Annotated in this window: 145 protein-coding genes, 1 pseudogene and 1 riboswitch; of the genes and pseudogenes, 66 read left to right on the top strand and 80 right to left on the bottom strand. The window is 61.0% G+C overall.

From position 1 onward, the window contains the following. Positions 1-308: 308 nt before the first annotated feature. From HU765_RS07315 to HU765_RS07355, 9 genes are all read right to left on the bottom strand, one after another. Complete coding sequence (locus HU765_RS07315; RefSeq protein ID WP_186549367.1) at positions 309-1,019, bottom strand: ABC-type transport auxiliary lipoprotein family protein; 711 nt, start codon at positions 1,017-1,019, stop codon at positions 309-311. A gap of 185 nt (positions 1,020-1,204) precedes the next feature. Then, positions 1,205-3,469 (bottom strand): DNA topoisomerase IV subunit A, encoded by a 2,265-nt coding sequence (parC, locus tag HU765_RS07320; protein WP_186619558.1) that lies wholly within the window; start codon positions 3,467-3,469, stop codon positions 1,205-1,207. Between the two features lie 7 nt (positions 3,470-3,476). Beyond that, positions 3,477-4,001 carry a TIGR02281 family clan AA aspartic protease gene (locus tag HU765_RS07325; protein WP_186619559.1) on the bottom strand — a complete coding sequence of 175 codons (525 nt, stop codon included), beginning with the start codon at positions 3,999-4,001 and terminating at the stop codon, positions 3,477-3,479. After that, entirely contained in the window at positions 3,998-4,987 is a 990-nt protein-coding gene (locus HU765_RS07330; RefSeq protein ID WP_186619560.1) for an esterase-like activity of phytase family protein, read from the bottom strand. The genes HU765_RS07325 and HU765_RS07330 overlap by 4 nt, the downstream gene beginning before the upstream one ends. Continuing rightward, positions 4,987-6,894, bottom strand: a complete 1,908-nt coding sequence (gene parE, locus HU765_RS07335) for a DNA topoisomerase IV subunit B (RefSeq protein ID WP_186619561.1) — start codon at positions 6,892-6,894, stop codon at positions 4,987-4,989. Before parE ends, HU765_RS07330 begins: the two co-directional genes overlap by 1 nt. 41 nt (positions 6,895-6,935) lie before the next feature. Continuing rightward, positions 6,936-7,544 (bottom strand): YqiA/YcfP family alpha/beta fold hydrolase, encoded by a 609-nt coding sequence (locus tag HU765_RS07340; protein WP_186619562.1) that lies wholly within the window; start codon positions 7,542-7,544, stop codon positions 6,936-6,938. A gap of 158 nt (positions 7,545-7,702) precedes the next feature. Then, the gene (gene cpdA, locus HU765_RS07345; RefSeq protein ID WP_186619662.1) at positions 7,703-8,518 is read right to left on the bottom strand and encodes a 3',5'-cyclic-AMP phosphodiesterase; all 816 of its coding nucleotides are present in this window, start codon (positions 8,516-8,518) and stop codon (positions 7,703-7,705) included. Between the two features lie 99 nt (positions 8,519-8,617). After that, complete coding sequence (locus HU765_RS07350) at positions 8,618-9,070, bottom strand: DUF1249 domain-containing protein (RefSeq protein WP_186619563.1); 453 nt, start codon at positions 9,068-9,070, stop codon at positions 8,618-8,620. Then, positions 9,061-9,678, bottom strand: a complete 618-nt coding sequence (locus HU765_RS07355; protein WP_071174399.1) for an NUDIX domain-containing protein — start codon at positions 9,676-9,678, stop codon at positions 9,061-9,063. Before HU765_RS07355 ends, HU765_RS07350 begins: the two co-directional genes overlap by 10 nt. A 227-nt stretch (positions 9,679-9,905) precedes the next feature. On the opposite strand from HU765_RS07355, the gene HU765_RS07360 reads away from it, so the two are divergent. Next, on the top strand, positions 9,906-10,652 hold the full coding sequence (locus HU765_RS07360; protein ID WP_186549385.1) for an RsiV family protein: 747 nt from the start codon (positions 9,906-9,908) through the stop codon (positions 10,650-10,652). Here HU765_RS07360 and cytX read toward each other — a convergent pair. Next, positions 10,621-11,913, bottom strand: a complete 1,293-nt coding sequence (gene cytX / locus HU765_RS07365; RefSeq protein ID WP_186619564.1) for a putative hydroxymethylpyrimidine transporter CytX — start codon at positions 11,911-11,913, stop codon at positions 10,621-10,623. The two genes, HU765_RS07360 and cytX, sit on opposite strands and share 32 nt — an antisense overlap. A 261-nt stretch (positions 11,914-12,174) precedes the next feature. Then, on the bottom strand, positions 12,175-14,064 hold the full coding sequence (gene thiC, locus HU765_RS07370) for a phosphomethylpyrimidine synthase ThiC (RefSeq protein ID WP_186619565.1): 1,890 nt from the start codon (positions 14,062-14,064) through the stop codon (positions 12,175-12,177). 145 nt (positions 14,065-14,209) lie between these two features. After that, a riboswitch (TPP riboswitch) is annotated at positions 14,210-14,315 on the bottom strand. A 206-nt stretch (positions 14,316-14,521) separates the two neighbouring features. On the opposite strand from thiC, the gene HU765_RS07375 reads away from it, so the two are divergent. Then, positions 14,522-15,955, top strand: a complete 1,434-nt coding sequence (locus HU765_RS07375; protein WP_186619566.1) for a TolC family outer membrane protein — start codon at positions 14,522-14,524, stop codon at positions 15,953-15,955. Positions 15,956-16,123: 168 nt separating this feature from the next. On the opposite strand, the gene waaA is transcribed toward HU765_RS07375, so the two are convergent. Both waaA and HU765_RS07385 read right to left on the bottom strand, forming a co-directional pair. After that, on the bottom strand, positions 16,124-17,398 hold the full coding sequence (gene waaA / locus HU765_RS07380) for a lipid IV(A) 3-deoxy-D-manno-octulosonic acid transferase (protein WP_186619567.1): 1,275 nt from the start codon (positions 17,396-17,398) through the stop codon (positions 16,124-16,126). 11 nt (positions 17,399-17,409) lie between these two features. Further along, on the bottom strand, positions 17,410-18,306 hold the full coding sequence (locus tag HU765_RS07385; RefSeq protein ID WP_186619568.1) for a LysR family transcriptional regulator: 897 nt from the start codon (positions 18,304-18,306) through the stop codon (positions 17,410-17,412). Positions 18,307-18,414: 108 nt separating this feature from the next. Between HU765_RS07385 and HU765_RS07390 the strand changes: the two genes are divergently transcribed. The 4 genes from HU765_RS07390 (at position 18,415) to HU765_RS07405 (ending at position 21,927) form a co-directional block, all read left to right on the top strand. Next, on the top strand, positions 18,415-18,747 hold the full coding sequence (locus HU765_RS07390) for a multidrug efflux SMR transporter (protein WP_016771980.1): 333 nt from the start codon (positions 18,415-18,417) through the stop codon (positions 18,745-18,747). Between the two features lie 198 nt (positions 18,748-18,945). Further along, the gene (locus HU765_RS07395; protein WP_186619569.1) at positions 18,946-20,121 is read left to right on the top strand and encodes an FAD-dependent oxidoreductase; all 1,176 of its coding nucleotides are present in this window, start codon (positions 18,946-18,948) and stop codon (positions 20,119-20,121) included. Further along, a complete protein-coding gene (locus HU765_RS07400) occupies positions 20,118-20,930 on the top strand; it encodes an aldo/keto reductase (RefSeq protein WP_186619570.1) in 813 nt (270 codons plus the stop codon). Before HU765_RS07395 ends, HU765_RS07400 begins: the two co-directional genes overlap by 4 nt. Positions 20,931-20,961: 31 nt before the next feature. Continuing rightward, on the top strand, positions 20,962-21,927 hold the full coding sequence (locus HU765_RS07405) for a metal ABC transporter ATPase (RefSeq protein WP_186619571.1): 966 nt from the start codon (positions 20,962-20,964) through the stop codon (positions 21,925-21,927). 4 nt (positions 21,928-21,931) lie between these two features. On the opposite strand, the gene HU765_RS07410 is transcribed toward HU765_RS07405, so the two are convergent. From HU765_RS07410 to msbA, 7 genes are all read right to left on the bottom strand, one after another. Further along, complete coding sequence (locus tag HU765_RS07410; protein WP_186619572.1) at positions 21,932-22,732, bottom strand: hypothetical protein; 801 nt, start codon at positions 22,730-22,732, stop codon at positions 21,932-21,934. A gap of 55 nt (positions 22,733-22,787) precedes the next feature. Next, positions 22,788-23,474, bottom strand: a complete 687-nt coding sequence (locus HU765_RS07415; protein WP_186619573.1) for a hypothetical protein — start codon at positions 23,472-23,474, stop codon at positions 22,788-22,790. After that, entirely contained in the window at positions 23,475-24,449 is a 975-nt protein-coding gene (locus HU765_RS07420) for a glycosyltransferase (RefSeq protein ID WP_186619574.1), read from the bottom strand. Between the two features lie 129 nt (positions 24,450-24,578). Continuing rightward, a complete protein-coding gene (gene hldE / locus HU765_RS07425) occupies positions 24,579-26,000 on the bottom strand; it encodes a bifunctional D-glycero-beta-D-manno-heptose-7-phosphate kinase/D-glycero-beta-D-manno-heptose 1-phosphate adenylyltransferase HldE (RefSeq protein ID WP_186619575.1) in 1,422 nt (473 codons plus the stop codon). A 64-nt stretch (positions 26,001-26,064) separates the two neighbouring features. Then, positions 26,065-27,465, bottom strand: coding sequence for a PIG-L family deacetylase (locus tag HU765_RS07430; protein ID WP_186619576.1), 1,401 nt, complete (start codon positions 27,463-27,465; stop codon positions 26,065-26,067). A gap of 4 nt (positions 27,466-27,469) precedes the next feature. Continuing rightward, positions 27,470-28,366 carry a GNAT family N-acetyltransferase gene (locus tag HU765_RS07435; protein WP_186619577.1) on the bottom strand — a complete coding sequence of 299 codons (897 nt, stop codon included), beginning with the start codon at positions 28,364-28,366 and terminating at the stop codon, positions 27,470-27,472. Next, complete coding sequence (gene msbA, locus HU765_RS07440) at positions 28,360-30,180, bottom strand: lipid A export permease/ATP-binding protein MsbA (protein WP_186619578.1); 1,821 nt, start codon at positions 30,178-30,180, stop codon at positions 28,360-28,362. The genes HU765_RS07435 and msbA overlap by 7 nt, the downstream gene beginning before the upstream one ends. Before the next feature lie 124 nt (positions 30,181-30,304). On the opposite strand from msbA, the gene HU765_RS07445 reads away from it, so the two are divergent. Then, positions 30,305-30,958, top strand: coding sequence for a lipopolysaccharide kinase InaA family protein (locus tag HU765_RS07445; RefSeq protein WP_186619579.1), 654 nt, complete (start codon positions 30,305-30,307; stop codon positions 30,956-30,958). A gap of 3 nt (positions 30,959-30,961) precedes the next feature. On the opposite strand, the gene HU765_RS07450 is transcribed toward HU765_RS07445, so the two are convergent. From HU765_RS07450 to glnE, 12 genes are all read right to left on the bottom strand, one after another. Then, positions 30,962-32,422 carry a hypothetical protein gene (locus HU765_RS07450; protein WP_186619580.1) on the bottom strand — a complete coding sequence of 487 codons (1,461 nt, stop codon included), beginning with the start codon at positions 32,420-32,422 and terminating at the stop codon, positions 30,962-30,964. A gap of 52 nt (positions 32,423-32,474) precedes the next feature. Beyond that, positions 32,475-33,383 carry a glycosyltransferase family A protein gene (locus HU765_RS07455; protein ID WP_186549422.1) on the bottom strand — a complete coding sequence of 303 codons (909 nt, stop codon included), beginning with the start codon at positions 33,381-33,383 and terminating at the stop codon, positions 32,475-32,477. Then, positions 33,376-35,130, bottom strand: a complete 1,755-nt coding sequence (locus HU765_RS07460) for a carbamoyltransferase (RefSeq protein WP_186549424.1) — start codon at positions 35,128-35,130, stop codon at positions 33,376-33,378. Before HU765_RS07460 ends, HU765_RS07455 begins: the two co-directional genes overlap by 8 nt. Positions 35,131-35,302: 172 nt before the next feature. Next, positions 35,303-35,605, bottom strand: coding sequence for a YceK/YidQ family lipoprotein (locus HU765_RS07465; RefSeq protein ID WP_238344661.1), 303 nt, complete (start codon positions 35,603-35,605; stop codon positions 35,303-35,305). Between the two features lie 233 nt (positions 35,606-35,838). Beyond that, a complete protein-coding gene (locus tag HU765_RS07470; protein WP_186619582.1) occupies positions 35,839-37,290 on the bottom strand; it encodes a lipopolysaccharide kinase InaA family protein in 1,452 nt (483 codons plus the stop codon). Next, positions 37,290-38,042, bottom strand: coding sequence for a lipopolysaccharide kinase InaA family protein (locus HU765_RS07475; protein ID WP_186619583.1), 753 nt, complete (start codon positions 38,040-38,042; stop codon positions 37,290-37,292). Before HU765_RS07475 ends, HU765_RS07470 begins: the two co-directional genes overlap by 1 nt. Further along, positions 38,039-38,773: a lipopolysaccharide kinase InaA family protein gene (locus HU765_RS07480; RefSeq protein ID WP_186619584.1), complete on the bottom strand. Its 735-nt coding sequence runs from the start codon at positions 38,771-38,773 to the stop codon at positions 38,039-38,041. Before HU765_RS07480 ends, HU765_RS07475 begins: the two co-directional genes overlap by 4 nt. Continuing rightward, on the bottom strand, positions 38,773-39,579 hold the full coding sequence (gene rfaP, locus HU765_RS07485) for a lipopolysaccharide core heptose(I) kinase RfaP (RefSeq protein ID WP_186619585.1): 807 nt from the start codon (positions 39,577-39,579) through the stop codon (positions 38,773-38,775). The genes HU765_RS07480 and rfaP overlap by 1 nt, the downstream gene beginning before the upstream one ends. Then, complete coding sequence (locus HU765_RS07490) at positions 39,579-40,700, bottom strand: glycosyltransferase family 4 protein (RefSeq protein ID WP_186619586.1); 1,122 nt, start codon at positions 40,698-40,700, stop codon at positions 39,579-39,581. The genes rfaP and HU765_RS07490 overlap by 1 nt, the downstream gene beginning before the upstream one ends. Beyond that, positions 40,700-41,761 (bottom strand): lipopolysaccharide heptosyltransferase I, encoded by a 1,062-nt coding sequence (gene waaC, locus HU765_RS07495; protein ID WP_186549434.1) that lies wholly within the window; start codon positions 41,759-41,761, stop codon positions 40,700-40,702. Before waaC ends, HU765_RS07490 begins: the two co-directional genes overlap by 1 nt. Position 41,762: 1 nt before the next feature. Further along, complete coding sequence (waaF, locus tag HU765_RS07500) at positions 41,763-42,797, bottom strand: lipopolysaccharide heptosyltransferase II (RefSeq protein ID WP_186619587.1); 1,035 nt, start codon at positions 42,795-42,797, stop codon at positions 41,763-41,765. Positions 42,798-43,527: 730 nt separating this feature from the next. Further along, positions 43,528-46,467 carry a bifunctional [glutamate--ammonia ligase]-adenylyl-L-tyrosine phosphorylase/[glutamate--ammonia-ligase] adenylyltransferase gene (gene glnE / locus HU765_RS07505; RefSeq protein ID WP_186619588.1) on the bottom strand — a complete coding sequence of 980 codons (2,940 nt, stop codon included), beginning with the start codon at positions 46,465-46,467 and terminating at the stop codon, positions 43,528-43,530. 384 nt (positions 46,468-46,851) lie between these two features. On the opposite strand from glnE, the gene aceE reads away from it, so the two are divergent. The 5 genes from aceE (at position 46,852) to msrA (ending at position 56,904) form a co-directional block, all read left to right on the top strand. Continuing rightward, positions 46,852-49,497 carry a pyruvate dehydrogenase (acetyl-transferring), homodimeric type gene (gene aceE / locus HU765_RS07510; RefSeq protein WP_186549437.1) on the top strand — a complete coding sequence of 882 codons (2,646 nt, stop codon included), beginning with the start codon at positions 46,852-46,854 and terminating at the stop codon, positions 49,495-49,497. 11 nt (positions 49,498-49,508) lie between these two features. Next, complete coding sequence (gene aceF / locus HU765_RS07515) at positions 49,509-51,458, top strand: dihydrolipoyllysine-residue acetyltransferase (protein WP_186619589.1); 1,950 nt, start codon at positions 49,509-49,511, stop codon at positions 51,456-51,458. A gap of 275 nt (positions 51,459-51,733) precedes the next feature. Beyond that, on the top strand, positions 51,734-53,131 hold the full coding sequence (locus HU765_RS07520) for an alkaline phosphatase D family protein (protein ID WP_186619590.1): 1,398 nt from the start codon (positions 51,734-51,736) through the stop codon (positions 53,129-53,131). Between the two features lie 254 nt (positions 53,132-53,385). Continuing rightward, positions 53,386-56,082 (top strand): GGDEF and EAL domain-containing protein, encoded by a 2,697-nt coding sequence (locus HU765_RS07525; RefSeq protein WP_186549440.1) that lies wholly within the window; start codon positions 53,386-53,388, stop codon positions 56,080-56,082. A 156-nt stretch (positions 56,083-56,238) separates the two neighbouring features. Beyond that, positions 56,239-56,904 (top strand): peptide-methionine (S)-S-oxide reductase MsrA, encoded by a 666-nt coding sequence (msrA, locus tag HU765_RS07530; RefSeq protein ID WP_186619591.1) that lies wholly within the window; start codon positions 56,239-56,241, stop codon positions 56,902-56,904. 108 nt (positions 56,905-57,012) lie between these two features. Here the strand turns inward: msrA and rlmJ are convergent, their stop codons facing one another. Next, the gene (gene rlmJ, locus HU765_RS07535; protein ID WP_166218667.1) at positions 57,013-57,852 is read right to left on the bottom strand and encodes a 23S rRNA (adenine(2030)-N(6))-methyltransferase RlmJ; all 840 of its coding nucleotides are present in this window, start codon (positions 57,850-57,852) and stop codon (positions 57,013-57,015) included. Positions 57,853-58,131: 279 nt separating this feature from the next. Between rlmJ and HU765_RS07540 the strand changes: the two genes are divergently transcribed. Then, complete coding sequence (locus HU765_RS07540) at positions 58,132-58,593, top strand: T6SS effector amidase Tae4 family protein (RefSeq protein ID WP_186619663.1); 462 nt, start codon at positions 58,132-58,134, stop codon at positions 58,591-58,593. Beyond that, entirely contained in the window at positions 58,590-59,006 is a 417-nt protein-coding gene (locus HU765_RS07545; RefSeq protein WP_186619592.1) for a hypothetical protein, read from the top strand. The genes HU765_RS07540 and HU765_RS07545 overlap by 4 nt, the downstream gene beginning before the upstream one ends. 83 nt (positions 59,007-59,089) lie before the next feature. Here HU765_RS07545 and HU765_RS07550 read toward each other — a convergent pair whose 3' ends face one another. The 4 genes from HU765_RS07550 to putP form a co-directional block, all read right to left on the bottom strand. Further along, a complete protein-coding gene (locus HU765_RS07550; protein WP_186619593.1) occupies positions 59,090-59,317 on the bottom strand; it encodes a short-chain dehydrogenase in 228 nt (75 codons plus the stop codon). Between the two features lie 66 nt (positions 59,318-59,383). Beyond that, positions 59,384-60,097 (bottom strand): DUF4123 domain-containing protein, encoded by a 714-nt coding sequence (locus HU765_RS07555; protein ID WP_186619594.1) that lies wholly within the window; start codon positions 60,095-60,097, stop codon positions 59,384-59,386. Beyond that, positions 60,087-62,102 carry a type VI secretion system tip protein TssI/VgrG gene (tssI, locus tag HU765_RS07560; RefSeq protein WP_186619595.1) on the bottom strand — a complete coding sequence of 672 codons (2,016 nt, stop codon included), beginning with the start codon at positions 62,100-62,102 and terminating at the stop codon, positions 60,087-60,089. Before tssI ends, HU765_RS07555 begins: the two co-directional genes overlap by 11 nt. A gap of 351 nt (positions 62,103-62,453) precedes the next feature. Continuing rightward, a complete protein-coding gene (gene putP, locus HU765_RS07565; RefSeq protein WP_186619596.1) occupies positions 62,454-63,938 on the bottom strand; it encodes a sodium/proline symporter PutP in 1,485 nt (494 codons plus the stop codon). Between the two features lie 459 nt (positions 63,939-64,397). On the opposite strand from putP, the gene putA reads away from it, so the two are divergent. Together putA and HU765_RS07575 are read left to right on the top strand one after the other, a co-directional pair. Next, positions 64,398-68,351, top strand: coding sequence for a trifunctional transcriptional regulator/proline dehydrogenase/L-glutamate gamma-semialdehyde dehydrogenase (gene putA / locus HU765_RS07570; RefSeq protein WP_186619597.1), 3,954 nt, complete (start codon positions 64,398-64,400; stop codon positions 68,349-68,351). A 260-nt stretch (positions 68,352-68,611) separates the two neighbouring features. Beyond that, positions 68,612-70,414 carry an acyl-CoA dehydrogenase gene (locus HU765_RS07575; protein ID WP_186619598.1) on the top strand — a complete coding sequence of 601 codons (1,803 nt, stop codon included), beginning with the start codon at positions 68,612-68,614 and terminating at the stop codon, positions 70,412-70,414. A 185-nt stretch (positions 70,415-70,599) separates the two neighbouring features. Here HU765_RS07575 and HU765_RS07580 read toward each other — a convergent pair whose 3' ends face one another. Then, a complete protein-coding gene (locus tag HU765_RS07580; RefSeq protein WP_186619599.1) occupies positions 70,600-70,902 on the bottom strand; it encodes a cell division protein ZapA in 303 nt (100 codons plus the stop codon). Next, entirely contained in the window at positions 70,899-71,129 is a 231-nt protein-coding gene (locus HU765_RS07585) for a hypothetical protein (RefSeq protein ID WP_007909525.1), read from the bottom strand. The genes HU765_RS07580 and HU765_RS07585 overlap by 4 nt, the downstream gene beginning before the upstream one ends. A gap of 276 nt (positions 71,130-71,405) precedes the next feature. Between HU765_RS07585 and HU765_RS07590 the strand changes: the two genes are divergently transcribed. The 4 genes from HU765_RS07590 (at position 71,406) to HU765_RS07605 (ending at position 79,975) form a co-directional block, all read left to right on the top strand. Then, on the top strand, positions 71,406-73,031 hold the full coding sequence (locus HU765_RS07590) for a methyl-accepting chemotaxis protein (RefSeq protein ID WP_186619600.1): 1,626 nt from the start codon (positions 71,406-71,408) through the stop codon (positions 73,029-73,031). Between the two features lie 301 nt (positions 73,032-73,332). Then, a complete protein-coding gene (locus HU765_RS07595; RefSeq protein WP_186549451.1) occupies positions 73,333-75,075 on the top strand; it encodes a potassium/proton antiporter in 1,743 nt (580 codons plus the stop codon). Positions 75,076-75,109: 34 nt separating this feature from the next. Then, positions 75,110-78,463 carry a mechanosensitive channel MscK gene (gene mscK / locus HU765_RS07600; protein WP_186619601.1) on the top strand — a complete coding sequence of 1,118 codons (3,354 nt, stop codon included), beginning with the start codon at positions 75,110-75,112 and terminating at the stop codon, positions 78,461-78,463. Positions 78,464-78,511: 48 nt separating this feature from the next. Further along, entirely contained in the window at positions 78,512-79,975 is a 1,464-nt protein-coding gene (locus tag HU765_RS07605; protein ID WP_186619602.1) for a protein adenylyltransferase SelO, read from the top strand. A gap of 6 nt (positions 79,976-79,981) precedes the next feature. Here HU765_RS07605 and HU765_RS07610 read toward each other — a convergent pair whose 3' ends face one another. Both HU765_RS07610 and HU765_RS07615 read right to left on the bottom strand, forming a co-directional pair. After that, entirely contained in the window at positions 79,982-80,383 is a 402-nt protein-coding gene (locus tag HU765_RS07610; RefSeq protein ID WP_186619603.1) for a transcriptional regulator, read from the bottom strand. Continuing rightward, positions 80,380-80,677 (bottom strand): annotated as a pseudogene (locus HU765_RS07615) (type II toxin-antitoxin system HigB family toxin). The gene HU765_RS07610 and the pseudogene HU765_RS07615 overlap by 4 nt, the downstream one beginning before the upstream one ends. Positions 80,678-80,870: 193 nt before the next feature. Here HU765_RS07615 and trxC point away from each other — a divergent pair. Beyond that, complete coding sequence (gene trxC, locus HU765_RS07620; RefSeq protein ID WP_186619604.1) at positions 80,871-81,305, top strand: thioredoxin TrxC; 435 nt, start codon at positions 80,871-80,873, stop codon at positions 81,303-81,305. 129 nt (positions 81,306-81,434) lie between these two features. Here trxC and HU765_RS07625 read toward each other — a convergent pair whose 3' ends face one another. Beyond that, on the bottom strand, positions 81,435-82,205 hold the full coding sequence (locus HU765_RS07625; RefSeq protein ID WP_186619605.1) for a ParA family protein: 771 nt from the start codon (positions 82,203-82,205) through the stop codon (positions 81,435-81,437). Positions 82,206-82,561: 356 nt separating this feature from the next. Between HU765_RS07625 and HU765_RS07630 the strand changes: the two genes are divergently transcribed. The 21 genes from HU765_RS07630 to HU765_RS07730 all read left to right on the top strand — a co-directional run bounded on the left by HU765_RS07630 (position 82,562) and on the right by HU765_RS07730 (position 101,612). Next, positions 82,562-83,287 (top strand): beta-ketoacyl synthase chain length factor, encoded by a 726-nt coding sequence (locus HU765_RS07630; protein ID WP_186549463.1) that lies wholly within the window; start codon positions 82,562-82,564, stop codon positions 83,285-83,287. Next, entirely contained in the window at positions 83,263-84,075 is an 813-nt protein-coding gene (locus tag HU765_RS07635) for a lysophospholipid acyltransferase family protein (RefSeq protein ID WP_186619606.1), read from the top strand. The genes HU765_RS07630 and HU765_RS07635 overlap by 25 nt, the downstream gene beginning before the upstream one ends. Further along, on the top strand, positions 84,053-84,328 hold the full coding sequence (locus HU765_RS07640; protein ID WP_186619607.1) for a phosphopantetheine-binding protein: 276 nt from the start codon (positions 84,053-84,055) through the stop codon (positions 84,326-84,328). The genes HU765_RS07635 and HU765_RS07640 overlap by 23 nt, the downstream gene beginning before the upstream one ends. Positions 84,329-84,337: 9 nt before the next feature. Continuing rightward, complete coding sequence (locus tag HU765_RS07645) at positions 84,338-84,592, top strand: acyl carrier protein (RefSeq protein ID WP_186549470.1); 255 nt, start codon at positions 84,338-84,340, stop codon at positions 84,590-84,592. Next, entirely contained in the window at positions 84,589-85,134 is a 546-nt protein-coding gene (locus HU765_RS07650) for a hypothetical protein (protein ID WP_186619608.1), read from the top strand. Before HU765_RS07645 ends, HU765_RS07650 begins: the two co-directional genes overlap by 4 nt. Continuing rightward, on the top strand, positions 85,131-86,810 hold the full coding sequence (locus HU765_RS07655) for an acyl-CoA synthetase family protein (protein WP_186619609.1): 1,680 nt from the start codon (positions 85,131-85,133) through the stop codon (positions 86,808-86,810). Before HU765_RS07650 ends, HU765_RS07655 begins: the two co-directional genes overlap by 4 nt. 128 nt (positions 86,811-86,938) lie before the next feature. Continuing rightward, positions 86,939-87,673 (top strand): glycosyltransferase family 2 protein, encoded by a 735-nt coding sequence (locus tag HU765_RS07660; RefSeq protein ID WP_186619610.1) that lies wholly within the window; start codon positions 86,939-86,941, stop codon positions 87,671-87,673. Further along, positions 87,670-88,617, top strand: coding sequence for a glycosyl transferase (locus HU765_RS07665; RefSeq protein WP_186549478.1), 948 nt, complete (start codon positions 87,670-87,672; stop codon positions 88,615-88,617). Before HU765_RS07660 ends, HU765_RS07665 begins: the two co-directional genes overlap by 4 nt. Further along, positions 88,598-90,142 carry an aromatic amino acid ammonia-lyase gene (locus HU765_RS07670; protein WP_186619611.1) on the top strand — a complete coding sequence of 515 codons (1,545 nt, stop codon included), beginning with the start codon at positions 88,598-88,600 and terminating at the stop codon, positions 90,140-90,142. The genes HU765_RS07665 and HU765_RS07670 overlap by 20 nt, the downstream gene beginning before the upstream one ends. Beyond that, positions 90,135-90,560: an acyl-CoA thioesterase gene (locus HU765_RS07675; RefSeq protein ID WP_186619612.1), complete on the top strand. Its 426-nt coding sequence runs from the start codon at positions 90,135-90,137 to the stop codon at positions 90,558-90,560. Before HU765_RS07670 ends, HU765_RS07675 begins: the two co-directional genes overlap by 8 nt. Beyond that, the gene (locus tag HU765_RS07680) at positions 90,557-91,159 is read left to right on the top strand and encodes an outer membrane lipoprotein carrier protein LolA (RefSeq protein WP_186619613.1); all 603 of its coding nucleotides are present in this window, start codon (positions 90,557-90,559) and stop codon (positions 91,157-91,159) included. The genes HU765_RS07675 and HU765_RS07680 overlap by 4 nt, the downstream gene beginning before the upstream one ends. Continuing rightward, the gene (locus tag HU765_RS07685; protein ID WP_186619614.1) at positions 91,143-93,473 is read left to right on the top strand and encodes an MMPL family transporter; all 2,331 of its coding nucleotides are present in this window, start codon (positions 91,143-91,145) and stop codon (positions 93,471-93,473) included. Before HU765_RS07680 ends, HU765_RS07685 begins: the two co-directional genes overlap by 17 nt. Beyond that, positions 93,470-94,633 (top strand): sodium:proton antiporter, encoded by a 1,164-nt coding sequence (locus tag HU765_RS07690; RefSeq protein ID WP_186619615.1) that lies wholly within the window; start codon positions 93,470-93,472, stop codon positions 94,631-94,633. The genes HU765_RS07685 and HU765_RS07690 overlap by 4 nt, the downstream gene beginning before the upstream one ends. Further along, a complete protein-coding gene (locus HU765_RS07695; protein WP_186619616.1) occupies positions 94,620-95,867 on the top strand; it encodes a tryptophan 7-halogenase in 1,248 nt (415 codons plus the stop codon). Before HU765_RS07690 ends, HU765_RS07695 begins: the two co-directional genes overlap by 14 nt. Next, positions 95,864-96,589: a class I SAM-dependent methyltransferase gene (locus tag HU765_RS07700; protein ID WP_186619617.1), complete on the top strand. Its 726-nt coding sequence runs from the start codon at positions 95,864-95,866 to the stop codon at positions 96,587-96,589. Before HU765_RS07695 ends, HU765_RS07700 begins: the two co-directional genes overlap by 4 nt. 110 nt (positions 96,590-96,699) lie before the next feature. After that, entirely contained in the window at positions 96,700-97,182 is a 483-nt protein-coding gene (locus tag HU765_RS07705) for a hypothetical protein (RefSeq protein WP_186619618.1), read from the top strand. Beyond that, complete coding sequence (locus tag HU765_RS07710) at positions 97,179-98,375, top strand: beta-ketoacyl-[acyl-carrier-protein] synthase family protein (protein WP_186619619.1); 1,197 nt, start codon at positions 97,179-97,181, stop codon at positions 98,373-98,375. Before HU765_RS07705 ends, HU765_RS07710 begins: the two co-directional genes overlap by 4 nt. Further along, a complete protein-coding gene (locus tag HU765_RS07715; protein ID WP_186619620.1) occupies positions 98,372-98,836 on the top strand; it encodes a hotdog family protein in 465 nt (154 codons plus the stop codon). Before HU765_RS07710 ends, HU765_RS07715 begins: the two co-directional genes overlap by 4 nt. Further along, positions 98,829-99,557, top strand: coding sequence for a 3-oxoacyl-ACP reductase FabG (gene fabG / locus HU765_RS07720; RefSeq protein ID WP_186619621.1), 729 nt, complete (start codon positions 98,829-98,831; stop codon positions 99,555-99,557). Before HU765_RS07715 ends, fabG begins: the two co-directional genes overlap by 8 nt. After that, positions 99,557-100,783: a beta-ketoacyl-ACP synthase gene (locus HU765_RS07725; RefSeq protein WP_186619622.1), complete on the top strand. Its 1,227-nt coding sequence runs from the start codon at positions 99,557-99,559 to the stop codon at positions 100,781-100,783. Before fabG ends, HU765_RS07725 begins: the two co-directional genes overlap by 1 nt. A 25-nt stretch (positions 100,784-100,808) precedes the next feature. After that, complete coding sequence (locus HU765_RS07730; RefSeq protein ID WP_186549499.1) at positions 100,809-101,612, top strand: hypothetical protein; 804 nt, start codon at positions 100,809-100,811, stop codon at positions 101,610-101,612. 213 nt (positions 101,613-101,825) lie between these two features. On the opposite strand, the gene HU765_RS07735 is transcribed toward HU765_RS07730, so the two are convergent. After that, positions 101,826-102,209, bottom strand: a complete 384-nt coding sequence (locus HU765_RS07735; protein WP_186549507.1) for a type II toxin-antitoxin system PemK/MazF family toxin — start codon at positions 102,207-102,209, stop codon at positions 101,826-101,828. Between the two features lie 186 nt (positions 102,210-102,395). On the opposite strand from HU765_RS07735, the gene HU765_RS07740 reads away from it, so the two are divergent. Continuing rightward, entirely contained in the window at positions 102,396-102,833 is a 438-nt protein-coding gene (locus HU765_RS07740) for an excinuclease (RefSeq protein ID WP_186619623.1), read from the top strand. A gap of 143 nt (positions 102,834-102,976) precedes the next feature. On the opposite strand, the gene HU765_RS07745 is transcribed toward HU765_RS07740, so the two are convergent. Continuing rightward, positions 102,977-103,879, bottom strand: coding sequence for a LysR family transcriptional regulator (locus tag HU765_RS07745; RefSeq protein WP_186619624.1), 903 nt, complete (start codon positions 103,877-103,879; stop codon positions 102,977-102,979). Between the two features lie 118 nt (positions 103,880-103,997). On the opposite strand from HU765_RS07745, the gene HU765_RS07750 reads away from it, so the two are divergent. Next, on the top strand, positions 103,998-105,269 hold the full coding sequence (locus tag HU765_RS07750) for an MFS transporter (RefSeq protein WP_186619625.1): 1,272 nt from the start codon (positions 103,998-104,000) through the stop codon (positions 105,267-105,269). 176 nt (positions 105,270-105,445) lie between these two features. On the opposite strand, the gene hemE is transcribed toward HU765_RS07750, so the two are convergent. The 11 genes from hemE to HU765_RS07805 form a co-directional block, all read right to left on the bottom strand. Then, positions 105,446-106,513 (bottom strand): uroporphyrinogen decarboxylase, encoded by a 1,068-nt coding sequence (gene hemE, locus HU765_RS07755; protein ID WP_186619626.1) that lies wholly within the window; start codon positions 106,511-106,513, stop codon positions 105,446-105,448. A 242-nt stretch (positions 106,514-106,755) separates the two neighbouring features. Then, positions 106,756-108,174 (bottom strand): FAD-dependent oxidoreductase, encoded by a 1,419-nt coding sequence (locus HU765_RS07760; protein ID WP_007909438.1) that lies wholly within the window; start codon positions 108,172-108,174, stop codon positions 106,756-106,758. A 33-nt stretch (positions 108,175-108,207) separates the two neighbouring features. Then, a complete protein-coding gene (gltB, locus tag HU765_RS07765) occupies positions 108,208-112,653 on the bottom strand; it encodes a glutamate synthase large subunit (RefSeq protein WP_186619627.1) in 4,446 nt (1,481 codons plus the stop codon). Positions 112,654-113,004: 351 nt separating this feature from the next. Continuing rightward, a complete protein-coding gene (locus HU765_RS07770) occupies positions 113,005-114,609 on the bottom strand; it encodes an AAA family ATPase (protein ID WP_186619628.1) in 1,605 nt (534 codons plus the stop codon). Positions 114,610-114,619: 10 nt separating this feature from the next. After that, a complete protein-coding gene (gene aroB / locus HU765_RS07775; protein ID WP_186619629.1) occupies positions 114,620-115,720 on the bottom strand; it encodes a 3-dehydroquinate synthase in 1,101 nt (366 codons plus the stop codon). Between the two features lie 152 nt (positions 115,721-115,872). Next, positions 115,873-116,391, bottom strand: coding sequence for a shikimate kinase AroK (gene aroK / locus HU765_RS07780; RefSeq protein ID WP_045122260.1), 519 nt, complete (start codon positions 116,389-116,391; stop codon positions 115,873-115,875). Between the two features lie 4 nt (positions 116,392-116,395). Next, the gene (gene pilQ, locus HU765_RS07785) at positions 116,396-118,474 is read right to left on the bottom strand and encodes a type IV pilus secretin PilQ (protein WP_186619630.1); all 2,079 of its coding nucleotides are present in this window, start codon (positions 118,472-118,474) and stop codon (positions 116,396-116,398) included. 13 nt (positions 118,475-118,487) lie between these two features. Next, positions 118,488-119,015, bottom strand: coding sequence for a pilus assembly protein PilP (locus HU765_RS07790; protein WP_186619631.1), 528 nt, complete (start codon positions 119,013-119,015; stop codon positions 118,488-118,490). Beyond that, positions 119,012-119,635, bottom strand: a complete 624-nt coding sequence (gene pilO / locus HU765_RS07795; RefSeq protein ID WP_186549539.1) for a type 4a pilus biogenesis protein PilO — start codon at positions 119,633-119,635, stop codon at positions 119,012-119,014. The genes HU765_RS07790 and pilO overlap by 4 nt, the downstream gene beginning before the upstream one ends. Further along, entirely contained in the window at positions 119,632-120,198 is a 567-nt protein-coding gene (locus tag HU765_RS07800) for a PilN domain-containing protein (protein WP_186619632.1), read from the bottom strand. The genes pilO and HU765_RS07800 overlap by 4 nt, the downstream gene beginning before the upstream one ends. Continuing rightward, on the bottom strand, positions 120,198-121,262 hold the full coding sequence (locus HU765_RS07805; RefSeq protein WP_186549543.1) for a pilus assembly protein PilM: 1,065 nt from the start codon (positions 121,260-121,262) through the stop codon (positions 120,198-120,200). The genes HU765_RS07800 and HU765_RS07805 overlap by 1 nt, the downstream gene beginning before the upstream one ends. Positions 121,263-121,478: 216 nt before the next feature. Between HU765_RS07805 and HU765_RS07810 the strand changes: the two genes are divergently transcribed. Continuing rightward, entirely contained in the window at positions 121,479-123,926 is a 2,448-nt protein-coding gene (locus tag HU765_RS07810) for a penicillin-binding protein 1A (RefSeq protein WP_186619633.1), read from the top strand. A 239-nt stretch (positions 123,927-124,165) separates the two neighbouring features. Here HU765_RS07810 and HU765_RS07815 read toward each other — a convergent pair whose 3' ends face one another. The 3 genes from HU765_RS07815 to rpmE form a co-directional block, all read right to left on the bottom strand. Beyond that, positions 124,166-125,434 (bottom strand): malic enzyme-like NAD(P)-binding protein, encoded by a 1,269-nt coding sequence (locus HU765_RS07815; RefSeq protein ID WP_186619634.1) that lies wholly within the window; start codon positions 125,432-125,434, stop codon positions 124,166-124,168. Positions 125,435-125,618: 184 nt separating this feature from the next. Continuing rightward, positions 125,619-126,401 carry a thermonuclease family protein gene (locus HU765_RS07820; protein WP_186619664.1) on the bottom strand — a complete coding sequence of 261 codons (783 nt, stop codon included), beginning with the start codon at positions 126,399-126,401 and terminating at the stop codon, positions 125,619-125,621. A gap of 41 nt (positions 126,402-126,442) precedes the next feature. Continuing rightward, positions 126,443-126,664 (bottom strand): 50S ribosomal protein L31, encoded by a 222-nt coding sequence (gene rpmE / locus HU765_RS07825; RefSeq protein WP_186619635.1) that lies wholly within the window; start codon positions 126,662-126,664, stop codon positions 126,443-126,445. Positions 126,665-126,952: 288 nt separating this feature from the next. On the opposite strand from rpmE, the gene HU765_RS07830 reads away from it, so the two are divergent. Then, positions 126,953-129,172: a primosomal protein N' gene (locus HU765_RS07830; protein ID WP_186619636.1), complete on the top strand. Its 2,220-nt coding sequence runs from the start codon at positions 126,953-126,955 to the stop codon at positions 129,170-129,172. Between the two features lie 150 nt (positions 129,173-129,322). Here HU765_RS07830 and HU765_RS27000 read toward each other — a convergent pair whose 3' ends face one another. After that, positions 129,323-129,445 (bottom strand): hypothetical protein, encoded by a 123-nt coding sequence (locus tag HU765_RS27000; RefSeq protein ID WP_264082125.1) that lies wholly within the window; start codon positions 129,443-129,445, stop codon positions 129,323-129,325. Between HU765_RS27000 and argS the strand changes: the two genes are divergently transcribed. The 9 genes from argS to HU765_RS07875 all read left to right on the top strand — a co-directional run bounded on the left by argS (position 129,444) and on the right by HU765_RS07875 (position 140,122). Continuing rightward, positions 129,444-131,180: an arginine--tRNA ligase gene (argS, locus tag HU765_RS07835; RefSeq protein ID WP_186619637.1), complete on the top strand. Its 1,737-nt coding sequence runs from the start codon at positions 129,444-129,446 to the stop codon at positions 131,178-131,180. The two genes, HU765_RS27000 and argS, sit on opposite strands and share 2 nt — an antisense overlap. 1 nt (position 131,181) lies before the next feature. Further along, a complete protein-coding gene (locus tag HU765_RS07840) occupies positions 131,182-131,892 on the top strand; it encodes an SPOR domain-containing protein (protein ID WP_186619638.1) in 711 nt (236 codons plus the stop codon). Positions 131,893-132,196: 304 nt separating this feature from the next. Beyond that, positions 132,197-132,727 carry an ATP-dependent protease subunit HslV gene (gene hslV, locus HU765_RS07845; RefSeq protein WP_003186641.1) on the top strand — a complete coding sequence of 177 codons (531 nt, stop codon included), beginning with the start codon at positions 132,197-132,199 and terminating at the stop codon, positions 132,725-132,727. Positions 132,728-132,782: 55 nt separating this feature from the next. Next, positions 132,783-134,120, top strand: a complete 1,338-nt coding sequence (gene hslU / locus HU765_RS07850; RefSeq protein WP_186552141.1) for an ATP-dependent protease ATPase subunit HslU — start codon at positions 132,783-132,785, stop codon at positions 134,118-134,120. Positions 134,121-134,263: 143 nt separating this feature from the next. Beyond that, entirely contained in the window at positions 134,264-134,635 is a 372-nt protein-coding gene (locus HU765_RS07855) for a DUF971 domain-containing protein (RefSeq protein WP_041477560.1), read from the top strand. Between the two features lie 256 nt (positions 134,636-134,891). Beyond that, complete coding sequence (phaC, locus tag HU765_RS07860; protein ID WP_186619639.1) at positions 134,892-136,571, top strand: class II poly(R)-hydroxyalkanoic acid synthase; 1,680 nt, start codon at positions 134,892-134,894, stop codon at positions 136,569-136,571. A 223-nt stretch (positions 136,572-136,794) separates the two neighbouring features. Beyond that, positions 136,795-137,649 carry a poly(3-hydroxyalkanoate) depolymerase gene (phaZ, locus tag HU765_RS07865; RefSeq protein ID WP_186552143.1) on the top strand — a complete coding sequence of 285 codons (855 nt, stop codon included), beginning with the start codon at positions 136,795-136,797 and terminating at the stop codon, positions 137,647-137,649. Between the two features lie 139 nt (positions 137,650-137,788). Further along, positions 137,789-139,471: a class II poly(R)-hydroxyalkanoic acid synthase gene (gene phaC / locus HU765_RS07870; protein WP_186619640.1), complete on the top strand. Its 1,683-nt coding sequence runs from the start codon at positions 137,789-137,791 to the stop codon at positions 139,469-139,471. A gap of 30 nt (positions 139,472-139,501) precedes the next feature. Further along, complete coding sequence (locus HU765_RS07875) at positions 139,502-140,122, top strand: TetR/AcrR family transcriptional regulator (protein ID WP_186552145.1); 621 nt, start codon at positions 139,502-139,504, stop codon at positions 140,120-140,122. Positions 140,123-140,317: 195 nt separating this feature from the next. Here HU765_RS07875 and HU765_RS07880 read toward each other — a convergent pair whose 3' ends face one another. The 3 genes from HU765_RS07880 to HU765_RS07890 all read right to left on the bottom strand — a co-directional run bounded on the left by HU765_RS07880 (position 140,318) and on the right by HU765_RS07890 (position 142,152). Continuing rightward, on the bottom strand, positions 140,318-141,223 hold the full coding sequence (locus HU765_RS07880) for a phasin family protein (protein WP_186619641.1): 906 nt from the start codon (positions 141,221-141,223) through the stop codon (positions 140,318-140,320). A gap of 10 nt (positions 141,224-141,233) precedes the next feature. After that, the gene (locus tag HU765_RS07885; protein WP_186552147.1) at positions 141,234-141,656 is read right to left on the bottom strand and encodes a phasin family protein; all 423 of its coding nucleotides are present in this window, start codon (positions 141,654-141,656) and stop codon (positions 141,234-141,236) included. Positions 141,657-141,876: 220 nt separating this feature from the next. Then, positions 141,877-142,152: a polyhydroxyalkanoic acid system family protein gene (locus tag HU765_RS07890; RefSeq protein ID WP_186552148.1), complete on the bottom strand. Its 276-nt coding sequence runs from the start codon at positions 142,150-142,152 to the stop codon at positions 141,877-141,879. 154 nt (positions 142,153-142,306) lie between these two features. Between HU765_RS07890 and ubiE the strand changes: the two genes are divergently transcribed. The 10 genes from ubiE to HU765_RS07940 all read left to right on the top strand — a co-directional run bounded on the left by ubiE (position 142,307) and on the right by HU765_RS07940 (position 150,533). Beyond that, the gene (gene ubiE, locus HU765_RS07895; protein ID WP_186531921.1) at positions 142,307-143,077 is read left to right on the top strand and encodes a bifunctional demethylmenaquinone methyltransferase/2-methoxy-6-polyprenyl-1,4-benzoquinol methylase UbiE; all 771 of its coding nucleotides are present in this window, start codon (positions 142,307-142,309) and stop codon (positions 143,075-143,077) included. After that, positions 143,077-143,700 carry an SCP2 domain-containing protein gene (locus tag HU765_RS07900; RefSeq protein WP_186552149.1) on the top strand — a complete coding sequence of 208 codons (624 nt, stop codon included), beginning with the start codon at positions 143,077-143,079 and terminating at the stop codon, positions 143,698-143,700. Before ubiE ends, HU765_RS07900 begins: the two co-directional genes overlap by 1 nt. Beyond that, positions 143,697-145,301 carry a ubiquinone biosynthesis regulatory protein kinase UbiB gene (gene ubiB / locus HU765_RS07905; protein WP_186619642.1) on the top strand — a complete coding sequence of 535 codons (1,605 nt, stop codon included), beginning with the start codon at positions 143,697-143,699 and terminating at the stop codon, positions 145,299-145,301. The genes HU765_RS07900 and ubiB overlap by 4 nt, the downstream gene beginning before the upstream one ends. A gap of 120 nt (positions 145,302-145,421) precedes the next feature. Beyond that, the gene (hisI, locus tag HU765_RS07910; RefSeq protein ID WP_007909357.1) at positions 145,422-145,823 is read left to right on the top strand and encodes a phosphoribosyl-AMP cyclohydrolase; all 402 of its coding nucleotides are present in this window, start codon (positions 145,422-145,424) and stop codon (positions 145,821-145,823) included. Further along, positions 145,816-146,148, top strand: a complete 333-nt coding sequence (locus HU765_RS07915) for a phosphoribosyl-ATP diphosphatase (protein WP_007909355.1) — start codon at positions 145,816-145,818, stop codon at positions 146,146-146,148. Before hisI ends, HU765_RS07915 begins: the two co-directional genes overlap by 8 nt. A gap of 25 nt (positions 146,149-146,173) precedes the next feature. Beyond that, a complete protein-coding gene (locus HU765_RS07920; RefSeq protein WP_186619643.1) occupies positions 146,174-146,455 on the top strand; it encodes a twin-arginine translocase TatA/TatE family subunit in 282 nt (93 codons plus the stop codon). A 10-nt stretch (positions 146,456-146,465) separates the two neighbouring features. Beyond that, positions 146,466-146,906, top strand: a complete 441-nt coding sequence (gene tatB, locus HU765_RS07925; RefSeq protein WP_186619644.1) for a Sec-independent protein translocase protein TatB — start codon at positions 146,466-146,468, stop codon at positions 146,904-146,906. Beyond that, positions 146,903-147,694, top strand: a complete 792-nt coding sequence (tatC, locus tag HU765_RS07930; protein WP_186552153.1) for a twin-arginine translocase subunit TatC — start codon at positions 146,903-146,905, stop codon at positions 147,692-147,694. The genes tatB and tatC overlap by 4 nt, the downstream gene beginning before the upstream one ends. Then, positions 147,691-148,398, top strand: a complete 708-nt coding sequence (locus tag HU765_RS07935; RefSeq protein WP_186619645.1) for a 16S rRNA (uracil(1498)-N(3))-methyltransferase — start codon at positions 147,691-147,693, stop codon at positions 148,396-148,398. The genes tatC and HU765_RS07935 overlap by 4 nt, the downstream gene beginning before the upstream one ends. 218 nt (positions 148,399-148,616) lie before the next feature. Further along, positions 148,617-150,533: a methyl-accepting chemotaxis protein gene (locus HU765_RS07940; RefSeq protein ID WP_186619646.1), complete on the top strand. Its 1,917-nt coding sequence runs from the start codon at positions 148,617-148,619 to the stop codon at positions 150,531-150,533. Positions 150,534-150,641: 108 nt separating this feature from the next. Here HU765_RS07940 and HU765_RS07945 read toward each other — a convergent pair whose 3' ends face one another. The 18 genes from HU765_RS07945 to hutC form a co-directional block, all read right to left on the bottom strand. Beyond that, on the bottom strand, positions 150,642-151,376 hold the full coding sequence (locus tag HU765_RS07945; protein ID WP_186619647.1) for an ATP-binding cassette domain-containing protein: 735 nt from the start codon (positions 151,374-151,376) through the stop codon (positions 150,642-150,644). Next, positions 151,369-152,328: an amino acid ABC transporter permease gene (locus HU765_RS07950; RefSeq protein ID WP_186619648.1), complete on the bottom strand. Its 960-nt coding sequence runs from the start codon at positions 152,326-152,328 to the stop codon at positions 151,369-151,371. The genes HU765_RS07945 and HU765_RS07950 overlap by 8 nt, the downstream gene beginning before the upstream one ends. A gap of 129 nt (positions 152,329-152,457) precedes the next feature. Further along, entirely contained in the window at positions 152,458-153,255 is a 798-nt protein-coding gene (locus HU765_RS07955; RefSeq protein WP_186619649.1) for a transporter substrate-binding domain-containing protein, read from the bottom strand. Positions 153,256-153,449: 194 nt separating this feature from the next. Next, positions 153,450-156,020 (bottom strand): glucans biosynthesis glucosyltransferase MdoH, encoded by a 2,571-nt coding sequence (mdoH, locus tag HU765_RS07960; RefSeq protein WP_186552161.1) that lies wholly within the window; start codon positions 156,018-156,020, stop codon positions 153,450-153,452. Beyond that, entirely contained in the window at positions 156,013-157,797 is a 1,785-nt protein-coding gene (locus HU765_RS07965; protein WP_186619650.1) for a glucan biosynthesis protein G, read from the bottom strand. Before HU765_RS07965 ends, mdoH begins: the two co-directional genes overlap by 8 nt. A gap of 349 nt (positions 157,798-158,146) precedes the next feature. Then, complete coding sequence (gene dtd, locus HU765_RS07970) at positions 158,147-158,584, bottom strand: D-aminoacyl-tRNA deacylase (RefSeq protein WP_186619651.1); 438 nt, start codon at positions 158,582-158,584, stop codon at positions 158,147-158,149. After that, complete coding sequence (gene pip / locus HU765_RS07975; RefSeq protein WP_073471584.1) at positions 158,581-159,552, bottom strand: prolyl aminopeptidase; 972 nt, start codon at positions 159,550-159,552, stop codon at positions 158,581-158,583. Before pip ends, dtd begins: the two co-directional genes overlap by 4 nt. Positions 159,553-159,795: 243 nt before the next feature. Then, entirely contained in the window at positions 159,796-160,599 is an 804-nt protein-coding gene (hutG, locus tag HU765_RS07980) for an N-formylglutamate deformylase (protein ID WP_186619652.1), read from the bottom strand. 10 nt (positions 160,600-160,609) lie between these two features. Next, positions 160,610-161,815: an imidazolonepropionase gene (gene hutI, locus HU765_RS07985; RefSeq protein WP_186619653.1), complete on the bottom strand. Its 1,206-nt coding sequence runs from the start codon at positions 161,813-161,815 to the stop codon at positions 160,610-160,612. A gap of 18 nt (positions 161,816-161,833) precedes the next feature. Next, a complete protein-coding gene (gene hutH, locus HU765_RS07990; RefSeq protein ID WP_186619654.1) occupies positions 161,834-163,381 on the bottom strand; it encodes a histidine ammonia-lyase in 1,548 nt (515 codons plus the stop codon). Positions 163,382-163,510: 129 nt separating this feature from the next. After that, positions 163,511-165,034: a histidine ammonia-lyase gene (gene hutH / locus HU765_RS07995; protein WP_186619655.1), complete on the bottom strand. Its 1,524-nt coding sequence runs from the start codon at positions 165,032-165,034 to the stop codon at positions 163,511-163,513. Positions 165,035-165,218: 184 nt separating this feature from the next. Further along, complete coding sequence (locus tag HU765_RS08000; RefSeq protein WP_186619656.1) at positions 165,219-166,049, bottom strand: glycine betaine/L-proline ABC transporter ATP-binding protein; 831 nt, start codon at positions 166,047-166,049, stop codon at positions 165,219-165,221. Continuing rightward, complete coding sequence (locus tag HU765_RS08005; protein ID WP_186552111.1) at positions 166,046-166,897, bottom strand: proline/glycine betaine ABC transporter permease; 852 nt, start codon at positions 166,895-166,897, stop codon at positions 166,046-166,048. Before HU765_RS08005 ends, HU765_RS08000 begins: the two co-directional genes overlap by 4 nt. A 70-nt stretch (positions 166,898-166,967) precedes the next feature. After that, positions 166,968-167,936 carry an ABC transporter substrate-binding protein gene (locus HU765_RS08010; protein ID WP_186619657.1) on the bottom strand — a complete coding sequence of 323 codons (969 nt, stop codon included), beginning with the start codon at positions 167,934-167,936 and terminating at the stop codon, positions 166,968-166,970. A 69-nt stretch (positions 167,937-168,005) separates the two neighbouring features. Continuing rightward, complete coding sequence (locus tag HU765_RS08015) at positions 168,006-169,478, bottom strand: cytosine permease (protein ID WP_186619658.1); 1,473 nt, start codon at positions 169,476-169,478, stop codon at positions 168,006-168,008. A gap of 163 nt (positions 169,479-169,641) precedes the next feature. Further along, positions 169,642-171,333, bottom strand: coding sequence for a urocanate hydratase (hutU, locus tag HU765_RS08020; protein ID WP_186619659.1), 1,692 nt, complete (start codon positions 171,331-171,333; stop codon positions 169,642-169,644). A gap of 474 nt (positions 171,334-171,807) precedes the next feature. Further along, positions 171,808-172,380, bottom strand: coding sequence for a HutD family protein (locus HU765_RS08025; RefSeq protein ID WP_186619660.1), 573 nt, complete (start codon positions 172,378-172,380; stop codon positions 171,808-171,810). Further along, positions 172,377-173,087 carry a histidine utilization repressor gene (gene hutC, locus HU765_RS08030; protein WP_163013658.1) on the bottom strand — a complete coding sequence of 237 codons (711 nt, stop codon included), beginning with the start codon at positions 173,085-173,087 and terminating at the stop codon, positions 172,377-172,379. The genes HU765_RS08025 and hutC overlap by 4 nt, the downstream gene beginning before the upstream one ends. A 146-nt stretch (positions 173,088-173,233) precedes the next feature. Between hutC and HU765_RS08035 the strand changes: the two genes are divergently transcribed. Continuing rightward, positions 173,234-174,598: a formimidoylglutamate deiminase gene (locus HU765_RS08035; protein WP_186619661.1), complete on the top strand. Its 1,365-nt coding sequence runs from the start codon at positions 173,234-173,236 to the stop codon at positions 174,596-174,598. Positions 174,599-174,687 lie beyond the last annotated feature (89 nt).

Genomic DNA, 174,687 nt, shown 5'->3' on the forward strand with positions numbered 1-174,687 from the left:
CGCGAGCAGGCTCACTCCTACAGGGTTTTGTGTTCACTCAGATATCTGCGGCCCAGCGCAAATCCACTGTGGGAGCGAGCCTGCTCGCGAAAGGGCCGGCACATCCAGCATCAGTGTCGCCTGACACTCCGTCTTCGCGAGCAGGCTCACTCCCACAGGGTTTTGCATTCACTCAGATATCTGCGGCACAGGGCAGATCCACTGTGTGGAGCTTGCTCGCGAAGGGGCCGGCGTTGACTACAAAGATCTACAGCCCCAGACACAACAAAGCCCGCACAAGGCGGGCTCTGTTCTGACGCGTTCCGGCCTCAGAAGCGAAACACTTCCATATCGGTACGAATCGGCGAAGCCATCGGAATCTTTGGCTGCTTCTCGGCGTCGGTCGCCGGCGCTGCGGGTTTCGGTGGCGCTTTGCGCGGTGCCTCGGCCACGGGTGGCTGGTTGGCCAATGGCTTGAGCGCTACCGACAGTTGCTCGGCCAGCCGCTGCAGCAAAATCCCTTGGGCCTGCACCTGCGAAGCGGTGCTGCCGGCGTGCAGCTCCTGCAAATGAATGATGCGGTTATCACGCACCTGACCACGGCGGTCGATCAGACGCCACTGCGCATCGAGAATCGCCGGTTGTTTCTGCCCGGAATCCAGACGCGTGATGGTCAGCAACACTTGCACATCCGGGGTGAAACCAGTCGTGGCAGGTGCCAGCACCACACGCTGGCTATCCAGATGACCGGCGACCTGCCGCATCAGCAATTGATCGATATCCGACGAAAGGCTGCCCGCCCAGCGACCGTCGGTCGCCGCTTGCAGGCTGCCGTCCGGTTGGCGTTGCAGCAGCGTCTCGCGTTGCAGGTAATCGGCAACGACTACCGGCCCCAGCAAAACCGCCATGCCCGCGCTTTGCGCAGGCTGAACCGGACTTCCGCTGTCCAGCTGATACAGCGACACCGGCTGGTGAACGCTGCAACCCGCCAGGCCCAGAACGCCGGCGAGCAACAAAATAAGGGGGCGTAGAGCAGTCATCATCCCGTCCAGGTGGCCGCCACAAGGCTGACCACAGTGAAAATACTCAATAAATATGAAGAACGCTCGGCCACGCCGGCGCTTGAAAGGCCATATCATCCGTGAATATGCGTTCCGACTCCAGCGCCAAAGCGTCGATCTACGCGTTAAATCGTAGATCGACGCCTCTGGAAGGGCGTTCTCGCCTAATTGAGGTTTTCGACGAGCAGCGCATCCACCCGCTGGAAGCCCCTCGGCAGCTTGTTGCCACGTCGCCCACGCTCACCTTTGTAGTGTTCGAGGTCGTCGGCCTTCAGCGACAGGGTCCGTTTGCCAGCCTGCAACACCAGGGTGGCGCCTTCCGGCAGGACTGCGATGTCCGTGACATATTCTTCGCGGCTGGCCACGCGCTCACCGGAAATACCGATGATCTTGTTGCCTTTGCCTTTACCTAATTGTGGCAGATCGCTGATTTTGAAGATCAGCAGGCGACCTTCGGTCGTGACCGAGGCCAGCCAGTTGTGTTCGCGGTCGGCGACCGGGCGCGGCGCGATGACCTTGGCGTTGTTCGGCAAGCTCAACAGGGCCTTGCCGGCCTTGTTCTTGGCTTGCAGGTCTTCACCTTTGACCACGAAGCCGTAACCGGCATCGGAAGCGATTACGTACAGCGAATCATCTTCCGGCATCAGCACGCATTCGAAGCTCGCGCCCGGTGGCGGCGTCAGACGACCGGTCAACGGTTCGCCCTGGCCACGGGCCGACGGCAACGTGTGCGCGGCGACCGAATAACTGCGACCGGTGGAGTCGATGAATACGGCAAACTGGTTGGAGCGCCCCGCTGCCGAGGTCTTGAAGCCGTCGCCCGCCTTGTAGGAGAGGCCGGTGGCGTCGATGTCATGGCCCTTGGCCGAACGTACCCAGCCTTTTTCCGACAGCACGACGGTAACTTTCTCGTTCGGCAGCAGATCGTGTTCGGTCAATGCCTTGGCTTCGGCGCGCTCGACGATTGGCGAACGGCGGTCGTCGCCATAGGTTTCGGCGTCTTTGAGCAGTTCGGTGCGCACCAGCTTCTTCAGCTTGGACTCGCTGCCCAGCAGGGCTTGCAGCTTGGCTTGTTCCTTGAGCAGTTCGTCCTGCTCGTCGCGCAGCTTCATCTCTTCCAGTCGCGCCAACTGGCGCAGACGGGTATCGAGGATGTAGTCGGCCTGAATCTCGCTCAGGGCGAAACGCTCGATCAACTTGGCTTTCGGGTGTTCCTCGGTACGGATGATGTGAATCACTTCATCCAGATTGAGGTAGGCGATCAGCAAACCGTCCAACAGGTGCAGGCGGCGCTCGACCTTGTCGAGGCGAAATTGCAGGCGGCGCCGCACGGTCAGCACGCGGAATTCCAGCCATTCGACCAGCAGCGCGCGCAGGTTTTTCAGCTGCGGCTTGCCGTCCAGACCGATGATATTGATGTTGACCCGGTAGGTCGACTCCAGCTCGGTACAGGCAAACAGATGCTGCATCAGCGCTTCGTGGTCGACGCGGCTGTTGACCGGGATGATCACGATGCGGCACGGGTTTTCGTGGTCGGATTCGTCGCGCAGGTCGGCGATCTGCGGCGCCTTCGACGGTTTGGCCTGCATCAGCGCGGCAATCTGCTCCAGCACCTTGGCCCCGGAGACCTGATGCGGCAGCGCGGTGACGATGATGTCGCCGTCCTCGACGTGGTACACGGCGCGCATGCGCACCGAGCCCTTGCCGGTTTCGTACATTTTCAGCAGGTCGGCGCGCGGCGTGATGATTTCCGCTTCGGTCGGATAATCCGGGCCTTGAATATGCTCGCAGAGCTGCTCGACCGTGGCTTTCGGCTCATCGAGCAGACGCACGCAGGCAGTGGCGACTTCACGCAGGTTGTGCGGCGGCACGTCGGTGGCCATGCCCACGGCGATGCCGGTGGTGCCGTTGAGCAGAATGTTCGGCAAACGCGCCGGTAACACCAACGGCTCCTGCAGGGTGCCGTCGAAGTTCGGGCCCCAGTCAGCCGTGCCCTGACCGAGTTCGCTGAGCAACACTTCGGAATAACGCGACAGCCGCGCTTCGGTGTAACGCATGGCGGCGAAGGACTTCGGATCGTCCGGCGCCCCCCAGTTGCCCTGGCCATCGACCAGCGTGTAGCGATAGCTGAACGGCTGCGCCATCAGCACCATCGCCTCGTAGCACGCCGAGTCGCCGTGGGGGTGGAACTTGCCGAGCACGTCGCCGACGGTACGCGCCGATTTCTTGTGTTTGGAATCGGCATCCAGCCCCAACTCGCTCATGGCGTAGACGATACGCCGCTGTACCGGTTTCAGGCCGTCGCCAATATGTGGCAGCGCGCGGTCCATGATCACGTACATGGAGTAGTTGAGGTAGGCACTTTCGGTGAAGTCAGCCAGCGAGCGGCGTTCTACGCCGTCCAGGCTGAGATCAAGGGGATTGCTCATGCAGGCCTCATCGGTTCGTTGTCTGGCGCAGCAGCATGGTGCCACCGCGCTGAGTAAATTCAAGTCTGTTCAGGGCGCTCATGCCGAGCAGCACCTGATCGCCCTGCAGCCCCGGCGCCACCAGTGCGCGCACATCCCGCAGCACAATGTCGCCCAGTTGCAGGCGGGCAATTTTCGTTCGGTAGCCCTGGCTCAGGCCGTTGGCCGTACTCAGGGTCACACCGAAACCTTCTTCAAGCTTCAAACGTTTGGCCAGGTCTGCCGGGATCGACACATCGGTGGCGCCGGTGTCGAGCATGAACTCCACCGGCTCGCCGTTGATCTGGCCGCTGGCGACAAAATGCCCTTGGGCATTGCTTGCCAGTTTCACCTCGATAAAACCTTCGCCCTGCTCCGACGTGACCACGATATTCGGATTCTGCTGACGCTGCTCCCACTGACCGAAAAACCGGGTCGCCAGAAACAACGCCGCGCACCAGGCCAGGATCATCAGCACCCGACCGGCGCGCTTGCCCGGCGGCTGCTGGCTCATGGCTTGACGCTCCAGCCACCGTCCGGCGCGGCAAAGCGCCAGACCACCGGGCGTACCTCACCGTCGGCACGCGGCCCGAAATTATTGTCGACGCCAATCCATGCCCCTTCGGCATCAATGACCAGCGCTTCTTCCAGCCCGTAGTTCTGCGCGTAACGGCGGTTGGCCTGTAACAGTTCGGCGGCATACGACCAGCATTGCTCGACCTTGGCTGTCTGTGCATCGCGTCGACAAATCTGAAAAGCGTTGCGTTCAAGGGTAAACAATTTGCCGTTAAACAACGAAATATCAGAAAAGTCCCGGTTGACCGCTCTGGCCTTGGGGAACTGCGGCGGCTGCTTCTCCTTGCCGCCCTCACTGAGCAGCACACAGCGACCGTCGCAATCCCACACCGTCTGCTGACGCTTGATCAGCAGCAATCCACGGTTTTGCCGTTCGGCAGCCAGCCACATCTGATCGCCCGCCGGGTTCACCGCCAAGCCCTCGAAGATCGCATTGAAGTGCAGAAGCATGCCGCTCGCCCGCGCCTCGCGAACCAGCATCGGTGAAATCTTCAGCCAGTTTGCCGGGCCGCTGACCGGCACCTGCAACACCGCCGCATGGGCTTCACTGACGATGTAGCGATTGCCCGCGCTGTCGCAGCTGATGCCTTCGAAATCCAGATCGCCACCGCGAACGAACGACGCCGCCCACGTGCGCGAATTCAAGCCCCAGGGCAAACCGCTGTCCGGCACTGGCGGCGCGTCGATGCGCACCGTTTCGGCCTGCCAGACCTGATCGCGGGTATCGAGCCGGTAGATCTGCTCGTCATCGCGATCGGAGACTGTCCACAATTCGTTGCCGCACAGCGCCAGGCCCGACAGGTTGCCGCCGCGCATGCCGTCGACCGGGTGCCCGGAGAGCAAGCGCAACTCCTGCAGCGGTTCGGCCGACACGCTCATCGCACTCAGCAGCAACGCAGCCACCAAGGCCCAGCCAAATTGCATCAGGCCAGCACCTCGGCGAGGTTACCTTTGGATTCGAGCCAGGATTTGCGGTCGCCGGCGCGTTTCTTCGCCAGCAGCATGTCCATCATTTCCGAGGTTTCGGCAAAGTCTTCGCCCAGGGTCAACTGCACCAGACGCCGAGTGTTCGGGTCCATGGTGGTTTCGCGCAACTGCGGCGGGTTCATTTCACCCAGACCTTTAAATCGGGTGACCTGCGGCTTGCCGCGTTTCTTTTCGGCCACCAGACGGTCAAGAATGCCGTCACGCTCGGCTTCGTCGAGGGCGTAATAGATTTCTTTGCCCAGGTCGATGCGGTACAGCGGCGGCATCGCCACGTAAACGTGACCGGCATCCACCAGCGGGCGGAAGTGCTGGACGAACAAGGCGCAAAGCAGCGTGGCGATGTGCAGACCGTCGGAGTCGGCGTCGGCGAGAATGCAGATCTTGCCGTAGCGCAGTTGGCTCATGTCCGCAGCACCCGGATCGACGCCGATGGCCACGGCGATGTTGTGCACTTCCTGGCTGGCGAGCACTTCGCTGCCGTCGACTTCCCACGTATTGAGGATCTTGCCGCGCAACGGCAGGATCGCCTGGAATTCCTTGTCCCGCGCTTGCTTGGCCGAACCACCGGCGGAGTCACCTTCGACCAGGAACAGCTCGGAACGCATCGGGTCCTGCCCGGCGCAGTCCGCCAGTTTGCCGGGCAGTGCCGGGCCCTGGGTGACGCGTTTGCGCTCGACTTTCTTGCTCGCCTTGAGGCGCCGGCCAGCGTTGTTGATCGCCAGTTCGGCCAGGGCCAGGCCGGTTTCCGGGTTGGCGTTGAGCCACAGGCTGAACGCATCCTTGACCACACCGGAGACGAACGCCGCCGCTTCACGGGATGACAGGCGCTCTTTGGTCTGCCCGGAGAATTGCGGTTCCTGCATTTTCATCGACAGGACGAAAGCGATGCGCTCCCAGACGTCTTCCGGCGCCAGCTTCACCCCGCGCGGCAGCAGGCTGCGGAATTCGCAGAATTCGCGCATGGCATCAAGCAGGCCCTGACGCAAACCGTTGACGTGGGTACCGCCCTGCGCCGTCGGGATCAGGTTGACGTAGCTTTCCTGCACCGCGTCGCCGCCTTCCGGCAACCACAGCAGCGCCCAGTCGACCGCTTCTTTATTACCGGCAAAGGCGCCGCAGAACGGCTCGTCCGGCAGGCGCTCGAATTCACTGACCGCATCGACCAGATACGAACGCAGGCCGTCTTCGTAGTGCCACTCGACCTTCTCGCCGGTGCCTTTGTCTTCAAAGCTGACCAGCAGCCCCGGGCACAACACAGCTTTGGCCTTGAGCACGTGCTTGAGGCGGCTGATGGAGAATTTCGGTGAATCGAAGTATTTAGGGTCCGGCGCAAAGTACACGCTGGTACCGGTGTTGCGCTTGCCGACGCTGCCGACGATTTCCAGCTCCGAGGCCTTGAAGCCGTCATTGAAGGTCATCTGGTATTCGTTGCCGTCGCGCTTCACCCGCACCCGGACTTCCGTCGACAGGGCGTTGACCACGGAAATACCCACCCCGTGCAGACCGCCGGAGAACTGGTAGTTCTTGTTGGAAAACTTGCCGCCCGCGTGCAGCTTGGTCAGGATCAGCTCGACGCCGGACACGCCCTCTTCCGGGTGAATGTCGACTGGCATGCCACGGCCGTCGTCGCTGACTTCCAGCGAGTGGTCGGCGTGCAGGATGACCTGCACCGATTTCGCGTGACCGGCCAGGGCTTCGTCGACACTGTTGTCGATGACTTCCTGGGCGAGGTGGTTCGGCCGACTGGTGTCGGTGTACATGCCGGGGCGTTTGCGCACCGGGTCGAGGCCCGAGAGGACTTCGATGGCGTCGGCGTTATAAGAACTAGCGCTGGGAGTGGCCATAAGGTCTCGTCGTCAGTCATTCATGAAAGAGGGGCAAGACTTCACAGCGTGGTGAAATCGATTGCCTGATACATATCGGCAGCCATGCCGGCAAAACTCAGCAACGCCGGCAATTGCCCGGCAAAGCCCTGGAAACTGTGGTCGCCGCCCGCCTGGATACGCAGGGCACAGGCGCGGTAATACTGTTGGGCGAGGCGATAATCCAGCGTTTCATCGCCGGTTTGCAACCAGACCTGATAACGCCGTGGATCCTGCGGTGCCGGCACTTCCAGTTCGGCCAGGGCCGTGACGTGGTCGTGGGTCAATTCCCAGGTTTCATCGGTGTAGAGGTTTTTCTGCGTGCCCAGATAACCATCGAACATCCGGTGCGGGCTGACCGCCGGGTTGACCAGCAGCGCTTTCAGGCCATGGCGCTCGGCCAGGTGAGTCGCATAGTAGCCGCCGAGTGAGCTTCCCACCAGCAGCGGACTGCCCAGCTCGGCAATCGCTTGCTCCAGCTGAGCGATGGCTTCGCGCGGATGATGATGCAGGGCCGGCACCCGCAGTTGCTCGCTCAAGCCCAGCCGCTCCATCACCGCGACCAGCTGACAGGCCTTCTTCGAGGCCGGCGCACTGTTGAAACCGTGGATATAGAGGATCGAACCGGACATTTGAGCTCCCTGGCTGTCGGCGAAAGATAGCGGAGTTTACAGGGAGTCAGCGAATTCGGGGGTGTTTGTGCGGACGCCATCGCGAGCAGGCTCACTCCTACAGTTGATCGCATTCCCCTGTAGGAGTGAGCCTGCTCGCGATGGCCGCGACGCGGTCTTCAATAACCGTTGGAGCCGTAGTCGACGGTGAACTCGAATCCGGTAACGCGCTCGACCCCGGTTTCCAGCCGTCCATCCGGCAAAAGCCGCAACCAGCGATACCCCGGCGCCTGCTCGCCGACCTTGAAGTCCACACTCCCCGGCTCGAACTGAATGCAGGTCGAAGGCGAAGCCATCAACCTCACGCCGTTGCGCTCGCGATCAATCTCCTGATGCACATGCCCCCACAGCACCGCGCGAACCTGTGGAAAGCGATCCAGTACTTCAAAGAAGGCTTCAGGATTGCGCAGACCAATCGGCTCCATCCATGCGCAACCGATCGACACCGGATGATGGTGGAAGCACACCAGATGATGACGCTCCGTTGCTTCGCTCAATGAGCGGGCCAGCAATTGCAGTTGGTCGTCCTGCAAATACCCCGGAACCGAGCCCGGCACGGCCGAATCCAGCAACGTCACACGCCAGTTGCCAATATCGACAACCGGCTCCAGCAACGCGCTCTGCACCGCCGCCTCGGCCATAACCATCGGCTCGTCGTGATTGCCCGGAATCCAGCGCGCCGGGGCCTCGATCTGCGCGCTTATCTGGCGGAAGGCCTGGTACGACGCAAGCGTACCGTCCTGGGAAATGTCGCCGGTGGCCAGCACCAGATCAATCTGTGGCTGTTGCGACAACACCAGATCGATGACCTTTTGCAGGCTCTCGCGCGTTTTCAGGCCCAGCAGTTTGCCGTCCGCTTCAGCGAACAGGTGGCTGTCGGACAACTGCACCAGCAGCGCCGGGTCGGCGGTGGTCAACGTGGACACGCTCGGCAAGGCGTTCTCCCAAGGCAAAAGCACGGAATCGATCAAGTGCGGCAATTATGCTGGGCGATGACTCAAAGGGGAAAGCATCGAACCGGACGCAGTTCACAACTAGCGAACGACTTCGTACTCGTGCCCCAATGCCAGGCAATGACTCAGCCACTCCCCCAGGAACAGATTGAGCTGAGCTTTTTCATCCGGCTGGTGCATGGCCGCGTTCGGGTAAGGATAGATGCCGCGAAAGCGTCGTGCATGTTCGGCGCTGACCACTTCGGCCATGCGCGCGTCGTGATAGACCTGCACTTCCAGCTGCGGCACCGGCAACCACGGCAGGCTGTGTTCCTGACGCACCTGCAAGGTCGTGGTGTACGGGCAGGTTTGCAGCACTTCGAGGGCCAGCACGCCGAGCATTTGCTCACCCTGAGTCACGGCGATGCGCCGGGCCTCGGGGTCGTTGCGCATGTCCGGCAGCAGTCGCATCAGGCGCGCGTAGTTGGCCTCGCAGGCGGCTTGCAGCCCCACAAGGTCAACCCGATAACGATCGCGCAGCCTGTTTACGACCATAGCCCCCTCACTTCGGCGCGGTTCAGCGCCAGCCACTGCAAGGCGATGATGCTCGCCGCGTTGGCAATGCGTCCGTCGCGGACCGCCTGCAAGGCATCTTCAAATGCCCAGACCGTTACGCGAATGTCCTCTGCCTCTTCTTCCAGCCCGTGCAAACCGCCGACGCCGTCGGTGCTGCAACGCCCCAGATACAAATGCACAAACTCATTGCTGCCACCGGGCGACGGGAAGTATTTGGTCATCGGCCACAACGCTTTGATGTCCAGCCCAGCTTCCTCCTGCGCCTCGCGGTGAGCAACTTCTTCCGGTTGTTCATCCTTATCGATCAGACCAGCAACCAGTTCGACCAGCCACGGGTTGTCGGCCTTGCCCATGGCGCCGACGCGAAACTGCTCGATCAGCACCACTTGGTCGCGCTGCGGATCGTAAGGCAGCACGCACACGGCATCGTGACGCACGAATATTTCACGGTTGATCTCGCGGCTCATGCCACCGGCGAACAACTCATGGCGCAGGTGCACACGGTCGAGCTTGTAAAAGCCCTCGTAGCATTTTTCGCGCCGCACGATATCGACGGCGGTCGGAATGGCGTTGGCAAAATCGGTCATAAGCATCCTCTTTACTGCACATCCATTACGAGGTTGCTGGGTGCGACCGGCAACCTCGACTTCGCGCCATCCTAACGCGCCCGCACCGTTTGATGCAGCCCCTTTACCGTCAGCGGGATGGACGGTGACGGCGAAACCCACTCTAATTAGCTTAGTGGCGAACTGACTGCTTCGTTGAGAGTCGAAGCGGTAACTTTTTGCCTTCCCCTGCTTTCGAAAGGACGCCCATGTCGCTTTTCAAAATTGCCTCCGTGGCTGCCATCGCCCTGACTCTGGGCGCCTGTGCCAGTCTGTTCCAGCCCAACTACCGTACGCCGCTGGAAACCACCCGCGACGCTTCGGAACAGCTCAAGCCCGGCTGCTCCAATGCAGATTGCCCGTTGGTGAACATCGATACCCTGCGCTTCCCGGACGAACCGGCACTGGACGGCATCATCGAAAAACGTCTGCTGCAAATGACCCGCACCGAGAAGAACGCCCCGGTGGCACCCACCCTGGCCGCCTACCGCGAGCAGTTTCTGGCCAGCGCCGGCCCACGCTACAGCAGCTACCTGCAAGCCAAAGTACGCGAGCAGCATGACGGACTGGTGATCATCGAGTTGTCGAGCTACCTCGATACCGGCGGCGCCCATGGCACACCGGGCCGCGGCTTCATCAACTATTCGCGCCAGCAGCACAAGGTGCTGAACCTGTCGGACATGTTGCTGCCGGGTCAGGAAGAAGCGTTCTGGAAAGCCGCGCAGGTGGCGCACAACAGCTGGCTGATCAGCACCAAGCTCGATCAGGAAGCGGAGTTCGTGGCGAACTGGCCCTTTGTGAAAACCGCGAACGTGGCGCTGACCTACGGCGGCGTGATCCTCAAGTACGACGTGACCACCATTGCGCCTTACGCGCTGGGCCACGTCGAATTGAAGATTCCTTATCCGCGCCTGAACGGCATTCTCAAGCCTGAGCTGTTTCCCGGCCGTAACTGAAGGCTCGGCCCAGCACTAGCTGCAACAGCCCTGCCAGCACCAGCGCCGGCAGGGTTGCACCCACATCTGGGTACAGATTCGCCAGCAAGTGGTAAGTGCTTACGCCACCGAGCCACGCCAACAACGCCGGCCAGCGCAATGCGGCTGACGCCACCTGAGCACTGCGCTTGCGCAGGATAAAGTGATCGACCAGCACCACGCCGAACAGCGGTGCAAACACCGAGCCGATCAGCAGCAGGAAGTTCTGGTACTGCGCCAACGGCGCCAGCAGTGCGATCAGCGTGCAGATCATGCCGATGGCCAAGGCCAGGTGCTCGACTTTCAGGCGCAAGAGCATCCCGCTCGACACCGCCGCCGAGTGAATATCGGCGAAAGCGTTTTCCGACTCGTCGAGCAGAATCAGCAACAACGGAATCCCCAGACCGGCGCCAGCCAACGCCAGCAACAGCGCATTGACTTCACCGCTCGGCGCGAACGCCAGGGTGTAGGCAACGCCAAGGCTCATCAGCCAGAAGTTACCGATGAAGAAGCCGACCGCCGTGCCACCAAACACGTTTCGCGCGCGCTTGCCGAAGCGCGAATAGTCGGCGATCAGCGGCAGCCACGACAGCGGCATGGCGATGGCGATGTCGAAACCGACGGCGAACGGCATCGAACCGTCACCGGCGCGCGCCCACAGTGCAGCGAGGTCGGCTTTGGCGAACAGGTTCCAGGTCAGCCACAGACACGCGGCCAGCAGCAGCCAGATGCCCCATTTGCGCAAAATCTGCCGCACGAAAGTCAGCGGGCCGCTCACCGCCAGCAAGGTTGCCAGCGCACCGAAGAACAGCGTCCACAGGATCGGGTTCGCCCACAGCGAACCTTCGCTGAACGCACGAGTGCCGAGCAGGCTGGCCGCGTCACGCATGACGATGATTTCGAACGAACCCCAACCGATCAATTGCAGCAAGTTAAGCAGCGCCGGCAGGCTCGCGCCGTGGCGGCCAAGGCTGAGTTTCAGCGCGGCCATCGACGACAGGCCGGTATCGCTGCCGATCACGCCGACAGCGGCGAGCAGCAACACGCCAACCAGCGTGCCGAGGAAAATCGCCAGCAGCGAACCGGACAGGCCCAGACCGGGCGCAAGCAGGGCGCCGGTCTGCAACACCATCAGACCGATGCCGAGGGAGAACCACAGGGAAAACAGATCGCGACCGCCAAATACGCGTTTGTCGGCGGATACGGCGAGGTCGGGAGAATAAGTGTCGGGTTGATTGCTCAAGGGTGGTATCTCAGAGGAATATTTTTGTCATTGGGATCTCTGGTGTCTGTTCTGACGCCTTCGCGAGCAAGCCCGCTCCCACATTGGGCCTCCTGTGAACACACATTTTCTGCGGGCAACTGGATTCAAATGTGGGAGCGGGCTTGCTCGCGAAGAGGCCAGTCCAGGCACCATCGAAACAGCTGCAAGCCGCAAGCGATACACAGACCGGCTCTCCTCTTGCAGCTTGTAGCTTGTAGCTTGTAGCTTGTAGCTTGCCGCTTACACTTTCTTATAAAGCTGACTACCTTCCTGCTTGAACCGCTCGGCCTGTTCCGCCAGGCCTTTGGCGACATCCACGTCGACCGCGTCAATCCGCTGGTTGGCCGCGTATTCACGGACTTCCTGGGTGATTTTCATCGAGCAGAACTTCGGCCCGCACATCGAACAGAAATGCGCGACTTTCGCCGAATCCTTTGGCAGGGTTTCGTCGTGGTACGAGCGGGCGGTGTCCGGATCGAGACCGAGGTTGAACTGGTCTTCCCAACGGAATTCGAAGCGTGCCTTGCTCAAGGCGTTGTCGCGGATCTGTGCGCCCGGATGTCCCTTGGCCAAGTCCGCCGCATGCGCTGCGATCTTGTAAGTGATGATCCCGGTCTTCACGTCATCCTTGTTCGGCAGGCCCAAGTGCTCCTTCGGCGTCACGTAGCAGAGCATCGCGCAACCGAACCAGCCGATCATCGCCGCACCGATGCCGGAGGTGATGTGGTCGTAACCCGGCGCGATGTCGGTGGTCAGCGGGCCGAGGGTGTAGAACGGCGCCTCGTCGCAGCACTCCAGCTGCTTGTCCATGTTCTCCTTGATCAACTGCATCGGCACATGGCCGGGGCCTTCGATCATGCATTGGACGTCATGCTTCCAGGCGATTTTGGTCAGTTCGCCAAGGGTCTCCAGCTCGCCGAATTGCGCTTCGTCGTTGGCGTCGGCAATCGAGCCCGGACGCAGCCCGTCGCCCAGCGAGAAGCTGACGTCGTAGGCCTTCATGATTTCGCAGATTTCGTCGAAGTGGGTGTAGAGGAAGTTCTCTTTGTGGTGCGCCAGGCACCACTTGGCCATGATCGAGCCGCCACGGGAAACGATGCCGGTCACGCGCTTAGCGGTCAGCGGCACATAGCGCAGCAGCACACCGGCGTGGATGGTGAAGTAGTCGACGCCCTGCTCGGCCTGCTCGATCAGCGTGTCGCGAAACAGCTCCCAGGTCAGGTCTTCGGCCACGCCGTTGACCTTTTCCAGGGCCTGATAGATCGGCACAGTACCGATCGGCACCGGCGAGTTGCGGATGATCCACTCGCGGGTTTCGTGAATGTGCTTGCCGGTGGACAAGTCCATCACCGTGTCCGACCCCCAGCGAATGCCCCAGGTCAGTTTCGCCACTTCTTCTTCGATGGACGAACCCAGCGCGCTGTTGCCGATGTTGCCGTTGATCTTCACCAGGAAGTTACGGCCAATGATCATCGGTTCCAGTTCGACGTGGTTGATGTTGGCAGGAATGATCGCGCGACCGCGGGCGATTTCTTCGCGGACGAACTCAGGGGTGATTTCTTTCGGGATGCTCGCGCCGAAGCTGTGGCCGGCGTGCTGCTGCTTCAACAGGCCGGCTGCGCGGGCCTCTTGCAACTTCATGTTCTCGCGGATGGCGACGTATTCCATCTCGGCGGTAATGATGCCTTTGCGCGCGTAGTGCATCTGGCTGACGTTGGCCCCTGCCTTGGCCCGGCGCGGATTGTTGACGTGGGCGAAACGCAGTTTGGTCAGCTCGGCATCGGCCAGACGCTGCTGGCCGAAGTTGGAGCTCAGACCGGGCAGACGCTCGGTGTCGCCACGGTCGTCGATCCACGCCGAGCGCACATCGCCCAGGCCTTTGCGCACATCGATCACCACGTTCGGATCGGTGTACGGGCCAGACGTGTCGTAGACAGTGACCGGCGCGTTGATTTCGCCGCCAAAGTCGGTCGGGGTTACATCCAGGCTGATTTCGCGCATCGGCACGCGGATGTCCGGGCGCGAGCCCTGAACGTAGACTTTTTGCGAACGGGTGAACGGCTTGACCGATTGCTCGTCGACCTTGGCCGAGTCACTGAGGTTGATCGCGTTTTTTTCTTTTGTCGTCATCACGGGCTCTCCAGACAGCATCCAGCAGTGGATTGTCGGAGCAGAACCTGAAAGGCACGGACGCACCAGGGCTGGTGCTGTGCATTCGTCATGAGCGTTCGATTGTCGAACAATATCCCGGACGAAGCACAAGAGGACTCGCCGGGTGACGAGAAATCTTGTTCCCTACGCAGGCGCTAACCTGATCAGGTTCAACGGGATCCGAAATTATTCGATCTCAGCCTCATAGCAAGGCACCCCGACAAGAACCCGGCCAGTCTAGACACAACCGACCCGGAACGCCAACACCGCAGCGAACGCCATGATGAATGGCGTAAATACAGGGCTTGCCCGATTGTTGCCGGCCTAATGCACAACTACACTCGCTTTGCCCTGCCCGCGCCTTGACGCTGCACGGGCCGCGCCTTACCTTTGGCGCCCGGATTACTTCCATAATATTAATGCTAGGGATCGCCTCATGCTGCGCAAACTCTCACTGGCTATCGCCGTGTCTTGTGCGTCCAACGCAATGGCCTGGGCAGCGGAAGCGCCCCTGTCGACCAAAACCGATCTGGTCAGCGTCTATCAGGAAGCGGTCGACAACAACGCCGACCTGGCAGCCGCCCGCGCCCAGTACGGCGCGCAGAAAGAAGTCGTACCCCAGGCCCGCGCCGGTTTGCTGCCCAACCTCTCTGGCGGCGCCGAAGTCGCCGACGTGCGCACCTCGATCGATCAGCCGTCGGCCATCGCCAACCGCAGCGCGCATTCTTATCAAGCGACGCTGGCGCAGCCATTGTTCCGCGCCGATCGCTGGTTCCAGTATCAGGCCGCCAAGGACGTCAACGAGCAGGCTGCGCTGCAACTCTCGGCGACCGAACAGAACCTGATCCTGCAGACCGCTGAAAGCTATTTCAACGTGCTGCGCAGCCAGGACAACCTGGCCTCGACCAAGGCCGAAGAAGCCGCGTTCAAGCGCCAGCTCGACCAGTCCAACGAGCGCTTCGATGTCGGCCTCTCGGACAAGACCGACGTGCTGCAATCGCAAGCCAGTTACGACACCGCACGAGCCAACCGCATCGTCGCGCAGCGTCAGGTCGACGACGCCTTCGAAGCGTTGATCACCCTGACCAACCGTCAGTACAACTCGATTCAGGGCATCGTGCACACCCTGCCGATCCTGCCGCCGGCCCCCAACGATGCGAAATCCTGGGTCGACACGGCGGCGCGGCAGAACCTTAATCTGTTGGCCAGCAACTATGCGGTCAGCTCCGCCGAGCAAACCCTCAAGCAGCGCAAGGCCGGCCATTTGCCGACCCTCGACGCGGTGGCCAAATACGAGAAAGGCGATAACGACGCCCTCGGTTTCGCCAACCCGAACTCCTTCGGCGCGCCCTACGGCGGCAACGTCGAACAGAGCACCCTGGGCCTGCAACTGAGCATCCCGATCTACAGTGGCGGCTTGACCAGTTCGCAAGTGCGTCAGTCTTATGCGCAACTCGATCAGAGCGAGCAGCAGCGTGAAGCCCTGCGGCGCCAAGTGGTGGAAAACACCCGTAACCTGCACCGTGCGGTGAACACTGACGTCGAGCAGGTGCAGGCGCGCCGCCAGTCGATCATTTCCAACCAGAGCGCGGTGGAAGCCACGGAAATCGGTTACCAGGTGGGGACGCGCAATATCGTGGATGTGCTCGATGCGCAGCGCCAGCTGTACACCTCGGTGCGCAACTACAACAACACCCGTTACGACTACATTCTCGACAACCTGCGTTTGAAGCAAGCGGCGGGGACGTTGAACCCCGGCGACTTGCAGGACCTGACCCGCTACCTGAAGGCCGACTACAACCCGGACAAGGACTTCCTGCCGCCGGACCTGGCGTCAGCAGCCGAGGCGCAGCTAAAGGCCCGGCCATAAAAGTCTGGAATGAATCCCCTGTGGCGAGGGGACTTATCCCCGTCCGGCTGCGCAGCAGTCGCAATAGCGGTGGACACGGTTTTTCTGAATCACCGCGTTGAATGGTTTTAGGGCTGCTTCGCAACCCAGCGGGGATAAATCCCCTCGCCACAGTAATATTCCAAGCGACTATTGAATCAGCCGACCCAAACCATCCAGTAGGCGCTGCAACGCGCCCTGATTGCGGCGCATCACCGCCAGCCCGGCCTCGGCCATGCGTTGCGCATCGCGCGGCAATTCGAACAAGCGCTGCACTTCAACCGCCAGCCCTTCGGCATCATCAACTTCAACCAGCGCCCCGCCGTCTCGCAACTGCGCAGCGATGTCGAGGAAGTTGAACAGGTGCGGGCCGCTGAGCACCGGTTTCGCCAGTGCAGCGGGTTCGAGCAGGTTGTGCCCGCCATTGGGCACCAGGCTGCCGCCGACAAAGGCGCTGTCCGCCAGCGCATACAAAAACAACAGTTCGCCCATGGTGTCGCCAAGCAGGACCGAAGTCTGCGCATCGACATTGACACCCGTCGAGCGCCGCACCGTGGCAAAGCCTTCGCGCTGGCAGACGTCGAACACCGAATCGAACCGCTCCGGATGGCGCGGCACCAATATCAGCAACGCGTCCGGATGGTTGGTCAGCAAGCGACGATGGGCGTCGAGCACCACTTCGTCTTCACCCTCGTGGGTGCTGGCGGCGATCCACACTGGACGTTCCTGTGCCTGCCATTGGCTACGCAATTGCGCAGCGCTTTGGAGCAGTTGCGGATCGATGGTCAGGTCGAATTTGATCGAGCCGGTCACTTCAACCGTCTCGGGGCGCGCGCCGAGGTCACGAAAACGCTGCGCCTCGGCTTCGGTCTGCACCGCCAGAAAGCTCATCTCGCCGAGCATCGGCGCGGTCAGCTTGTTGAATCGGCCGTACCCTCGGGCCGACCGTTCGGACAACCGACCGTTGGCCAGTGCCACGGGAATCCCGCGCTTGGCACACTGATGAATATGGTTAGGCCACAGCTCGGTCTCCATGATCACCGCCAGCGTTGGCTTGACCCGATCAAGAAAACGCGCCGCCGCGCAAGGCAAGTCATACGGCAGATAGCAGTGCTGAATGCGCGGCTCGTTGGCGAACAGTGCCTGAATCCGCTCCGAACCGGTCGGTGTCATGCAGGTCACCGTGATCGGCAGTTGTGGATAACGTTGCAGCAAGCCACGGATCATTGGCGCTGCGGCGATGCTTTCGCCGACCGACACGGCGTGCACCCAGATGCCGCCAGGTTGCAGCGGCGGCATGCCGTAGGTGAAACGTTCGCCAATCCGTTTGGCATAGGCCGGCGCCTTGCGCGCGCGCAGCCACAGCCGAATCGCCACCAATGGCAGCCCCAGGTAAAACAGCGCGGTGTAGAGAGTTCTATTCATGGCGGCGGAGTTTATCGACTTTTATCGCCGATCGCCCGCAAGTGCACGGCGAAACGTTCAGCCAGCCAGCGCGCGGCCGGACCGAGCGGCTCATCGCGGCGCCAGACCAGTTCCACCACCAGCGCCGGCGGAGTCCACTCGCTGTCCAGTTCGACCATCAAGCCGTGATACGCCGAGTACTGCACCACATGACGCGGCAGCCACGCCCAGCCAAGGTCACGCACCAGCCATTCAGCCATGACGTAGAAGCTGTCGGCGCGCCACACTTGCGGGCTGGCCGGTTCGTTACCGGGATAGAGACTGGTCTGCGTCGACATCAATAGTTGCCGGTGTTGCGCCAGTTGTTGGCAAGTCACGTAAGCCTGCTTCGCCAGCGGATGATTGACGCCGCAGACCGTGACCATCTCGACGCTGCCCAGCACGCGCCGCTCGAGGGCTTCGGGGATTTCGTCGTGATAGAACAACAGGCCCAGATCGGCGCGACGCTCGACCAGTTTGCGGGCGACTTCGCCTTGTGCGGCGCTGGTCAGTTGCACTTCCAGGCTGGGAAACTGCTCGGCCAGCGCGGCGAAACTTTCCACCAGCGCCTGATACGGCATCGCCTCGTCCTGGGCGACACGCAATTGCGCTTCCTGGCCGCGCAACATGGCCATGGCGCGGCCATTGAGACGTTCGCATTGGCGCAGCACTTCCCGTGCCTCTTCCAGCAATGCCTCGCCCGCCTCGGTGAGACTCGGCTGACGTCCGCTGCTGCGTTCGAACAGGCTCACGCCCAGGTCCGCTTCGAGCATCGCAACAGCGCTGCTGATCGCCGACTGCGCCTTGCGCTGCCGACGCGCCACGGCCGAGAACGAACGCTGTTCGGCGACCTCTACAAAAACACGCAACTGCTCGAGATTCCACTGCATGCGCTTTCACAACCCATCTTCTGAACAGATAGGTAATGACTTTACCCCATCTGTCGAATGCCTAAAATGGCGCCTCAGCAAGCAACGATTTATTCGAGGAATGAAACCATGAACGCCTATGTCTATCTGGCCATTGCCATCTGCGCCGAAGTGATAGCCACCGTTTCGATGAAAGCGGTCAAAGGCTTCAGTACACCACTGCCGCTGATTCTGGTCATCGTCGGCTACGGCATCGCCTTCTGGATGCTGACGCTGGTGGTGCGCACCGTGCCGGTGGGGGTCGCCTACGCCGTGTGGGCGGGGATGGGCATCGTCATGGTCAGCGTCGCGGCGCTGTTTATTTACGGGCAAAAGCTCGACGTGCCGGCGATGCTGGGGATGGCGTTGATCGTGCTGGGCGTGGTGGTTATTCAGCTGTTTTCGAAAACTGCCGGTCATTAAAAAAGCAACGCGGTCCCCTGTAGGAGTGAGCCTGCTCGCGATAGCGATCTGTCATTCAACATCTATGTCGTCGGCTACACCGCTATCGCGAGCAGGCTCACTCCTACAGGTTTGTATTCCACGCGTTGATCATCGACAAATCCCGCGCTTTCCCGAGTCTGTATACTGCGCCCTCGTCTTGAACACTGAGGTCGCTGCATGCCATCCGTTATTTCCACCGACGTTCTGATTGTCGGCGCTGGTGTCGCCGGCCTCTGGCTGAACGCGCGCCTGCGCCGCCAAGGGTTTTCGACCGTGCTGGTGGAGAGCGCCAGCCTCGGCGGCGGGCAGAGTCTCAAGTCCCAGGGCATCATCCACGGCGGCGCCAAGTACGCGCTGCACGGTGCGCTGACCGGCGCCTCGGAAGCCATCGCCGACATGCCGCGACGCTGGCGCGAAGCGCTGGCCGGGAATGGCGAGCTGGACCTGTCCGGTGTGCGCCTGCTGTCTGAAGCGCATTACCTGTGGTCGCCAGGCACTTTGGCCGGCAACCTCACCAGTTTCTTTGCCAGCAAGGCCGTGCGCGGCCGGGTTGATCAAGTCAAGGGCGACGAGTTGCCGCTGGCCCTGCAAGACAAGCGCTTCAAGGGCAAGGTCTACCGACTCGCCGAACTGGTGGTGGATGTGCCAAGTCTGATCCAGCGCCTTGCCGAGCTGGCCGGTGACGGTCTGCTTGCCGGTCAGCTTATCGAGCCGCTGCTGGAAGCAGGTGTGCTGGTCGGCCTGAAAGTCGATGGCCGCGCGATCCGCGCACAACGCATCGTCCTCAGCGCGGGTGCCGGCACCGCCGAACTGCTCGAAGCCCTCGGCCTGAGCCGTCCGGCCATGCAACGCCGGCCGCTGCACATGATCCTCGCCAAGGGTCCCGGCCTGAAACCGCTGTACGCCCACTGTCTGGGCGGCGGCACCAAACCGCGCATCACCGTGACCACGCACCCGGCGGCTGACGGCCAGTGGGTCTGGTACATGGGCGGCGACATTGCCGAAAGCGAAGGGGTGGCCCGCGAGCCGGCCGAACAGATTGCCACCGCGCAAAAAGAAATCGCCCAATTGCTGCCGTGGATCGACCTGAGCACCACACAGTGGGCGACCTTGCGAGTCGACCGCGCCGAGCCGCTACAAACCGGGCTGACGCGCCCGGACAATGCGTTCCTGGCCGAAGAAGGTCGCCTGCTCGTCGGCTGGCCGACCAAACTGGCACTCGCGCCGGACTTCGCTGATCGGGTCATCGCCTCCCTGCAACGCGACGGTATCCAGCCACAAGCGGCAGAACCTTTACCAGCCCTGCCCAAACCACCGCTGGGTGTCCCGGCCTGGGAGCAACTGTTGCCATGACCATCGCCACCCTGCATGACCTGCATCGCCCGCTGGGCAGTACCGGCCTGATGGTTTCGCCGCTGGGCCTGGGCACCGTCAAGCTCGGCCGCGACCAAGGCGTGAAATACCCCAACGGCTTCCAGATTCCCGACGACGACGCCGCGCGAATGCTGCTCAAGCAAGCGCGGGAGTTGGGCATCAACCTGATCGACACGGCCCCGGCCTATGGCCGCAGCGAAGAACGCCTCGGCCCGCTGCTGCGCGGCCAGCGTCAGGATTGGGTGATCGTCAGCAAAGTCGGCGAAGAATTTGCCGACGGCCTGTCGCGCCACGACTTCAGCGCCGCGCACACGCGAATGTCGGTCGAGCGCAGCCTGCAACGTCTGGAAACGGATTTTATCGATCTGGTGCTGGTGCACTCCGATGGCAACGACCTGGCGATTCTCGAATACGAAGAGGTTTACGCCACACTCGCGGCGCTCAAGGCCGAAGGCAAGATCGGTGGTTTCGGCTTTTCCGGGAAAACCGTTGAAGGCGGGCTGAAAGCCTTGGAGCAAGGCGACTGCGCCATGGTCACCTACAATCTGAACGAACAAAACGAGAGCGCAGTCATTGACTATGCTGCTGCCCACGGCAAAGCCATTCTGGTAAAAAAGGCCCTGGCCAGCGGTCATGTTTGTCTGAGTCCGGGTGTTGACCCGGTGCGCGCCAGCTTCGAGTTGCTCTTTACCCGGCCCGGCGTCGCCAGTGCTATCGTCGGCACGATAAATCCGCTGCACCTCGCCCATAACGTAGCGACCGTTGCTCAGGTCCTGCGTGGTCACTGACGCCGCCCCGCGGCCTTAAGCAGGAGCCGATATGCCGCGTACGCTCATCAGAAAGAACCCGAGCAACTTCAAGACGCTGCCGCTGTTCGTCGAAGCCACGCCTGAAGGCCTGAGCTATCAGAGCGTGGGCATGCCGCTGAACTTCGCCCAGACCTTGCAGAGGCGCAAACCGGTGAGCGTGGCGGACAGCGAGCGCTTTTCCCTGGAGCTGGCCAACCTCGGTGTTTCCGTGCGGCTGACCCTGCATTGGCAGAACCGCGATTATTGGGTGCTGGTGCGCCAGCGCCGCCAGGACCGCGGCGATGTCGTGCTGAAGCTGATTTCCGGTTACGTGCCGGCCCATGAGTTGAACATTCCGCTGCACACGGCGATTCAGGAAATTGCCGAAGAGTGTTTGCTGGAAACTCCGGAAGGCTGGCTCGGCGGGCGCTTCAACGATACCTGGCTGCCGGCGCCGTACGCCGCCGCGCTGCATTACCGTGAGGCGCTGCCGTTTCGCCTGACGCCGCTGTCCGGCTCGGCGCGTCCGGTACGCTGCGCCAATCTGCAATTGCTGGAGCGGCCCCGGGCATACGTGCACTTGCCGACCGCTTCACTGCAATTGATCTATGACTTGCGCCTGGAAATCCCCAAGGAAGCCAAATCTTTGAGCCTGTTTCATGTCGATGAACGACTGGAGGGCGATCAACTGGTGGCCAGGCTCGATCGAAAGCGTCCCGACCTGTACCTGATGCCCCTCGAAGACGGCAAGCCACTGGCCGAGCTTTACACCCTCAAGCGTGACAAGCTGGTGCCGGCCAGCACCCGCGGGCTGCACCTGGCGGAAAGTTTCGCCAGCCAGCAAGGCTGGGTCGTACAGGAAGAGCGCATCCGCTGGAAGGACTGGCTGGTGCAGCAGGGATTGCAACCGGCGCAGGCGCCACGCTCGGGCCTCAAGCAGTTGAGCATCAAGGCCCTGCGTCTGGTCGGCCTGGGCAAGAAGCGCGCGAGCAAATAGCCGATCAGCGTCGGCGATCGATCCAGGTGCGCAACGTCGCGAAGAAGTGAAAGTAGCGGTTTTCGCGTTTGCCCATGCCGCGCTTGGGCGAAAACGACTCATCGGCGTATGCACCGTTGATGCGCACCCGCGACGCCTGGGTCGGCAACGTGCAGACCTTGGCACCCGCCTGGAGCAGCGCGTACTTGAGCAACCGCTCGGAGTGCAGTTTTCTGCCCGTCGCCTGGCAAAAGTCGAAGATCCGCTCGATCCGCTTGCCATACGCCACGTAAGTATCGCGCCCGCACACGGCGAAGCGGTCGTTGAGGCCGCCCCACCATTGCCAGTCCGGCACATAGACGTTGTGCCGGCGGGTCTCGGGGTGGCTGAACACGTAGCCGGGCAGTGCGCTGTGGAAGAAGTTGTCCGGTCGCACAAACACAACGAAATCCGGCTCGAAAGGCTCCATCAACGTGGTCACGGTATGCAGCGAGTTGAGCTGATAGATCAGGTTGCGCAACGACGCATAGTCATCTGCCCAAGTATCGCCCTGCGCCTTGACCCGCTCGAAATCCCAGCGTTCCAGCACACCGTCGGTCGAGGTCAGCGAGCCAGTCATCGATTCGAATGGCTGGTAGTTATCCGCCTTAAGCTCGCCCTTCTCGCCGGAGCGGGTATTGTGCACTTCATCGATTTGATACAGATGGTAAAAGCACTTCACCTCGCTGCCCACCGGCAACTGCGCCAGCACGTTCTGCTCGATAGAAGGGAAACAGATCGACGAATTTCTCGGAATCCCGAAAAAAGCCACGGCGATTTTCAACACGCAACGACACCTTTTGAAAGTGGTCCGGAGCCGCCGGCAATACCGGCCGCCCGGCTCATTGTCCGCGGAACAGTTTTTGCCACCAGCGCCGGGGCTGTAGCGGCACGACGATGACGTCGGATTTCTGCAACCAGTCCCGCTCGTAATCCCAGGCATGACCGCCCCATAACTTTCCCGCCTCGTTGGAGAAACCCAGGGTCATGAGTTGATAGGTATAACCGAGGTGACCACGCAACCAGTCAAACAGCACCAGGGTGTTGAACCCGGTAGAGGGGCCGACGTAGCGTTTGCCGCCCGGCCGGTCGACCGGGTAATTCCACAACGGTGGCAACGGGATGCGATCCCAGTACATCGCCACGCGCGGCAACGGACACATCGGCGCGGCGCAGCCCACCAGCATGGTGAAACAACGCTCGCCCGAACGCTCGAACAATCGCTGCACATCGGCCCCGCAGGGCAAACCGAAAAAGTAGGCGTCCGGCGCGTTGTAGCCGTGCACAAAGACGTTAACGCTTTGCGCGTTGAGCAGCGGCGCCTTGATGCAGGTATTGAAGCTGACGACGACGTCGTCCGCGCCGATGTTCAGCGCCTGAAAATCGGCTGCCGTGATCGCCGGGTTGTTGGCAATCAACACCACGCGCGCCGCACGCTGCAAACACTCGCGCAAGGCCTCGGGCAAGGCCTGCAAAACCGATTGGTCGCCGCCGGGCAGCGCATCCAGCGCCATGTGCTGATCGCTCATTCAGGCCGGCACCTTCATGCCGTAACGCAGCTTCACCCAAAACCGGGTGAACGCCGAAGGCGGCTGCCATGGGCGCATCTCGCGCTGGATGGCTTCGGCGAGTGCCTGGCCGACCCGGGAAAACGAGTAGCGGCTTTCGGCAAACATCTGACCGTTGCGGGCGATGCCCTGGGCCAGCTCCGGATTGTCCTGCAGCAGCTTGATCTTCGCCACCGCCTCGTCTTCGCTGCGATAGAACACGGTGTTGTGCATGTCTTCGAAGCCGAGCAGGCGGTCTTCTTCACCCTGACTCCAGGCCAGCAATACACAGCCGCACGCCATGGCTTCGAAGTTCTTGATCATGAACTCGTTCATACCAATATCGGCGCTGACAAAAATCTTGATGCGATTGAGCGTTTCCAGATATTCCGCCCCCGATTGGGTGCGGGTCACCAGCATGCCCGTGCGCTTGGCCAGCGATTCGAGCATCGCCTTGCGCTCGGCGTATTCGGTGCTTTTCAGGCTGCCGAGAAAACCGATGGGAATGTCGCGCTCGACGCCGGTGTTATGCAGCATCTGTTCGTCGTAGCCCTTGGAGACGAACACTGTGTCGATGCCTTCCGCGAACATTTTGCGCGCGACCACGGCACCCGATACCAGCGCCCGGCAACTCGGCAGGCGGCGGTAAAGGCGCGAATAAACGCCACGGTATTTACTGGCGGGCATGTAGTTCTGATAGGCGTCGTGTTCAAGAAACACCAGCCCAGGGATGCATTGGAGTACCCGCAATTGCGGAGCCAGACGCTTGACCCGCGAGAAAATCACCACACGGTCGAAGGTCTGATAATCAACCGAGGCCAGAAACGGCCCCAGGTTCATCTGCTGCTGCTTGCTCAACCGATAGATGAAACACTCATCACAGTTCTGCTGCACGATATCGTAGAGCCGGTCGAGAATGACCCGCTGCTCGTCCATCACCAGGAGCATGACCTTCATAAACTGATTGACCACATAAGATTGGCAGGCAAGCGCAGCGGATTCAAACCTGCCACATCAACGCAAACGGCGCGATCCCCAAGGCAAAATCCGTTTGCACACAGTTCACTACGGTAAGAATTCATCTGATCAGCGACTGCGGATTTTTTCGACAATCGCGGTCGTCGAGCTGTTTTCCACCAGACCCAACACTTTTACGGTGCCGCCATAAGCAGTAACGATGTCAGCGCCGACCACTTGGTCGATGCCGTAATCGCCGCCCTTGACCAGCACGTCCGGCTTGACTTCGCGCAGCAGGTTTTCCGGCGTGCCTTCAGGGAAGCTGATCACCCAATCCACGGCTCCCAGCCCGGCAAGAACGGCCATGCGCCGATCGACGCTGTTGATCGGACGACCAGGGCCTTTGAGGCGGCTGACCGAAGCATCATCATTGACCGCCACGATCAGACGATCGCCCTGGGCCCGGGCCTGCTCCAGATAGGTCACATGGCCGGCGTGCAGGATGTCGAAACAGCCGTTGGTAAAGACGATCCTTTCGTTATGCGCCCGGGCATCGGCCACGGCCAACAGCAGTTGTTCCAGGCCGAGGACACCGCGCTCGGAGCCTTCTTCACGCTGAATGGCGCGGCGCAGTTCCGGGGCACTGATGGCCGCGGTACCGAGTTTGCCGACAACGATGCCGGCAGCCAGATTGGCCAGCGCCACCGCGTGCGGCAGTTCTTCCCCGGCGGCAATCGCGGCGGCCAGCGTCGAAATCACGGTATCGCCGGCGCCGGTCACGTCAAACACTTCACGGGCTCGGGCCGGCAAGTGCAGCGCCGGCTGGTCCGGACGCAGCAGGGTCATGCCGTGTTCGCCACGGGTGACCAGCAGCGCGCCGAGGTCAAGATCGTGCATCAGCGTCGCGCCCTTGCTGACCAGCTCGTGCTCGTCGGCACAACCGCCGACGATGGCTTCGAATTCGCTGAGGTTCGGGGTGATCAGGCTGGCGCCACGGTAGATCGAAAAATCCTTGCCCTTCGGATCGGCCAGCACCGGGATGTTTTTCGCCCGGGCCGCCTGAATCAGCGCCTGATGGTTTTTCAAGGCACCCTTGCCGTAGTCGGAAAGCACCAGCACCTTGATGCCTTCGAGCAAATCATCGACCTGCGAGCCGAGGGCCAGCGCGTCGGTGGCGAACGGTTCCTCGAAGTCGATACGCAGCAGTTGCTGGTGCCGGCTCATGACCCGCAGCTTGACGATGGTTGGCTGGTGCGCAATGCGCTGGAACAAGGCGCGTACGCCCGCGCCCTTGAGGCTGTTGCTCAGGCTGTCGGCGGCTTCGTCATCACCGGTCACCCCGACCAGCGAGGCCGGCGCACCCAGCGCGGCAATGTTCAAGGCAACGTTCGCGGCACCGCCCGGACGGTCTTCGATTTGCTCGACTTTAACCACCGGCACCGGTGCCTCAGGGGAAATCCGTGAGGTTCCGCCATGCCAGTAACGGTCGAGCATGACATCGCCGACTACCAAGACAGGGGCTTGATCGAAACGCGGCATGGACAACTTCATGGAGCAACCCACATACAAAATGAACAGGGGCGCGATATTAACACAGGGTAAAGCGCCGTCCGCTTCAATCTGAAAGGTCGCGCACCCAGAACAGCTCATGACGCCGCACGGCCTTGCGGAAAAACTCGTTACTGCCGGTGACAGGCCAGCGCCGCCCTGCAAGCACCTGCTGGATCAAGCGGCGCAGCTGTCGCTTGAAACCCTCCGCGCCCTGCAAGTCATGCTCCATGGCCAGCGCCATGGCCTTGTCCAGTTGCACATCCGGCGACAGCACCGGACTCCACAAACGATCGGCCGGCAACGGCTCGATCGCCGGCGGCAACGCAATACCACTGCCGGCCGGGCCCATGGGCCAGCGGTCGTTGTCATGCAGATGATTGGCGTACATAAGCAGGGTCGCCGGTTTCCAGGAACTGGCGGCGATGGCTTCCAGCACGGCGCGGGTGGAGGCCACGTGATCGCTGTGCGGGTCAAGCTCGGGATGAGGCGTGACAACCACTTCGGGGCGAAAGTGCTCCAGCAGTGCCTGGAGATCGGCCACCAGGTGGGTCCAGGTCGGCGCACCGTCAACATCGCCCGGCAGGCGCAGCGGGTTGTGCCGCCGGACACTGCGCACATCATTCTCGCCAGACTCACGCGAGCCGAATGCTGTATCGGGCGCTTCGGCCATGGCCGGCAATTGCAGACAGTAGTACCCCAACTGCACGCACCGAGCGGCGGGCACCCCGCCCCATAGAGGAATGGTCAAACTGTCCCAACTGCGCAGCCTGCCCTTCAACCGTGCCGCCTGAGCCTTGTCCAGACCCAGATGCTGAAAGTGGTCGGCTTCTATCTCGCCCTGAGTCAGGGTGACGATGCTCGCTTCTTCACTGCGACTATAAAGGCCGAACGCGGCCAGCTCCGCGTCGTCGGCATGGGGCGCAATGACCATGACCCGTTGTCGGGCATAGTCAGGATTAGCCATCACCCACAACGTGCCCGCCGCACCGAGTGTGCAGTGGCGGCCACGCAAGGCCAGGGCGTTCTGTGCCAGCGCCGCGGCCTGCCCCGACAGATTGACAAAGCGACGCCCCCTGACCCCACGCTCGAAGTCCTGGCGATCATCGCCCGCCTCGACGTATGGGTCCCGCCAACGGCCCAGCCAACTGGCTTTGACTTCGAGCTCCAGCAGCAGTGTTTCGCCCTCAGCCAGCGGCTCGCTCAGGCGCACGACGCCAGCGTCGAAGCTCACAGCCTGACGCGCGGTACCGACGGGAAAGTGGTAGTGATAGTCGTCAGTCGCCCGATAGAACAGGTGATCGGCAAACCACGCCTCATGAGCCACCCACGCGAGCACCAGCAGCACCGGCACCAGCCACCAGCCCAGCCAGAACCCGGCCGCCAGCAGCGCGATCAGGAACGCGACGAGGAACAATCGCTTGCTGCGTCGATGCGCCTTGAGCAGCTGTTGTTTGCGAGCAGTCATGGCTTCAGACCTTGTAGACGGGCACCGTGTGGCACCAGCGATCCTTGTATTCACGGTCGGCACGACCGAACGAATAGCGCAGTGTTTTGCCCAGCGCCTGCGCATCCGCCCAGGCCTGCTGGGTGTTGACGAAACTCAGCACGCTGCCCGGGCTGAACTCGCGGCTTTGCGGGTCGACGCCACCATTGACGTATTCGAGCGAAACCCATTCCGGCGCTTCGACCCGGTAAAGAATCTGGATCGCGACAGGCGCCGAATCCAGCATGACCACCGAACCGGTCATGAACTCGCGCAGCAGGGTGAACACCTCGACCAGCCCGGCCTTGCCGGGCACTTCGAAGCCCCAGCGGCGCTGGAACAGATCGCCGTAAGCGGCGGCCTGCTCTTGCGGCGTGAAATCAGACATTGGCACCAGCGCGCCGCCCGCCTCTTCCAGCAGGCGCTGTTCGCGACGCTGGTTGTAGCGAAACTTCTTTGAATAATCCTCAGGCAACCGCGCCAGCGCCAGGCCTTCGGGTTGACTGCGCAGGGTGCTGATCCGCTCGGCATTGAGTTGCGACACGTAGGCCATGCGCTGACGCACCGGGACCACAACGTCCGGGGCGATCGGCAGAATCAGCTCGGCATTGCCCATGTCGAGCAGCCCGCGCTTGCCCTCGCGCTTGAGCACCTCTTTGGACAAGGCCGCGTGCCTGCCCCAGCAGGCAACGGCGGCGACCACTTCCCCGTCGACGATCCAGCCCAGATAGTGCAGCTTGATGCCGACAAACGTCGACAACCGCTCAACGACGTCGGGGTGCGTCGCAACACTGCCGCCAAAGCGCTGCCAGGCCTGCGCATAGGCCGCCTGGTCGATCTCGCTCCAGCCGCGTTCACGCCAGACGCGAAACGCCGTCAGCATAGGTCGGTCGCATGGGTCGGTTGCGGCTCATCACCTTCTTCGAACTCTTTGGCGTGCAAGCGCGAGTAGTAACCGTTGAGTTCCAGCAGTTGAGCATGGCTACCACGCTCGACGATCCGACCCTCGTCCATGACCAGGATCAGATCCGCCTTCTCGATAGTGCTCAAGCGGTGAGCGATCACCAGTGTGGTGCGGTTCTGCACCACGTGATCGAGCGCCGCCTGGATATGCCGTTCGGATTCGGTATCGAGGGCCGATGTGGCCTCGTCGAGAATCAGCAGCGGCGCATCCTTGAGCAATGCCCGGGCGATGGCTATACGCTGACGCTGACCGCCGGACAACAGCACGCCGTTTTCGCCGACCAGGGTTTCATAGCCTTGCGGCATCTTGATGATGAACTCATCGGCATAGGCCTCGGTGGCCGCGCGCTTGACCTCATCGAACGGCGCACCCGCCAGATCGCCGTAGGCAATGTTATTGGTGACCGTATCGTTGAACAGGGTGACCTGCTGGGTGACGAGCGCGATCTGCCGACGCAGGCTGCGCATGGTCAAGTCCTGCACCTGCACGTCATCAAGCAGAATCTGCCCCTGTTCGTGCTGATAGAAGCGCGGAATCAGCCCCGCCAGGGTGGACTTGCCACTGCCGGAGCGCCCCACCAGCGCAACCATCTGCCCCGGCTCGACAACGAAACTGATGTCGTCGAGAACTTTCTTCTCGCTGTTGGGATAGCTGAAGCTGAGGTTGCGCACTTCCAGGCGCCCTTGCAGACGGTCACGCTCGACCGTCCCGCGGTCGATTTCCGCCGGCTCGTCAAGTTGCTCGAAAATGCTTTCGGCACCGGCCACGCCTTTCTGGATCGTCGAGCTGACTTCGGAGAGCTGGCGAATCGGCTTGGGCAGCAGACCCGCCATGGTGATGTAGGCCACGAGGTCGCCGGGCGAGGCATCGCCGCGCAGGTACAGGACCAGAAACATCACCACCGCCATCGCGCTGTACGTCACCAGTTGCAGCATCGGCGTGTAGACCGCGCCGGTCTTGGTCATGGTCAGTTGCTTGTCGGTGTTGCTCTGGCTGGCGTCACGGAAGCGCACCTTTTCATAGGTTTCGCCGCCGAAACTGCGCACGACACGGTAACCATGAATCGTCTCGGAAGCGACGTGGGTGACATTACCCATCGACACCTGAATCTTCTTGCTCTGCTTGCGGAATTTTTTGCTGGTGCTGTTCACCATCAGGCCGATCACCGGCAGGATGGCGACCATGACCAGGGTGAGCTTCCAGTTCATCCACAACAGCGTGCAGAACAGGAAAATCACCGTCATGCCTTCACGAATGACCACTTTGATCGCATCCGTGGCAGCGCCAGTGACCATGGTCACGTTGAAGGTAATGCGGGAAATCAGGTGACCGGAGTTGTTCTTGTCGAAATAGCTGTTGGGCAGGTCCAGCAACTTGTTGAACAGCACCACTCGCAGGTCATGCACCAGCCCCAGAGAAACCCGGGCCAGGAAGTAGTTGCCCAGGTAAGACCCGACCCCTTGCCAGACGGCAATCAGTACGATCAACAGCGGCACGCTTTCGAGCAATTGCAACTTGCCCAGATAAGGGTTGCCCGGGAACAGGGCGGCCTCCGGATTGGCCAGGCCGTCGACGAAATATTTGAGGATGTAAGCCAGCATCGGTTGGGTCGATGCGAAAATCAGGAACCCGACGATACTCAGGATGAACAGGCCGGCGTAGGGCCGCACGTAAGCCAAAAGGCGGAAATAGATCGCCAGCGTAGACTGGGCTTTCGGTTCAGGACTGCTCATGGGAATCCGCGCAAATCAGTGAGGCGGCGATGATATCACAGGCCCTTTTGTGCCAATAAACATCACTGGGCGCCAGCCTTGGCCAAGTCGGTTAAGATAGCCGGCTCACGATGGGGAGTCAGGCATGCAATCGATTGATCACAGCACTTACGAGGCACTGCGCAAGGGTGCACACGTACTGGAAGCCGACGGCTCCGGCGACAAAGTGCTGAGGCTGGCCGACGGTCGCATGCTCAAACTGTTTCGTCGCAAACGCCTGTTCAGTTCTGCGCTGTTCTTCCCCTACGCTCAACGCTTCGCCAACAACACCAGGGCGCTGGAGCAGCGCGGCATTCTGTGTCCGAGCGTGATTGCGGTTTACCGCATTCCGAGCATTCAGCGCGACGGTGTGTATTACACGCCGTTGGCGGGCGAAACCGTGCGGCAATTGCAGGGCACGGCGCAAGAAACCGATACGTTGCGCGCCCGGCTGGGAGCGTTCATCGCGCAACTGCATGAAAAAGGCGTGTACTTTCGCTCGTTGCACTTTGGCAATGTGGTACAGACCCCGGAAAACCACCTTGGCCTGATCGATATCGCCGACCTGCGCTGCCAGACACGCGCCCTGAGCGACAACAAGCGCCTGCGCAACTTTGCCCACCTGCTTCGCTACAAGGAAGACCGCCAGTGGTTGCTCGGCAACGACGCCGGCCAGACCTTTCTCGAGGGCTACCGTCAGGCGCTGCCGCATAACCGCCAGGCGCCGCTGATCGAGCGCCTGCGCCCGCTGCTCGACTGAGCCTTACGGGCCGATAACCAGAATCGTGGCGCCCTTGCGATTGGCGAAGCGCTCGATGATGCGCATCTTGTGCGCCACCAGCCACGCCTGCAGCCACGGCTCATCACCTTTTCCTTCGATCAGGAAGTAGCGGTAATTGCCGGCGTACTGCGGGGACATCGCCTGCTCACGGGTCAGCTCAGGCACGACATAACCCCGCCCGGCGTAATAGCTGATGCGGCCGTCTTCGAACCAGGCGGCGGCATCCCGCTCGACGTGCGTGGACATCCAGCGCCCCGCCGCAACGTAGTGGGTCTTCCCGGCGCCAGTAGAAATCACGTTGGACAGCATCACCAGCAGCGCCACGACCACAACCGCCTTGGCCCAGCGGGGAAACTGTCGGGCAAAAGCCGCCAGCGCCAAGGCCAGTGCCGGCACACATAACAGGTTCAGGAAACTCAGGTAACGGGTATTCATGAACTGCTGTTTGATGAAGAAAAGGATCAGCACGACCAGATACAGCAGCGCAGCCCAGGCGAAAGGACGATAGTCACGCCAGTAGGTCCTCAACACTGCCCAATTGCGACGCAGCACGAAAGGCACGGCAAACGGACCCATCAACTTGACGAAACCTATCACCAGCGCGGCCAGCATGCCGAAAAACACGATGCGCCCGGCTTCGTCTTGCGAATATTTGTTGATCAGCGAATTGGCAAACTGCTCTGAAAGCATCTGGAACGAGGCATACACGCTGTGGGGCGCAATCATGTCCAGATAAACCATGAAGCGCGCCGACATGAATACGCCCCAGGCAGACGCGGCCACCAGCCCCAACACTGGCAGCAGGGCGAACTGCACAAACTGCATGCGCCGCTCGGAAGGCCACAGATTGGGCAACTGCCACAGCCCTAGCGCCGGCAGCAACAGCAAGGCTTCCAGGCGAAACAACGCTGCGAAGACAATCGCCAGATGAATCAGGATTGCCCGCAACCAGCCGCCACGGTCCTGCCAGCGCAGCGCCAGCCAAAGGGTCAGCGTGCAGAAGAACCAGAAACCACACTCGCGGATGATGTCGTTTCGAAAGGCATTGACCGCAGGCATCGCCAGCACGACCAGACACGCCCAGCCGGCGATTTCGGGAGAGCGCCGACGGACACAATCGACCATCAACGCAGAGGTACCGGCGAAAAACAGCCCACACCAGATATAAGCACTCAGCTCCAGCGGCAAGTGCACGAAGCGATGGGTCAGTGCCAGGAGGATGGAAAACCAGGGCCAGTCGAAGTGCAGCCAGGCGACATCAGGCCCATGCTCGACGACCTGTTGCGCGATATCGATGTATAACGCGGCGTCTCGCCCGACCGTTGCGGTACCCGACACAGCAATCAGCGACAGTAGGATACTCGCCCAGAACGCCACACTGACCGGTCGCTCATTGATTACTTGAGCGGCCTTGACCGCCCATTTACTGTCCGTACCTTTCACCCAGCCCCCTCAACATCACGCGCCACAGGTACGCAAAAAAACAATAATCCGACTATCGGAACAGCAGGCGCAAGGCTTTACGCAAGTACGACCAACGCCCAAGGATGCGCCAGTCGGCACGTAGCGCTTGCATATAAAACGTCTTGGCCAGTGCGTATTCGCCATGGGAGTAGCAGTCACGAAACAAGGACAGGCAACGCTGGGCCAGGAAAGCCTGGCGCAAGTCCTGAAGCTCCTGCGGCATCCGCTGGCTTGAAAAAACTTCATTGACGACTTGCTCTGTTCCGGCCGCAAGGCTCTGCCGCAAGTCATGACGCATGCTGTCAGCGTGCTTGTAAATCAGCGCCAGAGGCTGCTCCACCACACTGCACGGAAAGCGCGCCAGGACCTGGGCAAACACCGGCAGGTCCTCCACGTTGCGCAGGTGTTCGGGGTAGCCCCCTGGAGCAAATACCTCGCGATGCATGGCGCAGGCGCCGTTGGAGATCGACACCGTCTTGTCCAGCAGATAGCCCTTCACCCGCTGGCGCATTGTGAGCGGCAACGGCTTGGCTGCCTGCAGGCTGCGCTTGCCGCCGGCGAAGACCGACCAGTGAGCGCCGATGATCATCCGGCTCTGCGGATTACTCGCGATATGCGCCGACAGTGCCGCCAGCGCTCCGGGCGCCATCTCGTCGTCCGCATCGAGAAAAATCAGAAAACGCCCGGTGGTTTCCTCGATCCCCAGATTGCGCACCGAAGACAGTCCGCCATTGCCCTTGCGCAAGGCACGAAAACGCCCGGCGTGTTCGGCCTGAAGCGCGTCCACCACCTGAGGCGTAGCGTCTGTCGAGCCATCATCTATCACCAATAGATCCGCTGCAGCCTCATGCAACTGCGCCAGCACCGACTCCACGGCGCGTGGCAGGGACCTGGCGTAGTTGTAGGCAGGAATGACGACGCTGATCAGTGTCTCAGTCAAGACTGTTTCCTTGCACACCCTCTTTGACGACAAGAATATCTTCCATGATCAGATATTGCAGGTCAGAGCCGAAAAACATGTTCAGCGCATCGGTCGGCGAACAGATCATCGGCTCGCCACGGCGGTTGAGCGAAGTATTCAACGACACGCCGTTGCCTGTCAGGTCTTCCAGCGCCTTCATCATGTCGTAGTAGCGCGGGTTGTATTCACGCTTGAGCACCTGTGCACGGGAAGTACCATCTTCATGGACAACTTCCGGCACGCGGGTCTTCCACTCTTCAGCCACTTCGAAGGTGAACGTCATGAACGGCGCCGGGTGGTCGATCTTGATCATTTGTGGCGCAACGGTGTCGAGCATCGACGGGCAGAAAGGCCTCCAGCGCTCGCGGAACTTGATCTGGTGGTTGATACGATCAGCCACACCGGCCACGCTTGGGCAGCCGATAATCGAACGACCGCCCAGTGCGCGCGGACCGAATTCCATACGCCCCTGGAACCAGGCCACCGGGTTGCCCTCGACCATGATTTTGGCGATCTGCTCCGGCATGTTGTCGAGCTTGCGCCAGGTCGGCTTGTTCTCGTGGCGGGCGCAGGCGGCAATCACGTCCTCGTTGGAGTACGACGGGCCAAGGTAGACGTGTTCCATCTTCTCGACCGGCACGCCGCGGGCGTGGGACACATAGGCCGCAGCACCGACTGCGGTGCCGGCATCGCCTGAGGCAGGCTGTACGAACAATTCCTTGATGTCGTCGCGGGCAATGATTTTCTGATTCAGCTTGACGTTCAACGCGCAGCCACCGGCGAAGGCCAGCTTGCCGGTTTCCTTGAGCACGTCGCCCAAGTAATAGTCGATCATTTGCAGCGCCAGTTTTTCGAACAGCGCCTGCATGCTGGCGGCGTAGTGAATGTAGGGTTCGTCAGCGATGTCGCCTTCGCGCTTGGGACCCAGCCACTCGATCAGCTTCGGCGAGAAGTAAAAACCCTTGCCCTTCTCTTTGTAGCGACGCAGGCCGATGACGTTGGCATAGTCGGTATTGATCACCAGCTCGCCATTCTCGAACGAGGCCAGACGCGAGAAATCATATTTGCTGGCGTCGCCATACGGCGCCATGCCCATGACCTTGAATTCGCCGTCGAGCATCTCGAAACCGAGAAACTCGGTGATCGCACCGTACAGGCCGCCAAGAGAGTCCGGATCAAAGAACTCCTTGATCTTGTGAATCTTGCCGTTTTCGCCATAACCGAAAAAGGTTGTGGCGTACTCACCCTTGCCGTCAATGCCGAGGATCGCGGTTTTTTCTTTGAAACCGGAGCAGTGATAGGCGCTGGAAGCATGAGCCAGGTGATGCTCGACCGGCTCGATCTTGATCTTTTTCGGATCGAAACCCAGTTGCTCGAGGCACCAGACGATCTTGTTGCGATAGCGCTTGTAACGGCGATTGCCCATCAGGATCGCATCAAGGGCGCGATCCGGGGCATACCAGTAGCGCTTGGCGTAGTGCCAGCGGGCCTTGCCGAACAGACTGATCGGGGCGAACGGAATTGCCACCACGTCAACGTCAGATGGTTTGATGCCGGCCTGTTCAAGGCAGAACTTTGCCGATTCGTAAGGCATGCGGTTCTTTGCATGTTTATCGCGTACGAAGCGCTCTTCCTCGGCCGCCGCGATCAGCTTGCCGTCGATATACAAGGCTGCGGAAGGATCATGGCTAAGGGCGCCGGACAGGCCAAGAATCGTCAATGCCACAGGGGTCTAGCCTCTTTAGTCTGCATACAGGCGCGATGCGCCTTGAAAATTGATGTGCCCTCGCGCAAGGCGAGTGACAGCTAAAGGGCGGGATTATAGCGTAAACATGAAGGGAATTACCCTGTGCGAATTGCCCTGGCGTGAACGGCTTGTTAAAAACACGTCCGAAGCTTTAATAGCCACCCTTGCGCCAGTAAATACTGAGGTTACCGTCAGTCGCCTGGCGATAAACCGTATAGGGCAGCGCCACCGTGTCGAAGACGGCGGAGAGCGGCAGATCGAGCAATACGAAGGGCACCAAGAACCCCGTTGGGTCGGGAGGCGCATTCAATACGCAAAAATCAAAGGCCAGGCCGCTGTACACCCGCGGAATCGACTGGCAGTAGGTTTTCTGTTTGCGCAGGTCACGAGCGGCATCGGCATCGTTTTGCAGAACCGTCGCGACGCTGCCGCAGCCTGACAGAACCAACGCCAAGGCACCCGATGCCACCGTCCTTTTTATGCCCAAGACTCACCCTCCAAGATTGACGGGCAAGTTAGCACCGGGATTTGGCAGGGGACAGTTCATGGCTTCTGCAGAGGCAGTAGGAAAAGTCTCCGGTACTTGTCCGCTACTTACTGCCAGCAGCAAGGTTCAGTGCGTTTGGCATTTTTTCGCGAGCAGGCTCGCTCGCGCAAAAGAGAATGCCGCGAGGGAGCGAGCCTGATTCACTCAGGGCTGGAGGCTGTTTTTGGCAAGCGCTGATCGATGACTTGGTACAGCGCGCTGGTTTCAGGCCAGTTACGCATGAATCGCGCACGGTCGCGGGCGTACGCCGGGGCGAAACTGCCGATAGAACCGTGCTGACACATCGAGTCCAGATCAATCAGCGCCCAGCGATCGTTCTGCCAGAACAGGTTGTGCCCCTTGAAATCACCGTGACTGATGCGCTCGGCAATCAATCGCGCAAACAGCTGATCCAGCGCCTGCAGCTCGGCTTCTGGCGCCTGGCCATTGTCCACGTACGGAGCAAAGCGTTCGATAATGTCCGGTCCGGGCAAGAACTCGGTCACCAGATAGGCGCGACCGCGCAACCACAAAAAGCGTTTTTCGAGCACAGCCAACGGTTTTGGCGTGGCGATGCCGAGGAACGCCAGGCGATTGCCTTCACGCCACGAATGCCAGGCCCGACTCGGGCGCCAGAAGCGTTTGAGCCAATGAGCGAAACCCTTGATGTTGTAGCGCTTGACCAGCAGCGTCCGACCGTCCGCCTGAACCCTGCCGACACTGGCCGCGCCCCCCGTCTTGTACAGGTGTCCCTGCTCGAGCAATGTATCGACCTGTTCGAGTACGGGCAGCATCGCTGGCTCTTCCTCGCGGCGAATGGCACGCAGGCCAAATGCACCGCGCTGAACCGCGAACAAGGTGCATTCCCGGCCAACCTTGATCAGATAATCCTTCATGCGCCAACTGCGCACCTTGTCGATCTGCTTCTGCAGGGCTTCCAGTGGCAATGCATGCTCGCTGTTGCTCAACAGGTAATACACCAGCAATTCTTCGGTAAACGGTTCAAGCGACTTGGGCAACTGGGCAAAGAACACACCGAGGTTTTCCAAGACTTTTTGCCGGGACAATGGCTGGCCCGCGGTCTCGGCGCGAATCCCGGCACCGTCGATCAAGTACAACTGACCACCATGACGCAGCAGATTGTCCAGGTGTAAATCTTCCTGCCAGAGACCTTTGCCGTGCAGTCGGCCGATGGCATCCAGCGCTTCGGCCAACACGGCGGCTTGCTCGTCAGCCAGCGCCGGCAGCGCCTCGACCATCGCCCAGGCATCACCGAGGCTTTCGGCGTCTTCAAGGAACTCAAAAAGCAGCCAGCCACCCTCTCCGTCCCGCAAGCCATCGGCCAACAGCAACGGCGTTGTCATGCCTTGGGCTGCGAGCAACTTGACGCCTTCGAGCTCGCGCTGAAAATGCCGCGCCGCTTTGCTGCCGACCAGCAACTTGGCCAACACCGGCCGGCCGCGCCACACCCCAGCCCCCACGTAGCGCTGCCCCGGCAGAACTCGCAGCAGTGTCAACAGTTGCAGATCGGCGCTGCCGGCCGCATCGGCCAGCGACACCGTCAGCGGCAACGACGGTGTGCGTCCGGCGTTTTTCAGGTCGGACAACTGCATCAACGCGTCTCCTTGTGACTGCGGCGTGCCGTCATGCGCACAAGCCAGCTATCAACCAGCGAACTGTCCGCCGGCTGGTCGAGATAAGCGGCCAGCAATTCGCGCAGTTGCGCATGGCTCCACTGCGGAGCACGGCGCACCAGCGGCTCCAGGTCCCTGACCCGGTCACGCTGGCCGAACAGCAGCGGGCGGTTTTTTTCCAGGTCGATCAACTGCGCCCGATAGTGGTCGCCTGTGGCCTGCATGAAGATGTGCTTGGGATAGAAGCAACCGTGCACCTGACGCCGGCCATGGAGCAGTCGCGCCAGTTGCCCGCAGGCTTTGAGCACGGCCGAGTGCTGCGCCGCGGTCAGATCCGACCAGCGTTGCAGCAGCGAGTCGAGGTCGTCCCAACCGTCCAGCGCCCGGGTCAGGAGAACTGCACGGACTTCGCCCTTGATCTTGCGTTGACCAAAAAACACCGCCTGCAACGCGGGTATGCCCAGCTCGCGATAGCGACTGATATTGCGAAACTCCCGGGCAAAGGTCGGCTCGCCGAAGGGCGCGTGCAAGGTGCGGGTCAGGTAATTGCACTGGCGCTTGAGGTAGAAGGCACGGCCTTCGAGTTCAAGACGAAACACGCTGCTCCAGCCGCCGCCATCGGTATTCGGCTCATCGACCGCCTCCAGTTGCCGGGCCCACAATGCATCGAAGGTGTCGAGGCCGTGGCGCTCAAGCAACGCGCGATCTTCAGCGGCCAGAAAATCAGTCATTCTCGTCCCTCGAAAAATCTCACCACGTGCCGAATGCGTTTCTTGTCGGCTGCATTGAGCCGGTCACACTGGCGGTATTGCAGGTAGAAACGCAAACGCTGGGTGTTGGACAGGTGATATTTGGCGACCTTGTCGAGACACGCCAGATCCTTGGTGATCCGGTACTTGAGCCAGAAGCCCCGCCAAAAATCGCCGTTCGGGCAATCGATCAGAAACAGTTGCGCCTGATCGTCGATCAACAGATTGCGCCACTTCAAGTCGTTATGGGTAAAGCGCTGGTCATGCATTGTCCGGGTATAACCGGCCAGTTGCTGGCTGATGCCGTCCACCCAGGCACGATCCTTGAGCTTGGGGTCCTTGCGCTCGGCCAGCGCCGAGAGGTCCTCGGTACGCGGCAGTTCGCGCGTTATCATCGCCCCACGGTCGTATGCCGCACCGCGTCGTTCAAGGCCCCACGCCACCACTTCAGCGGTGGGAATGCCCCATTTGGCAAAACGCTTGAGGTTCTGCCACTCCATCTTCACCCGCGGCTTGCCCACGTAACGACGCAGGCCTTTACCGGCGCCGACGTAGCGCTTGACGTAATAATTGACGCCGTTGCGCTGCACCCGGATGACTTCCGACAGCGGATCACGGGTCAGGCGCTCGCCCTGCAAGGCAAACACGGCGTCGAGGCTGCCGAAGTCTTCGGCGAGTTCACGGTACTGCGGCTCAAGCGTCCAACCCGCCATCAGAGCGCATCCCCGTAACGCTGCTTGCGCGCATACAACTTGCTGGCCTTGCCTTCCAGCCAGCGCAGCAGCGGCGCTTCTTCAGCCAGGATCTGGCGTAGCGGTTGCTGGAAGTAGCCCTTGAGAAAGCGCAGTTTGTCGCGGCGGGTCAAACCGATGTCCAGCGCGGAAAAATACAGCGCCGCCAGGTCCTTGTCGCGCCAGCGCCGGGTAATGGCCGGACGGGTCTGGGCGCGGTGCAAGTCGATCACCGAGAGCTTGAAGTCATCCGCGGCAACCGGTTTGTCGGTGTGCAGCAGGAAGTGGCAGATGTAGCAGTCGCGGTGATTGACGCCGGCGCGATGCATCATGCCGGTCATGCGCGCGACTTCGGCGATCAGTGCGCGCTTGAGCGTCGGCTCGGGCGGCTGCTTGACCCAGTCGATACTGAAATCTTCGAGGCTGATGGTCGGCGCCAGCTCTTCGGTAACGATGAACGAGTGCTGATCCGCCGGGTTGCTGCCCTTCTCGCCGTAGGCGACAGCGGTCATGGTCGGTACGCCGGCTTCCTGCAGGCGTTGAATGGCCTTCCACTCCTGGCCGGCGCCGAGCACCGGCAGCTTGGCGGTAAGCAGGTTCTTGAAGATCTCGCCCCAGCCGATGCCACGGTGGATCTTGACGAAAAATCCGTTGCCATCGACTTCCGTGCGCAGTGTCCGGCGCGCTTCCAGCTCGCGGTATACCTCGCCCTGCAAGCCTTCGACTTCGGCGAACGGGTCGCGTCCGGCCCAAAGGCTCTTGAACGGTTCAGCCAGCATCAACTTCATTAAGCGTGCTCCGCCAGAATCACATCGGCCGCATGTTGCGGCATGCTGTAGAGGTCGGCCGTTTCGGCGAAGGCCAGGCCGTTGCGGCTCCACGCTGCGCGGGCAGCGTCGTTGCTCAACATCTCGCTCAGATATCGGGTCAGTTGCGCCTGCTCGAACGGCTCGTCCAGCACTCGCCCTGCGTCCGCCTCGGCAATGTAATGGGCGTAACCGCAGACCGCGCTGACCAATACCGGCAAGCCGGCGACCAGCGCTTCAAGCAGCACCGTACCGGTGTTTTCGTTGTACGCAGGATGAATCAGCAGATCGGCGCCCAACAGAAAACGCGGGATATCGCTGCGTCCCTTGAGGAAAGTCACATTGTCGCCCAAGCCCAACGTTGCACTCTGCATCTGGAATAATTTGGGGTCATCCTGGCCGATTACAAACAGCCGGGTGCGTTTTCGCAATTCGGCTGGCAATGCCGCCAGCGCTTTCAGGCTGCGATCGACACCCTTGGTCTTGAACCCGGAACCGATCTGCACCAGCAGCAGCTCGTCATCTTTCAGATCGAATTCAGCGCGAAAACCGGCGCGAATCTCATCGGCATCCGCCGGACGACGACGATCCTGAGCAATGCCCGGCGGCAGCAGATGGAAGCGCTCAAGCGGCGTGCCGTAGTGCTTGATGAACAGCGGCTGCTGCACTTCGGAAATCATCAGCACTTCAGTCTTCGCGTCTTTGGCGAACACCGCGCGCTCATACTCGGCGAAGTGGCGATAACGGCCCCAGCGGCGGTACAGCGAGTTGCGCAGGTTCTGCGCCTTGTCTTCGAAACAGCCGTCGGCGGCGTAGTAGACGTCCAGGCCTGGCATCTTGTTGAAGCCGATCAGGCGGTCCACCGGGCGCCTGGCCAGATCCGCCGCCATCCAGGCACTGAGTTTTTCATTGCGACGGTGATTGAAGAATGCCTTGACCGGCGCCACCAGCACTTCGAAACCGGGCGGTACATCGCCCTCCCAGATCAGCGTGTACACACGAATCTGATGGCCGCGTTTCTGGCATTCGAGGGCGATGCGCATAAAGTCGCGCTGCAAGCCACCGAACGGGAAATATTTGTACAGGACGAATGCCAATTGCATCAGCGCAGCTCCTCAGCCATTAACAACGTGCTCAGTCGGCTGGCGACACGCTCGGGGTTTACACGCGTGAAGCACAACGGCTGCTCACGCTTGAGGTCAAACTGACGGGCATCCTGCGCAGTCGGTTGATAGGTGCATTTCTTTTGCAGGCACGGTGCACACGGGAAGTCGCTGCCCAAGTGAATCTGCAACTTGCCGTAAGCTCCGGTCAGACCCGGATTGGTCGGGCCGAACAGCGAGATAGTCGGCACGTCCAGCGCCGCAGCCAGATGGCCGAGACCGGTGTCCACCGCTACGCAGGCTTGCGCGCCGGCGAGGACTTTGCCGACGCCGGCCAGATTCAGTTTTGGCAGCACTTCGGCGTGCTTGAAACCCGCGGCTATGCGTTCGGCACGGGCTTTTTCCTGCGGGTTGCCCCACGGCAGCTTGACGCCCACGCCCAGATAGCCGACGCGTTCGGTCAGTTCGCGCCAGTAGGCTTCAGGCCAGTGCTTGCTGTCCCAGGTGGTGCCATGGAGGAACACGACGAAGGCGCTCTTGCGCGGCAGCTCGACCAGGCGCTCGACGTTGAGGCCGTAATCGCCGAGACCTTTGGGCAAGTCATAGCCCAGCGCAATGGCGAACAACTGGCGCACGCGCTCGACGGCGTGCTGCCCACGGGCCACGGCCAGTTTGCGGTCGTAGAAACGTGCGGCCATCGGCTCACGGGCCGAACCTTTATCGAGGCCGGCAACCGGGGCCTTGACGTAGCGAGTCAGCCAGGCGCTTTTCAGCAGGCCCTGGGCATCGATCACCAGATCGTATCGATTGGTGCGCACGCTTTGCTTGAAGCGTTTCCACTCGCCGCTGGTAAGCGTCTTCCAAAGGTTCTTGCGCCAGCGACGGATCGCCACCGGAATGACTTTATCGACGGCCGGGTGCCACGTCGGGATTTCGCCGAAGCCTTCTTCCACAACCCAGTCGAACTTGATTCCGGGGATCGCCCGGGCGGCGTCGGTCAGCGCTGGCAGCGCGTGAATCACGTCGCCCAGCGATGAAGTCTTGATCAACAGTACCCGCAAGTTAATGAACCTCGACCACGGAGCCTTGCAACTTCTGCAAGGCATCATTGACCGCGTCCGGCATCAGCTGGCGCAGGCAGTTGTAATGGCCGAAACGGCAGGTCCGGTCGAAGCAGGGACTGCATTCGATACCCAGCCGAACGACCTCGACATGTTCGGCCAGCGGCGGCGTGAAGCCCGGCGAGGTCGAGCCGTAGACGGCGACCAGCGGACGGTTCAATGCGGCGGCGACGTGCATCAGGCCGGAGTCGTTGGAGACCACTGAATCAGCGCAGGACAGCAGGTCGATGGCTTCGGCCAGCGAGGTGTCGCCGCTGAGGTTGACCGACTCTTCACGCAGACCGGGAATCAGCCGTGCGCGGATGTCTTCGCCCACCGCGTGATCATTTTTCGAGCCAAACAGCCACACCTGCCAGCCTTCGCGGATGCGCGCTTCGGCGACTTTGGCGTAATGCTCGGACGGCCAGCGCTTGGACTCGCCGAACTCGGCGCCGGGGCACAGGGCCAACACCGGCCGGTCGAGGGTCAGACCGAACTTGCCCAGCGCGGCTTCGCGAGTCACCGGGTCGATCTGCAGGCTCGGGCGGGGATAGGGTTTGGGCAGCTCGACGTTCGGCTCGAAGGCCAGAGCCATGAAGCGCTCGATCATCAGCGGATAACGTTCTTTGTCGAGGGTGCGCACGTCGTTGAGCAGGCCATAGCGGAACTCGCCGCGCCAGCCAGTACGTTTCGGGATGCCGGCGAAAAACGGCACCAGCGCCGACTTCAGCGAGTTAGGCAGCAGGATCGCCTGATCGTACTGGCCGGCCAGAGTTTTGCCGATACGCCGACGGGTCGCCAATTCGAGCGCACCGTGGCCGAGCGGGAAGCTCAAGGCCTTGCGCACTTCAGGCATGCGCTCAAGGATCGGCCGGCTCCACTCGGGGGCCAGCACGTCGATTGCGCATTGCGGGTGGCGCTGTTTGAGACACTGAAACAGTGTCTGCGCCATTACCATGTCACCGACCCAACTGGGCCCAACGATCAGAATATTCATGTGCTTTCCAAAAACGAACCGGGGAGGCATTTACGCCTCCCCGCCTCGAGAATTCTACAAACATTGTAGATCGACTATGGGAGCGGGCGGCTCGCGAAAGGGCCTATCCATTCAACATTTCTGCCGTCCGACACTCCGCCTTCGCGGGCAAGCCCGCTCCCACAGGGTTTTGCATTCACTTCCACATCTGCCATTCAGCGCAGATCCACTGTGGGAGCGGGCCTGCTCGCGAAAGGGCCGGTACATCCAACATCAATGTCGTCTGACACTCCGTCTTCGCGAGCAGGCTCACTTCTACAGGGTTTTGCATTCATTCACACATCTGCCATCCAGCGCAGATTCACGGTGGGAGCGGGCTTGCTCGCGAAAGGGCCGGCACATCCAGCATCAATGTCGTCTGACACTCCGTCTTCGCGGGCAAGCCCGCTCCCACAGGGTTTTGCATTCACTCACACATCTGCCATTCAGCGCAGATTCACTGTGGGAGCGGGCTTGCTCGCGAAAGGGCTGGCACATCCAGCATCAGTGTCGTCTGACACTCCGTCTTCGCGAGCAGGCTCACTCCTACAGGGTTTTGCATTCACTCGCATATCTGCGTCTCAGCGCAGATCCACTGTGGGAGCGGGCTTGCTCGCGAAAGAGCTAGCACATCCAGCGTCAGTGTCGCCTGACACTCCGCCTTCGCGGGCAAGCCCGCCCCCACAGGGTGTTGGCTGCTGCATAAACCGTTTCAGCCTAGCCCCATCTCCCGCCAGATTCGCATGACCTGGCGGCGCTCTTCGGCAAACTGGTCGCCCGGGATCACCCCGGCATCCTTCTGCAATGCCTGCCGGTGGGCGGCTGAGCGGTAGGCTTTGTAGGCCTCGCGCAACAAGCTGGCATCTTCGGCGGGCATCAGCCCTTGGTGTTCCAGCTCTTCCAGAATGCGGATGTTATCGGTCCAGCGTAGCAATGGCGGATGACTTTGCGACCACGCCAGAGCCGCGTATTGCACCATAAATTCAATATCGACGATACCTCCGGCGTCCTGCTTGAGGTCGAAGGGCGCGGTGGCCTCGAAGGCATTTGCCGCGGTCCCGGCCGCGGTGCTCCGGGTGCCAAGGTTATCGCGCATCTTCGCGCGCATTTCGCTGACTTCCTGTTGCAACGTCGCCAGATCACGCGCTTTGCCCAATACCTGCGCACGGACTTTCTCGAAGGCCTGGCCGACATCGGCGCTGCCAACCAGCACCCGTGCGCGCACGAGGGCCTGATGCTCCCACGTCCACGCTTCATTTTCCTGGTAGCGGGCAAACGCGCCGAGGGAACTCACCAGCAACCCCGCCGCACCGGAGGGCCGCAAGCGCATGTCCACTTCGTAGAGCTGGCCGGAGTTGGTCTGTGCCGTCAGCAAATGAATGATCCGCTGGCCCAGTCGGGTGAAGAACTGCGCACCATCGATCGACTTCGGCCCGTCGGTTTCTGCCTGCGGATCGCCATCGTGAATGAACACCAGATCCAGATCCGAACCGTGCCCCAGCTCCAGCCCGCCGACCTTGCCATAACCGACGATGATGAAGCCGGGATCGCACAGCGTACCGTCAGTGCGCAACGGCGTGCCGTACTTGGCCACGGTCTGGCGCCAGGCCAGCGCCAGCACTTGCTCAAGAATGGCCTCGGCCAGCCAGGTCAGGTAATCGCTGACCTTCATCAGCGGCAGGCTGCCAGCAATTTCCGAGGCGGCGACCCGTAAGCGGTGTGCCAGTTTGAAATGGCGCAGGGCTTCCATCTGCTGTTCAAGGTCGTCTTCAGGGATCCGTGTCAATCGCTCGCGCAGTTCTGCCGCAAGCTCCGGCGCCAACGGCGGCTTGAACAGGCGGCCTTCGTTGAGCAATTCGTCAAGCAGCAACGGGAAGCGGGTGATCTGCTCGGCGATCCACGGACTCGCCGCGCACAGCGTCAGCAAGCGGCGCAGCGCACCGGGATTTTCTGTCAGCAACACGAGATAGGCCGAACGCCGCGCCACCGCTTCCACTAACGGCAACACGCGCTCAAGCACCAGATCCGGATTGGCATGCTCCACCGCTTGCGCGATCAGGCGCGGGATGAAAGCGTCGAGCCGCTCGCGCCCCAGACGCTGCATCGCGCGCAATTGCGGACTGCCGCGCAAACCGGCCAGCGCCTTCAGGGCTTTGCTCGCATCGGCAAAACCGCCCTCCTGCAACTGACGGCACGCGGCCTCTTCGTCCTGCACCTCCTCCCACAGCGGCAGCCATTCGCCGCCCACCACCACTTCGCTTGCGGCGCCTTCGTCCTCGTCGGGATCAGCAATCACCTGGGCGAAATGCCAGGCGACACGACCGCGCCAATACATGAGCTTTTCATGAAAAGCCTCCCAGTCGGCGAAGCCAAGCATGAAAGCAATCCGCGCCTGATCCTGCGCGCCCTCCGGCAGCATCTGGGTCTGACGGTCGGCGATGGCCTGGATGGCGTGTTCGGTGTAACGCAGGAACTCATAACCCTCGCGCAATTCACTGACCACCGCCGGCGGCAAATAGCCCTGCCCTTCCAGCGTACTCAGCACCTTTAATAGAGGGCGCTGTTGCAGGCTCAGATCGCGACCACCGTGAATCAACTGGAACGCCTGGGCGATGAACTCGACTTCACGAATGCCACCGGAGCCCAGCTTGATATTGTCGGCCATGCCTTTGCGCCGCACTTCCTGCTGGATCAATTGCTTCATGGTGCGCAGCGCTTCGATCGCCGAGAAGTCCAGATAGCGCCGATAAACGAACGGCCGCAGCATTTCCAGCAACTGGGCACCGGCCACCTGATCGCCGGCGACCACACGCGCCTTGATCATCGCATAGCGCTCCCAGTCGCGACCCTGATCCTGGTAATACTGCTCCAGCGCATTGAAGCTGAGCACCAGCGCACCGGACGAGCCGTACGGACGCAGGCGCATGTCGACACGGAAGACGAAGCCGTCGACGGTCATCGGGTCCAGCGCTTTGATCAGGCGTTGACCGAGGCGGATGAAGAACTCCTGATTATCCAGCGAACGTTTCACGCCGACGGTTTCGCCGCCCTCGGGGTAGGCGAAGATCAGGTCGATGTCCGAGGACAGATTCAACTCGACCGCGCCCAGCTTGCCCATGCCGAGGATCACCATGGGCTGGGGCAGACCGCTGCGGCGGCCGGTCGGCGTACCGAATTGTTCGCAATGGCGGCTGTACAGCCACTGATAGGCTTGATCAATGCAGGCGTCGGCCATGTCCGAGAGATCGCGGCAGGTCTGCACCAGATCGGCCTGACGCGTCAGGTCGCGCCAGATGATCCGCACCTGATGCCGGGCGCGCTGACGACGCAAGGCACGGCCGAGCTCATCCTCGCTTTGCGCGGCGTTCACCGCGGCGGCCATCTGAGCACACAGCTCACCCGGCGCGAAGGCCCGGTCGAGTTCGCCGGACTGCACCAGCGAGAGCAACATCAAAGGGTCACGAACGCTCTGTTCAATGACAAACTCGCTGGCGGCGGTGACGCGGGCGAACTGCGCCCAGCGCTCCGGCGTCCAGCTCGACAGGCCATGATCGTCCTCCAGTGAGGCGACAGCCGTACGGAACGACTGCTCGGATCGGCTGACCAACGGCAAGAGGATGGCGGGCAGTTCGGCAAGCACGGGCAGGGTCATGGTCTATCCTTGATCGGCGTGTAAATGGCCGCTTGTAGTGAATGATGAAAACCCGCTACGCGAAGGACTGTCGAACAAAAGTTAGAAATAGCTGAAATTTCTTCTTCTTTAGCATTCAGCATCAAACTTTCACCTTATTCGGATGGAAATCGACCCACCTTAACGATTATTCTCACAACGCAGTCGGAGGCCACAAGCCTTTCATCTGTAGTTTTACTACTCGTCTATACATTCGAAAGGCTGAAATGCCGGAAGATTTGTAGTAAAACTACACGCCGCCGGAACAACCTGTCGGCAATCCAAGAATTTTAAATCGTCTGCCCACAAGGCCAGTCGCAAACTCAGGCAACCGATTCTGGAAGCCTTTCCGCCCTGGAGCAAGCCATGCAAGACCTCGATCCCGTCGAAACCCAGGAATGGCTGGACGCCCTGGAATCGGTTCTCGACAAAGAAGGCGAAGACCGTGCTCACTATCTGATGACCCGTATGGGTGAACTGGCGACCCGCAGCGGTTCGCAGCTCCCTTACGCCATCACCACGCCTTACCGCAACACGATCCCCGTGACCCACGAAGCACGCATGCCTGGCGACCTGTTCATGGAACGCCGCATTCGCTCGCTGGTACGCTGGAACGCGATGGCCATGGTAATGCGCACAAACCTGCGAGATTCGGACCTGGGCGGTCACATCTCCAGCTTCGCTTCCAGTGCGACCCTGTATGACATCGGCTTCAACTACTTCTTCCAGGCCCCGACCGACGAACACGGCGGCGACCTGATCTACTTCCAGGGCCACACCTCGCCAGGCGTCTACGCCCGCGCATTCATGGAAGGCCGCATCACCGAAGACCAGATGAACAACTTCCGCCAGGAAGTCGACGGTCAGGGCCTGTCGTCCTACCCGCACCCTTGGCTGATGCCTGACTTCTGGCAGTTCCCGACCGTTTCGATGGGTCTGGGCCCGATCCAGGCGATCTACCAGGCACGCTTCATGAAGTACCTGGAACACCGCGGTTTCATCCAGCCGGGCAAACAGAAAGTCTGGTGCTTCCTGGGCGACGGCGAGTGCGACGAGCCGGAATCCCTGGGCGCGATCTCCCTGGCCGGCCGCGAGAAGCTGGACAACCTGATTTTCGTCATCAACTGCAACCTGCAGCGCCTCGACGGCCCGGTTCGCGGCAACGGCAAGATTATCCAGGAGCTCGAAGGCGTGTTCCGCGGTGCCCAGTGGAACGTAACCAAAGTCATCTGGGGCCGTTTCTGGGACCCACTGCTGGCCAAAGACGTCGACGGCATCCTGCAACGCCGCATGGACGAAGTCATCGACGGCGAGTACCAGAACTACAAAGCCAAAGACGGCGCGTTCGTGCGTGAGCACTTCTTCAACACGCCTGAACTCAAGGCGATGGTTGCAGACTTGTCCGACGACGAGATCTGGAAACTCAACCGTGGCGGCCACGACCCGTACAAGGTCTACGCGGCGTACCACGAAGCGGTCAACCACAAAGAACAACCGACCGTCATCCTCGCCAAGACCATCAAGGGTTATGGCACCGGTGCCGGCGAAGCGAAAAACACTGCGCACAACACCAAGAAGGTTGATGTCGAGAGCCTGAAGCTGTTCCGCGACCGCTTCGACATTCCGGTCAAGGACGAAGAGCTGGAGAACCTGCCGTTCTTCAAGCCAGAGCCGAATAGCGCTGAAGGCCGTTATCTGGCCGAGCGCCGTGCCGCACTGGGCGGTTTCGTGCCACAGCGCCGCGCACAGAGCTTCAGCGTACCGACGCCGGATCTGGACACCCTCAAGGCTATCCTCGATGGCTCGGGCGACCGCGAAATTTCCACCACCATGGCCTTCGTGCGGATCCTCGCGCAACTGGTCAAGGACAAGGAAATCGGCCCGCGCATCGTTCCGATCATCCCGGACGAAGCCCGTACCTTCGGTATGGAAGGCATGTTCCGCCAGCTGGGCATCTACTCCTCCGTCGGCCAGCTCTACGAGCCAGTCGATAAAGACCAGGTGATGTTCTACAAGGAAGACCAGAAAGGTCAGATCCTTGAAGAAGGCATCAACGAAGCGGGCGCCATGAGCTCGTTCATCGCTGCCGGTACTTCGTACTCCAGCCACAACCAGCCGATGCTGCCGTTCTACATCTTCTATTCGATGTTCGGCTTCCAGCGGATCGGCGATCTAGCCTGGGCCGCTGGCGACAGCCGTACCCGTGGCTTCCTGATCGGCGGCACCGCCGGCCGTACCACCCTGAACGGTGAAGGCCTGCAGCACGAAGACGGTCACAGCCACCTGCTGGCCGCGACCATCCCGAACTGCCGCACCTACGATCCGACCTACGGCTACGAGCTGGCGGTGATCATTCAGGACGGCATGAAGAAGATGACCGAAGAGCAACAGGACATCTTCTATTACATCACCGTGATGAACGAGTCGTACCAGCAGCCAGCCATGCCGGCCGGTGCCGAAGAAGGCATCAAGAAAGGCATGTATCTGCTCGAAGAAGACACTCGCGATGCGGCGCACCACGTTCAGTTGATGGGCTCCGGCACCATCCTGCGCGAAGTGCGTGAAGCGGCGAAGATCCTGCGTGAAGAGTTCAACGTCGGCGCTGACGTCTGGAGCGTTACCAGCTTCAACGAACTGCGTCGCGACGGCCTGGCCGTAGAGCGCAGCAACCGTCTCAAGCCTGGCCAGAAGCCTAAGCTGAGCTACGTCGAAGAGTGCCTGAACGGCCGTAAAGGCCCGGTTATCGCCTCTACCGACTACATGAAACTGTTCGCCGAGCAGATCCGTCAGTGGGTTCCGTCCAAGGAATTCAAAGTCTTGGGCACCGACGGTTTCGGCCGCAGCGACAGCCGCAAGAAACTGCGTCATTTCTTCGAAGTCGACCGTCATTTCGTGGTGTTGGCAGCCCTGGAAGCACTGGCTGACCGTGGTGATATCGAACCTAAAGTGGTGGCCGAGGCCATCGTCAAGTTCGGCATCGACCCGGAAAAACGCAACCCACTGGACTGCTGAGGAGACATTTTGTGAGCGAACTCATTCGCGTACCTGACATCGGCAGCGGTGAAGGTGAAGTAATTGAATTGTTTGTGAAGGTCGGCGACCGTATCGAAGCCGATCAGAGCATCCTGACCCTGGAATCTGACAAGGCCAGCATGGAAGTGCCTGCCCCGAAGGCCGGCGTCATCAAGAGCCTGAAAGTGAAGCTGGGCGACCGCCTGAAAGAAGGCGACGAACTGCTGGAGCTGGAAGTCGAGGGCGCTGCTGAAGCCGCCCCGGCCCCCGCTGCTGCGCCAGCCGCCAAAACTGAAGAAAAACCGACTGCCGCACCTGCAGCCGCCGCACCCGCCGCTGCTCCTGCTGCCGCTTCGGTACAGCAAGTGCATGTGCCGGACATCGGTTCGTCGGGCAAGGCGCAAATCATCGAGATCCAGGTCAAGGTCGGCGATACCGTCGAGGCTGATCAATCGCTGATCACTCTGGAATCCGACAAGGCGAGCATGGAAATCCCCTCGCCTGCCGCTGGCGTGGTCAAGGCCATCAGCGTCAAGCTCAACGACGAAGTCGGCACCGGCGACCTGATTCTGGATCTGGAAGTGGCAGGTGCTGCGGCCCCCGCTGCTGCCGCTCCGGCTCAGGCTGCCGCGCCTGCTGCCGCTGCGCCAGCCCCGACGGCTGCTCCGGCGGCACCGGCCGCTGACACTGTTCAGGACATTCATGTCCCGGACATCGGTTCGGCAGGCAAGGCGAAGATCATCGAAGTGCTGGTCAAGGCGGGCGATACCGTCGAAGCCGACCAGTCGCTGATCACCTTGGAATCCGACAAGGCGAGCATGGAAATTCCATCGCCTGCCGCCGGCGTGGTCGAAAGCGTTTCGATCAAGCTGGATGACGAAGTGGGCACCGGCGATCTGATTCTGAAGCTGAAAGTCAAAGGCGCGGCACCTGCTGCTGCCCCGGCTCCAGCGGCTGCGCCAAGCGCTCCGGCCCCTGCCGCTGCTGCTCCGGCTGCACCGGCTGCCCCCGCCGCTCCAGCCGCTGCACCGGCCAAGCCAGGCGCGAAAGTTCACGCCGGCCCCGCCGTGCGTCAACTGGCCCGTGAGTTCGGCGTCGAGCTGAGCGCCGTCGGCGCCAGCGGTCCGCACGGTCGCATCCTGAAAGAAGACGTGCAGGTTTACGTCAAGGCAATGATGCAGAAGGCCAAGGAAGCACCGGCCGCTGCCGGCGCTACCGGTGGCGCGGGCATCCCGCCGATCCCGGTCGTCGACTTCAGCCGTTTCGGCGAAATCGAAGAAGTGCCGATGACCCGCCTGATGCAGGTCGGCGCGGCCAACCTGCACCGCAGCTGGCTGAACGTGCCACACGTGACGCAATTCGACTCGGCAGATATCACCGAGCTGGAAGCTTTCCGTGTCGCGCAAAAAGCCGTGGCCGAGAAGGCTGGCGTCAAGCTGACCATCCTGCCGCTGCTGCTCAAGACCTGCGCGCATTTGCTCAAGGAACTGCCGGACTTCAACAGTTCGCTGGCACCAAGCGGCAAGGCGATCATCCGCAAGAAATACGTGAACATCGGCTTCGCCGTCGACACCCCGGATGGCCTGCTCGTACCGGTCATCAAGAACGTCGACCAGAAGAGTCTGCTGCAACTGGCGGCCGAAGCAGCTTCGCTGGCTGAAAAAGCTCGCACCAAGAAGCTGTCCTCGGACGAGATGCAAGGCGCCTGTTTCACCATTTCCAGCCTCGGTCATATTGGCGGCACCGGCTTCACGCCGATCGTCAACGCGCCGGAAGTGGCGATCCTCGGTGTTTCCAAGGCCACCATCCAGCCTGTCTGGGATGGCAAAGCCTTCCAGCCGAAGCTGATGCTGCCACTGTCGCTGTCCTACGATCACCGCGTGATCAATGGTGCTGCAGCTGCACGCTTCACCCAGCGTCTGGGCAGCCTGTTGGGCGACATCCGCACGATCCTGCTGTAACTCAAACGGCCCTCCAGCCACGGAGGGCCGTTTGCTGCACCCTTTCGAGCGCCACACGCTCGTACCTCAACCCCGTCAGTTTGGCGGGGCTTTTTTTTGCCTGAAGAAAACCACCCCGCATATTTCCCACAAGTAGCGCTGACATCGGCCACAAGCTGCGTCAACTTCACGCCAATATTTTTATTCGCCACACAACTAACCTTAAAACAGCAACGCCAACTAACAGCGCCGCGCAAAATATAACTTTATCCTGCCTTCATTCGAACGGACTCGACATGTTAAAACCAACCATTGGCCCGATCATCGGCCACGTTACAACTAACCACGCGCGAATATTTATTCGCGGTAATTCACAACACAACGCATTGGTATTTGCCGCCCTGCGTTATCGCACATACGGAACAACACAATGGGCAAAGCCTATTTTCGTGCAGCTCAGTGAACGGCGTGATATGTCCGATGTTTTCGCGCTCAACAACTTGAGTAGCGATACCGAATACGAATACCAGACAGGCTGGTTCAGCCCGATGAGTCCGGTACATACCAGGGACAGCGTCGCGGAGTTGCCCCTGCAATGGCCACGGGAAATCTACCGCCTGCGCACGCGTTCCACTAAGCCCGTGCAATCCAGAGCGTACATAGTCGGGTCGTGCCGCTACTTGCGCATGACCGCCGGCATCGCCTCGCTGCCGCAACTGGGCGACCGTATATTCGCTTCGATCAACCAATTGATTGAAGGCGCACAACCGCCGATCAGCGCAACATTGATGACCGGCGATCAAATCTATGTCGACGACTTGAACGTGATTGCCCCGGACCGGGAATACAAAGACATACTTGCCAAATACCGGGCAGCCTTTTCACAGCCCAACATTCAACGCCTGATGTCCGGCACATCGACTTATATGATCCTCGATGATCATGAAATCGAAGACAACTGGCCGGCCAACGCAAGCAAGTCCGACAGCGACTTGTATCGCAATGCCATGGCTGCCTACGAGTTGTATCAGGTCAGCCACAGCCCGGCCCATGAACTAACTTCTACTGGCCAGATAAACCATGCCAAACTTGATCATTACTGGTATCAGTTCAGCGACGGTGATATCGAATGGTTTGTTACCGACAGCCGCACGCGGCGTAACTTGTCGGCCGATGACCGCCGCATTCTGGATGAAGAGCAGGAACTGGCACTACTCAAATGGCTGATAAACAGCCCTGCGCGCGTCAAGTTTGTGGTAACCAGCGTGATGTTCTATCCGGATCGCAAACTCCACGGCGACGACGCCTGGAAGAGCTTTCCCGAGCAACGTCTGCGCTTGCTGGAAACCATCCGTACCCGGCGGATCAAAAACGTCGTGTTCGTCTCCGGCGATGTTCACGGCTCGCTCACCAGTCGCCTGACTCACAGCAACTACCCGGATTTCGAAGTTCACACCATCGTCTCTTCACCGCTGTGCAACAGCAAGCTGTTGCCCTATGCCAAGGCCTCCACTTTTATCCTCGATCAACCACTGGCGCGCACGGCTGCCGGTGATTATCGGCATGAGTTGACCAGTGCCGTGGTCAGCCAGGACAACTTTGCGCACGTGGTCGTCGACGCTGATCGGATTGTGGTGAATTACCATGATCGCGATGGCAAACCGCTGCAGTCGATCACGCTGAAACTGCGCTGAAACCCAAAAAAATCGCAGCCTTCGGCAGCTTCTACATGGGTATGCGTTCCCTGTCGGGACTGCCGAAGGCTGCGATCATTTGATCTTTTCTGACACCCGCTGGAGAAATGTTCGTTGCAGCCGACATATTCTTATAGCACTTGGCCTTCATCTCTCTTGTCAGTCAGTGCCGCAATGATGCAACCTTGCCGCAGGCAACAGTAAAGAGGGCGAGAGCCCGGCGCGTTCAGCATATTTCCAAGCGAGTTTCCTTGATGAAAAGCCAACCCGATGCCGCCAGCCGTATGGCGGCCGAGGTAGTGACGCAGTTGCCTGTGCCCTCGCGGCTCGGCATGCTGCGTTTCGAGCGCTTGAATGAAGCGAGCTGGGCGATGCTGTTCCTCGATCCCAACTGCGAACGCCAGTTCGGTCAGCCGGCCGTGGAATTGTGCGCACTGGTCGGTTCGCCCTACGCCAGCCTCATGGAGCCCGAAGCGCGCTATCAACTGCACGACGCCATCCAGCAGCAATTGACTACCAGCCCCCACTATCTGGTGCGCTACACGCTGCACACCGTGGCCGGGGCCTTGAGCATCCTGGAACTCGGCGAAGCGTACCGACAACACAACCGGCACTTGCTGCGCGGCTATTTGCTGGCGGTCGATGACGTGTACGACGACGCGCCGACCTTGCCATCGGTCGACCTGGAAACCCAGAATTCCCGCCTGCAGATCGCGCTGGAGCTGAACCAGCGCGCCCAGCAGGAACAACTGCAACATCTGGAACGCGTGCGCGCCCAGCAAGACTTGATTCTACTACTCGCCCGTCAGCGCTACAGCACTCACAATTCGCTGCAAGAAGCCGCCGAACTGATCACCCGCTGCGCCTGCGATATCTATGAGATCGACTCAGCCAGCCTGTGGAATCTCGAAGGCCAGCACTTGCTGCCGATCTCGGCCTACCATCGGGCGACCCAGGAATACATCCTGCCAGACGCCATCGACATCAGCGGCTTCCCTGACTACATGGAAGCGCTGCACAGTAGCCGCGCCATCGATGCCCACAACGCCTTGCATGACCCGCGCACCCGCGAGATGGCTGAGGCAATGCGCTCGCGTGACGTCAATGCCATGCTCGATGCGAGCATCCGCGTCGACGGTCAGGTTGTCGGCGTGCTGTGCCTGGAGCAGACCGGTGTGACCCGCGCCTGGCAGTCCGACGAAATTGCCTTTGCCGGTGAACTGGCCGACCAGTTCGCGCAGGTGATCAACAACCACAATCGCCGCACTGCCACCAGTGCCCTGCACTTGTTCCAGCGCGCAGTCGAGCAAAGTGCCAACGCCTTTTTGCTGGTCAATTGCGACGGCGTGGTCGAATACGTCAACCCGAGCTTCACCGCAATCACCCAATACACCACCGAAGAAGTTCACGGCCAGCGCCTGTCCGAGCTGCCGGCCCTGGAAAACCTTAGCGAGTTGCTGTTCGACGCGCCCTCGGCGCTGGCCCAGAGCAACAGTTGGCAGGGCGAATTCAAAAGCCGACGCAAGAACCTCGAACCGTACTGGGGCCAGCTGTCGATCTCCAAGGTCTACGGTGACAACCGCGAACTGACGCATTACATCGGCATCTACGAAGACATCACCCAGACCAAACTGGCGCAACAGCGTATCGAGCGCCTGGCCTACACCGACAACCTGACCAACCTCGGTAACCGCCCGGCGTTTATCCGCAACCTGGACGAGCGTTTCGCCCGTGACAGCGACACGCCGATCAGCCTGTTGCTGGTGGACATCGACAACTTCAAGCGGATCAACGACAGCCTTGGCCACCAGACCGGCGACAAGCTGTTGATCAGCCTGGCCCGGCGTCTGCGCAACAGCCTCAGCCCGAGCGGCAGCCTTGCCCGCTTCGCCAGTAACGAGTTCGCCGTGCTGCTCGACAATACCGGCCTTGAGGCCGGCCAACAGATCGCCAGCCAGTTGCTGATGACCCTCGACAAGCCGATGTTCGTGGACAATCAGTTGATCAGTGTCACCGGCTCCGTGGGCCTGGCCTGCGCACCACTGCACGGGCGCGATCCGCAAACCCTGATGCGCAACGCCGGTCTGGCACTGCACAAGGCCAAGGCCAACGGCAAGCATCAGGTGCAGGTATTCACCGAAGCATTGAACGCCGAAGCCAGTTACAAACTGTTCGTCGAGAACAACCTGCGCCGCGCCCTGACGCAGAACGAACTGGACGTGTTCTATCAGCCCAAGCTGTGCCTGCGCAGTGGGCGCCTGCTGGGCATGGAGGCGCTGCTGCGCTGGAATCACCCGGAGCGCGGCATGATCCGCCCGGACCAGTTCATCAGCGTTGCTGAAGAGACCGGTCTGATCATTCCGATCGGCAAGTGGATCGCGCGTCAGGCCTGCCGCATGAGCAAAGCCCTGACCGCCGCCGGCCTGGGCAACCTGCAAGTGGCGATCAACCTGTCGCCAAAACAGTTCTCCGACCCTGACCTGGTCGCCTCCATCGCCAACATCCTCAAGGAAGAAGCGCTGCCGGCAAAACTGCTGGAACTGGAGCTGACCGAAGGCCTGCTGCTGGAAGCCACCGAAGACACGCACTTGCAGCTCGACCAGCTCAAGCGTCTGGGCCTGACCCTGGCCATGGACGACTTCGGTACCGGTTACTCGTCGCTGAGCTATCTGAAAAAATTCCCCATCGACATCATCAAGATCGATCGCAGCTTTATCCACGAAATCCCCGACAACCAGGACGACATGGAAATCACCTCCGCCGTGATCGCCATGGCCCACAACCTCAAACTCAAGGTCGTGGCCGAAGGCATCGAGACCGCTGAGCAACTGGCCTTTCTGCGCCGGCATCGTTGCGACGTCGGCCAGGGCTACCTGTTCGACCGACCGATTCCCGGCGCCGAACTGATCCAGGCGCTCAAGCGCTATCCGCGCGGGCCGCTTTGCCTCTGAAACACCTCAAACGCCTATTTGGATGAACGCCTCTGTGGGAGCGGGCTTGCTCCCACAAGGGCTATATCCATATTTTTTGAGTAGTGATTAGTGCGGCATCATTCGGCACACTGACGGTCTGACTTTTTACCCCCAACCTGACTGAGAGGAACGCTCATGGTTCTGCGCTCGGAAATCCTGGTGAACAAAAACGTGCTCCCAACCAAAGAACAAGCCCTGCCCGGTCGCGAAACCCCGATGGTCCTGCCGGAAAAACACTTTGTCTTCAAAGACACTCCACTGCTCGGCCCGTTTTTTCAGGACGTCGACTTTGCAATCTTCGGTCTTGGCTGCTTCTGGGGTGCGGAACGGCGTTTCTGGCAGCGCGAAGGCGTGGTCAGCACGGTCGTCGGTTACGCCGGCGGCTTCACACCGAACCCGACCTACGAAGAAGTCTGCTCGGGCCTGACCGGCCACGCCGAAGTGGTACTGGTGGTGTATGACAAGGCCAAGGTCAGTTACGAAGAGCTGCTGGCGATGTTCTGGGAACTGCACAACCCGACCCAGGGCATGCGCCAGGGCAACGACATCGGCACGCAGTACCGCTCGGTAATCTACGCGACCAGCCCGGAGCAACTGGACGCCGCGCTGAAGAGCAAAGCCGTGTATCAGGCTGAACTGCTGAAGGCCGGCCTGGGTGAAATCAGCACCGAGATCGATCAGGCACCGACCGTGTACTTCGCCGAGGCCTATCACCAACAGTATCTGGCGAAGAATCCTGAAGGGTACTGCGGGATTGGCGGTACCGGTGTGTGCATGCCAGCAAGCCTGGCGGGTAACTGATCCCCAAAACCATCGCGGGCAAGCCCGCTCCCACACTTGAAATGCGTTCCAATGTGGGAGCGGGCTTGCCCGCGAAGGCGTCGGATCAGACGCCATCAAACCAACTGATCAACTCTCGGCAATCAGCCAATCCATCTGCCAGCCGCCCTGAGTCTGCCCCAGCTTCTTCGACAGCCACGGCAGCAACTCACGCAATTCTTCCTCCAGCCCCCAAGGCGGATTGGCAATCGCCAGGCCCGAACCGTTCAGGCTGTTGGGCGTGTCCAGCGGATGCACCAGCAATTCCACACGCAGCAACTTCGGTGCGCCCGTGCCAGCCAGGTCCTGATAGAAACGCCGCAACGCACGTTGATCCTTGACCGGATACCAGATTGCCGCCACGGTTTGACGCATGCGCCCGATGGCTTCTTTCATCGACGCCGCACAACGTTGCATCTCGTCGAGCTGTTCAAACGGTGGATCAATCAGCATCACCGCGCGCTTTTCCTGCACCGGCAACATCGCCCGCGCCACATGCCAGCCTTCGCCCAGATGAACTTTCACCCGACGGTCGCCGGCCATGTTGTCTTTGAGCAGCACGCCGTCTTCCGGGTGCTTCTCGTTGAGCATCACCCGATCCTGCGGCCGGGTCAGACGCCGCGCCAGCTCAGGGGAACCCGGGTAATAGCGCAACTGGCCATCCGGGTTCATGTCGTGCAGCACCTTCATGTAGTCGGCGGTCAGCGCCGGCAGGTCCGGCTGATCCCATAGCCGCGCGATGCCTTCCAGGTATTCGCCGGTGCGATTGGCCTGATCGCCCTGCAAGTCATACAGGCCAATGCCCGCGTGGCTGTCGAGATAAGCAAACGGCTGCTCCTTGCGCGACATCAGGGCGATGAGGCGGGTCAAGGTCAGGTGTTTGAACACATCGGCGTGATTGCCGGCATGGAAGGCGTGACGATAATTCATGGCTGCTCCTGCGAGGGCCGCAAAGTTTACCTTTTACCGGGCGGCAAGTCAGGGGTTGGCGGCTGAGCGGATCGCCAACTCAAAAGATCGCAGCCATCACGCAGTGGGCGCGCGCAGAGTCTGGCGACATCGCTGAGGATGATGAAATCACTCAATCTTCCGTCTTTGGTGGTGGTGAACATAGTGTTGCAAGCTTTTCTACCGTCATCCTCTTGATAGCGAAACCGAAGAGTATTCAGCGAAGAACGTTCTCATGGGGAGGTTGGACTCAAAAGTTCGATTGATGTTTATGCGCTCGTTGGCGGTAACGTTGAGGCGGCCAGAGCAGAAAAGCCTGACGCGTACGCGAACGCTTGTGCTTTGAGGATAAGCAGGGGATTTAATTATGGCGGATACAAAATCCCTAAAGGAACGATCATCCCGGGCAAGTCTATCTATCGGCTGGCCGGTGCAGACCAGCTTCCTTACATCATGAAAGTTGCAGATTTTCTGACGTTTCTCAAACACAATTGGGGTTCCCCCGATCGTGAATTAAAGATGAGTGAGGCAGATTTTATTAACGGCAGGAAAGGTGTGATTATCATGGAGATTACCGGTTGGAGCGACGCGACAGGCCATGCGACTTTGTGGAACGGTAGCGTCACCGGTGACAACAGTGATTACCATCGCCCTGATAGCCATACTTACGACCGGCCAGACGTGAAGCTGGAAAAAATCAACTTCTGGGAGTTAAAAGGATGAAATTCCGGTTTCTCATCGCAGTGGGAATTCTTGGCGTATCTGCAAATGCCATCTCAAGTGAACTGGATGTAAACGACGCGAGAATCTCACTGAAAAATTACGGCCTCGCCAACTGCATATCGAATCAATTCAAGGGTGACTCCGACATCAAGTCGGACCTCGGCCTTGCTATTGGTGCTTACTCTGCCATGGGGAAGGGGCAGCATGCGATTTCGCAAAATGAGGACACGCTTGAAATCAGCCATGATCCTTACGCGGAAACCGAAAAATACATGAGGGAGGCGTACGCGAAGCACTCCTCAGTCAGTAAACAGTCAGGCAAAAAAATCGTCTTCTACTCTTGCCTCGAAATTTACAACTCTCCTGCATTCGACTCTTTTATCAAGTCACAGGATCCGTACGTCTCTGATTGACCATTGCAACAGCAAGGATCGCAGCCTGCGGCAGCTCCACGGGATCGGCGTACACCCAGGGAGCACGCAGACTGCGATCTTCCTCAGGAAGGCATGGCACCCAAGCGTCTTCCGATCACGTCCAGCACATCGCAGCCATCACGCAGCGGGATGGCGCGGAGTTTGGTGAAGTCGCTGAGAATCATCGAGTCACACTCGATCGAACCGCGCATACACAGATTTTCCAGCACTTGGACGACGGTGCGAATACGGTGGTTGGCGGCGTCTATCAGAGCGTCGAAGGGCGCATGGATGTCGACGCTGCAACCCATCACTCACCAGTTGTTGAAAACCGCTGCAACTCGAAGGAATCATCCGAAGCGTTCGCCCCCGAATTTTCATTCTGACTCCGCCAGCAAAAACGCCAGTAACGTCGACTGCGATGAATCTTGCGGCACTGAAACCTGAAAAAACTGCCCGACCTTGCAGCGCAACACCGCCTCTGGAAACGCCTCGAACACGGCCGGATGCTCCTCGCGCAGCCACTGCAGGACGTTGCTGACTCGTACGCTTTCATCAGTCTGCGCCAGCACTGCTTGCGGCACGGCCCACCAAGGAAAGACTCGTCCCGAAACCAACGCCCGACCACCGATTTCAACGGCTTGTCCATTGATCCAGCCCCGCGAAATCACCGCCAGCAACTGCGCCGGAATGACCTGCGGAGACCGCAGAATGGGCAACAAAAACCGCCCATCCCAGAAGCGAAAAAACACCGCTTTACTGTCAGGCATCAGCACCTGAGTCAGGCTGCAAAAATGCTCGACCAGCACTTCAAGACCCGCCGAAGACACCGCCAGCCAGCCCCAGTCCCGCGATTCGGTTTCAGCCACCCAGCGCACGAACTTACTGTCAGCAGCGACGATTCCCACATAAGGCATCACCGCGTCCCACCCGGCATATCTCGTCTCGGCCCAGATCGGATTCGCCGTGCCTTGCCAGGCTTTGAACACCTCGGCATCACTGGCACTGCTGAAAATTGCGAATAGTTGCTCCGACGCGTGTAGCGGCTGACGCGCCAGCCATTCTTCGGGCGTCAATTCTTCAAGCTGCACAGACACCGCCCTTGCACCGCTCACACTCTTCGCAGAATGGCGCATCACCTTTGAAGCTCATGATTTGCGCGGCGGTGAGGATGGCTGCCGGCGCTGCGGCGAGCTTGTCCGGCAACCCAGGCACCACCGGTGCAGCACTGGCCGCTGCCATCGGCGCGCCGCCCACGACAATCGGCACGCTGCTGAAAATTCCGCCGGGGCCGATATTGATCCACTGCCCACCGGCCTGAATCGTCGCGCTCGCGCCACCGTCGATCACCACTTGCTGACCAGCGCTGATATGGATCTGCGCCGAGGCACTGGTGGCCTGGCTGTTCACCCGAACCTGCTGGTCGCCGAGCACAGACAAATGGTCATTCTGCCTGACCTCGGTCTGGCGCTGGCCGTGGGTGATGCGTTGCTCATCAGCCTTGAGTTCATGCCGGGCGAGCCCCGTGACAACGATGCTGCGCTGGTTATCGACCTGCACCTGCTGATCATTCAGCACATGCTGCGTCCAGTTGCGCTGGGCGCGCAGATAGATTTCCTCGGCACCTTTTTTGTCTTCGATGCGCAGCTCGTTGTAGCCGCCACCGCCGGGGCTGCTCTGGCTGCGCAAGACGCTGCGGGTCTTGTCTGCCGGCAGGTCCAGTGGCACCGGCGTCGCGGCGTTGGGCAGGCAACCCATCACCAGTGGCTTGTCGGCATCGCCATCGATAAAGCCGACCAGTACCTCCATGCCCACCCGCGGAATCAGCACACTGCCGTAGTGATCATGCGCCCAGCCGCTGGCGACGCGCAGCCAGCAACTGGAGTGTTCGTTCAGTTCACCGTCACGGTCCCAGGCCAATTGCACTTTCACCCGACCGTACTCATCGCAATGGATTTCCAGGTCTTTCGGGCCGGTGACCACGGCGGGCTGGTAGCCCGATATACGCGGTTTTTCGGGTGCCAATGCCGGTCGGAAGAACACGTCCCACGGCGTGGCCACAAAGGTATTGCGGTAACCCTGAAAGGACTCGCCATCGCTGGTCACCGATTCCTCCAGCACCTGCGGCTGGCGGCCTCGATGCTCAATGGACGTGAGTAACCACAGGTCATTCCAATCGCTGCGCGGATGTTCGGTGAGTTGCAGGAAATGCCCGCAGACCAATGAGGACTCATCGCTGCTGCCTTCGGCCTGCCGATAATCGGCGACGTGCCGTTCCAGTGCACGCCGCGCCCGGTGCTTGCCGGTTTCGCGATCGTTGAATTGGCCGGGAAAGTGGTAGTCCTCCAGCACCGGACGCTGCTCGCCATCGCTGCGACTTTCCAGAGACAGGCGCGGCTTTTCGAAGTTGTAGTCGCGCCGGGTGACGACACTGGTGCGCGTTTCCACCCGCACGTTGAAACGCTGGATTGCCGGGGCACCAACCGACATGCCGCTGCCCGGCAGATACAGGGTCGACTCGGGCAGTTTCGGGAATACGGTCTGGTCGTCGCCAAACACCAGTAGATGACTTTCAGGACTGTGTTGAAAGTGGTAATGAATGCCGACTTCGGCACACAGGCGCTGAATGAAAGCCAGATCGCTTTCTGCGTATTGCACGCAGTACTCGCGCTGCGGGTATTCGCTGCCAAGGCGAAATTCGAAGGCATCGCGCAGAATCGAATGGTCCTTGAGGATTTGCGTGACAATTTGCGGCACGCTCTGATGCTGGAAAATTCGCTGGTTGATGCGATGCCCCAAATAGGTCAGACGCGGGACGAGGCTCAGGTGGTAGCGTGTCAGACGCTTCCCGGAATCACCCTGCCCGACCTGATAAATCTGACCGTGGATACCACTGCCCCGAGCATCAAGACTGAGAAACGCCTGACCGTGCAGCAGGCTTTCGAGGTCCAGGTCCGGCCGCTCGCTGACCAGTTCCAGCTCGAAGCGAAAAGGTTGGCTGATGGCTTCCTTGCCCGTGAACTCAAGGACTTTGAGGTCATGCTGGGCGCCTTCTAGGGTCAACGTGAAACGCGGTTGATTGGCAGGCGCGAACATCCGATGTCTCTCTGCGAAATGAGGGCGGGCGATTCTGCATCAGGGGCAAGGGGTCTTGGACGGGTGACGGAAAATTCAGATTCGCCCTACATCTCCCGCTGAAAGCGCTTCGGAACGCGCAGCCTTCGACTACATACAAACACCTCGAACTCTCCACCGCCCCTGTGGGAGCGAGCCTGCTCGCGAAAGCGGCATGTCAGTCGACACATTCGTTGAATGAACGATCGCATTCGCGAGCAGGCTCGCTCCCACATTGGATCTCCACATTCTTCCGGGAAAATACAGGCAATAAAAAACGGCCCGCCTCCGGTAGGAGACGGGCCGTTTTCGTATGAGCCGAAGCTCAGTGCATCATTTGTTCAGCTTGAAATCTTTTTCCGCCGCTTCGAAGCGTTCCACCATGCCTCGGCTCGGCTCGCCCATCTTGCTGACGATGTAGATAGCCAGGCTGGCGAAGATGAAGCCCGGGATGATTTCGTACAGACCCAACAGTTCGAAATGCTTCCAGACCACCACGGTGATCGCGCCGACCAGGATACCGGCCAGTGCGCCGTCGCGGGTCATCTCTTTCCAGACCACCGAGATCAGGACAACCGGACCGAATGCGGCACCGAAACCGGCCCAGGCGTAGGACACCAGGCCCAGTACGCGGTTGTCCGGGTTGGCGGCCAGTGCGATAGCGATCAGTGCCACCAGCAGCACCATGGCGCGACCGACCCAGACCAGCTCCAGTTGCGAAGCGGATTTACGCAGGAAGGTCTTGTAGAAGTCTTCGGTCAAGGCACTCGAGCACACCAGCAACTGGCAGCTCAGGGTACTCATCACGGCAGCCAGGATGGCCGACAGCAGCACACCGGCAACCCATGGGTTGAAGAGAATCTTGGCCAGTTCGATGAACACACGCTCAGGGTTTTCAGTGACAGGACCGGCGACTTCCGGGTGCGCCGAGAAGTATGCGATACCGAAGAAGCCCACGGCCACGGTGCCGCCCAGGCACAGAATCATCCAGGTCATGGAGATGCGACGCGCCTTGGCAATCGATTTCACCGAATCCGCTGCCATGAAACGCGCGAGGATGTGCGGCTGACCAAAGTAGCCCAAGCCCCAGCCCATCAGCGAGATGATGCCGATGAACGTGGTGCCTTTGAGCATATCGAAGTTGCTTGGATCCTGAGCTTCGATGGCCAGGAACGTGGTGTCGACGCCGCCAGTGGCCAGCAGGACGATGATCGGCGTCAGAATCAGCGCGAAAATCATCAGCGTGGCTTGTACGGTGTCAGTCCAGCTCACCGCCAGGAAACCACCGATAAAGGTGTAGGCAATCGTCGCCGCAGCACCGGCCCACAGCGCGGTCTCGTAAGACATGCCGAAGGTGCTTTCGAACAGACGGGCACCGGCGACGATGCCGGATGCGCAATAGATGGTGAAGAACACCAGAATCACCACCGCCGAGATAATCCGCAGCAAGCCGCTTTTATCTTCGAAACGGCTGGAGAAGTAGTCCGGCAGGGTCAGGGCATCGCCGTTGTGCTCGGTCTGCACACGCAGACGGCCGGCAACGAACAGCCAGTTCAGGTAGGCACCGACGATCAGACCGATAGCGATCCAGCTTTCGGAGAGACCGGACATGTAGATGGCGCCCGGCAGGCCCATCAACAACCAGCCGCTCATGTCGGAGGCACCGGCCGACAGCGCAGTAACCACGCTGCCCAGGCTGCGACCGCCCAGAATATAGTCAGAAAGGTTGTTGGTGGAGCGATAGGCCATCAAGCCGATCAGCACCATTGCTGCGATGTAGATCACGAACGTGATCAGGGTTGGATTGCTTACGCTCATTGAGTTACGCCCTGGCTTTGTTTTTATGTAGCGGCGGTGGTGAACCGCTCGCAAACGACGACGTTTGGCAGACGATCCGGGATCCCGCGCATTTAAGACTGATGTTTCCCCAGGAAAGCCATCAGCCGGTGCTTCGGGTTATTCCCGGTTGCACCTAGGGCGCGAATGCTATGCAACAAATCAAATAAGGTGCAACCAGTTTCGTGAGAATAAGTTGCACCTAGTCGGTTTTATCGACAAACACCCCCGTTTTTGCTCCCTTTTATGGCAGTCATGGCCCTTTGCTAGAAGCAAAAGCACCAAACCGGAGCAGTACACTGGTACGAGAAATCAATTCCTGACGAGTTGCCTATTATTCCGGCAAAAAAAGGGTTGCACCCGGTTGCACCTCAATCGACGCAGGGCTAATCTTGCTGCCAGCTGATGCCACGCAACTGTGGCAACCATGAGGATAAAAATATGGCTACCACCACCCTTGGGGTCAAACTCGATGACCCGACCCGCGAGCGCCTGAAGGCCGCCGCAACCTCGATTGATCGCACGCCGCACTGGCTGATCAAGCAGGCAATTTTCAATTACCTGGAAAAACTCGAGGGTGGTGCAACCCTGACCGAGCTGAACGGTTTGACCGCCAAGGACGTCGACGACGCCGGCGAAGTGCATACCGATCACGCCCACCAATGCTTCCTCGAATTCGCCGAGAGCATTCTGCCGCAGTCGGTTCTGCGTGCATCGATCACCGCCGCTTACCGTCGTCCTGAACCGGAAGTGGTGCCGATGCTGATCGAGCAGGCACGCCTGCCGGCAGCGATGGCCGAAGCCACCAACAAACTGGCCGCGACCATCGCCGAAAAACTGCGTAACCAGAAAAGTGCCGGCGGCCGTGCGGGCATTGTTCAGGGCCTGCTGCAGGAGTTTTCCCTGTCGTCCCAGGAAGGCGTGGCGTTGATGTGCCTGGCCGAAGCGCTGCTGCGTATTCCCGACAAGGGCACCCGCGATGCGCTGATTCGCGACAAGATCAGCACCGGCAACTGGCACCCGCACCTGGGCAACAGCCCGTCGCTGTTCGTCAACGCCGCGACCTGGGGTCTGCTGCTGACCGGCAAACTGGTCTCCACGCACAACGAAGCCGGCCTGACGTCATCGCTGAGCCGCATCATCGGCAAGAGCGGCGAGCCGATGATCCGCAAGGGCGTCGACATGGCCATGCGCCTGATGGGCGAGCAGTTCGTCACCGGCGAAACCATTGCCGAAGCGCTGGCCAACGCGAGCAAGTTCGAAGCCAAGGGCTTCCGTTATTCCTACGACATGCTCGGTGAAGCCGCACTCACCGAAGTCGACGCGCAAAAATACCTGGCCTCGTACGAACAAGCGATCCACTCGATCGGCAAAGCCTCTCACGGCCGTGGGATTTATGAAGGCCCGGGCATCTCCATCAAACTCTCGGCCCTGCACCCACGCTACAGCCGCGCGCAGTACGAGCGGGTGATGGACGAGTTGTACCCGCGCCTGTTGTCGCTGACCTTGCTGGCCAAGCAATACGACATCGGCCTGAACATCGATGCCGAAGAAGCCGACCGCCTCGAACTGTCGCTGGATCTGCTTGAGCGCCTGTGCTTCGAGCCACAGCTGACCGGCTGGAACGGCATCGGCTTCGTCATTCAGGCCTACCAGAAGCGTTGCCCGTACGTGATCGACTATGTGATCGATCTGGCCCGCCGCAGCCGCCATCGCCTGATGATCCGTCTGGTCAAGGGCGCCTACTGGGACAGCGAAATCAAGCGCGCCCAGGTCGAAGGCCTGGAAGGCTATCCGGTCTATACCCGCAAGGTGTACACCGACGTTTCCTACATCGCCTGCGCTCGCAAACTGCTGTCGGTGCCGGAAGTCATCTACCCGCAATTCGCCACGCACAACGCCCACACCCTGTCGGCCATTTATCACATTGCCGGTCAGAACTATTACCCCGGCCAGTACGAATTCCAGTGCCTGCACGGCATGGGCGAACCGCTCTATGAGCAGGTTGTAGGCAAAGTTTCCGAAGGCAAGCTGAACCGTCCGTGCCGCGTGTACGCACCGGTCGGCACCCACGAAACCCTGCTGGCCTATCTGGTTCGACGCCTGCTGGAAAACGGCGCCAACACCTCGTTCGTCAATCGCATTGCCGACCAGTCGATTTCGATTCAGGAACTGGTCGCCGATCCGGTGGCGCAGATCGAGCAGATGGCGACCGTGGAAGGTGGGTTCGGCCTGCCGCACCCACGCATCCCGCTGCCGCGTGACCTGTACGGTGCCGAGCGCGCCAACTCCAGCGGCATCGACATGGCCAACGAACATCGCTTGGCCTCGCTGTCCTGCGCCTTACTGGCAACCGCGCACAACGACTGGAAAGCCGCACCGATGCTTGGTTGCGCGTCCAGCAACGAAGCGCCTGCGGCCGTGCTGAACCCGGCGGATCACCGCGATGTGGTCGGTCACGTTCAGGAAGCCACCGTCGAAGACGTCGACAACGCCATTCAATGCGCACTGAATGCCGCACCGATCTGGCAGGCCACTCCGCCAGCCGAACGTGCCGCCATTCTGGAACGTGCCGCGGACTTGATGGAAGGCGAGATCCAGCCGCTGATGGGCCTGTTGGCTCGCGAAGCCGGCAAGACTTTCGCCAACGCCATCGCCGAAGTGCGCGAAGCGGTCGACTTCCTGCGTTATTACGCCGTGCAGGCCCGCAACGATTTCAGCAACGACGCCCACCGCCCACTGGGTCCGGTGGTCTGCATCAGCCCGTGGAACTTCCCGCTGGCAATCTTCAGTGGTCAGGTCGCCGCCGCACTGGCCGCCGGTAACCCGGTCCTGGCCAAACCGGCCGAACAGACTCCGCTGGTGGCGGCTCAAGCCGTGCGCTTGCTGCTCGAAGCCGGGATTCCTGAAGGCGTGCTGCAACTGCTGCCGGGTCGCGGTGAAACCGTCGGCGCCGGTCTGGTCGGTGATGAACGCGTCAAAGGCGTGATGTTCACCGGTTCCACCGAAGTCGCGCGTTTGCTGCAACGCAACATCGCTGGCCGTCTCGACAGCCAGGGCCGGCCGATTCCGCTGATCGCCGAAACCGGCGGCCAGAACGCGATGATCGTCGACTCCTCGGCACTCACCGAACAGGTGGTGATCGACGTGGTGTCCTCGGCCTTCGACAGTGCCGGCCAGCGCTGCTCGGCGCTGCGTGTGCTGTGCCTGCAGGAAGATTCCGCCGATCGCGTCATCGAAATGCTCAAGGGTGCCATGGCTGAAAGCCGTCTCGGCAATCCCGAGCGCCTGTCGGTGGACATCGGCCCGGTGATCGACGCCGAAGCCAAGGCTGGCATCGACAAACACATTCAGGGCATGCGCGACAAAGGTCGCAACGTGTATCAGGTGGCGATTGCCGACAGCGAAGAGGTCAAGCGCGGCACCTTCGTCATGCCGACGCTGATCGAGCTGGAAAGCTTCGACGAGCTGCAACGCGAGATCTTCGGGCCGGTCCTGCACGTGGTGCGTTACAAGCGTAAAGAGATCGACCAATTGATCGCTCAGATCAACGCGTCCGGTTATGGCCTGACTCTGGGCGTGCACACGCGCATCGACGAGACCATCGCCAAGGTCATCGACAACGTCAACGCCGGCAACGTCTACGTCAACCGCAACATCGTCGGAGCCGTGGTCGGCGTGCAGCCGTTCGGCGGCGAAGGCCTGTCGGGCACCGGCCCGAAAGCCGGCGGCCCGCTGTATCTGTACCGCTTGCTGTCAACGCGTCCGACCGACGCAATCGGACAATCCTTTGCTCGCGGCGATGCTGCCGTAGCGCCGGACGTTCGTCTGCGCGAAGCCATGCGCCAACCGCTGAACGCCTTGAAAGCCTGGGCCGACAACAACCAGTTCGCTGAGTTGAGCAGCCTGTGCGTGCAGTACGCGGCACAATCGCAGAGCGGCATCACCCGTGTGCTCGCCGGCCCGACCGGTGAGAAAAACAGCTACGCGATCCTGCCGCGCGAGCACGTGCTGTGTCTGGCAGAAGTCGAAGGCGATCTGCTGACGCAACTGGCGGCGGTGCTGGCCGTCGGTGGCTCGGCAGTCTGGCCGGAATCCGAACTGACCAAAACCTTGCTGGCACGTCTGCCGAAGGAAGTTCAGGCACGCATCAAACGGGTTGCCGACTGGAACAAGGACGAGGTGGTCTTCGATGCCGTTCTGCATCATGGCCATTCCGACCAGTTGCGTGCCGTTTGCCAGCAGATCGCCCAGCGTGGCGGCGCAATCGTTGGGGTTCAGGGCTTGTCCCAGGGCGAGACCAACATTGCGCTGGAGCGTCTGGTGATCGAGCGTGCGCTGAGCGTTAACACGGCTGCGGCGGGCGGTAATGCCAGTCTGATGACCATCGGCTAAACCGCTGTAAATTCAGGCGACCGCAATGGCCGCCTGGAATGTATTCCCTGTGGGAGCGGGCTTGCTCGCGAATGCGGTGGATCAGTCGACATCAATGTTGCCTGACCCACCGCGTTCGCGAGCAAGCCCGCTCCCACAATTTGTTTTGTGGTGCCTGCAAAGTCGGCGCTCGGCTCCAACATCACCGCCATCAATCATCCTGTTCAGCCTTCATTCCCCCGCCCTAGACTCGGCCCAACCTCATTTTCAGGTAAGCCACCATGTCCGAGACGCTGCTCAGTTCCCGCAATCTGGCTTTCGAGCTGTACGAAGTCCTCGATGCCGAGGGCCTGACCCGGCGTGAGCGCTTTGCCGAGCACAACCGGGAAACCTTCGACGCTGCCATCGGTACTGCTCGAAGCATCGCCGAGAAGTATTTCGCCCCGCACAACCGCAAAGGCGACGAGAACGAGCCACGCTATGAAGACGGCAAAGCGATTCTTATCCCCGAAGTGAAACCGGCGGTGGATGCCTTTCTCGAGGCCGGCTTCCTCAACGCCGCGCGAAGCTTCGGGGCCGGCGGCATGCAATTGCCGACCTTGCTGTCGCAAGCCTGCTTCGCGCATTTCCAGTCGGCCAACGCTGCGTCGACCTCGTATCCGTTTCTGACCATGGGCGCGGCGAATCTGATCGAGAGCTTCGGCACCGACGAGCAGAAACAGCGCTTCCTGCAACCGATGATCGATGGCCGCTTCTTCGGCACCATGGCCCTGACCGAGCCGCATGCCGGTTCGTCGCTGTCGGATATTCGTACCCGCGCCGAGCTTGCGTCTGACGGCACTTACCGCCTCAAGGGCAACAAGATCTTTATTTCCGGCGGCGATCACCCGCTGTCGGAGAACATCGTGCACATGGTCCTCGCCAAGCTGCCGGACGCGCCACCGGGGGTAAAAGGCATTTCTCTGTTCATCGTGCCTAAGTTTCTGGTCAACGACGACGGCAGTCTCGGCCAGCGCAACGATGTGCTGCTGGCCGGGCTGTTCCACAAGATGGGCTGGCGCGGCACCACGTCCACGGCGCTGAATTTCGGCGATAACGGCGAGTGCATCGGTTATCTGGTAGGCAAGCCGCACCACGGCTTGAGCTACATGTTCCAGATGATGAACGAAGCGCGGATCGGCGTTGGCATGGGCGCGGTGATGCTTGGTTATGCCGGCTATCTGTACTCTCTCGAATACGCCCGCGAACGGCCACAGGGTCGGGTGCCGGACAGCAAGGACCCGACGACGGCGCCGGTGGCGATCATTCAGCACGCCGATGTCAGACGCATGCTGTTGACGCAAAAATCCTACGTCGAGGGGGCATTCGACCTCGGCCTGTATGCGGCGCGGTTGTTCGATGACACCACCACCCTGGAAACCGAAGCCGAGCGCAAACAGGCCCATGAGCTGCTGGACCTGCTGACGCCAATCGTCAAATCCTGGCCGTCGGAGTTTTGCCTGAAGGCCAACGAACTGGCGATCCAGATTCTCGGCGGTCACGGATACACCCGTGAATATCCGGTGGAACAGTATTACCGCGACAACCGCCTGAACCCGATTCACGAAGGCACTCATGGCATCCAGTCGCTGGATTTGCTTGGACGCAAGCTGGCGCAGAACGGTGGGGCGGGGTTGAAACAGTTAATCCGCCTGATCGCTGCCACGGGCGAGCGCTCCACGGCGTACGATTCGTTGACCGCACTGCGCGAACCGCTGGAAAAACTGGTGGCGCGCCTGCAAACCGTGACCCTCGGTTTGTTGACCGATCTGGCGCAAGGCAAGATCAACAGCAGCCTGGCGAATTCGGCGCTGTATCTGAAGGTGTTCGGGCACACGGTGATCGGCTGGCGCTGGCTGGAGCAAGCGATTCGCGCCGAAGAAGGTCTGGCAAAAGGCACTGCGGTGGACGCCGATTTCTATAAGGGCAAGCTGCAGGCGGCGCGGTACTTTCTGACGTGGGAAGTGCCGGGTTGCCAGCATGAGCTGGACTTGCTGGAGGCGCGGGACGATACGTGCCTGGGGATGCAGGATGCGTGGTTCTGATCCGGATTATGCGTAGCGGCTGATTCCGTCTTCGCGGGCAAGCCCGCTCCCACAGGGTTTCGTGGCGCTCACGCACTCAGTGAATCACCACGATACTTGTGGGAGCGGGCTTGCCCGCGAAAGGGCCGGGGCTGACGACACATCAGCTCAGCGTGAACCCACTCATCTGCGCACCAGCGACCGGATCAACCCTGATTGATGGTCTTGGCGATGGTGTCGACCGTGGCGCTGACTTGCTCTTGGTAACGGTCGAGTTCTTCCTGGTGCTGTTTCTTCATTTCGATCTGCTGCGAGCACAGGTTCATTGCCGCCAGCACCAGCAAGCGGTCGCCGATCAGGGTCGGGTATTTGCGCTTGGTGTCTTCCAGCGTGGCCTTGAGCATCATGGCCGCGTCCAGCAGGGTCTGTTCTTCCCCGGCCGGTGCCTTGATCGAATAGTCCTCCCCGAGAATGGAGATGACTTTTACCCCTGCTGTGCCGTGGTTCATGCGCTGACAGGACCGGCGTTGACGCGGTCGACCAGGGCTTGAATGCGTGCGGCAGTGGCACCGTGCTTTTCTTCCTGCTCCATCAGGTTCAGTTGCAGGCTTTCGTTTTCATCCTTGGCCTGGGCCAGTTCCGTGGACAGGGTCTGGTTGGTCTGCGCGAGGGTCTGGTTCTGCTGCACCAGGTCGCTGACGAGCTGTTCCAATTGGCTGAGGGATGCTTCCAACATTTTGATCTTCCAAGCGTTTTTCAAAGGGCGCGTACGATAAAGAAAAGTCACCACAGATGCCAGGGTTAAACCGCTGCAAAGCCTTGATTTTCCTGGCGGCGGACCGTTCCTGCGAGTTTAAAAGACTGTGATCTGCCGATCTGGTTCCTGCACTTCGTCGCTTGGGGGCAGATGCGACAAATACGCACACCACCTCAAGACTTTAGTCGTATGACCGATAAGTCAGCCATACAGCAGCTCAACCCGCATGGATGCGGCCCTTTTCGGTATCCGCCCATGTCCCTTCGCAATATGAATATCGCCCCACGGGCGTTCACCGGTTTCGCCCTGATCGGCGGCCTGATGTTGATTCTCGGCGTGTTCGCCTTGAACCAGATGAGCAAAATTCGCGCGGCCGGCGAAAACATCGCCACCGCCAGCGTGCCATCGATCAAGGCCCTCGACGAATTCACCCAACTGACCCTGCGTCTGCGTGTGTTGTCATATCGCCTGCTGATCAACCGTGAAGCGGACGTGCAGCAGAAAACCATCGAACTGTTCGACATGCGCAACCGCCAGATTACCGATGCGCAACGCGCTTACGAGCCGCTGATCTCCAGCCCCGAGGAACGTGCGGCGTACGATCAGTACGTGCAGTTGCTGGCGCAGTACCGTCAGCTCGAAGAGCGCATGAAAACCTTATCGCGCAACAATCAGGTCGACGAGCTGCGGCAGTTGCTCAATAGCGATTTGCTGACCAACTCTGAAGCGGTGAACACCGCTCTGGCACGTTTGCTGGAGATCAACACCCAGCAAATCGCCGAGACCGACCAAGGCGCCAAGGATCAGTATTCGATGTCGTTCGATCTGGTCGTCACGCTGCTGGTGATCGCCGGCGGTCTGACCATGCTGTTCGCCTGGCTGCTGACCGTGAGCATCACCAAGCCGATTTCGAAAGCACTGGAAGCTGCCGAGACCATCGCCGAGGGCAACCTGACCCAGCCGATCCATGTCGATGGTGAAGATGAAGCCGGACGCCTGCTGGCGGCCATGGCGAAGATGCAATCCAAGCTGCGTGACACCTTGCAGCGTATTTCCGGTTCGGCCACGCAACTGGCGTCCGCCGCCGAAGAATTGAACAGCGTCACCGATGAAAGCGCTCGCGGCCTGACGCAGCAGAACAACGAAATCGAACAGGCCGCCACTGCCGTCAACGAGATGACCAGCGCCGTGGAAGAAGTCGCACGCAATGCGGTCAGCACCTCGGAAGCTTCGAAAAACGCCACCACCTCGGCCGGCGACGGTCGCGATCTGGTACAGGAAACCGTCAGCGCCATCGAACGCATGAGCGCCGACGTGCAGAGCACCGCTTCGCTGATCGGTGATCTGGCCAACGAGTCCCGTGACATCGGCAAAGTCCTTGATGTGATCCGCGGCCTGGCCGACCAGACCAACCTGCTGGCGCTGAACGCGGCGATTGAAGCCGCACGTGCTGGCGAGGCCGGTCGTGGTTTTGCGGTGGTGGCGGACGAAGTGCGTGCCCTGGCCCATCGCACCCAGCAATCGACCAGCGAAATCGAGCGGATGATCGGCAGCATTCAGAGCGGCACCGAACACGCCGTGGATTCGATGCGCAACAGCACCGAGCGCGCCGAGTCGACGCTGAACATCGCCCGTGGCGCCGGGATGTCGCTGGACACCATCAACAGCGCCATCGTCGAGATCAATGAGCGCAACCTGGTGATTGCCAGCGCAGCCGAAGAGCAGGCGCAGGTGGCGCGGGAAGTCGACCGCAACCTGGTCAACATCCGTGACCTGTCGGTGCAATCGGCGACCGGGGCGAATCAGACCAGTGCGGCGAGCAATGAGCTGTCGCGCCTGGCGCTGGACCTGAACAACATGGTTGGGCGGTTCAGCCTGTAACGCACCCATGAGATAGCAGCCGAAACTCCCCTGTGGCGAGGGGATTTATCCCCGTTGGGTGGCGAAGCCGCCCCAAAAACGCGTATGCGATTTCATCTGAAGACCCGCATACATCGGTTTTACGACGGCTGCGCCGTCTAACGGGGATGAATCCCCTCGCCACAGTCATCACTCGCCGCACTTTCAGTGGATGCTGCCGAAAAGCTTTTTGACAGCATCACATTTCAACAGGTTAGAATCGCTGGCACGCAGACTGCATGGTCAGTTTGTGCCCCGTCTTTCCGCTTCTGGAGTACTGCCTTTGAATGCGACGACCATCAACAGCCTGTTCTTGATCGGCGCGTTGCTGGTAGGCGCAAGCATTCTTGTCAGTTCCCTTTCCTCGCGTCTCGGCATTCCGATTCTGGTCATTATTCTCGCGGTCGGCATGGCCGCCGGGGTCGATGGCGGCGGGATCATTTTCGATAATTACCCGACGGCCTATCTGGTCGGCAACCTCGCACTGGCGGTCATCCTCCTCGACGGCGGCTTGCGCACTCGCGTCTCCAGCTTTCGCGTGGCGTTATGGCCGGCGCTGTCGCTGGCCACGGTCGGGGTGTTGATCACCACCGGGCTGACCGGCATGGCCGCCGCGTGGCTGTTCGACCTCAATCTGATTCAGGGCCTGCTGATCGGCGCCATTGTTGGCTCGACCGACGCTGCTGCGGTGTTCTCGCTGCTCGGCGGCAAAGGGCTGAACGAACGGGTCAGCGCCAGTCTGGAAATCGAATCCGGCAGTAACGATCCGATGGCGGTGTTTCTCACCGTCACTTTGATCGACATGCTTGCCAGCGGCCAGACCGGCCTGCACTGGAGCCTGCTCACGCACCTGATCCGCGAATTCGGCATTGGTGGCGTGATCGGTCTGGGCGGCGGCTGGGTGATGCTGCAATTGGTCAACCGCATCAACCTGGCGGCCGGGCTGTATCCGATCCTGATCATCGCTGGCGGCCTGGTGGTGTTCGCGCTGACCAACGCCTTGCACGGCAGTGGCTTCCTCGCTGTTTATCTGTGCGGCCTGGTTATCGGCAACCGCCCGGTGCGTAGCCGCCACGGCATCTTGCACATGCTCGACGGCATGGCGTGGCTGGCGCAGATCGGCATGTTCCTGGTGCTGGGCCTGCTGGTCACGCCGCATGATTTGCTGCCGATCGCCGTGCCTGCCCTCGGTCTGGCGCTGTGGATGATCCTGTTCGCGCGGCCGCTGTCAGTGATGGTCGGTCTGCTGCCATTCAAGGCGTTCCACGGTCGCGAGAAAGCGTTTATTTCCTGGGTCGGCCTGCGCGGCGCGGTGCCGATCATTCTCGCGGTGTTCCCGCTGATGGCCGGTCTGCCGCAGGCGCAGCTGTACTTCAACCTCGCCTTCTTCATTGTGCTGGTGTCGCTGCTGGTGCAGGGCACGAGCCTGCCGTGGGTCGCCAAGCTGCTCAAGGTGACCGTACCGCCGGAGCCCGCGCCGATTTCCCGGGCGGCGCTGGAAGTACACGTGACCAGTGAGTGGGAACTGTTCGTTTACAAGCTCGGCGCGGAGAAATGGTGCATCGGTTCGCCCCTGCGCGAGCTGAAAATGCCCGAAGGCACGCGTATCGCCGCGCTGTTTCGTGGCCAGCAACTGCTCCATCCGTCGGGTAGTACGGTGCTGGAAGTCGATGATTTGCTGTGTGTTATTGGCCACGAACACAACCTGCCAGCCCTCGGCAAACTGTTCAGCCAGGCGCCGCAACGGGGCCTCGATCTGCGCTTCTTCGGTGACTTTGTGCTCGAAGGAGACGCCCAGCTTAAAGCGGTTGCCGCTCTCTACGGCTTGCCGGCTGAAGGCATCGATCCGGACATGACCCTGGGTGCCTTCATTGCGCAGAAAGTCGGTGGTGCCCCCATCGTCGGCGACCAGGTGGAGTGGAACAACACCCACTGGACGGTTGCGGTCATGGACGGGAACAAGATCGGCAAAGTGGGCGTCAGATTCCCCGAAGGAAGTCGCCCGGGCCCCGGACTCTTCCTCTAAACTGCCTCCACTCTCACTTGCTTGACCGGTCTCTATGCCTACCCTGCGCTCCTTTTTCGCCGCGGCCCTGCTGGGCCTGAGTCTTACTGTCGGCCCGCTGTACGCCGCCGAACCACCGTCCAGCGACGCCGTGCAGGCCAGCCTCGACAAGCTGGCCGACAGCAAACTGCCGGATGCCGATAAAAAGGCAATGCAAACCGTCCTGCAGAACACGCTCAATCAGCTGAACAGCGAGCGCGAGTACGAGCAGAAGCTGATCGACCTCAAACAGCAACTGGCGACCGCGCCCAAGCAGACCATCGAAAACACCCGCGAGCTGACACGCCTCAAAGCGACGCCAGTGGTGCCGGTGGCGCAGCGCTTTCCCAAGGAGTCCATCCAGCAGTTGGAGCAGATCCTCACGGATCGTTCGACCCAGCAGAGTGACCTGCAAAAAGCCCTGGCCGAGGCCAACAGCCTGATCATCACGGCGCAGACCCGGCCCGAGCGCGCGCAAGCGGAGATTTCCGCCAGCCAGACGCGCATTCAGCAGATCAACAACATCCTCAAGTCCGGCAAGGACACCGGTAAAACGGTCACCGCCGAACAGCGCGACCAGTTGAATGCCGAGCTGGCCGCCCTCAATGCGCTGATTCCGCTGCGCCGCCAGGAACTGGCCGGCAACACCCAGTTGCAGGATCTGGGCAATGCCCAGCACGACTTGCTCTCGGAGAAATCCGACCGCCTCGATCGCGAGATTCAGGAACTGCAAACGCTGATCAACCAGAAGCGTCTGGCGCAGTCACAGGAAACCGTCACCCAACAATCGATCGAAGCGCAGAAGGCCGGCGGCAGCAGCCTACTGGCGAGTGAGAGCGCCACCAACCTGAAACTGTCGGACTATTTGCTGAAAAGCACGGATCGTCTTAACGAAGTCACTCAGCAGAATCTGCAGACCAAACAGCAACTCGACTCGTTGACCCAGAGCGATTCGGCGCTGGACGAGCAGATCGCCGTGCTCAAGGGCAGCCTGCTGCTGTCGAAAATTCTCTACAAACAGAAACAGGCGTTGCCTCACTTGAAGGTCGACCGCGACCTCGCCGACCAGATTGCCGATATTCGCCTCTATCAGTTCGATGTCAGCCAACAACGCGAGCTGCTGAGCAACCCGGCAACCTATGTCGACAACTTGCTCGCCACGCAGCCACCGGAACAGGTCACCCCGCAATTGCGCAAGAGCCTGCTGGAGCTGGCCAACACCCGCACTGACTTGCTGGAACGACTGAACCGCGAACTGAGCGCGATGCTCAATGAGTCGATCACCCTGCAGCTCAATCAGAAACAACTGCTGAGCACCGCGCAAAGCCTGCGTGCGACCCTCGATGAGCAAATGTTCTGGATCCCCAGCAACAAGCCACTGGACGTTGAGTGGATGCGCGGCGTGCCGGAACGCCTGCAACGACAGGTCAACACCCTGCCATGGGCGTCGAGCCTGAGCGAACTGACCGACGGCCTGACCCAGCGCCCACTGCTGTTCCTGCCGTTGGCATTGCTGATTGGCGCCCTACTCTGGCGGCGTAAAAGTCTGTATGGACGGTTGAACAAGGTTCACCAGGACATCGGCCACTTCAAGCGCGACAGCCAGTGGCATACGCCTCAGGCGATCCTGATCAATATTCTGCTGGCGATGCCGGTGGCACTGGGCCTGGCGCTGTGCGGTCTGGCGTTGCAGATCGACGCACGCGGGCAGAACGCCAATATGGGCGCGGCGCTATTGCAGATGGGCCAGGCCTGGCTGGTGTTCTACACCGCTTACCGGATTCTCGCGCCGGGCGGCGTGGCGGAATTGCACTTCCGCTGGGAGAAACCGCAGGTCGAATTCCTTCAGGGCTGGGTGCGCCGACTGGGCCTGGTGGTCATGGCGCTGGTGGCCGTGGTCGCCGTCGCCGAACTGCAACCGGCGGCACTCGCCGACGACGTCCTCGGCATGCCGGTGGTGCTGACGTGCTACGCGCTGATGGCGTGGCTGCTCAGCCGCCTGCTGATCAGCAGCCCGACGCACCAGAATGCCTCGCTGTTCCGCAAGGCCGTGGGTGTGATGTTCACCCTGCTGCCGATCGCCCTGTTCGTCGCGGTGTGCTTCGGCTACTACTACACCGCGCTGAAACTCAGCGACCGTTTGATCAACACCCTGTACCTTCTGATGTTCTGGCTGGTGATTGAAGCCACCTTCGTTCGCGGCCTGAGCGTGGCCGCGCGGCGTCTGGCTTACCAGCGCGCCCTGGCCAAACGGCAGGCAGCCAAAGAAGCCGGCGACGGCGAAGCGGTGATCGAAGAACCAACCCTGGACATCGAAAAGGTCAACGAACAATCCCTGCGCCTGATCCGCCTGGCCCTGCTCGGCGGGTTCATCGCAGCGCTGTACTGGGTCTGGTCGGACCTGATCTCGGTGTTCTCGTACCTGGACAACATCACCCTCTACGAATACACCAGCGGCACCGGCGCCAACATGAGCATGGTGCCGATCAGCATCGGCGACATGCTCGGCGCGCTGATCATCATCGGTATCACGTTCGCCCTCGCCCGCAACTTGCCGGGTCTGCTCGAAGTGTTCGTGCTGTCCAAGCTCAATCTGGCCCAAGGCAGTGCTTACGCCACAACGACGCTGCTGTCGTACGTGATTGCCGGCGTCGGCTTTGTCACCACACTGTCGACCCTCGGCGTCAGCTGGGACAAGTTGCAGTGGCTGGTCGCGGCACTGTCGGTGGGTCTCGGTTTCGGTATGCAGGAGATCTTCGCCAACTTCATCTCCGGGATCATGATCCTGTTCGAGCGCCCGGTACGGATCGGCGACACCATCACCATCGGCAACCTGTCCGGCACGGTGAGCAAGATCCGCATCCGCGCCACGACCATCACCGATTTCGATCGCAAGGACATCATTGTCCCGAACAAGACGTTCATTACCGGGCAACTGATCAACTGGTCACTGACCGACACCATCACCCGCGTGACGCTGAAACTCGGCGTCGATTACGGCTCGGATCTGGATCTGGTCAAGGAACTGCTGCTCAAAGCCGCCCGCGAAAACCCGCGCGTGCTGAAGGAACCGGAGCCGCACGTGTACTTCCTGAATTTCGGCGAAAGCACCCTCGACCACGAGCTGCGCATGCACGTGCGCGATCTGGGCGACCGTAACCCGGTGCTCGATGAGGTCAACCGCTTCATCAACCGCGAGTTCAAGAAGCAGCACATCAACATTTCGTTCCGGCAGATGGAGGTTTACCTGAAGAACCTCCACGGTCAGGAATACAAGATGGTGCCCGTAGAGCCGGAGAACAAAACCATCGTGCCGATCGTCGACGCGCAGAAACCGTTGTCGGAACCGCCACCGAGCAAACTCGACTAACCGACAAGGTCCCAGCAGAATGCTCGGACATTCTGCTGGAGCCGGCCCGTGAAAGCCCTCGACGAACTGACTTTCGACAACCGCTTCGCCCGTCTGGGCGACGCGTTCTCCGCTCACGTGTTGCCCGAGCCGATCGACAATCCGCGTCTGGTCGTTGCCAGCCCGGCAGCCCTGGCCTTACTGGACCTCGACCCGGCCAGCGCCGAAACCGAAGAATTCGCGCATGTGTTTGGCGGCCACAAGCTGTGGGCCGATGCCGAGCCACGGGCGATGGTTTATTCCGGCCATCAGTTCGGCGGCTATACCCCGCAGTTGGGCGACGGTCGCGGTTTGTTGCTGGGTGAGGTGTACAACAACGCCGGCGAACACTGGGACTTGCACCTCAAGGGCGCCGGGCAGACGCCGTTCTCACGCATGGGCGATGGCCGCGCGGTGCTGCGCTCCTCGATTCGTGAATTCCTTGCCTCCGAAGCGTTGCATGCGCTGAACATTCCTTCTTCCCGCGCCGCCTGCGTGATTGGCTCCGACACCCCGGTCTGGCGTGAAAAGCAGGAGCGCGCGGCGATGGTGCTGCGTCTGGCACCCAGCCATATCCGCTTCGGCCACTTCGAATACTTCTATTACACCAAGCGCTCCGAGCAGCAAAAGCAGCTCGGCGAACACGTACTGGCGATGCATTTTCCTCAATGCCTCGAGCAACCGGAACCGTACCTGGCGATGTTCCGCGAGATTGTCGAGCGCAATGCCGAACTGATCGCCAAGTGGCAGGCCTACGGCTTTTGCCACGGCGTGATGAACACCGACAACATGTCGATCCTCGGCATTACCTTCGACTTCGGCCCGTTCGCCTTCCTTGATGATTTCGACGCGCACTTCATCTGCAACCACTCCGACGATCAGGGCCGCTACTCGTTCAGCAATCAGGTACCGGTCGGTCAATGGAACCTCAGCGCCCTGGCCCAGGCACTGACGCCGTTCATCAGTGTCGATGCCCTGCGTGAAACCCTCGGTTTGTACCTGCCGCTGTTCCAGGCGCACTACCTCGACCTGATGCGCCGCCGCTTCGGCTTCACCACCGCTGAGGACGATGATCAGCAGTTGCTGGAGAACTTGCTGCAACTGATGCAGAACAGCGGCGTCGATTACACGCTGTTCTGGCGCCGACTCGGGGAAGAGCCAGCCGAACAGGCGATCGCGCGGTTGCGCGATGACTTCGTCGATATCAAGGGATTCGATGCCTGGGGCGAGCGTTACGTCGCGCGGGCTTCACGCGACGGCAATGCCGACCAGGAACAACGCCGCGCGCGGATGCACGCGGTCAATCCGCTGTACATCCTGCGCAATTACTTGGCGCAAAAAGCCATCGACGCCGCCGAACAAGGCGATTACTCAGAGGTTCGCCGACTGCACACAGTGTTGAGCAACCCGTTCGAAGAGCAGCCGGGGATGGAAGGTTATGCCGAGCGGCCACCGGAGTGGGGCAAGCATTTAGAGATCAGTTGTTCGTCGTGAATCGATTCAGATAAACACCTCGATCGGTACATTGAAACGCTCAGCCAGCCAGCGGATCTGGCGCAGGTTGAGCTTTCGCTTACCGCTCAAAATCTCCGAAACGACTGATTGAGTACCCACGCCAGGAAGGTCGCTCTGAGTGAGGCCGTGTTCGCGCATCATATAGCCAAGCACTTCTTCGCCGCTCGCTTCAGCCATCGGATGATGGGTGCGATCCCATTCCTCGATCCAGTCACCGATGATGTCCAAAAGGCTCATCAATGGATGCGATTCATCTTCCCCGGTTATTTCGAGAATCTCATCGACCGCCCGCACCAAGACGTCGTAATCCTCTTCGCTCTTCGGCTTGCGAACCAGCGGAGCGACATATTCCCAGTGCTCAGCCACTGTCTTGATCAAAACGCTCATACCTTCGCTTCCTTCCATTTGCCCCGATCATATTCGCGATGATCCAGAACATATTTTATGTACAACCTCTGCGATCGATAACTGACAAAAGCGATCAGTCGCAGCTTGTTGCCGCCCAGGTCAAAGACATGAAACTGGTCCACCTTGTCGACCGCAGGAAATATCGATTTCATCGCCGAGAAGTCCTTGGGACAGCTTCTCTTTGCCCAGTCGAAACCACTGCGCCAGTGCGCTTGCCGTTTGTGGCCATTTTTCCTTGGCCTCTCTGATGGGTTTTTCGCTGAACACATGCATGCAACATCCTTATCGCATTCTGCTATGGAAAGTTAATCGAAGGGTGCGATTATCGCAATGTGCGATAGAGGCAGACAGACCGACGGTGAGTCCGGTAAATCTCAGCCTAGGTCTAACCTCGCACCGTGCACGATTGAAAATATGAGCAAACGTCTCAAACTACGTGTTATCAGCTCTCTTCTGGATTTCGCTCATGACAACCCCTCTCCTCATCCCCTGCCCCACCTGCAACGGCCTCAACCGCATCCCCGCCGAGCGTCTCGCTGACCAGCCCAAGTGCGGGCGCTGCAAATCCGCAGTGCTGTTGAGCAAACCCTTTGAACTCACGCAAGGCGACTACGCCAGCCAGATCAAGGGCGATCTGCCGTTGCTGGTGGACGTGTGGGCGGACTGGTGCGGGCCGTGCAAGTCGTTTGCGCCGGTGTTCGAACAGGCGGCGGCACAGTTGGCGGGCAAGTGTCGGCTGGCCAAACTGGACAGCGAGGCGAATCAGCAGTTATCGGCGCAGTTGGGGATTCGCTCGATCCCGAGCCTGATACTGTTTATAAACGGCAAGGAACTGGCACGGCAGAGTGGCGCGTTTCCGTTGCCGCAGTTGCTGGCGTGGCTGCGTAGCCAAGGTATCTGACCACACACAAATCCAATGTAGGAGTGAGCCTGCTCGCGATGAGGCCGTCACATTCAACATTTGCGTTGGATGAAAGGACGCTATCGCGAGCAGGCTCACTCCTACAGGGGGCAGTGTGTATTCGGGGAATCAGTGGTCTTCCAGCAGATTGTGCAATTCCACAAACTGCTGCGTCAGCTTGTGCCGTGGATCGAGGTGGATCAGCGGCATGCTCGCCTGGTGGGATTCGCGCATGCGCACCGAGCTGCTCAGGTACACCGGCAACACTGGCAGCCCTTCGGCAATCAGTTCATCCAGCATCTGCTGCGGCAAGCTGGCGCGGGCCTGAAACTGGTTGACCACAATGCCTTCCACCTCCAGACCTTCGTTGTGGTCGTCCTTCAACTCTTCGATTTCAGCGATCAGGCCGTACAGCGCCTGACGCGAGAAACTGTCGCAATCGAAGGGAATCAACACCCGATCCGCCGCGATCAGTGCCGATACCCCGTAAAAATTCAGCGCCGGCGGGGTGTCGAGGTAGATGCGGTCGTAGTCTTCGGACAGCTCATCCAGCAACTTGCGCAGCTTGTTGATCTTGTGCTTGGCTTCAAGCTTGGGCTGCAAGTCGGCCAACTCCGCCGTGGCGGTGATAATGTGGAGATTGTCGAACGGGGTTTCGTAGATATCCGCCTGATTCTTTTTTGAGAACGGCCCCGACGACAGGGTCTGCTTGAAGAAGTCGGCGATGCCCATCGGGATGTCGTCACCGGTGAGCCCGGTCAGGTATTGAGTGGAGTTGGCCTGGGCGTCCAGATCCACCAACAACGTGCGATAACCCTCGCTGGCGCTGACCGCGGCCAGGTTGCAGGCGATGCTGGATTTGCCTACGCCACCTTTCTGATTGAACACCACGCGCCGCATGACCAAACCTCCGTGTATCAAAGAATGACCGAGTGTAGATGCGGGCGACCTCGCTTCGCTACCTCCACGGACAGGGACTACGCCTTGAGGTGTAAATGTCGACATCCGGGCGTGGAGAAAACCGCGTGAGAATACAGAGACACCTGACAGACAGGCCGCGGAGATTCTGGATAATGGCCAAGTGACAGTTATCCAGCGAACCGCTCAGTACATTTTGTTGGGCAAAATGTAACCAGCATTTGCTAGACACCCGTCGCACCGGGATAATGCGCGCCACCCGGCGCTAAGCGCCAAGCCAAGCCTGCTGCGGCGCTGGCGATCCAACGCGTCAACGAAAGCCCGCAGGGGCGGGATGAATGTCCGTGATCAACTTCAACATCGCCCAATGGCGCGCATGGGCCCCGGGGCTCGACAGCGTGGACGCCTGGCAGGCCTGGAGCCGGCAACCGGTGGTGCTGCAGAGCAGCGATGCCGCGCCCGATGTGTCGTTTCTGCCGGCCATGCAACGCCGTCGCCTCAGCCGTCTGGCGCGGATGGCTTTCAGCGTTGGCTGGCCACTGGCCGAGGGACGCGACAACCTGCCATTGGTGTTCGTTTCGCGGCACGGCGAAACGCCGCGCACATTCGACATCCTCAGTGATCTGGCAACCGACCAGCCGCTGTCCCCGACCCAGTTCAGCCTTTCGGTGCACAACGCGATCATCGGCCTGTGGTCGATCATGCGTGGCGAAACCAGCGAGATGACCGCCCTTGCCGCCGCCGGCGACGGCCTCGAACACGGCATGCTCGAAGCCGCGGCGTTGCTCGCTGAAGGTGCCCCGGCAGTGTTGCTGATCGTGACCGAAGAACAACCGCCTGAAGCGTACTCGCAGTGGATTGACGATGTGCCGTTCCCCTACGCGCTCGCGCTGCTGATCACTGCCGGTACCGACTGGCGGCTGACGCTGAACAGCAGCACAAAAATCCAGTCAAAGGCGCACTGGCCGCACGCGCTCAACCTGCTGCGCACCCTGCTCGGCCAGCAAACCCATTGCCAACATGCCTGGAAAAATCGTGTATGGACCTGGCAACGCAACCCGTGACCGAGAAGAACCGCGACGCCTATTACTGGCGCCTGCTTGCCACCGCGGCGAGCTTCGCCCTGTTCGGGCTTGGCGGCCTGTGCCTGCGTCTGCTGGTGTTTCCTCTGCTTGCCTGCCTGCCGGGCGATGCCTTGGTGCATCGGCGGCGCGCGCGGCAGACGGTCAGTCGGCTGTTCTGGTTTTTCGTGCGGTTCATGGCCCGCACTGGCGTGCTGACCTATGACATCCAAGGCGCCGAACGCCTCGGCCGCCCCGGGCAGATGATTATCGCCAACCACCCTTCGTTGATCGACGTGGTGTTCCTGATCGGTCTGGTGCGCCAGGCCAATTGCGTGGTGAAGAAAAGCCTGTGGGAGAACCCTTTCACCCGCGGCCCCCTGCGGCGCACCGAATACATCAGCAATGACGGCAGCATGGACATGCTCGATGCCGCCGCCGAGTCACTGCACAACGGTCAGACCCTGATCATCTTCCCCGAAGGCACCCGCACCCAGCCCGGGCAGGCACCGGCCTTTCATCGGGGCGCCGCTTCGATTGCCCTGCGCGGTGCGAAAATCGTCACTCCGGTGATCATCAAGGTCAACCCGACCACCCTGACCAAAGCCGAACCCTGGTATCGCATTCCCCGCCGCCGCGTGCACTTCAGTTTTCGCGTCGGGGCCGATATAGACCCACAGACCTTCGCCGCGCAGGGGCCGGCACCGCAGGCCTCGCGCAAGCTCAACGACTATTTGCATGACTATTTCATTAAGGAGCTCGCCGAAGATGAGCGAACTGAACACCGCTAGCCTGGTGCGTGACATCAAACTGCTGATCATCGACGCCCTCGGCCTCGAAGACGTTGGCCCCGACGACATCGGTGACGAGCAGACGCTGTTTGGCGAAGGCCTGGGTCTGGACTCGGTCGACGCGCTGGAACTGGGTCTGGCGATCCAGAAAAAATACGGCATCAAGATCGACGCCGATGCCAAAGACACCCGTAACCACTTCACCAACGTGGCGAGCCTTGCGGCGTTCGTCACGGCCAAACAGGCAGCTTGAGACCGGACCATGCAAACTCGTGACGATATCTTCAACACCCTGCGCGATGCCCTGGTCGAACTGTTCGAACTGGATCCGGGCCGGGTCAGCATGGATGCCAACCTGTATCAGGATCTGGAAATCGACAGCATCGACGCGGTCGATCTGATCGATCACATCAAACGTCAGACCGGCAAGAAAATCGCCGCCGAGGAGTTCAAGTCGGTGCGCACCGTCGGTGACGTGGTCGAGGCGGTGTTCCGTCTGGTTCAACCGGCCACATGAGCCGACTGATCGGCCTGGGCCTGCTGCTGGCCGGTCTGCTGTACCCCTTTGCGGTGTATTTCGGTATGGAGCACTTCTCGCCGTGGCAGTTCGGTCTGCTGCTGGGCAGCCTGTGGCTGGCGCGGGCGCTGACCGGCGAGCGCAAACCCGGCAGCCTGTGGATGGCCGGCGCGGCAATCGTGTTCTGCCTGCTGCTGGCGCTGTTCGACAGTCCGCTGTTGTTGCGCTGGTACCCGGTGCTGATCAGCGGGTTCATGCTGGTGCTGTTCAGCCTGAGCCTGAAATACGGCCCGCCGATGGTCGAGCGCCTGGCACGGTTGCGCGAGCCTGAGCTACCGGACATTGCCATTCGCTATACGCGCAAGGTCACGGTGGCCTGGAGCGTGTTTTTCTTTTGCAACGGTTTGTGCGCTGCCCTTCTGACGCTGTGGGCGCCGCTGGACTGGTGGATGTTGTACACCGGCCTGATTTCCTATGGATTGATCGGCCTGATGTTTGCCATTGAATGGCTGATACGACAACGGGTAAGAGGCCGTACATGAACTGGATAAAACTTGAGCAGCTGTTGCTCAAGGCTGTGCCAGCGCGGGCAATCAGCCACGCACCGGCCATCGATCATGCGCAACTGTGCGAGCAGGCATTGAGTGTTGCCGCCGGCCTGCAAGCGCAAGGCGTGAAGCGCCTGGCCGTGCATCTGGAAGATGCCGCCGATCTGGCCGTCGCCCTGCTCGGCGCGTGGCGCGCGGGCGCCAGCGTGTTGCTGCCCGCCGACCTGCAAGCGCAGACACGCCAGCGCTGGTCCGGTGAAGTCGATAGCTGGCTGACCGATCAGCCTGGCGACGCGCACTTGAGCGACTTTCACCAAGCCGGGCTGCCGGGCGCCGAACTGGACCTCGATCAGTGCCGCCTGAGCCTGTGCACCTCCGGCTCCAGCGGCGAACCCAAGCGCATCGACAAAACCCTGCGCCAGCTGGCCAATGAGGTCCAGGCGCTGGAGCAACTCTGGGGCGCAGACCTCGGCCAGGCCTGCATCATCGGCAGTGTCGCCACGCAGCACATCTACGGCTTGCTGTTTCGAGTGCTGTGGCCGTTGTGCGCCGGGCGCTCGTTGGTGCGCCGGCAACTGGCGTTTCCCGAGGATTTGCAGCGTGCCAGCCGCGAATATCCGGCCTTTGCCTGGGTCGCCAGCCCGGCGCTGCTCAAGCGCATGGGCGACAACCTCGACTGGCCGGCCTTGAGCGCCGTGCGCCGGGTGTTTTCCTCCGGCGGAGCGCTGCCGCCAGAGGCCGCGCAGAGCCTGCATCAGCGCCTGCAGCAATGGCCGACGGAAATCCTCGGCAGCTCGGAAACCGGCGGTATTGCCTGGCGTCAGGGCGAGTCTTTGTGGCAGCCATTTGCCGGCGTCGAACTGAGCCAGGACAGCGACGGCGCGCTGCTGGTCGCCTCAGCTTATTTGCCTGCCGGGCATGTCGAGCATACGGCCGACGCCGCCCGCGTCCAGGCCGACGGGCGTTTCGAACTGCTGGGCCGGCTGGACCGCATCGTCAAACTGGAAGAAAAACGCATCTCGCTGCCCATGCTCGAACAAGCCCTGGTTGCCCATGACTGGGTGGCGGAAGCGCGGCTAGGCGTGGTGCAGGAAAACCGCGCCTCGCTCGGCGCTCTGCTGGTGCTCAGCGAATCGGGGCTGTTTGCATTGCGCGAACACGGCCGCCGAGGCCTGACCGAAACCCTGCGCAAGCACCTGAGCCAGCATTGCGAAGCCCTCGCCCTACCGCGGCGCTGGCGCCTGCTGCGCCAGCTGCCCCTGAACAGCCAGGGCAAACTGCCCCAGGCCACCGTCGAAGCGTTGCTGCTCGCCGCCCGGCCGAAAGCCCCCGAAGTGCTGGAGCAAAGCGAAACCGAGGGCGAGTGGAGCCTGCAATTGAGCGTGCCGCCGGACCTGGCCTATTTCAGCGGCCACTTTCCCAAGGCGCCGGTATTACCCGGGGTCGTGCAGGTGGAATGGGCGCTGAACCTGGGCCGGCAATTGCTGAAGCTCGATGGCGCATTTGCCGGCATGGAAGTGTTGAAATTCCAGCAACTGGTGCGCCCCTGCGATGAAATCCAGTTGCACCTGCGCTTCGATCCGGCGCGCGGCAAACTGTATTTCGCTTATCGCAACGACACGGCGACCTGTTCCAGCGGGCGGATTTTGCTAGGAGTTGGCAATGCATAACCTGTGGCGAGGGAGCTTGCTCCCGCTGGGTTGCGAAGCAGCCCCACCCGTTTTTGGCAGCCCATCGAAGGCGAGCGCTTCGCACTCGAGCGGGAGCAAGCTCCCTCGCCACAAAGGGGATGTGTTCCATGCATAACCCTTGCGCCGTGATCCCGGTCTACAACCACGAAACCGCGATCACCACCGTGGTCGATGCCCTGCTCGCCCAAGGCCTGCCATGCATTCTGGTGGACGACGCCAGCGAGCCTTCCTGCGCCCGGGTACTCGACACCCTCGCCGGACGCGACAAGGTCTTTCTGGTGCGTCTTACGGTCAATCAAGGCAAGGGCGGCGCGGTGATGACCGGTTTGCGCGAAGCCGCGCGACTGGGTTTCAGCCATGCCTTGCAGGTCGACGCCGACGGCCAGCACGATCTGCAGGATGTCGCCCGCTTCGTCGAAGCATCCCGCGCGTACCCGCAAGCGATGATCTGCGGCTACCCGCGGTTCGACGAAAGCGTGCCCAAGGGTCGCCTGTACGCGCGCTATCTGACCCATGTGATGGTGTGGATCAACACCCTGTCGTTGCAGATCCGTGATTCGATGTGTGGTTTTCGTGTCTACCCGCTGGCGCCGACGCTGGCGGTGATCGACTCGGCGAAAGTCGGCAAGCGCATGGACTTCGACTCGGACATTCTCGTGCGCCTGGCCTGGCGCAATCAGCCGATGCGCTGGTTGCACACCCGCGTGCATTACCCGCTGGACGGCGTGTCGCACTTTCGTCTGTGGCACGACAACGCGCTGATTTCCAGCATGCACACGCGACTGTTCTTCGGCATGTTGCTGCGTTTACCGGTGATCCTCTGGCGGCGGTTAAAACCATGAGCGAAGGCGCCGATAACAAACATTGGGCCGACCGCGAGGAACGCGGCAGTTTCCTGCTGATGAAATTCACCGCGTTCGCCGCCAAAGTCCTCGGCCGCCGCCTGCTCAGCCCGTTGCTGTACGGCATCGTCCTGTATTTTTTCCTGTTCGGGCGCATCGCCCGGCGCAGTGCCTGGCAGTACCAGCAACGGCTGGCGGACTGGAGTCATCGCGACAATTTGCGTCCGAGTCATTGGCGGGTGTTCGGCCAGTTCATGGCGTTCGCCGATTCGCTGCTGGACAAGCTCGACGTGTGGAACGGCAAGCTGCGCATCGAACAGATTGAAATCATCGACCCGGCGCTGTTGCGTAAGCAATTGCGCGGCAGTCGCGGGCAACTGCTGGTCGGCGCGCATCTGGGCAATCTCGAAGTGTGCCGGGCGCTGGCGGAGATCGGCGAAAAAGTCACCATGAACGTGCTGGTGCACACCAAGCATGCCGAGCAGTTCAACCGTTTGCTGGGCGAAGCCGGGGCGACCAATCTGCGCCTGATTCAGGTCAGCGAACTCGACCCGGTGATCATGCTGCAACTGCACGAACGGCTGGAGCGTGGCGAATGGCTGGCGATTGCCGGCGACCGCGTGCCGCTGCACGGCGGGCGCAGCGTGACCGTCGATTTTCTCGGCCACCCGGCGCCGTTTCCGCAAGGTCCGTGGTTGCTGGCCGGGCTGCTCAAGTGCCCGGTCAATCTGCTGATGTGCCTGAAACAACCCGACGGCCATTATCGCCTGACCCTCGAACCGTTCGCCGATGCGGTGGCGTGGACTCGCCGCGAGCGCGAGCAGGTCATTCATCAGTGGGCCACCCGCTACGCGCAGCGCCTGAGTCACTATTGCCTCGAAGCCCCGCAGCAATGGTTCAACTTTTACCCTTTCTGGAAGACCGATGACGACGCCAACCCATGAGCCGGTAACCTTCGGCGAACGCCCATTGCGCATCGAAGACGTGCTGGCCCTGGCCAACCGTCAGGCCCCCGTGCGGTTGCAGGATGACGCCGATTACCGCGAGCGCATCGCCAAGGGCGCGCGTTTTCTCGATTCGCTGCTGGACAAGGAAGGCGTGATCTACGGCGTCACCACCGGTTATGGCGATTCCTGCGTGGTCGCGGTACCGCTGCATCACGTCGAAGCGCTGCCGCGTCACCTTTACACCTTCCACGGTTGTGGCCTGGGCAAACTGCTCGACGCGCAAGCCACCCGCGCGGTGCTGGCGGCGCGTTTGCAGTCGCTGTGCCACGGCGTGTCGGGGGTCCGGATCGAGTTGCTCGAGCGTCTGCACGCGTTCCTTGACTACGACATTCTGCCGCTGATTCCCGAAGAAGGCTCGGTTGGCGCCAGCGGCGACCTGACGCCGCTGTCCTACGTTGCCGCGACCCTGTCCGGCGAACGCGAAGTGATGTTCCGTGGCGAACGCCGTCAGGCCGTCGACGTGCATCGCGAACTGGGCTGGACGCCGCTGGTACTGCGCCCGAAAGAAGCCTTGGCGCTGATGAACGGCACGGCGGTGATGACCGGCCTCGCCTGCCTGGCTTTCGCCCGCGCCGATTACCTGCTGCACCTGGCCACGCGCATCACCGCGCTAAACGTGGTGGCGCTGCAAGGCAATCCGGAGCACTTCGACGAGCGCCTGTTCGCCGCCAAGCCGCATCCGGGGCAAATGCAAGTGGCCGCGTGGCTGCGCAAGGATCTGGCAATCGATGCGCCAACCGCGCCGCTGCATCGTTTGCAGGACCGCTACTCGTTGCGTTGCGCGCCGCATGTACTCGGCGTGCTGGCCGACAGCCTGAACTGGCTGCGCGCGTTCATCGAGACCGAGCTGAATAGCGCCAACGACAACCCGATCATCGACGCCGAAGCCGAGCGCGTGCTGCACGGCGGGCACTTCTACGGCGGCCACATCGCCTTCGCCATGGACAGCCTGAAAAACCTCGTGGCCAACGTCGCCGACCTGCTTGATCGGCAACTGGCGCTGCTGGTCGATGAGCGCTACAACCATGGCTTGCCGAGCAATCTGTCCGGCGCCCCAGCGGACCGGGCGATGATCAATCACGGTTTCAAAGCGGTGCAGATCGGCACCAGCGCCTGGACCGCCGAAGCGCTGAAGAACACCATGCCGGCCAGCGTCTTCTCGCGTTCCACCGAGTGCCACAACCAGGACAAGGTGAGCATGGGCACTATCGCCGCCCGTGATGCGATTCGCGTGCTGGAACTGACCGAACAGGTCGCCGCCGCCACCTTGCTCGCCGCCAATCAGGGCGTGTGGCTGCGCGCTCAAGCCATCGATGCGCGCCCGCTGCCGCCAGCGCTGGCCACGATGCACGAAGAACTCGGCAAAGACTTCCCGCCGGTCATCGAAGACCGTGCGCTGGAAGGCGAGCTGCGCCTGTGCCTGCAACGCATCGCCGCACAACACTGGAGGCTGCATGCGTAGCGCCGGGGTATTGCACGCTGACACGGAAATTCTCGTGCCGTTTTTTGACGTCGACACCATGCACGTGGTCTGGCACGGGCATTACGTCAAATACCTGGAAGTGGCGCGATGCGCGCTGCTCGACAAGATCGGCCACAACTACACGCACATGGTCGAGTCCGGTTACGCCTGGCCGATTATCGACTTGCAATTGCGCTATGTGCGCGGCGCGGTGTTCGGTCAACGGTTAAACGTACGCGCGAGCCTGGTCGAGTGGGAAAACCGCCTGAAGATCAACTACCTGATCACCGACCTGGACACCGGCGAACGCCTGACCCGCGCCAGCTCGGTGCAGGTCGCTGTCGACGTCAGCAATCGCGAGATGCAACTGGCTTCACCGAAAGTCTTCACCGATGCCGTGGAAAGGATGCTGCGATGAATGTTTTGCTTAAAGGTCTGAGCGTATTTGCGCTGCTGGCGATATCGTCATGGGCCAACGCCTTCGACCTGCAACAGCTCAGCGAGCAACTGGCGAAACCGGACGTGATCCACGGCCAGTTCACTCAGGAGAAACACCTGCGCGCCCTGCCGCAACCGCTGATCAGCAAGGGCCGTTTTGTCCTGGCGAAAAATCATGGTCTGTTGTGGCTATTGAAAACCCCACTGCAACAGGATTACCGCATTACCGGCAAAGGCATCGCCCGGCGTGACAACAACGGCTGGCAACTGCTGCCGAACAAGAGCGCCGGTGCCGAGCAGAACCGTTTGTTCCTCGCTGTATTGCAAGGTGACAGCAGTGGCCTGCAACGGGATTTCGAGCTGACCCTGAGCGGCACGGCACAGCAATGGAAACTGACGCTAACGCCGCGCTCACTGCTGCTCAAGCAAGTGTTCAACCAGATCAACATCGATGGCGGCACGCTGGTGCAAACCATCGAATTGCTGGAAACCCAAGGCGACAGCACCGTGCTGCGCCTGCAGGACAGCACGGCCGAGCAACCGTTGAGCGACGCGGAGCAACATGACTTTGCCGAGTGAACGCAAACTGCCCTGGCTGTTTCTGATCCTGCTGCTGGCGGTCATCGCGCTGGCCGGTTGGCAGTGGCGCAACGGTGCGCCGCTGTCGGCGAACTTGATGGAGCTGGTGCCCGGCACCCATCCCGATGCCCTCGAACTGCGCGCCGAACAGCGCATGCAGGAGCCGCTCAACCGCGAAATGCTGGTGCTGATCGGCCACCTCGATCGCCAGCAAGCGCTGACCATGGCGCAAACGCTGGGCGAGCAATGGCAGGCCAGCGGTCTGTTCGAGTCCGTGCAGTGGAACCTGCAAGCGGACCTGCCAGCCTTGCGCACGCAACTGCTGCAAGGGCGTTTGGCGATGCTCTCGGCGGATGATCGCCAACTGCTCAGCGAACACCCCGAAGTTTTCATTCAGCAACGCGTGCAGGCGCTGTTTGACCCGTTCAGCGGCTTCACTCTGGTGCCAAGCCAGGACGATTGGCTGGGCCTGACCGGACGTATCCAGAACAGCCAGCCGCAACGCGGCGCGGTGCAACTGGACATCGGCAGCGGTGCATTGATCGCCGAAGCCGACGGCAAGCACTGGGTGCTGTTGCGCGCGCGCACCACGGGCAACGCATTCGACATGAACCTGCCGCTGCAAGTGGCGGATCTGCTCCAGCACAGTCGCGAACAGGTAGCGCAGGCCAACGTGCAGTTGCTCGCCGCGAGTGGCCTGCTGTACGCCGCCAACGGCCAGCAACAAGCCACGCGAGAAATGACCTGGGTGGGCGGCGGCGCGACGGCTGGCATTCTGCTGTTGCTGCTGCTGGCGTTTCGTCGCTGGCGCGTGTTGCTGGCATTCGTGCCGGTAGTGGTGGGCATGCTGTTTGGCGCGGTGGCGTGCGTGGCGCTGTTCGGCCATATGCACGTGATGACGCTGGTGCTCGGCTCGAGTCTGATCGGCGTGGCCGTGGATTACCCGCTGCACTACCTGTCCAAGAGCTGGAGCCTCAAGCCTTGGCGCAGCTGGCCAGCCCTGCGCCTGACCTTGCCGGGACTGACGCTGAGCCTGATCACCAGCGTCATCGGTTATCTGGCGTTGGCCTGGACACCGTTCCCGGCACTGACGCAGATAGCGGTGTTCTCCGCCGCCGGTTTGCTCGGCGCCTATCTGTCGGCGGTCTGCCTGCTGCCGGCGTTGCTGAAAAATGTCGAACTGCGTCCGGCGCAATGGCCGCTGCGCCTGGCCGAACGCCTGATTCATCTGCGTGAGGCGCTGCTCGGTTGCATTCGCACACCCGTGCTGCTGGCCCTGCTGATCGCCTTCTGCGTCGGCGGCCTGATGCAATTGCAAAGCAAAAACGACATCCGCCAGTGGGTCGGCGCGCCGCAGCACCTGACCGACGAAGCGCAGGCCATCGCGCGCATCACCGGATACCAGCCGACCAGCCAGTTCTTCCTCGTCCGCGCCGCCGATCAGCAGCAATTGCTCGAGCGCCAGACGGCGCTGAGCGAGCGGCTGCAACAACTGGTCAACCTCGACAAGCTGCAAGGCTTTCTGGCCCTCGATCAACTGGTCAGCGCGCCAAGCCAGCAGCAGCACGTGCGCGAATCACTGAACAAGCTGCCATCGTTCTGGCAACCGCTGCTCGACCTCGGCGTGCCAGCGTCGGCTTTGCAAAACGAATTGCAGCAATTGCAAACGCTGCCAGCCGAAGACATCGACGCAGCGCTGGCCGGCCCGCTCGGCGAGCCTTATCGCACGCTATGGCTTGGCCCGACTGAAGACGGCGTCGCGGCGATCACCAGTTTGCAGGGCTTGAACAATCCATCTTTGTTGCGGGTGCAGGCGCTGGATTTGCCGGGGGTCGTGCTGGTCGATCGCTTGGGTGATCTGAACAAGGTGTTCGCCGCTACGCAGATCAGCGCCGCCGAACTGAAACTCGCCTCCTGCGGGTTGATCGTGCTGGTGCTGATTCTGCCGTTCGGCCTGACCGGCGCGCTGCGCATCGTCGCCCTGCCGCTGCTGGCGGCGCTGTGCAGTCTGGCCAGCCTTGGCTGGCTCGGTCAGCCGCTGACCCTGTTCAGCCTGTTCGGCCTGCTGCTGGTGACGGCGATCAGCGTCGATTACGCGATCCTCATGCGCGAGCAGGTCGGTGGCGCGGCGGTAAGTCTGCTCGGTACATTGCTCGCGGCAGTGACGACTTGGCTGTCGTTCGGCCTGCTGGCGGTGTCCAGCACGCCGGCGGTGAGCAACTTCGGTCTGTCGGTGAGCCTCGGTCTGGCCTTCAGCTTCATGCTCGCGCCGTGGGCCGGGCGCCATGCACCTGCCGCGCAGGCAAAATCATGATGGTCTTCGGCTTCTGGTTACTGGCCCTGGCGCTGTTTGCGCTGGCGACCCGTGTCGGCCGTCATTTCGGCCTGATTCCGATCGTCAGTCAGTTGCTGCTGGCGAGCTTCGGTTTGCCGTTGCTGATGTACTTCTGGATCGAGCCGGGCTGGCAGCTCAGCGGCGCGCAACTGATCGCGCCGCACTGGCTGAAAAACCTCTACAGCCTGAGCTTCGCCTTGCTGCTCGGGCACATTCTCAGCGACGTCATCGACCTGCGCCTCGACCGTCAGAGCGTAAAAATCGCTGTACCGAGTTTCGCCGTGCCGTTCGCTTGCGGGTTGGCCGTGGCGTCCTGGCTGCTGCCGACGCAGCCGTGGCTCAACGCGCTGGCAATCGGACTGGTGTTCGCGATTACCGCGATTCCGGTGTTGTACCTGTATTTGCGCCACATCGATTACCCGCCCGCCGCTACCCGGCGCCTGGTGCAGACCGCGATTCTCATCGACCTGACCTGCTGGACCCTGTTCGGCCTGGCCCAGGGCAGTCTGCACCTGAGCAGTCTGTTGCTGCCCCTGGGCATGGCGGGCGTGCCGCTGCTGTTGCGCCTGCTTCAGATGCGCCGTCCGCTGACCTACAGCCTCGCGTTCTTCGCGCTGCTGGTGATGGCCGAGCATTACAAACTCAATGCACTGATTTTCGGCATCGGCTATCTGCTGTGCATGGCGGTACTCAAGGTGCCGCTGGTGCTGCCGCTGCCCGCCCGCTGGATGAGCCGTTTGCAGACCTGGATCGCCATTCCGTTGATCCTCACCTTCGGCATCGTCCAGATCGACGTGCACAGTGCTCTCGCCAGTCTCGACGCCGGGCAATGGGCGGCGCTGCTGCTGTTGCCGATTGCCAGTAAACTGCTGGGCAACTGGCTCGGCCTCGGCTGGGCTGGCGCCTCGTTCGCCGGCGCCAGCCGTTGGCGTGAAAGCGTCTTGCTGAACATTCGCGGCCTGAGCGAAATCGTCTTTCTCAATCTGCTGCTGCAGCAACAGCTCATCACCCCGGCGCTGTACTTCGCGCTGATGCTGATGGGCCTGATCGCAACGCTGCTGCCGGCGCTGATCGGCCTGCATCGCGCGCCCCTGAACCTGCCTCATCCTCTGCCCCGGAGCTCACGTGCCAATCGTTGAAATGGAATCCCGTCAGGTCGTGATCATCGGCGCCGGCCCTTCCGGCGCTATCGCCGCCGCCTTGCTCAAGCGCAAAGGCCACGATGTGCTGGTGATCGAGCGCCAGCATTTTCCACGCTTTTCCATTGGCGAGAGCCTGCTCAGCCATTGCCTGGATTTTGTCGAAGAAGCCGGCATGCTCGAGGCCGTCAATGCCGCCGGATTCCAGCGCAAGACCGGCGCTGCGTTCGCTTGGGGCGAGCGCTACAGCGCGTTTGATTTCAGCGAAACCTTCACCAATGGCAAACCGACCACCTTCCAGGTGCAACGCGCTGATTTCGACAAACTGCTGGCCGATCAGGCAGCGCTGCAGGGCGCGGAAATTCGCTATGGCGATGCAATTGTCAGCGTCGATTTCGACCGGGCGCAACCGCAGCTCGATGTGCGCCGCGAAGACGGCAGCGCCTACCGCGTCGAAGCCGAATTCGTCCTCGATGCCAGCGGTTACGGCCGCGTGTTGTCGCGCCTGCTTGATCTTGAAGCGCCGTCGAATTTCCCGGTGCGCCAGGCCGTATTCACCCATGTCGAGGATCACATCGACCACCCGGCGTTCGACCGCGATAAAATCCTCGTGACCACCCACCCGCTGCACCGCGATATCTGGTTCTGGACGATCCCGTTCAGCAACGGGCGTTGCTCGGTGGGTGTAGTGGCGGCCGCCGAGCACTTCAATGGCCGCGACAGCGATCTGGACGCCTGCCTGCGCAGTTTCATCGCCGAGACCCCGAGCCTCGCCAAGGTGCTGAACAACGCGGTCTGGGACATACCGGCGCGCACCCTCGGCGGCTACGCGGCCAACGTCAAGACCCTTCACGGTCCGGGCTTTGCGCTGCTGGGCAACGCGGCAGAATTCCTCGACCCGGTGTTCTCCTCCGGGGTGACCATCGCCATGCGTTCGGCGAGCATGGCGGCGGCGGTGCTGCATCGACAGCTGCAAGGTGAGACCGTCGACTGGCAACGCGAGTTTGCCGAGCCGCTGAAACGCGGCGTCGACACCTTCCGCTGTTACGTCGAAGGCTGGTACGCCGGTACGTTCCAGGACGTGATCTTTTTCGAGGACAGTCAGGAACAGATTCGTCGGATGATCTGCTCGATCCTCGCTGGCTACGCCTGGGACGAACGCAACCCGTTTGTCAGCGAAGCCCGTCGCCGTTTGAAAATGATTTCCGAACTCTGTGCAAAGGACGCCCCATGAACTACTTGAGCGACAGCTACGTCGAAGAAACCCGCTTCGGTTTCTGGTTCCTGCGCAGCCACACCTGGCAGCACCATGTGTTGCGCGTGGCGATCAACGATTTGTGCGGGCTGTTCAGCGCAGCGTTGCCGGAACACCCCGTGCTGCTGGACGCCGGCTGCGGCCAGGGCAAGTCGTTCGGCCATTTGCGCCAGACCTTCGCCCCGCAGCGGCTGATCGGCATCGACGCCGACCCGCACAGCCTGGCGCTGAGCGCCGAGGAAGCCGCGCGTCTGGGCCTGGACGTCGAGCTGATCGGCAGCGACTGCGCGACGCTCAAGGTCGCGGACGCCAGTGTCGACCTGTTGTTCTGTCACCAGACCTTTCACCATCTGGTGGAGCAGGAAAAGGCGCTGGCCGAGTTTTATCGGGTGCTCAAGCCCGGCGGTTATCTGCTGTTCGCCGAATCCACCGAGGCTTACATTGATACCTGGGTGATTCGCTGGCTGTTCCGCCATCCGATGCAGGTGCAGAAGAGCGCCGCTGAGTATCTAGAGATGATTCGCGAGCAGGGTTTTGAATTTGACGAGGGCAATGTCTCGTACCCGTATTTGTGGTGGAGTCGGTCGACGGATTTTGGCTTGCTGGAGCGGTTCGGGTTGTGCAAGCCGAAACCGTTTGGCCAGCGCGAGGAAACCCTGGTGAATGTCGTGGCGCGCAAGCCGCTTGCGGGTGCTATCTGATGCAACGCATAACCTGTAGGAGTGAGCCTGCTCGCGATAGCGGTGGGTCAGCCAATGACTATTTTGAATGCATGACCGCTATCGCGAGCAGGCTCACTCCTACAAGGGTTGTGGCATGGCTGATGATGGTGTTCTGCGCTCTTTTGCTCAGCGCCTGCGCCGGCCAGCCACCGCTGCCAGCGGCCGAACCAACACTGCCCCTGCCGCTGCAACTGCACATCGAACGCGAGCAAGCCGGACAGCGCCAGGACTGGCTGCTGGTGATCCAGCGTGAAGGTGCCGGTATTCGCTGGTCGATGATGGACCCGCTGGGCATTCCCCAGGCGCGTCAGCAGTTGATCGATGGACACTGGCAGGCCGATGGCTTGCTGCCGCCCAATGAGGAAGCGCGCGAGCTGTTTGCGGCGTTGCTGTTCGCCCTGACGCCGTCCGCCGAGCTGCTGCGCAACTATCCTGACGCGCAACGACAGGCCGAACATCGCTCCTTGCCTGCGCGCTGGGACGTCCGTTATGCACAATCGTTGAGTTTTCAATTGATCCTGCCCGAAGGCCCGCATTATCGCGTTTCCCAGTTAGGTGAATCGACGCCATGACCGCTTACCTGAATGCCCTCGGCGTGATCTGCGCGCTGGGCCGCGACAAGTCTGAAGTCGCACGCAACCTGTTCGCCGGCGACTGCTCGGGGATGCGCCGCGAGTCCGGCTGGGTGGCCGAACGGACGTTGCCGGTGGCCGCCGTGCGCGGCGATCTGGCGCCGATCCCTGCGCAACTGGCCGACCAAAGCAGCCGCAACAATCAACTGCTGCTGGAGGCCGCGCTGCAGATCCGTGACGACATCGACCGCGCGATCCAGACCTACGGACCTGAGCGCATCGGTGTGGTGCTGGGCACCAGCACTTCCGGCATCGACGAGGCCAGCCGCGGTCTGGCGCATTACATTCGCGAACAGCAATTTCCCGCGCAATACGATTACCGCCAGCAGGAACTCGGCGCTCCGGCGAATTTCCTCGCAGACTGGCTGCAACTGAGCGGCCCGGCCTACGTAATTTCCACCGCCTGCACGTCCAGCGCCCGGGCGCTGATGAGCGCGCAACGCCTGCTTGATCTGGGCCTGTGCGACGCGGTGCTGTGCGGCGGTGTCGACAGTCTGTGCAAGCTGACCCTCAATGGTTTCTCTGCGCTGGAAGCAGTCTGCGACGAGCGCTGCAATCCGTTCTCGGCCAATCGCAACGGCATCAACATCGGCGAGGCCGCCGTGTTGTTCGTGATGAGCCGGCAGCCGGGCGACGGCCCGGCCATCGCCTTGCTCGGTGCCGGCGCCAGTTCCGATGCGCACCATATTTCCGCGCCGGAGCCGAGTGGGCGCGGCGCGCTGCAAGCGATGCAGAAAGCCCTGAGCCGCGCCCAGTTGCAAGCAGCGCAAATTCATTACCTGAACCTGCACGGCACCGCCACCCAACACAACGACGCCATGGAAAGCCTGGCGGTTGCCACGCTGTTCCCCGAAGGCGTGGCCTGTTCGTCGACCAAACCGATGACCGGCCATACCCTCGGCGCGGCCGGTGCGCTGGAAGCGGCGTTCTGCTGGCTGAGCCTGAGCGCCGCCAACCCCACTGACGCCTTGCCGCCACACGTCTGGGACGGACACGCCGACAGCCAACTGCCGGCGCTCAAGTGGGTGACCGCCCGCGACCGCCTGACGTCCATTGCACCGCGCTACCTGATGAGCAACTCGTTTGCCTTCGGCGGCAACAACGTCAGCCTGATTATCGGAGACGCCCCATGATTGCCTGGCCGCTCGCCGAACTGCTGCCCCATGCGGGCGACATGATTCTCATCGACAAGGTCCTCAGTTTCGATGACGAGCAAATCTGCACAACTCTCACCGTCAAAGCCGAGGGTCTGTTCAACCTGCCCGACGGCAGCCTGCCGGCGTGGGTCGGGGTCGAGCTGATGGCGCAAAGCGTCGCCGCCTTCGCCGGTTGCCATGCGCGACAAAAGGGCAACCCGGTCGAACTGGGTTTCCTGCTCGGCACGCGCAAATTCGAGTGCAATGTCGAGGCGTTTCCGCCAGGCAGCGAGTTGACCATTCATGGCCTGCGCTCGCTGGAGGACGACAACGGCATGGGCGTTTTCGAATGCCATATCAACGGCGACGGCATTCATGCCAGCGCCCGGCTGAACGTGTTCCGTCCGCCCGAAGCCAACCAATATCTGCAACAAACCAAGGAGTCGAACGATGACTGAATCCGTACTGGTCACCGGCTCCAGCCGTGGCATCGGCCGCGCCACTGCCCTGCGTCTGGCGCAAGCCGGGCACGACATCGTCCTGCATTGCCGCAGTGGCATGAGCGAAGCCCAGGCGGTGCAGGCTGAAATCGAAGCGTTGGGACGTAAGGCGCGCGTTCTGCAATTCGATGTCGCCGACCGTGAAACCTGCAAAAGCATTCTCGAAGCCGATGTCGAAAATCATGGCGCCTATTACGGCGTGGTGCTCAACGCCGGGCTGACCCGCGATGGTGCATTTCCGGCGTTGAGCGATGACGATTGGGACGTTGTCCTGCGCACCAACCTTGACGGTTTCTACAACGTTTTGCATCCGCTGATCATGCCGATGATCCGCCGTCGCGCCGCCGGGCGCATCGTCTGCATCACCTCCGTGTCCGGGCTGATCGGCAATCGCGGCCAGGTCAATTACAGCGCATCGAAGGCCGGCGTGATCGGCGCGGCGAAAGCGTTGGCGATCGAGCTGGGCAAGCGCAAAATCACGGTTAACTGCGTCGCGCCGGGGCTGATCGACACGGCCATGCTCGACGAAAACGTGCCGGTGGAAGAACTGATGAAAATGATCCCCGCGCAACGCATGGGCAGCCCTGAAGAAGTGGCCGCCGCGGTGAATTTCCTGATGTCGGCGGAAGCCTCGTACATCACCCGCCAGGTCCTGGCGGTCAACGGAGGCCTGTGCTGATGAAGCGCGTCGTCGTCACCGGCATGGCCGGCATCACCTCGCTGGGCAGCGACTGGGCAACCATCGCCAGCAACTTTGCGGCCAATCGCAGTGGCATTCGCCGGATGGACGAGTGGGACCGCTTCAGCGAACTCAACACGCGCCTGGCCGGGCCGATCGATGACTTCGTGGTACCGGCACACTGGACGCGCAAGCAACTGCGCAGCATGGGCCGGGTGTCGCGACTGGCGGTCGGCGCGGCGGAACAAGCCCTGGCCGACGCTGGCCTGCTCGGTGACGAGTCGATCAAGGACGGGCGCATGGGCGTTGCTTGCGGCTCGTCCACTGGCAGCACTGACGAAATCAAAGCCTTCGGCAATATGCTGCTCAACTCGGTAGCCGAGGGGCTGAATGCCAACTCGTACGTGCGGATGATGCCGCACACCACCGCTGCCAATATCAGCATCTTCTTCGGCCTCACCGGGCGCCTGATTCCGACGTCCAGCGCCTGCACCAGCGGCAGCCAGGGCATCGGCTACGCCTACGAGGCGATCAAGTTCGGGCGCTTGCCGTTGATGCTCGCCGGCGGCGCCGAAGAGCTGTGCCCGACCGAAGCCATGGTCTTCGACGCGCTCTACGCTACCAGTTTGAAAAATGATGCACCGCAGACCAGCCCACGCCCGTACGACAAGGGCCGCGACGGCCTGGTCATTGGCGAAGGTGGCGGCATGCTGGTTCTTGAGGAGCTTGAACACGCCCTCGCCCGTGGCGCGCATATCCACGCCGAAATCGTCGGTTTCGGCAGCAACGCCGATGGCCAGCACACCACCCGCCCGGAACAGCTGACCATGCGTCGCGCCATGGAGCTGGCGCTGGAAGACGCCGGGCTGGCGCCGGAGGCCATCGGTTATGTCAATGGCCACGGCACGGCTACAGAACAGGGCGACATTGCCGAAACACTGGCTACCAGCAGTCTGTTCGGTGAACGCATGCCGATCAGTTCGCAGAAAAGCTTCCTTGGCCACACGCTGGGAGCCTGCGGCGCGCTGGAGTCATGGTTCAGCATCGAGATGCTAAATCGCGACGAGTACGTGCACACGTTCAACCTCGACGAGGTCGACCCGCACTGCGGCAAGCTCGACTACCTGCGCGGCGAATTCCGCCAGATGCATCACGACTACGTGATGAACAACAATTTCGCTTTTGGTGGCGTCAACACCTCGTTGATTTTCCGCCGCTGGCACTGACCGCAAGACATTTGGAGTGAAGGGAATGACCCAGTTTTACCGCATCGCCGCCCTGCTGGCCCTGGCCTTTGTACTCGGCGGATGCACCAGCAAACCGGTGTATAACGCCAAGGAAGAGTTCTCGCCGAACCTGGGCTTCACCCAGCAACAGATGAGCCGCGCGATCGTCACCGCACTGAACGACCGTCAATGGGTCGTGCAATCGGTGCGTCCGGGCATGATCAAGGCCGCCATCACCGTCCGCGGTCGCCATCACGCCGAAGTCGATATTCCGTTCACCCCGACCTCGTTCGAAATCGACTACCGCAGCAGCTACGGCCTCAACGCCAAGGACGGCAAAATCCACGGCAACTACAACCGCTGGGTCAACCGCCTGCGCGACAACGTGCTGAAAGAGCTGTCGATCAACCCGGACATCGAGTACGTGAACAACCTTGGCATCATCAAACAGGGCGCCGACGAACCGACTTACCTGAGCTTTCGCGAGGGCGTCAAACGCGCCACCGACGCCGGCCTGCTCGACGGCAGCGTGAAGTTCTATCTGGCGGGCGAAACCCTGCCAAAACAGGTGCGCAAACTCGATACCGTGAGCAGCAGCCGCAAGACCAACGGTTCGAACAAATCCGACGAAGACGCCTGCTTCTGGGCCCTGCAATCAGCCCTGGCGACACTGCAGGACGCCGCGAAGAAGGCCGACGCCAACGCCGTGATCAACATCGCCAGCGTCGACCAGCGCGACCTGTACAAAGACACCGAAAAATTCCAGTGCCGGGCCGGGCTGGTGGTGTCGAGCGTGGCGTTGCGTGGTGATTTGGCGCACGTTGATTGATAGGGCAGTAGAAACGACAAAGGGCGCCATTCGGCGCCCTTTCACAGACAGGTTGGCTTGTCATGACCGGTTACCTGCCTGGCTCTGCGATGGCTGGTTGCCCAGGATCCTCAGAGTCTCACAAGCCCCTTTCGGGAACGCAGGCAGTATTGCTTGAAATACACCGGCAGACAACGGCTGGCAGTTCGCCTTTCGGTGCCATATTCAGAGCCATCACAGTCCCAATGCCTTTTTCACTGCGGCTTTGATGGCGTAAAACTCTTCTATTGCGAGATGTGAAATCAGATAGACGCGCCTACCTGTACGATCTCGACTTTTAATTCGGTCGAGCCGTGAAAGGCTGACCGTAGCCACCATGTCACATTTGGCCCAACATTTCGGATTGGCGCCGTGTAGATGACTCGCCAGTTCAAGATGGTGATCAAGCAGACAATCAGGTGCTGTAGTGCTCAAGGGCACGACAGTTACCAATAGACTATTGCTGCGGTGTCTACGTAGCACGACGACTGGTCTCACCTTGACCATTTCAGGCACTTCATAACCTCTGAAATCGCAAATAAGCACGCTGCCCTCCTTGGGCTGGTAACGAAGTGGCATCCGTGGCACTCACTGAAAAAGAAGCGATTCTGCGCAAAAATAGAGCGTTCCCCTAAGACAGATCCGTTACGGGAAATGTAGCTCTCTGCACACCTCTTACTCCCTTGCAGCATCTACACTCGCTTAAGCAGGCCACAACGTAATACCTGCATTCGCGGTTCTCTTTCATTGTCAAAGGAGATGACCATGCAAGTGAAAGCCCTGATCGCCTCTGCGTTTTTCTCGTTATTGCCCAGCGCCAGCCACGCCACGAACCTGATGTACATGCCTTTCGAAACCGTGCTGTCGGACGCGATTCGTGCCGGGCGACTCGATGGCAGCTTGAAGTTTTACCTGATCGGTAACGGGCCGCAGGGCACTCAGCAGTTGTTGCGCCGCGGTGTGATCAGCGACCTGAAAACCAATGGTTTCAACAAGAGCGACCAGCGATCCTGCGAGTGGGTGTTGCAGTCGAACCTGATCAAGTTGCAGGCCGATGCCAAGCGGGTCGGGGCGAATGCAGTGGTCAATATTGTCAGTTACTACGACCAACGGGTGCGCAAGGATTTGAATACGTACGAGTGCCGGGCGGGGATTTTTGTCACGCGGGTGGCGTTGAGGGGGGATTTGGTGCGGTTGCCTTAGTGGCAACTGAATGTCTGGGGTGTTGCTTCTGGCCTCTTCGCGAGCAGGCTCGCTCCCACATGGGATAGGGGCCATACACAATTTCTGTTTTCACCCGAAATCAAATGTGGGAGCGAGCCTGCTCGCGAAAGCGCCAGCGGCCTTCACACAGTCAGAGGCTCAACTTTGCGCGTGAGCAGTTCGACAAACGCCTTGGCCATCGGCGATTTCTGATCCTTGCGCTGCACCAGCCACACCGCCGAAATTGCCTCGGGATCGAGCAGCGGGCGATAGACCACGCCGTCGATGCGCATGCGCTGATAGGACGCCGGCAGCACCGACACCCCCAGACCTGCCGCCACCAGACCGATGATGGTCATTGCCTCGCCGGCCTCTTGGGCAAAGTGTGGGCTGAAGCCAGCGTCACGGGCCAGGCTCAGCAATTGCGCATAGAGACCGCTGCCATAGCTGCGCGGGAAAAACACGAAGGGCTCAAGCGCCAGCGCCGAGAGAAACAGACCTTCCTCGCTGCCCTGGGCCAAAGGATGTTTCGAACTGAGCACCGCCACCAACGGCTCCCGCATCAACTCCACGACGCTTAGCGAATCCGGCAAGCCCAGCGGGCGCATGATGCCGACTTCGATTGACTGATCGACCAAGGCATCGGCAACCATCGTGCTGCTCATCTCGCGCAGGTTCAGATGTACCGCCGGGAAGCGCTGGCGAAAGGAAAAGATCGCCTGAGGAATCGTCGAATTGAACGGCGCCGACGAGGTGAAGCCAATCTTCAACTCCCCCAGTTCGCCCAACTGCGCCCGACGCGCAACATCCGCCGCTTTATCGACTTGGGCCAGCACCAGCCGCGCCTCTTGCAGAAACAAGCGACCGGCCTCGCTGAGTTCAACCCGACGATTGGTTCTTTCAAACAGACGCGCGCCGACTTCTTGCTCCAGCGCCTGAATCTGCTGGCTCAGCGGTGGTTGGGAGATGCCCAGCACCTGTGCGGCGCGGCCGAAATGCAGTTCTTCGGCGACGGCGATGAAGTAGCGCAAATGACGCAATTCCATGCAAACCTCAATAAGTCGTTAAAGCTATCAAACAGGTCGAACAATATATTGGATAGAAACATTAGCCAGCTATATGATTTTTTCATTGCCTGCCCGGCTGTGCTTTCCGAGGTCTGAAGTGAAAACTGCTGTCGCGCCCCTTGCCCACGAAGTCCCACCCGCTGCCGACGACGCAATCGCCGAGCTGCAAGATATCTACATTGAAAAAGGCACCCCGGCGTTTATGCGCACGGTACTGGCGCTGTTCTGCGGTGGGTTCGCCACCTTCGCGCTGCTCTATTGCGTGCAGCCGATGATGCCGTTGCTGTCCCACGAATACGGGATCAATGCGGCGCAGAGCAGCCTCATTCTGTCAGTGGCAACCGGCATGCTGGCCTTCGGTCTGTTGATCACCGGGCCGATTTCCGATCGCATCGGGCGCAAACCGGTGATGGTGACGGCACTGTTTGCCGCCGCGCTGTGCACCCTCGCCAGTTCGATGATGCCGAGCTGGCACGGCGTGCTGATCATGCGCGCGCTGATCGGCTTGTCGTTGAGCGGCCTGGCAGCGGTCGCGATGACCTATCTCAGCGAAGAAATTCATCCACAGCACATCGGTCTGGCGATGGGCTTGTACATCGGCGGCAACGCGATTGGCGGGATGAGCGGACGCTTGATCACCGGGGTGCTGATCGACTTCGTCAGCTGGCACACGGCGATGCTGGTGATCGGTGGACTGGCGCTTATCGCTGCGGCGGTGTTCTGGAAGATCCTCCCGGAGTCGCGCAACTTCCGCGCCCGCTCGCTACACCCGCGCAGTCTGCTTGAGGGCTTCACCCTGCACTTTCGCGACGCCGGCCTGCCGTTGCTGTTTCTCGAAGCGTTTGTGTTGATGGGCGCGTTTGTCACGCTGTTCAACTACATCGGCTACCGCTTGCTGACGGCGCCGTACAACCTTGATCAGGTGTATGTCGGCTTGCTCTCGGTGGTGTACCTGTCGGGGATCTACAGCTCGGCGAAAATCGGTTCACTGGCGGATAAACTCGGGCGGCGCAAAGTGCTCTGGGCGACGATTGCGCTGATGTTCGCCGGGCTGGCACTGACGATGTTCACCTCGTTGTTGCTGGTGATCGTCGGCATGCTGGTGTTCACCTTCGGCTTCTTTGCCGCGCACTCGGTGGCGAGCAGCTGGATCGGTCGGCGCGCGCTAACTGCCAAGGGCCAGGCGTCGTCGCTGTATCTGTTCAGTTATTACGCCGGGTCGAGCATTGCCGGGACGGCGGGCGGGGTGTTCTGGCATTTGGGCGGGTGGAACGGGATTGGCCTGTTTATCGGCGCGTTGTTGCTGATTGCGTTGCTGGTGGCGTTGAAGCTGGCGAAGTTGCCGCCTCTCGGCGGAGCCAAAGCCTGACACGAAACCTTGTGGAAGGGAGCTTGCTCCCGAATGCGATAGGTCAGTCGGGGAAGATGTTGCTGAACCACCGCTTTCGGGAGCAAGCCCCCTCCCACAGGTGATCTATATCCGACGTTGGATCGTGGAAACAAAAACGCCCGACAGTTAGCCGGGCGTTTTTTATTGGGCTTCGATCACTCGTGATACTGCGCCGACAGCTCATGCACCGCGCGAAGGAATGCGCCGGCGTGTTCCGGATCAACCTCAGGCGTGATGCCATGGCCGAGGTTGAACACGTGGCCGCTGCCCTTGCCGTAGCTGGCCAGGATGCGCCCGACTTCGGTGCGGATCGCTTCCGGTTTGGCGTAGAGCACGGTCGGGTCCATGTTGCCTTGCAGCGCGACCTTGTCGCCGACACGGGCGCGGGCGTTGCCGATGTCGCAGGTCCAGTCCAGGCCCAGTGCGTCGGCACCAGCCTCGGCGATGCTTTCCAGCCACAGGCCGCCGTTCTTGGTGAAGAGGATCACTGGCACTTTGCGGCCGTCGTGCTCGCGGATCAGGCCGCTGACGATTTTCTTCATGTAGGCCAGCGAGAATTCCTGATACGCCGCCGCCGACAGGTTACCGCCCCAAGTGTCGAAAATCTGTACTGCTTGCGCACCGGCCTGGATCTGGCCGTTGAGGTACGACGTCACCGATTGCGCCAGTTTATCCAGCAGCAGGTGCATGGCTTGCGGGTTGTCGTAGAGCATCGCTTTGGTCTTGCGGAAGTCTTTCGACGAACCGCCTTCGACCATGTAGGTCGCCAGCGTCCATGGGCTGCCGGAGAAACCGATCAGCGGCACACGACCGTTGAGTTCGCGACGGATAGTGCTGACTGCGTCCATGACGTAGCCGAGATCCTTGTGTGGATCAGGGATCGGCAGGGCTTCGATATCAGCCATTGTGCTGACGACTTTTTTGAAACGCGGACCTTCACCTGTCTCAAAGTACAGACCTTGGCCCATGGCATCGGGAATGGTGAGGATGTCGGAAAACAGGATCGCCGCGTCCAGTTGCGGATAGCGGTCGAGGGGTTGCAGGGTGACTTCGCAGGCGAATTCCGGATTCATGCACAGGCTCATGAAGTCGCCGGCGTGGGCCCGGCTGGCGCGGTATTCCGGCAGGTAGCGACCGGCCTGGCGCATCATCCACACTGGGGTGACGTCAACGGGTTGCTTGAGCAGGGCGCGGAGGAAGCGGTCGTTCTTCAGGGCAGTCATGTCGGCATCCGGAAAAAAAGTGCGGGCATTTTCTCAGAGCGCGAGGCAAAAGGCACGGATGTGGGTCAGCCTTTTGTCTATCGGGTCAATTTGTCGCGTTGTCTTGAACACGCAGAAACCAGTGTGGGAGCGGGCTTGCTCGCGAAAGTGGTGGGTCAGTCGACACATCGGGTGACTGATACACCGCATTCGCGAGCAAGCCCGCTCCCACATTTTTGATCGCATTTCAGATTGAAATGTAATCAGACGCCCAGGTAATCGAGGATCCCTTCAGCCGCATTACGCCCTTCGAAGATCGCCGTCACCACCAGGTCGGAACCGCGCACCATGTCGCCACCCGCGAAGATTTTCGGGTTGCTGGTCTGGTGCTTGTACTGACCTTGCTCAGGCGCAACAACGCGGCCCTGGCTGTCGGTCTGGATCTCGAACTGCTCGAACCACGGCGCCGGGCTCGGGCGGAAACCGAACGCGATGACCACGGCGTCGGCCGGGATGATTTCTTCGGAACCGGGAATCGGCTCGGGGCTGCGACGGCCACGGGCGTCCGGTTCGCCGAGACGGGTCTCGACCACTTTGACGCCTTCGACCTTGTCTTCACCGACGATGGCGATCGGCTGACGGTTGTAGAGGAATTTCACCCCTTCTTCCTTGGCGTTCTTCACCTCTTTGCGCGAACCAGGCATGTTCGCTTCGTCACGACGGTAAGCACAGGTCACCGACTTGGCGCCCTGGCGAATCGAGGTGCGGTTGCAGTCCATCGCCGTGTCGCCGCCACCCAGCACTACAACTTTCTTGCCTTTCATGTCGACGAAATCTTCCGGCGACTTTTCAAAGCCCAGGTTGCGGTTGACGTTGGCGATCAGGAAGTCCAGCGCGTCGTAAACGCCCGGCAGATCCTCACCGGCAAAGCCGCCCTTCATGTAGGTGTAAGTCCCCATGCCCATGAACACCGCATCGTACTCGGCGAGCAGTTGTTCCATGGTCACGTCTTTGCCGACTTCGGTGTTGAGACGGAACTCGATGCCCATGCCGGTGAAGACTTCGCGACGATTGCTCAGCACGGTCTTTTCCAGTTTGAACTCGGGGATGCCGAAGGTCAGCAAGCCGCCGATTTCCGGGTTCTTGTCGAACACCACCGGGGTCACGCCGCCGCGCACCAGCACGTCGGCACAACCCAGACCCGCCGGGCCGGCGCCAATGATCGCGACACGCTTGCCGGTCGGTTTGACCTTGGACATGTCCGGACGCCAGCCCATGGCGAACGCGGTGTCGGTGATGTACTTCTCGACCGAACCGATGGTCACCGCACCGAAACCGTCGTTGAGGGTGCAGGCACCCTCGCACAGACGGTCCTGGGGACACACCCTGCCGCAGACTTCCGGCAGGGTGTTGGTCTGGTGCGACAGCTCGGCGGCCTGGAGGATGTTGCCCTCGGCGACCAGTTTCAACCAGTTGGGAATGAAGTTGTGCACCGGGCACTTCCATTCGCAATACGGGTTGCCGCAGCCCAGGCAGCGGTGAGCCTGATCGGCCGACTGCTGGGGTTTGAACGGTTCGTAGATCTCGACGAACTCTTTCTTGCGTTGACGCAACAGTTTCTTCTTCGGATCCTTGCGCCCGACATCGATGAACTGGAAGTCGTTATTCAGACGTTCAGCCATTGTTAAAACCTCATCAAACTCTTCAGGCGCATATCACTGCGGGTTGGCACGAGTGCTGGAAAGCAACGATTTCAAATTGGCAGCCTTCGGCTTGACCAACCAGAAACGACGCAAGTAATCATCGAGGTTCTCGGCGAGTTCACGACCCCACTCGCTGTCGGTTTCCGCGACGTACTCGTTCAGCACGTTCTGCAGGTGGCTGCGATAGGCTTCCATCGCCTCGCCGCTGATCCGCTGGATTTCCACCAGTTCGTGGTTGACCCGGTCAACAAAGGTGTTGTCCTGATCGAGCACGTAGGCGAAACCACCGGTCATGCCTGAGCCGAAGTTGTAACCGGTCTTGCCCAGCACGCAGACAAAACCACCGGTCATGTATTCGCAGCAGTGATCGCCAGTGCCTTCCACGACGGTATGGGCACCGGAGTTACGCACAGCGAAACGCTCGCCAGCGGTGCCAGCGGCGAACAGCTTGCCGCCAGTGGCGCCGTACAGGCAGGTGTTGCCGATGATGGCGCTTTCCTGAGTCTTGTAGACGCTGCCCTTCGGCGGAACGATCACCAGCTTGCCGCCGGTCATGCCCTTGCCGACGTAGTCGTTGGCGTCGCCTTCCAGGTACATGTTCAGACCGCCGGCGTTCCACACGCCGAAGCTCTGCCCGGCGGTGCCTTTGAAGCGGAACGTGATCGGCGCTTTCGCCATGCCCTGGTTGCCGTGCTTGCGCGCGATTTCGCCGGAGATCCGTGCGCCGATCGAACGGTCGCAGTTGCAGATATTCAGATCGAACTCGGCGCCGCTGAGGTCGTTGATCGCCGACGACGCCATCTCGACCATTTTCTCGGCCAGCAGGCCTTGGTCGAACGGCGGGTTGCGCTCAACACCGCAGAACTGTGGCTTGTCCGCCGGGATGTGATCGCTGCCCAACAGCGGCGTCAGGTCCAGATGGTTTTGCTTGGCGGTCTGGCCCTCGAGGATTTCCAGCAGATCGGTACGACCGATCAGCTCTTCGAGGGAACGCACGCCGAGCTTGGCCAGCCACTCACGGGTTTCTTCGGCGACGTAGGTGAAGAAATTCACCACCATGTCGACGGTGCCGATGTAGTGATCCTTGCGCAGCTTCTCGTTCTGAGTCGCGACGCCGGTGGCGCAGTTGTTCAGGTGGCAGATGCGCAAGTATTTGCAGCCCAGCGCGATCATTGGCGCGGTGCCGAAGCCGAAGCTTTCGGCACCGAGGATCGCCGCCTTGATCACGTCGAGGCCGGTTTTCAGGCCGCCATCGGTCTGTACCCGGACTTTGCCGCGCAGGTCGTTGCCGCGCAGGGTTTGGTGGGTTTCAGCCAGGCCCAGTTCCCACGGCGCACCGGCGTATTTGATCGAGGTCAGCGGCGACGCACCGGTACCACCGTCATAACCGGAGATGGTGATCAAGTCCGCATAGGCCTTGGCCACACCGGCGGCGATGGTGCCGACGCCCGCCTCCGCAACCAGTTTCACCGAAACCAGTGCCTGCGGGTTGACCTGTTTCAGGTCAAAGATCAGCTGCGACAAGTCTTCGATCGAATAGATGTCATGGTGCGGCGGTGGCGAAATCAGGGTCACGCCCGGCACTGCATAACGCAGCTTGGCGATCAGACCGTTGACCTTGCCGCCCGGCAGTTGCCCGCCCTCGCCCGGCTTGGCGCCTTGCGCGACTTTGATCTGCAGCACTTCAGCGTTGACCAGGTATTCCGGGGTCACACCGAAACGGCCAGTGGCGACTTGCTTGATTTTCGAACTCTTGATGGTGCCGTAGCGTGCCGGATCTTCACCACCTTCACCGGAGTTGGAACGCGCACCGAGGCGGTTCATGGCTTCGGCCAGGGCTTCGTGAGCTTCCGGCGACAACGCGCCCAGCGAGATACCGGCGGAGTCAAAGCGCTTGAGCACCGACTCCAGCGGCTCGATCTCGCTCATGTCCAGCGGCGTGTCGAGGGTCTTGACCTTGAACAGGTCGCGAATCATCGACACCGGACGGTTGTCCACCAGCGAGGTGTATTCCTTGAACTTGGCGTAATCGCCCTGCTGCACTGCGGCCTGCAGGGTGTTGACCACGTCCGGGTTGTAGGCGTGATATTCGCCACCGTGGACGAACTTCAGCAGACCGCCCTGCTGGATCGGCTTGCGCGGACTCCAGGCTTCGACGGCCAAGGCTTTTTGCTCGGCTTCGATGTCGACGAAACGTGCGCCTTTGATGCGGCTTGGCACGCCGCGGAAGCTCAGGTCGCAGACCTCTTCGGACAGACCGATGGCTTCGAACAACTGCGCACCACGGTACGAGGCGATGGTCGAGATACCCATCTTCGACAGGATCTTGAGCAGGCCTTTGGTAATGCCCTTGCGGTAGTTCTTGAACACCTCATAGAGGTCGCCCAGCACTTCACCGGTACGGATCAGGTCGCCCAGCACTTCGTAGGCCAGGAACGGATAGACCGCCGAGGCGCCGAAACCGATCAGCACGGCGAAGTGATGCGGATCGCGCGCGGTTGCGGTTTCAACGAGGATGTTGGAATCGCAACGCAGGCCTTTTTCGGTCAGGCGGTGGTGCACTGCACCGGTCGCCAGCGAGGCGTGGATCGGCAGCTTGCCCGGGGCGATATGGCGGTCGCTCAGCACGATCTGAGTACGACCGGCGCGCACGGCTTCTTCCGCCTGATCGGCGACGTTGCGGATTGCCGCTTCGAGGCCGAGGCTTTCGTCGTAGTTGAGGTCGATGATCGCCCGTTCGAAGCCCGGACGGTCGAGGTTCATCAGCGAGCGCCACTTGGCCGGCGAGATCACTGGCGAGCTGAGAATCACCCGCGAGGCGTGTTCCGGCGACTCCTGGAAAATGTTGCGCTCGGCCCCCAGGCAGATTTCCAGCGACATCACGATCGCTTCACGCAGCGGGTCGATCGGTGGGTTGGTCACCTGCGCGAATTGCTGGCGGAAATAGTCGTACGGTGTGCGCACACGCTGGGACAGCACAGCCATCGGCGTGTCGTCACCCATCGAGCCAACGGCTTCGTAACCTTGCTCGCCGAGCGGACGCAGCACCTGATCGCGTTCCTCGAACGTGACCTGATACATCTTCATGTACTGCTTGAGCTGATCGACATCGTAAAAAGCCGAACCGTGGTCGTTGTCTTCCATGGTTGCCTGAATGCGCAGGGCATTCTTGCGCAGCCATTGCTTGTACGGATGACGGGATTTCAGACGGTTGTCGATCGCATCGGTGTCGAGGATCTGCCCGGTTTCGGTGTCCACGGCGAAGATCTGGCCAGGGCCGACACGGCCCTTGGCAAGCACGTCTTCCGGCTGGTAGTTCCACACGCCGATTTCCGACGCCAAGGTGATGAAACCGTTCTTGGTAGTTACCCAGCGCGCCGGGCGCAGACCGTTGCGGTCGAGCAGGCACACCGCGTAACGACCATCGGTCATCACCACGCCGGCAGGGCCGTCCCACGGCTCCATGTGCATCGAGTTGTACTCGTAGAACGCACGCAGGTCCGGGTCCATGGTTTCGACGTTCTGCCACGCAGGCGGAATGATCATGCGCACGCCACGGAACAGGTCGATGCCACCGGTGACCATCAGTTCAAGCATGTTGTCCATGCTGGATGAGTCGGAACCGACACGGTTGACCAGCGGGCCGAGTTCTTCCAGATCCATCAGATCGTTGGTGAACTTGGTCCGACGGGCCTGCGCCCAGTTGCGGTTACCGGTAATGGTGTTGATCTCGCCGTTGTGGGCGAGGAAGCGGAACGGCTGCGCCAGCGGCCATTTCGGCAGGGTGTTGGTGGAGAAGCGCTGGTGGAACACGCAAATTGCGGTTTGCAGGCGCTCATCGCTCAGGTCCGGATAAAACGCGGCCAGGTCGGCCGGCATCATCAGGCCTTTATATATGATGGTCTTGTGCGAAAAGCTGCAGATGTAGTGGTCGGTGTCAGCGGCATTGGCCACCGACGAACGGCGACGCGCGCTGAACAGCTTGACGGCCATGTCCTGATCGCTCAGGCCTTCACCGCCGATGTAGACCTGCTCGATCTGCGGCAGACGCTCAAGGGCCAGGCGGCCGAGGACGCTGGTGTCGATCGGCACTTTGCGCCAACCGATCAGTTGCAGGCCTTCGGCGAGGATTTCGCGGTTCATGTTCTCGCGAGCGGCTTCGGCCCTGGCCGGATCCTGGTTGAAAAAGACCATGCCCACGGCATATTGCCGGGGCAGCTCGACACTGAAGGTTTCCTGGGCAATGGCTCGCAGGAACGCGTCAGGCTTTTGAATCAGCAGACCGCAACCGTCACCGGTCTTGCCGTCGGCATTAATCCCACCGCGGTGGGTCATGCAGGTCAGGGCCTCGATGGCCGTCGTCAAAAGGGTATGACTGGGTTCACCCTGCATATGCGCTATCAGGCCGAAACCGCAGTTATCCTTGAATTCATCTGGTTGGTACAGACCTGCTTTCATAGACACTTTCTCACCAGGCTGCCTCTATTCGAGGCAAATTTCTTTTCAATTCAACCACTTGCGATCCGCGCCGAACGTACGCCGGCTTAGCGGGGGCAAAAGGGTGGTCATTGTACACAGCGACACAGAGGCTCACAAATTTGACGACGAACTGTCGCAAATTCATGTCGCATTTGTGAAAGGTTTAAAGCGATATGCTGTGCTAGTCAAAACTTTTTTAAATTCTGACCGCAACGACTCAAAAACTACTGTGACGCAGACACCACAAGGCACGCGGCCTTTTCAGGCGGCGCGCACTCGTGGAGATTTTGAGGTGCCGGGAGAGGCGGCCTGGGTAAGGCCGCCGAATCTTCAGCGAGTTGTTGCCAGTTCCTGTTGGACGCTGGCGACAGTGCGAGGCCAAGGTTTACCAGCCTGAACCTTCGCTGGCAAGGCCTTGATGGCAGAAACGGCCGCATCACGATTGGCAAAGTTGCCGTAGGTGATCACGTAGAGCGGCTTGCCGTTGAGGACTTTCTTGAAATAACGGTATTCGCCGCCCTGCTCTTTGACGAAGTTCTGCGCGGCGGTTTCCGAGCTGGTGCCGAGGATCTGCACCACGTAGTTGCTGGTCGGCTGACCGGCGTACCAGCTGCCACCGGACGCTTTGGCGACGGTGACCGGTTTCTCGGCAGGCTTGGCAGCGGCAACCGGTTTGGCCGGCGCTGGCGCTGGTTTGGCGGCAGGTGCTGGCGCTACTGGAGCTGGCTTGGCCGTGGCGACTTGCGTCGGAGCCGGCGTTGGGGCGGGTTTTGCCGCAGGTACCGGAACCGGGGTCGGCGCAGGACCGGCCGGAACACCGGCAGGCGGTGCGGAAGTGGTCACGGTCGGCGGCGTATCACTGGAGCCTTCCAGCGGAACACCGTCATCGCCTTCGGTGATGCCACCGGCCTCTTCGGCCAGCGGACCGCGCATGACCGGTTGCGAGTTACCGACCAATGGCAACGGCATTGGCTGGGTATTGCCGGCAAATTCGACGGCTGGCGCGCCACCGTTGGCGGCGCCCTGGCCCAGCGGCAGTTGTGCCTGTTCATTGGCCGGAGCACCGGTGGTCGGTGCCTTGCTGCGACCCGGCATCAGCCAGGCGGCGGCGACCGCGACCACAACGACGGCGGAAATCGCCAATACGTGTTTCTTCGGCATGTTGAACCCCATACTTGGACGCTTCACCGCGGAGCGGCTGGCAATCATGACTTCGATCAGAGCATCGCGAGCGACCTGGTTGATATTGCCCGGCCAGCCCTCGGAGCTTTCGTGAATATCAGAGATCTGATCGGCGGTGAAAAGTTCGACACCCCGGCCCGCGCCTTCCAGCCGCTGGTCGAGATATTCGCGGGTCTCTTCTTCGGTGTACGGCTGCAATTCGATGACGTGAAAACGCTCTTCTTCGAGCTGCAAAGCCTCGAGCTGAGCGATCAGCGACGACTCACCGAACAGGAATACATGCGGACGACCTTCCGGCGTGCCCGCGCCCAGCGCCATCAGCGCTTCAAGCGCGGACTCGTCGAGCTGCTCGGCATCATCCACCAGCAGATAGACTTCCTGCCCGGTGAGGGCCAGTTGCACCACCTGCTCCAGAATCGCGCCGACTTCGGCCTGGGCGACATCCAGCGCCTGCGCCACCTGGCGCAGCACGCCTGCGGCATCACCGGCACCACGGGCGGACACCACCACGCTCTGTACTGACTGTTTATTGGTGCTGGCAACCAGCGCCTGACGCAACAGCGTCTTGCCGCTGCCCTGCGGGCCGGTAACCACCAGCAGCAACTGGCTGTAACGCGCCAGATGATGCAGTTGCCCCAGCACCGGTTTGCGCTGGGCCGGGAAAAACTTGAAGCCCGGCACCCGTGGCGCGAAAGGGTCGTGGCTTAACTGGAAATGGCCGAGAAACGCCTCGTCGGCATGCAAACTAGTCATCGGAATCTTATTAACCTTTAAGCTGAGCCAGGGCGCGGTAATCCGCTCCCAGCGTGGCCTGTAGAACCTCTTTCGGATAATCGTCGGTCACTACCGCTTCGCCCATCCGGCGCAGCAGCACCAGGCGCAGACGACCGTCGATCACTTTTTTGTCGATTGCCATGTGTTGCAGAAAATCGGCTTCGCTCATTTCAATCGGCGGAACCACCGGCAGACCGGCACGCTGGAACAGACGAATGCCGCGGTCGCGCTCTGCATCGCTGATCCAGCCCAGCCGCGCGGACATTTCCAGCGCCATCACGGTACCCGCCGCGACCGCCTCGCCATGCAGCCAGACACCATAGCCCATGTGGGTTTCGATGGCGTGGCCGAAGGTGTGGCCAAGGTTGAGCGTGGCGCGTACGCCGGTTTCCTTTTCATCGGCACCGACCACGGCAGCCTTGGCCGCGCAGGAACGCTCGATCGCATAGGTCAGCGCGGTTTGGTCCAGCGCACGCAGGGCGTCGACGTTTTCTTCCAGCCAGGTCAGGAACGGCTCGTCGCAGATCAGGCCGTACTTGATGACCTCTGCCAGCCCCGCCGACAGCTCGCGTTCCGGCAGGGTTTTCAGCGACGCGGTATCGATCAGCACCACGTTCGGCTGATAGAAGGCGCCGACCATGTTCTTGCCCAGCGGATGGTTGATGCCGGTCTTGCCGCCGACCGACGAATCGACCTGGGACAACAAGGTGGTGGGAATCTGGATGAAGTCGACGCCGCGCTGGTAGCAGGCAGCGGCAAAGCCGGCCATGTCGCCAATCACCCCGCCGCCGAGGGCGATCACCGTGGTGCGGCGATCATGCCGGGCGGTCAGCAGACCGTCGAAGATCAATTGCAGGGTTTCCCAGTTCTTGTAGGCCTCGCCGTCCGGCAACACCACCGAGATCACCGAGAACTGCGCCAGGCTGCGGGTCAGACGTTCAAGGTAGAGCGGCGCCACGGTCTCGTTGGAGATGATTGCCACCTGACGCCCGTGGATGTGTGGCGCCAGCAACTCGGGCTGATCCAACAAACCTTCGCCAATATGAATCGGGTAGCTGCGCTCGCCCAGGTCGACCTTGAGTGTCTGCATGTGTCCCCACAGTGAAGATGAAAGCAGGCGTCCTGCCCTGAATTATTGGTGTCCTGCGGCCTGTAGCGGGTATGACGCCGCTCGCCCGCCATCCGCCACACCCTTGGCGGGCTGTGGCAGGACGCCGAGGATAGCGCATTTCGAGCGCTGCTTTAACGGGGAGGAAGCTGCGCCAGACGATCGAGAATGTCCAGCACCACCATGCGCGGCGGCCGTTCGTCGGTTTCCACCACCAGATCGGCAATTTCCCGATACAGCGGATCGCGGATGGCGAGCAGATCACGCAGGGTTTTCGCCGGATCGGCGGTGCGCAGCAAAGGCCGATTGCGGTCGCGGGACGTGCGGCCGACCTGCTGTTCGACGGACGCGTGCAGATATACCACGCGCCCGCCCTCATGCAGGGCCTTGCGATTGGCGTCACGCATCACCGCGCCACCGCCGGTCGCCAGCACCACGCCATCGAACGCGCACAGCTCGGCGATCATCGCCTGCTCGCGATCACGAAAGCCGGGCTCGCCTTCCTTGTCGAAGATCCATGGGATATTGGCACCCGTGCGCAGCTCAATTTCCTTGTCGGAATCTTTGAACGGCAGGCGCAGCTCTTTGGCCAGCAATCGGCCGATGGTGCTTTTGCCAGCACCCATCGGTCCTACAAGTATCAAATTTCGCACAGAATCAACGACTCACAGCAATCGCCTGGTTATTCATGATACGCGGAGTGAGAAATACCAGCAGCTCGGATTTTTTCTCCGAAACCACATCACGCCGGAAAAGGCGGCCAAGATACGGCACATCGCCAAGAAATGGCACCTTATCTACAACCTTGCTCTGAGTATTTGAAAAAACACCGCCGATTACGATGGTTTCGCCGTCGTTGACCAGCACCTTGGCGTTGACTTCGTTTTTCTTGATCGGCGGCACATCCTGCACTTTGTTCAGATAGTCCGGTTCGTCCTTGGTGACCTTGACCTCCATGATGATGCGGTTATCCGGAGTGATCTGCGGGGTCACTTCCAGCGACAGCGAAGCCTCCTTGAACGATACCGAGGTCGCGCCACTGGAACTGGCTTCCTGATACGGAATTTCAGTGCCCTTGAGGATTTTTGCGGTCTCCTTGTCGGAAGTCACCACTTTGGGTTGTGACACGATCTCACCGTTGCCGGTCTTTTCCATGGCCGTCAACTCGAGGTCGAGCAGAACGTTGTCGGTAATGAAGGCGATGCCGATACCGGAGGTGTTGTTGACGGTGCCCATGTCGACGAACGGCGAGTTGGTGCTGGTGCTCCCCGGCGTACCGATGGTGGTCGACGACCCGTTGACCCCTGAGGCGTTCCAGTTGCCCTTGTTTTGAATCGAGCCGCCCCAGCGCACGCCGAGGCTTTTGTCGTAATCGACGTTGGCTTCGACAATCCGCGCCTCGATCATCACCTGACGCACCGGAATATCCAGTTGCGCCACGATCCGCCGCAGTTCGTCGAGGCGATCCTGAGTCTGGTAGGCAATGATGTTGTTGGTTCGCTCATCGACGGTGATGGAACCGCGCTCATCGATTTTCGCCTCGGCACTGGTCACAGACTGGAACAGCTTGGCGATGTCCGCCGCCTTGGCGTAGTTCACCTGCAGCAATTCGCGGCGCAGCGGTGCCAGCTCGGCGATCTGCTTCTGCGATTCCAGCTCCTGACGCTCGCGAGCCGCGATTTCATCGGCCGGCGCCACCAGCAACACGTTGCCGATCTTGCGTTTATCCAGGCCTTTGGTTTTCAGCACCAGATCCAGCGCCTGATCCCACGGTACGTTCTGCAGACGCAAGGTGATGCCGCCCTGCACCGTGTCGCTGGCGACCAGATTGAGGTTGGTGAAATCGGCGATCAGTTGCAGCACCGAACGCACGTCGATGTCCTGGAAGTTCAGCGACAGCTTTTCGCCCACATAGCTGTTGCGGTCAGCGTTGCGTTTTTGCAGGTCGTCCACCGTCATCGGACGAATGCTGACGGTGAGTTTGTTGTCGGTCTGGAAAGTGGAATAGTCGAACGTGCCGCTGGGCTCGACGCTGATCACCGTGCGGTCCCCGGTCACCGCGGCGTTGACGAACTGCACGGGGGTGGCGAAGTCCTTGACGTCGAGGCGCACGCGCAGTTTTTCCGGCAATTGCGTGCGGGCGAAGCTGAGAATGATCTTGCCGTCATGCTCCTGGATGTCCGGGGCGATGGTCGGGTCGGACAGGTCGATCACCACATTGCCCTCGCCCTCCGTACCCCGCTGGAAGTCGACGCCGCGTATGGCGCGATTACGCGGCACGGACGGTTTGGCAGGCGCTGTCGCCGCCGGGGTGGCACGGGGCGCAACCGCCGCAGTGCGCGGCGCAGCAGCAGGCGCGCCCTGTCCGACCACCACGAACAGATTGTTTCCCTCGACTCGAGTACTGTAAGGCGCCAGTTGCGTCAGGCTGACAATCAGGCGCGTGCGGTCTTTGGCTTCCGCCACCGTAGCGGTGCGCGCATTGCCGCTGCCCAGATCAAGCGTCTTGTTCGCCAGCCGGCTGGTGACGCCGGGCAGATCAAGGGCGATCCGCGCTGGCGATTCAGTGGTGTAACCCTTGGGCTGCGGTGGCGGGCCGTCGAACGCCAGCTTCAGTTCGACACGGTCCCCTGGCAACGCCGCTACGTCCAGCGTCTTCAGGTTGGCCGCGAGTACCATCGGCGACATCAGCGCTATCCATAGCGAAAAACCGAGGGTGGAGAAAATCCTGTTCATTATTCGACTTCCACTATGAGTGCTCTTTCAAAGGAATGGTGCGCGGGCGCTCCAGCCAGGCGCCCTGGCCGTCGGGGACAATTTCGATGACATCGACCTGGGTGGCGCTGATGGCGACGATGCGGCCATCGTTGCGCCCCAGGTAATCGCCGACTTTCAATCGATGCACCCCGCCCGCTCCGCGCAACAGCGCAAAGGAACCGGAGGCATTGGCGATCGTGCCGACCATCTCGAACTGCTCGATATTGAAGCCTTCAAGGTATTGCTTGACCCGGGTGGGGTCGGGTTTGACGTTGCGTGAACCGTGCCGCTGCCCGGCCAGATCGACGCGCACCTGCCGCGAAAACGGGCTGCGCAGATTCGCCGCGCTGTAAGTGAATGTCGGGTAAGACCGGAATGTCGGCGTTGGTTCAATCCGGCCGGCCGGGCGCAGACGCACTTCATTGAGATAAGCATCGAGATCACTGAAGTCATCGCTGCCACCGCAGCCCTGCAAAACCAGCAGAGCCATCGACAAGCCGAAAAAACGCAGCGGGGTCATTTCTGCAGCCCCTTGTCGTTATAACGGTAAGTCTTGGCGAGGATACTCATGCGCAGCTTAGGCCCGCCCTCGGGGTTGGCCGGTGCCAGTTCGAAATCATGCAGGGTGACAATACGCGGCAACCCGGCCACGCCGCTGACGAAGGTCGCGAGATCGTGATAGGCGCCGGTGACGGTGATCCGGATCGGCAGTTCGATGTAGAACGGCTGGGTGACTTCCGGCAGCAGCTTGATCTCCTCGAACTCCAGGCCGCTGCCCAGACCGGTGCGCGTGATGTCTTCCAGCAACCCTGGCACTTCGGTGTCGCTGGGCAATTGCCGCAGTAACACGCCGAAGGTGTTTTCCATCTCCTTCATCTGCTGGGTGTACAGCTCGAGATTGGCCGACAGACGCGCCTTGCTGGCGAACTGCTCCTTGAGGGTGATCTCTTCTTCACGCTTGAGGTCGAGCTGATTCTCCATGTCGCTGATGAAAAAGTGGTAGCCAAGCCCGAGAACCAGCACCATCAAAAGCCCTGCGGCAATGACTTTTACCGCGGGCGGCCAGGAGCCGATGTTGCTGGTATCCAGATCGTTGAAGTCGACGCTGCGCAGGCTTTCGAGCCATCCGTTGGGCTTCATCGGTCGTCCTCCCCGACCTTTGGCTGGGTTTGACGAACGGTCAGCTCGAAAGTGTTGGACTGTTCCAGCTGATCGGCCGATGTCGCCTTCACTTCATTCAGGCTCGGGGCGTCGAACCAGTCGGAGGCGTCGAGGTTGCGCATCAGCTCGGAAACCCGGTTATTGGATTCAGCCGCGCCACTGATCGACAGGGTCTTGCCGACCATTCTCACGTCGGTGAAGTACACCCCGTCCGGGAGCGTGCGCGCCAATTGATCGAAGATCCGTCCGCTGAGCTGCCGGTTGCCCTGCAAGTCCTGGATGATGCGCATGCGTTCGACCAGTTGCTGACGGCGCGCCTTGAGTTCGCTGATCTGCTTGATGCGCTCATCGACCTGGGCGATCTGCTTGCCGATGTAGTCGTTGCGCGCCGTTTGCCGCTCAATGGCAGCGCTGATGATCTGATCGGCGATCAGCACCGCGCCGACCGAGCCGACCAGCACGCCGATCAAGGCCAGCAGGAAGCGCTTGCGCCGTTCTTCGCGGCGCTCCTCGCGCCAGGGTAAAAGGTTGATCCGCGCCATCAGTCGAAACTCCTGAGCGCGAGCCCGCAAGCAATCATCAGGGCCGGCGCGTCGCTGGCCAGCGCCCCGGCATTGACCTTGCTGCTCAGGGCCATGTCGGCAAACGGGTTGGCGACCTGGGTCGGGGTGTTCAGGCGCTGTTCGATCAGGCGATCCAGGCCGGGCACCGAGGCCGTGCCGCCGGCCAGCAGAATATGGTCGACCGCGTTGTACTGGCCGGAAGCGAAGAAGAACTGCAACGAACGAGAGACTTGCTGTACCAGCGCCTCGCGAAACGGTTGCAAGACCTCGCTGATGTAATCGTCGGGCAGCCCGCCCTGCTTTTTCGCCAGCCCCGCCTGCTCGACGGTCAGGCCGTAGCGGCGCTGGATCTCTTCGGTGAGCTGGCGGCCGCCGAACAATTGCTCGCGGGTATAAATGATCTTGCCGTTGTGCAGGACACTGAGCGTGGTCATGGTCGCACCGATGTCCACCACCGCGACCGTGAGGCGTTCCTGGGAGGCGGCCAGTTGGGTCGCCAGCAGGCCGAACGAGCGCTCCAGCGCATAGGCTTCAACGTCCACCACGCGCGCGGTCAGCCCGGCAAGCGCCAGCGCTGCTTCACGCACCTCGACGTTTTCCTTGCGACAGGCGGCCAACAGCACGCTGACCCGTTCCGGGTTGCGCGGCGACACGCCCTGGACTTCGAAGTCGATCGCGACTTCATCCAACGGATAGGGAATGTATTGGTCGGCTTCGATCTTCAGCTGGTTTTCCAGCTCGTCGTCGGACAGCCCGGCGTCCATCTCGATGACCTTGGTGATTACCGCCGAACCGGCCACCGCCACCGCCACGCTTTTCAGCCCCGTACGCGCCTTGACCAGCACCCGGCTCAGGGCCTGGCCCACGCCCTCGAGTTCGGCGATGTTCTTTTCGACCACGGCACTGGCCGGCAACGGCTCCACCGCATAGGCCTCGACCCGGTAGCGATTGCCGTGGCGGCTCAGTTCCAGCAGCTTCACCGAAGTGGAACTGATGTCGATGCCCAGTAACGCGTTGGTCTTTTTCTTGAAGAGTCCCAGCACTACCAATTCCCTATGACTTTCCGTGAGTTACGGACTCTGTAATACGCATTGCGTTCCTTCACCCCCGCCTTGACAGAAGCGCCAATGACGCCCACGGCGGAAAAGTGCTTATAATGCCCAGCGATTTTTTCCGCTTTTTACTGCCAGCGCCGGTCGTTTTGTGTGTAGCGCAACCCCGTCGCCAAATTCATTCTTTGCCCTGGATGTCCAAAAGCCTTGATTCGTCTGCTGAAATTTTTCGGTTGGTCCATCGTCGCCGTTTTCTGCGGACTGCTATTGAGTCTCAGCGGCGCGTTTCTTTACCTTAGTCCGGGTTTGCCGTCTGTGGAGGCGCTGAGAAGCATTCAGTTGCAGATTCCCCTGCGGGTCTACAGCAGCGACGACAAGTTGATCGCAGAATTTGGCGAAATGCGCCGAACGCCGATCCGTTTCGCCGACATTCCGCCCAATTTCATTAATGCGTTACTAAGTGCTGAAGACGACAATTTCGCCAACCATTACGGCGTCGATCCAAGCAGCCTGATGCGCGCGGCGACCCAGTTGATCAAGAGCGGGCACATTCAGTCCGGCGGCAGCACCATCACCATGCAGGTGGCGAAGAACTTCTTCCTCACCAGCGAGCGCAGCTTCTCGCGCAAAACCACCGAAATTCTTCTGGCCCTGCAGATCGAGCGACAGTTGACCAAGGACGAGATCCTTGAGCTGTACGTCAACAAGATCTATCTGGGCAACCGCGCCTACGGCATCGAAGCGGCGGCGCAGGTGTATTACGGCAAGTCGATCCGTGACGTCAGCCTGGCGCAGATGGCAATGATCGCCGGCCTGCCGAAGGCACCGTCGCGCTTCAACCCGCTGGCCAACCCGGCACGCAGCAAAGAGCGCCGCGACTGGATCCTCGGGCGCATGTACAAGCTGGGCAAAATCAGCGAAGCCGACTACACCGCCGCGATCAACGAGCCGCTGAACGCCAGCTACCACGTGCCGACTCCGGAAGTGAACGCGCCGTATATCGCTGAAATGGCCCGCGCCGAAATGGTCGGGCGCTATGGCAGCGACGCCTACACCGAAGGCTTTCGCGTCACCACCACGGTGCCGAGCAACCTGCAGGAAATGGCCAACACCGCGCTGCACGAAGGCTTGATGACTTACGACCAGCGTCACGGCTACCGTGGCCCCGAGTCGCGCCTGCCGGGCAAGACCCGCGAGGCCTGGGCCAGCGAATTGACCAAACAGCGCACCATCAGCAGCCTGGAACCGGCCATTGTCACTCAGGTCGACAAGGCCGGCCTGCAAGTGCTGACGCGTACCGGTGAAGAACACGTGGCCTGGGACACCATGAAATGGGCGCGACCCTTCCTTAACACCAACAGCATGGGTCCCAACCCGCGCCAGCCAGCCGATGTCGCGCAGGTCGGCGACCTGATTCGGGTGCAGCGCCAGAAGGACAACTCGCTCAAGTTCAGCCAGATTCCGCAGGCCCAGGGCGCCCTGGTGTCGCTGGATCCGCAGAACGGCGCGATCCGCTCGCTGGTCGGCGGTTTCGCGTTCGAGCAGAGCAACTACAACCGCGCCATGCAGGCCAAGCGTCAGCCGGGCTCGAGCTTCAAGCCGTTCGTCTACAGCGCCGCGCTGGACAACGGCTACACCGCTGCCAGCCTGGTGAACGATGCGCCGATCGTGTTCGTCGACGAGTACCTGGACAAGGTCTGGCGGCCGAAGAACGACACCAACACCTTCCTCGGCCCGATCCGTCTGCGCGAGGCGCTGTACAAGTCGCGCAACCTGGTGTCGATCCGCTTGCTGCAAGCGATGGGCGTGGGCAAGACCATCGACTACATCACCCGCTTCGGCTTCAACAAGCAGGACTTGCCGCCGAATCTGTCGCTGGCACTGGGCACCGCGACGCTGACGCCGATGGAAATCGCCACCGGCTGGAGTACGTTTGCCAACGGCGGCTACAAGATCACCCCGTACATCATCGACAAGATCGAAAGCCGCAACGGCGACACGCTGTTTGTCGCCAACCCGCCGACCGTACCGCAAGGCGGCCCGGCGACCGACGGCATCGCCGCACCGAACACCGAATCGTTCACGGTCAACGCCGCTCCGGTTGCGGGTGAAGCCGCGGGTAATCCAGCGGTGCCGCAAGCGCCGGCAGTGGCCGAACGCATCGTCGATGCGCGCACTACCTATATTCTCAACAGCATGTTGCAGGACGTGATCAAGCTCGGCACCGGCCGGCGCGCGCTGGCCATGGGACGTAGCGATATCGCCGGCAAGACGGGGACCACCAACGAGTCGAAAGACGCCTGGTTCTCCGGTTACAACGCCGATTACGTGACCACGGTCTGGACCGGTTTCGACCAACCGGAAAGCCTCGGTCGCCGTGAGTTCGGCGGCACCGTGGCGCTGCCGATCTGGATGAATTACATGTCGGCCGCGCTGAAAGACAAGCCGCCGCATGTGCAGCCTGAGCCGGAAGGTTTGCTCAGCCTGCGGGTGGATCCGGTCAGTGGCCGTGCAGCGTCGCCGAGCACACCGGGCGCGTACTTCGAGCTGTTCAAGGCTGAAGACACGCCGCCATCGGTGAACGAGCTGGGCAACGGCGTAGTGCCGGGCAGTCCGTTGCCGGCGGATGAACAGGCGCCGATCGATTTGTTCTGATCCTGAACGACTGAAAAGCCCCGCCTTCGTAAGAACTGTGGGGCTTTTTATTGCCTGCCATCCGAGATATTGGCCGACCTGACGCCTTCGCGAGCAGGCTCGCTCCCACAGTGGAACGCATTTCAAGGTGGGAGCGAGCCTGCTCGCGAAGAGGCCCTGAAGAGCACCACAAAACCCTCAGGCATAAAAAAGCCCCGACTCTCACAAGCCGGGGCTTTCGCTTGAAGCGTTACAACGGCTTAGCCGTTGAACACGTCATCCACGCTTTTCAGCGGGTAGTTCTTCGGATACGGCAGGGTGGCCACACCGGTCTCGATCGCGGCTTTGGCCACGGCGTCGGAGATCAGGGTGATCAGGCGCTTGTCCATTGGCTTCGGAATGATGTACTCACGGCCGAATTCCAGCGGTGCACCACCGTAGGCGTCGCACACGTCCTGTGGCACTGGCAGTTTGGCCAGTTCGCGCAGGGCGTTGGCCGCCGCCACTTTCATTTCTTCGTTGATGCGCTTGGCGCGAACGTCCAGGGCACCGCGGAAAATGAACGGGAAGCCGAGCACGTTGTTGACCTGGTTCGGGTAGTCCGAACGGCCGGTGGCCATGATCACGTCGCTACGGGTTGCGTGCGCCAGTTCCGGGGAGATTTCAGGATCCGGGTTGGAGCAGGCGAACACGATCGGGTTCGCTGCCATCGACAGCAGGCCTTCGGCGCTCAGCAGGTTAGGACCGGACAGACCGACGAACACGTCAGCGCCTGCCAGTGCGTCAGCCAGGGTGCGCTTTTCGGTAGCGTGGGCGAACACGGCTTTGTACTGGTTCAGGTCGTCACGGCCGGAGTGGATCACGCCGGTACGGTCAACCATGAAGATGTTTTCGATGCGAGCGCCCATGCTCACCAGCAACTTCATGCAGGAGATGGCGGCAGCACCGGCACCCAGGCAGACGATTTTCGCGTCTTGCAGGGTTTTGCCAGCGATTTCCAGGGCGTTGATCATGCCGGCAGCGGTCACGATCGCGGTGCCGTGCTGGTCGTCGTGGAATACCGGAATGTCGCACTGCTCGATCAGCGCGCGCTCAATCTCAAAGCACTCAGGTGCCTTGATGTCTTCCAGGTTGATGCCACCAAAGGTGATGGAGATGCGCTTGACGGTGTCGATGAAGGCTTGCGGGCTTTCCGAGTCGACTTCGATGTCGAACACGTCGATGCCGGCGAAGCGCTTGAACAGCACGCCTTTACCTTCCATCACAGGCTTGGAGGCCAATGGGCCGAGGTTACCCAGGCCGAGAATCGCGGTGCCATCGGAAATGACTGCCACCAGGTTGCCCTTGCCGGTGTACTTGTAGGCCAGTTCAGGATCGCGGGCGATCTCACGCACTGGTTCAGCTACGCCGGGGCTGTAGGCCAGCGACAGGTCGCGGGCGGTAACAGTGGCCTTGGTGAGCTCGACACTCAGCTTCCCCGGACGAGGATGGGCGTGATATTCGAGAGCGGCAGTTTTCAGATCAGACATTTTGGCATTCCGCTTTTTACTGTTGGACAGACTGGTCAGCGAGGATACGCGCCTCGCAAAGTCCCCACAAGACTGAGCGGTCACCGCTGTCAAGCGCCCGGCCATACGACTTTGGGCCAAGAGCCACGGCGCACAAGGGCTTGACTGTTCACAATCGACTTAAAAAATGTCTACAATTTTTTCGTCAGCGCAAAACCTGCAACATTGCAGGATCGGTCAGCGGAAGCAGCCAGCGCGGCTGTCCCGGTTGTAATCCACCGCGCCGCGAACGATCGACCACCCAGCCGCGCGCCTCGATCTGCTTGCCTTTGAGGGCCTGGAGCCGGGCATTGTCGAATTGTCCGACCAGATTGGGTGCAACGCGCAATACAAGCGCATCGTGCATTTCGATCCAGATTCCGCCGCGATTGCGCTGGACCTTGCTCACACGACCACTGACCACGGCAAAACCCGAGCGCTGAATCTGCTGTGCTTTTAGTACAGGCGACTGGCGCCAGAGACCCAGACCGGCTTGCCGCGCACTGCGCTCGGCGGTCTGCTGGCAGGCAACCAGATCGACATTCGGCGCCACCGCGACCTGAAACCCAAGGCCATCGGCGAGCATTTGCGCCTCGAGGTTGGCGCCTTGCGCACTGTAAACATGCGCCAGGGTACGCCCGTAGTGATCTTTCGCCTGCTTGCCAGGCAGTAAACCGACCCGACCGCCGCTGTCATCCACCAAGGCTTGCAGACGTTTGCGCGCCGCCACCGCGAATGGCTCGTCACTGCGGCCCTGCTTACCCAGTTCCGGCGTGTTGAGGCCGATCATACGCACACTGCGGCTATCGCTCAGGCGCAGCGTGTCGCCATCAACCACGCGCTGCACGCTGACAATGGTCAGCCCTGAGGGCGCTGGACAGAACGCCTGCGCGCCGGACAGCCAAATCGCAGACACAAAAAAGGCGCCCGCAAGGGACGCCTTTTTCATCAGTCCGGAGAAGTCGAGACGACTTTCCAAAATGATCAGCCTCAGGCTTTTTTGCCGACGCCGAAAGTAGCGAAACGGTCTGCGAACTTCTGCACGCGGCCGCCGGTGTCCAGAGTCTTCTGCTTACCGGTGTAGAACGGGTGGCATTCGTTGCAAACGTCGATCGACAGGGCTTTGCCGAAGGTCGAACGAGTTTCGAACTTGTTACCGCAGCTGCAGGTAACAGCAATTTCCGGGTAGTTCGGATGGATATCGGCTTTCATGGTGTCTTCCTCAGGCTAGCGTGCCGCCACCCAACACTATTGTTGAATACCGCACGTAATTAGGCCGCGGATTCTACCAGACCTTTTCAATCACGCAAGCTGTCACCGAGACCGACCGTCTGCTAGGCTCCCGGCCCAATACGCGATTCCCTTGTAGGAGTGAGCCTGCTCGCGATAGCGGTATTTCAGACGACATAAATGTTGAATGACAGACCGCTATCGCGAGCAGGCTCACTCCTACAAGGTTATGTGCCTAGCCATACCGCCCGTTTATAGAGATCCCCCCGCGTGCCCGACGCCATTTTGCGCCTCGCCCTGCCTTCGCCCCTGCGCCGCCTGTTCGACTACCGGGCGCCGGCCGGCGTGCGGCGCGAGCAATTGCAGCCGGGCATGCGCCTGCGGGTGCCGTTCGGGCGGCGCGAGATGATCGGGATTCTGGTCGAGGTCACCGATACCAGCGAAGTGCCGGTGGAAAAACTCAAGCCGGCCCTGGCCCTGCTCGACGCGACTTCACCGCTGCCGCCGGCGCTGTTCAAGCTGTGCCTGTGGACCTCGCAGTATTACCAGCACAGCCTCGGCGACACCTTGAACTGGGCGCTGCCGGTGCTGCTGCGTCAGGGCGAGCTGGCCGAGGCCCGCCAGGAACGTTTCTGGTCGATTGCCCCCGGCGCCACCGTCGACGACCCGCGAGTCGCCCGTGCGCCGCGCCAGCGTGAAGCCCTGACCACGCTGGCCCAGCACCCCCACGGTGTGGCTCATCAGTTGCTGAGCAAACTGATGTTGAGCAAGGACAGCCTCGATCTGCTCCTGGACAAGGGGCTGGTGCAGGTAGAAATTCGCCGTCACGCCCCCGGCACGCGCCATGAACATTGGCTGGCGCAACCGGAACTGCCGCTCAACAGTGAGCAACGTGCGGCGTATGAAGCTATTCGCGCCGGCTTCGACAGCTATCACGCGTTTCTGCTGGCTGGGGTCACCGGCAGCGGCAAGACCGAAGTCTATTTGCAACTGATCCGCGAAACCCTCGAGGCCGGCAAGCAGGCGCTGGTGCTGATCCCGGAGATCAACCTCGGCCCGCAGACCCTGGCGCGCTTCGAACAGCGTTTCAATGCACGCATCGCCCTGCTGCACTCGGCGGTCAATGATCGCGAACGCCTTGAAGCCTGGCTTGCCGCCCGCGATGGCGAGGCCGACATTATTATCGGCACCCGTTCGGCGCTGTTCACGCCGATGAAAAACCCCGGGCTGATCATCATCGATGAAGAGCACGATGGCTCTTATAAACAGCAGGAAGGCCTGCGCTATCACGCCCGTGATTTGGCACTGGTGCGCGCGCGCCAGGAAAACATCCCGATCGTGCTCGGCTCTGCGACGCCGTCGCTGGAAAGCCTGCACAACGCCTACACCGGGCGCTACGGCCTACTGCGCCTGAACGAGCGCGCTGGCGGCGCCAAGCAACCGCGCTTCCTGCGTCTGGATGTGAAAAGCCGACCGCTGGACAGCGGCATTTCCGGGCCGATGCAGCAAGCCATCGGCCAGACCCTCGCCAATGGCCAGCAAGTGCTGGTGTTTCTCAACCGACGCGGATTTGCCCCGACGCTGCTCTGCCACGATTGCGGCTGGATGTCCGAGTGCTCGCGTTGCGATGCGCGCATGACCGTGCATCAGCGCTACGGCGAACTGCGCTGCCACCACTGCGGCTATGTCGAGCGCACGCCGCGCCAATGTCCGAAGTGCAACAAGGTCGATCTGCGGCCGGTGGGCGCCGGTACCGAGCGCGCCGAGGAGCGCCTGGCGATTCTGTTCCCCGATTATCCGGTGCTGCGCGTCGATCGCGACAGCACCTCGCGCAAAGACGCGATGAATCAGCTGTTCGCGACCATCCAGAAAGGCCAGCCATGCATTCTGGTCGGCACGCAGATGCTGGCCAAGGGGCACCACTTTCCACGGGTGACGCTGGTATCGATTCTGGATGCTGACGGCGGCCTGTTCTCCGGCGACTTCCGCGCCAGCGAGCGCATGGCGCAGTTGATCGTGCAGGTCGCCGGGCGTGCCGGACGGGCGGAAGAGCCGGGCAAGGTAATCATCCAGACGCATCTGGCCGATCATCCTTTATTGGTGCAACTGACCGAGCAGGGCTATTTCGCCTTTGCCGAGCAAGCGCTGAGCGAGCGCCGTGCCGCCGGGCTGCCGCCGTTTGCGCATCTGGCGCTGCTGCGCGCCGAAGCACACAAGCCGGGGCAGGCCGAAGGCTTTCTCGACGAAGCGTGCAGCGCGGCCGAGCGTTTGCTGGCCGAGCTGAATCTGAGCGCGATCGAGTTGCTCGGACCGGTGCCGGCGCCGATGGAACGCCGCGCCGGGCGCTATCGTGCGCAGCTATTGTTGCAGGCGTCGGCGCGGGCACCGCTGCACCGGTTGCTGGCGAGTTGGCTGCTGCTACTCGAACAAATGCCGAGCGGGCGGGCGGTGCGCTGGTCGCTGGATGTCGATCCGGTGGATTTGTATTGAGCTGACCTGTGGCGAGGGAGCTTGCTCCCGCTGGGGCGCGAAGCGCTCCTGATGTCAGGCTTGGCAATCTGGCCTTTTATCTGCAGCTTACTTTTTTTCGACTGCTTCGCAGTCGAGCGGGAGCAAGCTCCCTCGCCACAGGGCAATTTGTCACCACAAGTCCATAAGCTGCCTGCTAAGGTTGGCAAGCCCGTCTTCGCAACGGATAATGCCCAGTTTTTCCACCCGCGCACCGATGCGCCCGCCGCGCTTGCGGTCGAAAGAGAAGACCATGAAAGACACCATTCGCCAGCTGATCCAGCAAGCCCTCACCCAACTCGTCAACGAAGGTGTGTTGCCTGAAGGCCTGTCGCCGGCGATTCAGGTGGAGAACGCCCGCGACAAGACCCACGGCGACTTCGCCAGCAACATCGCAATGATGCTGGCCAAACCTGCGGGCATGAAGCCACGTGATCTGGCGGAAAAAATCATCGCCGCGCTGCCGGCTGACGAAAACGTCACCAAGGCCGAGATCGCCGGCCCGGGCTTCATCAACTTCTTCCAGAATACCCAGGCCCTGGCCGCGCGCCTCGACGCCGCCCTCGCGGATGCCCATGTCGGCGTGCGCAAGGCCGGCCCGGCGCAGCGCACCGTGGTCGACCTGTCGGCACCGAACCTGGCGAAAGAGATGCACGTTGGCCACTTGCGCTCGACCATCATCGGCGACGGTGTGGCGCGCGTACTCGAATTTCTCGGCGACGACGTGATCCGCCAGAACCACGTTGGCGACTGGGGCACCCAGTTCGGCATGTTGATGGCGTACCTGCAGGAAAACCCGATCACCAGCGACGAGCTGTCCGACCTGGAAAACTTCTACCGCGCCGCCAAGCAGCGTTTCGACGAGTCCGCAGAATTTGCCGATCGTGCCCGTGGCCTGGTGGTCAAGCTGCAGGCTGGCGACGCTGAGTGCCTGGCGCTGTGGACCAAATTCAAAGACATCTCGCTGTCGCACTGCCAAAAGATCTACGAACTGCTCAACGTTAAACTGACCATGGCCGACGTCATGGGCGAAAGCGCCTACAACGACGACCTGGTCAACGTGGTCAACGACCTCAAGGCCGCTGGCATGCTGGTCGAGAGTAACGGCGCCCAGTGCGTGTTCCTCGATGAATTCAAAAACGCTGACGGCGACCCGCTGCCGGTGATCATCGTCAAGGCTGACGGCGGCTATCTGTATGCCACCACTGACCTCGCGGCGGTACGCTACCGCAGCGGCAAGCTGAAGGCCGATCGTGCGCTGTATTTCGTCGACCAGCGTCAGGCCCTGCACTTCCAGCAAGTGTTTGCTGTGGCGCGCAAGGCCGGTTTCGTCACCCATCCGATGGAAATGGAACACATGGGTTTCGGCACCATGAACGGCGCCGATGGCCGTCCGTTCAAGACGCGTGACGGCGGCACCGTGAAGCTGATCGACCTGCTGACCGAAGCGCAGGAGCGCGCCTACAGCCTGGTGAAAGAGAAAAACCCGACCCTGGCCGAAGACGAGTTGCGCAACATCGCTAAAGTCGTCGGCATCGGCGCGGTGAAATATGCCGACCTGTCCAAGCATCGCACCAGCGACTACAGCTTCAACTTCGACCTGATGCTCAACTTCGAAGGCAACACCGCACCGTACCTGCTCTACGCCTACACCCGGGTGGCCGGCGTGTTCCGCAAACTGGGCAAGGATTTCAGCGAAGTCGAGGGACAGATCGTCCTCGAAGCAGAACACGAACACGAACTGGCGGCGAAACTGGCGCAGTTCGGCGAAGTGCTCAACAGCGTCGCCGAAAAAGGCACGCCGCACATTCTCTGCACCTACCTGTACGACGTTGCCGGCCTGTTCTCCAGCTTCTACGAGAACTGCCCGATCCTCGCCGCCGAGACCCCGGCGCAAATGCAGAGCCGCCTGCGCCTGGCCGCACTGACCGGTCGCACCCTCAAGCAAGGCCTGGAGCTGTTGGGTCTGGAAACTCTGGAGCGTATGTAAGTTGGCCGCCAAGAAAAAACCTGCACCCAAACGCGGCGCCAGCCGCTATCAGGCACCTGCGAAACAACCGATTCCGGGCTGGTTGTGGATGGCCATCGGCCTGACCGTCGGTGCGTTCATCGTGTTTCTGATGAAACTGGAACCGGGCAAGGGCAGCGATACCGTCAAGCGCGAGAAGGTCGAGCAGCAGCAGAAAGCATCGAAGATCGCCGAGGCCAACAAGACCCCGCCGAGCCCGACGCAACCGGTCAAGCCGAAGTACGACTTCTACACCTTGCTGCCGGAGTCGGAAGTGATCGTGCCGCCGGACGCCGTGCCGGAGAAAACCCTGCCGACGCCACAAGTGCCGGCCATCCCGACCACGCCAGTGACTCCGGCCGAAGCGGCGAAGATCGATACTGCACGGGCTCAGGCAGCCCTGGCCGGGATCACCCCGCCACCCGCGCCGCCGGTGAGCAAAGCGGCGCCGGTGACCAAGTTCTTCCTTCAGGCCGGTTCGTTCCGCAAGGAGACGGATGCTGACAAGGTCCGTGCGCAGATCATTCTGCTCGGCCAAACGGTGGCGGTAGAGTCCGGCACCGTCAAGGACGAGACCTGGTATCGCGTTCTGGTCGGGCCGTTCAGCAACCGTGAACAACTGACCACGGCGCAGAAACAACTGGCCGGTGCTGGCTTCAGCAACCTGTTGTTACAACAACGCCAGAGCCGCTAAGGTTCTCGGAGGTCACCTGCAACTTGCAGGTGACCTCAAATTCTGTGGCGAGGGGATTTAGCGAAGCGTCGCACCGCCCCGTTCGGCTGCGCAGCAGTCGCAATACCTGCATTCCAAGTTATACCTGATACACCGTATGTGTCGCTTTCAGGGCTGCTTCGCAGCCCAACGGGGATAAATCCCCTCGCCACAGTCATCACTCGCCATTCGTCTCCCATTGCCACTGCCGGTTGAAATCCCTTTCTGTACCCCCCATATGAATGGGCATAAGGCACTTTCGCCCAGCTGTGTGGAGACTCTTCCCTTGACCACCATCGTTTCAGTCCGCCGCCACGGCAAAGTCGTCATGGGCGGCGACGGCCAGGTTTCTCTCGGCAACACCGTGATGAAAGGCAACGCGAAAAAAGTCCGTCGCCTGTACCACGGCCAGGTCATCGCCGGTTTCGCCGGGGCCACTGCCGACGCCTTCACCCTGTTCGAGCGTTTCGAAGGCCAGCTTGAAAAACATCAGGGCCACCTGGTCCGCGCCGCTGTCGAACTCGCCAAAGAATGGCGCACCGACCGCTCCCTGAGCCGCCTCGAAGCCATGCTTGCGGTCGCCAACAAGGACGCCTCGCTGATCATCACCGGCAACGGTGACGTGGTCGAACCCGAAGATGGCCTGATCGCCATGGGCTCCGGCGGCGCCTACGCACAGGCGGCGGCCAGCGCGCTGTTGAAAAAGACCGACCTGTCGGCTCGCGAAATCGTCGAAACCGCCCTCGGCATCGCCGGCGACATCTGCGTATTTACCAACCACACCCAGACCATTGAGGAGCAGGATCTCGCTGAATAAGCCTGTTGCGGCCAATGTGCCACGGCTTGTTTCTGCTTGAGGACCGCCAATTATTATGTCCATGACTCCCCGCGAAATCGTCCACGAACTCAACCGCCACATCATCGGCCAGGACGATGCCAAGCGCGCCGTCGCGATTGCCCTGCGCAACCGCTGGCGCCGCATGCAACTGCCTGAAGAGCTGCGCGTTGAGGTGACCCCGAAAAACATCCTGATGATCGGCCCGACCGGTGTCGGTAAAACCGAGATCGCCCGGCGCCTGGCGAAACTGGCCAACGCACCGTTCATCAAGGTCGAAGCAACCAAGTTCACCGAAGTCGGTTACGTCGGCCGCGACGTCGAATCGATCATTCGTGATTTGGCTGACGCTGCGATCAAGATGCTTCGCGAGCAGGAAATGACCCGCGTGCGCCACCGCGCCGAAGACGCCGCCGAAGACCGCATCCTCGACGCGCTGCTGCCGCCGGCACGCATGGGCTTCAGTAATGAAGAAGCGCCGAGCTCCGATTCCAACACCCGTCAGTTGTTCCGCAAGCGCCTGCGCGAAGGTCAGCTGGATGACAAGGAAATCGAAATCGAAGTCGCTGAAGTGTCCGGCATCGAAATCGCCACGCCGCCGGGCATGGAAGAAATGACCAACCAGCTGCAGTCGCTGTTTGCCAACATGGGCAAGGGCAAGAAGAAGTCGCGCAAGCTCAAGGTCAAGGAAGCGCTGAAGCTGGTCCGCGACGAAGAGGCCGGGCGCCTGGTCAACGAAGAAGAGCTCAAAGCCAAGGCGCTGGAAGCCGTCGAGCAGCACGGCATTGTGTTCATCGACGAGATCGACAAGGTCGCCAAGCGCGGCAACGTCGGCGGTGCCGATGTCTCCCGTGAGGGCGTACAGCGCGATTTGCTGCCGCTGATCGAAGGCTGCACCGTGAATACCAAACTGGGCATGGTCAAGACTGACCACATCCTGTTCATCGCCTCCGGTGCGTTCCACCTGAGCAAGCCGAGCGATCTGGTGCCGGAGCTGCAAGGTCGTCTGCCGATCCGCGTCGAACTCAAGGCGCTGAGCCCGGAAGACTTCGAACGCATCCTCAGCGAACCGCACGCCTCGCTCACCGAGCAGTACTGTGCGCTGTTGAAAACCGAGGGCCTGAACATCCAGTTCCAGCCCGAGGGCATCAAGCGTCTGGCGGAGATCGCCTGGCAGGTCAACGAGAAGACCGAGAACATCGGTGCCCGTCGCCTGCACACATTGCTTGAGCGTCTGCTCGAAGAGGTGTCGTTCAGTGCCGGCGATCTGGCCAGCGCCCATGACGACACGCCGATCCTGATCGACGCCGAGTACGTCAACAGCCACCTCGGCGAATTGGCGCAGAACGAAGACCTGTCCCGTTATATCCTGTAAGCCTCTCTTACAGATGTAATGGAACTGTGGGAGCGGGCTTGCTCGCGAAGACGGCGGCACATTCAACACGTGTGTTGGCTGACCCGGCGCTTTCGCGAGCAAGCCCGCTCCCACAAGGTTCCGCACAAGACGGATACCTGAGCATGATTCCCACTGACATCAAACTGCACAAAGCCTCGAAAACCCTGACGCTCACCTACGCGTCCGGCGAGGAATTCACCCTGCCCGCCGAATTTCTGCGCGTGCATTCTCCCTCCGCCGAGGTCCAGGGCCACGGCAAACCGATCCTGCAATTCGGCAAGCTCAACGTGGGTTTGAGCAAGCTGGAACCGGCCGGCAACTACGCACTGAAACTGACCTTCGATGACGGACATGACAGTGGCCTGTTCACTTGGGAATACCTCTACGAACTCGGCAAACGCCAGAACGAACTCTGGGACGATTATCTGGCCGAGCTGCGCGCCGCCGGAAAGTCCCGCGACCCGAACGAGTCATTCGTCAAGCTGATGCTCTAGGCCGTGGCTCTTGCTCTTTAGAGGGCATTTTCTAATTTCATCTGTTTGAATGCTGCGCTCATACGGCCCAGGATGGGCCGCTTGCGAAAAAAATTAAACTCGGGTAACCAATGGAGCTGGCAAGTTCCCTGCAGTGCTCTAAGCCTGTAAAGCAGCTATGCAGAATCAACGGTCACCCGAGCAGCAGTACCCGGCATTGGCTGTGGAACCGACAGCGCACACCGGGTACTCGTCTCAGGACAATGGAGCGTCGTAGATGAGTAACAAGAATAACGATGACCTGAAGTACCAAGCCTCGGAAAACACCCTGGGGCTTAATCCCGTCGTCGGGCTGCGCGGAAAGGATCTGCTGGCCTCTGCTCGTATGGTGCTCAAACAGGCCATCAGACAACCGATCCATAGCGTCAGGCACGTGACCCATTTCGGCCTCGAGCTGAAGAATGTGCTGCTCGGCAAATCGGCTCTGCAACCGGCCGGCGATGACCGCCGCTTTGCCGATCCGGCGTGGAGCCAGAACCCGCTCTATAAACGTTACCTGCAAACCTATCTGGCCTGGCGCAAGGAACTCCACGCCTGGATCGATGACAGCAGCCTGTCACCGAAAGACATTGCTCGAGGGCACTTCGTCATCAACCTGATGACCGAAGCCATGGCCCCGACCAATACCGCCGCCAACCCGGCAGCGGTCAAACGCTTCTTCGAAACCGGCGGTAAAAGCCTGCTCGACGGCCTCTCGCATCTGGCCAAGGATCTGGTGCATAACGGCGGCATGCCGAGCCAGGTCAACATGGGCGCGTTCGAGGTCGGCAAGAGCCTGGGCGTGACCGAAGGCGCGGTGGTGTTTCGCAACGACGTGCTGGAACTGATCCAGTACCGACCGATCACCGAGCAGGTCCACGAGCGACCGCTGCTCGTGGTGCCGCCGCAGATCAACAAGTTTTACGTTTTCGACCTGAGCCCGGACAAGAGCCTGGCGCGCTTCTGCCTGCGCAACAACGTGCCGACGTTCATCGTCAGTTGGCGCAATCCGACCAAGGCCCAGCGCGAGTGGGGCCTGTCGACCTATATCGAGGCGCTGAAAGAAGCCGTCGACGTGGTCAGCGCAATTACCGGCAGCAAAGCCGTGAACATGCTCGGTGCCTGCTCCGGCGGCATTACCTGCACCGCCCTGCTCGGCCACTACGCGGCGCTGGGCGAGAACAAGGTCAATGCCCTTACGTTGCTGGTCAGTGTGCTCGACACGACGCTGGACAGCGACGTCGCGCTGTTTGTCGATGAGCAAACCCTGGAGACCGCCAAGCGCCACTCGTATCAGGCCGGCGTGCTCGAAGGCAAGGACATGGCCAAGGTCTTCGCCTGGATGCGCCCCAACGACCTGATCTGGAATTACTGGGTCAATAACTACCTGCTCGGCAACGAGCCGCCGGTCTTCGACATTCTGTTCTGGAACAACGACACCACGCGCCTGCCGGCGGCATTCCACGGCGACCTGATCGAGATGTTCAAAAACAACCCACTGATTCGCCCCAACGCACTGGAAGTGTGCGGCACGCCGATCGACCTCAAGCAGGTCACTGCCGACATCTTCTCGCTGGCCGGCACCAACGATCACATCACGCCGTGGAAGTCCTGCTACAAGTCGGCGCAGCTGTTTGGCGGAAAAGTTGAATTTGTGCTGTCGAGCAGCGGCCATATCCAGAGCATTCTCAACCCGCCGGGCAATCCGAAATCGCGCTACATGACCGGCGAAGAAATGGCCGCGACGGCCGATGACTGGCAGGAGAATTCGACCAAACACACCGACTCCTGGTGGCTGCACTGGCAAGCCTGGCTGGCCGAACGCTCGGGCAACCTGAAAAAGGCCCCGACGAAACTGGGCAACAAGGCGTACCCGGCGGGCGAGGCTGCGCCGGGCACTTATGTACATGAGCGGTAACTGACACCACCCAGCCCCCATTGGTGGGCGCGGCCGTTGTGGCGAGGGGATTCATCCCCGTTCGGCTGCGAAGCAGTCGTGAATCGAGTAGCCGCGATGTGTCTGAAAAATCGCGGTTTCAGATTTTGGGGTCGCTTCGCAACCCAACGGGGATGAATCCCCTCGCCACAAGGCTCGTTCCTACAAGGATACGGGTGGACTTGAAATCTACAGGGCCTGACGCATGCCGCAACCGTTCATATTCCGCACCGTCGATCTGGATGGCCAGACCCTCCGCACGGCGGTACGCCCGGGCAAGCCGCACTTGACGCCCTTGCTGATTTTCAACGGCATCGGCGCCAACCTGGAGCTGGTGTTTCCGTTTGTCGCGGCGCTGGACCCGGATCTGGAAGTGATCGCCTTCGACGTGCCCGGGGTCGGCGGATCGTCGACGCCGAATCGGCCGTATCGTTTTCCCGGGCTGGCCAAGCTGACGGCACGCATGCTCGATTACCTCGATTATGGCCAGGTCAACGTGATCGGTGTGTCGTGGGGCGGCGCGCTGGCGCAGCAGTTTGCCTACGACTACCCCGAGCGCTGCAAGAAACTGGTGTTGGCCGCGACTGCCGCCGGCGCGGTGATGGTGCCGGGCAAGCCGAAGGTGCTGTGGATGATGGCCAGTCCGCGGCGCTATATCCAACCGTCCCACGTGATCCGCATCGCGCCGTTGATCTACGGCGGCTCGTTCCGCCGCGATCCGACCCTGGCGGCCAGCCACGCGGCAAAAGTGCGCTCGGCGGGCAAGCTCGGTTACTACTGGCAACTGTTCGCAGGCCTGGGCTGGACCAGCATCCACTGGCTGCACAAGATCCATCAGCCGACGCTGGTGCTGGCCGGCGATGACGATCCGCTGATTCCGCTGATCAACATGCGCTTGCTTGCCTGGCGCATTCCCAATGCGCAATTGCACGTCATCGACGACGGTCACTTGTTCCTGATCACCCGCGCCGAAGCAGTGGCGCCGATCATCATGAAATTTCTCCAGGAGGAGCGGCAGCGCGCCGTGATGCACCCGCATCCGACATCGCTGGGCGGATAACCGCTGCGGCAGGCTTTATGCAGGACGTTTTACACGCCAGCGCGGCAGGACGCCGCGCAGGCAGCAACCCGCAACAGCGTCTATGGTGTTCTGGTTCGGCGCGTTTGTTTTTGGCCTGAAGACGAAGGAGTGTTGAGTCATGCGTGACAAACCAGCGACGGGCGTGGTGCCCAGCCCCGCCGTGTTCATCAACGCACAAAGTGCGATCGCCGGCCTGCGCGGTCGGGATCTGCTCTCGACTTTGCGCAGTGTTGCCGCTCATAGCCTGCGCAACCCGGTCCACAGCGCCAGGCATGCGCTGAAACTCGGCGGCCAACTGGGCCGCGTGCTGCTCGGCGAAACCTTGCACCCGACCAACCCGAACGACAGCCGCTTTACCGATCCGGCCTGGAGCCTGAACCCGTTTTACCGGCGCAGCCTGCAAGCGTATCTGGCCTGGCAGAAGCAAGTGAAAAGCTGGATCGACGACAGCGACATGAACCCTGACGACCGTGCCCGCGCGCACTTCGCCTTCACGCTGCTCAACGATGCCGTCGCGCCGTCCAACACGCTGCTCAACCCATTGGCGGTCAAGGAGCTGTTCAATTCAGGCGGCCACAGCCTGGTCCGTGGCCTCAGTCATCTGTTCGATGACTTGCTGCACAATGATGGTCTACCGAGGCAGGTGACACGACAGGCTTTCGAGGTCGGCAAAACGGTCGCGACCACCCCCGGGGCCGTGGTGTTTCGCAACGAACTGCTTGAGCTGATCCAGTACCGGCCGATGAGCGAAAAGCAGTACGCCAAGCCGCTGCTGGTGGTGCCGCCGCAAATCAACAAGTACTACATTTTTGACCTGAGCCCGCACAACAGCTTCGTCCAGTACGCCCTGAAAAACGGCCTGCAGACATTCATGATCAGTTGGCGCAATCCCGATGTGCGACACCGTGAGTGGGGCCTGTCGAGCTACGTCGAAGCGGTGGAAGAAGCGATGAACATCTGCCGGGCGATTACCGGCGCGCGCGAGGTCAACCTGATGGGCGCCTGTGCCGGAGGCCTGACCATCGCCGCCCTGCAAGGGCATCTGCAGGCCAAGCGGCAACTGCGTCGCGTCGCCAGTGCCACTTATCTGGTCAGCCTGCTCGACAGCCAGATCGAAACGCCGGCCACGCTGTTTGCCGACGAGCAAACGCTCGAAGCCGCCAAGCGTCGCTCTTACCAGAAGGGCGTGCTCGACGGTCGCGACATGGCCAAGGTCTTTGCCTGGATGCGCCCCAACGACCTGATCTGGAGCTATTTCGTCAACAACTACCTGCTGGGCAAAGAGCCGCCGGCCTTCGACATTCTCTACTGGAACAATGACAACACCCGCCTGCCCGCGGCGTTTCATGGCGATCTGCTGGACTTCTTCAAGCACAACCCACTGACCCATCCGGGCGGTCTGGAGGTCTGCGGCACCCCGATCGATCTGCAGAAGGTCACTGTCGACAGCTTCAGCGTCGCCGGCATGAACGACCACATCACGCCGTGGGACGCGGTGTACCGCTCGACCCTGCTGCTCGGCGGCGAACGCCGCTTTGTGCTGTCCAACAGCGGCCACGTGCAGAGCATCCTCAATCCGCCGAGCAATGCAAAAGCGGCGTACGTCGAGAACGGCAAGCTGAGCAGCGATCCGCGGGCCTGGTACTACGATGCCAGACACGTCGACGGCAGCTGGTGGCTGCAATGGCTGGAATGGGTACAGCAGCGCTCGGGCGCGCAACAGGAAACCCGGATGACCCTCGGCAACCCGAACTATCCACCGATGGAGGCTGCGCCCGGCACTTACGTGCATGTGCGCTGACGCTCAAGCGAACTTTTCTAAGAAGACTGGATGAAAACCCGCGACCGGATTCTCGAATGTGCTTTGCAACTGTTCAACGAAAAGGGCGAGCCGAACGTCTCCACCATGGAAGTGGCTAACGAAATGGGCATCAGCCCGGGCAACCTTTACTACCACTTTCATGGCAAGGAGCCGCTGATTCTCGGTCTGTTCGAACGCTTTCAGCTGGAACTGACGCCGTTGCTCGACCCGCCGCCGGAGGTCGAACTGGCGCCGGAGGACTACTGGCTGTTTCTGCATTTGATCGTCGAGCGGCTGGCGCAGTACCGCTTCCTGTTTCAGGACCTGTCAAACCTCGCCGGACGCTTGCCGAAACTGGCCAAGGGCATCCGCCATTTGCTCAATGCGTTGAAGAGGACGCTGGCGTCGTTGCTGGCAAGGTTGAAGGCTTCCGGGCAGTTGGTCAGCGATACTCAGGCATTGGGGCAACTGGTGGAGCAGATCACGCTGACGCTGCTGTTCTCCCTGGACTACCAGCGAATTCTCGATCGTGCGGGGGAAGTCAGGCTGGTGGTTTATCAGATCATGATGCTGGTGGCGCCGCATCTGCTGCCGCCGGTCAAGGTGGCGACTGAGCGGATGGCGCTGCAATATCTTGAGGATCACGACTGAACGGTACTACGTTGCGATGATTATCCAATGTGGGAGCGAGCTTGCTCGCGAATGCGGTATGTCATCCGGCAACTCAATTGCCTGAACGGACGCCTTCGCGAGCAAGCTCGCTCCCACAGGGATTTGCGGTGATAGTGAGATGCACGAAAAACGCCCGACCTTCACAGGCCGGGCGTTTTGTTTTGCTCTGAAGCGTCAGGACTGACTGGTTGGCGTCGACGGTGTCGAAGTTGCAGTCGGGGTAGCCGCCGGGGTCGGAGCCGAAACGGAGTTCGACGCGCTGGCCGCCGCTGTCGGAGCAGCCGATGGCGTGGCGGCCGGTTTCGGCGCAGCGGTTTTCGGCGCGGCCGGTTTTTTCACTGCAGGTTTTTTCGCCGCGGCCGGTTTCGCTGCAGGCTTCGCAGCAGGCTTGGCGGCCGCGGTTTTCGCGGCTGGCTTGGCTGCTGGTTTCGCTGCAGTTTTAGCCGCAGGTTTGGCGGCCGGTTTCGCAGCGGTTTTGGCCGCGGCCGGTTTGGCTGCTGCCTTGACCGCAGGCTTGGCAGCGGCAGTTTTGGCCGCCGGCTTGGCCGCCACTTTCACAGCAGGTTTAGCCACCGCCTTGGCCAACGGCTTGACTGCGGTTTTCGCCGCAGGTTTGACCGCTGCCGTTTTTGTGGCCGGTTTTGCCGCAGCGGTTTTCGCCGCCACAGGTTGCGCTTTCAGACCGGTGAGTTTTTCGATCTGTCTGGTCAGCGTATCGACCTTGGCATTGAGTGCCTTGACCTCGTTGCGGCTCGGTACGCCAAGGCGCGAGATCGCGCTGTTCAGGCGCTTGTCGAAAGCCCCCTCCAGCTCGTCCCACTTGCCCAGGGCGCGGTCTTTCACGCCGCTGATGCGCGACTTGGCCGATGTCGTCGAGTCCTCGACTTTCTTGCCGACGGCGGACTTGGTGAGTTTCTCGGCTTTCTCGCCGTCTTTGACCAATGCATCGAAGAGCTTGGTGCCGTCAGAGTCGATCTTCGAGTACACGCCTAAACCCGCCAGCCAGATTTTTCGGGAGTAGTCTTCGACCTTCCCGATCCACGAGCTGCCTTCTTTATCGGTGTTCTTTTTACCAGCCATCCCGTTCTCCTTAAGATTTACGCGCGACGCGTTCGAGCAATGCCGTCAGCTCATCGAGCTTAGCAGAGAGTGTCTCAACGTCATGTTTAGACGGAATGCCGATACGATTCAAGGCGCTTGCCACACGGTTGTCGAAGGCCTTCTCGACCTTGTCCAGTTGCACCTCGACGCGACCTTTGAACGAACTGACCTGAGTGGCGGCTTCATCGATCTCGGCATTGGCTGCGACGAGTTTTTCGGTGACGGCTTTTTTGCCTTTCTTTTCAACCGCTTGACCGGCCTTGATCAGCTCCTGAAAGTACTCGCTGCCCTCTTGCCCGACCTTGGCGTAGGCCCCCAGGCCTGCCAGCCAGATCTTGCGGGCATAGGATTTGACGTCGCTTACAGTGGAGGTCGGAGCGTCGATTTTTTTCTTCAGAATAACTTTGGCCATGGTGCACCTCACGCGCAGAAGGATTGAGGAACTGCCCGCGAACGTGTCGGGCTGAGGCACAAAGTAGGTCGAAAAATTAGAAAGGGCACCCTAACCAGCGGGAGTACCACAAAACAAATGTAGGAGTGAGCCTGCTCGCGATAGCGGTCTGTCAGTCGACATCATTTTTGACTGACACACCGCCATCGCGAGCAGGCTCACTCCTACAGGGGATCGCGTTTCAGGCCAGAGCTTTGTCGAGGGCTTTCTCGATCTCGGCTTTGATCATGCCGCTCATGGCCGACATCATCAGGCCCAGCTCGACGTCGACCTTGATCGAATCGTCCGCCACGTGCACTTCACCTTTCACGCCCGAACGTTTGAGGTTGAGGGTGTCGCCCGACCACTGCGGCTCCAGGCCGTACTGATCTTTCAGCTTTGCGGCGAGTTTTTCGGCTTTCTCGCGGGCGGCTTCCTTGCCCAGGCTGTGCGCACGCTCAACACTGATTTTGGCCATTGGATGACTCCTGATTGATGAGTATCTGTCGGTAAATCTTGACCGCGGCTGCGGCAAATCGTCCCGAAGGTCGACCATCTTACCTTTAGCCACTCCAAGACAAAGCATGGCTTGGGGATTAGAATGTCGCGCATTCTCTTTTGGTGACAGCGATATGACTGATCAGCGCAAAGGCAGCGATGCCGAACCCACCACGCACTTCGGTTTCAAAAACGTTCCGGAAAGCCAGAAAGCGGAAAAAGTCGCTGAGGTTTTCCATTCGGTAGCCGCCAAATACGACCTGATGAACGACCTTCTGTCGGGAGGCATGCACCGTTTGTGGAAGCGTTTCGCGATCGAACTGTCGGGCGTGCGCAGCGGTAACCGCGTGCTCGACATCGCCGGCGGCACCGGCGACCTGACTCGCAAGTTCTCCCACCTCGTTGGCCCGACCGGCCAGGTGGTACTCGCCGACATCAACGAATCGATGCTCAAGGTCGGCCGTGATCGCCTGCTCGATCTGGGTGTCGCCGGCAATGTCGAATTCGTCCAGGCCGACGCGGAAAAACTGCCATTCCCGGACAACCATTTCGATTGCGTGACCATCGCCTTCGGCCTGCGCAACGTGACGCACAAGGAAGACGCCCTGCGTTCGATGCTGCGCGTACTCAAACCCGGCGGACGTCTGCTGGTGCTGGAATTCTCCAAGCCGACCAACGCGCTGATGTCGAAGGCCTACGACGCCTACTCGTTTGCCTTCATGCCGCTGATGGGCAAGCTGATCACCAATGACTCGGAAAGCTATCGCTACCTGGCCGAATCGATCCGCATGCACCCCAATCAGGAAACCCTGAAGTCGATGATGGTCGACGCCGGTTTCGACCGCGTGACCTATCACAACATGACCGCAGGCATTGTCGCCCTGCACCGCGGCATCAAGCCCTGATGTTGCTTACCGGGCTGCTCGCCAGCGTTGAACTCGGCCTCAACCGGGTGCTGCGTCTCGACAGCACGGCGCTGCCGCGGCTGGCGCACTTGACTGGCAAAGTGATTGCCGTCGATTGCCGCAGCCCGGCGCTGCAACTGTATATTTTGCCGAGTGACGAAGGTCTGATGCTCGCTTCACAGTGGGCAGCGGACGTCGATTGCACCCTGCGGGCGCCCGCCTCCAGCCTGCTGAAACTGGCCTTGAGCAAAGACAAGACCGCGGTGCTGCATGCCCCGGAAGTCGAGCTCGATGGCGACAGCGGCGTGTTGCTGGAGCTGGCCGGCGTACTGCAGGACCTTGAGCTGGACTGGGAGTACGAACTCTCGCGCTGGCTCGGCCCGGTCGCCACGCCATTGCTCGGCGGTCATCTGCGCAGCCGCGCACGCTGGTATCGACAAGGATTTGCCAGCCTCAACCAGAACCTCGCCGAATACCTCGCCGAAGAGTCGCGCACCCTGGTCGGGCAGCGCGAAGCCGAAGCGCGGTTCAGCGAACTGGACCGGATCAAACTCGATCTGGAACGTCTCGAGGCGCGTTTCGAGCGCCTTTCCCGATCCCTCGACCCAAGCGATAACGCATGAAGCTGCTCGCCGTCCGCCGTCTGTTGCGCATCCAGCGCGTCGTGATCCGCTACCGCCTCGATGACTTGCTGTTCGATCTGCCGCTGCCCTGGTTCCTGCTGGCCGTGCGCTTTTTGCTGCCGTGGCGCTGGTTGCCGCGCAAGCCGCTGGAGCTCAACCGTGGTGCACGCCTGCGTCTGGCGTTGCAGGATCTGGGGCCGATCTTCATCAAATTCGGGCAGATTCTTTCGACCCGCCGCGACCTGCTGCCGGAAGACATCGCCGATGAGCTGATGCTGCTGCAGGACCGCGTGCCGCCGTTCGATTCGCAACTTTCGATCAAGTTGATCGAAGAGCAACTGGGCAAAAAAATCAGCGAAGTGTTCAGCCGCTTCGATGTCGCACCGCTGGCCTCGGCCTCGGTGGCGCAAGTGCATGCGGCGCAACTGAAAAGCGGCGAAGAAGTGGTGGTCAAGGTCATCCGCCCGGGACTGAAGCCGATCATCGCCCAGGATCTGGCGTGGCTGTTCATCCTCGCCCGCGCTGCCGAGAAGTTCTCCGCCGATGCGCGCCTGCTGCACCCGGTCGATGTGGTGCAGGACTATGAAAAAACCATCTACGACGAACTCGATCTTTTGCGCGAGGCAGCCAACGCCAGCCAGTTGCGCCGCAACTTCGAAGGTTCGCAGTTGCTGTACGTGCCGCAAGTCTATTGGGACTGGTGCCGGCCGAAAGTGCTGGTAATGGAGCGCATCTACGGGGTCCAGGTCACTGATCTGGCGACCCTCGCCGACCAGCGCACCGACATGAAAATGCTCGCCGAGCGCGGCGTCGAAATCTTCTTCACCCAAGTCTTCCGCGACAGTTTCTTCCACGCCGACATGCACCCGGGCAACATCTTCGTCAGCACCGTCAATCCGTGGAGCCCGCAATATATTGCGATCGACTGCGGCATCGTCGGCAGCCTGACGCCTGAAGATCAGGACTATCTGGCGCGCAACCTGTTTGCCTTCTTCAAGCGTGACTACCGCCGTGTGGCGCAGTTGCACATCGATTCGGGCTGGGTGCCGGCGGAAACGAAGCTCAACGAATTCGAAGCGGCAATCCGGACTGTCTGCGAACCGATCTTCGAAAAACCGTTAAAAGATATTTCATTTGGCCAGGTGCTGATGCGCCTGTTCCAGACCGCCCGGCGCTTCAATATGGAAGTGCAGCCGCAGTTGGTGCTGCTGCAAAAGACCCTGCTGAACATCGAAGGCCTCGGCCGCCAGTTGTATCCGGATCTGGATCTGTGGAACACCGCACAGCCGTTTCTGGAGCGCTGGATGCGCGAGCGCGTCAGCCCGAAAGCCTTGATCGGCAACGTGCAGAGCCAGTTCGAACAATTGCCGCACCTGGCCAACATGGCCCGCGACCTGCTCGAACGCATGTCGCAACCCCACGCCAAAGACCCGCCGCCACCGTGGCACAAACGCAAGGACGACTGGTTCTTGCGCTTGCTCGGCTGCGCCCATCTGGCCGGGGGCGCGATCCTCGCCGCGGGTGGTCCGTTGACCGATTGGGCGCATTGGCCTGCGGGTATCATGGTGGCGGTCGGCTTGTATCTGGTCGTTCGCCGATAGCACGATCGAGCTGCAAGTTATAAGCTGCAAGCTTCAAGCTTGACGCTACAGGCACACCGCGACCTGCTTTTACTTGCAGCTTGAAGCTCAGGGCTTGCTGCTGCTTTTCGAGATTTGAAGATGAAAAACTGGCTGGACGAGATCAAGTGGGACGCTGACGGCCTGGTGCCGGCGATTGCCCAGGATCACAAGACCGGGCGCGTGTTGATGATGGCCTGGATGAACCGCGAAGCGCTGGAACTGACAGCCGCAGAGAATCGTGCAATCTACTGGTCACGTTCGCGTGGCAAGCTGTGGCGCAAGGGCGAAGAGTCCGGTCATGTGCAGACCCTGCATGAGATGCGGCTGGACTGTGATGCCGACGTGATCATCCTGATGGTTGAACAGATCGGCGACATCGCTTGCCATACCGGCCGTCAAAGCTGCTTTTACCGTGTCTTCGAAAACGGCGACTGGAAAACGGTCGACCCGGTACTGAAAGACCCGCACGCCATCTATAGCGCAGGACACAAGCATGAGTGACACGCTCACCCGTCTGGCCGAAGTGCTCGAGGAGCGCAAAGGCGCAGCCGCCGACAGTTCGTATGTCGCCAGCCTGTACCACAAGGGACTGAACAAGATTCTGGAGAAAGTCGGCGAAGAGTCGGTCGAAACCATTATTGCCGCCAAGGACGCTGCCATCAGCGGCGACTGCAGCGACGTGATCTACGAGACCGCTGACCTGTGGTTCCACAGCATGGTCATGCTCGCCCAACTGGGGCAGCATCCGCAGGCCGTGCTGGATGAACTGGACCGTCGCTTCGGCCTGTCCGGACACGTCGAGAAAGCCTCGCGTCCGTCCGCCTGAACAACTATTTGAGAGGAACCGCCACATGGGCATTTTTGACTGGAAACACTGGGTCGTCATTCTGGTAGTCGTGGTGCTGGTGTTCGGCACCAAGAAACTGAAAAACCTCGGCACCGACGTGGGCGAGTCGATCAAGGGCTTTCGCAAAGCCATGAACGATGACGAAAAACCGGCCGAGCCAAGCGTGACCCCACCGGCGCAGCCTGTGCCACCGGTGCAGCCGCAAAACAGCGCTCAGGCCAACCCGCCGCACACCATCGACGTGCAGGCGCAGAAAGTCGAAGAGCCGATCCGCAAAGACGTGTGAGCACTGACTAATGTTTGGTATCAGCTTCTCTGAACTGCTGCTCGTCGGCCTCGTCGCCCTGCTGGTGCTGGGCCCCGAGCGTCTGCCGGGCGCTGCGCGCACCGCCGGGCTGTGGGTCGGCCGGTTGAAGCGCAGCTTCAACGCGATCAAACAGGAAGTTGAGCGTGAAATCGGTGCCGACGAAATTCGTCGGCAACTGCACAACGAGCACATTCTGTCGCTGGAGCAGGAGGCGCGGAAGATTTTCACACCGGTTCAACAAGAGCCAACGCCCGTGCAGCCAGTGGCAGAGCCGACGATTCATGCGCCGACGACGCCTGCCGCAGCGGCTCCCGTTGTTGCGGCGACCGACGCAACTCCCGCAGAAACCTCGGCTGAACATGTAGCCCAAACCGCCGCGCCGACTACACCAGCGCCTCAAGACCCTACACTGCCGCCGCGAGCCCCATGAGCGATCTCCCCGAAAACGACCAGCACATGCCGCTGGTTTCGCACCTCACCGAGTTGCGCACTCGCCTGCTGCGTTGTGTGGCGGCGATCTTCATCATTTTTGCCGGGTTGTTCGCCTTCACCCAGCAGATCTACACCTTCGTCTCGACGCCGCTGCGCCAGTACCTGCCGGTCGGCGCGACGATGATCGCCACCGATGTGTCGTCGCCGTTCCTGACGCCGCTGAAGCTGACGATGATGGTTTCGCTGTTTCTCGCGATCCCGGTGATCCTGCATCAGATCTGGGGCTTCATCGCGCCGGGCCTGTACAAGCATGAAAAGCGCATCGCGGTGCCGCTACTGGTGTCCAGCATCCTGCTGTTCTACACCGGCATGGCGTTCGCCTATTACTTCGTATTCCCGCTGATCTTCAAGTTCTTCGCCGCCGCCACCCCGGCCGGCGTGGAAATGATGACCGACATCGCCAGCTACCTCGATTTCGTCATGACGCTGTTCTTCGCCTTCGGCGTGGCGTTTGAAATCCCGGTGGCCGTGGTACTGCTGGTGTGGATCGGCGTGGTCGATGTCGCCTACCTGAAGAAGATCCGTCCGTACGTGATCATCGGCTGCTTCGTAGTCGGCATGATCCTCACCCCGCCGGACATCTTCTCGCAGACCCTGCTGGCGGTACCGATGTGGATGCTGTTTGAAATCGGCATTCTGTTCGGCGGCTTGATCAGCAAACGCGAACGCCCGGACGAAGACCCGGCCGACGATCACAACGACCAGCCGCCAGCGACCCAGGCATGAACCTGCTGTTGCTCGAAGAGGCCGACTTCATTGCGGCCGACCGGGTGGTGCTGCGTGATCGCCGCCTGACCCATATGCAGGAGGTTCACCGCTCGCAGGTCGGTGACAGCCTGCGCGTCGGGCGCATCAACGGCCTGATGGGGTCGGCCGAATTACTGCGCCTTGATGCCGGCGAAGCCGAGCTGCGCGTCAGCCTCGATCAACCGCCACCGGCCAAGCTGCCGCTGACCCTGGTGCTGGCCCTGCCGCGGCCGAAAATGCTCCGCCGGGTATTCCAGACCGTGGCGACCATGGGCGTGGCAAAGGTGATTCTGGTCAACAGCTATCGCGTCGAGAAAAGCTTTTGGCAGACGCCGTTCCTGGAGCCGGAAGCGATTCGTGAGCAGTTGATCCTCGGTCTCGAACAGGCTCGCGATACCGTGTTGCCGCAGATCATCATCGAGAAGCGCTTCAAGCCGTTCGTCGAGGATCGCTTGCCGGCCATCACCGAGGGCACACTCGGTCTGGTCGGCCATCCCGGCAACTTCCCGCCCTGTCCGCGCGCGCTGAGCGAACCGGTGACCCTGGCCATCGGCCCCGAAGGTGGCTGGATTCCCTACGAAATCGACCTGCTGGCTAAATCCGGTCTGCAACCGGTGCAACTGGGCGAGCGCATCCTGCGCGTCGAAACCGCCGTCACCGCCCTGCTCGCTCGACTGTTCTGAGCCAAGCAACTTTTGTGGCGAGGGAGCTTGCTCCCGCTTGGGCGCGAAGCGGCCATCGCTCTTTCTCCCACGAGCAACGCACTTGCCGGTGTTACGACGGGAGCAAGCTCCCTCGCCACAGAATCGCGACAACCACGGACAAGTGGCGTTACAGATTGCCATCACCCGGCCGATACAGTCCCCATAAGTCCAATTAGTGGTCCGAAGGGAGTGGTCGCATGTACCGATGGTTAGCCGAAAGTCTTGGAAACGTCAGCGTCAAACTTAAGCTGGGCATCGGTTTTGGCCTGGTGCTGTTGCTGACGCTGTTGATCACCTTCACCGGCTGGACCGGCATGAGCGGCATCATCAGCCGCGGCGACAAGCTCGGCTTCATCTCCAGCCTCAACGAGCTGACCCGAGACCTGCGCCTGGCGCGCATGGACTACGACATGCGCCGTGGCGAACAAGGCCCGGGCGCGGTTAATGAGTTCCTCAACAAACTCGAAAGCGGCCTGCAATCGGCACGCGGCATGATCGAGCAGCCGTCCGATGTGGCGATGGTCGATCAGCAACTGGCCGCCGTGGCGCAATACAAACGCGCCTTCGGCGAAATGACCCAGGCCACCGTGCAGCGCGAAGACGCGCGCAGCAAGCTCGGCGCCAATGCCGATAATGCCGTGGCCAAGGTCGGCGACGTCGAGAGCGCGCTGCTGCAAGGCGACAGCGTCGCGCAATACAACGCGGTGATCGAGCTGAGCAAATTGCTGCAGCAGGCGCGCTATCAGGTACGTGGTTATACCTACAGCGGCAAGGCTGAAGCCGAACAACCGGCGCTGACCGCCATCGACAATGCCCTGAAAAATCTCGAGAGCCTGCCGTCCCGCGTGCCGGAACAGCACATCGCCAACCTGCAGCAAGCCACCGACTCGCTCAAGGCCTACCGCGCCGCCGTTGCCCAATTCCGTGATTCGCAGATTAAGAACACCGCTGCACTGACGAACATGTCCGCGCAGGGTGACATCCTGATGGCGCTCAGCAAGAAACTCACCGAATCGCAAACCGTCGTGCGCGATACCGACGCGGCGCGCGCCAAGAACCTGCTGCTGATCGCCACCGCGCTGGCATTGGCCTTCGGCTTGATTGCCGCCTGGACGATCACCCGCCAGATCATCATTCCGCTGACCCAGACCCTGAAAGTCGCCGAGCGCGTCGCGGCGGGCGACCTGACTCACAACCTGGTGTCCCTGCGCCGCGACGAACTGGGCCAGCTGCAGCGCTCGATGCAAACCATGACCCAGGGCCTGCGCGAATTGATCGGCGGCATCAGCGACGGCGTGACACAGATCGCCAGCGCGGCCGAAGAACTGTCCGCGGTGACCGAGCAGACCAGCGCCGGGGTCAACAGTCAGAAAATCGAGACCGATCAGGTTGCCACCGCCATGAACGAAATGGCCGCCACCGTGCAGGAAGTCGCGCGCAACGCCGAGGAAGCCTCCGAAGCCGCCGTCGCCGCTGACCAACAGGCCCGCGAAGGCGACAAGGTTGTCGGCGAAGCCATCGCCCAGATCGAGCGTCTGGCCGTTGAGGTCGGGCATTCCACCGAAGCCATGAGCGAGCTCAAGCGCGAAAGCGACAAGATCGGCAGCGTCCTCGACGTGATCAAGTCGGTGGCTCAGCAAACCAACCTGCTGGCGCTCAACGCCGCCATCGAAGCGGCCCGTGCCGGTGAGGCCGGGCGTGGTTTCGCCGTGGTGGCCGATGAAGTGCGCAGCCTCGCGCAACGCACGCAGAAGTCCACCGAAGAGATCGAAGAACTGATCGTCGGCCTGCAAAACGGCACCCAGCAAGTGGCAACGATCATGGACAACAGCCGCAGCCTGACCGACAGCAGCGTCGAACTGACCCGCCGTGCCGGTGGTTCACTGGAAAGCATCACCCGCACCGTGTCGGCGATTCAGGCGATGAACCAGCAGATTGCTGCTGCTGCCGAGCAGCAAAGCGCGGTGGCCGAAGAGATCAACCGTAGCGTGCTGAATGTGCGGGATGTCTCAGACCAGACTTCGGCGGCAAGTGAAGAGACAGCGGCTTCCAGCGTGGAGCTGGCGCGGCTGGGGACGCATCTGCAGATGCTGGTGGGGCGCTTCAAGGTTTAAGTGAGATCGAGGTGAGGCCATTCGCGAGCAGGCTCGCTCCCACAGGAAAAATGCATTCCAGGTGTGGGAGCGAGCCTGCTCGCGAAGGCGGTAGATCCGGCGCTGAAATTACAGCACTTGGCGCAAAAAGGCCTGCGCTCGCGGATCCTTCGGCGCCGCGAAGAACTCCGCCGGCGCGGCATCTTCCAGCAGTTTGCCGTGATCGAAAAACAACACCCGATCCGCCACTTCCCGGGCAAAACCCATCTCGTGGGTGACGCAGACCATAGTCATGCCTTCCACGGCCAGGTTCTTCATCACGTCCAGCACTTCGCCGACCATTTCCGGGTCCAGCGCCGAGGTCGGCTCGTCGAACAGCATGACTTTCGGCTCCATCGCCAGCGCCCGGGCAATCGCCACGCGCTGCTGCTGGCCGCCGGACAAGCGTGAGGGAAACTCGTTGGCCTTCTGTGCAATGCCAACCTTTTCCAGCAGCGCCATGGCCTTGGCCTCGCGCTCTTTCTTGCCGCGCTTGCGCACGACTTTCTGCGCCAGGCAAAGGTTCTCCAGCACGGTCATATGCGGGAACAGGTTGAAATGCTGGAAGACCATGCCGACTTCGCGGCGGTAGGCGTTGACGTCGGTTTTCGCGTCGGCCAGTTGCAGACCGTCGATGCTCACCGAGCCGGAATCGAATTCTTCCAATCCATTGAGGCAGCGCAGAAAGGTCGACTTGCCGGAACCGGACGGGCCGATCACCACCAGCACCTCGCCCTTGGCGACCATGGTGCTGACGTTATCCACGGCACGCACCACCTGGCCCCGGGTGTCGAAGACTTTTACCAGATCGCGGACTTCAATCACTTTGCGCGAGCCTCCGCTCAAGCCGGCTGGCGATTTTCGACAGCGGCAGGTTGATCAACAGGTACAGGCCAGCCACGCAGAACAGGATTTCAAACGGCGAGAACGACGTGGTGATGACTTCCCGACCGCTTTTCAGCAGTTCGGTGATAGCGATGACCGACACCAGTGAGGTGTCCTTGACCAGACTGATGAACTGACCGGCCAGTGGCGGCAGCACGCGCTTGAATGCTTGCGGCAGCACCACATGGCGCATCGACTGACCGGCACTCAGACCGAGCGAACGCGCCGCTTCGTTCTGCCCGCGGGCAATCGACTGCACACCGGAACGGATGATTTCCGCCACATAGGCACCAGTGAACAGCGACAACGCGGCGATCCCGGCGAACTCGCGGGACAGGTTCATCACCGTGCCAATGAAGAAGTAGAAAATGAAAATCTGCACCAACAGCGGCGTGCCACGCACCAATTCAACGTAAATCGTTGAAAGGTCGCGCAGGGTCGGGTTGCTGGAGAGGCGGCACAGACCGGTGACCAGGCCGATCAGCAACCCGAGCACGCCGGAGACCACCGACAACCAAAGCGTGGTCCAAAGGCCCCACAACAGCGGTCCTGCCGCCCAGTGCCGGGTCACGCCCACGACGTCGCCTTCAGCGACATCGTCGCCCTGAGCGAATTGCAGGCTGTTCTCGTCGACGGTCAGGTGCTGTTCGTCACCCGCGTCGTTGCGCAGCGTGACCTGAGCGCTGCTGCCCTTGCGCACCAGTTCCGTGACGGTGGAAATGTCCGCGGCGCGCTGGGTCTCTTCGGCCTGATAGGCGAAGTACTGCGGCACGCGGTTCCAGCGCCATTCGTAGGACATCAGCGACGTCGCGTAGTACAACGCGCCCGCCAGGCCGACCAGCACCAGCACGGTGAGGACGTGCCAGGGCCATTGGGCTTTTTTCTGTTTCATTGCAGGTTCCGGATTCTGTATCGCCTTGGAGGCCCTCATCGCGAGCAGGCTCACTCCTACATTGGAATGCGTTCCCCTGTAGGAGTGAGCCTGCTCGCGATCGAGGCGACGCGGTCTATCTGACCGGGCTTATTCCATGTCCTTGAGCCACTCGGTGCTCTTGAACCACTTGTCATGGATGCGATCGTAGGTGCCGTCTTCGTGGATCTGGTGCAGGAAGTTGTTGATGAAGTTGAGGCTGTCAAAATCGCCCTTCTTCAGGCCGAAGGCCAGCGGCTCGTAGGTGAACGGCTTGTCGAGGAACACCAGTTTGCCGGCGCCGACCTTGTTCACCGCGACGACGTTGTACGGCGCGTCGTAAATGAAGGCATCGGCCTTGCCATTGACCACGTCGAGCACGGCTTCCTGCTCGTTGTCGTACCCGTGGTATTTGGCTTTCGAGATCAGTTTTTTCGCGACCATTTCGCCGGTGGTGCCGAGCTTGGAGGTGATGCGATAGTCAGCGGTGTTCAGGTCTTTGTAGGACTTGATGGTGCCTTCCAGCTCTTTGCGGATCAGCAGGGTCTGGCCGACGACGATGAACGGATCGCTGAAGTTCAGGCGCAGGTTGCGCTCCTGGGTCAGGGTCATGCCGCTGCCGATCATGTCGAACTTGTCGGTCATCAGCGCCGGAATGATGCCGTCGTAACCGGTGGAAACCAGCTCCAGCTTGACGCCCATGGCCTTGGTCATGGCCTTGAGGATGTCGACTTCGAAACCGACGATTTCGCCACGCTTGTTGGTCATCTCGAACGGCATGTAGGTCGGATCCATGCCGACTTTCAAGGTGCCGCGCTTGACCGCGTCATCGATCGCGCCAGCCTGCGCCGCATTGACTGCAACCAGTGCCGTGACGCCGACCAGCAGCATCGACAGATACTTCTTCATCTTCAAGTCCCCAAAACCATTGCGTGTGCGGCGCGAAAACCGACAGAGGCAGGCAAAAAAGCCCAGGCGCGCCAATTCGGGGACGGATGCTAACGCACTCGTTCGTTTGCACAAGGTTTTTTGCCGGGAATTGTTGTTACTGGTCAGGCCGTAAAAGCTTAAAAAAAAGCCCCGCATGTGCGGGGCTTCTCTATTTATGCCGGTTGAGCCTGCAGGCTCACCGGTCGCAACGGCAGCAACGGTGCATGCGGATCGGCTTTCACCGAAGCGCGCCAGGCGTCCAGCCACTCGGCGTGACCTTCGGCCCAGACTTGCTCGTGCAGACGCGCCAACGCCACCGGGTCGCTGAGCAGTTGCAGGCGATCATGGTTGTTCAGCCCGGCCGGGCCGACCTTGATCGCGTGCCGCACACGCTCCTGACGCAGCCACTCGATCGGTTCGGCCTGACCGTGACGGGAGGTCGCCAGCGAGCACGCCAAGGCGTTCTGCTGCGGATCGACCACTGCGCGAACGAAGCCGTCGTTCAGTGCGTGCCAACGGTTTTCGTGGGTGTACTGATCGGTTGCCAGCAAGGCTTGCGGCGGATTGTATTCCTCGGGAATGAGGAACAGGCTCTCGTCGCGGGTCTTGAGGCCCAGGCCGACACGGCTGGAAATCACCGACACCGGGATCGACAGCATCAGCGAACCGACGATCGGCACCAGCCACCACAGGAAGCTCGGGTTCAGCCAGATCACCAGCAGCGCCCAGAAGAAGCCCAGCAGGGTCTGCGGGCCGTGACGCTTGACCGCTTCGCTCCACGGCGTCGAGTCGTCGTCACGCTGCGGCGAATTCCAGGTTGCCGCCCAGCCGAGGAACGCGGCCAGAACGAAACGGGTATGGAAAATCATCCGCACCGGCGCCAGCAACATGGAGAACAGCATCTCCAGCAGCATCGACAGGGTCACCTTGAACTTGCCACCGAACTCTTTCGCGCCCTTGGCCCAGATCAGGATGATGCTCAACAGCTTCGGCAGGAACAGCAGCACGATGGTCGTCGAAAACAGCGCGATCGCTTTGTCCGGATGCCATTGTGGCCACAACGGATAGAGCTGACGCGGTTCGAGGAAGTACTGCGGCTCCATCAGCGTGTTCACCGCCAGCAGCGCCGTCGACAACACCAGGAAGAAGAACCACAGCGGCGCCGACAGGTAGGACATCACGCCGGTCAGGAACACTGCGCGGTGCACCGGGTGCATGCCCTTGACCAGGAACAGGCGGAAGTTCATCAGGTTGCCGTGGCACCAGCGACGGTCACGCTTGAGTTCGTCGAGCAGGTTCGGCGGCAGCTCTTCGTAACTGCCCGGCAGGTCGTAGGCAATCCACACGCCCCAGCCGGCACGGCGCATCAGCGCCGCTTCAACGAAGTCGTGGGAGAGGATTGCACCGGAGAACGCACCTTTGCCCGGCAACGGCGCCAGGGCGCAGTGGTCGATGAACGGCTTCATGCGAATGATCGCGTTGTGTCCCCAGTAGTGGGATTCACCCAACTGCCAGAAGTGCAGACCGGCGGTGAACAGCGGGCCGTACACACGGGTCGCGAACTGCTGCATGCGCGCATACAGAGTGTCCATGCCCGACGCCCGCGGCGCGGTCTGGATAATCCCGGCGTCCGGGGTGGCTTCCATCAGGCGCACCAGACTGGTCAGGCATTCGCCGCTCATCACCGAGTCGGCGTCGAGTACCACCATATACTTGTAGTCACCGCCCCAACGACGGCAGAAGTCGTCAAGGTTGCCGCTCTTGCGTTTGACCCGGCGACGGCGACGGCGATAGAAGATCTTGCCGAAGCCCTTGGCTTCGCGGCAGACGTCCAGCCAGGCCTGTTGCTCGGCGACGCAGATGTCGGTGTCGTTACTGTCGCTGAGGACGAAGAAGTCGAAGCGATCCAGGTCACCGGTGGCCGCAACCGATTCGAACGTCGCACGCAGACCGGCGAACACACGCGGCACGTCTTCGTTGCAGATCGGCATTACCAGCGCGGTGCGTGCGTCTTTCGGGATCGGCTCGTTGCCGGCGCTTTTGCCGGAGATACGATATTTATCGTGACCAGTGAGCAACTCGAGGAAGCCCATCAACGCGGTCCAGAAACCGGCCGAGACCCAGCAGAACAGAATTCCGAAGAGAATCAGGATGCTGGTTTGCAGCGCATACGGCAGCACTTGCGTGGCGGTTTGCAGCAGCGGTTGATGCAGGACTTCTTCCAGATCGACGAACGACCAGCCCTGGTACGGCATGATGCCTTTCATGTACCAGCCGGCGACGATGGTCTGGCCGAGCATCAGCAGCAACAGAATGTAGCGACGGATCGAGCCGACCGTGCGCCAGCGCGCGGCCGGCAACACGTTGGCGTCTTTCGGCGGCTGCGGCGGATTGGTCCGGCCGGTCAGGCGGCGCCAGCCGCGCACCAGAATATTGGTGCGCCATGGCTCCGGCACAACCTTGGTCCGACGGATCGGCGGCGTAGCCTTCATGCTGACCCGGCCGCTGGCGTCGAGCACCAACATTTCTGCGTCGGCAAGTTCTTCGGCGGTGCTCAGGGTCAAGCGCTTGCCCACCGAAGCCTGAGCGGCTTCGGCAGGATCGTCGAACGTCGAAGATGACAGGCGTTCATGCAACTCGCTGAACGACTGGCAGCCCGCGAGTTCCGCGCGCTGCTCGTCGGTCATCGGCAGATGCGCCAGATACTCGGACAGAGTCTCTGGCTGTACTTGAGAGTTACTCATCGGCAGGCAACTGATAGCTCCAGGTCTCGGTCAGGACTTCTTCAGTCGGCGCCGATTCCGGTGTGGCTGGGGCCGCGTCGGCAGCGACTGGCTGCTTGGCGTCTTTGTTGGCCTTTTCCTTGGCATCTGCGGCTGGCTTGGCTTCGGCCTGTTTGGCTTCGGCGGCCTTGGCTTCCTTGTCGAGTTTTTCCTGTTGCTTGGCGGCGACCTTGTCAGCCTTGGCGACCGACGAGTTGGAGGCCGGCAGCGACGATTTGGTCAGATCCGCGGTGACGATCGGCTGAACCAGCGCGGCGCGCATCTCGGTCGCCTTGCTCGCGTCCTTGATCTTCATCCGCAGGGTCAGGCGCCAGCCCTTGGTTTCCGGGTTGTAGCGCACGCTGTTCTCGACCAGCTCGGCGTTGTCGCCGACGCTGACCTGACTGCGCACGTCGGCATCCGGTGCCAGCGCGGCCAGCGATGGACCTTCGAAGTCGACCAGGTAGGCCACGCTGCCATCGGGTTGACGAATCAGGTTCGACTGTTTGACGTCTCCGGTCGAACGCAGGGTCTGCGCCACCCAGGCGCTGTCCGGCGCGTGCAGCGCGGCTTCGTCCATGGTCCAGTGCATGCGGTAGGCGAAGTCCAGCGGCTGGCCCGGCTCCGGCATTTTTTCCGGGCTCCAGAACGCAACGATGTTGTCGTTGGTTTCGTCGGCGGTAGGAATCTCTACCAGATCGACGGTGCCCTTGCCCCAATCGCCTTTCGGCTCGATCCAGGCGCTTGGGCGCTTGTCGTAGCGGTCGTCGAGGTCTTCGTAATGGCTGAAGTCGCGGCCACGTTGCAGCAGACCGAAACCACGCGGGTTTTCGACGCTGAAGTTGCTCACGGCCAAGTGTTTCGGGTTGTTCAGTGGGCGCCAGATCCACTCGCCGTTGCCGGCATGGATCGACAGACCGCTGGAGTCGTGCAGCTCACGGCGGTAGTTAAGAACTTTCGACGGCTGGTTGGCGCCGAACAGGAACATGCTGGTCAGCGGCGCGATGCCCAGTTTGCCGACCTTGTCACGCAGGAACATTTGCGCCTTGACGTCGACAATGGTGTCGCTGCCCGGACGCAGGGTCAGTCGGTAGGCACCGGTGGCGCGCGGCGAATCGAGCAGGGCAAAGATCACCAGGTGCTTGTCGCCCGGCCTCGGCTGTTGGATCCAGAATTCGCGGAAACGCGGGAATTCCTCGCCCGACGGCAGCGCGGTATCGATTGCCAGACCACGGGCCGACAGCCCGTAGGTGTGGCCCTTGCCGACAACGCGGAAATAACTCGCGCCGAGCATGGTCATGATTTCGTCTTGCTTGTCGGCCTTGTTGATCGGGTACAGCACACGGAAACCGGCGTAACCCAGTTGTTCGGTGGCTTTCGGATCGAATTTCAGGTCGCCGAAATCAAAGCGGGTCGGATCGTATTTGATCTCTTCGACGGTGTTCGTCGTGATTTCGTTGATTTTCACCGGTGTATCGAAGTGCATACCCTGGTGATAGAAAGACAGTTTGAATGGCGTCTTCTTGTCCGCCCACTCGGCTTTCTCGGTGAGGAAGCGAATTTTCTGATAGTCCGCAAACTTCATTTCGCGGAATTCGTTCGGCAGGTTGCTGCGCGGGGCTTCGAACTTCTGCCCGGCCAGCTCTTTAGCCTTGGCCGATACGTCGTCAAGATTGAACGCCCAAAGCTGACCGGCGCTGAGCAGGCACAGGAGCGCCGAACCCGCTACCAGAGCACTTCGCATGCGTTTGGCAGACATTTTTGCTGCATTACAGGGACTAACAATCACGAGCAACCCTCGCCGAAAACAGATCAATAAACCAACGGCCAGATGAAGTGCCTGTGGGGTTTTCGGCTGTGAACAACCGACCTTCCAGCGCACCCTTGCCAAGTTGGCGAGCAATGTTCCGACTCCGCCGGGGCAAAATGATTCCCCAATCGGATCCAGACAAGTCTCTACCTAAGCCAAAACGGATCAACGAATGTCGATCCCCGCAGCGCGCGATTATCTAGTAGCCCGGATGACAACGCATCAGGGGTAACAAAGTATTTATCGCGAAAACAGCCTGAAAACGTCGAAATTTCCGAAAAAGGTGTTTCAGCCACTGTCAGGTCTGTAACAAAAACGTAACGGGACCATCGTTGACCAGATGCACCTGCATATCGGCGCCGAATCTACCTGATGCCACAGTGCCATGCACCTGTTTCGCCAGGCTCAACAGATAGTCGAACAATTCTTCGCCCAAGGCCGGTGGCGCCGCTGTCGAAAAGCTTGGCCGCAGGCCGCTTTTGGTGTCGGCGGCGAGGGTGAACTGAGAGACCAGCAGCAATCCGCCGCTCACCTCCGTCAGCGACAGATTCATCTTGCCTTCGGCGTCACCGAATACCCGATAGTTAAGCAGTTTATGCAGAAGTTTGTCGGCGCTGGTACGCGTGTCGTCGGGTTCGACCGCCACCAGCACCAGCAACCCCTGATCGATCGCGCCAACCACTTCGCCGGCCACTTCAACCCGCGCACCACGTACGCGCTGTAACAGCGCCTTCATGCTTCTTCGAGTGGCAGGTCGAGCAGGCGCTGAGCCATTTTGCTCGCGGCACGCACCAACGCATCGGTGATGCCCGGTTCGGATGCCGCGTGCCCGGCGTCGCGAATCACCTGCAATTCGCTGTTGGGCCAGGCCTGATGCAATTCCCAGGCGTTGTCGAGCGGGCAGATCACGTCGTAGCGACCATGAATGATCACGCCGGGCAAGTGAGCGATCTTGCCCATGTCGCGGATCAACTGGTTCGGCTCAAGGAAAGCATTGTTGGTGAAGTAGTGACATTCGATCCGCGCGATCGACAGCGCGCGCTGCGGCTCGGAGAAACGATCGACCACCAGCGGGTTCGGCCGCAGGGTCGCGGTACGCCCTTCCCACGTCGACCAGGCTTTGGCCGCGTGCATCTGGGCGATCTGGTCATTACCGGTCAGGCGTTTATGGAAAGCGTTGAGCAGGTCGTCGCGCTCGTCCAGCGGGATCGGCGCGATGTAGTCCTGCCAGTAATCGGGAAACAGGCGGCTGGCGCCGGCCTGGTAGAACCACTCGATTTCCTGCGGACGGCAGAGAAAGATCCCACGCAGGATCAGGCCATGGACGCGTTCCGGATGGGTCTGCGCGTAGGCCAGCGCCAGGGTCGAACCCCACGAGCCGCCGAACAGCACCCATTTTTCGATGCCCAGGTGCTTGCGGATGCGCTCAAGATCTTCGACCAGATCCCAAGTGGTGTTGTTTTCCAGGCTGGCATGCGGGGTGGAGCGACCGCAACCGCGCTGGTCGAAGGTAACAATGCGATACAGGTTCGGATCGAAATAGCGCCGGCTCTGCGCGTCGCAGCCAGCCCCGGGGCCACCGTGGATGAACACCACCGGCAGACCCTCCGGCGAGCCGCTTTCATCGACATACAGTGTATGGGTGTCATCGACAGCCAGATCGTGCCGGGCGTGAGGTTTGATCTGCGGAAACAAAGTCTGCATTGCGCGCTCCGTAAGGGGTCGAGGTCATCCCTGAGGGGACTTCTATTATTCTGCCGTTGGGCATCATAAACCCGATTTGCGTCAATGAGCATGCCTGTGCGCTATCGCCGTTTGTCAGCCATTAGCCTCACCGGTCGAACGCGATCCTGTGGGAGCGAGCCTGCTCGCGAAAGCGGTGTGTCATTCGGCATGGATGCTGGCTGAACGAACGCCTTCGCGAGCAAGCCCGCTCCCACAAGGGGGTTATGCGCTGTAGTGAGATTTTGCCCAGGCCAGATAACCCTGCAGCAATTCCCTGAGCACCACCCGCGTCGGTTCGGCCAGGTCGGCGCGGTAGCGGAACGGTTCGAACTCTTCCATGTAAGTGGATTGACACAGTTCCAGTTGCACGGCGTGGACGTTCTGCGCCGGGTTGCCGTATTGCCGGGTGATGTGGCCGCCCTTGAAGCGACCGTTCAGCACATGACTGAACTGATCATGGCGGGCGCAGATTGCTTCCAGTTGCGAGGCCAACTGCGGATCGCAACTGGCGCCATTGAACGTGCCGAGGTTGAAGTCCGGCAGTTTACCGTCGAACAGATGCGGGATGATCGAACGGATCGAGTGCGCGTCGAACAGCAGCGCGTAGCCGAACTCGGCTTTCAGCCGCGCCAGCTCCTCCTGCAAGGTGCGGTGGTACGGCGTCCAGATTTGTTGCAGATACGTCGCCCGCTCTTCATCCGACGGCTCCAGACCTTGCTGGAACAACGGAATGCCGTCGAACAACGTCGCAGGATACAAACCGGTGGTCGCCCCGGCGTACAACGGCTTGTCGTCGGACGGCCGGTTGAGATCAATGACGAAGCGCGAATATTCCGCAGCCAGGGTGCTGGCGCCCAGTTCTTCAGCAAAATCGTAGAGCTGCGGAATGTGCCAGTCAGTGTCCGGCAGGCTTTTCGCCGCCGGGATCAACCCGGACTCGACCGCCGGGGTCAGACGCACGCCTGCGTGCGGCATGCTGATCAGCAGCGGCACGCGGCCTTGTTTGAAATTCAGAACCTTGTCCACAACCGCTCTCCTACAGATTTGATTCAACGCCGTGACGCACGACGCGCTTGTCCAGATCACCGCCGAGCCAGTAGGCCAGATCCGCCGGCCGGTCGATTTGCCAGGCGACGAAATCGGCGACCTTGCCGGCCTCCAGCGAGCCGTGGCTGGCGGCCATGCCCAGCGCTTGCGCGGCATGAATCGTTGCGCCGGCGAGGGCTTCTTCCGGGGTCATGCGAAAACAGGTGCAGGCCATGTTCAGCATCAGGCGCAACGACAGCGCCGGCGAGGTGCCGGGGTTGAGGTCGCTGGCGATGGCAATCTTCACTTTGTGCTTGCGCAGGGCGCCCATCGGCGGCAACTGCGTCTCGCGCAGAAAGTAGAACGCGCCCGGCAGCAGGACCGCGACGGTGTCGGCGGCGGCCATGGCGATGGCGTCGTCCTCGTCCATGAACTCCAGATGATCGGCGGACAAGGCTTGATAACGCGCGGCGAGGCTGGAACCGTGCAACGAGGAGAGTTGCTCGGCATGCAGCTTCACGGGCAGACCGAGTCGTTGTGCGGCGACGAATACCCGCTCGACCTGCGCCGGCGAGAACGCCAGGTATTCGCAGAACGCATCCACGGCATCGACCAGACCTTCAGCGGCAAGGGCCGGCAGCATCTGATCGCAGACCAGATCGATGTAATCGTCGGCGCGGTCCTTGTACTCCGGCGGCAAGGCGTGCGCCGCCAGGCAAGTGCTGCGTACGCTGATCGGCAGCGCTTCGGCCAGGCGACGGATGACTCGCAGAATCTTGCGCTCATTGGCCAGATCGAGACCGTAGCCAGACTTCATTTCCACGGTGGTCACGCCATCGCGCATCAGGCTTTTCAGACGTTTGGCGGCGCTGGCGAACAGCTCGTCTTCAGTGGCTTCGCGAGTGGCGCGCACGGTGCTGGCGATGCCGCCACCCTGCGCTGCGATCTCGGCATAGCTGACGCCTTGCAGGCGCTTTTCGAACTCACCGCTGCGATTGCCGCCGAACACCGTGTGGGTGTGGCAGTCGATCAGGCCAGGAGTGACCCAGGCGCCTTGCAGATCATTGACCGCCGGGTATTCGCCGGACGGCAACTGAGTGCGCGGGCCAATCCACTCGATCAGCGCGCCGGACGTCACGATCGCGGCATCCTCGATGATCGAATAGGCGCCGTTGGCCATGGTTGCGACGTGGCAGTGTTGCCAGAGGGTTTTCATCCCAGGTCCTCGTCTTGTTCAAAATCGTTTCGCGAGCAGGCTCGGCAGAAGCTTCGCCGGAACCAGCTCAGTCAAACACCGCGAAGCCAGCAACTCGGTCGCTGCATTGATGTCCGGGGCGAAGAACCGGTCCTTCTCGTAAAACGCCACTTCCTTGCGCAAGATCGCCCGCGCCTGTTCCAGTTTCGGCGAGGTCTTCAGGCCGTTGCGCAGATCCAGGCCCTGCGCCGCCGCGAGCCATTCCACCGCAAGAATCCCGCGGGTGTTTTCAGCCATTTCCCACAGACGCTTGCCCGCCGCCGGGGCCATCGACACGTGGTCTTCCTGGTTGGCCGAGGTCGGCAGGCTGTCGACCGAATGCGGATGGGACAGCGCCTTGTTCTCGCTGGCCAGCGCCGCCGCCGTCACCTGGGCAATCATGAAACCGGAGTTCACACCGCCATTGGCAACGAGGAACGGCGGCAGTTGCGACATGTGTTTGTCCATCATCAGCGATATCCGCCGTTCGCTCAGCGAGCCGATTTCGGCGATGGCCAGGGCCATGTTGTCAGCGGCCATCGCCACCGGTTCGGCGTGGAAGTTGCCGCCGGAAATCACATCGCCCTCGGCGGCAAACACCAGCGGGTTATCCGACACCGCGTTGGCCTCGATCGCCAGCACTTCAGCAGCCTGACGGAACTGCGTCAGGCACGCGCCCATGACTTGCGGCTGGCAGCGCAGCGAGTACGGGTCCTGAACCTTGTCGCAGTTCTGGTGCGAAGCGGACACTTCGCTGCGCTCACCGAGCAGATCGCGATAAGCCGCAGCGGCGTCGATCTGGCCCTTCTGACCGCGGGCGGCGTGGATGCGCGCATCGAACGGCGAGCGCGAACCCAGCACGGCTTCAACGGTGAGACTGCCGAGCGCCAGTGCACCGGCAAACAGGTCCTCACCTTCAAACAATCCGCGCAGCGCAAATGCTGTAGAAACCTGAGTGCCGTTAAGCAGCGCCAGGCCTTCCTTCGCTGCCAACGTCAACGGCGTCAGGCCAGCGATTTTCAGCGCCTCGGTCGCTTCCATCCACTCGCCCTTGTAGCGTGCCTTGCCCTCGCCCAGCAGCACCAGCGACATGTGCGCCAATGGCGCGAGATCGCCCGATGCACCCACCGAACCTTTCAGTGGAATGTGCGGGTAAACCTCGGCATTGATCAGCGCAATCAGCGCGTCGATCACCAGACGGCGAATCCCGGAGAACCCACGGCTGAGACTGTTGACCTTGAGCACCATGATCAGCCGCACCAGCTCATCGCTGATCGGCTGGCCGACACCGGCTGCGTGCGACAGCACCAGCGAGCGCTGGAGGTTTTCCAGGTCTTCGCTGGCGATGCGCGTCGAGGCCAGCAGGCCGAAACCGGTGTTGATGCCGTAGGCAGTGCGGTTTTCGGCAAGGATCTGCTCGACGCAGGCGACGCTGGCTTCGATCTGCGCGCTGGCGCTGTTGTCGAGGGTCAACGTGACCGGGTTCTGGTAGACGTCACGCAGTTGGGCCAGGCTCAGTTGGCCGGGGATCAGGTTCAGCGCAGTCATTAATGTGCTCCTTTTGTGAGTTCGTCTCTTGAATAAAGAGAAACTGCCAGTCGCTCCGGAGCATTCCGTTATCCGTCGCCTCTCGTCTTTTGAACGATCCGCGCCTTGGCACGCTGGCAGGGGTAGTTGTCAGTGCAAATTCGGTAAAACGCTGTGCAGCACATTCGGCGCTTTCAACACGCTCGCCGCAGCGGCGATGTCCGGCGCCAGCCAGCGATCCTGATCGTAGGCCGGCACCGTTTCGCGCAGCAGGCGCCAAGCGACATCGGTGCCGGCGCCGAAGCGTTGTTCCTTGAGAAATTCCAGCGCCTGCGCTGCGAGCAGATATTCGATGGCGAGGATCTGTGTGCAGTTTTCCAGCGCGCGATGCAGCTTCAGCGCGGCGTTGGTGCCCATGCTCAGGTGGTCTTCCTGCAGGCCCGAGGTGATGTAATTGTCGAGGACCGCCGGTTGCGCCAATTGCCGGTTTTCCGCGCATAGCGACGCCGCGACGTATTGCACGATCATCATCCCCGAGTTGACTCCCGGATTGGCCACCAGAAACGCCGGCAGTCCGCTGACGTGCGGGTTGACCAGGCGATCGAGGCGGCGCTCGGCAATCGAGCCGATTTCGGCCATGGCAATCGCCAGCAGGTCCGCCGCCATCGCCACCGACTGCCCGTGCGGGTTGGCTTGCGACATGACCCGGAAGTTGTCCGGCGTGCCGAGCAGCAGCGGGTTGTCGGTGCAGCCGTTGAGTTCGGTTTCGACCTGTTTGATCGCATGTTCCAGTTGATCTCGCGCGGCGCCGTGCACCTGCGGGATCGAACGAATGCTCAACGCATCCTGGGTGCGAATGCCCTTGCTCGAAGCGATCACTTCGCTGCCCTCAAGCAGCGCACGCAAATTGGCGCCGACCTGCTGCATGCCCGGATGCGCTTTCAGCGCGATGATCTCGGCATCGAACGCATCGATCTGACCACGCTGGGCTTCGAAGCTCATCGCACCGATGACATCGGCCCATTGCAGCAGCCGTGTTGCGTCGGCGATGGCCAGGCAGCTGAGGCCGGTCATGCACGGCGTGCCGTTGACCAGGCACAAACCATCCTTCGCCCCGAGCGGCACAGGTTGCAGGCCCTCCTCGGCCAGCGCCTGTTGCGCTGGCACGATCTGCCCGCGATAGCTGACATTGCCGACGCCGAGCAGCGCAATGCCGATGTGCGCCATGTGGGTCAGATAACCCACCGAACCCTGCGACGGCACCTGCGGGGTGATGCCGCGATTGAGCAGCGCCAGCAGTCCTTCAACGACTCGCCGATGCAGGCCGGATTTGCCGTGGCTGTAGTTGTGGATCGCAGCGCAGATGATCGCGCGGGTTTGCTCGTTGCTGAGGACCGGGCCGACACCGCAGGCATGGCTGAGCAGAGTGTTGCGCGAGAGCTGGCTGAGTTGTTCATCTTGCAGGGAGACGTTAGACAAACCACCCAGGCCGGTGTTGACGCCGTAGGCGCGCTCACCGCTGGCGACAATGCGCTGGACGATGCCTTGGGCGTTTTCGATACGCGCCCAAGTCTCGCTGGACAGCTCCAGCCGCGCGCCATGACGGGCGACAGCGACCACGTCCTGCCAACGCAGGTGGGCACCGGTGATCACGATTTTTTCAGCCTGGGACATCTTTAACCTCATACCAATTCTGTTGATGCAGGTAACCCTGTGGCGAGGGGATTTATCCCCGTTCGGCTGCGAAGCAGTCGTAAAACCAGCCACCGCGGTCTGTCTGACAGATTTGGGGGCATTGTTTGGGGCGGCTTCGCCACCCAACGGGGATAAATCCCCTCGCCACAAAGGCAACTCAGTCTCAGACCACCGCCGCCCGCCGCTGCACAAACCGGTCGACATACTCGTCCGCCGGCGAATGCAGGATCTCTCTCGGCGTACCGACCTGAATCAACCGGCCATCCTTGAGAATCGCAATGCGATTGCCGATGCGCACGGCTTCGTCGAGGTCGTGGGTGATGAAGACGATGGTCTTGTGCAGGGTCTTTTGCAGGTCCAGCAACTGGTCCTGCATCTCGGCGCGGATCAACGGATCCAGCGCACTGAACGCTTCGTCCATCAGGATGATGTCGGTGTCCGCCGCCAATGCCCGGGCGAGGCCGACACGCTGACGCATGCCGCCAGAGAGCTGGTGCGGGTATTTGTTTTCGTAACCTTTGAGGCCCACGGTGTTGATCCAGTGGAGCGCGCGTTCGGCGCACATCTGCTTGCTCTCGCCGCGCACTTTCAGGCCGTAGGCGACGTTGTGGAGCACGCTCTTGTGCGGCAGCAGGCCAAAGCTCTGGAACACCATGCTGATCTTGTGCCGGCGAAATTCGCGCAGGGCGTCCATGTCGTATTGCAGGATGTCCACGCCGTCGACGAGGATCGCCCCGCTGGTCGGGTCAATCAGGCGATTGAAGTGGCGCACCAAGGTGGATTTGCCCGAGCCGGACAGGCCCATGATCACGAAGATCTCGCCGGTGCCGATGCTCAGCGACAGGTCGTTGACCCCGACCACGCAACCGGTTTCGTTCAGTACCTGATCCTTGGTCTTGCCCTGACCGACCATGGCCAGCGCATCCTTGGCGCGGTTGCCGAAAATCTTGAAGACGTTTTTGACTTCGATCTTGCTCACGGTTGCGTTAATCATTTGCTCACCTCGTGCCGTGGCCGACCGTACGCCTGGGTAATGCGGTCGATGACCACTGCGAGAATCACGATCGCCAGACCGGCCTCAAGACCACGTCCGACGTTAAGGGTCTGAATGCCCACCAGCACATCTTCGCCCAGGCCACGGGCACCGATCATCGAGGCGATCACCACCATCGACAGGGCCATCATGGTGGTCTGGTTGATCCCGGCCATGATGCTCGGCAGGGCCAGCGGCAGTTGCACGCCGAACAGTTGCTGCCAGCGGTTGGCGCCGAAAGCGTTGATCGCCTCCATCACTTCACCGTCGACCTGGCGAATACCGAGGTCGGTCAGGCGAATCAGCGGCGGCGCGGCGTAGATCACGGTGGCGAAAATCGCCGGGACCTTGCCCAGGCCGAACAGCATCAGCACCGGAATCAGGTACACGAAACTGGGCATGGTCTGCATGATGTCGAGCAGCGGCATCAACACCGAACGCAGGCGATTGCTGCGGGCCGAGAGAATCCCCAGCGGAATACCGATCAGCACTGAGATGAGCGTCGCCACCATCATCAGCGCCAGGGTCTGCATGAGCTTGTCCCACAGGCCGACCGCGCCGACGAGGAACAACAGACCGACGATGACGGCCGTCGTTACCACTTTGCGCGTGGCGTGCCAGGCGACGACACCGACGATCGCCAGCATCAACCACCACGGCGCCGCGCGCAGCAGACCTTCGAGGTTGACGATGGCCCAGAGCAGGGTGTCGGAGATGTGGCGGAACACATCGCCGTAGTTGGTGACCAGCGAATCGACCCAACCGTTGACCCAGTCGGCGATGGAAAAGGTAAAGCTTTCGGGAAACATAAGAGACTCTCAATCAAGGGGTTGCGATCAAGCGTCCGGCTGCCGGTGGCGGCAGCCGGAATGGCTCGACCTACAAGGCCGCGTCGATCTTTTTGGCTGCGTCTTCGCTCACCCATGCGTGCCAGACTTCAGGATGTTCCTTGAGAAAGATTTTCGCCAGTTTTGGCGACTCGATGCGCTCCTTGGCCATGCGCCCCAGGTTCTGGTTGAGCAGGTCGATCGGCAGGTTGACCTTTTCCAGCACGGCGACCAGTTCCGGCGCTTCGTCATGGAAAGTTTTCGACAGGCCGACCTTGATGCTCACGGTTTTGTCGACGCCGGGTTTTTCCTCAAGCTTGACCAGATCCACCTGCCCCATCAGCGGGGTTGGCGACCAGTAATAAAACAGGATCGGCTCGCCACGCTTGTAGCTCGACAGCACGGCTGCATCCAGCGCAGGTCCGGTGCCCGGACGGAAGTTGGTGTAGCTGTTTTCCAGGCCATAGCTTTTCAGCATTTCGCTGTTGTCGAGTTCGCAGGTCCAGCCGGCCGGGCAATTGTAGAAACGGCCCTTGGACGGCTCTTCGGCGTCCTTGAACACGGCGGCGTATTTGCCCAGGTCAGCGATGTTTTTCAGGTCCGGCGCTTTCGGTTCCAGCTTGCGCCTGGCGTCGCCTTCGATCACGTAGCGCGGCACATACCAGCCTTCGATTGCACCCACCACCGGCGCGCCGACACCGACGACCTTGCCGGCCTTCTCGGCCTTGTTCCAGACCTCGCTGCGGCCGACCCACTCTTCGGCGAACACTTGAATGTCGTTGCTGCTCAGGGCGTTTTCCATGGTGATGGAATTGCCCGGCAGGCTGTCGGTCTTGCAGCCGTAGCCTTTTTCCAGCACCACTTGCATGACGTCGGTCAGCAGCATGCCGCTTTCCCAGTTCAGGCCGGCGAATTTCACCGGTTTGCCCGATTCGCACCAGCCGGCAGCCTGGGTCGCGCCGGCACTGACCAACAGGCCCATGGACAGCAGTGTGGTCAGCAGGGTCTTGTTCGATTTCATTGTTGTGACGCTCCTAATCATGAATGGGCTTACGGCAGTCAAGAGGCATCCAGCCTGTCCACGTCCAATTCAGGCCTGCGCCGCAGCGCGACCGGCCCCGCTTGTTTTAGGTTGTACAACGCTGTTCTGCTCGATCGGCAGAATCAGGTAATCGGGCACTGCGCTGTGCCATTTTTTTGCGCAGACGTAATAGACGGCAGCGGGCAGCACCAGACCGATGATCCAGGAAATGTCCACGTCACCGAGGGCAGCCACCAGCGGCCCGGTATAGAACTTGGTCGAGATGAACGGCAGCTGCACCAGCACGCCGAACACATAGACGCCGATACCCAGCAGGTTCCAGCGGCCGTAGCGACCGTTCGGATCGGCCAGCGCCGGCACGTCATAGCGCTCGCGGGTAATGCAGTAGTAGTCCACCAGGTTGATCGCGCTCCACGGCGTGAAGAACGCGAGCAGGAACAGGATGAATGACTTGAACGCACCAAGGAACGAATGCTGGCCGAGCAAGGCAATCAAGGTTGCCGCGCCGACGATAAACAGCACGAACACCAGCCGCTGCAAACGCGTGACCTGCAAGTGGCCGCGAAAACCACTGATGATGGTCGCGATGCACATGAAGCTGCCGTAGGAGTTCAGCGTCGAAATGGTGACCTTGCCGAACGCGATGCTGAAATACAGCAGCGCAGCGGTGGCGCCGGTGCCGCCCAGACCGACGATGTAGGCCACTTCATGACCGGCGAATTGACCGTTGGCCGAGGCCGCGGCAAACACCCCGAGAATCATCGCAACCTGAGCGCCCACCACCGAACCTGCACCGGCGGCAAAGAAGGTTTTGACCGTCGACGTATTGCTCGGCAGGTAACGGGAGTAGTCAGCGACGTAAGGCCCAAAAGCAATCTGCCAAGAGGCGGCGAGCGACACCGCGAGGAGGAAACTGCTCCAACTGAAGTGGCGAATTTGCAGCAGTGCGCCCACGTCGGTCTGGCTCATCAGCCGCCAGAACAGGAACACGAAGGCGATCACGCCAATGACACTGGCGACGCGGCCGATCCAGTGGATCACGCGATAACCGAGCACCGTCACCAGCACGATCACGCTGGCAAAAATCAGAATGCCAACGCTGTCGCTGACGTTGAACAACTGACCCAGCGCCTGCCCGGACAGCACCGTACCGGTGGCGGTGAAGCCCAGGTACATCAGGCACACCAGCACGATGGGAATCGCCGCGCCGTAAACGCCGAACTGCACACGACTGGAAATCATCTGCGGCAAGCCCAGTTTCGGCCCTTGCGCCGCATGCAGCGCCATCACGCCACCGCCGAGCAGTTGCCCGATCAGCAGACCGATCAACGACCAGAACACATCACCGCCGAGCACCACGGCCAAGGCCCCGGTGACAATCGCGGTGATCTGCAGGTTGGCGCCCATCCAGAGGGTGAACTGGCTGAACAGACGACCGTGTCTTTCCGCTTCCGGGATGTAATCGATCGAACGCCTTTCGATCAACGGTTTGCTGCCTGCACGATCGTGGTTAACCGCCATGATTCAACCTCTGTGGATTGTTATTCGGGTTCACTGAGCTTCGGTGGAGCTGCTTTTCTGTGGGAGCGAGCTTGCTCGCGAAGAGGCCAGCACATTCAACATCTTTGCTGGCTGAAAGATTGCTTTCGCGAGCAAGCTCGCTCCCACATAAAGCAAAAGCGTGTTACTTGCTGCCGGTGATCATCGGCAGATTCAGCCCCTGCTCTTTCGCGCAGTCGATTGCGATCTGGTAACCGGCATCGGCATGGCGCATGACGCCGGTTGCCGGATCGTTATGCAACACGCGCGCGATGCGCTCGGCCGCTTCATCGGTACCGTCGCAGACGATCACCATCCCCGAATGCTGCGAGAAGCCCATGCCGACACCGCCGCCGTGGTGCAAGGACACCCAGGTCGCACCGCTCGCGGTGTTGAGCAGCGCATTGAGCAATGGCCAGTCGGACACGGCGTCGGAGCCGTCCTGCATCGATTCGGTTTCGCGGTTAGGACTTGCGACCGAGCCGGAGTCGAGGTGGTCGCGACCGATCACGATCGGCGCCGACAACTCGCCGCTGCGGACCATTTCGTTGAAGGCCAGACCCAGCTTGGCGCGCAAGCCCAGACCGACCCAGCAGATACGCGCCGGCAGACCCTGGAAGCTGATGCGCTCGCGGGCCATGTCCAGCCAGTTGTGCAGATGCGCGTCGTCGGGGATCAGCTCTTTGACCTTGGCGTCGGTCTTGTAGATGTCTTGCGGATCACCCGACAACGCCGCCCAACGGAACGGGCCGATGCCACGGCAGAACAGCGGACGGATGTAGGCCGGCACGAAGCCTGGGAAATCAAAGGCGTTTTCGACGCCCTCTTCCTGAGCCATCTGACGAATGTTGTTGCCGTAATCGAAGGTCGGGATGCCTTGCTTCTGGAATTCCAGCATGGCTTTGACGTGCACGGCCATCGACTGCTTGGCAGCCTTGATCACCGCGGCCGGTTCGGTCTTGGCGCGGGCGCGGTATTCGTCCCAGCTCCAGCCGGCCGGCAAGTAACCGTTGAGCGGGTCGTGGGCGCTGGTCTGGTCGGTGACCATGTCCGGACGCACGCCGCGCTTGACCAGCTCCGGGAGGATTTCCGCTGCGTTGCCGAGCAGGGCAATCGAAATGGCTTTGCCTTCTTTGGTGTATTTGTCGATGCGCGCCAGGGCGTCGTCGAGGTCTTTGGCTTGCTCATCGACGTAACGGCTTTTCAGGCGGAAATCGATGCTGACCTGCTGGCATTCGATGTTCAGCGAGCAGGCGCCGGCCAGGGTGGCGGCCAACGGTTGTGCGCCGCCCATGCCGCCGAGGCCTGCTGTCAGCACCCAGCGACCTTTAAGGTCAGCGCTGTAATGCTGGCGACCGGCTTCGACGAAGGTTTCGTAGGTGCCCTGGACGATGCCTTGGCTGCCGATGTAGATCCAGCTGCCGGCGGTCATCTGGCCGTACATGGCCAGGCCTTTGGCGTCGAGTTCGTTGAAGTGTTCCCAGCTTGCCCAGTGCGGCACCAGGTTGGAGTTGGCAATCAGTACGCGCGGCGCGTTGCTGTGGGTTTTGAACACACCGACCGGCTTGCCCGATTGCACCAGCAGGGTTTCGTCGTCGTTCAGGTTAGTCAGGCTCTCGACGATCTTGTCGTAGCATTCCCAGTTGCGCGCGGCGCGACCGATGCCACCGTAGACCACCAGCTCTTTAGGGTTCTCGGCGACTTCCGGGTCGAGGTTGTTCATCAGCATGCGCAGCGGCGCTTCGGTCAGCCAGCTCTTGGCGGTCAGCGTGTTACCGCGTGCAGCACGGATTTCGACGTCGCGATACTTTGTGGTTTTCCGGGTATTGTCAGTCACGAAAAAGACTCCTCAGCGATCAATTCAAACCAACCCTGGCAGTGGGCAGCAGCCTGCGCGCATCAATGCGCGACAAGCGAATCAGTGGACGCTGCGGAGAGTCTCGAGCGACTCATACGCATACGTCTTTACTTGTACATACAAGCATATGCAATCAAGCGGCCAACTTGCTGAAGGGCTGTTCAAGAAAAATTGCGAACGAGGCTGGAGAACGCCTGAATCAAGGGTCCTGGCGTGAATGAAATTTTCTTCGCGAGTATTTTTGGGAGGTTGGGATTGGCTGCGAGAGCGTGGTATTGCGCCACGCTGGGGCGTTCGGTAACAAGTTGGTGCGCGGTGAGAAACAACAGTGGGATGACTTTTGTGGCGAGGGGATTTATCCCCGCTGGCTCGCGAAGCGGCCCCATTCTTGATTAAAAAAAGCGGTCTGCTGCGCAGCCCAACGGGGATAAATCCCCTCACCACAGGGAGTAGTCAGTTTTTGAGGAGTTCGATCACGCAGCATGCGGCGTGGGTGGAGACGTCGACCAGCCCGCTGTTGCCGTCCAGTTGCAGGCAATCATGCCGACCGAGCTGCGAAACACCGTCGCCAACACGCACGTCCATCAGCTCACTGATACTGAACACCAGTACCGTCCCCGCCGAACTGAAAAACCGTTGCTCGCCATCCAGCCACTGCAACCGCGCGCTGTAACGTTGCGGCGCATAAATCAGATTGAAGTCGCGAATCGCACCGCCGAGCAAGGTGCACGACACCTGGCTTTCGCCACTGAAGGCGAACGGGTCGAGGGGTAACAGTGGACGGGTATCGTCACCGTCGACACACAGGGTCATGCCGTCACCCTGTAACACGGTGATCACTCGCTGGTAGCCGGCGAAGGTCGAAAAACCGCCCGATTCGGCGATGTCGGCAATCGACAGCCGCCAGCCGAAACCGTCCAGGCCGGCACCCGCGTCGCGGCTGATTTCTTCAGTGCTGCCGCCGCCATTTTTCCACGGCATGCGCGGGTAGCCCTCGGCGCGGAGAACCTTCACTTCATATTTCATTTATGGAACCGCCCTTCCAGACGATGACGCGAACCCGGATGGATCAAACGCGCCGCCGTCACCGGCTGGCGCCCCGACCAGGTACGCCGGCGAATCAACAGGCACGGCTCGCCTTTTTCAATTTGCAGCAATTTGCACTCGGACGGTTCGGCGAGGATCGCCTCGACCACATGTTCGCCTTCGGTCAGCGGCGCCACCTGGTTCAGATAGGCATAAGGAGTTTGCAGGGTGAAGTCCTGCTTGAGGTATTCCGGGGCGACCAGTGCGTTGACGAAACGGTCTTCGATTTGCACGGGAATGTCGTTTTCGTAATGCACGATCAACGAGTGAAACACTTTCTGCCCTTCGCGCATGTCCAGCGCCAGTGCGCGCTCGGAACCGGCGGCCTCTTCTTCCAGCGTGATGACCTGGCAGGTGTGACGGTGGCCGCGCGAGGCGATTTCGTCGGCGATGTTGTGCACTTCGAACAGCGCGGACTGGCTCTTCGGCTCGGCGACAAACGTGCCGACGCCCTGCATGCGTACCAGCAGACCGTCGGCGGTCATTTCGCGCAGGGCACGGTTGATGGTCATGCGGCTGAAACCGAGTTGATTGACCAACTCGCTCTCGGATGGCACGCGGTAGTGCGGCGGCCAGTTACCGCTGTCGATCTGCTGGGTGATCATCTGTTTGACGCGGGCGTACAAGGGCGCCGGACTGTCGCCCATGTTCGCGGCCAACGGAGAGACTGGAGGCGGAGTCGGCACGGTTGATCCCTGTTCATTGGATGAAAGTGACTAGCTTGCCGGAGTTTACCGGGCAGGCAAACGTCTGTATATGTATATACAAATAACACACGATGGGGTGCTGAACCATGTCCGCTTTCTTTGCCGAACGCGCGCTGCTGCCTAACGGATGGGCCAACAATGTACGTCTCGAGGTCAGCGCCGAAGGCCTGCTGACCCGCATCCAGGCCGATTCCACTGCAGATGGCGCCGAACGGCTGAGCGGGCCGTTGCTGCCGGGAATGCCCAATCTGCATTCCCACGCCTTTCAAAGGGCAATGGCGGGTCTGGCCGAAGTGGCCGGCAATCCGAACGACAGTTTCTGGACCTGGCGCGATTTGATGTATCGCCTCGTCGGAAAAATCAGCCCCGATCAGCTCGGCGTCATCGCCCGGCAGTTGTACATCGAAATGCTCAAGGCCGGTTACACCTCGGTCGCCGAATTTCACTATGTGCACCATGACAGCAACGGCCAGCCGTACGCCGATCCGGCGGAACTGGCCTTGCGTATCAGCCACGCCGCCAGTGAAAGCGGCATCGGCCTGACCCTGCTGCCGGTGCTTTACAGCCACTCCGGTTTTGGCGGTCAGCCCCCGAACGACGGCCAGCGCCGTTTCATCAACAGCACGGAAAACTACCTGAACCTGCAATCGCGCCTGCAGCCATTACTGGCGCAGAAAAAGGCGCAATCGCTGGGGCTGTGTTTCCACTCGTTGCGCGCGGTGACACCGCAGCAGATCAGCGAAGTGCTCGCCGCCAGCGACAAACAATGCCCGGTGCACATCCACATCGCCGAACAGCAAAAGGAAGTCGACGACTGCCTGAGCTGGAGCGGTCGTCGTCCGCTGCAATGGCTGTTTGAGAACACCGAAGTCGATCAGCGCTGGTGCCTGGTCCATGCGACCCACGCCAATCCGGAAGAAGTCACGCTGATGGCCAAGAGTCGCGCCATCGCCGGTCTGTGCCTGACCACCGAAGCGAATCTGGGCGACGGGATTTTCCCGGCAGTGGATTTCCTCGCGCAGGGCGGGCGCATGGGCATTGGCTCCGACAGCCATGTATCGCTCAGTGTGGTAGAGGAACTGCGTTGGCTGGAATACGGCCAGCGCTTGCGCGATCAACGACGCAATCGCTTGTATGGCGCGGATCAGCCGATGGTTGGGCGCACGCTGTACGACGCCGCGCTGGACGGTGGCGCGCAGGCGTTGGGGCAGCCGATCGGGGCACTGGAAGTGGGCAAACGTGCGGACTGGATCGTGCTCGATGGCAAAGATCCGTATCTGGCGACGGCCTCGGGTGACGGGATTCTTAATCGCTGGTTATTTGCCGGCGGCGATCGCCAGGTGCGCGATGTGCTGGTCAATGGTCAGTGGGTGGTGCGCGATGGCCGGCATGCCGGTGAAGAAGACAGCGCGCGGGCCTTCACCCAGGTCCTGCGCGATCTTTTAGGCTAGCGCAAAATAAACTGTGGGAGCGGGCTTGCTCGCGAAGAGGGCGTGTCAGTCAACGGATTTGGCGACTGACCCACCGCTTTCGCGAGCAA

The sequence above is a fragment of the Pseudomonas sp. SWRI81 genome (assembly GCF_014268545.1).
GTDB lineage: Bacteria > Pseudomonadota > Gammaproteobacteria > Pseudomonadales > Pseudomonadaceae > Aquipseudomonas > Aquipseudomonas hamedanensis.

Excerpts from the sequence above, each read along its gene's own strand:
- hutC (WP_163013658.1), bottom strand. The coding sequence starts at position 173,087 with ATGGGCGACAGTCCGGCGCCCTTGTACGCCCGCGTCAAACAGATGATC.
- hutH (WP_186619655.1), bottom strand. The coding sequence starts at position 165,034 with ATGTCCCAGGCTGAAAAAATCGTGATCACCGGTGCCCACCTGCGTTGG.
- HU765_RS07855 (WP_041477560.1), top strand. The coding sequence starts at position 134,264 with ATGATTCCCACTGACATCAAACTGCACAAAGCCTCGAAAACCCTGACG.
- waaA (WP_186619567.1), bottom strand. The coding sequence starts at position 17,398 with ATGAATAGAACTCTCTACACCGCGCTGTTTTACCTGGGGCTGCCATTG.
- HU765_RS07625 (WP_186619605.1), bottom strand. The coding sequence starts at position 82,205 with ATGCGGCGCGTGGTGTTCAATCAGAAAGGTGGCGTAGGCAAATCCAGC.
- phaC (WP_186619639.1), top strand. The coding sequence starts at position 134,892 with ATGAGTAACAAGAATAACGATGACCTGAAGTACCAAGCCTCGGAAAAC.
- mdoH (WP_186552161.1), bottom strand. The coding sequence starts at position 156,020 with ATGAGTAACTCTCAAGTACAGCCAGAGACTCTGTCCGAGTATCTGGCG.
- HU765_RS07685 (WP_186619614.1), top strand. The coding sequence starts at position 91,143 with ATGACTTTGCCGAGTGAACGCAAACTGCCCTGGCTGTTTCTGATCCTG.
- HU765_RS07815 (WP_186619634.1), bottom strand. The coding sequence starts at position 125,434 with ATGTCTGATCTGAAAACTGCCGCTCTCGAATATCACGCCCATCCTCGT.
- HU765_RS07950 (WP_186619648.1), bottom strand. The coding sequence starts at position 152,328 with ATGAAACAGAAAAAAGCCCAATGGCCCTGGCACGTCCTCACCGTGCTG.
- thiC (WP_186619565.1), bottom strand. The coding sequence starts at position 14,064 with ATGACGACAAAAGAAAAAAACGCGATCAACCTCAGTGACTCGGCCAAG.
- HU765_RS08005 (WP_186552111.1), bottom strand. The coding sequence starts at position 166,897 with ATGTTTCCCGAAAGCTTTACCTTTTCCATCGCCGACTGGGTCAACGGT.
- dtd (WP_186619651.1), bottom strand. The coding sequence starts at position 158,584 with ATGAAGGCGCTGTTACAGCGCGTACGTGGTGCGCGGGTTGAAGTGGCC.
- HU765_RS07630 (WP_186549463.1), top strand. The coding sequence starts at position 82,562 with ATGTCCGTGATCAACTTCAACATCGCCCAATGGCGCGCATGGGCCCCG.
- hslU (WP_186552141.1), top strand. The coding sequence starts at position 132,783 with ATGTCCATGACTCCCCGCGAAATCGTCCACGAACTCAACCGCCACATC.
- HU765_RS07330 (WP_186619560.1), bottom strand. The coding sequence starts at position 4,987 with ATGCAATTTGGCTGGGCCTTGGTGGCTGCGTTGCTGCTGAGTGCGATG.
- HU765_RS07400 (WP_186619570.1), top strand. The coding sequence starts at position 20,118 with ATGACCATCGCCACCCTGCATGACCTGCATCGCCCGCTGGGCAGTACC.
- ubiE (WP_186531921.1), top strand. The coding sequence starts at position 142,307 with ATGACTGATCAGCGCAAAGGCAGCGATGCCGAACCCACCACGCACTTC.
- HU765_RS07915 (WP_007909355.1), top strand. The coding sequence starts at position 145,816 with ATGAGTGACACGCTCACCCGTCTGGCCGAAGTGCTCGAGGAGCGCAAA.
- ubiB (WP_186619642.1), top strand. The coding sequence starts at position 143,697 with ATGAAGCTGCTCGCCGTCCGCCGTCTGTTGCGCATCCAGCGCGTCGTG.
- pip (WP_073471584.1), bottom strand. The coding sequence starts at position 159,552 with ATGCAGACTTTGTTTCCGCAGATCAAACCTCACGCCCGGCACGATCTG.
- tatB (WP_186619644.1), top strand. The coding sequence starts at position 146,466 with ATGTTTGGTATCAGCTTCTCTGAACTGCTGCTCGTCGGCCTCGTCGCC.
- HU765_RS07675 (WP_186619612.1), top strand. The coding sequence starts at position 90,135 with ATGCGTAGCGCCGGGGTATTGCACGCTGACACGGAAATTCTCGTGCCG.
- argS (WP_186619637.1), top strand. The coding sequence starts at position 129,444 with ATGAAAGACACCATTCGCCAGCTGATCCAGCAAGCCCTCACCCAACTC.
- HU765_RS07405 (WP_186619571.1), top strand. The coding sequence starts at position 20,962 with ATGCCGCGTACGCTCATCAGAAAGAACCCGAGCAACTTCAAGACGCTG.
- aroB (WP_186619629.1), bottom strand. The coding sequence starts at position 115,720 with ATGCAGACACTCAAGGTCGACCTGGGCGAGCGCAGCTACCCGATTCAT.
- parE (WP_186619561.1), bottom strand. The coding sequence starts at position 6,894 with ATGGCCACTCCCAGCGCTAGTTCTTATAACGCCGACGCCATCGAAGTC.
- HU765_RS07875 (WP_186552145.1), top strand. The coding sequence starts at position 139,502 with ATGAAAACCCGCGACCGGATTCTCGAATGTGCTTTGCAACTGTTCAAC.
- putP (WP_186619596.1), bottom strand. The coding sequence starts at position 63,938 with ATGAGCGTAAGCAATCCAACCCTGATCACGTTCGTGATCTACATCGCA.
- HU765_RS07715 (WP_186619620.1), top strand. The coding sequence starts at position 98,372 with ATGATTGCCTGGCCGCTCGCCGAACTGCTGCCCCATGCGGGCGACATG.
- HU765_RS07435 (WP_186619577.1), bottom strand. The coding sequence starts at position 28,366 with ATGCTGACGGCGTTTCGCGTCTGGCGTGAACGCGGCTGGAGCGAGATC.
- HU765_RS07545 (WP_186619592.1), top strand. The coding sequence starts at position 58,590 with ATGAAATTCCGGTTTCTCATCGCAGTGGGAATTCTTGGCGTATCTGCA.
- HU765_RS07940 (WP_186619646.1), top strand. The coding sequence starts at position 148,617 with ATGTACCGATGGTTAGCCGAAAGTCTTGGAAACGTCAGCGTCAAACTT.
- HU765_RS08025 (WP_186619660.1), bottom strand. The coding sequence starts at position 172,380 with ATGAAATATGAAGTGAAGGTTCTCCGCGCCGAGGGCTACCCGCGCATG.
- HU765_RS07665 (WP_186549478.1), top strand. The coding sequence starts at position 87,670 with ATGAGCGAAGGCGCCGATAACAAACATTGGGCCGACCGCGAGGAACGC.
- HU765_RS27000 (WP_264082125.1), bottom strand. The coding sequence starts at position 129,445 with ATGGTCTTCTCTTTCGACCGCAAGCGCGGCGGGCGCATCGGTGCGCGG.
- HU765_RS07820 (WP_186619664.1), bottom strand. The coding sequence starts at position 126,401 with ATGAAAAAGGCGTCCCTTGCGGGCGCCTTTTTTGTGTCTGCGATTTGG.
- HU765_RS07340 (WP_186619562.1), bottom strand. The coding sequence starts at position 7,544 with ATGTCCGGTTCGATCCTCTATATCCACGGTTTCAACAGTGCGCCGGCC.
- HU765_RS08010 (WP_186619657.1), bottom strand. The coding sequence starts at position 167,936 with ATGAAATCGAACAAGACCCTGCTGACCACACTGCTGTCCATGGGCCTG.
- HU765_RS07670 (WP_186619611.1), top strand. The coding sequence starts at position 88,598 with ATGACGACGCCAACCCATGAGCCGGTAACCTTCGGCGAACGCCCATTG.
- HU765_RS07575 (WP_186619598.1), top strand. The coding sequence starts at position 68,612 with ATGTCCGAGACGCTGCTCAGTTCCCGCAATCTGGCTTTCGAGCTGTAC.
- hutH (WP_186619654.1), bottom strand. The coding sequence starts at position 163,381 with ATGACTGCGCTGAACCTGATCCCCGGCCAACTGAGCCTGGCCCAACTG.
- HU765_RS07690 (WP_186619615.1), top strand. The coding sequence starts at position 93,470 with ATGATGGTCTTCGGCTTCTGGTTACTGGCCCTGGCGCTGTTTGCGCTG.
- HU765_RS07350 (WP_186619563.1), bottom strand. The coding sequence starts at position 9,070 with ATGGTCGTAAACAGGCTGCGCGATCGTTATCGGGTTGACCTTGTGGGG.
- HU765_RS07735 (WP_186549507.1), bottom strand. The coding sequence starts at position 102,209 with ATGCCACTTCGTTACCAGCCCAAGGAGGGCAGCGTGCTTATTTGCGAT.
- rlmJ (WP_166218667.1), bottom strand. The coding sequence starts at position 57,852 with ATGAATTATCGTCACGCCTTCCATGCCGGCAATCACGCCGATGTGTTC.
- HU765_RS07730 (WP_186549499.1), top strand. The coding sequence starts at position 100,809 with ATGACCCAGTTTTACCGCATCGCCGCCCTGCTGGCCCTGGCCTTTGTA.
- HU765_RS08015 (WP_186619658.1), bottom strand. The coding sequence starts at position 169,478 with ATGGCGGTTAACCACGATCGTGCAGGCAGCAAACCGTTGATCGAAAGG.
- tatC (WP_186552153.1), top strand. The coding sequence starts at position 146,903 with ATGAGCGATCTCCCCGAAAACGACCAGCACATGCCGCTGGTTTCGCAC.
- HU765_RS07745 (WP_186619624.1), bottom strand. The coding sequence starts at position 103,879 with ATGGAATTGCGTCATTTGCGCTACTTCATCGCCGTCGCCGAAGAACTG.
- HU765_RS07725 (WP_186619622.1), top strand. The coding sequence starts at position 99,557 with ATGAAGCGCGTCGTCGTCACCGGCATGGCCGGCATCACCTCGCTGGGC.
- phaC (WP_186619640.1), top strand. The coding sequence starts at position 137,789 with ATGCGTGACAAACCAGCGACGGGCGTGGTGCCCAGCCCCGCCGTGTTC.
- putA (WP_186619597.1), top strand. The coding sequence starts at position 64,398 with ATGGCTACCACCACCCTTGGGGTCAAACTCGATGACCCGACCCGCGAG.
- HU765_RS07880 (WP_186619641.1), bottom strand. The coding sequence starts at position 141,223 with ATGGCTGGTAAAAAGAACACCGATAAAGAAGGCAGCTCGTGGATCGGG.
- aceE (WP_186549437.1), top strand. The coding sequence starts at position 46,852 with ATGCAAGACCTCGATCCCGTCGAAACCCAGGAATGGCTGGACGCCCTG.
- waaF (WP_186619587.1), bottom strand. The coding sequence starts at position 42,797 with ATGAATATTCTGATCGTTGGGCCCAGTTGGGTCGGTGACATGGTAATG.
- HU765_RS07520 (WP_186619590.1), top strand. The coding sequence starts at position 51,734 with ATGTTAAAACCAACCATTGGCCCGATCATCGGCCACGTTACAACTAAC.
- HU765_RS07650 (WP_186619608.1), top strand. The coding sequence starts at position 84,589 with ATGAGCCGACTGATCGGCCTGGGCCTGCTGCTGGCCGGTCTGCTGTAC.
- HU765_RS07525 (WP_186549440.1), top strand. The coding sequence starts at position 53,386 with ATGAAAAGCCAACCCGATGCCGCCAGCCGTATGGCGGCCGAGGTAGTG.
- HU765_RS07700 (WP_186619617.1), top strand. The coding sequence starts at position 95,864 with ATGAACTACTTGAGCGACAGCTACGTCGAAGAAACCCGCTTCGGTTTC.
- HU765_RS07375 (WP_186619566.1), top strand. The coding sequence starts at position 14,522 with ATGCTGCGCAAACTCTCACTGGCTATCGCCGTGTCTTGTGCGTCCAAC.
- gltB (WP_186619627.1), bottom strand. The coding sequence starts at position 112,653 with ATGAAAGCAGGTCTGTACCAACCAGATGAATTCAAGGATAACTGCGGT.
- HU765_RS07585 (WP_007909525.1), bottom strand. The coding sequence starts at position 71,129 with ATGTTGGAAGCATCCCTCAGCCAATTGGAACAGCTCGTCAGCGACCTG.
- HU765_RS07890 (WP_186552148.1), bottom strand. The coding sequence starts at position 142,152 with ATGGCCAAAATCAGTGTTGAGCGTGCGCACAGCCTGGGCAAGGAAGCC.
- HU765_RS07965 (WP_186619650.1), bottom strand. The coding sequence starts at position 157,797 with ATGTCTGCCAAACGCATGCGAAGTGCTCTGGTAGCGGGTTCGGCGCTC.
- HU765_RS07470 (WP_186619582.1), bottom strand. The coding sequence starts at position 37,290 with ATGCAGTTGTCCGACCTGAAAAACGCCGGACGCACACCGTCGTTGCCG.
- HU765_RS07490 (WP_186619586.1), bottom strand. The coding sequence starts at position 40,700 with ATGCAATTGGCATTCGTCCTGTACAAATATTTCCCGTTCGGTGGCTTG.
- HU765_RS07760 (WP_007909438.1), bottom strand. The coding sequence starts at position 108,174 with ATGGCTGAACGTCTGAATAACGACTTCCAGTTCATCGATGTCGGGCGC.
- HU765_RS08000 (WP_186619656.1), bottom strand. The coding sequence starts at position 166,049 with ATGATTAACGCAACCGTGAGCAAGATCGAAGTCAAAAACGTCTTCAAG.
- HU765_RS07550 (WP_186619593.1), bottom strand. The coding sequence starts at position 59,317 with ATGGGTTGCAGCGTCGACATCCATGCGCCCTTCGACGCTCTGATAGAC.
- HU765_RS07935 (WP_186619645.1), top strand. The coding sequence starts at position 147,691 with ATGAACCTGCTGTTGCTCGAAGAGGCCGACTTCATTGCGGCCGACCGG.
- trxC (WP_186619604.1), top strand. The coding sequence starts at position 80,871 with ATGACAACCCCTCTCCTCATCCCCTGCCCCACCTGCAACGGCCTCAAC.
- phaZ (WP_186552143.1), top strand. The coding sequence starts at position 136,795 with ATGCCGCAACCGTTCATATTCCGCACCGTCGATCTGGATGGCCAGACC.
- hutI (WP_186619653.1), bottom strand. The coding sequence starts at position 161,815 with ATGAAAACCCTCTGGCAACACTGCCACGTCGCAACCATGGCCAACGGC.
- HU765_RS07710 (WP_186619619.1), top strand. The coding sequence starts at position 97,179 with ATGACCGCTTACCTGAATGCCCTCGGCGTGATCTGCGCGCTGGGCCGC.
- HU765_RS07885 (WP_186552147.1), bottom strand. The coding sequence starts at position 141,656 with ATGGCCAAAGTTATTCTGAAGAAAAAAATCGACGCTCCGACCTCCACT.
- HU765_RS07655 (WP_186619609.1), top strand. The coding sequence starts at position 85,131 with ATGAACTGGATAAAACTTGAGCAGCTGTTGCTCAAGGCTGTGCCAGCG.
- HU765_RS07635 (WP_186619606.1), top strand. The coding sequence starts at position 83,263 with ATGGACCTGGCAACGCAACCCGTGACCGAGAAGAACCGCGACGCCTAT.
- hisI (WP_007909357.1), top strand. The coding sequence starts at position 145,422 with ATGAAAAACTGGCTGGACGAGATCAAGTGGGACGCTGACGGCCTGGTG.
- glnE (WP_186619588.1), bottom strand. The coding sequence starts at position 46,467 with ATGACCCTGCCCGTGCTTGCCGAACTGCCCGCCATCCTCTTGCCGTTG.
- HU765_RS07360 (WP_186549385.1), top strand. The coding sequence starts at position 9,906 with ATGTCGCTTTTCAAAATTGCCTCCGTGGCTGCCATCGCCCTGACTCTG.
- msrA (WP_186619591.1), top strand. The coding sequence starts at position 56,239 with ATGGTTCTGCGCTCGGAAATCCTGGTGAACAAAAACGTGCTCCCAACC.
- pilO (WP_186549539.1), bottom strand. The coding sequence starts at position 119,635 with ATGAAGCCCAACGGATGGCTCGAAAGCCTGCGCAGCGTCGACTTCAAC.
- HU765_RS07740 (WP_186619623.1), top strand. The coding sequence starts at position 102,396 with ATGCAAGTGAAAGCCCTGATCGCCTCTGCGTTTTTCTCGTTATTGCCC.
- HU765_RS07770 (WP_186619628.1), bottom strand. The coding sequence starts at position 114,609 with ATGACTAGTTTGCATGCCGACGAGGCGTTTCTCGGCCATTTCCAGTTA.
- HU765_RS07325 (WP_186619559.1), bottom strand. The coding sequence starts at position 4,001 with ATGAGCCAGCAGCCGCCGGGCAAGCGCGCCGGTCGGGTGCTGATGATC.
- HU765_RS07790 (WP_186619631.1), bottom strand. The coding sequence starts at position 119,015 with ATGACCCCGCTGCGTTTTTTCGGCTTGTCGATGGCTCTGCTGGTTTTG.
- HU765_RS07430 (WP_186619576.1), bottom strand. The coding sequence starts at position 27,465 with ATGACTGCTCGCAAACAACAGCTGCTCAAGGCGCATCGACGCAGCAAG.
- HU765_RS07955 (WP_186619649.1), bottom strand. The coding sequence starts at position 153,255 with ATGAAGAAGTATCTGTCGATGCTGCTGGTCGGCGTCACGGCACTGGTT.
- HU765_RS07475 (WP_186619583.1), bottom strand. The coding sequence starts at position 38,042 with ATGACTGATTTTCTGGCCGCTGAAGATCGCGCGTTGCTTGAGCGCCAC.
- HU765_RS07680 (WP_186619613.1), top strand. The coding sequence starts at position 90,557 with ATGAATGTTTTGCTTAAAGGTCTGAGCGTATTTGCGCTGCTGGCGATA.
- HU765_RS07640 (WP_186619607.1), top strand. The coding sequence starts at position 84,053 with ATGAGCGAACTGAACACCGCTAGCCTGGTGCGTGACATCAAACTGCTG.
- HU765_RS07900 (WP_186552149.1), top strand. The coding sequence starts at position 143,077 with ATGTTGCTTACCGGGCTGCTCGCCAGCGTTGAACTCGGCCTCAACCGG.
- HU765_RS07580 (WP_186619599.1), bottom strand. The coding sequence starts at position 70,902 with ATGAACCACGGCACAGCAGGGGTAAAAGTCATCTCCATTCTCGGGGAG.
- parC (WP_186619558.1), bottom strand. The coding sequence starts at position 3,469 with ATGAGCAATCCCCTTGATCTCAGCCTGGACGGCGTAGAACGCCGCTCG.
- HU765_RS07420 (WP_186619574.1), bottom strand. The coding sequence starts at position 24,449 with ATGAAGGTCATGCTCCTGGTGATGGACGAGCAGCGGGTCATTCTCGAC.
- HU765_RS07385 (WP_186619568.1), bottom strand. The coding sequence starts at position 18,306 with ATGCAGTGGAATCTCGAGCAGTTGCGTGTTTTTGTAGAGGTCGCCGAA.
- rpmE (WP_186619635.1), bottom strand. The coding sequence starts at position 126,664 with ATGAAAGCCGATATCCATCCGAACTACCCGGAAATTGCTGTTACCTGC.
- HU765_RS07355 (WP_071174399.1), bottom strand. The coding sequence starts at position 9,678 with ATGACCGATTTTGCCAACGCCATTCCGACCGCCGTCGATATCGTGCGG.
- HU765_RS07590 (WP_186619600.1), top strand. The coding sequence starts at position 71,406 with ATGTCCCTTCGCAATATGAATATCGCCCCACGGGCGTTCACCGGTTTC.
- hemE (WP_186619626.1), bottom strand. The coding sequence starts at position 106,513 with ATGACTGCCCTGAAGAACGACCGCTTCCTCCGCGCCCTGCTCAAGCAA.
- hldE (WP_186619575.1), bottom strand. The coding sequence starts at position 26,000 with ATGAAGTTGTCCATGCCGCGTTTCGATCAAGCCCCTGTCTTGGTAGTC.
- pilQ (WP_186619630.1), bottom strand. The coding sequence starts at position 118,474 with ATGAACAGGATTTTCTCCACCCTCGGTTTTTCGCTATGGATAGCGCTG.
- msbA (WP_186619578.1), bottom strand. The coding sequence starts at position 30,180 with ATGAGCAGTCCTGAACCGAAAGCCCAGTCTACGCTGGCGATCTATTTC.
- HU765_RS07390 (WP_016771980.1), top strand. The coding sequence starts at position 18,415 with ATGAACGCCTATGTCTATCTGGCCATTGCCATCTGCGCCGAAGTGATA.
- HU765_RS07920 (WP_186619643.1), top strand. The coding sequence starts at position 146,174 with ATGGGCATTTTTGACTGGAAACACTGGGTCGTCATTCTGGTAGTCGTG.
- mscK (WP_186619601.1), top strand. The coding sequence starts at position 75,110 with ATGCCTACCCTGCGCTCCTTTTTCGCCGCGGCCCTGCTGGGCCTGAGT.
- HU765_RS07395 (WP_186619569.1), top strand. The coding sequence starts at position 18,946 with ATGCCATCCGTTATTTCCACCGACGTTCTGATTGTCGGCGCTGGTGTC.
- HU765_RS08035 (WP_186619661.1), top strand. The coding sequence starts at position 173,234 with ATGTCCGCTTTCTTTGCCGAACGCGCGCTGCTGCCTAACGGATGGGCC.
- HU765_RS07660 (WP_186619610.1), top strand. The coding sequence starts at position 86,939 with ATGCATAACCCTTGCGCCGTGATCCCGGTCTACAACCACGAAACCGCG.
- fabG (WP_186619621.1), top strand. The coding sequence starts at position 98,829 with ATGACTGAATCCGTACTGGTCACCGGCTCCAGCCGTGGCATCGGCCGC.
- HU765_RS07610 (WP_186619603.1), bottom strand. The coding sequence starts at position 80,383 with ATGAGCGTTTTGATCAAGACAGTGGCTGAGCACTGGGAATATGTCGCT.
- HU765_RS07445 (WP_186619579.1), top strand. The coding sequence starts at position 30,305 with ATGCAATCGATTGATCACAGCACTTACGAGGCACTGCGCAAGGGTGCA.
- tssI (WP_186619595.1), bottom strand. The coding sequence starts at position 62,102 with ATGTTCGCGCCTGCCAATCAACCGCGTTTCACGTTGACCCTAGAAGGC.
- HU765_RS07645 (WP_186549470.1), top strand. The coding sequence starts at position 84,338 with ATGCAAACTCGTGACGATATCTTCAACACCCTGCGCGATGCCCTGGTC.
- HU765_RS07480 (WP_186619584.1), bottom strand. The coding sequence starts at position 38,773 with ATGGCGGGTTGGACGCTTGAGCCGCAGTACCGTGAACTCGCCGAAGAC.
- HU765_RS07800 (WP_186619632.1), bottom strand. The coding sequence starts at position 120,198 with ATGGCGCGGATCAACCTTTTACCCTGGCGCGAGGAGCGCCGCGAAGAA.
- rfaP (WP_186619585.1), bottom strand. The coding sequence starts at position 39,579 with ATGAAGTTGATGCTGGCTGAACCGTTCAAGAGCCTTTGGGCCGGACGC.
- HU765_RS07415 (WP_186619573.1), bottom strand. The coding sequence starts at position 23,474 with ATGAGCGATCAGCACATGGCGCTGGATGCGCTGCCCGGCGGCGACCAA.
- HU765_RS07315 (WP_186549367.1), bottom strand. The coding sequence starts at position 1,019 with ATGACTGCTCTACGCCCCCTTATTTTGTTGCTCGCCGGCGTTCTGGGC.